General features: G+C 71.5%; 187 protein-coding genes, 7 pseudogenes and 1 riboswitch (1 of these 195 cut by a window edge). Of the genes and pseudogenes, 101 read left to right on the top strand and 93 right to left on the bottom strand.

Annotated elements, in window-relative coordinates:
* Positions 1-39 precede the first annotated feature (39 nt).
* Together GTY58_RS10850 and GTY58_RS10855 are read left to right on the top strand one after the other, a co-directional pair.
* Positions 40-489, top strand: coding sequence for an SRPBCC family protein (locus tag GTY58_RS10850; RefSeq protein WP_010983503.1), 450 nt, complete (start codon positions 40-42; stop codon positions 487-489).
* Positions 490-676: 187 nt separating this feature from the next.
* Positions 677-1,387, top strand: a complete 711-nt coding sequence (locus tag GTY58_RS10855) for a class I SAM-dependent methyltransferase (RefSeq protein ID WP_010983504.1) — start codon at positions 677-679, stop codon at positions 1,385-1,387.
* Positions 1,388-1,395: 8 nt separating this feature from the next.
* On the opposite strand, the gene GTY58_RS10860 is transcribed toward GTY58_RS10855, so the two are convergent.
* The 5 genes from GTY58_RS10860 to GTY58_RS10880 all read right to left on the bottom strand — a co-directional run bounded on the left by GTY58_RS10860 (position 1,396) and on the right by GTY58_RS10880 (position 8,115).
* On the bottom strand, positions 1,396-2,547 hold the full coding sequence (locus GTY58_RS10860) for an XdhC/CoxI family protein (protein ID WP_010983505.1): 1,152 nt from the start codon (positions 2,545-2,547) through the stop codon (positions 1,396-1,398).
* A 72-nt stretch (positions 2,548-2,619) separates the two neighbouring features.
* Positions 2,620-4,077 (bottom strand): NCS2 family permease, encoded by a 1,458-nt coding sequence (locus GTY58_RS10865; protein WP_010983506.1) that lies wholly within the window; start codon positions 4,075-4,077, stop codon positions 2,620-2,622.
* A gap of 164 nt (positions 4,078-4,241) precedes the next feature.
* Entirely contained in the window at positions 4,242-6,623 is a 2,382-nt protein-coding gene (locus tag GTY58_RS10870) for a molybdopterin cofactor-binding domain-containing protein (RefSeq protein ID WP_010983507.1), read from the bottom strand.
* 2 nt (positions 6,624-6,625) lie between these two features.
* Positions 6,626-7,216: a (2Fe-2S)-binding protein gene (locus GTY58_RS10875; RefSeq protein WP_010983508.1), complete on the bottom strand. Its 591-nt coding sequence runs from the start codon at positions 7,214-7,216 to the stop codon at positions 6,626-6,628.
* Positions 7,216-8,115, bottom strand: a complete 900-nt coding sequence (locus GTY58_RS10880; RefSeq protein WP_010983509.1) for a xanthine dehydrogenase family protein subunit M — start codon at positions 8,113-8,115, stop codon at positions 7,216-7,218. The genes GTY58_RS10875 and GTY58_RS10880 overlap by 1 nt, the downstream gene beginning before the upstream one ends.
* 387 nt (positions 8,116-8,502) lie before the next feature.
* Here GTY58_RS10880 and GTY58_RS10885 point away from each other — a divergent pair, with 387 nt between their 5' ends.
* Both GTY58_RS10885 and GTY58_RS10890 read left to right on the top strand, forming a co-directional pair.
* Positions 8,503-10,176 carry a PucR family transcriptional regulator ligand-binding domain-containing protein gene (locus GTY58_RS10885; protein WP_010983510.1) on the top strand — a complete coding sequence of 558 codons (1,674 nt, stop codon included), beginning with the start codon at positions 8,503-8,505 and terminating at the stop codon, positions 10,174-10,176.
* A gap of 152 nt (positions 10,177-10,328) precedes the next feature.
* The gene (locus GTY58_RS10890) at positions 10,329-11,102 is read left to right on the top strand and encodes a hypothetical protein (RefSeq protein ID WP_010983511.1); all 774 of its coding nucleotides are present in this window, start codon (positions 10,329-10,331) and stop codon (positions 11,100-11,102) included.
* A 74-nt stretch (positions 11,103-11,176) separates the two neighbouring features.
* On the opposite strand, the gene GTY58_RS10895 is transcribed toward GTY58_RS10890, so the two are convergent.
* Entirely contained in the window at positions 11,177-11,452 is a 276-nt protein-coding gene (locus GTY58_RS10895) for a hypothetical protein (protein WP_037647271.1), read from the bottom strand.
* 139 nt (positions 11,453-11,591) lie between these two features.
* The gene (locus tag GTY58_RS10900) at positions 11,592-12,452 is read right to left on the bottom strand and encodes a GntR family transcriptional regulator (RefSeq protein WP_037647447.1); all 861 of its coding nucleotides are present in this window, start codon (positions 12,450-12,452) and stop codon (positions 11,592-11,594) included.
* 213 nt (positions 12,453-12,665) lie between these two features.
* Here GTY58_RS10900 and GTY58_RS10905 point away from each other — a divergent pair, with 213 nt between their 5' ends.
* Together GTY58_RS10905 and GTY58_RS10910 are read left to right on the top strand one after the other, a co-directional pair.
* A complete protein-coding gene (locus tag GTY58_RS10905) occupies positions 12,666-13,493 on the top strand; it encodes a (2Fe-2S)-binding protein (RefSeq protein WP_010983514.1) in 828 nt (275 codons plus the stop codon).
* Positions 13,494-13,815: 322 nt separating this feature from the next.
* On the top strand, positions 13,816-14,868 hold the full coding sequence (locus tag GTY58_RS10910) for a DUF2637 domain-containing protein (protein ID WP_010983515.1): 1,053 nt from the start codon (positions 13,816-13,818) through the stop codon (positions 14,866-14,868).
* Positions 14,869-14,934: 66 nt separating this feature from the next.
* Here GTY58_RS10910 and GTY58_RS10915 read toward each other — a convergent pair whose 3' ends face one another.
* From GTY58_RS10915 to GTY58_RS10925, 3 genes are all read right to left on the bottom strand, one after another.
* Positions 14,935-15,417, bottom strand: coding sequence for an ATP-binding protein (locus GTY58_RS10915; protein ID WP_202497354.1), 483 nt, complete (start codon positions 15,415-15,417; stop codon positions 14,935-14,937).
* 553 nt (positions 15,418-15,970) lie between these two features.
* Positions 15,971-16,462, bottom strand: coding sequence for a hypothetical protein (locus GTY58_RS10920; protein WP_010983517.1), 492 nt, complete (start codon positions 16,460-16,462; stop codon positions 15,971-15,973).
* Positions 16,463-16,530: 68 nt separating this feature from the next.
* Positions 16,531-17,151 carry a hypothetical protein gene (locus GTY58_RS10925; RefSeq protein ID WP_037647269.1) on the bottom strand — a complete coding sequence of 207 codons (621 nt, stop codon included), beginning with the start codon at positions 17,149-17,151 and terminating at the stop codon, positions 16,531-16,533.
* A 241-nt stretch (positions 17,152-17,392) separates the two neighbouring features.
* Between GTY58_RS10925 and GTY58_RS40595 the strand changes: the two are divergent.
* A pseudogene (locus tag GTY58_RS40595) lies at positions 17,393-17,592 on the top strand (transcriptional regulator); the annotation flags it as partial.
* 22 nt (positions 17,593-17,614) lie between these two features.
* Here the strand turns inward: GTY58_RS40595 and GTY58_RS10930 are convergent.
* Positions 17,615-19,357: a pyruvate dehydrogenase gene (locus GTY58_RS10930; protein WP_010983519.1), complete on the bottom strand. Its 1,743-nt coding sequence runs from the start codon at positions 19,355-19,357 to the stop codon at positions 17,615-17,617.
* 54 nt (positions 19,358-19,411) lie between these two features.
* Positions 19,412-21,376: a PP2C family serine/threonine-protein phosphatase gene (locus GTY58_RS10935; protein ID WP_078936632.1), complete on the bottom strand. Its 1,965-nt coding sequence runs from the start codon at positions 21,374-21,376 to the stop codon at positions 19,412-19,414.
* A 614-nt stretch (positions 21,377-21,990) separates the two neighbouring features.
* Between GTY58_RS10935 and GTY58_RS10940 the strand changes: the two genes are divergently transcribed.
* Complete coding sequence (locus GTY58_RS10940; RefSeq protein WP_010983521.1) at positions 21,991-22,974, top strand: LuxR family transcriptional regulator; 984 nt, start codon at positions 21,991-21,993, stop codon at positions 22,972-22,974.
* 36 nt (positions 22,975-23,010) lie between these two features.
* The gene (locus GTY58_RS10945) at positions 23,011-23,493 is read left to right on the top strand and encodes a DUF456 domain-containing protein (RefSeq protein ID WP_010983522.1); all 483 of its coding nucleotides are present in this window, start codon (positions 23,011-23,013) and stop codon (positions 23,491-23,493) included.
* A 149-nt stretch (positions 23,494-23,642) separates the two neighbouring features.
* Here the strand turns inward: GTY58_RS10945 and GTY58_RS10950 are convergent, their stop codons facing one another.
* Positions 23,643-24,890 carry an SGNH/GDSL hydrolase family protein gene (locus GTY58_RS10950; RefSeq protein ID WP_037647268.1) on the bottom strand — a complete coding sequence of 416 codons (1,248 nt, stop codon included), beginning with the start codon at positions 24,888-24,890 and terminating at the stop codon, positions 23,643-23,645.
* 139 nt (positions 24,891-25,029) lie between these two features.
* On the opposite strand from GTY58_RS10950, the gene GTY58_RS10955 reads away from it, so the two are divergent.
* Positions 25,030-25,401, top strand: coding sequence for a PPOX class F420-dependent oxidoreductase (locus tag GTY58_RS10955; protein ID WP_042492930.1), 372 nt, complete (start codon positions 25,030-25,032; stop codon positions 25,399-25,401).
* A 63-nt stretch (positions 25,402-25,464) separates the two neighbouring features.
* Here GTY58_RS10955 and GTY58_RS10960 read toward each other — a convergent pair whose 3' ends face one another.
* Positions 25,465-26,880 (bottom strand): DNA-3-methyladenine glycosylase 2 family protein, encoded by a 1,416-nt coding sequence (locus GTY58_RS10960; RefSeq protein WP_042494329.1) that lies wholly within the window; start codon positions 26,878-26,880, stop codon positions 25,465-25,467.
* 174 nt (positions 26,881-27,054) lie between these two features.
* Positions 27,055-28,167, bottom strand: a complete 1,113-nt coding sequence (rsgA, locus tag GTY58_RS10965) for a ribosome small subunit-dependent GTPase A (RefSeq protein WP_037647445.1) — start codon at positions 28,165-28,167, stop codon at positions 27,055-27,057.
* 782 nt (positions 28,168-28,949) lie between these two features.
* Here rsgA and GTY58_RS10970 point away from each other — a divergent pair.
* On the top strand, positions 28,950-29,258 hold the full coding sequence (locus tag GTY58_RS10970; RefSeq protein ID WP_042492933.1) for a hypothetical protein: 309 nt from the start codon (positions 28,950-28,952) through the stop codon (positions 29,256-29,258).
* 22 nt (positions 29,259-29,280) lie between these two features.
* Here GTY58_RS10970 and GTY58_RS10975 read toward each other — a convergent pair whose 3' ends face one another.
* The 4 genes from GTY58_RS10975 to GTY58_RS10990 form a co-directional block, all read right to left on the bottom strand.
* A complete protein-coding gene (locus tag GTY58_RS10975) occupies positions 29,281-29,553 on the bottom strand; it encodes a hypothetical protein (RefSeq protein ID WP_137865264.1) in 273 nt (90 codons plus the stop codon).
* A 464-nt stretch (positions 29,554-30,017) separates the two neighbouring features.
* Entirely contained in the window at positions 30,018-31,523 is a 1,506-nt protein-coding gene (locus GTY58_RS10980; RefSeq protein WP_037647263.1) for a cellulose-binding domain-containing protein, read from the bottom strand.
* Between the two features lie 435 nt (positions 31,524-31,958).
* Positions 31,959-33,278, bottom strand: coding sequence for a radical SAM protein (locus tag GTY58_RS10985; RefSeq protein WP_010983528.1), 1,320 nt, complete (start codon positions 33,276-33,278; stop codon positions 31,959-31,961).
* Positions 33,279-33,503: 225 nt separating this feature from the next.
* Positions 33,504-34,511: a hydroxyacid dehydrogenase gene (locus GTY58_RS10990; RefSeq protein WP_010983529.1), complete on the bottom strand. Its 1,008-nt coding sequence runs from the start codon at positions 34,509-34,511 to the stop codon at positions 33,504-33,506.
* Between the two features lie 134 nt (positions 34,512-34,645).
* On the opposite strand from GTY58_RS10990, the gene GTY58_RS10995 reads away from it, so the two are divergent.
* The 7 genes from GTY58_RS10995 (at position 34,646) to GTY58_RS11025 (ending at position 44,998) form a co-directional block, all read left to right on the top strand.
* Entirely contained in the window at positions 34,646-35,914 is a 1,269-nt protein-coding gene (locus GTY58_RS10995) for an FAD-binding protein (protein WP_010983530.1), read from the top strand.
* 122 nt (positions 35,915-36,036) lie between these two features.
* Entirely contained in the window at positions 36,037-37,311 is a 1,275-nt protein-coding gene (locus tag GTY58_RS11000; RefSeq protein WP_010983531.1) for an ROK family protein, read from the top strand.
* Positions 37,312-37,548: 237 nt separating this feature from the next.
* Positions 37,549-38,814 (top strand): extracellular solute-binding protein, encoded by a 1,266-nt coding sequence (locus GTY58_RS11005; RefSeq protein WP_037647260.1) that lies wholly within the window; start codon positions 37,549-37,551, stop codon positions 38,812-38,814.
* 38 nt (positions 38,815-38,852) lie between these two features.
* Positions 38,853-39,815, top strand: coding sequence for a sugar ABC transporter permease (locus GTY58_RS11010; RefSeq protein ID WP_010983533.1), 963 nt, complete (start codon positions 38,853-38,855; stop codon positions 39,813-39,815).
* A 32-nt stretch (positions 39,816-39,847) separates the two neighbouring features.
* Positions 39,848-40,702 (top strand): carbohydrate ABC transporter permease, encoded by an 855-nt coding sequence (locus GTY58_RS11015; RefSeq protein WP_242432240.1) that lies wholly within the window; start codon positions 39,848-39,850, stop codon positions 40,700-40,702.
* Between the two features lie 27 nt (positions 40,703-40,729).
* A complete protein-coding gene (locus tag GTY58_RS11020; RefSeq protein ID WP_010983535.1) occupies positions 40,730-43,777 on the top strand; it encodes a glycoside hydrolase family 2 TIM barrel-domain containing protein in 3,048 nt (1,015 codons plus the stop codon).
* A 144-nt stretch (positions 43,778-43,921) separates the two neighbouring features.
* Positions 43,922-44,998 (top strand): endo-1,4-beta-xylanase, encoded by a 1,077-nt coding sequence (locus tag GTY58_RS11025; protein ID WP_010983536.1) that lies wholly within the window; start codon positions 43,922-43,924, stop codon positions 44,996-44,998.
* A gap of 91 nt (positions 44,999-45,089) precedes the next feature.
* Here the strand turns inward: GTY58_RS11025 and GTY58_RS11030 are convergent, their stop codons facing one another.
* Entirely contained in the window at positions 45,090-47,471 is a 2,382-nt protein-coding gene (locus tag GTY58_RS11030) for an excinuclease ABC subunit UvrA (RefSeq protein ID WP_197586410.1), read from the bottom strand.
* Positions 47,472-47,793: 322 nt separating this feature from the next.
* Here GTY58_RS11030 and GTY58_RS11035 point away from each other — a divergent pair, with 322 nt between their 5' ends.
* The 4 genes from GTY58_RS11035 to GTY58_RS11050 all read left to right on the top strand — a co-directional run bounded on the left by GTY58_RS11035 (position 47,794) and on the right by GTY58_RS11050 (position 51,421).
* On the top strand, positions 47,794-48,378 hold the full coding sequence (locus GTY58_RS11035) for a TetR/AcrR family transcriptional regulator (protein ID WP_010983538.1): 585 nt from the start codon (positions 47,794-47,796) through the stop codon (positions 48,376-48,378).
* Positions 48,371-49,192 (top strand): alpha/beta hydrolase, encoded by an 822-nt coding sequence (locus tag GTY58_RS11040; protein ID WP_010983539.1) that lies wholly within the window; start codon positions 48,371-48,373, stop codon positions 49,190-49,192. The genes GTY58_RS11035 and GTY58_RS11040 overlap by 8 nt, the downstream gene beginning before the upstream one ends.
* A 134-nt stretch (positions 49,193-49,326) precedes the next feature.
* Positions 49,327-50,613, top strand: a complete 1,287-nt coding sequence (locus tag GTY58_RS11045; protein WP_242432233.1) for a hypothetical protein — start codon at positions 49,327-49,329, stop codon at positions 50,611-50,613.
* Between the two features lie 37 nt (positions 50,614-50,650).
* A complete protein-coding gene (locus GTY58_RS11050) occupies positions 50,651-51,421 on the top strand; it encodes a hypothetical protein (protein WP_010983541.1) in 771 nt (256 codons plus the stop codon).
* Here GTY58_RS11050 and GTY58_RS11055 read toward each other — a convergent pair.
* The 3 genes from GTY58_RS11055 to GTY58_RS11065 all read right to left on the bottom strand — a co-directional run bounded on the left by GTY58_RS11055 (position 51,408) and on the right by GTY58_RS11065 (position 53,207).
* Positions 51,408-51,827 carry an NUDIX hydrolase gene (locus GTY58_RS11055; protein WP_010983542.1) on the bottom strand — a complete coding sequence of 140 codons (420 nt, stop codon included), beginning with the start codon at positions 51,825-51,827 and terminating at the stop codon, positions 51,408-51,410. The genes GTY58_RS11050 and GTY58_RS11055 overlap by 14 nt on opposite strands.
* Positions 51,828-51,903: 76 nt before the next feature.
* Positions 51,904-52,671, bottom strand: a complete 768-nt coding sequence (locus tag GTY58_RS11060; RefSeq protein ID WP_042494331.1) for an isocitrate lyase/phosphoenolpyruvate mutase family protein — start codon at positions 52,669-52,671, stop codon at positions 51,904-51,906.
* Positions 52,672-52,685: 14 nt separating this feature from the next.
* Complete coding sequence (locus GTY58_RS11065) at positions 52,686-53,207, bottom strand: hypothetical protein (protein ID WP_010983544.1); 522 nt, start codon at positions 53,205-53,207, stop codon at positions 52,686-52,688.
* Between the two features lie 258 nt (positions 53,208-53,465).
* Here GTY58_RS11065 and GTY58_RS11070 point away from each other — a divergent pair, with 258 nt between their 5' ends.
* Positions 53,466-54,452, top strand: a complete 987-nt coding sequence (locus tag GTY58_RS11070; RefSeq protein WP_010983545.1) for an alpha/beta hydrolase — start codon at positions 53,466-53,468, stop codon at positions 54,450-54,452.
* Here the strand turns inward: GTY58_RS11070 and GTY58_RS11075 are convergent.
* Both GTY58_RS11075 and GTY58_RS11080 read right to left on the bottom strand, forming a co-directional pair.
* A complete protein-coding gene (locus GTY58_RS11075) occupies positions 54,438-56,147 on the bottom strand; it encodes a DUF2264 domain-containing protein (protein ID WP_010983546.1) in 1,710 nt (569 codons plus the stop codon). The two genes, GTY58_RS11070 and GTY58_RS11075, sit on opposite strands and share 15 nt — an antisense overlap.
* 102 nt (positions 56,148-56,249) lie before the next feature.
* A complete protein-coding gene (locus GTY58_RS11080; RefSeq protein ID WP_037647251.1) occupies positions 56,250-57,293 on the bottom strand; it encodes a rhamnogalacturonan acetylesterase in 1,044 nt (347 codons plus the stop codon).
* Positions 57,294-57,484: 191 nt separating this feature from the next.
* Between GTY58_RS11080 and GTY58_RS11085 the strand changes: the two genes are divergently transcribed.
* Complete coding sequence (locus GTY58_RS11085) at positions 57,485-59,161, top strand: rhamnogalacturonan lyase B N-terminal domain-containing protein (RefSeq protein ID WP_010983548.1); 1,677 nt, start codon at positions 57,485-57,487, stop codon at positions 59,159-59,161.
* A 12-nt stretch (positions 59,162-59,173) separates the two neighbouring features.
* Here the strand turns inward: GTY58_RS11085 and GTY58_RS11090 are convergent, their stop codons facing one another.
* Entirely contained in the window at positions 59,174-60,583 is a 1,410-nt protein-coding gene (locus GTY58_RS11090; RefSeq protein ID WP_037647248.1) for an RICIN domain-containing protein, read from the bottom strand.
* Between the two features lie 376 nt (positions 60,584-60,959).
* Here GTY58_RS11090 and GTY58_RS11095 point away from each other — a divergent pair, with 376 nt between their 5' ends.
* Both GTY58_RS11095 and mmuM read left to right on the top strand, forming a co-directional pair.
* On the top strand, positions 60,960-61,289 hold the full coding sequence (locus tag GTY58_RS11095; protein WP_010983550.1) for a hypothetical protein: 330 nt from the start codon (positions 60,960-60,962) through the stop codon (positions 61,287-61,289).
* A 190-nt stretch (positions 61,290-61,479) separates the two neighbouring features.
* Positions 61,480-62,421: a homocysteine S-methyltransferase gene (gene mmuM / locus GTY58_RS11100; protein ID WP_010983551.1), complete on the top strand. Its 942-nt coding sequence runs from the start codon at positions 61,480-61,482 to the stop codon at positions 62,419-62,421.
* A gap of 56 nt (positions 62,422-62,477) precedes the next feature.
* Here the strand turns inward: mmuM and GTY58_RS41580 are convergent, their stop codons facing one another.
* Together GTY58_RS41580 and GTY58_RS11110 are read right to left on the bottom strand one after the other, a co-directional pair.
* Positions 62,478-63,632, bottom strand: coding sequence for an ADP-ribosylglycohydrolase family protein (locus GTY58_RS41580; protein WP_063823068.1), 1,155 nt, complete (start codon positions 63,630-63,632; stop codon positions 62,478-62,480).
* Between the two features lie 416 nt (positions 63,633-64,048).
* Positions 64,049-65,600, bottom strand: a pseudogene (locus tag GTY58_RS11110) (carboxylesterase family protein).
* 429 nt (positions 65,601-66,029) lie between these two features.
* Between GTY58_RS11110 and GTY58_RS11115 the strand changes: the two are divergent.
* Together GTY58_RS11115 and GTY58_RS11120 are read left to right on the top strand one after the other, a co-directional pair.
* On the top strand, positions 66,030-67,079 hold the full coding sequence (locus GTY58_RS11115; protein WP_010983554.1) for a LacI family DNA-binding transcriptional regulator: 1,050 nt from the start codon (positions 66,030-66,032) through the stop codon (positions 67,077-67,079).
* Between the two features lie 98 nt (positions 67,080-67,177).
* Positions 67,178-69,526 (top strand): hypothetical protein, encoded by a 2,349-nt coding sequence (locus tag GTY58_RS11120; RefSeq protein ID WP_237528762.1) that lies wholly within the window; start codon positions 67,178-67,180, stop codon positions 69,524-69,526.
* Here the strand turns inward: GTY58_RS11120 and GTY58_RS11125 are convergent.
* The gene (locus tag GTY58_RS11125; protein WP_010983556.1) at positions 69,523-70,227 is read right to left on the bottom strand and encodes a ThuA domain-containing protein; all 705 of its coding nucleotides are present in this window, start codon (positions 70,225-70,227) and stop codon (positions 69,523-69,525) included. The two genes, GTY58_RS11120 and GTY58_RS11125, sit on opposite strands and share 4 nt — an antisense overlap.
* A gap of 107 nt (positions 70,228-70,334) precedes the next feature.
* Positions 70,335-70,994, bottom strand: coding sequence for a hypothetical protein (locus GTY58_RS11130; RefSeq protein WP_010983557.1), 660 nt, complete (start codon positions 70,992-70,994; stop codon positions 70,335-70,337).
* A gap of 155 nt (positions 70,995-71,149) precedes the next feature.
* Here GTY58_RS11130 and GTY58_RS11135 point away from each other — a divergent pair, with 155 nt between their 5' ends.
* Complete coding sequence (locus GTY58_RS11135; RefSeq protein ID WP_010983558.1) at positions 71,150-71,548, top strand: VOC family protein; 399 nt, start codon at positions 71,150-71,152, stop codon at positions 71,546-71,548.
* Here the strand turns inward: GTY58_RS11135 and GTY58_RS11140 are convergent.
* Positions 71,534-72,247 carry a helix-turn-helix domain-containing protein gene (locus GTY58_RS11140; RefSeq protein ID WP_010983559.1) on the bottom strand — a complete coding sequence of 238 codons (714 nt, stop codon included), beginning with the start codon at positions 72,245-72,247 and terminating at the stop codon, positions 71,534-71,536. The two genes, GTY58_RS11135 and GTY58_RS11140, sit on opposite strands and share 15 nt — an antisense overlap.
* Positions 72,248-72,355: 108 nt before the next feature.
* The gene (locus GTY58_RS11145) at positions 72,356-73,318 is read right to left on the bottom strand and encodes an AraC family transcriptional regulator (RefSeq protein ID WP_010983560.1); all 963 of its coding nucleotides are present in this window, start codon (positions 73,316-73,318) and stop codon (positions 72,356-72,358) included.
* Positions 73,319-73,398: 80 nt separating this feature from the next.
* On the opposite strand from GTY58_RS11145, the gene GTY58_RS11150 reads away from it, so the two are divergent.
* Positions 73,399-74,232: an NmrA family NAD(P)-binding protein gene (locus GTY58_RS11150; RefSeq protein ID WP_010983561.1), complete on the top strand. Its 834-nt coding sequence runs from the start codon at positions 73,399-73,401 to the stop codon at positions 74,230-74,232.
* A gap of 67 nt (positions 74,233-74,299) precedes the next feature.
* On the opposite strand, the gene GTY58_RS11155 is transcribed toward GTY58_RS11150, so the two are convergent.
* Positions 74,300-75,463, bottom strand: coding sequence for a YihY/virulence factor BrkB family protein (locus GTY58_RS11155; protein WP_037647245.1), 1,164 nt, complete (start codon positions 75,461-75,463; stop codon positions 74,300-74,302).
* A gap of 124 nt (positions 75,464-75,587) precedes the next feature.
* Here GTY58_RS11155 and GTY58_RS11160 point away from each other — a divergent pair, with 124 nt between their 5' ends.
* The 15 genes and pseudogenes from GTY58_RS11160 (at position 75,588) to GTY58_RS11230 (ending at position 90,820) form a co-directional block, all read left to right on the top strand.
* The gene (locus GTY58_RS11160) at positions 75,588-77,237 is read left to right on the top strand and encodes an acyl-CoA dehydrogenase family protein (protein ID WP_010983563.1); all 1,650 of its coding nucleotides are present in this window, start codon (positions 75,588-75,590) and stop codon (positions 77,235-77,237) included.
* Between the two features lie 306 nt (positions 77,238-77,543).
* Positions 77,544-78,869, top strand: coding sequence for a GAF domain-containing protein (locus tag GTY58_RS11165; protein ID WP_010983564.1), 1,326 nt, complete (start codon positions 77,544-77,546; stop codon positions 78,867-78,869).
* Positions 78,870-79,033: 164 nt separating this feature from the next.
* On the top strand, positions 79,034-80,437 hold the full coding sequence (locus tag GTY58_RS11170; RefSeq protein WP_010983565.1) for a hypothetical protein: 1,404 nt from the start codon (positions 79,034-79,036) through the stop codon (positions 80,435-80,437).
* A 79-nt stretch (positions 80,438-80,516) separates the two neighbouring features.
* Entirely contained in the window at positions 80,517-81,089 is a 573-nt protein-coding gene (locus tag GTY58_RS11175; RefSeq protein WP_010983566.1) for a GNAT family N-acetyltransferase, read from the top strand.
* Positions 81,090-81,240: 151 nt separating this feature from the next.
* Positions 81,241-81,324, top strand: a complete 84-nt coding sequence (locus GTY58_RS41585) for a putative leader peptide (protein WP_309486338.1) — start codon at positions 81,241-81,243, stop codon at positions 81,322-81,324.
* Positions 81,325-81,459: 135 nt separating this feature from the next.
* Positions 81,460-83,154: a nitrite/sulfite reductase gene (locus tag GTY58_RS11180; RefSeq protein WP_010983567.1), complete on the top strand. Its 1,695-nt coding sequence runs from the start codon at positions 81,460-81,462 to the stop codon at positions 83,152-83,154.
* Between the two features lie 67 nt (positions 83,155-83,221).
* Positions 83,222-83,401, top strand: a complete 180-nt coding sequence (locus GTY58_RS11185; protein WP_010983568.1) for a hypothetical protein — start codon at positions 83,222-83,224, stop codon at positions 83,399-83,401.
* Complete coding sequence (locus GTY58_RS11190) at positions 83,398-84,135, top strand: phosphoadenylyl-sulfate reductase (protein WP_010983569.1); 738 nt, start codon at positions 83,398-83,400, stop codon at positions 84,133-84,135. Before GTY58_RS11185 ends, GTY58_RS11190 begins: the two co-directional genes overlap by 4 nt.
* Positions 84,132-84,713 carry an adenylyl-sulfate kinase gene (cysC, locus tag GTY58_RS11195; RefSeq protein WP_202497356.1) on the top strand — a complete coding sequence of 194 codons (582 nt, stop codon included), beginning with the start codon at positions 84,132-84,134 and terminating at the stop codon, positions 84,711-84,713. The genes GTY58_RS11190 and cysC overlap by 4 nt, the downstream gene beginning before the upstream one ends.
* On the top strand, positions 84,710-85,645 hold the full coding sequence (cysD, locus tag GTY58_RS11200; RefSeq protein ID WP_010983571.1) for a sulfate adenylyltransferase subunit CysD: 936 nt from the start codon (positions 84,710-84,712) through the stop codon (positions 85,643-85,645). The genes cysC and cysD overlap by 4 nt, the downstream gene beginning before the upstream one ends.
* A gap of 2 nt (positions 85,646-85,647) precedes the next feature.
* Positions 85,648-87,004 (top strand): annotated as a pseudogene (locus GTY58_RS11205) (GTP-binding protein).
* Positions 87,005-87,236: 232 nt separating this feature from the next.
* The gene (locus tag GTY58_RS11215; RefSeq protein ID WP_037650041.1) at positions 87,237-88,352 is read left to right on the top strand and encodes an aliphatic sulfonate ABC transporter substrate-binding protein; all 1,116 of its coding nucleotides are present in this window, start codon (positions 87,237-87,239) and stop codon (positions 88,350-88,352) included.
* Positions 88,353-88,388: 36 nt separating this feature from the next.
* Positions 88,389-89,177: an ABC transporter ATP-binding protein gene (locus tag GTY58_RS11220; RefSeq protein WP_037650039.1), complete on the top strand. Its 789-nt coding sequence runs from the start codon at positions 88,389-88,391 to the stop codon at positions 89,175-89,177.
* Positions 89,164-90,075 carry an ABC transporter permease gene (locus GTY58_RS11225; protein ID WP_010983576.1) on the top strand — a complete coding sequence of 304 codons (912 nt, stop codon included), beginning with the start codon at positions 89,164-89,166 and terminating at the stop codon, positions 90,073-90,075. Before GTY58_RS11220 ends, GTY58_RS11225 begins: the two co-directional genes overlap by 14 nt.
* 7 nt (positions 90,076-90,082) lie before the next feature.
* A complete protein-coding gene (locus GTY58_RS11230) occupies positions 90,083-90,820 on the top strand; it encodes a sirohydrochlorin chelatase (protein ID WP_010983577.1) in 738 nt (245 codons plus the stop codon).
* Between the two features lie 57 nt (positions 90,821-90,877).
* Here the strand turns inward: GTY58_RS11230 and GTY58_RS11235 are convergent, their stop codons facing one another.
* A complete protein-coding gene (locus GTY58_RS11235; RefSeq protein WP_010983578.1) occupies positions 90,878-91,474 on the bottom strand; it encodes a TIGR03086 family metal-binding protein in 597 nt (198 codons plus the stop codon).
* Between the two features lie 25 nt (positions 91,475-91,499).
* Positions 91,500-91,676: pseudogene (locus GTY58_RS40600) on the bottom strand (ketopantoate reductase family protein); the annotation flags it as partial.
* Between GTY58_RS40600 and GTY58_RS11245 the strand changes: the two are divergent.
* Positions 91,597-92,046: an aldo/keto reductase gene (locus tag GTY58_RS11245; protein WP_107083168.1), complete on the top strand. Its 450-nt coding sequence runs from the start codon at positions 91,597-91,599 to the stop codon at positions 92,044-92,046. The pseudogene GTY58_RS40600 and the gene GTY58_RS11245 sit on opposite strands and share 80 nt — an antisense overlap.
* Positions 92,047-92,114: 68 nt before the next feature.
* On the opposite strand, the gene GTY58_RS11250 is transcribed toward GTY58_RS11245, so the two are convergent.
* On the bottom strand, positions 92,115-92,660 hold the full coding sequence (locus GTY58_RS11250) for a DUF1697 domain-containing protein (protein ID WP_010983580.1): 546 nt from the start codon (positions 92,658-92,660) through the stop codon (positions 92,115-92,117).
* A 296-nt stretch (positions 92,661-92,956) separates the two neighbouring features.
* On the opposite strand from GTY58_RS11250, the gene GTY58_RS11255 reads away from it, so the two are divergent.
* Entirely contained in the window at positions 92,957-95,230 is a 2,274-nt protein-coding gene (locus GTY58_RS11255) for an MMPL family transporter (RefSeq protein WP_010983581.1), read from the top strand.
* Positions 95,231-95,300: 70 nt separating this feature from the next.
* Here GTY58_RS11255 and GTY58_RS11260 read toward each other — a convergent pair whose 3' ends face one another.
* The 4 genes from GTY58_RS11260 to GTY58_RS11275 all read right to left on the bottom strand — a co-directional run bounded on the left by GTY58_RS11260 (position 95,301) and on the right by GTY58_RS11275 (position 99,607).
* A complete protein-coding gene (locus GTY58_RS11260; RefSeq protein WP_010983582.1) occupies positions 95,301-96,272 on the bottom strand; it encodes a CDP-alcohol phosphatidyltransferase family protein in 972 nt (323 codons plus the stop codon).
* Positions 96,273-96,558: 286 nt separating this feature from the next.
* Positions 96,559-97,839 carry a sugar ABC transporter substrate-binding protein gene (locus tag GTY58_RS11265; protein ID WP_010983583.1) on the bottom strand — a complete coding sequence of 427 codons (1,281 nt, stop codon included), beginning with the start codon at positions 97,837-97,839 and terminating at the stop codon, positions 96,559-96,561.
* On the bottom strand, positions 97,839-98,672 hold the full coding sequence (locus GTY58_RS11270; RefSeq protein WP_010983584.1) for a carbohydrate ABC transporter permease: 834 nt from the start codon (positions 98,670-98,672) through the stop codon (positions 97,839-97,841). The genes GTY58_RS11265 and GTY58_RS11270 overlap by 1 nt, the downstream gene beginning before the upstream one ends.
* Complete coding sequence (locus GTY58_RS11275; RefSeq protein WP_010983585.1) at positions 98,669-99,607, bottom strand: sugar ABC transporter permease; 939 nt, start codon at positions 99,605-99,607, stop codon at positions 98,669-98,671. The genes GTY58_RS11270 and GTY58_RS11275 overlap by 4 nt, the downstream gene beginning before the upstream one ends.
* 246 nt (positions 99,608-99,853) lie before the next feature.
* Between GTY58_RS11275 and GTY58_RS11280 the strand changes: the two genes are divergently transcribed.
* Positions 99,854-100,717: an aminoglycoside phosphotransferase family protein gene (locus GTY58_RS11280; protein ID WP_010983586.1), complete on the top strand. Its 864-nt coding sequence runs from the start codon at positions 99,854-99,856 to the stop codon at positions 100,715-100,717.
* A 38-nt stretch (positions 100,718-100,755) separates the two neighbouring features.
* Here the strand turns inward: GTY58_RS11280 and GTY58_RS11285 are convergent, their stop codons facing one another.
* The 4 genes from GTY58_RS11285 to GTY58_RS11300 form a co-directional block, all read right to left on the bottom strand.
* Entirely contained in the window at positions 100,756-101,478 is a 723-nt protein-coding gene (locus tag GTY58_RS11285; protein ID WP_010983587.1) for a 3'-5' exonuclease, read from the bottom strand.
* Between the two features lie 140 nt (positions 101,479-101,618).
* Positions 101,619-102,857: an SAV2148 family HEPN domain-containing protein gene (locus tag GTY58_RS11290; RefSeq protein ID WP_037650037.1), complete on the bottom strand. Its 1,239-nt coding sequence runs from the start codon at positions 102,855-102,857 to the stop codon at positions 101,619-101,621.
* A 115-nt stretch (positions 102,858-102,972) separates the two neighbouring features.
* Positions 102,973-104,292 (bottom strand): copper amine oxidase, encoded by a 1,320-nt coding sequence (locus GTY58_RS11295; protein WP_010983589.1) that lies wholly within the window; start codon positions 104,290-104,292, stop codon positions 102,973-102,975.
* Positions 104,293-104,442: 150 nt separating this feature from the next.
* The gene (locus GTY58_RS11300) at positions 104,443-105,258 is read right to left on the bottom strand and encodes a hypothetical protein (protein WP_037650034.1); all 816 of its coding nucleotides are present in this window, start codon (positions 105,256-105,258) and stop codon (positions 104,443-104,445) included.
* Between the two features lie 215 nt (positions 105,259-105,473).
* Between GTY58_RS11300 and glgX the strand changes: the two genes are divergently transcribed.
* Positions 105,474-107,582, top strand: a complete 2,109-nt coding sequence (gene glgX, locus GTY58_RS11305; protein ID WP_010983591.1) for a glycogen debranching protein GlgX — start codon at positions 105,474-105,476, stop codon at positions 107,580-107,582.
* Between the two features lie 437 nt (positions 107,583-108,019).
* Entirely contained in the window at positions 108,020-110,407 is a 2,388-nt protein-coding gene (treY, locus tag GTY58_RS11310) for a malto-oligosyltrehalose synthase (protein WP_010983592.1), read from the top strand.
* A gap of 13 nt (positions 110,408-110,420) precedes the next feature.
* On the opposite strand, the gene GTY58_RS11315 is transcribed toward treY, so the two are convergent.
* Positions 110,421-111,410: a LysR family transcriptional regulator gene (locus tag GTY58_RS11315; protein ID WP_010983593.1), complete on the bottom strand. Its 990-nt coding sequence runs from the start codon at positions 111,408-111,410 to the stop codon at positions 110,421-110,423.
* Between the two features lie 88 nt (positions 111,411-111,498).
* Here GTY58_RS11315 and lpdA point away from each other — a divergent pair, with 88 nt between their 5' ends.
* The gene (gene lpdA / locus GTY58_RS11320) at positions 111,499-112,926 is read left to right on the top strand and encodes a dihydrolipoyl dehydrogenase (protein WP_171033200.1); all 1,428 of its coding nucleotides are present in this window, start codon (positions 111,499-111,501) and stop codon (positions 112,924-112,926) included.
* Between the two features lie 153 nt (positions 112,927-113,079).
* Positions 113,080-114,330, top strand: coding sequence for a M14 family zinc carboxypeptidase (locus tag GTY58_RS11325; protein WP_010983595.1), 1,251 nt, complete (start codon positions 113,080-113,082; stop codon positions 114,328-114,330).
* Between the two features lie 39 nt (positions 114,331-114,369).
* On the opposite strand, the gene GTY58_RS11330 is transcribed toward GTY58_RS11325, so the two are convergent.
* From GTY58_RS11330 to GTY58_RS11340, 3 genes are all read right to left on the bottom strand, one after another.
* On the bottom strand, positions 114,370-114,810 hold the full coding sequence (locus GTY58_RS11330) for an SSI family serine proteinase inhibitor (protein WP_010983596.1): 441 nt from the start codon (positions 114,808-114,810) through the stop codon (positions 114,370-114,372).
* Complete coding sequence (locus GTY58_RS11335) at positions 114,807-116,159, bottom strand: M14 family zinc carboxypeptidase (RefSeq protein WP_037650076.1); 1,353 nt, start codon at positions 116,157-116,159, stop codon at positions 114,807-114,809. Before GTY58_RS11335 ends, GTY58_RS11330 begins: the two co-directional genes overlap by 4 nt.
* Before the next feature lie 219 nt (positions 116,160-116,378).
* Positions 116,379-116,930 carry a DUF1707 and FHA domain-containing protein gene (locus tag GTY58_RS11340; RefSeq protein WP_042492943.1) on the bottom strand — a complete coding sequence of 184 codons (552 nt, stop codon included), beginning with the start codon at positions 116,928-116,930 and terminating at the stop codon, positions 116,379-116,381.
* Positions 116,931-117,102: 172 nt separating this feature from the next.
* Between GTY58_RS11340 and treZ the strand changes: the two genes are divergently transcribed.
* Positions 117,103-118,848, top strand: coding sequence for a malto-oligosyltrehalose trehalohydrolase (gene treZ, locus GTY58_RS11345; protein ID WP_010983599.1), 1,746 nt, complete (start codon positions 117,103-117,105; stop codon positions 118,846-118,848).
* Positions 118,849-118,957: 109 nt separating this feature from the next.
* On the opposite strand, the gene GTY58_RS11350 is transcribed toward treZ, so the two are convergent.
* The 4 genes and pseudogenes from GTY58_RS11350 to cyc2 all read right to left on the bottom strand — a co-directional run bounded on the left by GTY58_RS11350 (position 118,958) and on the right by cyc2 (position 124,654).
* Positions 118,958-119,893: an aminoglycoside phosphotransferase family protein gene (locus GTY58_RS11350; RefSeq protein ID WP_010983600.1), complete on the bottom strand. Its 936-nt coding sequence runs from the start codon at positions 119,891-119,893 to the stop codon at positions 118,958-118,960.
* A gap of 43 nt (positions 119,894-119,936) precedes the next feature.
* Complete coding sequence (locus GTY58_RS11355; RefSeq protein ID WP_010983601.1) at positions 119,937-121,082, bottom strand: aminopeptidase P family protein; 1,146 nt, start codon at positions 121,080-121,082, stop codon at positions 119,937-119,939.
* A gap of 518 nt (positions 121,083-121,600) precedes the next feature.
* Positions 121,601-122,248 (bottom strand): annotated as a pseudogene (locus GTY58_RS11360) (PDZ domain-containing protein).
* 228 nt (positions 122,249-122,476) lie between these two features.
* Positions 122,477-124,654, bottom strand: a complete 2,178-nt coding sequence (gene cyc2, locus GTY58_RS11365) for a germacradienol/geosmin synthase Cyc2 (protein WP_010983603.1) — start codon at positions 124,652-124,654, stop codon at positions 122,477-122,479.
* A 201-nt stretch (positions 124,655-124,855) separates the two neighbouring features.
* Between cyc2 and GTY58_RS11370 the strand changes: the two genes are divergently transcribed.
* Together GTY58_RS11370 and GTY58_RS11375 are read left to right on the top strand one after the other, a co-directional pair.
* Entirely contained in the window at positions 124,856-125,635 is a 780-nt protein-coding gene (locus tag GTY58_RS11370; protein ID WP_010983604.1) for an alpha/beta hydrolase, read from the top strand.
* A complete protein-coding gene (locus tag GTY58_RS11375; protein WP_010983605.1) occupies positions 125,632-126,897 on the top strand; it encodes a cytochrome P450 in 1,266 nt (421 codons plus the stop codon). Before GTY58_RS11370 ends, GTY58_RS11375 begins: the two co-directional genes overlap by 4 nt.
* A gap of 8 nt (positions 126,898-126,905) precedes the next feature.
* Here the strand turns inward: GTY58_RS11375 and GTY58_RS11380 are convergent, their stop codons facing one another.
* Together GTY58_RS11380 and GTY58_RS11385 are read right to left on the bottom strand one after the other, a co-directional pair.
* Entirely contained in the window at positions 126,906-128,120 is a 1,215-nt protein-coding gene (locus GTY58_RS11380; protein ID WP_010983606.1) for a damage-control phosphatase ARMT1 family protein, read from the bottom strand.
* Positions 128,113-128,688 carry a hypothetical protein gene (locus tag GTY58_RS11385; RefSeq protein WP_167544192.1) on the bottom strand — a complete coding sequence of 192 codons (576 nt, stop codon included), beginning with the start codon at positions 128,686-128,688 and terminating at the stop codon, positions 128,113-128,115. Before GTY58_RS11385 ends, GTY58_RS11380 begins: the two co-directional genes overlap by 8 nt.
* A gap of 173 nt (positions 128,689-128,861) precedes the next feature.
* Here GTY58_RS11385 and GTY58_RS11390 point away from each other — a divergent pair, with 173 nt between their 5' ends.
* Positions 128,862-129,797: a lytic polysaccharide monooxygenase gene (locus tag GTY58_RS11390; protein WP_010983608.1), complete on the top strand. Its 936-nt coding sequence runs from the start codon at positions 128,862-128,864 to the stop codon at positions 129,795-129,797.
* A gap of 130 nt (positions 129,798-129,927) precedes the next feature.
* Here GTY58_RS11390 and GTY58_RS11395 read toward each other — a convergent pair whose 3' ends face one another.
* Positions 129,928-130,584: a hypothetical protein gene (locus GTY58_RS11395; protein ID WP_037650027.1), complete on the bottom strand. Its 657-nt coding sequence runs from the start codon at positions 130,582-130,584 to the stop codon at positions 129,928-129,930.
* Positions 130,585-131,363: 779 nt separating this feature from the next.
* On the opposite strand from GTY58_RS11395, the gene GTY58_RS11400 reads away from it, so the two are divergent.
* Positions 131,364-132,038, top strand: coding sequence for a DUF6230 family protein (locus GTY58_RS11400; RefSeq protein WP_010983610.1), 675 nt, complete (start codon positions 131,364-131,366; stop codon positions 132,036-132,038).
* Complete coding sequence (locus GTY58_RS11405; protein WP_010983611.1) at positions 132,038-132,457, top strand: DUF6114 domain-containing protein; 420 nt, start codon at positions 132,038-132,040, stop codon at positions 132,455-132,457. Before GTY58_RS11400 ends, GTY58_RS11405 begins: the two co-directional genes overlap by 1 nt.
* Positions 132,458-132,764: 307 nt before the next feature.
* On the opposite strand, the gene GTY58_RS11410 is transcribed toward GTY58_RS11405, so the two are convergent.
* From GTY58_RS11410 to GTY58_RS11420, 3 genes are all read right to left on the bottom strand, one after another.
* Complete coding sequence (locus GTY58_RS11410) at positions 132,765-133,565, bottom strand: VOC family protein (protein ID WP_010983612.1); 801 nt, start codon at positions 133,563-133,565, stop codon at positions 132,765-132,767.
* Positions 133,566-133,736: 171 nt separating this feature from the next.
* Positions 133,737-134,225 carry a hypothetical protein gene (locus tag GTY58_RS11415; protein ID WP_010983613.1) on the bottom strand — a complete coding sequence of 163 codons (489 nt, stop codon included), beginning with the start codon at positions 134,223-134,225 and terminating at the stop codon, positions 133,737-133,739.
* On the bottom strand, positions 134,203-134,766 hold the full coding sequence (locus GTY58_RS11420) for an ATP-binding protein (protein ID WP_107083169.1): 564 nt from the start codon (positions 134,764-134,766) through the stop codon (positions 134,203-134,205). The genes GTY58_RS11415 and GTY58_RS11420 overlap by 23 nt, the downstream gene beginning before the upstream one ends.
* A 314-nt stretch (positions 134,767-135,080) precedes the next feature.
* On the opposite strand from GTY58_RS11420, the gene GTY58_RS11425 reads away from it, so the two are divergent.
* From GTY58_RS11425 to GTY58_RS11435, 3 genes are all read left to right on the top strand, one after another.
* Complete coding sequence (locus GTY58_RS11425; protein ID WP_010983615.1) at positions 135,081-135,956, top strand: helix-turn-helix transcriptional regulator; 876 nt, start codon at positions 135,081-135,083, stop codon at positions 135,954-135,956.
* 39 nt (positions 135,957-135,995) lie between these two features.
* Positions 135,996-136,208 carry a DUF397 domain-containing protein gene (locus GTY58_RS11430; protein ID WP_042494335.1) on the top strand — a complete coding sequence of 71 codons (213 nt, stop codon included), beginning with the start codon at positions 135,996-135,998 and terminating at the stop codon, positions 136,206-136,208.
* 103 nt (positions 136,209-136,311) lie between these two features.
* Entirely contained in the window at positions 136,312-137,127 is an 816-nt protein-coding gene (locus GTY58_RS11435; RefSeq protein WP_037650071.1) for an SAM-dependent methyltransferase, read from the top strand.
* Between the two features lie 105 nt (positions 137,128-137,232).
* Here GTY58_RS11435 and GTY58_RS11440 read toward each other — a convergent pair whose 3' ends face one another.
* Positions 137,233-138,201: an ABC transporter substrate-binding protein gene (locus tag GTY58_RS11440; protein ID WP_037650026.1), complete on the bottom strand. Its 969-nt coding sequence runs from the start codon at positions 138,199-138,201 to the stop codon at positions 137,233-137,235.
* Between the two features lie 381 nt (positions 138,202-138,582).
* Here GTY58_RS11440 and GTY58_RS11445 point away from each other — a divergent pair, with 381 nt between their 5' ends.
* From GTY58_RS11445 to GTY58_RS11460, 4 genes are read left to right on the top strand one after another with little or no spacing between them, the layout of a single operon-like run.
* On the top strand, positions 138,583-141,168 hold the full coding sequence (locus tag GTY58_RS11445) for an ATP-binding protein (protein WP_037650025.1): 2,586 nt from the start codon (positions 138,583-138,585) through the stop codon (positions 141,166-141,168).
* A complete protein-coding gene (locus GTY58_RS11450) occupies positions 141,165-141,641 on the top strand; it encodes a roadblock/LC7 domain-containing protein (protein ID WP_010983620.1) in 477 nt (158 codons plus the stop codon). Before GTY58_RS11445 ends, GTY58_RS11450 begins: the two co-directional genes overlap by 4 nt.
* A gap of 33 nt (positions 141,642-141,674) precedes the next feature.
* A complete protein-coding gene (locus GTY58_RS11455) occupies positions 141,675-142,115 on the top strand; it encodes a DUF742 domain-containing protein (protein WP_010983621.1) in 441 nt (146 codons plus the stop codon).
* A complete protein-coding gene (locus GTY58_RS11460) occupies positions 142,063-142,677 on the top strand; it encodes an ATP/GTP-binding protein (RefSeq protein WP_042494337.1) in 615 nt (204 codons plus the stop codon). Before GTY58_RS11455 ends, GTY58_RS11460 begins: the two co-directional genes overlap by 53 nt.
* Before the next feature lie 57 nt (positions 142,678-142,734).
* Here GTY58_RS11460 and GTY58_RS11465 read toward each other — a convergent pair whose 3' ends face one another.
* The 4 genes from GTY58_RS11465 to GTY58_RS11480 all read right to left on the bottom strand — a co-directional run bounded on the left by GTY58_RS11465 (position 142,735) and on the right by GTY58_RS11480 (position 147,331).
* Positions 142,735-143,403 carry an ABC transporter permease gene (locus tag GTY58_RS11465; protein WP_010983623.1) on the bottom strand — a complete coding sequence of 223 codons (669 nt, stop codon included), beginning with the start codon at positions 143,401-143,403 and terminating at the stop codon, positions 142,735-142,737.
* Complete coding sequence (locus tag GTY58_RS11470) at positions 143,400-144,122, bottom strand: ABC transporter permease (RefSeq protein ID WP_010983624.1); 723 nt, start codon at positions 144,120-144,122, stop codon at positions 143,400-143,402. The genes GTY58_RS11465 and GTY58_RS11470 overlap by 4 nt, the downstream gene beginning before the upstream one ends.
* Positions 144,119-145,246, bottom strand: coding sequence for an ABC transporter ATP-binding protein (locus GTY58_RS11475; RefSeq protein ID WP_010983625.1), 1,128 nt, complete (start codon positions 145,244-145,246; stop codon positions 144,119-144,121). The genes GTY58_RS11470 and GTY58_RS11475 overlap by 4 nt, the downstream gene beginning before the upstream one ends.
* Positions 145,247-145,354: 108 nt before the next feature.
* Positions 145,355-147,331 (bottom strand): RICIN domain-containing protein, encoded by a 1,977-nt coding sequence (locus GTY58_RS11480; RefSeq protein ID WP_010983626.1) that lies wholly within the window; start codon positions 147,329-147,331, stop codon positions 145,355-145,357.
* Positions 147,332-147,661: 330 nt separating this feature from the next.
* On the opposite strand from GTY58_RS11480, the gene GTY58_RS11485 reads away from it, so the two are divergent.
* The 5 genes from GTY58_RS11485 (at position 147,662) to GTY58_RS11505 (ending at position 152,777) form a co-directional block, all read left to right on the top strand.
* Entirely contained in the window at positions 147,662-148,687 is a 1,026-nt protein-coding gene (locus GTY58_RS11485; RefSeq protein ID WP_010983627.1) for a substrate-binding domain-containing protein, read from the top strand.
* 228 nt (positions 148,688-148,915) lie between these two features.
* Positions 148,916-151,405 carry a nitrate- and nitrite sensing domain-containing protein gene (locus GTY58_RS11490; RefSeq protein WP_010983628.1) on the top strand — a complete coding sequence of 830 codons (2,490 nt, stop codon included), beginning with the start codon at positions 148,916-148,918 and terminating at the stop codon, positions 151,403-151,405.
* Positions 151,406-151,416: 11 nt separating this feature from the next.
* A complete protein-coding gene (locus GTY58_RS11495; RefSeq protein WP_010983629.1) occupies positions 151,417-151,848 on the top strand; it encodes a roadblock/LC7 domain-containing protein in 432 nt (143 codons plus the stop codon).
* Position 151,849: 1 nt separating this feature from the next.
* Positions 151,850-152,206, top strand: a complete 357-nt coding sequence (locus tag GTY58_RS11500; RefSeq protein ID WP_010983630.1) for a DUF742 domain-containing protein — start codon at positions 151,850-151,852, stop codon at positions 152,204-152,206.
* Positions 152,193-152,777 carry an ATP/GTP-binding protein gene (locus GTY58_RS11505; protein WP_010983631.1) on the top strand — a complete coding sequence of 195 codons (585 nt, stop codon included), beginning with the start codon at positions 152,193-152,195 and terminating at the stop codon, positions 152,775-152,777. The genes GTY58_RS11500 and GTY58_RS11505 overlap by 14 nt, the downstream gene beginning before the upstream one ends.
* Positions 152,778-152,834: 57 nt before the next feature.
* Here the strand turns inward: GTY58_RS11505 and GTY58_RS11510 are convergent, their stop codons facing one another.
* The 3 genes from GTY58_RS11510 to GTY58_RS11520 are packed head-to-tail and all read right to left on the bottom strand — an operon-like array spanning position 152,835 to position 155,350.
* Positions 152,835-153,572 (bottom strand): FAD:protein FMN transferase, encoded by a 738-nt coding sequence (locus tag GTY58_RS11510; RefSeq protein WP_010983632.1) that lies wholly within the window; start codon positions 153,570-153,572, stop codon positions 152,835-152,837.
* A gap of 1 nt (position 153,573) precedes the next feature.
* A complete protein-coding gene (locus tag GTY58_RS11515; RefSeq protein WP_010983633.1) occupies positions 153,574-153,993 on the bottom strand; it encodes an FMN-binding protein in 420 nt (139 codons plus the stop codon).
* A 19-nt stretch (positions 153,994-154,012) separates the two neighbouring features.
* Entirely contained in the window at positions 154,013-155,350 is a 1,338-nt protein-coding gene (locus tag GTY58_RS11520) for a ferredoxin reductase family protein (protein ID WP_037650069.1), read from the bottom strand.
* 151 nt (positions 155,351-155,501) lie between these two features.
* Here GTY58_RS11520 and GTY58_RS11525 point away from each other — a divergent pair, with 151 nt between their 5' ends.
* On the top strand, positions 155,502-156,245 hold the full coding sequence (locus GTY58_RS11525) for a response regulator transcription factor (RefSeq protein ID WP_242432234.1): 744 nt from the start codon (positions 155,502-155,504) through the stop codon (positions 156,243-156,245).
* On the top strand, positions 156,242-157,678 hold the full coding sequence (locus tag GTY58_RS11530) for a HAMP domain-containing sensor histidine kinase (RefSeq protein WP_010983636.1): 1,437 nt from the start codon (positions 156,242-156,244) through the stop codon (positions 157,676-157,678). The genes GTY58_RS11525 and GTY58_RS11530 overlap by 4 nt, the downstream gene beginning before the upstream one ends.
* Positions 157,679-157,707: 29 nt before the next feature.
* On the opposite strand, the gene GTY58_RS11535 is transcribed toward GTY58_RS11530, so the two are convergent.
* From GTY58_RS11535 to GTY58_RS41590, 3 genes are all read right to left on the bottom strand, one after another.
* The gene (locus tag GTY58_RS11535) at positions 157,708-159,525 is read right to left on the bottom strand and encodes an asparagine synthase-related protein (protein ID WP_037650016.1); all 1,818 of its coding nucleotides are present in this window, start codon (positions 159,523-159,525) and stop codon (positions 157,708-157,710) included.
* 1 nt (position 159,526) lies between these two features.
* Positions 159,527-160,153, bottom strand: a complete 627-nt coding sequence (locus tag GTY58_RS11540; RefSeq protein ID WP_010983638.1) for a lasso peptide biosynthesis B2 protein — start codon at positions 160,151-160,153, stop codon at positions 159,527-159,529.
* 399 nt (positions 160,154-160,552) lie between these two features.
* A complete protein-coding gene (locus GTY58_RS41590) occupies positions 160,553-164,377 on the bottom strand; it encodes a right-handed parallel beta-helix repeat-containing protein (protein WP_037650014.1) in 3,825 nt (1,274 codons plus the stop codon).
* 95 nt (positions 164,378-164,472) lie between these two features.
* On the opposite strand from GTY58_RS41590, the gene GTY58_RS11550 reads away from it, so the two are divergent.
* The 4 genes from GTY58_RS11550 to GTY58_RS11565 all read left to right on the top strand — a co-directional run bounded on the left by GTY58_RS11550 (position 164,473) and on the right by GTY58_RS11565 (position 170,903).
* Complete coding sequence (locus GTY58_RS11550; RefSeq protein WP_037650012.1) at positions 164,473-164,871, top strand: hypothetical protein; 399 nt, start codon at positions 164,473-164,475, stop codon at positions 164,869-164,871.
* Positions 164,872-164,881: 10 nt separating this feature from the next.
* Entirely contained in the window at positions 164,882-165,811 is a 930-nt protein-coding gene (locus GTY58_RS11555; protein WP_010983641.1) for a hypothetical protein, read from the top strand.
* Positions 165,812-165,956: 145 nt separating this feature from the next.
* A complete protein-coding gene (locus tag GTY58_RS11560; protein WP_137951398.1) occupies positions 165,957-169,718 on the top strand; it encodes a CHAT domain-containing protein in 3,762 nt (1,253 codons plus the stop codon).
* A gap of 161 nt (positions 169,719-169,879) precedes the next feature.
* Positions 169,880-170,060: riboswitch (TPP riboswitch) on the top strand.
* Between the two features lie 48 nt (positions 170,061-170,108).
* Complete coding sequence (locus GTY58_RS11565; RefSeq protein ID WP_037650010.1) at positions 170,109-170,903, top strand: HAD-IIA family hydrolase; 795 nt, start codon at positions 170,109-170,111, stop codon at positions 170,901-170,903.
* 40 nt (positions 170,904-170,943) lie between these two features.
* Here GTY58_RS11565 and msrB read toward each other — a convergent pair whose 3' ends face one another.
* The 4 genes from msrB to GTY58_RS11585 form a co-directional block, all read right to left on the bottom strand.
* The gene (gene msrB, locus GTY58_RS11570; RefSeq protein WP_010983644.1) at positions 170,944-171,351 is read right to left on the bottom strand and encodes a peptide-methionine (R)-S-oxide reductase MsrB; all 408 of its coding nucleotides are present in this window, start codon (positions 171,349-171,351) and stop codon (positions 170,944-170,946) included.
* A gap of 13 nt (positions 171,352-171,364) precedes the next feature.
* Positions 171,365-172,759 (bottom strand): UDP-N-acetylmuramate--L-alanine ligase, encoded by a 1,395-nt coding sequence (gene murC / locus GTY58_RS11575; RefSeq protein WP_010983645.1) that lies wholly within the window; start codon positions 172,757-172,759, stop codon positions 171,365-171,367.
* A gap of 176 nt (positions 172,760-172,935) precedes the next feature.
* Positions 172,936-173,409, bottom strand: coding sequence for a hypothetical protein (locus GTY58_RS11580; RefSeq protein WP_010983646.1), 474 nt, complete (start codon positions 173,407-173,409; stop codon positions 172,936-172,938).
* A gap of 197 nt (positions 173,410-173,606) precedes the next feature.
* Entirely contained in the window at positions 173,607-174,425 is an 819-nt protein-coding gene (locus GTY58_RS11585) for a pyrimidine reductase family protein (RefSeq protein ID WP_010983647.1), read from the bottom strand.
* Positions 174,426-174,462: 37 nt separating this feature from the next.
* On the opposite strand from GTY58_RS11585, the gene zapE reads away from it, so the two are divergent.
* The 14 genes from zapE (at position 174,463) to GTY58_RS39575 (ending at position 188,029) form a co-directional block, all read left to right on the top strand.
* Complete coding sequence (gene zapE, locus GTY58_RS11590) at positions 174,463-175,560, top strand: cell division protein ZapE (RefSeq protein ID WP_037650007.1); 1,098 nt, start codon at positions 174,463-174,465, stop codon at positions 175,558-175,560.
* Between the two features lie 157 nt (positions 175,561-175,717).
* Positions 175,718-176,110: a hypothetical protein gene (locus GTY58_RS11595; protein ID WP_010983649.1), complete on the top strand. Its 393-nt coding sequence runs from the start codon at positions 175,718-175,720 to the stop codon at positions 176,108-176,110.
* Positions 176,111-176,258: 148 nt separating this feature from the next.
* Entirely contained in the window at positions 176,259-176,840 is a 582-nt protein-coding gene (locus tag GTY58_RS11600; RefSeq protein ID WP_010983650.1) for a carbonic anhydrase, read from the top strand.
* On the top strand, positions 176,837-178,327 hold the full coding sequence (locus GTY58_RS11605; protein WP_010983651.1) for a SulP family inorganic anion transporter: 1,491 nt from the start codon (positions 176,837-176,839) through the stop codon (positions 178,325-178,327). Before GTY58_RS11600 ends, GTY58_RS11605 begins: the two co-directional genes overlap by 4 nt.
* Positions 178,328-178,458: 131 nt before the next feature.
* Positions 178,459-179,415, top strand: a complete 957-nt coding sequence (locus GTY58_RS11610; RefSeq protein WP_010983652.1) for a slipin family protein — start codon at positions 178,459-178,461, stop codon at positions 179,413-179,415.
* An 89-nt stretch (positions 179,416-179,504) separates the two neighbouring features.
* Positions 179,505-180,887: a PhoX family protein gene (locus GTY58_RS11615; RefSeq protein ID WP_010983653.1), complete on the top strand. Its 1,383-nt coding sequence runs from the start codon at positions 179,505-179,507 to the stop codon at positions 180,885-180,887.
* A gap of 237 nt (positions 180,888-181,124) precedes the next feature.
* Positions 181,125-181,994, top strand: a complete 870-nt coding sequence (locus GTY58_RS11620) for a polysaccharide deacetylase family protein (protein ID WP_010983654.1) — start codon at positions 181,125-181,127, stop codon at positions 181,992-181,994.
* Between the two features lie 53 nt (positions 181,995-182,047).
* Positions 182,048-182,227, top strand: coding sequence for a hypothetical protein (locus tag GTY58_RS11625; RefSeq protein WP_010983655.1), 180 nt, complete (start codon positions 182,048-182,050; stop codon positions 182,225-182,227).
* 72 nt (positions 182,228-182,299) lie between these two features.
* Positions 182,300-183,073 carry an aminoacyl-tRNA hydrolase gene (locus GTY58_RS11630; RefSeq protein ID WP_010983656.1) on the top strand — a complete coding sequence of 258 codons (774 nt, stop codon included), beginning with the start codon at positions 182,300-182,302 and terminating at the stop codon, positions 183,071-183,073.
* A gap of 177 nt (positions 183,074-183,250) precedes the next feature.
* Complete coding sequence (locus GTY58_RS11635; RefSeq protein WP_010983657.1) at positions 183,251-184,039, top strand: DUF4142 domain-containing protein; 789 nt, start codon at positions 183,251-183,253, stop codon at positions 184,037-184,039.
* A 206-nt stretch (positions 184,040-184,245) separates the two neighbouring features.
* Positions 184,246-185,691 (top strand): DUF692 domain-containing protein, encoded by a 1,446-nt coding sequence (locus GTY58_RS11640; RefSeq protein ID WP_037650004.1) that lies wholly within the window; start codon positions 184,246-184,248, stop codon positions 185,689-185,691.
* A gap of 377 nt (positions 185,692-186,068) precedes the next feature.
* Positions 186,069-186,836: a DUF4142 domain-containing protein gene (locus GTY58_RS11645; RefSeq protein WP_010983659.1), complete on the top strand. Its 768-nt coding sequence runs from the start codon at positions 186,069-186,071 to the stop codon at positions 186,834-186,836.
* A 160-nt stretch (positions 186,837-186,996) separates the two neighbouring features.
* A complete protein-coding gene (locus GTY58_RS11650; RefSeq protein ID WP_010983660.1) occupies positions 186,997-187,764 on the top strand; it encodes a TIGR04222 domain-containing membrane protein in 768 nt (255 codons plus the stop codon).
* A gap of 46 nt (positions 187,765-187,810) precedes the next feature.
* Complete coding sequence (locus tag GTY58_RS39575; RefSeq protein ID WP_042492952.1) at positions 187,811-188,029, top strand: hypothetical protein; 219 nt, start codon at positions 187,811-187,813, stop codon at positions 188,027-188,029.
* Here the strand turns inward: GTY58_RS39575 and hemQ are convergent.
* The gene (gene hemQ, locus GTY58_RS11655) at positions 187,978-188,709 is read right to left on the bottom strand and encodes a hydrogen peroxide-dependent heme synthase (RefSeq protein WP_010983661.1); all 732 of its coding nucleotides are present in this window, start codon (positions 188,707-188,709) and stop codon (positions 187,978-187,980) included. The two genes, GTY58_RS39575 and hemQ, sit on opposite strands and share 52 nt — an antisense overlap.
* A gap of 4 nt (positions 188,710-188,713) precedes the next feature.
* Positions 188,714-190,182, bottom strand: a pseudogene (gene hemG, locus GTY58_RS41595) (protoporphyrinogen oxidase).
* A 197-nt stretch (positions 190,183-190,379) separates the two neighbouring features.
* Here hemG and GTY58_RS11665 point away from each other — a divergent pair.
* Together GTY58_RS11665 and GTY58_RS11670 are read left to right on the top strand one after the other, a co-directional pair.
* Complete coding sequence (locus GTY58_RS11665; protein ID WP_010983664.1) at positions 190,380-191,354, top strand: DUF4349 domain-containing protein; 975 nt, start codon at positions 190,380-190,382, stop codon at positions 191,352-191,354.
* Positions 191,355-191,387: 33 nt separating this feature from the next.
* A complete protein-coding gene (locus tag GTY58_RS11670) occupies positions 191,388-192,788 on the top strand; it encodes an FAD-dependent oxidoreductase (RefSeq protein WP_010983665.1) in 1,401 nt (466 codons plus the stop codon).
* A gap of 57 nt (positions 192,789-192,845) precedes the next feature.
* Here GTY58_RS11670 and GTY58_RS11675 read toward each other — a convergent pair whose 3' ends face one another.
* Entirely contained in the window at positions 192,846-193,184 is a 339-nt protein-coding gene (locus GTY58_RS11675; RefSeq protein WP_037649999.1) for a hypothetical protein, read from the bottom strand.
* A gap of 110 nt (positions 193,185-193,294) precedes the next feature.
* Between GTY58_RS11675 and GTY58_RS11680 the strand changes: the two genes are divergently transcribed.
* The gene (locus GTY58_RS11680) at positions 193,295-194,113 is read left to right on the top strand and encodes a rhomboid family intramembrane serine protease (protein ID WP_010983667.1); all 819 of its coding nucleotides are present in this window, start codon (positions 193,295-193,297) and stop codon (positions 194,111-194,113) included.
* A gap of 10 nt (positions 194,114-194,123) precedes the next feature.
* Here the strand turns inward: GTY58_RS11680 and hemE are convergent, their stop codons facing one another.
* Positions 194,124-195,191 (bottom strand): uroporphyrinogen decarboxylase, encoded by a 1,068-nt coding sequence (hemE, locus tag GTY58_RS11685; RefSeq protein ID WP_010983668.1) that lies wholly within the window; start codon positions 195,189-195,191, stop codon positions 194,124-194,126.
* Between the two features lie 188 nt (positions 195,192-195,379).
* Between hemE and GTY58_RS11690 the strand changes: the two genes are divergently transcribed.
* The 3 genes from GTY58_RS11690 to GTY58_RS11700 all read left to right on the top strand — a co-directional run bounded on the left by GTY58_RS11690 (position 195,380) and on the right by GTY58_RS11700 (position 198,545).
* Entirely contained in the window at positions 195,380-196,051 is a 672-nt protein-coding gene (locus GTY58_RS11690; protein ID WP_010983669.1) for a DUF3000 domain-containing protein, read from the top strand.
* 327 nt (positions 196,052-196,378) lie between these two features.
* Complete coding sequence (locus GTY58_RS11695) at positions 196,379-197,041, top strand: response regulator transcription factor (protein ID WP_010983670.1); 663 nt, start codon at positions 196,379-196,381, stop codon at positions 197,039-197,041.
* 223 nt (positions 197,042-197,264) lie between these two features.
* Positions 197,265-198,545 (top strand): ribonuclease D, encoded by a 1,281-nt coding sequence (locus tag GTY58_RS11700; RefSeq protein WP_010983671.1) that lies wholly within the window; start codon positions 197,265-197,267, stop codon positions 198,543-198,545.
* 3 nt (positions 198,546-198,548) lie between these two features.
* Here GTY58_RS11700 and GTY58_RS11705 read toward each other — a convergent pair.
* Positions 198,549-198,764, bottom strand: a pseudogene (locus GTY58_RS11705) (carbohydrate ABC transporter permease); the annotation flags it as partial.
* A gap of 274 nt (positions 198,765-199,038) precedes the next feature.
* Here GTY58_RS11705 and GTY58_RS11710 point away from each other — a divergent pair.
* Together GTY58_RS11710 and GTY58_RS11715 are read left to right on the top strand one after the other, a co-directional pair.
* Positions 199,039-200,265: an acetyl-CoA C-acyltransferase gene (locus tag GTY58_RS11710; protein WP_010983673.1), complete on the top strand. Its 1,227-nt coding sequence runs from the start codon at positions 199,039-199,041 to the stop codon at positions 200,263-200,265.
* Positions 200,262-202,388: a 3-hydroxyacyl-CoA dehydrogenase NAD-binding domain-containing protein gene (locus GTY58_RS11715; RefSeq protein WP_010983674.1), complete on the top strand. Its 2,127-nt coding sequence runs from the start codon at positions 200,262-200,264 to the stop codon at positions 202,386-202,388. Before GTY58_RS11710 ends, GTY58_RS11715 begins: the two co-directional genes overlap by 4 nt.
* A 97-nt stretch (positions 202,389-202,485) precedes the next feature.
* On the opposite strand, the gene GTY58_RS11720 is transcribed toward GTY58_RS11715, so the two are convergent.
* From GTY58_RS11720 to galE, 5 genes are all read right to left on the bottom strand, one after another.
* Positions 202,486-206,985, bottom strand: a complete 4,500-nt coding sequence (locus GTY58_RS11720; RefSeq protein WP_078234700.1) for a glycosyltransferase — start codon at positions 206,983-206,985, stop codon at positions 202,486-202,488.
* On the bottom strand, positions 206,982-208,202 hold the full coding sequence (locus GTY58_RS11725) for a CDP-alcohol phosphatidyltransferase family protein (RefSeq protein ID WP_010983676.1): 1,221 nt from the start codon (positions 208,200-208,202) through the stop codon (positions 206,982-206,984). The genes GTY58_RS11720 and GTY58_RS11725 overlap by 4 nt, the downstream gene beginning before the upstream one ends.
* A 304-nt stretch (positions 208,203-208,506) precedes the next feature.
* The gene (locus GTY58_RS11730; protein ID WP_010983677.1) at positions 208,507-210,084 is read right to left on the bottom strand and encodes a hypothetical protein; all 1,578 of its coding nucleotides are present in this window, start codon (positions 210,082-210,084) and stop codon (positions 208,507-208,509) included.
* Between the two features lie 40 nt (positions 210,085-210,124).
* Positions 210,125-211,240: a hypothetical protein gene (locus GTY58_RS11735; protein ID WP_037649994.1), complete on the bottom strand. Its 1,116-nt coding sequence runs from the start codon at positions 211,238-211,240 to the stop codon at positions 210,125-210,127.
* A gap of 83 nt (positions 211,241-211,323) precedes the next feature.
* The gene (gene galE, locus GTY58_RS11740; RefSeq protein WP_010983679.1) at positions 211,324-212,310 is read right to left on the bottom strand and encodes a UDP-glucose 4-epimerase GalE; all 987 of its coding nucleotides are present in this window, start codon (positions 212,308-212,310) and stop codon (positions 211,324-211,326) included.
* Positions 212,311-212,493: 183 nt separating this feature from the next.
* Between galE and GTY58_RS11745 the strand changes: the two genes are divergently transcribed.
* Positions 212,494-213,603 carry an LCP family protein gene (locus GTY58_RS11745; protein WP_010983680.1) on the top strand — a complete coding sequence of 370 codons (1,110 nt, stop codon included), beginning with the start codon at positions 212,494-212,496 and terminating at the stop codon, positions 213,601-213,603.
* Between the two features lie 114 nt (positions 213,604-213,717).
* Entirely contained in the window at positions 213,718-214,083 is a 366-nt protein-coding gene (locus tag GTY58_RS11750) for a hypothetical protein (RefSeq protein ID WP_010983681.1), read from the top strand.
* Between the two features lie 60 nt (positions 214,084-214,143).
* On the opposite strand, the gene GTY58_RS11755 is transcribed toward GTY58_RS11750, so the two are convergent.
* From GTY58_RS11755 to ngcE, 10 genes are all read right to left on the bottom strand, one after another.
* Entirely contained in the window at positions 214,144-215,604 is a 1,461-nt protein-coding gene (locus tag GTY58_RS11755; protein WP_037649993.1) for a glycosyltransferase family 39 protein, read from the bottom strand.
* A gap of 96 nt (positions 215,605-215,700) precedes the next feature.
* A complete protein-coding gene (locus tag GTY58_RS11760) occupies positions 215,701-217,224 on the bottom strand; it encodes an amino acid permease (protein ID WP_010983683.1) in 1,524 nt (507 codons plus the stop codon).
* Positions 217,225-217,362: 138 nt separating this feature from the next.
* Complete coding sequence (dxs, locus tag GTY58_RS11765; protein ID WP_010983684.1) at positions 217,363-219,291, bottom strand: 1-deoxy-D-xylulose-5-phosphate synthase; 1,929 nt, start codon at positions 219,289-219,291, stop codon at positions 217,363-217,365.
* Between the two features lie 216 nt (positions 219,292-219,507).
* Positions 219,508-220,800: an ABC transporter permease gene (locus tag GTY58_RS11770; RefSeq protein WP_010983685.1), complete on the bottom strand. Its 1,293-nt coding sequence runs from the start codon at positions 220,798-220,800 to the stop codon at positions 219,508-219,510.
* The gene (locus GTY58_RS11775; protein WP_010983686.1) at positions 220,797-221,585 is read right to left on the bottom strand and encodes an ATP-binding cassette domain-containing protein; all 789 of its coding nucleotides are present in this window, start codon (positions 221,583-221,585) and stop codon (positions 220,797-220,799) included. Before GTY58_RS11775 ends, GTY58_RS11770 begins: the two co-directional genes overlap by 4 nt.
* A 182-nt stretch (positions 221,586-221,767) precedes the next feature.
* The gene (locus GTY58_RS11780) at positions 221,768-222,877 is read right to left on the bottom strand and encodes a substrate-binding domain-containing protein (RefSeq protein WP_010983687.1); all 1,110 of its coding nucleotides are present in this window, start codon (positions 222,875-222,877) and stop codon (positions 221,768-221,770) included.
* Between the two features lie 121 nt (positions 222,878-222,998).
* Positions 222,999-224,198, bottom strand: coding sequence for an ROK family transcriptional regulator (locus tag GTY58_RS11785; protein ID WP_010983688.1), 1,200 nt, complete (start codon positions 224,196-224,198; stop codon positions 222,999-223,001).
* A 351-nt stretch (positions 224,199-224,549) separates the two neighbouring features.
* The gene (locus GTY58_RS11790) at positions 224,550-225,470 is read right to left on the bottom strand and encodes a carbohydrate ABC transporter permease (RefSeq protein WP_010983689.1); all 921 of its coding nucleotides are present in this window, start codon (positions 225,468-225,470) and stop codon (positions 224,550-224,552) included.
* A complete protein-coding gene (locus GTY58_RS11795) occupies positions 225,470-226,393 on the bottom strand; it encodes a sugar ABC transporter permease (protein ID WP_010983690.1) in 924 nt (307 codons plus the stop codon). The genes GTY58_RS11790 and GTY58_RS11795 overlap by 1 nt, the downstream gene beginning before the upstream one ends.
* 59 nt (positions 226,394-226,452) lie before the next feature.
* Positions 226,453-227,904: an N-acetylglucosamine/diacetylchitobiose ABC transporter substrate-binding protein gene (gene ngcE / locus GTY58_RS11800; protein WP_037649989.1), complete on the bottom strand. Its 1,452-nt coding sequence runs from the start codon at positions 227,902-227,904 to the stop codon at positions 226,453-226,455.
* A 601-nt stretch (positions 227,905-228,505) separates the two neighbouring features.
* Between ngcE and GTY58_RS11805 the strand changes: the two genes are divergently transcribed.
* Positions 228,506-230,686 carry the 5' portion of a GH92 family glycosyl hydrolase gene (locus GTY58_RS11805; protein ID WP_037650052.1) on the top strand. 1,560 nt of this gene lie beyond the right edge of the window, so the window shows 2,181 of its 3,741 coding nt (coding positions 1-2,181); it begins with the start codon at positions 228,506-228,508; its stop codon lies off the right edge, out of view.

Raw genomic sequence — 230,686 nt, forward strand, 5'->3', positions numbered from 1 at the left:
GGTCGGGGGAGTCCTCGGTGATGCGCCTACGATCACTCCGTGGTCCTCTTCCTCCTCGAACGCGTCGCGCCGGTTTCCGTCGATCAGGCCTGGCACCGGCTCACGGACTGGGAACGCCACGCGGCCGTGGTCCCGCTGACCCGGGTCACCGTCGCCACGCCGCCGCCGACCCGCGTCGGGACGCTCTTCGTGGCCCGCTCAGGAATCGGCCCGCTCGCCTTCGACGACCCGATGGAGGTCGTCGCCTGGCAGCCGCCGGGGGCGGGCGCCCCGGCCCTGTGCCGACTGGCGAAGAGGGGCGGCTTCGTCACGGGTTGGGCCGAGATCGAGGTGCATCCCTACGGTGACGGAGCCTCGCGGGTGGTGTGGCGGGAGGATCTGAGCGTGCGAGGGCTGCCGCACGCCTTCGACAGGCCCCTGGGCGCGGTGGCCCGACGGATGTTCGGCCGGGCGGTGGACGGGCTACTGCGGCCCGGCCCGGCCTCGTGAGAACCCCGGACCGAACCTACGCCCTCACCGGCCTCGGCCACCGCACGCTCGCCGTCGACCGGGCGAAAGCGTAGATCACCGGGACCCGCGACCGTTGTGCGGGTCCCGAACGGCGCCTCACGGTCCGGCGAGGACGGTCCTGCGGTCGCAGCCGGGTTGTCAGACCGCCGGTCTACAGTCGCGCTCCATGACCGAGACCTCTCACCTGCACACCACCCGGACGTCGTACGACGCCGTCGCAGTCGATTACGACAGGCTGCTCAGGAACCATCTGGCGCACCTGCCCTTCGACCGGGCCATGCTGGGAGCGTTCGCCGAGCGGGTGGTCGCCGAGGGCGGAGGGCCCGTCGGCGACCTGGGCTGCGGGCCCGGGCGGGTGACCGTCCATCTGAAGTCGCTCGGGCTGGATGCCTTCGGGATCGATCTGTCACCGGAGATGGTCGCGGTGGCCCGGCAGACCTACCCGGAACTGCGGTTCGACGTCGGGTCGATGACCGGACTCGACCTCGACGACGGCTCACTCGCCGGAGCCCTCGCCTGGTATTCGCTCGTCCACACCCCGCAGCCGGAACTGCCGCCTGTCTTCGCGGAGTTCCATCGGGTGCTCGCTCCCGGCGGACATCTCCTCATCGCCTTCAAGGCGGGCGACGAGTGCGTCCACCTGGAGCACGCCTACGGCCACGATCTGTCCCTGGACGTCTACCGCTTCCCGCCCGAGCGGATCTCCGAGTTGTTGCGCGAGGCCGGTTTCGTCGAGGTCGCCCGGCTGGTGCGGGAAGCCGACGCGAGCTGGGAGAAAACCCCACAGGCATACCTGCTGGCACGCAAGCCCGCCCAGCCGCGAGCCCCCCGGCCGGATACGCCAGAGGCCTCCACCCGAGACGCAGCGGCCTCCTGAGCCACCGCTCAGGCCACCGACCCGATCCGCCCCGCCATGCTCGACGCGGCGTCGTGGTGGATCGGGGTGTGGGCGCCGGTCAGGGAGACCCCGCTGCCGCCGCGACGGCCCGCGACGATCTCCGCGGCGATGGACAGGGCGGTCTCCTCCGGCGTACGGGCACCGAGGTCCAGGCCGATGGGCGAGCGCAGCCGTGCCAGTTCCAGTTCCGTGACGCCGACGGCGCGCAGGCGGTCGTTGCGGTCCAGGTGGGTGCGGCGGGATCCCATCGCGCCGACGTACGCGACCGGGAGGCGCAGCGCCAGCTTCAGCAGCGGTACGTCGAACTTGGCGTCGTGGGTCAGGACGCACAGGACCGTCCGGCCGTCCACCTGGGTGCGCTCCAGGTATGTGTGCGGCCACTCGACGACGATATCGTCGGCCTCCGGGAAGCGCGTACGTGTCGCGAAGACGGGGCGGGCGTCGCACACCGTCACGTGGTAGTTCAGAAACCTGCCGATGCGGACCAGCGCCGACGCGAAGTCGATCGCACCGAAGACGATCATGCGCGGTGGCGGGACGGAGGATTCGACGAGGACCGTGAGCGGTGCTCCGCAGCGAGCGCCCTGCTCTCCCGTCTCCAGCGTGCCGGTGCGGCCCGCGTCCAGGAAGGCGCCGGCCTCCCCCGCCACCGTGCGGTCCAGTTCGGGGTGGGCGCCGAAGCCGCCCTCGTACGAGCCTTCGGGGCGGACCAGCAGCGCGCGTCCCAGCAGCTCCGCGGGGCCGGTGACGATCCGTGCCACGGCCGCCGCCTCCCCGTGCGCCGCGGCGGCCAGCGCGGCCGCGTACACCGGCCGGGCGGGATCGGCCGCCCGGACCGGTGTGACGAGGATGTCGATGACGCCGCCGCAGGTCAGTCCGACGGCGAAAGCGTCCGTGTCGCTGTACCCGAAGCGCTCCAGGACGGTTTCGCCGTCCTCGAGCGCCTGCCGGCACAGCTCGTACACGGCGCCCTCCACGCAGCCGCCGGAGACCGAGCCGATCGCCGTGCCGTCGGCGTCCACCGCGAGGGCGGCGCCGGGCTGGCGGGGTGCGCTGCCGCCGACGGCCACCACGGTGGCCACGGCGAAGTCGCGTCCCCGCTCGACCCACCGGTGCAGCTCTTCGGCGATGTCCAGCATCTCTCGGTCTCCTTTGACTGCGGTTGCGGTGGGGGCTTTCCCCGACGTTTCCCGACGTTTCCCGACGGGCGTCTAGTGGACGCCCAGCCAGCTCTCTATCGGGTTGAGGGCGAAGTAGACGAGGAAGATCACCGTCAGGCCCCACATGAACGCCCCGATCTCCCTGGCCTTGCGCTGGGCGGCCTTGATGGCGACGTAACTGAGGACCCCGGCCGCCACGCCGGCGGTGATGGAGTACGTGAACGGCATGATCACGACGGTCAGGAAGACCGGGATCGCGGTGCCGCGGTCGGACCAGTCCACATGCCGGGCGTTCATCATCATCATGGCTCCGATGACGACCAGCGCGGCGGCGGCGACCTCACCCGGGACGATCGCCGTCAGCGGGGTGAAGAACAGGCAGGCCGCGAAGAACAGGCCGGTGACCACGGACGAGAGGCCGGTACGGGCGCCCTCGCCGACCCCGGTCGCGGACTCGACGAAGACCGTCTGGCCGGAGGCGCCCGCGACGCCGCCGATCGCACCGCCCGCGCCGTCGATGAACAGCGCCTTGGACAGGCCCGGCATCCGGCCCTGGTCGTCGGCGAGCCCGGCCTCGGTGCCGACGCCGATGATGGTGGCCATCGCGTCGAAGAAGCCGGCGAGGACCAGGGTGAAGACGATCATGCCGACCGTCATCGCGCCGACCTGGTCCCAGCCCCCGAACTCGACCTTGCCGAAGATCGAGAAGTCGGGCATCGAGACCGCGCCGCCGTGCAGTTCGGGTGCGCCGCTCGCCCACTGCCTGGGGTCGATGACGCCGAGGGCGTTCAGGACGACGGCGAGGACCGTGCCGGAGACGATGCCGATGAGGATGGCGCCGGGCACGCCCCGGGCCTGGAGCATGAAGATGAGAAGCAGGGTCGCGGCGAAGAGCAGGACCGGCCAGCCGGCGAGTTCACCGGTCGGGCCGAGGGTGACCGGGGTCGCCTTGCCCTGGTGCACGAAGCCGGCCTTGTAGAAGCCGATCAGCGCGACGAACAGGCCGATACCCATGGTGATCGCGTGCTTCAGCGCCAGCGGGATCGCGTTCATGATCATCTCGCGCAGGCCGGTGAACACCAGGAGCATGATCACGACGCCGTAGATCACGCACATGCCCATGGCCTGCGGCCAGGTCATCTGGGGCACGACCTGCGAGGAGAGCACACCGGAGACGGAGAGGCCGGCGGCCAGGGCGAGCGGCACCCGGCCGGCGAAACCCATCAGAAGCGTGGTGCAGGCCGCCGCAAACGCGGTCGCGGTGATCAGGGCCTGCTGGCCGAGCGTGTTCCCCGCCGCGTCCTTGCCGGACAGGATCAGGGGGTTGAGGAGCAGGATGTACGCCATCGCCATGAAGGTGGTGACGCCACCGCGCACCTCGCGCGCGACCGTCGAGCCACGCCGGGATATGTGAAAGTACCGATCGAGCCAGGACCGGCCGGCCGGGACGCGGGTTCCCGCACCCGCGTCGTCGGCGACGCTCCTGGGCTCCACTGATTGCTGGGTCATGGTGCCATCTCCCAAGGTTCACAGGGGCACCCGCGTCAGCCACCCTGATGGCTGAGGTCAACCGCCGTTGCGGCTGCGGGATTTGGGAAGGTGCACGACCCGGGGGACGGCCCGAGACGAACAAGGGGGCTGTCGGGGGGACGAAGTCCCCCCGGGAGCGCTCGTTACTTACCGGTCAGGTGCTCCGGCCGTACGGGCGTCCGGTTGAGTTCCAGACCCGTCGCGTTCCGGATCGCCGCGAGGACGGCCGGGGTCGACGACAGGGTCGGGGCCTCGCCGATGCCGCGCAGCCCGTAGGGAGCGTGGTCGTCGGCGAGTTCGAGCACGTCGACCGGGATGGTCGGCGTGTCGAGGATGGTGGGGATCAGGTAGTCCGTGAAGGAGGGGTTCCTGACCTTCGCCGTCTTCGGGTCGACGATGATCTCCTCCATGACCGCCATGCCCAGGCCCTGGGTCGTACCACCCTGGATCTGGCCGATGACGGACAGCGGGTTGAGCGCCTTGCCGACGTCCTGGGCGCAGGCCAGTTCGATGACCTTCACCAGACCCAGCTCGGTGTCGACCTCGACCACCGCACGGTGCGCGGCGAACGAGTACTGGACGTGGCCGAAGCCCTGTCCGGTCCGCAGGTCGAAGGCCTCGGTCGGGCGGTGCCGCCACTCGGCCTCGACCTCGACGGACTCGTCGCCGAGTACGTCCACGAGGCCGGCGAGGACCTCGCCCGCGTCGGTGACGACCTTGCCGCCCTCCAGGAGCAGCTCGGCGGTCGCCCAGGCGGGGTGGTACGTACCGAACTTGCGGCGGCCCAGCTCCAGGACCTTCTCGCGGACCAGCTCGCAGGAGTTCTTGACGGCGCCGCCGGTGACGTACGTCTGACGCGACGCGGATGTCGAACCGGCGCTGCCCACCTGGGTGTCGGCCGGCTGGATCGTCACCTGTGTGACGCCCAGCTCGGTGCGGGCGATCTGCGCGTGGACGGTGACACCGCCCTGGCCGACCTCCGCCATCGCGGTGTGCACGGTGGCGACCGGCTCGCCACCGACCACCTCCATCCGCACCTTGGCGGTCGAGTAGTCGTCGAACCCTTCGGAGAAGCCGACGTTCTTGATGCCGACCGCGTAGCCGACACCGCGTACGACGCCTTCGCCGTGCGTGGTGTTGGACAGACCGCCCGGCAGCTGCCGCACGTCGGCGCCCTCGCTGCTCTCCCACTGACGCTCGGGCGGCAGCGGCATCGCCTTGACGCGGCGCAGGAGTTCGGCGACCGGCGCCGGGGAGTCGACCGGCTGTCCGGTCGGCAGGAGCGTGCCCTGCTCCATCGCGTTCAGCTGACGGAACTCGACCCGGTCCATGCCCACCTTGTCGGCGAGCTTGTCCATCTGGGCCTCGTACGCGAAGCACGCCTGCACCGCGCCGAAGCCGCGCATGGCGCCGCACGGCGGGTTGTTGGTGTAGAGCGCGATGGCCTCGATGTCGACGTCGTCGATGACGTACGGGCCCGCCCCCAGCGAGGACGCGTTGCCGACGACCGCCGGGGAGGCCGACGCGTAGGCGCCGCCGTCAAGGACGATGCGCGCCTTCAGATGTGTGAGCTTGCCGTCGCGCGTGGCCCCGTGCTCGTAGGAGAGCTTCGCCGGGTGGCGGTGCACATGGCCGAAGAAGGACTCGAACCGGTTATAGACGATCTTGACCGGCTTGCCGGTGCGCAGCGCCAGCAGGCAGGCGTGGATCTGCATCGACAGGTCCTCGCGGCCGCCGAAGGCGCCGCCGACACCGGAGAGCGTCATACGGACCTTGTCCTCGGGCAGGCCGAGGACCGGCGCGATCTGGCGCAGGTCGGAGTGCAGCCACTGGGTGGCGACGTAGAGGTCGACGCCACCGTCCTCTGCGGGCACGGCGAGGCCGGACTCCGGTCCGAGGAAGGCCTGGTCCTGCATGCCGAAGGTGTACTCGCCCCGGACGATGAAGTCGGCCTTCTTGGCGGCCTCTTCGGCGTTGCCGCGGACGATCGGCTGGCGGTGCACGATGTTCGGGTGCGAGACATGGCCGATGTGGTGGTCGGTGCGGCCCTCGTGGACCAGGATCGCGTCGGGCGCCGTCGCGGACGCCTCGTCCGTGATGACCGGCAGTTCGCGGTATTCCACCTTGATCTTGGCGGCGGCGCGGCGCGCGGTCTCCGGGTGGTCGGCGGCGACGATCGCGACCGGCTCTCCGTGGTGGCGCACCTTGCCGTGGGCGAGGACCGGGGTGTCCTGGATCTCCAGACCGTAGTTCTTCACGTCGGTCGGCAGGTCGTCGTACGTCATGACGGCGTAGACGCCGGGCTGCGCGAGGGCCTCGGAGGTGTCGATCGACACGATCTCGGCGTGCGCGACCGTGGAACGCAGGATCTGGCCCCAGAGCATGTCCTCGTGCCACATGTCGGACGAGTACGCGAACTCGCCGGTGACCTTGAGGGTGCCGTCCGGACGGAGCGTGGACTCGCCGATGCCGCCCTTGGACTTGGTGCCCTGCGTGATTTTGGTGGGCGTACCCGTGGTTCCCATGGTCAGACCGCCTCGGACTGCCGGGCGGCCGCGAGGCGGACCGCATCCATGATTTTCTCGTAACCGGTGCAGCGGCAGAGGTTGCCGGAGAGCGCCTCGCGGATGTCCGCGTCGGTCGGCGTCGGGTTGCGCTCCAGCATCTCGTCCGCCGCGACCAGCAGACCCGGGGTGCAGAAGCCGCACTGGACGGCGCCGGCGTCGATGAACGCCTGCTGGATCGGCGAGAGCGCCGCACGCGGGGAGACGCCGGTGCCCTCGCCGGTCCGGGAGTCGCCCGGCCGGGACTCCCACCGCTGGGCGTCCTGAAGCGACGTACCGCAGGAACCGGTGCCGCAGGAGCGCTGCTCGGCGTAGTCCGCGAGGCCCTCGACCGTGATGACCTCGCGGCCCTCGACCTGGCCCGCCGCGACCAGACACGAACACACCGGCACGCCGTCCAAGCGGACCGTGCAGGAGCCGCACTCACCCTGCTCACAGGCGTTCTTGGAGCCCGGCAGGCCGAGGCGCTCGCGCAGGACGTAGAGCAGGGACTCGCCCTCCCACACGTCGTCGGCTTCCTGCGGGCGGCCGTTGACCGTGAAATTGACGCGCATTACGCGACACTCCCCTTCTGATGTGTCCGACCGTCAGCGCCGCGGTACGTCTCCCAGGTCCAGGTCAGCGTGCGGCGGGCCATGATGCCGACCGCGTGGCGGCGGTAGCTCGCCGTGCCCCGGACGTCGTCGATCGGGTTGCAGGCGGCGGAGCACAGGTCCGCGAACTGCTTGGCGACCGAGGGGGTGATGATCTTTCCGTTGTCCCAGAACCCGCCCTCCTCGAGCGCCGCGTTCAGGAACTCCTCGGCGGTCTTGGCGCGCACCGGGGTGGGCGCGGCGGATCCGATGCCGGTGCGGACCGTGCGGGTCTCGGGGTGCAGGGCCAGGCCGAAGGCGCACACCGCGATCACCATGGCGTTGCGGGTGCCGACCTTCGAGTACTGCTGCGGGCCGTCGGCCTTCTTGATGTGGACGGCCCTGATGAGCTCGTCGGCGGCCAGCGCGTTGCGCTTCACGCCGGTGTAGAAGTCGTCGATCGGGATCAGACGCGTGCCGCGTACGGACGCGACCTCGACCTCGGCGCCCGCCGCGAGCAGGGCCGGGTGGGCGTCACCGGCCGGGGAGGCGGTGCCGAGATTGCCGCCGACGCCGCCGCGGTTGCGGATCTGCGGGGAGGCCACGGTGTGGGAGGCCAGGGCCAGGCCGGGCAGCTCGCCGCGCAGGCTCTCCATGATCTGGGTGTACGGGACGGAGGCCCCAAGGCGCACACTCTCCTCGCCGACCTCCCACTCGCTCAGCTCGCCGACGCGGTTCAGATCGAGGAGGTACTCGGGCCGGCGGTGGTCGAAGTTGATCTCGACCATCACATCGGTGCCACCCGCAATCGGCACAGCGGTGGGGTGCTCGGCCTTCGCGGCGAGCGCCTCCTCCCAGCTGGCGGGGCGAAGGAAGTCCATGACCGGCTCTCTTCTTCGTTTTGTGGGTCGTTCTGTTTGAGCCAGATCGTGTGCGGCGGCCCGGGCTCGTTCATGTGCTGTTCACGCGGATGGGAGTCAGTACACCGCTCCGTCCTCCGGTGGGGTCAGTCACCGAAACCATGAAGGAGTTGGCTGGCCAGGGCAGTCATCTTGTAGATTCGTATGAACGGAGGCCATCAGTAACCTCTTGGTCTTCCTCCGGAAACAGTGAGCACAGCTTTCGAAAGCCCAGGACACAGCCCCGGAGGGCCGGGGCCACCGTTCTCCGGCATCCGCGGACCCACTCCACGGAGCCCTGGGATCCGCTTGGCGGGTTCTCACCTTCAGTTCATCGTAGATTTCGAGACAAGAACGGCGGCGACGAGAATGCGGCTGCGCGCACTGCTGGACACCGACGCGCTGGGCCTGCGGCTGCTCGGCGGCGAGGGCGAGCTGGACCGCACCGTACGCGGTGTGATGACCACGGACCTCAAGGACCCCAGCCGCTACCTGTCGGGCGGCGAGCTGGTGCTCACGGGCCTGGCCTGGCGGCACGACGCCGCCGACACCGAGCCCTTCGTGCGCATTCTCGCGGGCGCGGGCGTCGCGGCGCTGGCCGCCGGTGAGGCGGAGCTGGGCGACATCCCGGACGACCTGGTCCTGGCCTGCGCCCGGCACCGGCTGCCGCTGTTCGCCGTCAACGAGTCGGTGGCCTTCGCGACGATCACCGAGCACGTCGTACGGCAGGTCTCCGGTGAGCGGGCCGGGGACCTCGCGGCCGTGGTCGACCGGCATCGGCGGATGATGACCTCGGGCCCGGCGGGCGGCGGCCCGGACGTGGTCCTGGACCTGCTCGGCTCCGACCTGGACCTGCGCGCCTGGGTGCTCTCCCCCACCGGGCGGCCCATCGCGGGCTCGAACCTCAGCGGCCCGCTGCCCGCCACGGACGTGTGCGCCCGGCTGGCCGCCGAGCACCTGGCGGCGGCGCGCACCGGGCGGCGGGGGCCGCACCGCGTGCTGGTAGGCACGACGACGTACTCGCTCTTCCCGGTCCACAGCAGCGGCCGGTCCACCGGCGCCTCCAGGGACGTACGCGAGACGGTGCTGTCCGACTGGCTGCTCGCCGTGGAGGCGGACGCCGGGGACTGGCCCGCCGAGCGCCTCGACCTGCTCCAGGGCGTCACACAGCTCATCGCGGTCGAGCGGGACCGGCGGGACGCGGCGCGCACCGTGCGGCGGCGGCTCGCCCAGGAGGTGCTCGAGCTGGTGCAGACCGGTGCCGCGCCCGCCGAGATCGCGGCCCGGCTGCGGGTCGCCGCGCCGGTGCTGCTGCCCGGCCTCGGGTCGGCGCCGCACTGGCAGGTCGTGGTGGCCCGGGTGGAGTGGGACGGCGGGGAGATCGAGGGCGGCCCGGTCGCCCAGTCGCTCCTCGAGGAGATCCTCGTCGACCCGCTGTCGACCGGAGCCGAGCACTCCGATCGCATCGCCGTGGCCCATACGGGTGAGGAGGCGGTCGCGCTCGTCCCCCTTCCGGCGGTTTCCTCGGAGCACGACGGCTCCGAGGCCGGGCTGCTCGCGGACACCCTGCTGGAGGCCGTACGCGACCCGCTGTCCGCGGGCCTGAACGACGACGGGCGGCTCACGCTCGGGGTCAGCGCGGCCGTGCACTCCGCGGAGGGGCTGCGCGGCGCCCTGGAGGAGGCCCGGCACGCCCGCCGGGTGGCCGCCGCCCGCCCCGGCCGGGTCTGCGCGGCGGGCCACCAGGAGCTGGCCTCGCACGTCCTGCTGCTCCCCTTCGTCCCGGACGACGTGCGCCGCGCCTTCACGGCCCGTCTGCTCGACCCCCTGCGGGAGTACGACCGCCGCCACCGCGCCGAGCTGATCCCGACCCTGGAGGCGTTCCTCGACTGCGACGGTTCGTGGACGCGCTGTGCCGCGCGTCTCCACCTGCACGTCAACACGTTGCGCTACCGGGTGGGACGCATCGAGCAGTTGACGAGTCGCGACCTCTCGCGCCTCGAGGACAAGCTGGACTTCTTCCTGGCATTGCGCATGAGCTGAGGTCACGGCACTGTGGGCCCGGTGGCACCAAGTGCCGCCGGTGTCCCACGACTTTGTGAAATCCTTCACCCACCCTCTTGGCCCGGCCCCGCGATTCGTGCTGAGATGCCGCCACCACTCAACAGCTCAATGGCGTGCTCGGGGAGGGCAACGTGGCGCATACCGCCATGTCTGGTCACGGAACGACTGCAGGGGACGATCCACTCCAGACCGCGGTATGGCGGCTGCGCTCGCGCGCCTGCTGGGCCGACGCGGCCGCGCTGCTCGAACCGCGCACCGCGGGCGCCTCGCTCCAGCGGGCCGCGCTGCTCGTCGAGCGGTGCCTCTACACCGAGCAGGGCTGGCAGGAGGCCGAGGACGCGCTGCGCACGGCCGAGGCGCAGGCCCGGAGCGACGACGAGCGGGGCGCGGCGGCCTGTGAGCGCGGGCAGCTCGCGTACGCGGCCACGCTGCTCGGGGTGCGCGACCGGGCCGACGAGGCGCGGGCCGCGCTCGGCCGGGCGGCCGCGCTGATCGCGCCCGGCGCTCCCGGCCGGGCGCTGCTGGACTTCCGGCGGGGGCTGCTCGCCGAGAACCTGGCACGCTCCCCGCAGGCCGCCCGCGCCGCCTACCGCCGGGCCCACGCGGGCGCCACGGCCCACAACGACCCGCTGCTGCTGTCCTTCACCTGGCGTCATCTGGCCGGACTCGCCCTGCGCGACGGTGAGCTGGCCGAGGCGCGGCACGGCTTCGGCGAATCGCTGCGCATCCGCGAGGAGTTGGGCTACCTCGTCGGTACGGCCCCGGCACTGGCGTCGCTGGCCGACGCGGAGACGGAGCCGGAGGCGTCACGCCTGCGCGCCGAGGCGGGACGGCTGTTCCGGCTCCTGGGGGGCGTACCGACCTGGCTGGCCCGGCAGTTGACGCCACCGGCGGCCACGGCGTAGGTGTGCCGTCCCGGCCGCGGGTGACGGGATCCAGGGTCTGTCCGGTCTGATCCGCCGGACAGGTCCTGGCGGTCCTAGCCGTTCCGGGTGTCAGCCCACAGGCCCTGGACGTAGGCGCCCAGGTTCTGGGCGAACGTCCAGAGTTCGGCGCGGAGTCCGGGGTTCTCGGCCAGGAGGACGACTACGGCCACGAGGAGCAGGAGCTTCAGCACACCGGCGAGACCGGAAGCGGGGCGGCCCCGGTTCCGGCGGCGCCGGCGGTCGTACTGGGCCGCGTTGTTACTGAAGACCTGCTGGTTCGTTCGCAACTGGTTCTGCCAGGCAATCTGCTGGCCAGGGTTGGGAACCATCGTCACTCACCCCCGAGGGATTCGGCCGCCTTGTGAACGGGGACACATGAGCGGCCGAGGAGCGGGTTCCCCCGGGGCGCGGGCCGTTACCGCGCGTCGACGCAACCGTGACACCGGCTCGGTGAACGGCACATACCGGCTACCCGCCCGCGAAGTGCTCCCGCACCAGGGACTGCACCACGACGAGGTCCTGCGCGATCAGCGCGTCCAGCAGTGCCGTGTGCTCGGCGGCGTCGGCGAGCAGGTCGGCGCGGCCCCGCGAGACCGGGCCGCCGACGAGGGGCCACTGGGCGCGGCGGTGCAGGTCGTCCGCGATCCGCACCAGCTGCTCGTTGCCGGCGAGCGCGAGTACCGCCCGGTGGAAGGCGCGGTCGGTCTCGGCGTACGTCGCGCGACAGCCGGTGGACGCGGCCCGCACACTCGCCTCGGCGAGCGGCCGCAGCTCGGCCCACTGCCCCGCGGACACCGTACGGGCCAGCCGCAGCATCACCGGGACCTCGATCAGTCCCCGGATCTCGGCGAGTTCGGCCAGCTCGCGGGCCCCACGCACGACGACGCGGAACCCGCGGTTGGGTACGACCTCGACGGCACCCTCGAGCGCGAGCTGCTGCATCGCCTCCCGCACCGGCGTCGCGGACACCCCGAACCGCTCACCGAGGACGGGCGCCGAGTACACCTCGCCCGGCGCCAGTTCCCCCGCGACCAGCGCGGTGCGCAGGGCGTCGAGGACCTGGCCGCGGACGGAGGCCCGCTGGACGACGGGCCGCGCGGCCTGGGCGACGGGCAGGGGCGGCTCGCCGTGGGTGTGCTCACCGCGCGCCGAGCCACCGGCCGCGGCGGCGCCCCGGTCACGTTCCCGGTCGCGGGCGCGGTCACGTTCCCGGTCTCGCTCGCGTTCCCGGTCGCGCTCGCGACCCACCTCGGCGGCCCGTGGCTGCGGCGGCACCCGAACGGCCGCCTTGCCCATGTCCGGAATTCCGGTCCCGGGGGAACCGTGCATGTCACGCGGGCGCGGACCGGCCTGCTCCACGGGCTCCTCCTCCGGACTTGACTGATCTCGACAGTACTTGGCGCACTTGGCCCACTTGGGATCATTGCGGCGGTTGTTACCGCCCGTAAAGCACCATAAGCGCAGCGGGCGGGAGTTCAAACCCGATCAGCTTGGATAAGGTAAGCCTTACCTGTCAACGATCGTGAAGTCGGTGGTCCCCGCATGCCCTCGCCCGTCGCGGATGCCTACGCAAGGCTGACCGAGGCCTTTCCCGGGCTGGCGGTCACGGAGCTCGACCCCGGGGAAGCGGCCCCCGAGGGCGACGGCTGGGCCTCCGCCGCCCTGCTCGCGGCGGGCGGGACCGGCCTCGACGCCTTCCTGGCCTGGGACGAGGCGCAGGTCCTGAGGGACTACGGACAGCGGGGGCGCCCGGACGTCGTGGCCGGCTTCGGACTGCACCGGTACGCCTGGCCGGCCTGTCTGCTGATCACCGTCCCGTGGTTCCTGGGGCGCCGGGTACCGCGCCTGCCTGTGGAGCACGTCACGTTCCAGCGCACCCTCGGCCGCATGGCGATACGGGTCACGGAGTTCGCCTGCCTGCCGGACGATCCGGCGGCCGGACTGCCCGGCGCCCGCGTCGTACCGGACGAGCAGGCCCTGCGGGCCGAGGTACGGGCGGCGGTCACGGAACATCTGGAGCCGGTCCTCGGGGGCTTCGGTCCGCGTATGCGGCGGCGCGGGCGTGCCCTGTGGGGCATGGCGACCGACGAGGTCGCCGAGGGGCTCTGGTACGTCGCCCACCTGCTCGGCGAGGAGGAGCGCGCCGTCCGGGAGCTGGAACTGCTGCTGCCGGGCGCGACCCGGCCGTACGTCGGCTCGGCCGCGTTCCGTGAGCTGACCGGACCGAACGGCGAGGCGCTGCCCACCCGCGACCGCGCGAGCTGCTGCCTCTTCTACACGCTGCGCCCCGAGGACACCTGCCTGACCTGCCCGCGCACCTGCGACACGGACCGGATCGCGCGACTCACGGCGGTCGCATCGCCAAGTTGACTGCTGAGGCGCTCAGTTGACGGACACTCAGACAAGGGACACCCCGTCATCCCGTAAGATCGGCGCCGACCGAGACCCCGCGCGGACTACAGGCAATTCACAACTTCCTCACTTGCCACGGGAACTTTCCGCGGAACCATCCGTACGGGTAGTCTTATTCGCACTCAACTCCCGTCCCTCGCGCGGCAGTTCGAGCAGAATGTCGCCCTGCGCATCCCCTTGCACTCCCTTGGCGGCCTCTTGCCCCGAAACCCCCTGAGGGCCAACGGGAGTGGGCCACTATGGCGGGCGTTACGCCCTATCCCAATGCAAGGGACCCCAGATGAGATTGACCGACATATCGCTGAACTGGTTGCTTCCGGGCGCCGTACTGCTCCTGGGCATGCTGGCGGCGGTGGCCGTGCTCGCGCGTGGCAAGCGGTCCGGGGAGAGCTCGACGAATGCCGACGACTCGTGGGAGCGCAGCGAGGAGCGCCGCAGGCGCAAGGAGGCCATCTACGGCACGGCCTCGTACGTACTGCTGTTCTGCTGCGCCGCGGTCGCCGCGGCGCTCTCCTTCCACGGTCTGGTCGGCTTCGGCGAGCAGAACCTCGGCCTCACCGACGGCTGGCAGTATCTGGTCCCGTTCGGCCTGGACGGCGCGGCCATGTTCTGCTCCGTGCTCGCGGTGCGCGAGGCCAGCCACGGTGACGCGGCCCTCGGCTCCCGGATACTCGTGTGGACGTTCGCGGCCGCGGCGGCCTGGTTCAACTGGGTGCACGCCCCCCGAGGTATCGACCACGCGGGAGCCCCGCAGTTCTTCTCCGGAATGTCGCTGTCGGCCGCGGTGCTCTTCGACCGCGCGCTGAAGCAGACCCGCCGCGCCGCCCTGCGTGAGCAGGGCCTGGTGCCGCGTCCGCTGCCGCAGATCCGCATCGTCCGCTGGCTGCGGGCGCCCCGTGAGACGTACAGCGCCTGGTCGCTGATGCTCCTGGAGAACGTGCGCACGCTGGACGAGGCCGTCGAGGAGGTCCGTGAGGACCGCCGCCAGAAGGAGCAGAACCGACTGCGCCGCCGGGAGCAGGAGCGGGTCGAGCGGGCGCACCTCAAGGCGCTCAGCCGCGGCCACCGCGGCCTGCCGGGCCGCGGTGGTGGTGGCGGCGGACGGCAGCTCGAAGCGCCGTCCGTGGAACGCGCGCCCGCCCAGGTCACTTCGGAACCTGCTATATCCACGGAACAGCTGCCCCCCGTACCGTCCCGCCCCTCGCTTCAGCCCGTCCGCAACTCCGCTGACCCGATCACGGTCGACCTCACCGCGGAGGACGACACCATGGCTCTGCCCCGCCTCGACTCCCTGGAGCGCAAGCTCAAGGACCTCGAGCGGCAGTTCGGCTAGTACCGGACTGCGAACACGCGGCAGTTCGGCGTGAACTGCCCACACTGGCACGGGGGCGCAGCCTGTTCAGGCGGCGCCCCCGTCCAGTTCGAACCACACCGCCTTACCCACCCCGTGCGCCCGCACGCCCCACGCGTCCGCGAGGGACTGCACCAGGAGCAGCCCTCTGCCGTGCGTACCGTCGTCGGCGTTCGGTACCCGCGGTATCGGCCTGCGCCCCACGAAGTCCCGCACCTCCACGCGTAGTCCGCGCGGGGAGACGGTGGCCGTCAGGACGGCGTCATGGTCGGTGTGGATGAGCGCGTTGGTGACGAGCTCGCTCGTGAGCAGCTCCGCTATCTCGGACTTCTCCGGCCTTCCCCAGTGCCTGAGCAGCTCCCGCAGGGCCCGTCGGGCCTCGGGCACCGCCCGTAGATCCGCCCGTGCCAGCCTGCGCCTGAGCTGCGTCCCCCCTGGCTGGTCCGTCGTGCTGTCGGCCGATTCCTCCACTGTCTTTGCCGAGGAGGCCCCGATTGCCACGGGACCGCCCCCTCGCGCCTGCCTCTTCATGACCCCCGCCCGGACGTGGATGTCGAATCCCCTCCTGCTCGAACACGTTCACGGGGATCCATGCCCCGTCCGGAACGTGCCAGTCATGTCGAATAGTCAACGACCGAACGTACGGGCGCGGACACGCTCCGCTCGTGCGGGGGTCGGGGCCGCCCGGTGGAGGCGGGCCGATGGGGGGAGGCACCGGGCGGCGCTGGGCAGCACGGTTCGGCCGCTGGTTCGTCCGCGAGGACGGGCACGGCGTCGTGCCTACGTCGCCGGGTGTCGCACTGACCGTACGGGATCGGCCCAACTGCCGAGTTCGGGCTGACGACGAGGCCGTAGCCGAGGGGCTCCGCCCGACGATGTGCGGAGCCGTCCGCGGCCGTGGAGGGCAGGCGTCCGCACGGCACACGGGAGGGGCCCCGCCCGGTGCCGACGTTGCGTCGGTCTGAACCGGGCGGGGCCTGGGTCGCTCTGTGCCGCGGGGCGGCCGAACGCCGGCTGCTCGCGGACTACTTGCCGGACACTGGCCGACCAGGCCGGGGCCGACCTCCTGCCGACTACTTGCCGGCTACTTGCCGCCGATCCCCTTCGTTCCGATGTGGAAGATCTTGTGGCTCCTGGTCATGTCGACGATGAGCTTGGTCGTCCTCTTGTCGCCCCAGGTCAGCGTGACGGCGGCTTCCGTGTGGTCCGCGGTGCCGTTGTCGGTCACCTTCCACCGGACCGGGACGTTCTGGGCGCGCAGGACGCCGTCCGCGTGGTTCTTGTCCTCCCACGCCTTCAACTCCTTGAGGTAGGAGGCGCTCACGTAGTACTTCCGGAGCGCGTCCACCAGCTTGCCGCCGTTGTCAGGGTCGCTCTGCGCGTCGATGTAGGCGCCGTAGAAGTCGGCGATCCGGGTCACCGAGTCCGACGGCTTGCCGCTGATCGACCGCGGCTGATCCGTGCCGGCGGACGCCTGTGCCGAGGCGGTGAGCCCCAGCGGCAGGGCGAGAGCGGCGGCGAGTCCGACGGCCAGGGCGGCGCGGCGGGCGGGTCGGCGGGCGGTGGTGCTGTTCATTTCGTGTGTCCCCGTTTCTCGTTGGTGCTTCGGTGCTGCGCCGGGTCAGCAGGGATTGCTGTGCCGGGTCAGTAGAGCTTGTTGACGGCGGTGGTCGTCGTCTTCTTGAAGGCGGTCACCGGCGCGTCGGTGAAGTCGCCCAGCTGCGCCCACTCGACGACCGTGACGGCCCTCCCGTCCCGGCCGACCGAGAACAGGTGGATGTCGCCGGCGCCCCAGGAGGTGGCGGTGTGGAGGCCGTACACATGGGCGCCCTCCTCGACCGGCAGCCTGCCGTAGTCCTTCAGCACGGCGTCGGTCTCCGGGTCGGACCGCTCGATCCGCGTCGCGCACGACCGGATGTCCTGGTTCAGCCTGGCGGTGCGGCCCTTGGCCGTGGCCTCGTCGCCGAGCACCATGGTGAGCTGCCGTGCGCTGGTGTCGAGGTCGGTCCGGTACGCGCGATACCGGGAGTCGTCGCCCGGCAGCGCCGCGTCCAGGCAGAGCCGCAGCTCGTCCGGTACGCCGTCCGTGACCTTGCCCGCCGTCCAGGAGGAGGTCGGATGCGGCGGCAGTTCGGCGGCCGAGAGGAACGCGGGCGAGCCGCCTCCCCGTATCGCCGCGCCGGCCGGGCCGGCGACCGCCGTGCCGAGCACGAGGCCCGCGGCGGTGAGTGCGGTGAGCGCCGCGACTCGGACGCGCTTGGTCATGGGTGTCCCCCGTATCTGTGTGCATGGGTGTCGGATGCCGTCGCGACGGCCCGTTCGCGGGCTGCCGTCGGGAGGTCGGTCCGGCGGCGGTCGGTACGACACCAAGAGCATCGGCCGTCCCGTCCGGCATCCGCAACAGCTGACGGAGGATCCGCCGGGGTGGAACCGTCCCAGCCCTTCTGACGTGCACATATATGGAGTGCCTGGGATGCCGTCCCGGGACGGGGCAGGTCCGTCGGCGCAGACCTCCACGGCCGTGGTCCTGGAGGCACTCAGGGTGCGGGTGATCGGGCGCGACGCCCCCGCCCGACCGTCCGCTCGCTCGCGGGCGCTGACAGCGAGAAGACGATCCCGGCGATGCGCATGCCCTACCGGGTGTCCGCGCAGGACCCCGAGGTGCTGCTGGTCAAGGCCCGGACCGAGAGCTGCGACTGCCGCTGGAGGACGCGGCACGTTCCGCTGCCTAAGGACGCGGCACGTTCCGCAGGTTGGAGCGGGCCATCTGCACCATCCGGCCGACCCCGCCGTCCAGGACCATCTTCGACGCGGACAGCGCGAAGCCCGTCACCATCTCCGCGCTGATCTTCGGCGGGATGGACAGGGCGTTGGGGTCGGTCACGATGTCGACGAGGGCCGGTCCCTTGTGCCTGAAGGCGTCCTTCAGGGCGCCCGCGAGTTGCTTGGGCTTCTCGACCCGCACGCCGTACGCCCCACACGCTCTGGCGACGGCCGCGAAGTCGGGGTTCTTGTTCGTGGTGCCGTACGAGGGCAGCCCGGCCACCAGCATCTCCAACTCGACCATGCTCAAGGAGGAGTTGTTGAACAGTACGACCTTCACCGGCAGGTCGTACTGGACGAGGGTGAGGAAGTCGCCCATCAGCATGGCGAATCCACCGTCGCCGGACATCGAGACGACCTGCCGGTTCCGGTCGGTGAACTGGGCGCCGATCGCCATCGGCAGCGCGTTCGCCATGGAGCCGTGCGAGAACGAGCCGATGACGCGGCGGCGTCCGTTGGGCGAGATGTAGCGGGCCGCCCAGACATTGCACATCCCGGTGTCGACGGTGAACACCGCGTCCTCGGCGGCCAGTTCGTCGAGCACGGAGGCCACGTACTCGGGGTGGATCGGAACGTGCTTCTCGACCTTCCGCGTGTACGCCTTGATGACACCTTCGAGCGCGTCCGCGTGCTTCTTCAGCATCTTGTCGAGGAAGCGCCGGTTCTCCTTGGGCTTCACCCGCGGGATCAGACAGCGCAGGGTCTCCCGCACATCGCCCCAGACGGCGAGGTCCAACTTCGAGCGCCGGCCGAGGCGTTCGGGGCGGACGTCGACCTGTGCGATCTTCACATCGGTGGGGAGGAAGGCGTTGTACGGGAAGTCGGTGCCGAGCAGGATCAGCAGATCGCACTCGTTGGTGGCCTCGTAGGCGGCACCGTAGCCGAGGAGCCCGCTCATGCCGACGTCGTACGGGTTGTCGTACTGGATCCACTCCTTGCCCCGCAGCGCGTGCCCGACCGGGGACTTGATCTTCTCGGCGAACTCCATGACCTCGGCGTGCGCACCCGCCGTGCCGCTGCCGCAGAAGAGGGTGACCTTGTCGGCCGCGTCGATCAACGCGACGAGCTTGTCGATCTCGGTGTCGCCGGGCCGGACCGTGGGCCGGGAGGTCACGAGGGCGGTCTCGACGGCCTTGTCCGGGGCGGGCTCGGAGGCGACGTCGCCGGGGAGGGTGACGACGCTGACGCCGGACTGACCCACCGCGTGCTGGATGGCGGACTGCAGCAGCCTCGGCATCTGCTTCGGGTTGGAGATCATCTCGCTGTAGTGACTGCACTCGCGGAAGAGCTGGTCGGGATGGGTCTCCTGGAAGAATCCGAGGCCGATCTCGCTGGAGGGGATGTGCGAGGCGAGGGCGAGGACCGGCGCCATGGAGCGGTGGGCGTCGTACAGGCCGTTGATGAGGTGGAGGTTCCCGGGGCCGCAGGAGCCGGCGCAGGCGGCGAGCTTGCCGGTGATCTGCGCCTCCGCGCCCGCGGCGAAGGCGGCGGTCCCCTCGTGCCGGACGTGGATCCAGTCGATGGCGGAGTTGCGCCGAATGGCGTCGACGACCGGGTTGAGACTGTCACCCACCACCCCGTACAGGCGATTGACGCCCGCGCGGACGAGGATGTCGACAAACTGCTCGGCGACGTTCTGTTTGGCCATGGACCCATGCACCCCTTCTGTCTCCTTGGGTCCATCAATCCACAGCGACCGCGATCACGCCTCCCAAACGGCGGCCGCTGTCCGGTCGTCGGCGTACCCCTTGACCCGGACCTGGGTGTCCGCGAGGAAGGCGGCGAGGCCGGGCGGCCCGCCGTTCGACCAGCGTGCGGTCAGGTGCTCGGCGAGTCGCGGCTCCCCGCGCAGGGGCTCGGCGAGGCCGCCGCTGCACAGCAGGAGCGTGTCCCCCGGATGGGCTACGGAGGCGCGGAAGCGGAAGGGGTCGCGGGGCGGTTCGACGGGGGTGCCTCCCTGCTCGAGCGAAGCCGAGAGCCGGGGGGACGGTTCGTACGGGCTCGGCGGCGTCGTGATGCCGAGGTCCATGGTGAGCCGGTCGCCCTCGGGGGTCTCCGACGGGAGCGAGCCGAATCCGACCACGGCTTCCCCGGTCGCGTCGGCGACATGCGGCTCGATGTCCTGCCATGCGCCGTCCCGCAGCCGGAACAGTCCGCCGGCGCCGACGCCGAAGAAGACGCGCGTACGGCATTCGGGGTCGGCCGGCAGCAGGAGACAGCGCAGCGTGGCGGAGTACTCCTCGGGCTCGACGCCCTGCTCCGCGGCGCTGGCGCGCAGCTTGCCGAGGCTGCGGTCGGTGAGCCGGTGCAGGCCCGACTTCAGGTCGCCGCGCCGGGCGGCCCGGATGTCCTCGGCGAGCCGGGCATGACTGCGTCCCACGGCTCGCCCGATCCAGTGGCAGGCCTCTGCGGCCGCCCGGTGCGCGCCGGGCGTGGCCCGCGCTCCGGTGGCCATGGCGACGAGGAGGAGCGCCTGGTCGCCCACGCCGAAGCGGGCGGTGAGCAGGGAGTCGCGGCGCGGCTCGCCCCGGTAGCGCGCCGAGTCGCCGCGCGCGGAGACGGCGCGCAGCGTGCAGGACCCGTAACGGGCGCCGTCCAGCACGGTGTCCGCGACCAGGTCGTCGAGGTCGTCCGGGTCGGCGGCCGGGAGGGCGGTGGGTTCGGCGTCGTAGGTGGGTGGCCCGGAGCCGATGTGGTCGACCGGCGGCGGCTCGTGGACGACGGTGAGGGTGGGGTCGCGCGGGGGGAGGTCGGGGAGCGGCGGGAGGCCGGGGGCTTCCACTGGCGGGGGCGGCGCGGCGGCGCGAGCCAATGACGGCGGGGGGAGGTCGGGGAGTTCCGGTGGCGGGGGTGGCGCGTCGGTGGGGGCCGGCGCCTCGGTGGGGGCCAGGGACGGCGGGCCGACGGGCGGCGCCGGCGGGCGGAGCCTGCCCAGTTCGGCCTCCACTGGTGGGGGCGGGGCGTCGCTGGGGGACAAGGCCTCGGCCGGGGCCGGTTGCGGCGGGCCGATGGGCGAGGGCGGTACTGGAGGACGCGGCTTGACCGGCTCGCCCGGCCTGGCCGGGGCCGAACGGCCGGGATTCACCGGCTCGACGCCGCCTTCCCCGGCCGGGGAAGGCGGGGGCGCGTCCGGGCGGAGCCCCGGGGGCCGCCGTCCGGGCGGGAAGGTCGCGGGGCCCGGCGGACGGGCGGACGGGGGTTCCCAAGGGGCGGGGTCGCGGGCCGGGACGTCGCGTCGCGGCGGATCGGCGTGGCGTCCGCCGGAACCGACGGCTCCCCCAGCGCCCCCTGCTTCCCCTGAGGCGTCAGCTCCCCCTGCTCCCCCTGAGGCGTCGGCCGCTCCGGTCCCCCGCGTCGCGGCGCCGGCGTGCCGCCCGGGGGATCCGCTCCCCCGCGCCGGGGCAGCGGGGGATTCGCTTCCCCGCGCCGGGGCAGCGGGTCCGCCACCGGCCCGCTGCTCCGGTACGGACGGCGGCGCCGTCGGTGGTAGCGGGGCACCGGCCGTGTCCCGGGGTGCCGGCTGGCCCACCGTCCCGGCCGCCGAGGCGAAGCGGTCGTCAAGGGAATCGGCGGCGGCCGCCGGTCCCGTGTCCGCCGTGGAGTCGTCGTACAACTGCCCCCACCAGTCGTCCTCGTGACCGGTGGACCTCTCCCCCTGCTGGCTCATGCCGCCAATTGTCCACCGCTCGGGCCGTATGAAAACGGGGCATCCGGAAAAACCGGCCACGCAACTGGTTCCCGAACGGCGTGTCGGGCGACATCTCGAACGACGGTACGAGGCCCGTCACCCGGAAGTGACCGCCGGGCGGTTCCACCCCCCACGGGAGAACCACCCGGCGGCGCCGGAGGGGCCGGGCCCGGCGTATTGCCGGGCCCGAGTCACGTACTGCACGACCGCGACACGTACTGCACGACCGCGTCACGCACCGGACGGCCGACACCGGCGTCCACACCGGCGCCGACGTCGGCCTGGCAGGGCCCGAGTGTGCCCCGCTTTGCTGGGGATCGGCTGTGGTCCGGTCCGTCGCACGCTCCGTCCCACGCTCCGGGAGGTCGCTCCCCGTCCGCGCGGCGGCCGGTGGGCCGGTGTCCGTGCAGGCCAAGCAGGTTCGGGCCGGCACGGGGGTGCGATCGATCCCGCGGTGGCGCCACCTTGGCAGAGTGAAGGGTGGTACAGCGATGATGTGCCGAGGCGGGTTTGCGCCGTGGCCGTTTTCCGCCACGGCGCGGCCGGAAACGAGGCCTCGCACGGGGAGGGATCTTGGGGAGGGACGTCGCCGCATGCTGGGAGCGATAGGTCTGGACGGGGCGCACGAGTCGGCGTACCGCGCACTGGTGTCCATGGGCGCCGCCGACGTGCCCGATCTCGCGCGTCGGCTCACCCTCGGCGAGTACGACACCGAGCGCGCCCTGCGCCGGCTGGAACGGCACGGTCTGGCGGCCCAGTCGTCGGCCCGCCCCGGCCGCTGGGTGGCCGCGCCGCCGGGGGTCGCCCTCGGCGCGCTGCTCACCCAGCAGCGGCACGAGCTGGAGAAGGCGGAGCTGGCGGCCGCGCTGCTCGCCGAGGAGTACCGGGCGCAGGCCACCGAGCCGGCCGTGCACGACCTGGTCGAGGTGGTGATCGGGGCGGCGGCGGTGTCGCAGCGCTTTCTGCAGCTCCAGCTCGGCGCCGGCGACGAGGTGTGCGCGCTGGTCACCGGCACCCCGGTCGCCGTCTCCGGAATGGAGAACGACGCGGAGAAGCAGGCCGCCGACCGTGGCGTGGCCTACCGCGTGGTGCTCGAGCGGGAGGTCCTCGACCAGCCGACCGGGATCGTCGAACTGTCGGCCGCACTGGGCCGGGACGAACAGGTGCGGGTCGTGGACAAGGTGCCGACCAAGCTGGTGATCGCCGACCGGACGCTGGCGATGGTGCCGCTCACCTCGCACGCCGCGGAACCGGCCGCGCTGGTGGTGCACGCGAGCGGCCTGCTGGAGCTGCTGTCCGGCTTGTTCGAGTCGGTGTGGCGGGGGGCGCTGCCGCTGCGGTTGAGCGCCGGTGGCGCGGTCGACGAACAGGAGGCCGACGGCCCCGACAGCACCGATCTGGAGGTCCTGTCGCTGCTGCTCGCCGGGCTGACCGACGCGAGCGTCGCCAAACAGCTGGATCTGGGCCTGCGGACGGTGCAGCGCCGGGTGAAGCGGCTGATGGAGCTGACCGGCGTGACGACACGGCTCCAGCTGGGGTGGCACGCGTACGAGAAGGGCTGGGTGGCGCGCGACTGACCTGCGGTTTCCCGTGGGGTCCGGCAGGCTGGGCAGATGGGAGCGTGGAAACTCCTGCCGGTCGGCGTGGTGCTGCTGCTCGGCCTGGCCGGAGTGCTGGTGCCCGGGGTGCCGGGGTCGTGGCTCGTCTGGGCCGCGGTCCTTTGGTGGACGCTGAAGGACCCCCAGCCCCTCGCCTGGGGCGTTCTCGTGGGTGCCACGCTGGTTCTGCTGCTGTCCCGGGCGATCCGCTGGTCCCTGCCGCCACGTCGGCTGCGGGAGAGCGGCGCCACTCCCCGCATGGGGGCGTTCGCGGGGATCGGCGCGCTGCTCGGTTTCGTTCTGCTGCCGGTGATCGGCGCGATACCCGGCTTCATGGGCGGCATCTACCTCTCCGAACGGCTACGGCTCGGCCGGCACCAGGAGGCCGTGGCGGCGACGCGGACCGCGATGCGTTCGGGCGGCTCCAGCGTGCTGACGGAGCTGTTCGCCTGCCTGCTGGTCGCGGGCGCGTGGCTGGGCGCGGTGCTCTGGGGCTGAGTGCGGTCTCTGGAGCAGAGTGCGGTCTTGGAGCTGAGTGCGGTCTCTGGAGCAGAGTCCGGAGCGTCGGCGGAGCCGATACATCGGACCCGTCCCGGGTGCGGGTGCGCCGGGGCGGAACGACCCACTGGGAGCGGCCGGTCGGCTTCTCATCGCCACTCGGTCAGCGTCGCGAGGTCGATCGTGTCGGCCAGCGCCTGCATTCCCCGGTCGTTGAAGTGGAGGTGGTCGCCGGGGTCGTAGGCGGGGCGGATGCGGTTCGGGTTCGCGGGGTCACGGACGGCGGCGTCGAAGTCGGCGACCCCGTCGAAGACCCTGCCGGTGCGCAGGAGCGCGTTGACCGCCTGGCGTGCCTTCTCACCGGCTCCGGTGAAGGAACTGTGGCCGCCGTACGGGGTGATGGTCGCGCCGATGACGCGGATGCCCCGGGCGTGCGCGCGGGACACGATCGTCCGGTACGCCCGCTCGAAGGCACCCGGATCCGTCTGCGCGGGCGTGCCCTTGATGTCGTTGATGCCCTCCAGGACGATGACCGCGCGCACCCCGGAGCGGAGAAGGGCGTCGGCGTCGAGGCGGGCCAGGGCGCTGGGGCCCACGCCGTCGAGGAGGACGCGGTTGCCGGAGATGCCGGCGTTCAGCACACCGAGCCGGCGGTTCGGCGGCAGCGCGCGCAGGCGGGCGGCGAGACGGTCGGGCCAGCGGCGGTTGGCGCTGGCGGAGGAGCCGGTGCCGTCGGTGAGGGAGTCCCCGAGCGCGACCACGCTGCCGATGGCCGTGGTGCCGAGGACGTCGACGCCGGTGACGTAGTACCAGTGGGAGACGGTCGTGGTGTACGCGGAGCCGTCGGTGTCGGCGGTCCGGTCGCCGTTCCTGGCGAGGAAGTTGGTCTGGAAGGCCGAGCGGTGGTAGGTCGCGGGACCCGAGTCGGCCGAGGTGTGCACGCTGACGACGAGGTTGGCGTTCGCCGGGACGTTCAGGCGCACGGCGTCGGTGGCCCGCTCCCGGCCCGCCGGAATCGACACGGAGGTGGCGCCCGCGAAGGTGGCGGTGCGCATGGAACCCGGCACGGCGTCGGGACTGCGGGGAGCGCCCGGCCGCTGCAACGCGACGGTGACGGAGTCGAGTTGGAGGGGTGCGGTGCCGAGCCGGTTGGAGATCCGCACGCGCAGCGCCGTGCCGCCGACGCTGGTGTGCACCACGTTGCGGATCGAGGTGCCGGGGAGGGCGGGGGTGGTTCCGGAGGGGGCGGTTTCCCAGGTGCCGGTCCAGCGAGGGGCCGAGGCGGGCGGGGCGACGCCGGAGGCGGTCCCCTCGTCGGCTCCCACCGCCGTAGGGGCGAGCACCAGTGCTGTCACCAGGGCGGCGAGGAGGTGCCGGACCTTGATCGCGCGGGTCATGCGGGCATGATGTCCCACCCCGCCGACCCCTCCGGCGCGGCGTCACGCCATTGGCCGCACCGCACATACGTCCCAGGGTGACCTGGACCTAGGTCGGGAAGCCGATGCGGTGGGGGCGCGTGAGTGTTTGGCTGCTGTCATGACCGAATTCAGCGAGGCCGAGCGCGCGTACCTGAAGTCGCAGCGGCTGGGACGGCTGGCCACCGTCGACGCCCACGGACAGCCGCAGGCGAATCCTGTCGGCTTCTTCCCGCAGGACGACGGGACGATCCTGATCGGGGGCTATGCGATGGGCGGCACGAAGAAGTGGCGCAACCTGCAGAAGAACCCGAAGGTGGCCCTCGTCGTCGACGATGTGATCAGCGTCGAACCGTGGCGGGTTCGCGGCGTGGACATCCGTGGCGAGGCCGAACTCCTCACCGGGCCGCACGACTTGGGTCCGCACTTCAGCGAGGAAGTGATCCGGATTCATCCGCGGCGGATCCACGGCTGGGGGCTCGAGGAGGCCTGAGCGCCGGCCGGCGGACCCGCCCCGGGTGTCATGCCCCTGGGCGACGCTGCCTGCGCCCGTCCGCTACGTGGCCGGCTCGTACGCTGCCGACTCGGCGGCCACCCTCAGGTGTTGGAGTGCGTACGAGCGCCAGGGGCGCCAGGTGTCGGGGACTTCGGCGCCCGGCGGTGCCACGTCCGGGTCGCCGAGGGCACGGGTACGGATGACGGCGGCCGTGTCGTCGTCCATGCCCGGCAGGGCGAGCAGGGTTTGCCGGGCGTCGTCGCGGTCGGCGCCGGCGTCGAGGCGGAGGGTGCCGTCGGCGAGGGCGGCGGTCAGGGCACCGAGTGTGCCGGCCGGTTCGGCCTGTGCGAGCACGGCCGGTTCGGGGAAGACGTGGGTGAGGCTGCCGCTGGGGGCGTCGAGTGTCTTCCCGTACCGCCGTACCAGCCGCTCGGCCTCCGCCGTGCCCACCAGCGCGCGTACGGCCAGCTCGTCCGGGTCGGCCGTGCCCGGCGAGCGCAGGCCGGGACGGGCGGCGACGAGCGGACCGAGCCGGGGGTCCTGGCCCAGGCGTTCGTCGACGGCGTACGGATCGGCGTCGAGGTCGAACAGTCGCCGCAGCCGCTGAACGGCGGTGGTGAGGTCGCGCGGGTCGGTGAGGCGCAGGCGGGCGTCGAGCCAGCCGCCGTGGTGGGCCGGGGTACGGGGCGCGGGAGCGCCGGGGCGCTCGTCGACGGCCACGATTCCGGTGCCGTACGGAAGGCGGAGGGTCCGGCGGTAGGTGCGCCGGCCGCGCGGACCGTTCATCTCCTCGATGCCCGGCACGGTCTCGCGGGCGAGGAGGTCGAAGACGGCGATGGCCTGGTACGGGCCCCGGTGGGCGAGCCGGAGCGGGATCCCGGCGGAGGGGGCGGCGCCGCGGCGGGCGGGCGGTCCGCCCCGGGGCGCGGCGGCGCGCAGCTCACTGGGCGTGGCCGCGTACACCGCCCTGATGGTGTCGTTGAACTGCCGCACGCTGGCGAACCCGGCCGCGAACGCGATCTCGGTGATGGACAGGCCGGTGGTCTGCAACAGGACGCGCGCGGTGTGGGCGCGCTGGGCGCGGGCGAGGGCGACGGGTCCGGCGCCGACCTCGGCGGTGAGTTGCCGCTGCACCTGGCGGGCGCTGTACCCGAGCCGGACGGCGAGGCCGCCGACGCCCTCTCGGTCGACGACACCGTCCCCGATCATGCGCATGGCGCGGCCGACGACATCGGCCCGTACGTTCCACGCGGCCGAGCCGGGCACGGCGTCCGGGCGGCAGCGGCGGCAGGCCCGGAAACCCGAGCTCTGCGCCGCGGCCGCCGTGGCGTAGTACCGCACGTTCTGCCGCTTCGGCGTCACCGCCGGGCAGCTGGGGCGGCAGTAGATGCCGGTCGTCTCGACGGCGAAGAAGAACTCCCCGTCGAAGCGCGCATCGCGACTGCGCACCGCCTCGTACCTGGTCTCTTCATCGATCACGTCTTCCAGTGTGCGCGGTGCCGCGGCGCGGGGCTGGCGGGAATCGGACGTGGTGTCGGGGCGGGGGGTGCGGACGGACGAGGCCGGTCAGGCCGGTGCGGGGGCCGGATCACAGCCCCCGCACCGGTCACGCCGGGCACCGGGCACACCGGGCACTGGCACCGGGCACCCCTACCCCCACTGTCCCCGCTTCGCTTCCATGGCCGCCTTCCCCTCCGCCCCCTTCCGCTTCCAGTCCCGGCGGATCTCGGCCCGCAGCCGGGCGTCGGTCTTGGCGACGATGCGCTGGTTCTCGCGCAGCAGCTTGCGATAGCTGTCGAGGCGCCGCTCCGGCAGCTCGCCGGTGTCGAGGGCCGCGAGGACCGCGCAACCCGGCTCCGCGGTGTGCGCGCAGTCGTGGAAGCGGCATTCCGCGGCCAGTGCCTCGATCTCGGAGAAGACCTGGTTGACCCCGGTCTCCGCGTCCCAGAGGCCGACCCCGCGCAGCCCCGGGGTGTCGATGAGGACACCCCCGCCCGGCAGGGCGAGCAGGTTGCGCGTGGTCGTGGTGTGGCGGCCCTTGCCGTCCACGTCCCGCGTGGCGTGCACCTTCATGACGTCCTCGCCGAGCAGCGCGTTGGCGAGGGTCGACTTGCCCGCGCCGGACTGCCCGAGCAGCACGGACGTACCGCCGGACAGGACCGCCGCGAGGACGTCGAGTCCTTCGCCGAGGTTGGAGCTGACCGACAGCACGGGCACACCGGGCGCCGCCGTCTCCACGTCCTGCACGAGATACGAGAGCGTCGTCGCGTCCGGCACCAGGTCCGCCTTGGTGAGGACCACCACCGGCTGCGCGCCGGACTCCCACGCCAGGGCGAGGAAGCGTTCGACGCGGCCAAGGTCGAGTTCCACGGCGAGGGACACGGCGACCACGGCGTAGTCGACGTTGGCCGCGAGGATCTGCCCCTCGGAGCGCTTGGAGGAGGTGGAGCGGACGAAGGCGGAGCGGCGCGGCAGATACGTCCGTACGTAGCGGGGGTCGCCGGCCGGTTCGACGGCGACCCAGTCACCGGTGCACACGACGCGCATCGGATCGTGCGGGGTGACGAACGCGGTGTCGGCGCGCAGCATCCCGCCGGGGGTGACCACGTCGCACTGACCGCGGTCGACCCGGATGACACGCCCGGCCAGCAGGCCTTCGGAGTCGTACGGGGCGAACTCGGCCTCCCAGTCCGCATCCCAGCCGTACGGCACGAGCGGATGCGAGGAAGAGGAGAACGAACCCGGGAGAGAAGAGAGTGACAAGGGGTGACCCTTCACAAGGGTGGCCCCGGCACCGCGCTCACTGGCGCGGGAGATACAGAGAGGTCAGCCGGAGACCACGGAGGTGGACTTGATGAACTTCCGGATGCGGGCAGCGCCCATCACAGAGACAGCCATCGGTCACACCTCCCAAACCAAGCCAAGTCACCAGCGGCACCACCTGGCCGCCGCTCGAACATCACCGACTCTAGAGGTACGAGGGCCACGACGCCATCGATTTACGGCGCACCTGGCAGTGGCTCGCGGGGAGTCGGGAGTGTCCTCGGGACGGCTTGCACGGCGTCCGGTGCCGCAACACGCGGGCACGGGCCGAGCGTTCTCATCCTTCCGCGTCCGGCGCTCCGGCTGATGGAGAAGAGACGCGGGACGGTACTGACGTCGGCCGCGGGCAGGCTGACCGCTCCTCGGTCAGCTCCAGGGCGACTGCGCCGGGATCGCGGTGCCGGCGTCGGCGCCACCCACTCGACAAGCGGGGGCAAGACGCGGCTGAAAAGCGTCGACCGTGGCGAAAGGAGGCTCTGCGTCCAGGAGTGACGGGTGTTTTCAGGACAGAACTCGACTGAACATATGCACCATTGGCGGCTTTCGCCTTACGTTTTTGCCCGATCTGGTCAATAGTTGTCGTGCGGCACGTGTTGACCGTAGAAGGATCACGTCCCTGCGCGGGTGCTATGACCGTGTGCCCGCTGACTGCACAATCCCTTCGCGAGTGGACGTATCCCCGCATCCCGCGGACGTCGCTCCATCCCGTGGGGGGACCCGTCATGAACAGTGACACCGGCAGAGCCGACACGCCCAGATCCGGACAGGCCCGCCTCGGCGGCCTCGACGGCGCCCAACGACGGGCCGGTCGCGTGCTGTGCTGGACACACGCCGTTGCCATGCTGACCGCCGCCGCGCAAGCCGTCCTGAGCCCCGACTTCCCCTGGTGGGACCGTCTCTGGCCGCTGCCCTGGTATCTGATTCCCGCCACCGGGATCATCTGGGCCGTCCTGCGCGCCCGCTACAAACACGCCCTCCACCAGCAGAGCCTCGAAGAAGGCATCCCCGCCGACTTCGATCGGATCGCCTGAACCCCGACCGCGGGGTACGGCCTCAGATCAACACGACGTGGTCGTCCCAGCCGTTGCCTGTCACCTTCTCGAACCACAGGCGCGCCGTGCCCTCGGCGACGGCCGCCGGACACAGCCTCCATCCCGCCCCCTCAGCGATGCTGACCCGGGTCGCGCCACAGGACTCCTTGATGGGACTCCATCCGCTGTCCTCGGCGTCCCCGGTCATGACCCGCACGCCCTCGGGCCCGGCCAGCGCCACCGTGGGGCCACCCCGGTGTCCGACGGCCGCGACATGGGACACCGCCGTAGGCACGACACGGCGCTCCCGTCGTCGACGAGTACGACGGTGCTGCCCTCCGTGTCCCGGGCCGCCGCCAGGACGCGTACGGCCACCGTCTGCTCGATCCGCTGCCGCGCGGGCTCGCCACCGTCTGCTCGATCCGCTGCCGCGCGGGCTCGCCACCGTCCGCCGGTCACCGCACCGCGTACAACGCACCGTCGTGCGCGGTCCAGCCGGTCAGGTCCCCTTCGGCGGACGGCAGACTGCCCAGCAGGCATTCGACACGTCAACGACCGCGTCCATATCAGGCATGGCGGCAGATTAGGCGGCGGCGGTCCGGCCGCGGGGCGGAAGTCCCGACCGGGCGCGGGCCCGAACACGCCGACCGGGCGCGAACGGCGTGGCCGCGCCCGGGCGGCGGCTTCGGTCAGCCGGTCGCGGCGCGCCTGCCGCGCCGCCGGAGGCCGGTCGTCGTGCACTTGCCGCCGGTCAGCCGGTCAGCCGTTCGTCGTGCACTTGCCGCCGTTCAGCGTGAAGCCGTACGGGGTCGTGTTCTCGTCGTGCCAGGTGGACAGGAAGCCGAAGGCGAAGGTGCCGTCGGCCGCGACCTGCTTGTTGTAGTCGGCTGCCGCGGCCGTGACCCGGGCGCCGCTCTGGGTGACGCTCGCGTCCCACATCTGGCTGATCTGCTGGCCGTCACGGAACGTCCAGCCGATGCGCCAGTTGTCGAGCGCCTTTTCGGAGGTGACCGTGACCGTGGCCTGGAAGCCGTCCGGCCATTCGTTGAGTATCTCGTACTTCACCTGGCAGTAGGACGGGGCCTTCGTCGAGCCGCCCGCCTTGTGCGTCTCCTCCACGGTGGAGGACGACTTGCCCTGGGGCTCCGTGTCGGGGTCGCTGCTCTTCACCTCGGACTTCGCGCCCGTCGGCCGCGAAGTCGAGGAGGAGGACGAGGACGAGGGGGCGGCGGCCGACCCCGAGGGCAGGTCCGCGGCGGGCAGTGACGCAGCCTCGCCCGCCACCGGCCGGCCGTCCGTCGCGTCGTCGCTCGCCGACGCGCCGCCGCCCGAGTCGCCGAACTGCATCAGCGAGGCCCCCAGCGCAAGCGCCGACACGATCACGGCCGCGGCCAGGATCCCGGTCCTGCCGATCCGCGGCCGGGCCGTCCCGCCCTGGGCGAGCCCGGTGTCCGCGCCCGTGTACACGCGCCCGCCACTCAGTCCCGCGTCCGCCGCCCGGCGCCGGCGCTCCAGATAGGCGAGCCCGCCCCAGCCGATGACTCCGCCCGCCAGCGCGGAGGGCAGTCCCCCGCCGTGCAGACGCAGGCACGCCGCGGCCTCGGCGCACTCCACACAGGTGGCGAGGTGCCGCGAGAGGTCATCGGGCGCACCGGCGTTCGGTGACCGGGTCACCGCGTCGAGGAGCCGCGCGTAGCTGCGGCACTCGGCCTTCATGGGGGTGTCGAGGTGGTTGCGGTGGCAGCGGTCTCTGAACAGCGCCCGTACCTGGACGAGTTCCTCGGCCGCCGCCGTGGGGTCGAGGCCGAGCCGACGGGCCACGTCCGGCAGGGGCAGCGACTCCACCTCGGCCAGCCACAGCAGCGCCGCGTCCGGCTCCTGCATGTCCCTCAGACCGCGCAGCGCGAGCGGGCGGTGCAGGGGCGGCCCGGTGTAGCGTGCGGCCTTGTCGGAGTTGAGCCACAGCCGCAGGTCGGGGTCGAGACGGTGCCCCTGCCCGTGGGCCTCCCAGGCGGCGGCGGCAGTGCGAACGGCCGTCAGCAGCAGCGGAATGCGCGGCAGCCTGAGCGTCCGGCGCCCGGTGTCCTTCGCCGTGGCGTCGGCGGCGCGCGCCTGGTGGATCCCGTGCGTGAACGCCTCGGTGGCAAGCTGTGCCGCGGCAGCCGAACCGGACGTGCACAGATCGGCGTACGACAGGACCGCGTCCCAGCACTCGGAGAACAGTGCTGCCTCGGCGGCGTCCTGGGGGGTCGGCAGGTCGGGCATGGGGAGCTCCTGCATCGAGTGCATCCACAAGAAGCGTCAACTCCCCCTCGGTACAGGGGAGTTGGGGTTGTCTCACGACAGGCCCCGAGCCTTTCACGATTTCAGCACAACTGACAAGCTGCGTATTCAATTTCCGTTACCGGCGGTTACGCAACTCTCGGTCCACGGCGGCCGGTTGCGACCGGCGGCGAGCGTTCCGGCTGCGCGGACCGCCCGGCTCCGGGTGTCCCGAGTGTGGTACGGAAAGGAGGCCGGGACGTATCGATTCCCGTCGACTTTCACCGGATCTTCCACTCCGTGACGGCCGCGAGTGATCACATACACGCCCACCCCCGGCTCGGGCGCGCGCCGGAGCCGGGGGTGGGCCGGGCGGGGAGGGGATCGGGTAGGGAAGCTACCGAGCCGGGAGGGGGCCTGCCGCCCCGCGGGTGAGGGCTAGGCCGGGGTCGGTTCCTGTGCCGGGAGGCTGTCCATGAAGGAGCTGACGGAGAAGACCGCGCGTCCCGGGCCGGGCTCCCCGTAGCCGGGCGGGGAGGAGAGACCGAAGTCCTCCATCGTGGCGCGGTACGCCTCGAGCAGGCGGATGTGGTACTCCAGCGGCGCACCCTGCGGGTTGGCCTTGCCGAGCGGCGTCGTCGGCTCCGGGCACCAGGTGGTGAAGCGGGGCGTGATGCCGTGCGACATGAAGAAGCGCAGGCCCTCGGTGGTGGAGGCGATGGCCTCGTCGACCGTCGTGAAGCCGAAGGGCTCCGCCATCTCCACGCCCGCCACGAAGTTGGGGATCACATTGCGCGCGCCGAAGATCTCCGCCGAGTCGAGAATGCGCTTGTGCCACTCGTCGCGGCCGACGTAGCGCTCCTTTCCGGGGCAGTACAGCTCGAACAGCCGGCGGTCCCACACCTCGTAGTTGGGGTGGTAGATCTGCACGCCGTGGTCCTTGAAGCGCTGGACGTCGTCCCTCGGGAGCGCCTGCGCGACGACCTTGCCGATCCAGCGCCCCGGGAAGCGCTCCTCGATGGCCTTGGCGTAGTGCCCGTAGAAGTCGGCCTCGTCGCGCCCGGCGACCTTGGACGTGATCGCACCGCCCGTGAGCGTGTACGCGGTGGACGCCTTCGCGGTGTCGTACCGGTCGATGATCTCCAGCGCTTCGAGGACCTCCTCGACGTCCTTCACGCCGGTGTACGGGCGGCCCGCCGCCTTGTGCTGGCGCCAGTTGTGGTTGATGTCGCAGTACTGGCACTCCTCCTTGGCGCCGAAGTACTGGCAGACCCGGAAGACGGTGAGGTAGATCAGATAGCCCCACTGGATCGTCGGGGCGACCTCCATGACGGACTTCCCGTTGGAGAGCTGGTGCCGGTAGTACTCCGGCATCGGGGGGACGCCGACGTCCGAGATCCGCTTCCCGTCGAGGTAGAGCCCGAGCATGCCGTCCTCGTCGGCGGCCACCCGGTACGGCGAGGCCGGGTTCACGCGCACCGACACGACGGTGCGCCGCAGGTCGTACGGGCCACCGGTGAGGATGATCTCCTCCGGCGGCCGGCGCAGCGCGGCCTCGCCCAGCTCGGGCAGGGTGCCGTGGTCGAAGGAGAAGATGAAGTACGACTTCGGCTTGACGTCGCCGTCCTCGTTGTCCGAGAGCGCCGAGTCGTCGAAGGCCACACCTCCCCGGAGCAGGTCCTCCTTGAAAACGGCTTCCCGCGGTACGTGCGGGAACCGCTCCATCAGATCCTCGACCAGCGCGGTACGGCTGCCCATCCCGTCCTCCTTGCTCCCGAGTCGTTCCCGGCTCCTGTGCTCGACTCCTCACGGTATGCCCCGTGCGGGCGACCGGCCGTGCCGGGGCCCCGAACAGGCGCTGACCGGGCTGCACCGCGGGCGGCCCGGTCCACGCCCGGATGTGCCGCGCGGGCCCATGGGGCAGGGTGCGCCAAGGGGCGGCTCAGCCCCGCTGGGGCCGGTGCCCGCGGTCGGTCTCCGGGGTCACGCGGTGCGCTCCAGCGCGCCGGGGTCGATCGCGTACGCCGGCGCCTCGCCCCCTCGCAGCCGCTCCGCCTCCTCCGTCACGGTGAGGCCGAGGCGGGCCACCTCGTTGCCCTGCGAGCCCGCCAGGTGGGGGGTGACGAAGGCGTTCGGCAGGTCGAAGAGCGGGGAGCCGGCGGGCAACGGCTCGGGTTCCGTGACGTCGAGGACGGCGCTGAGCCGTCCGGCGCGCAGTTCGTCGACGAGCGCCTCGTGGTCGACCAGGGCGCCGCGCGCGGTGTTGACGAGGAAGGACCCGTCCGGCATCAGGGCGAGTTCGCGACGGCCGATGAGCCGACGGGTCTCGGGGGTCAGCGGGGCGTGCAGGGTGACGATGTCGGAGGAGCGCAGCAGGTCGTCCAACGGCAGCAGGGGAACGCCGAGCCGGGCGGCCTCCGCCGCGTCTACGTACGGGTCGGCCAGGCTCGGCCGCAGGTCGAAGGGGCGCAACAGTTCGATGAGCCGGCGGCCGATGCGGGAGGCGCCCACGATCCCGACCCGGCGGCCGAAGTTGCCGACGCCCGGCAGGATGTCCCCCATGGGAAAGGCCCGGTCGGTGCGGAAGCGGTCGCGGTGCGCGAAGAGGTCCTTGCCGGCGAGCAGGATCATGGCGAGCGCGTATTCGGCGACGGGCAGCGCGTTGGCGCCGGCCGCGGAGGAGACCGCGATGCCGCGTTCCCAGAGCGCGGGGGTGGCGAAGCCCTTCACCGAGCCCGCCGCGTGCAGCACGGCGCGCAGCTCGGGCGCCGCGTCGAGGACGGCCGCGTCGAGGCGGGGGCAGCCCCAGCCGGTGATCAGGATCTCCACCCCGGCGAGCGCCTCCCGTACCCGGGGAGCGGTGAAGTCCTCGGCCACCAGACCGGGGTCGATGTCCACACAGGCGCGCAGTCGGGCGAGCACCTCCGGCGGGAAGATCCATGGCACGTTCTCGGCGGTCATGGCGAACATCGCCAGGGGACGCTCGGGCAAGGAAGTGACCTTCCGGCTGGCTGGATCAGGCGTAGCAAGCGGTGTCTACGGTAGGTGTCGACGAATGAAGGGGTCAATGGACCGGAACGCCCCCGGCGGACCGGAAAGTCCCCGTACAGAGAGGCCGGGCAGGGATGACTGACGCAGGGACCGCGCTCACCAACTGGGCCGGGAACATCACGTACTCGGCCAAGGAGCTGCACCGGCCGCAATCGCTGGACGCGCTGCGGGCGCTGGTCGCGGACAGTGCGAAGGTGCGGGTACTGGGCAGCGGGCACTCGTTCAACGAGATCGCCGAGCCGGGTGCCGACGGCGTACTGCTGTCGCTGACCGCCCTGCCGCCGTCGGTCGAGGTGGACACGGCCGCCCGTACCGTACGGGTCGCGGGCGGGGTCCGGTACGCCGAACTCGCCCGGGTGGTGCACGGACACGGGCTCGCGCTGCCCAACATGGCCTCGCTCCCGCACATCTCCGTGGCGGGCTCGGTGGCCACCGGCACGCATGGCTCCGGCGTCACCAACGGCTCGCTCGCCTCGGCCGTGCGGGAGGTGGAGCTGGTCACGGCCGACGGTTCGGCGGTGCGGATCGGGCGGGGCGACGACCGGTTCGACGGCGCCGTGACCGCGCTCGGGGCGCTCGGGGTGGTCACCGCGCTCACGCTCGATCTGGAGCCGGACTACCGGGTCGCCCAGCAGGTTTTCACCGAACTCCCGCTGGCGGGGCTGGACTTCGATGCGGTGGCGGCTTCGGCGTACAGCGTCAGCCTCTTCACCGGCTGGCGGACGTCGGGCTTTGCGCAGGTGTGGCTCAAGCGCCGCACCGACCGGCCGTCGGCCGACTTCCCGTGGGCGGCGCCGGCCACCGAGGCGATGCACCCCGTGCCGGGCATGCCCGCGGTCAACTGCACCCAGCAGTTCGGGGTCCCGGGCCCCTGGCACGAGCGACTCCCGCACTTCCGGGCGGAGTTCACCCCCAGCAGCGGCGCCGAGCTCCAGTCGGAGTACCTGCTGCCGCGCCCGTACGCCCTCGACGCGCTGCACGCCCTGGACGCCGTGCGGGAGACGGTGGCGCCGGTGCTCCAGATCTGCGAGGTGCGGACGGTCGCCGCCGACGCGCAGTGGCTGAGCCCCGCCTACGGGCGGGACACCGTGGCGCTGCACTTCACCTGGGTCGAGGACCTGGCCGCCGTACTGCCCGTGGTGCGGCGGGTCGAGGAGGCGCTGGACCCCTTCGACCCGCGGCCGCACTGGGGCAAGGTCTTCGCGGTCCCGGCGCGGGTGCTGCGCGGGCGGTATCCGCGACTGGGCGATTTCCGGGCCCTGGTGGACTCGCTCGATCCCGGCGGAAAGTTCACCAACGCCTTCGTACGGGAGGTGCTGGGCTCCGGCGACCGGCCGTCGTGAGAAGATCGGCGACCGGGAACGGCTGACACCTCCCGGACTTCCTACACCCCCTTTCCTAACCCCTTGTCGAAAGACCCGGCAGGCCATAGCCTGGCGCCGCGCCGGGGCCGACGGGCCTCGTCATGGCCTGGAGGGATCGAGGGATCGTGTCGGTGAAGCGCACCTCACGCGACATCCGCACCGCGAACCGTTACGAGGTGCTCCGCCAGATCATCGCCAAGTCACCCACCTCGCGGCAGGAACTGGCGGCCGCGACCGGGCTCAGTCTCGCCACGGTCGCCACGCTCGTCGGGGAGCTGCTCGACCTCGGCATGCTGACCGAGGTCGGATTCGAGGACTCGGCGGGCGGGCGGCCACGCGGTCTGGTCGCCGTCAACTCCGGCGGCGGCGCGCTGATCGGCGTCGACATCGCGGAGACGTACGTACGGGTCGAGCTGTTCGACCTCGGACTGGGCCAACTCGCCCGCGCCGACGAGGACATGCGCCCGGGCGAGAGCCGCCCGGAGCAGGTCGTCGGGCATGTCGCGGCCGCGGTCGGCTCGGTCGTCGCGCAGGCCGGGGTGGACGGCGCGCGCGTCCTCGGCGTCGGGGTGAGCGTGCCGGGCCAGGTGGACCGCGACCGCGGGATCGCCGAGTACGCGCCGAACTGGGACTGGCACGACGTGCCGCTGCTCTCCCTGCTCGCCGAACACATCACCCATCCCCTGTACCTCGACAATCCGCTGCGCGCCTGCGCGGTGGCCGAGCTGTGGTTCGGCGCGGCCCGCGGGCGCGGGGACGCCGTGGTGGTGAACCTCGGCACCGGGGTCGGCGCCGGGCTGGCGCTGGGCGGCGCGCTGCACCGCGGGGTCAGCAACAGCGCCGGCGAGTGGGGTCATACGACGCTCGTGCTGGACGGGCGGCTGTGCCACTGCGGCAACCACGGGTGCGTGGAGACGTATGTCGGGGCGCCCGGGATCATGCAGAACCTGCGGGAGCTGAGCCCCGCCGACCCCCTGCTGCACCCCGGGGACCAGACCGCCACGATCGACGCGCTGGCCCGTGGGGTCGCCGCGCGGGATCCCGTGGCGCTCAAGGTCGTTCGCGACACGGCCCGTTACCTGGGCGCCGGGATCGCCGACCTGGTGAACCTGCTCAACCCCGAGGTGGTCGTGCTCAGCAGCTGGGTGGCGGCCACGCTCGGCGAGCCGTTGCTCGACGAGGTGCGCGAGGCCGTCGCCCGGCACGCGCTGAGGCGACCGTTCGCCTCCACCGAGATCGTCCTCTCCCCCATCCCGACCGACCCGGTGTGCCTGGGAGCCGCGACCTTCGCCCTCGAAGGCGCCCTCCAGTCGGTCGGGCAGCGGCCCGCGCAGCGCGCCACCTCCGCGAGGAGCCGCACCGCACCACCGTCATGACGACGCCCCTCGCCTGACCCGCGAGCGTCCCGCCCGACAGAGGGGGCGGTCCGGTCGTGCGGCGGCCCACCCTCGTCACGTCCGGTATTCCGAACGCTGCACAACACTTCGAACAGCCTTCGTCCAACCCCTTGCCGAAGCCTTGACCGAAGGTTAGCGTCCGGCTCCGCGACGCCAGATCGAGCCACTGACGCACAGCAGTTGAGCCGCAGCCGTACTCAAGACAAGGACGTCACCATGTCGGCAACGAGCAACAGCAACTGGGACCGCCGATCCGTACTCCGAGCCGCCGCGGGCCTCGCGGCGCTGGGCCCGCTGGCCGCCTGCGGCAGCAACACCGGCCGTTCGGGCGGCGGGAGTTCGGGCGAGAGCCTGGTGCAGTACTTCCACGCGTACGGCGAGGCGGGCACCGAGCAGGCCATCAGACGGTACGCGAAGGCGTACGACAAGGCCGCCGTGACCACGCAGTGGATCACCGGCACCAACTTCGAGAGCAAGCTGTTCTCGGCGCTGCTCACCGACAACGCGCCGGACGTCTTCGAGTTCCACCCACAGCTCCAGATGATCAAGAGCGGCCAGGTGGCGGCGCTGGACGACATCATCGATCCGGTCAAGGACGACTTCAACCCGGCCGACATCACGTCGCACACGGTCGACGGCAAGGTCTACGGCGTCCGGATGATCGACGACCCGCAGTTCTTCTTCTACCGCAAGTCGCTGCTGGAAAAGGCCGGCACGGGCGTCCCCCAGACCCTGGACGAACTCGCCGAGGCCGCCGCCAAACTCACCACCGACAAGGTCAAGGGCCTGTTCCTCGGCAACAACATGGTGGCGCCGAACTACGCCCTGGTCTGGGCGGCCGGCGCCGATCAGCTCAACGCCAAGAACGAGATCGCGTACCACACCGACGAGGTGGCCGCGGCGCTGAAGGTGTACCGCAAGATGTTCACCAGCGGGCATCTGCTCCTGGACGCCCCCGCCGACTACTGGGACCCCTCGGCTCTGGTCCAGGGACTCACCGCGATCCAGTGGTGCGGCATGTGGGCCATGCCCGTGATGCAGCAGGCCCTCGGCGACGACCTCGGCATCTTCCCCTTCCCCTCGGCGGCCTCCGGCGCCAAGCCCGCGGTCTACAACGGCGGCTGGTCCATGTTCGTCAACGCCAAGGGCAAGAACGTCGACCTGGCCAAGGAGTACGTGAAGTGGCTCTGGATCGACCAGAAGAAGTACCAGGAGGACTGGGCGCTCAGCTACGGCTTCCACATACCGCCGCGCACCTCGACCGCCGAGTCGGCCACCAAGCTCAAGTCGGGCCTGCCCGCTGAGGGCGTCAAGCTCTTCACCGACTACGGGCGCTTCGACAACGTCTCCTGGACCCAGGCCATGATCAGCGCGCTCGAGGGCGTGATCGCCGACGCCGTCCGCAAGGGCAAGGACCCCGAGGCCGCGCTCGACACGGCGGACAAGAAGGTCAACCGCGAGCTCAAGAATCTCTTCGGATAGGCCGGCGGACAGGTAACGACAGGCGGACAGGCAACGACATGTCGACCACCACGACGCGTGACGTCGCGCGCCCCGCCCCGGCCAAGGCGTCCAAGGCCGGGCCGCGGCGGGGTCTGCGGGGCACCACGCTCAACTTCTGGCTCTTCACCGGACCGTTCCTCCTCGGCCTGGTGATCTTCGTCTACGTCCCCATCGGCTGGAGCGTCTGGCTCAGCTTCTTCGAGGCGCGCTACACCGTCACGCCCAGCAAGTTCATCGGCCTCGACAACTACCGGCAGATGCTGACGAACGGCGCCTTCGTCGACGCACTGGTCACGTTCACCGTCTTCGCCGCGATCATCGTGCCCGTCACCTGGGCGCTGTCGCTCGGCCTCGCGCTGATGGTGCACCGGCTGCGCTTCATGAAGGCGTTCTTCCGGTCGGTGTTCTTCCTGCCCACCGCGTGCAGCTTCGTCGCCGCCTCGCTGATCTGGAAGATGTCCATCTTCAGCGGGGTGCGCTTCGGCCTGGCGAACACCGTCCTCGGCTGGTTCGGCGTCGAGAACATCGCCTGGCTGGCCGACCCCGACCCGCCCTGGTACTGGCTGGTCATCGTCACGGTACGCCTGTGGCTCCAGGCCGGTTTCTACATGATCCTGTTCCTGGCGGCCCTGCAGAACATCCCGCCGGAGCTGTACGAGGCCGCCGCCATCGACGGCGCCGAGCCGGGCTGGCAGACCTTCCGGCACATCACGCTGCCCCAGCTGAGGGCCACGTCAACTGCCGTGATCCTGCTGCTCCTTGTGGCCGCCTACCAGGCCTTCGACGAGTTCTTCAACCTGCTGTCGAAGACCACATGGGGCCGGCCACCGCTGGTCGAGCTCTACTACACGGCCCTGGGCGAAAACCAGGACTACGGCGCGGGCAGCGCGGGCGCGGTCGTCCTGACCCTGCTCATCTGCGTCGTGACGCTGCTCCAGGGCAGGCTCATGGGTTTCGGACGGGGGGACGAGTCCAAGTGACGACCGTCATCGAGAGCGACAAGGCCGGCGCCGTGCCCCCGAAGAAGCGCGGGCGCGAGGGACGGGGCGTCCTCGGCTCCACCGGCCTCTACCTCGCCACCGGCCTCTGCGCCCTGCTCTTCCTGGTCCCCTTCTACCTGATCATCCGCAACGCCCTGTCCACGGACGCCGAAATCACCGGCGAGGAATGGCAGTTCTTCCCCACGCACATCCGGTGGGGCAACATCACCGAGCTGTTCGACGACCCGACCGTGCCCTTCGCCCGTTCCCTGTGGAACTCCGCGGTGGTCGGTGTCCTCCACACGGCCGGCACCCTGCTGGTCTGCTCCCTCGCGGGCTACGGCCTCGCCAGGATCCCGTACAAGCACGCCGACAAGATCTTCTACGCGGTCCTGGTGACCCTGATGGTCCCGGCCGCCGTCACCTTCGTACCGAGCTTCGTGCTGGTCTCGTCGCTCGGCTGGGTGGACAGCTACCGCGGTCTCATCATCCCGGGTCTGTTCAGTGGTTTCACCTGCTTCCTGTTCCGGCAGTACTTCCTGGGGTTCCCCAAGGAGCTGGAGGAAGCGGCGCGCATGGACGGGCTCGGCTACTGGGGCGCGTACTGGCGCATCGTCGTGCCCAACTCGCTGAACTTCTTCGCGGCCATGGCCACCATCACCTTCATCAGCGGCTGGAACGCCTTTCTGTGGCCGCTGGTCATCGGCCAGGGCGAGGACTCGTGGACCGTGCAGGTCGCCCTCTCCTCGTACATGACCAACCAGACCGTCAACTTCCATCTGATCTTCATGGCCACCGCCATCTCGATCCTGCCCCTGGTACTCGTGTTCCTCTTCCTCCAGCGCTGGCTGGTGCAGGGGGTCGCGCAGACCGGCATCAAGGGCTGACACCGCCTTCTCAAGACCTGGAGACCGATGTCCTTCCGCACCACCGCTTCGCCCACGTCCACCGAGTACGTCGAGGACGTCTCGCCGGGAAGCGGGGCGCTGCCCCCGAGGGCCTGGTACGCATCCTCGGACGCCGTGTCCCTGTCACTGAACGGCAGCTGGGCCTTCCGGCTGTCGCCGACCGCCGACGCCCAGGACGACTCCTTCGCCGCGGAGGGGTACGCCATCGAGGAGGAGGGGGAGGGGTACGACGCCGGGGACTGGACCGAGATCGAGGTCCCCGGCCACTGGGGGCTGCAAGGCCACGGCGCGCCGATCTACACCAACCACCTCTACCCGTTCCCGGTCGACCCGCCGCGCGTGCCGACCGAGAACCCGACCGGTGACCATCTGCGGGTCTTCGATCTGCCGGCCGACTGGCCCGCACTGTCGGACGGCGGCTGCGTGCTGCGCTTCGACGGCGTCGAGTCCTGCGCCCGGGTGTGGCTGAACGGGACGGACATCGGGGAGTTCAAGGGCTCGCGGCTGCCGCACGAGTTCGCGGTCGGACACCTGCTGAAGCCGCGCGGCAACGTGCTGGCCGTGCGGGTCCACCAGTGGTCGGCGGGCTCGTACCTGGAGGACCAGGACCAGTGGTGGCTGCCCGGCATCTTCCGGGACGTCACGCTCCTGCACCGGCCGGCGGGCAGCGCCCTCGACTTCTTCGTGCACGCCTCGTACGAGCATGTCGAGGGGCTCGGCACCCTGCGCGTCGACTCCGACGTCGACGGCCGGGTCACCGTGCCCGAGCTGGACGTCGATGTCGAGACCGGCGAGTCGGTGACGGTCGCCGTCGAGCCGTGGACCGCGGAGACGCCCCGGCTGTACGACGGCGTGCTGGCCACCGAGGGCGAACAGGTCCCCCTGCGCATTGGCTTCCGAACGGTCGTACGCCAAGACGGTCTGATCAAGGTCAACGGCACGCCCGTCCTCTTCAAGGGCGTCAACCGGCACGAATGGCACCCCGAGCGCGGCCGCGCCCTCGACCTGGAGACCATGCGCCAAGACGTGCTGCTGATGAAACGGCACAACATCAACGCCGTCCGCACCTCGCACTACCCGCCGCACCCCGCCTTCCTCGACCTGTGCGACGAGTACGGCCTGTGGGTCATCGACGAGTGCGATCTGGAGACCCACGGCTTCACCGAGCAGGCCTGGCGCGACAACCCGGTCGACGACGATCGCTGGACCCCCGCCCTGCTCGACCGCGCGGCCCGCATGGTCGAGCGGGACAAGAACCACCCCTCGGTCGTCATCTGGTCCCTCGGCAACGAAGCCGGCACCGGACGCGGGCTCACCGCCATGGCGGAGTGGATCCGCGGCCGGGACACCTCGCGTCTGATCCACTACGAGGGTGACATCGACTGCCGTGACACGGACGTGTATTCACGGATGTACGCCGCCCACGCCGAGGTCGAGCGGATCGGCCGGGGCCTGGACGGGGGCACGCACCGGCGGCGCGACCTCCCCTTCGTCCTCTGCGAGTACGGGCATGCCATGGGCAACGGTCCCGGCGGCCTCGCCGACTACCAACGGCTCTTCGAGACGTACGGCCGGCTCCAGGGCGGCTTCATCTGGGAGTGGATCGACCACGGCATCAAGGACGAGCGGTACGGCTTCGCGTACGGCGGCGACTTCGGGGAGGAGCTGCACGACGGGAACTTCGTCTGCGACGGGCTGCTGTTCCCGGACCGGACGCCGTCGCCCGGCCTGGTCGAGTACAAGAAGGTGATCGAACCGGTTCGCATCGAGGGATGGGGGTCCCCCCTGGCCGGGCGAAGCCGAGCGCCCGGGGGAGGTGCGGACGGCACGGACGGCACGGACGGCACGGACGGCACGGACGGCACGGACGGCACGATCCGTGTGACGAACGCGTACGACTTCGCGGACCTTTCGGCGCTGGCCTTCGAGTGGTCGTACCAGGTCGACGGAGAGACCGTCGAGGCGGGCGCGCTGTCGGTGCCCGCGCTCGCTCCTGGCGAGTCGGCGGACGTGAAGCTGCCGACGCCGCCCGTGGACGGGCGGGGGGCCGAGACACAGTGGACGGTACGCGCGGTGCTGACCGCCGAGACCGCGTGGGGCCCGAAGGGGCATCAGGTGGCCTGGGCCCAATTCCCTCTCGGCAAGGGGAGTTCGGAGCGTGTCGCCCGGCCCGGCGGTCGGGTCGCCCCGTCCTGCGGTCCGGTGCCCGGCGAGCGCCGGATCACCCTCGGCCCGGCCGCCTTCGACGCCCGCACGGGTGCGCCGCGAACGATCGGCGGGGTCGACGTCACCGGGCTCCGCCTGGACGTGTGGCGCGCCCCGACCGACAACGACAACGGCGCGCACTGGCAGCCGGACGAGCGCTACGGCCCGCTCTGGCGCAGGCTGGGCCTGCACCGGATGCAACACCGCCTGGAGGCGGTGGAGTTGGACGACGACGCCCTGACCGTACGGTCCCGGGTGGCGCCCGCGGGCTGGGAGGTGGGCCTGCGGACGGCGTACCGGTGGACGTCCGACGGGACGCGGCTGAGGCTGACGGTGTCCGTGGCGCCGGAGGGCGACTGGACGCTCCCGCTGCCCAGGCTCGGCGTGCGGTTCGGGCTGTCCTCGGCGGCGGACCGGGTGCGGTGGTTCGGGGGCGGCCCCGGCGAGGCGTACCCCGACACCAGGTCGGCGTCCATGCTGGGCCGTTGGGAGTCGGCCGTGGACGACCTCCAGACCCCGTACGTCCGGCCGCAGGAGAACGGGGCGCGCGCCGACGTCCGCTGGGCGGAGATCGGCGGGCTGCGGATCGAGGGCGAGCCGGAGTTCTGGTTCACGGCACGCCGCTGGACGACCGAGCAGCTGGACGCGGCCGAGCACCTCACGGACCTGACGCCCGGTGACACCGTGTGGGTCAACCTCGACCACGGCCAGCAGGGCATCGGCTCGCAGTCGTGCGGGCCGGGCGCGCTGCCGCAGTACCACCTTCGTCCGGGCCCGGCGGAGTTCTCCTTCGTCTTCTCGGAGGCGTCTTCTCGGAGGTCCATGTCTGAACCGCGCTCGCGACGCTGATCGCGGCAGGCCTGTGCGCGGCGCTCCTGGCGGGGCGGGTGCGGGCGCCCCGCCCATCACCGGGAGCGGCAACCTGCCCGCGCCCGGCGGCAACTCAAGGGGGACGCACCACGCCCGCATCCGCCCCCACTCCCAGGAGCAGCCGTGCCCCACACAACAGCCGCCCACCGTCGTCGCGCCTCCCGTCCCCTCCCCCTCGTAGCCGTCGGCGCGCTGGTCGCCGCCGCCGTCGCCCTCCCCCAGCTCACCCCGGACGCCTTTGCCGCCACCACCCTCCGGGGCTACGCCGACGGCCGCGGCGTGCGGATCGGTGCGGCCGTCGGCGACAGCCCGTTGCGGAGCGACTCGGCGTACACCACCGCGCTGGACCGGGAGTTCAACTCCGTCACCGCCGAGAACGCGATGAAGTGGGACGCGGTGGAGCCCAGCCGGGGCGGCTTCGACTGGGCCGCCGCCGACCGGCTCGTCGCGCACGCGAGCGCACACGGCCAGGGAGTACGCGGGCACACCCTGGCCTGGTACGCACAGCTGCCGTCGTGGCTGAAGAACGGCAACTTCTCGGCCTCCGAGCTGAACACGATCCTCAAGAGCCACATCGACACCGAGGTCGGCCGCTACAAGGGCAAGGTGTACGCCTGGGACGTGGTCAACGAGACGTTCAACGAGGACGGCTCGATGCGCGGTTCGCTGTGGCAGGACAAGCTCGGGACCGGGTACATCGCGAACGCGCTGCGGTGGGCGCACGCCGCCGACCCCGCCGCCAAGCTGTACATCAACGACTACAACATCGAGGCGGACAACGCGAAGAGCGACGCCCTGTACGCGCTGGCGAAGCAACTCCTGGCGGACGGGGTGCCGTTGCACGGCATAGGGTTCCAGTCCCACTTCGTGGTCGGGCAGGTGCCGTCCACCATGAAGGCCAATCTCAAGCGCTTCTCGGACCTGGGGCTCGAGGTCTCCGTCACCGAACTCGACATCCGCATCCCCCTGCCCGCCTCCTCCGACGAACTGGCTCAGCAGTCCGCCGACTACAAGACGGCCAGCGAGAACTGCCTGGGTGTCGCGCGCTGCGCGGGCATCACCGTGTGGGGCGTCAGCGACAAGTACTCATGGATCCCGGGGACGTTCAGCGGGTACGGCGCGGCCCTCCCGTACAACGAGAGCTACGCGGCGAAGCCCGCCTACACCGGGCTGTCGAACGGACTCGATCCGACCGCGTGAGCCGCGTCCCGCCCTGGCCCGGCAGGGACGGTCCCCGGTCGGATCGCCCCTGCCCCGGGTCGCGCTGGACGCGTCGAGACCAGGGCCTCGGTCAGGTGCCGACGTAGGCCGCGAGGTGCTCGCCGGTGAGGGTGGAGCGGGCGGCGACGAGGTCGGCGGGTGTGCCCTCGAAGACGATCCGGCCGCCGTCGTGGCCCGCGCCGGGGCCGAGGTCGATGATCCAGTCGGCGTGCGCCATGACCGCCTGGTGGTGCTCGATGACGATGACCGACTTGCCGGAGTCGACGAGCCGGTCGAGCAGGCCGAGCAGCTGCTCGACGTCGGCGAGGTGCAGGCCGGTGGTCGGCTCGTCGAGTACGTAGACACCGCCCTTCTCGGCCATGTGAGTGGCCAGCTTGAGGCGCTGCCGCTCGCCGCCTGACAGCGTGGTGAGCGGCTGACCGATGGTGAGGTAGCCGAGCCCGACGTCGGCGAGCCGGCCGAGGATGCGGTGCGCGGCCGGCGTGTGCGCCTCGCCGGCGCCGAAGAACTCCTCGGCCTCGGTCACCGACATCGCGAGCACCTCGCTGATGTCGCGGCCGCCGAGGTGGTGGTCGAGGACCGCCGCCTGGAACCGCTTCCCCTCGCACTCCTCGCAGGTGCTGGCGACGCCGGCCATCATCGCCAGGTCGGTGTAGATGACGCCCGCGCCGTTGCAGGTGGGGCAGGCGCCCTCGGAGTTGGCGCTGAACAGCGCCGGCTTCACGCCGTTGGCCTTCGCGAACGCCTTGCGGATCGGGTCGAGCAGTCCGGTGTACGTCGCCGGGTTGCTCCGCCTGGAGCCGCGGATCGCGCTCTGGTCGACCGACACCACGCCCTCGCCGGCCGGGATCGACCCATGCACGAGCGAGCTCTTGCCGGAGCCGGCGACGCCGGTGACGACGGCGAGCACGCCGAGCGGGATGTCGACGTCGACACCCTTCAGGTTGTTCGCCGTCGCGCCGCGGATCTCCAGCGCGCCGGTGGGCTTGCGTACCGTCTCCTTGACGGCGGCCCGGTCGTCGAAGTGGCGGCCGGTGACGGTCCCGCCGGCCCGCAGCCCCTCGACGGTGCCCTCGAAGCAGACGGTGCCGCCCGCCGTGCCGGCGCCTGGGCCGAGGTCGACGACGTGGTCGGCGATCGCGATCGTCTCCGGCTTGTGCTCCACGACGAGCACCGTGTTGCCCTTGTCCCGCAGCCGCAGCAGCAGGTCGTTCATCCGCTGGATGTCGTGGGGGTGCAGGCCCGCGGTGGGCTCGTCGAAGACGTAGGTCGTGTCGGTGAGCGAGGAGCCGAGGTGGCGGATCATCTTGACGCGCTGCGCCTCGCCGCCCGACAGCGTGCCCGCCGGCCGGTCGAGCGAGAGGTAGCCGAGGCCGATCTCCACGAACGAGTCGAGGGTCCCCAGCAGCGCGCCGAGCAGCGGCGCAACCGACGGCTCGTCGAGGCCGCGGGCCCAGTCGGCCAGGTCGCTGATCTGCGTCGCGCAGGCGTCGGCGATGCTGAGCCCCTCGATCTTCGACGACCGGGCCCCCTCGCTGAGCCGGGTGCCGTCGCACTCGGGGCAGACGGTGAACGTCATCGCGCGCTCCACGAACGCGCGGACGTGCGGTTGCAGCGCGTCGATGTCCTTGGACAGCATCGACTTCTGGATCTTCGGGATCAGACCCTCGTACGTCAGGTTGATGCCATCGACCTTGATCTTGGTCGGCTCCTTGTGGAGGAGGTCGTGCAGTTCCTTCTTGGTGAACTTGCGGATCGGCTTGTCCGGGTCGAAGAAGCCGCAGCCGCCGAAGATGCGGCCGTACCAGCCGTCCATGCTGTAGCCGGGGATCGTGAGCGCGCCCTCGTTGAGCGACTTGGAGTCGTCGTAGAGCTGGGTGAGGTCGATGTCGGAGACCGTGCCCCGGCCTTCGCAGCGCGGACACATGCCGCCGGTGCGGTTGAAGGTGGCCTTCACCGCCTTCTTGGCACCGCGCTCGACGGTGATCGCGCCGCTCGCGCGGACCGAGGGGACGTTGAAGGCGTACGCGCTGGGCGGGCCGACGTGCGGCTGCCCGAGCCGGCTGAAGAGGATGCGCAGCATCGCGTTGGTGTCGGTGGCGGTGCCGACCGTGGAGCGGGGGTCGGCTCCCATCCGCTGCTGGTCGACGAGGATCGCGGTCGTCAGCCCCTCGAGCACGTCGACCTCGGGCCGCGCCAGCGTCGGCATGAAGCCCTGCACGAAGGCACTGTAGGTCTCGTTGATCAGCCGCTGCGACTCCGCGGCGATCGTGCCGAACACCAGCGAGCTCTTGCCCGAGCCGGAGACACCGGTGAACACCGTCAGCCGGCGCTTCGGGATCTCGATGCTGACGTCCTTGAGGTTGTTCACGCGCGCTCCGTGCACGCGGATCAGATCGTGGCTGTCGGCGACGTGCAGCACGGGCGCCTGCGTGTCCGTCCTCGTGGCCATGCTCATCGTGTCTCCATCTGTTGGGCGGGCCCGCCTTCGCGGTCTCCGTCGGCGCCGCCTCGCTCGATCCGACCGGCCTCGAGCGTACGTCCGGTTCTGCTGCGCACGGCGCTCACGCTAGCCGCGGCCAGGGGGCCCGCGCTTCTCGAATCCTGATCGGTCCGGCCGCCGCCGTCGCATCAGGTCCGACGGCTCGATGTCGCGGCGCACGATGTTCCGCCGCGCGTCTGGGTATATTAGGCAGCTACCTAGAGGCCCTAGGCTGTTGGGTGACTAGGGGGCTGAGGGCCTTGATGGCTGAATCAGGTGGAGGTGGTGGCTCATGGCTCGTGTCGGGCTGACGGTCGATCGAGTCGTGGAGGCCGCGGCCGACCTCGCGGACGAGGTCGGCTTCGAGAACGTCACCGTGTCCGCGCTGGCACGGCAGTTCGGGGTGAAGGACGCGAGCCTGTACTCGCACGTCAAGAACGTGCAGGATCTGCGCACACGGGTCGCCCTGCTGGCCGGCGAGGAGATGATCGACCGGATCGCCGCCGCGGTGGCCGGCCGCTCGGGCAAGGACGCCCTGGCCGCCTTCGCCGACGCCTACCGGGAGTACGCCCTGGAACGGCCGGGACGGTACGCGGCGACCCAGATCCGGATCGACCAGACCCTCGTCGCCTCCTCCCGCGCCTTCCACCGGACCGCCGAGATCACCTACGGCATGCTGCGCGCCTACGGCCTCGAAGAGCCCGACCTGACCGACGCCGTACGACTGCTGCGCAGCACCTTCCACGGCTACTGCGCCCTGGAGGCGGCCGGCGGATTCGGTGCGCCCCGTGACGTACTGGCGTCCTGGCAGCGGACCATCGACGCCCTCCACGCACTCCTCGAACACTGGCCCGAACAGGAGAGGGACCGTGACTGACCTGTACTACGAGGTGTGCGGCGGCGGGCCCGTGCTGCTCGTCGTCCCCGGCGGGGCCGGGCATCCGATGGGGCTCGACGGGATGACGGAGCGCCTCGCCACGCGGTTCACCGTCGTCACGTACGACCCGCTCGGCCTCGCGCACGGACGGCTCGGCGAACCCGTCGAGGACCAGCGGGCCCAGGCGTGGAGCGAGGGCGCGCGCCGGGTGCTCGACGCGGTCCTGCCGGACGGCGAGTCGGCGTACGTCTTCGGCAGCAGCTCGGGCGCCATCGCCGCACTGGACCTGCTCGCCCGCCACCCGCGGCGGCTGCGGCACGTGGTCGCGCACGAGCCGCCGGTGGTGGCGGTGCTCGACGACGCGGCCGCGCAACGGGCGATGTTCGCGGAGGTGTACGAGGTCTACCGGGCGGCGGGCCTGGAGGCGGCCGCGGCCCGACTGGGCGCCGGGCTGACGGGAACGACTCCCGGCGAACCGCCCGGCGGCGCCGCCCAACCCCCCTCCCCCGCCGACGAGTTGTCCCACCCCATGCCGCTCTTCCTCACGCGCGTCCTGCGTCAGTTCACCGCCTACGAGCCCGACGTGACCGCACTCACCGCCCTGTCCCCGCGCCTCACCCTCGGCGCCGGCGCCGACTCGCGCGGCCAATTGCTGCACCGCACGGCCTCCTTGGCCGCCGAGCTGAGCGGCAGCGGTTTCGTCGAGTTCCCCGGCGGTCACGTCGGGGCGGTCGAACACCCCGTGGAGTTCGCGGACCAGCTCGCGGAGACACTGCTTCCGGCCGGTGCCCCAGGCGTACCGCTGACCACTTAGACTGAAAGCTTCGCCGGTAGCACGTGCCGCCCTGGGGGAGGGAGCGCGCCTTGTCTCAACAACAGCTGAGACGCGGACCGTCGAGGTCCGACCCGGCGCCGGTCACGCCCGGCGGTTCGCGACCCTCGAGGTTCGTGGGCTGGCTCGGTGGCCTCGGCTGCGCGGCCGCCGGGTACGGAGTGTTCCAGTTCCTGTTCGGAGTGCTGCCCGACAGCGTCACCGGCACCCCCGCCAAGTATGTGATCGCCGGCGTCAGCGGGCTCGGCACGGCCGCCGCGGCCTGGCTGGCGGCGGCGCTGGTCCGGGCCCGGGCCACCGCGTCGGCCCCCGGCCCCGCGCCGATCCCGTCCACCACCGCGCCCGGCCCGCTCCCCCAGATCTTCACGGGCGCCTACGACACCCTCGCCGATCAGGTCACCGTGGTCGACGACCCGGTGCGCGGGCAGCTCACCGGCTGGTCCCACTCCCTCGGCGAGGCCACGCCCGTGCGCCCGACCCCGGTCGGCACCGCCTACGGGCTGCACATCATGCTCGACCTGGGCGTGCCCGACGGGCGGCTCAGCACCGGCGACCTGGTCGACACCCTGTGGCGGCTGCGGTTGCCGGACGGCGGCTGGTCGGCGCGGTCCCAGGGGACCGCGGCCCGGCCGGAGGTCACCGCCCTGGTGCTGGGCGCGCTGGCCCGGGCCGGCGCCCCGCGGGACCGGCTGGCGGCCGAGGTGGCGTTGTGCGAGGCCGGGTTCACGCCCGAACTCGACCGTACGGGACGCGAGTTGACCCATGTGGTGACGACCGTGCTGCGCGGACTGCTGCGCGCGGCGCCCCGCTCCGCCGCCCTCCCCCTGCTGCGCGAGGCCCTCGTCGGCGGTGCGATCACCGACCCGCAGCGCGACCACCGCCGCTGCTGGAGCCACCGCCTGGTGCCGGTGCACGGTCGGCCGTCGTCGCTGCACACCGCGCAGGCCGTGGTCGCCCTCGACCGCGCCGCCCGTGTGCTGGGCGAGAGCGCGAACGCGCGCGCGGCCCGCGAGGACGGCGTGCGCTGGCTGCTGGCCTGCGCGGACGAGCCGCACGACACCTGCCTGGACCTGGAGAACCTCCGGGAGGAGGTACGGCGCCCGCGCGCAGACGACCCCTCGCGCCACGAGGTGCTGAACGTACGGCACTTCACCGCCTCCTGGATCGTGCGCGCCCTGCTCACCCCGGGCGCGCGCGAGCTCGCCCGCGAGGACGGGATCGAGGAGGCGTGGCGGGAGCGGCTGGACGGCGCGGTCACAGCCGTGTGGGCGGGACAGACCGACGGCATCTGGGCCTGGGTGCGCGACGACAGCAGCGAGCTGCGCCGGCCCATGTGGATGACCTATCAAGGCCTTTCGGCGCTGCGGGCGCATGCCGTATGGATGTATCAGCCTGGAAGCTGAAGTCGGTGGCGTCAACGGGTTGTTGGAGGGTGAGTGCATGGGTGGTCGGCAGGTCCTGGCGGCGCGGCGGCGGCTCGCGCAGGCGCTGGACGGCGAACGGCCCGAGCACGAGCTGGTGGCGGCCGCCCGTACCGTCGTCGCCGAACTGGGCTCGACGGAGCGACTGTTGGAGCTGATCTCCGAACTGGCCTGCGGCGAGGGGGACCCCGAGGGCTGCGCCCGGCTGTCGTACCGGCACGTTCTCGGCTTCGACAAGCTCCTGCTGATCGACGGCGGTCCACGGCACATGCTGCGCGCCCATCTGTGGCACCCCGGCGCGGGTGCGATCGGCAAGGAGGACATCCACAACCACCGCTCCCCGCTGGCGTCCTACGTGGTCCGGGGCCGGCTGACCATGGAGTTGTACGAGCAGGACGAGCGGAACGGGCAGGACGAGCGGAACGGGAAGGGCGAGCCTCGCGGCGGCGGCGGGATGGCGGCGGCCCGCTACAGGGAGTCCCTGGCGGACCGGTCGGCCGACTGGCTGCTGGAGCCCGCGGGCCCGGCCCGGCTGCGGATGACACACGTGGGTCAGTACACGGCGGGCAGCGCCTACGCCCTGCCCGCGCACACCCTGCACCGCGCCTGGTGCGACACGGACGTACCGACGGTGACGCTCTTCCTGGAGACGGGGAGTGAACGGCGGCGCCACACCGATGTGTTCACGGCGGCCGGCCCCCATCCGGGAACGGTCCCGAAGGTGCCGCTCGACGTGGCGGGCTACCTGGCGGAACTGGGCGGCCTGGCGGAGCTGCTCAGGAGTTCGTGAGGGCCTGGCGCACGATGTCCAGGTTGTACTCGTCGATGTCGACGCTCGACAGCTCCGACGGTGTCAGCCACGCGTACGCCTGGTCGGGCGCGGGGAGCGTGATGTCCGTGGACAGCGGCCGGACCAGGAAGTTGTCCTGCCAGTTCTTGGTCTCGTGCCCCCGATAGTCGCTGACGAAGGACGACTCGCCGACCTTGCGGACCACCTCGCCGCGGAGTCCGGTCTCTTCCTTCAGCTCACGCAGGGCGCCGTCCCGGGGACTTTCGTCCGGTTCGAGCTTCCCGCACGGGACGCCCCACACGCGGGGCAGGAACCGTTCCCTCTCACTGCGGCGCACCAGGAGCACGCGCCCCTCGTCATCCATCACGACGGCGGCCGCCAGTCGTTTGTCGCCGGGGATGTCCATGTCCATGGTTCCTCGGTCCCTCGCCGGTGATGAGTCCAAAGGGTCTGATACCCACGAAAGCTTCAACCGTATCAGGCTAGGCGTCCGGGCCTTCCGCGCTGAGCGCCTGAATCTCGGTGTACGTCGGCGCGACGCCCCGCGGCGGTCGTCCCGCCCGAATGTCCGCGGCGGCGTCAAGGGCCGCGCCCAGCGCCCGCCGGTACAGCAGGGAGCCGAGGCTCACCCTTCGTACGCCGAGGTCCCCGAGTTGGGCGACGGTGGGGCCCAGGGGTGAGTAGAGGATGTTGAGCGGCACGTCGAGGGTCTTCACCAGGGCGGTGATGCGGGTCGGGTCGCTCAGCCCGGGGACGAACACGCCGTCCGCGCCGGCCTGTCGGTAGGCGTCGAGGCGGCGGCAGGTCTCGGCGTGGCCGCCGTCGCCGAGCCAGTACGTGTCGGTGCGGGCGTTCACGAAGAGGTCCGGTACGGCGGCCTTGACCGCGGCGATCTTCGCCGCGTGCAGCTTCGCGGACGCGAGGCCGTCCTCCAGATTGATGCCGACGGCCCCGGCCGCCGCCAGCTCGCGCGCCAACTCGGCCACGCCGTCCGGGTCGTGGCCGAACCCGTCCTCGGCGTCGACCGAGAGCAGGAAGGTGCCCCCGCCGAGCTGCCGGGCGAGCCGTACCGTCTCTTCCCGGGTCGCCGCCGTGCCGTCCGGCAGACCGGCCGCCGCGGCGACGCCGAGGCTGGTGGTACCGACCGCCTCGAAACCCTGGGCCGCGAGGGCCGCCGCCGAGGCGTGGTCCCAGGCGTTGGGGAGCAGCAGGGGCGCGTCGGCGTGATGGAGTGCGGAGAACGAGGTCACGTCCGCCTGCCGGGTCACGCCGACCTGCCCACGGCGTCGGCGTAGTACGTCGATTCCTCGAGGTGCTCGGCCAGTCGGCGGAAGCTCCAGCCCTGCGCCGGAGAGTCGTCGAGCTGCCCTTCGGTCAGTGTGCCGAGCCGGTTCGCCCAGATCCGGGCGAGCCGCGTGAGTCGGCTGCGTGCCTCGTCGAGATCCTCGGGCGTGAACGGCGCGAGATCCGCCTCCGTCGTGCTCGCCGACGCGTGCCAGTGGTCGGGCTGCGGCTCCTCGCCCACGAGCCGGGCCTCCAGCTCGGCCAGGTGGTCGAGGATCGGGGTATCCCCTGCTCGAACGGAGTTGAGAGCTTGGGGAAGGTCGGTGACGCGGCGGATCGCCTTGTGCGGGGTGTAGACGCGGTCGTCGACGTGGGCGGGCTTCCCGTCCCAGGCGGTCCAGGTCGCGGCGAGGTCGAGGACGTGGTCCACCATGGCGACGACGGCCGCGGCCGGGTTTTCGGTGCCGGTTTCCCTCAGGCGTTCCTGCGCGGAATCGTTCATACCGGAACGCTAGACGCGGAACGCTTCGGCGCCCGCCGAACCATCCCCGCGGCGTGCGCGCCCGTCACCCCGTCCTACGCCGGCGCGCGCTTACCGGCGCCTCGCCGGCCACGACGACGCTGGGGATCGGGCGCCTCACGCCGACGGCGTAGCCCCGCGGCGCCGCTTTTTGCCGAAGTGGCAACACCTCTCGTGTCCGCCGCGTCGCCCGACGCATGATCTCGGTCGTAGCTGATTGCCGAACGACCGGGAGGATCCATGCCGCAGACCCCGCGGACCACAGCGCTCACCCACCGTCTGGTGTCCTCACCCGCGGGACGGATCCACCTCGTGGAGCAGGGCACCGGGCCGCTGGTCCTGCTGGTGCACGGCTTCCCGGAGTCCTGGTACTCCTGGCGGCACCAACTGCCCGCGTTGGCGGCGGCCGGCTACCGCGCGGTCGCCGTCGACGTGCGCGGCTACGGCCGCTCCTCCCGGCCAAACGCGGTGCACGCGTACCGGATGCTCGACCTGGTCGAGGACAACGTGGCCGTGGTGCACGCCCTCGGTGAGCGGACCGCCGTGATCGTCGGCCACGACTGGGGGTCGAACATCGCCGCCACCTCGGCCCTGGTACGGCCCGACGTGTTCCGCGCGGTGGGGCTGCTGAGCGTGCCCTACACCCCGCGCGGCGGCCCCCGGCCCAGCGAGATCTTCGCGGGGATGGGCGGGGACGAGGAGTTCTACGTCTCCTACTTCCAGGAGCCCGGCCGGGCGGAGGCCGAGATCGAACCGGACGTCCGCGGCTGGCTCGCGGGCTTCTACGCCGCCCTGTCGGCGGACACCATGCCCGCGCCCGACGCGCCGGATCCGCACTTCGTACGCCGTGGCGGAACGCTGCGCGAGCGGTTCCCCGCCGGCCGGCTGCCCGCCTGGCTGAGCGAGGCCGACCTCGACGTCTACGCCGGCGAGTTCGAACGGACCGGCCTGAGCGGGGCGTTGAACCGCTACCGCGCCATGGACCGGGACTGGGAGGACCTCGCTCCCTTCGACGGGGCTCCCGTCCGTCAGCCGTCCCTCTTCATCGGCGGTGGTCTGGACGCCTCCACCCAGTGGCTTGCCGATGCGATCGAGGCCTACCCGGTCACGCTGCCCGGCCTGGTCTCCTCGCACATCCTCGACGGCTGCGGCCACTGGCTCCAGCAGGAACGCCCGCAGGACACCAACCGGCTGCTGACGGACTGGCTCGCCTCACTGCCCGGCTGACACGGCCACCTCGCCGTCGCCCAGCCGGATCCGTACCTCCGGGCCGTCCGTCCAGCTCACCCGGATCTCTCCCGGGTCCGCCACCCGCACGGACACCGCCTCGGCGAGGGGCACGGGGTCCTGTTCCGCCGTGAGACGGGCCAGGGCCGTGAACAGTGTCGGTCCGTCCGCCGTCACGCCCGTGAGGTCCCCGGAGAGGTTGTGGCCGGGCAGGAGTTCGGCGCCGAGGCCCTGCGCCGGCGTCCAGCCCGTGACCCGCACCGGCGTCCCGGGCGCGGCGCCCGCCACCAGGTGGGCGCGCACCTCCACCGCACCACGGGCCACGACCAGACTCGTGACCCGGACACCCTCGCCGGCCGTGTGGCGGGAGGCCGCCCAGCCCTCGCCCACGCCGAGCGGCTCGATCGACGTACGGCTCGGATCGCCGCCCACGGTCACGGTGTTGTCGTACGCCGGCGAAGGAACCGTCACCGTCGAGTACGCGAGCCGGGAGTAGTGGGGGTCGTAGCGGACGTCCTCGCTGCCGTGGTTGTGGAGGCGCACCACCCCGTCCGAACGCGTGCACTGGAGCAGCCAGTTGGGGGCGGCGATCGGCGTGACGGCGTCGGCGCGTTCCGCCGGACCCGGTTCCTCCGGTGCCGTCCACACCTCGTGGTCGGCGGGGAGCAGCAGGCCCAGGAACGCCTTGCTCGCCCAGTACGGGGACGCCGGGCCCGAATAGCCCTGCAAGACAGCCGAGTCGGGGCCGTGCCAGCCCAGGGTCAGCAGGCCCCGGTCGTCCACCGCGCCCCGGTCGAGGAAGTACCGCAGCGCGCCGGATGCCAGCCTGCGCGTCTCGCCGGGCGGCAGGGGCGTACGGCCGGTCAGCGCGCCCAGCCACAGCGGGGCCGTCGTGGCGAAGCGGTACGTCAGGGACCGGCCCTGGTGCAGGGGGGCTCCGTCCGCGCCGAACAGGCGTGCGTAGTCGGTGAGATGGGCCGAGAGCCGGCCGCCGTACAGGTCCAGCAGCCGCGCGTCGTCGGCCAGCCACGCGTGCAGGACGGGGTACAGGTGCATGGCCCAGCCGTTGTAGTAGTCGAAGGCCCGGCCGTCGCCGTCGGTGTACCAGCCGTCCCCGACGTACCACTGCTCGATGCGCTCCAGACCCCGGTCGACGGCCTCCCGTGCGTCGTCCGGCTCGTACCCGATCTCCTGGAGGAAGCCGCCGACCGTCACCGGGAACAACTCCCAGTTGCAGGGCCAGGGTTCGGCGGTCAGCGCGTCGCCGAGCCAGGCCGCCGCGCGCTGTCGCACCCCGTCGGAGAGGCGGTCCCAGAGCAGGGGCCGGGTCAGGCGCAGGGCGAGGGCGACGGACGCCGCCTCGACGAGGGGCTGGCCGCGGTGCTCGATGCGCGGCCAGACGCCCGAGACGCCGGCCGCGAGTCCGTCCGCGTACCGCTCCAGGGCCTTCTCGTCCCGGCGGAAGGCGGCCAGCAGCAGCGTACGAGCGTAGCCCTCCAGGCCGTCGGAGAGCCTGCCGGACCAGCTCGGGCGGTCGCCGGGCAGGTGGTAGAGCGCCTGGTCCTCGGTCGCGTACGGGGCCACGGCGGCGAGCAGCGCGTCGGCGGTCGCCTCCCAGTGGGCGCGGGTGTGGCCGGTGTACGGGCTGAGGGTGCGGTCCTCGGGCGGCGTGGCGGGCGACCTGAACGGCTGCATGGCTTCCTGTCTCGCGTCGCTCGGCTGCGAAAGGAGCCTGGGGCGCCCCGGTTCCGGTCGGGACGCCCCAGGGGTTCGGGCGGAGGGCTGCCTCCGAGGGGGCTACCTCGCCTGCTTCTCCGGGATCAGATGCTGCGCCACCAACTCGTCGCGCACCAGACCCGCGTACAGGGTCGCCCCCTGCACTGAAGTATGCGTGTTGTCCCGCTTCTCGTTGTAGAGATAGATCGATTTTGATCTTTCCACACCCAGGGATTCCACGAGTGCCTTGGTCTTCGCCGTCAGGTCGATCAGGGGCACGTCCTCGGCCGCCGCGACCGAGCGGATGACCGCCGGGTGGTCCACACCGAGGCCGTTGACCAGCAGCGCGGTGTTGTTGTTCAGGGTGCCGTCGGCGTTGAACCAGCGGCGCACGATGGGCGTGACCAGGACCGGATCGCCGCCCTTCGCGCGGACGCCCGCGACGAGCGTCTCGAGGTTCGCGCGGTACGTCGCCTCGTCCGTCGTCTTGTCGTTGTGGGCGAGCTGGATGAGGACCAGGTCGTGCCTGCGGATGAGCGGCTGGACGGTCGGGAAGAGCGCGGGGTCGGCGAGGTAGGTGACCGTACTCTCGCCGGAGTCCGCGTAGTTGGCGACGGACAGCCCCTTGCGGAGGTACTGCGGCAGCTGTTGCCCCCAGCCGGAGTAGGGGTCGCCGGGCTGGTCGCAGACCGTGGAGTCGCCGACCAGGAAGATCTGCCGCGGGTGCCGCGCGGGCGTGACGCTGATACCGGCCAGGGCGGGGGCCGCGCCGCCGAGCACCAGGTCGAGGCCGGGCGTGCCGTCGGCGCCGGTGGGCTCGCCCTCCGGCGTGCGGACGTTCACCGTGAAGCCGCGGGCCACGCGCTCGCCCGCCTCCGTGGCCGTCTCGGGCAGCAGGGAGCGCCGCGCCTCACCGCTGATGCTCGTACCGGCCGCCGCGTCGCCGCCGAGCAGCACGCGGACGTCGTACGTCCCGGGCGCGACGTCGAAGTGACAGGCGCTGGCGGTGCAGTTCTCCAGGCCCGGGGCGCGCCGCCCCTCGTGCGCCTGCGCCTGGGCCGGCACCGCCGACAGGGCGGTGACGGCGGCCAGCACCGCCGGCACGGCGGTGGTGAAACGTCTCATTGCGGCTCCTCCGACAGGACGACAGACCTGACGGCTGGACCGTACCGCTAGCGGCAAGCGCTTTCTAGTAGAGGGCTCAATTTCACATCACCGTCAACTCCCCGCGCGTGAAAGGCCTTTCGCGAAATCGATTCAACTGCCACCCTGCCAGACACCCGCACCCCCACACCTCCCGAAGGAGGCACCCCCGCATGTCCGGTTCCCCCAACAGGCCGGTCCGCCGCCGCACCTTCGTACTCGGCGGCGCGGCCGCCGCCGGCACGGCGGCCCTCGCCGGACCGCTCGCGCCCCCCGCGTCCGCCGCGGGCTTCGGCTACACGGACGACGGCTCGAACTACGTCGTCGACACCGGCGCGAACCTCGTCTTCAAGGTCAGCAAGACCAACGGCGACCTGACCTCGCTCGTCTACCGCGGCACCGAGTACCAGGGCTACGGCGGCAAGAACTCGCACGTCGAGTCCGGCCTCGGCACCTCCGCCGTGACGATCGCGCAGTCCGGTTCGACGATCCTGGTCAGCGTCACGTACGGGACGCTCAAGCACTACTACGCGGCCCGCAGCGGCGAGAACAACGTCTACGTGTGGACCAACAAGGCGGACACGTCGGTCAGCGCGACCCGCTACATCGTGCGCGTCAAGGCGGGTCTGTTCCTCAACGACGAGCCCGATTCCTACACGTACGCGCCGACCACCGTCGAAGCCGCGGACGTGTTCGCGAAGGCGGACGGCCAGACCCGTTCGAAGCACTACTCGAAGCTCCGCGTCGTCGACTACGACTACATCGGCTGGAGCACCGGCGCCGTCGGCTTATGGATGGTGCGCAGCAACCACGAGAAGGCCTCCGGCGGCCCCTTCTACCGCTCCCTGCTGCGGCACCAGAGCGCGGACGGCGGCGGCCTGTACGAGATCCTCTACTACGGCGAGAACCAGACGGAGGCGCAGCGGTTCGGGCTCCAGGGCCCGTACGTCATCGCGTTCACGGACGGCGGCGCCCCCTCGTCGTCGCTGTACCCCGGAAACCTCACGACCTCGTGGGCGGACTCGCTCGGCATCTTCGGGTACGTCGCCGCCGGGGGCCGCGGCAAGGTCGCGGGCGTCGGCATCTCGGGCCGGAACACGGCGTACGCGTACACGGTCGGGCTCGCCAACTCCGCCGCCCAGTATTGGGGTTCGGCGAGATCCTCCGACGGCTACTTCTCGATCGCGGGGGTCCTGCCGGGGACGTACACGCTGACCGTCTTCAAGGGTGAACTCTCCGTCCACAGCGCCTCGGTGACGGTGACCGCGGGCGCCACGACCACCCTCAACACGATCACGATCCCCTCGTCGAACGACCCGGGCAACGCGAGCGCGATCTGGCGGATCGGCACCTGGGACGGCACGCCGAGCGGGTTCAAGAACGCGGCGCTGATGACGTACGCGCACCCCTCCGATCCCCGGGCCGCCGCCTGGACCGGCAACGTGGTGATCGGCAGCGGCGGCGAGACCTCGTCCTTCCCGGCGTACATCTGGAAGGACGTCAACAGCGGTCTGCTGGTGTACTTCAAGCTGACCGCCGCGCAGGCCGCCGCCGCGCACACCCTGCGGATCGGTGTGACGACGGCGTACGCGAACGGCCGGCCACGGGTCACGGTGAACGACTGGGTGTCGGCCATCCCCTCGCCGCCCACCCAGCCGAGCACCCGTTCCCTGACCGTCGGGTCGTACCGGGGCAACAACTACACGTTCACCTACAGCGTCCCGGCCGCCGCCTGGCTCACGGACACCAGTCAGTACAACGTGCTGAAGATCGACGTGGTGAGCGGTTCGGGAACGACGGCCTACCTCAGCGCGGGGACGTCGATCGACGCGCTCGACCTCCTCGCCTGACCTGATCTACCGTCATGTGCCACGCGTCCACTGCTGGTTGGTGCCTCCGTTGCAGGTGTACGTGATCAGCGCGGCGGAGTTGGCGGTGGACGCGCCGGACACGTCCAGGCATTCGCCGCTCGCGCGGGACTTGAGGCTGACGTAGCCGCCCGAGGTGGTGAGCGACCACTGCTGGGAGGTCGCGGCGGTGCAGTTCTCCTGGGTGACGGCGGTGACGTTCTCGGTGAGGCACAGGGAGCTGCCCCGGCCCATCAGCTCGTAGTAGCCGCCGGCGACGGACTTGAACCAGAACTTCTGGTTGTTGCCGCCGTTGCAGGTGTACTGGGTGAGCGCGACGCCCGTGAGCAGTGACTGACTGGGGACGTCGGCGCACTTGGCGGAGTGCCGGGCGGTCAGCGTCTCGTACGTGGCGCTCGTCCCGCTGATCGTGCCGGCGACCGTGTCGACGGTTACCTCCGGGTACCAGCTCATGCTGAGGCTGGTCGAGGTGGGGAAGGTCAACGGCAGCCAGACGTAACGGGAGTCGTTGACGCTGCCCCCGAAGGAGTTGCCCCAGCGGTCGCCCAGGTAGAGGTACGAGGTGCCCGAAGTGCCCTGCACGGGAAGGACGTACGCGGTCTGCGAGCCGTACGCCGTCGAGTCGCCGACGTTCGTCATCGCGGTCCAGGGGCCGGCCAGGGAGGTGGCGGTCGCGTACTGCTGCTGGTTGGGGTTCCAGCCCGTGGCGCCCGACGTCAGCATGAAGTAGACGCCGCCCCGCTTGAAGAGGGCGGGTGCCTCGCGGTGTCCGCCGTGCCAGGGGTCGGCGACGAGGCTGTCGATGCCGGTGTAGTCGGCGGTGAGCCGGTAGATCTGGAGGTCGTAGTTCTCACGGGCGGCGGACACCATGTAACCGGTGCCGTCGGTGTCGACGAAGACCGTGATGTCGCGGGACATGTACTGGCCGAGCGGCTGGAAGCTGCCCTGCCAGGTGTAGGTGCCGTCGACCGTGTCCGACACCGCGACCGCGGCGCGTGCCTCGCTGTAGTCGGTGCCGTTCTCCTTGTGCATCCACATCACGAACTTGCCGGTGGACGCGTTGTACATGACCTTCGGACGCTCGATGTTGGCGCTCGCCAGCTCACTCGCGCCGGCCTGGGTCAGGACGTGGCTGCGGAACTCCCAGTTCTTCAGGTCGGTGGAGCGGTAGGCGTCGACGTACTTGAAGGTGTTGTCGGCGTTGCGGTCCTCGCCGAACCAGTAGTAGTAGCCGCCGACCTTGATGACCCCGCCGCCGTGCGCGTGCACGCCGTTGCCCGAAGTGTCGGTGAACTGGGTGCCGTTGGTGAGGGTCTGGGCCGCCGCCCGGGCCGGGCCCGCGGTCGTGAGGGCGCCGGCGAACGCGAGACACAGGGCGAAGAGGATCACGTACACACGTCTCAACCCAGGGGCTCTCCTTACGGCGGTGCGGGTGAGGGGTTCGCGGGGGTCGTGGGGGTCGGGGAGTTGCCCACTGCGGCTCGTGTGACTCAGGCGGCTTGTGCGGCTCATGCGGCTCGTGCGGCTCATGCAGTGACCGTCCGTCCGGTATGTCGAACCTTATCTGCGATTGCGAACGTCGTGACCGCCGAAAAGGTAAGCGCGGACTGCGGTGAGGTCAACGGGGTGGACGGGACGGTACGGGCGCCCCGGGCGGTCGGCCGGGGCGCCCCGCTTCTCCGAGTCGCGGCGCGGACGACGAGGCCACCGCGAATTTCCTGTCGGACGAGACCACCGCGATTTTCTGCTATCGGCGGCCGCCCGGCCCGTCTCCGGTGATGTGCGCAGCCATTTCCAGAAGACGGGCCGGGACGTGACGCTCACCGGCGACGCGGTGGTGACCGTGCCGGCCGGGACCCGGATCGGCTATCGCGGGGGCGACGGCAATGACGTGGTCCTGAAGACCATGACGAAGAAGCGGCGGGGCGCGGCACCGTCGGCGTCCGCCGCCCCCTCCGTGAAGAGCACCGCCGCCGTCGGCGAGAACGAGGGCGCCCGCGCGTGGTGGCCCCTGTTGCTCGCGCCGCCGGCGGCCACGCTCGCCGTGCCGGTGGTCCGGCGGAATCGGTCGCGGCGGCGCGGTGGACGGCGGCACGCGGCCTCCCGTTGAGCCGGGGGTGGGCGACGGTCACACCCCGCTCCGCGAGCTCGCTCGCGGGTGCCCTTGGCGAGCCAGTACGGCTGGGCCGCGGCCGAGAGGAGGGATCGCCTCCCCCGCATCCCACATCGTGGTCAATCTGTTCATTCACTGAACACAACGCGGTGTGGATTGTCGCGGCGGCTCGACTACCGTCGTCCGTATGACCAGGAGCACCACCCTCGCCGAAGCCCTCGCCGCCGCCCCTGTCGTGCTCGACGGCGGCCTGTCCAACCAGCTGGAGTCGGCCGGGCACGACCTGAGCGACGAGCTGTGGTCGGCACGGCTGCTCGCCGAGCGGCCCGAGGCGATCACCGAGGCGCACCTCGCCTACTTCGAGGCGGGCGCGGACGTGGCGATCACCTCCAGCTACCAGGCCACCTTCGAGGGCTTCGCCAAGCGCGGCATTCCGGAAGAGCGCGCGGCCGAACTCCTCGGCCTCAGCGTCGGGTTGGCGCGCGAGGCGGCGGTGCGGGCCCGCGCCGACGGCGTCACGCGACCGCTGTGGGTGGCGGCGTCGGTCGGCCCGTACGGGGCGATGCTCGCGGACGGCTCCGAGTACCGGGGCCGGTACGGGCTCACGGTCGCCGAGCTGGAGGCCTTCCACCGGCCGCGCCTGGAGGTGCTCGCCGCGGCGGGACCCGACGTCCTGGCGCTGGAGACGGTGCCGGACGCGGACGAGGCCGAGGCCCTGCTGCGGGCGGTACGCGGTCTCGGCGTGCCGGCGTGGCTGTCGTACTCCGTCTCCGGTGACCGCACCCGGGCCGGCCAGTCCCTGGAGGAGGCGTTCGCCCCGGCCGCCGAAGCGGACGAGGTGATCGCGGTGGGCGTGAACTGCTGCGCCCCCGAGGACGTGGACGGCGCGGTCGAGACGGCCGCGCGCGTGACCGGCAAGCCCGTGGTGGTCTACCCGAACAGCGGCGAGACCTGGGACGCCGGCGCCCGCGCCTGGAGCGGCCGCTCCACGTTCACCGCCGAGCAGGTCACCGGCTGGCGGCGGGCGGGAGCACGCCTGATCGGCGGATGCTGCCGGGTGGGCCCGGCAGCGATCACGTCGATCGCGGGGACGCTGGGCGAGCAAGGGCGCGCCCGGCCGACGGAGTGACGTCGGTACGGCCGCGGGGGGGGGCCGGCACGTCAGCGGCCGCAGGGGTCGTGACGTCAGCGGCCGCAGGGATTCCAGAAGGTGGGCCGCCACCAGTAGAGGGTGGTGTGGTCGGTGGGCCACGGCAGCCGCGCGTCCGTCTCCCCGTCCGGGTCCTCGAACCGGTCGCGCAGGGGGTCGATCGGCCGCCAGTCGGGGTCGACGGGTTCGTCGGGCTGCGGCGGCCGGACGAAGCTAAGGTCGCGCTGTGTGCATGCGCCGATGTCGCGTGCGTTCACCTGGGCGTCGACCAGGGAGATCCGGTTGGGCCCGTAGGCGGCGGCCGGCAGGCGCAGTTGGACGGCGTCGTCCTCCCAGAAACAGAGCGGGCAGATGTCGTGGGACCCGGGCGGCCGGTCGTGGACGAGGCGTCCGCAGCACACACAGGGGTGACGTTCGCCGGGCAGCGTGCGGGCCAGGGCGGACCAGGAGGCCGCCGCATGGCCGAAGAACCAGGGCGGCAGGGGCTCGACCCGCTGCCGCCAGGCGGCGGGAATGCCCGCGGTGCCGACGTGGGCGGCGACGATCCCGCCGACGATCGCGCACGTGGTGTCCACGTCCCCACCGGCAGCGGCGCAGGCCCAGAGGGCGGCCGGGTAGTCGTCGAGATGCCGGGCCGCGCACCACAGGGTGAACGGGACGGTGTCCACGGCGCTGACCAGTCGGCCGTTGCCGAGCGTGTGCGCGGCGAGTTCGACATGGGGCTGGTCGAGGAGCAGGCGCGCCTGCTCCACCCCGGCGCGCACCTTGCTCGCGGGCGTGAGGTCCAGGACGACATCCAGCAGCCCGGCCCCGGTGACCGCCTCGGCGCGCCCGCGGGCGGCGAAGCCGGCTGCCACCGCCACGGCGATCGCGCCCGCCGCGGCCTCCGGGTGCGTGTGCGTCACCTCGGCCGAACGGGCCGCCTGCTCCGCCGCCACGGGCAGGTCCGCGGCGAACCGGACCCCCAGCGGGGCCACCCGCATCGCGGCCCCGTTGCCCCAGGAACCCTGTCCCTCGAAGAGCCCGGCAGCCAGGTCGCGCCAGGGCTCGCCCTGCCGGACCAGGCGCAGCAGCCGATTCATCGACGGGCCGTAGCCCCGGTCGAAGTCGTGGTGCTCGGCGAAGGACCGGGCCAGCGCGTCCTGGTCGAAGCCCGCCGTGCGCGGGACACGCGCGATGGAGCAGGCCATTTCCGTGTCGTCGGCCAGGGCCCGGCGCCGGGGGCAGCCGCCGCTCGCGCAGCGCCGGAAGGTTGTCGGGCACGAAGAACTGGGCGCCGAAGGCATCACCCACGGCGAGACCGTTCAAGCAGTCGCGCGTGGCGGCGAGCACATCGAAGGGGTCGAAGGGGGTGGCGGAGGCAGAGGGGGACGAGGAGGAGGGGGACGAGGAGGAGGCGGCGGAGGCGGAGGCGGACGGGAGCCGGTCGGGCTGGTGGTCGGATGTCATCGCGGGCCATGCTGCCCGTACGGCGATCAGGCCGCGAACGATTAACCTGTGTCGCCGTCGAGCGCGGCCCGCCCGCCCCGCCTGGAGGTCATGGCCCAGGGGCCGGACGCCGCCTCGACGAAGTGTCGCCGTGCAGGGACGACGGCCTGACGGTATGTCATACGTCCGAGCGACGGAAGTAACGTACGGCCGACAGCGGTGCCCTGCCACGCGCGGGCGGACCGGGCGGAGGGGGCGACACGGGTGCGGGCGTGGCTGCCGGACGAGTGAACTCGGCTTTCCACAGGCCGACTTCGGCATCGCGCGGGCCGTGCACGAGCTCCTCGTCCGCGCCGAAGACCCGGACCGGGTGTGAGTCGTCCCAGGCCGGCCAGCCCGGGTCGCCGTCCACCGCGAAGCGCACCCAGGCCGCGTGCATCGCGTCGGCCAGCTCCTGCGGCGCGTCGGGTCCCGCGAGCTTCGCCGAGTCCGGCACATCGACCGTGTCGAAGACGAAGCCCAGCTCCAGGGCATGACAGGCGCCGAGGCGGGGGTGGTTCGAGCGCCAGGCGAACTCGTAGACGTACGAGGGCGCGTGGCCCGTACGGGAGTCGGCCAGCCGGTGCAGCGGAACGCGCAGCAGATGGTCGGTGACCAGATGGCCGACCAGATCGGAGGTGGGGGCCCCGGGGTGGGCGAGGCGATAGCCGCGTGGGACCTCCGGGCCGCAGCGGCAGCGGGCCATCGCGCCGGCCAGGGCGACCGGGCCGAGCCTGTCGATACGTTCGAGGAGCCCGGTGGGTGCGAGCCACAGCCGGTGCTCCTCGCTGGTCCAGCCCAGCAGCAGGGGGATGTCCCGGGCGAGGCCGCCGAGGAGCGCCTCCCGCGGATCGCTCGGCACCAGGTCACCGTCCACGACAATGCCGAAGGCCGGTCCGCCGAGGACGGGGCCCGCCAGTCGGCCGACCTCCGCCTGCGCCTCGGCCAGCAGGGTGCGGTCCACCTCGGCGAACGCCGCGGCGGTCGCCGGGATCCTCAGCTTCACCGCCATCCGCCGCACCAGACGCCGCACCTTGTCCCGCTCCGTCGACTCGGGCGGCCCGCTCTGGAGCACCGCCCGCCGGAAGAGGCCCCGGGCGCGTGGGCTCGCCAGCAGGGCGCCGATACTGATCGCGCCCGCGGACTCGCCGAAGACGGTCACCCGGTCGGGGTCGCCGCCGAACTCGGCGACGGCGTCGCGCACCCACTCCAGCGCCGCGAGCTGGTCACGCAGGCCGGGATTGGGCGGCGCGTCCGGGAAGAGGCCGTAACCCTCCACACCCAGGCGGTAGTTGAAGGAGACCAGCACCACGCCGTCGCGGGCGAAGGAACTGCCGTCGTAGACGGGGACCGCCGACGAGCCGCGGGTCAGCGCGCCGCCATGGATCCACACCATGACCGGGAGCCGGGCGCCACGACCCGGCTCCGGTGTCCACACATTGAGGTTGAGGCAGTCGTCCCCGGCCACCACCGGGTCGGACAAGAAACGGGCGAACGCCTCCGAGTACTTGCGGTTTGGGCGGAGTGGGGCCAAACGCTCCGGCGTTGCGCACCCCGTCCCACGGCTCCTGCGGATCGGTCGGTCGTAACCGGCGGTGGCCGAAGGGCGGTGCGGCGAAGGGGATGCCGCGGAAGACGGCGACCCCCTTCTCGTACCGGCCGCGCACCGCTCCGTACGGGGTACGGACCACCGGGTCCGCCGCCGGGTCCACCGCCGGGTCCACCGCCGGGTCCACCGCACGGCCCGTCCGGTCGACCGGGTCGACCGGGTCGGCCCGGCCCGCCCGTTCCCCTCGATCCGTCGGTCCCTCCGACCCGGTCACACCGTCCGAACGGTTCATACGGCCCTCTCCTCACCACGGCGGGACTGACCTCCTCACCGCATCACATCATTTCCGTGTCGCGCCGCCCGAACGGATATGTGTCGGCCGCGGTCCGCTCTTCGCGGCGGGCGCAACTGTCCGCACCCCCGGTCTTCCACGCCACCTTCACGCGCCCCTACTCTAGAAAGCGCTTGCTAGACGGTCTGTTGCCGCCGACCCGACCGTCGCCGTTCGAAACTTTCACTCGCCCCGGCGGGCTGGAGCTGGCCCTCGGGACGGGGCCGGAGAGGTGGGCTCATGGTCCGTACCGGAAGCATGGCCGGACCGACCCTCGCGGTCGTCGCACGGGAGGCCGGCGTCTCGGTGCCGACGGCCTCGAAGGTGGTCAACGGCCGGGAGGACGTGGCACCCGAGACACGCCGCCGGGTCACCGAGGCACTCGACCGGCTCGGCTACGTCAAGAGACCCCGCTTCGACACGACGAAGTCGCAGGGCCTGGTGGACCTGGTGGTGCACTCGCTGGAGAGCTCCCGGTCGGGTGCGGTGCTGCACGGTGTGGAGGAGGCCGCTCATGAGGCGGGCCTTGAGGTGGTGGTCTCGGCCGGGCTGACCCGGACCAGGGGTGGGCGCCCGGAACGCGGCTGGCTGGACAAACTGTCCGCGCGCGGCTCGTCCGGCGTGCTGTTCAACCTCGCCGAACTGACACCGCCCCAGTACGCCTGGCTGGATCAGCACCGCATCCCGTACGTACTGATCGACCCGGAGCTCGAACCGCCGGCGGGGGTGGTGTCCGTGGGGGCGGCCAACTGGCAGGGCGGGATGAGCGCCACCGAGCACCTGCTGGCGCTCGGGCACGAGCGGATCGCGGCCATCGGCGGCCACCGGCGCAAGATGTGCGGCGGCGCGCGGATCGCGGGGTACCGCTCGGCGCTGGCCGCGGCGGGGGTCCGGCACCGTCCGGAGTATGTGCGCCACGGCAACTTCGACCCCGCCGTCGCCCGGCGGCGCATGCGGGAGTTCCTGGACCTGCCGGAGCCGCCGACCGCCGTCTTCGTCTGCTCGGACCGGATGGCGCTCGGGGTGTACGAGGCGCTGGCGGAACGGGGGTTGCGGGTGCCGGACGACATCAGCGTCGTCGGGTTCGACGATCTGCCCGAGGCGCGATGGGCCTCGCCGGGGCTGACGACGGTTCGGCAGCCGCTGGCGGAGATGGCGGCGACCGCGGTGCGCCTGCTCGTCCGCATGATGGCGGGCGAACGGCCGGAGGGAACCCGGACGGAGTTGTCGACACGGCTGGTGGAACGGGCGAGCACGGCGCCGCCGCGTGACCGCGCCACCGAGGGGTGAACGAAAGGCGTCGTCCGGCCGTACGTACAGTGGCGGTCCTGTCTCCCCGGCCTGGTCCGCCGCACCCTCACCAGGCAACGCACGGAAGGACCTTCGGGTTGTCCCACACAAGCTCCCGGCAACTCCCGGACAAGGACGACACCCCCACGGCGGAGGACCCGACTCCGACCGTACTTCCGGAGCAGCAACCTGCCGAGGACGGACACCGGGACGACGCACACCGGGACGATGAGGAAGCCGCGCCGGCCGACACCGAGCCCGACGCCGGTGAGGCCACCGCGGCGCAGGACACGGCCCCCGGCGCCTCCGCGGCGCAGGACACGGCCCCCGGCGCCTCCGCGGCGCAGGACACGACCAAGCCGGGCGACGCCTCTGCGACGGACGGCACCCCCAAGCCGGGCGACGCCTCCACGACGGACGGCACCCCCAAGCCGGGCGACGCCTCCACGGCGGACGGCACCCCCGAGCCGGGCGACGCCTCTGCGACGGACGGCACCCCCAAGTCGGCCGACGCCTCTGCGACGGACGGCACCCCCAAGGCCGACGACGCTCCGGAGACCGCTCCTGGTCCGGAAGCGGCAGCGGAGGCGGAAGCCGGAGCCGGAGCCGAAGCCGGATCCGAAGCCGCGCCGGACACCAGCGCCGTGCCGGAATCCGACCCGGACCCGGCGGTTCCCGACCCGTCGACTCCCGACGCGGCGGTTCCCGACCCGGACACTCCCGACGCGGCGGTTCCCGACCCGGACACTCCCGACGCGGCAGTTCCCGACCCGGACACTCCCGACAGCGCCCCCGCCCGCCCCGGCTGGCGTGGCAAGCACCCCGACGCCGCTCGTGTCCTCGCCTGGACAGCCACCGGGATTGCCGTCGCCCTCGTGCTCTTCGCGCTTCTCGTGCCGAACGACCTCGCTCGCTTCACGCCCTCCCGGTTCGTACGGATCCCCGCGGAGGGGATCCTCGGCGCCGCCCTTCTGCTCGTCCTGCCGCCGAAGCCCCGCCGGATCCTGGCGGTGGTCGGCGGGGTCGGGCTCGGTCTGCTGACCATCCTGAAGTTCCTCGACATGGGCTTCTACTGGTCGCTGGAGCGCCCCTTCGACCTGGTGCTCGACTGGGTGCTGCTGGACGACGCCGAGTCGTTCCTCAAGGACTCCATCGGCGGGGGCGGCGCGCTCGCCGTCATGATCGGGGCCATCGCCCTCGCCGTCGCGGTGATCGCGCTCATGACCTGGTCGGTCGTCCGGCTGACCCGGCTGATGGCGAGCAGGCGCCACTTCGCGGGCCGTACGCTCCTGGTGCTCGGCACGGCATGGATGACCTGCTCGGTGCTGACCCTCGAGGTCGCCGGTGTGCCGGTCGCCTCGCGCAGCGCCGCCACACTCCTCGAGAACCGCGCGCACGCGGTGCGGGCCGGCATCAAGGACGGGCAGGCCTTCGCCCGGCAGGCCTCCGTCGACGCCTTCGCCGACACCCCGTCCGACCAGCTGCTGACCGGACTGCGCGGCAAGGACGTCATCTTCGCGTTCATCGAGAGCTACGGCCGCAGCGCGATCGACGACCCGGCGATGACCGAGCCGATCAACGAGACGCTCACGGCGAAGACCAAGGAACTGAGCGACGCCGGCTACTCGTCCCAGAGCGGCTGGCTGCGCTCCCCGGTCGCGGGCGCCGGCAGCTGGCTGGCCCACTCGACGTTCCTGTCGGGCCTGTGGATCAAGAACCAGCAGCGCTACCGCAACCTCACCTCCGGCAACCGTATGACCCTCACCGAGGCCTTCCGCCGCACGGACGCCTGGCGCACCGTCGGCATCATGCCGGGCGTGACGCGCGCCTGGCCGGAGGGCAAGTTCTTCGGCCTCGACCACATCTACGACTCGCGCGAACTCGGCTACCAGGGACCGAAGTTCAGCTGGTCACCGGTGCCGGACCAGTACAGCCTGGCGGCCTTCGAGCGCCTGGAGCACGGCAAGAAGCACAGCAAGCCGCTGATGTCGGAGATCATCCTGACCTCCAGCCACAACCCGTGGGCCCCCATCCCGAAGACGATCCCCGAGGACCAGGTCGGCGACGGCTCGGTCTACGACGCCATCCACGACGCGGGCAAGGATCCCAAGGAGGTGTGGAAGGACCCGGCGAAGGTGCGCGACGAGTACCGCAAGGCCATCCAGTACTCGGTCACCAGCCTCGTCGACTACGTCGCGAAGCACGGCAACAAGAACACCGTGCTGGTCTTCCTCGGCGACCACCAGCCCAACCGCACCGTCACGGGCGACAAGGCCGGCCGTGACGTGCCGATCGCGATCGTCGCGCACGACCAGGGCGTACTGGACCGGATCTCGGACTGGGGCTGGACGGACGGTCTCAAGCCCGCCTCCGACGCCCCGGAGTGGCGGATGGACACCTTCCGCGACCGCTTCCTGACCGCGTACGGCCCCGAGCCGACGTCCTAGGGTCGGTCCGGCGGGTCACGCCGGACAGGGCCATACGCCTGGACCTCGCGGGCGGCCCAGCGGATGCCGCCGAGCAGATGGGCGCGGAAGTCCGGGTCCCCGTACGCCTCGGAGGCATGGCCGAGCGCGGTGTAGAAGACCCGGCCCGCGCCCGCGCCCTGGTCGCGGCACCACGCCAGCGGGTGGTCGTCGCCCATCCCGCCTCCGTCGTACGAGGATTCGTCGGCGGAGGCGAGGACGCGCACCGAACCGCGAGGAGTGGTCCGGAAGTCGTACCACTCGTCCGTGAACTCCCACACCGTGGGCAGGTGGTGGGTCGAAGGGTGATCGCGGTCCTCGACGACCGCCTTGCCCGGCTGGTACGCGGGATGGCGCGCGAACCGCGCCCCCAGCAGTTCGCCGTAGTACGGCCACGCGTCCTCCGTACAGGCCGCGGCGTGCACGCCGACGAAGCCACCGCCCTTGCGTGTGTACGCCGCAAGGCGCGTACGTCCCTCGGGTGTCAGGACCTCGCCGCTGGTGGAGAGGAAGACGACGGCGCCGTACGCGTCGAGGGGTGCCTCGAAGGCGGCGGGGTCCTCGGTGGCGTCGACGTCGAAGCCGTGCGCGGCCCCGAGGGAGCGTACGGCGGCGACGGCGTCCGGGAGGGAATCGTGCCGGTATCCGGTGGTGCGGGTGTACACGAGAACGCGGAAGGGCATGGGCGGAGCCTATTTCCGCAGCGGGGTGCGGCCCACCGACGCGAGGGGACCGAAAATTTCGGACCGCCTGGCGAGGAGGACTTGTCCGGCTCGGGCCGTCCGGCGGCTCAGCCCGACGTGCCGACGTCGTTGTTGGGCGCCCCGTCGCCCACCGGGGGCAGGTCGCCTCGTTCGACGGGCGCGGTGGCGGTGCCGTCCGGGGTGGGCAGGACGGCCGCCAGTTCGGTGTCGTCCGGGCGGTGCGCCGCGCCGGCGGCCCGGCGCAGAACGGCGCGGCCGACTGCGTTCGCGTCGGCGCTCACCCGCACCACGTGCCCTTTCTCCGGCACCGCGTACTCCTGCCGGCCCCCGGCCGTGCGGTACCACGTGTCGCCGTCCCGCGCGCAGGTGATCCGCTCCCCCGACGCCTCGCCGAGCGGCTGCTTCGGACAGTTCGCCGCCGTCATGGTGCCCCGGTCCACGGAGAGCTGGATCTGGGCGCCCGTCTTCCGGGACACGTAGACGCTGGAGAAGCCGTCGCCGCCGTACACACCCACCGACTGCTGGGCGAGGGTGAATCCGGGGGCTTCGGTGACGTAGACGAGTTCCGGTGCGACCCCCAACGCCGCGGCGCGGGCGTCGAGTCGGGCACGGCTCACCTCGGCACGGTCCGCGCCGCTGCCTCCGGCTCCCGCCTTCTCGGTGCCGCACGCGGAGAGCAGGACCGGCAGAAGCAGCAGGGCGGGCAGGACGGCCAAAGCTTTCGGAACGCGCGCGGCACGGGTCATGACCCCATCCTGCCGCACAGGTGTTCCACAGACCGGGCTGCGTGTCCGGGCTGCACGCCCGGCCGCATGTCCCGGCCACACACCCGGCCGCATGTCCCGGCTGCGTGTCCGATTCCTTCAAGACCGGCGATCACCGGTCCGCCTAGGTTGAACCCATGACTCCACGATTCGATGTGATCAGCCTGGCGGTCTCCGACATGGCCGCCGCTCTCGCCTTCTACCGCCGCCTCGGTCTCGTCTTCCCCGACGGCGCCGAGAGCGAGCCGCACGTCGAGGCCGGGCTGCCCGGCGGGCTGCGGCTGGCGCTCGACACCGAGGAGACCATCCGCTCCTTCCACCCCGAGTGGCAGCCGCCGGCCGCCGGCGGCCGCCTCTCGCTCGCCTTCCGCTGTGACAGCCCGGCCGAGGTGGACACGGTGTACGGGGACCTGGTGGGCGCCGGGTACCACGGCGAGCTCAAGCCGTGGGACGCCGTCTGGGGCATGCGGTACGCGGTGGTGCACGACCCGGACGGCAACGGCGTCGACCTGTTCGCGAACCTACCGGCGCAGTAGCTCGCCGAGCGGTACGCCCGCCAACTCCCGCACGTCCCGGGCGAGATGGGCCTGGTCCGCGAACCCGGCGCGGGCCGCCGTCTCCGCGAAGGGCACTTGGGCCCACGCGAGCGCGAGGGCCCGTTGCAGCCGCAGTACACGGGCGAGCGTCTTGGGTCCGTAGCCGAAGGCGGCCAGCGAGCGGCGGTGCAACTGACGGGCGCCGACGCCGAGTTCGTCCGCGGCCCTGGCCACCGGCCGGCCCGCGGCCAGGGACGCCACCACCTTCCGCAGCAGCGGGTCGGGGCGGTCCGCCTGCGCGGCCCGGTGCAGCGCGATCTCTTCCAGCGCGGTCGCGGGATCGGCGGCGGCGTCGACGCGTCCCGTCAGGCGCCGCACCTCGGCGGCGGGCCACACCTCCGCCAAGTCGACGCGCCGGTCCCGGAGTTCGTACGCCGGAACGCCTAGGAAGACCGGCGCCGTCCCCGGGAAGAAGCGGACGCCCGCCCATTCCCCGGCAGGGCCCTGCGGCCGGTACGCGTGCGTGTCCGGGCCGGCGACCAGGAGCCGCCCCTCGGTCCACAGCAGGTCCATGCAGCCGTCGGGCAGCACGGGCCGCCCCGCGGCAGCGGACGGCCTGTTGGTCCACACCACCGCGCCCGCCAGCCGGGACGGCCGCTCCGCGTACCCGGGTGGCGCCGAAGCGCGCTCTGCAACCACGAAGAAAAGGCTACGCCGCAGGGGTGTCGGACGGCGCCCTGTGCCTGACCGGTCCTCGTAGCGGAGTCACCGGGCCCGTCGGCAGGAGGCGAGCGCGCGTGCCGGGTGTCACGTCACGGTGCCGCGAGGAACCGTCGGGGCACCCCCGGTCCGGTGCTCCTGCGGACTGACTCCGTACACCCGTTTGAAGGCGGTGGACAGGGCGAACGCGCTGCCGTAGCCGACCTGGTGGGCGATCGCGCCGATGGTGTCCGCGGAGTCGCGCAGCCGGTCGGCGGCGAGGGCGAGCCGCCAGCCGGTCAGATAGGCCATCGGGGGCTCACCGACGAGCTCGGTGAAGCGGCGGGCGAGCGCGGCGCGCGAGACCCCGGCCTTGGCGGCGAGCGAGGCCACCGTCCAGGGGTGGGCGGGGTCGTCCTGCACCAGCCGCAGCACCCGGCCCACGACCGGGTCGGCCAGCGCCCGGTACCAGGCGGGTGCCTCGGCCTCCGGGCGGGAGAACCAGGCCCGCAGTGCCGCGATCACCAGCAGGTCGAGCAGCCGGTCGAGAACGACCTCCTGGCCCGGCTCGTCGCGCACGATCTCCTCGGCGAGGATCGGCGTCAGCGGGCACTTCCACTCCCGCGAGGTGAGCGACAGCAGCGGCGGCAGGGCGTCCAGCAGCCGGCCGGTGATCTCGCCCTGCATCAGATAGGTGCCGATCAGCAGCACCGTGGAGCCGTCGGGCCGGTCGCCCCAGCTGCGCACCCCGAGGTCCCGGTGGCCCTTCAGGGAGCGCCCGTCGGGGTAGGCGCACTCGCCGCCGGGCAGGATCACCGCCTGGGGCTCGGTCGCCGGGGAGTCGGCGCAGGTGTACGGGTCGGGGCCGCGCGCGATGGCCAGGTCGCCCGCCCTGAGCAGCGTCCGCTCCTGCCCGTCCGGCATGACCCAGGCCTCGCCCCGGACCACGAGCATGATCGTCAGCGGGGCCCGGTCCTCGACGCGTATGCACCAGGGCGGGTCGAAGCACGCCCGGATCATGAAGGCGCCCCGTGCGCGGGGGCCCTCCAGCAGGCCTGCGAGTGCGTCCATGGCGTCAGCGTAGACGCGTACGTATGGGAATGAGCCGTTCAGCGATGGTTCCGTCTGCCGTACGGCAGTTGACTGGCCGTATGACGCAGAACACGCGGAACACGACGGTGTTGGTGACGGGGGCCTCGGGCCGGACGGGCAGCCGGGTGGCCGAGGCCGCGCGGGCGGCGGGGCTGACGGTTCGGGCGGCGTCCCGGGCGACGGGGTTCGACTGGGCCGACCGGGCGAGCTGGGCGGCCGCGCTGGCGGGCGCCGACGCGGCGTACCTCATGTACCCCACGGATGTCGGCTCCCCGGCGGCGGCCGGGGCGGTCGGCACGCTGGCCCGGGAGGCGGTGGAGGCCGGCGTACGGCGTCTGGTGCTGCTCTCCTCGCGCGGGGAGGAGCGGGCGCGGCCGACCGAGGAGGCCCTGAAGGAGTCGGGTGCGGACTGGACGGTCGTACGGGCCGCGTGGTTCGCGCAGAACTTCAGCGAGGGCCCGCTGGTGGAGGGGCTGCGCCACGGGGAACTGGTGTTCCCGGCCGGTGAGGTGCGCGAGCCCTTCATCGACGTGCGGGACATCGCGGACGTGGTGGTGACCGCGCTGACGGCCGGGGAACGGTACGTGGGACGGACGCTCGACCTCACCGGGCCCCGGCTGCTGACGTTCCGGGAGGCGGTCGCGGAGATCTCGGCGGCCACGGGCGGCACGTTCGCGTACACGCCGGTGCCGGCGCGTCAGTACGGGGAGAACCTGAAGGCGTTCGGGGTGCCGCCCGAGGAGGTGGACTTCCTGGTGGACCTCTTCGAGAGCCTGCTGGACGGCCGCAACGCGCATCTGTCGCAGGAGGTGCGGCAGATCCTGGGCCGGGCACCGCACGACTTCTCCGAGTTCGCGCGGGAGAACGCGGCGGCGGGGGTGTGGAAGGCCTAGGCCCCGCCGCGAGCGTGGCACGTACGGCCCGCGACGGCCGGGCCTGCCGCTCCCTCGACGGCCGGGCCTACTGCTCCCCCGCCGGCGGGTCGCCGTTCTTGTGCTGCGGGTGGTGGTGCGGGCTCTTCACATGGGTGCGGAACCGGGATGTCACGTCCTCCGGAGGCAGGAAGCGCGACCAGCGCTCCGGGAACTCGGAGGGCATGTCCGGGTCGTCGGGATCGATGTCGGCGGCCCGGTACGCGGCCACGCGGGCCACGAACACCGCGGCCTGCTCCTCGAGCAGCCGCTCGTTCGCGGCGCGCGCCGCGGCCGTGGCGGCGGCCGGCCAGACCCGGTCGATGGCTGCGTTGACCGCCGCGCCGACCAGCACCGCGAACGCGGACACACCGATCCACAGCAGCACGGCGACGGGCGCGGCGAGCGAGCCGTAGATCGTGGGCCCCTCGACCGTGCTGGTCAGGTAGATGCGCAGCAGGAAGCTGCCGAGCACCCACATCGCGAGGGCGACCAGGGCGCCCGGGACGTCCTCCACCCAGGGCGAGCGCACCGGCACGGAGACGTGGTAGAGCGTCGTCAGGAAGACGATGGACAGGACGATGACGACCGGCCAGTACAGGACCTGTACGACGGTCGTCGACCACGGCACGACGTTCACCACCGCGTCCGGGCCCGCCACCATCAGCGGCAGCGCGACCGAGCCGATCAGCAGCGCCACGATGAAGAGCAGGAACGACATCATCCGGGTCTTCACGATGCCGCGCGTGCCGTCGAGGCCGTACATCACGGTGATGGTGTCGATGAAGACGTTCACCGCGCGCGAGCCCGACCACAGGGCGAACAGGAAGCCCAGGGAGATGACGTCGGGGCGGCCGCCCTTCATCACGTCGTGGAGGAGCGGCTGGGCGATCTCGGTGACGCCCTTGTCGGACAGGACCGTGCGGGACGCCTCCAGGATGTTGTTCTCCAGGCTGGCGATGGTGTCGGCGCCGGTCCAGTCGTCGACGTAGCCGAGCAGCCCGATCATGCTCAGCAGCAGCGGCGGCACGGACAGCAGCGTGAAGAAGGCGGCCTCGGCCGCCAGACCGAGGATCCGGTACTCCATGCACGAGTTGACGGTGTCCTTGAGCAGCAGCCAGGCGGTCCTGCGCTTGGAGACGTTCCGGTAGAGGGCACGCGCCCGGTGGAAACGGCCGGAGGGCCTCTGCGGGGGTTCACTTGCTGGCTGCACGCCCTAAAGGTATCCGCCGCGCGAGGCTGCGCTCATCCCGTGGTGCGGGGGCCGGGCCGCGAGCCCTGGCCTACCGGCGGAAGCCCTGGTGACCGACGTAGTACCGAGGGGTAGGTTGCGAGACATGGCTGCCAGCACCCACACCGTGACCAACCAGGCTCCGCCCCTGGTGGGCTATGACGTCTTCGCCGCCGACCGGGCCCTCGTGGAGGCCGTCGAGCGGCATCTCGATCCCGCGCTCCTCGACGAGGCGCGCACCGAGCTGTCGGGGCTCGGGCTCAGCGCCGGCTCCGCGCAGGTACAGGAGTGGGGGGCCCTGGCGAACGAGAACCCGCCCAAGCTGCGGACGCACGACCGCTGGGGCAACCGGATCGACGAGGTCGAGTTCCATCCGTCCTGGCACCGGCTGCTCGGCAAGGGCGTGTCCGCCGGACTGACGGCGGCCTGGTCCCGGCCCGGCGGGCACGTCCGGCGCGCGGCCGGTTTCGTGATCTGGACGCAGGCCGAGGCGGGCAACGGCTGTCCGCTGTCGATGACCCACGCGGCGGTGCCCGCCCTGCGCACCGACCCGGCGCTCGCGGCCGAGTGGGAGCCCCGGCTGACCTCCATGGTCTACGACCAGGGGATGCGGCCCGCCGCCCAGAAGGCCGGTGCCCTGTTCGGGATGGGCATGACGGAGAAGCAGGGCGGCAGCGACGTACGCGCCAACACGACGGCGGCGCGGCCGCTCGCCGAGGACGGGACGTACGAGCTGACGGGCCACAAGTGGTTCTGCTCGGCGCCGATGTCGGACGGGTTCCTGGTGCTCGCGCAGGCCGCCTCCGCCACGGACGGAGGGGGTCTGACCTGCTTCCTCGTGCCGCGCGTGCTGGAGGACGGCACGCGCAACGTGTTCCGCGTCCAGCGGCTCAAGGACAAGCTCGGCAACCGGTCCAACGCGTCGAGCGAGGTCGAGTTCGACGGGACCTGGGCACGCCGGGTCGGCGACGAGGGCCGGGGCGTGCGCACGATCATCGAGATGGTGGCGGCGACCCGGCTGGACTGTGTCCTCGGGTCGGCGTCGCTGATGCGGCAGGCGGTGGCGCAGGCGATCCACCACTGCACCTACCGGGAGGCGTTCGGCGGCAAGCTGGTCGACAAGCCGCTGATGCGCAACGTACTGGCGGATCTGGCCCTGGAGTCGGAGGCCGCGACGACGCTCGCGCTGCGCCTGGCCGCCGCCTACGACGACGGCGGCGAGCAGGAGCGGGCGTTCCTGCGGCTCGCGGTGCCGGTCGCCAAGTACTGGGTGACCAAGCGGTGCACGCCGGTGGCGGCGGAGGCGCTGGAGTGCCTGGGCGGCAACGGGTACGTGGAGGAGTTCGGTCTGGCCCGGCTGCTGCGTGAGTCGCCGCTGAACTCCATCTGGGAGGGCGCGGGCAACGTCCAGGCACTGGACGTGCTGCGGGCGCTCCAGCGCGAACCGCAGGCGCTCAACGCGTACCTCCAGGAGGTCGGCCGGGCGCGCGGTGCCGATCACCGGCTGGACGGCGCCATCAAGGGCCTGCTCACGGAGCTCGCCGACCTGGAGGGTATCGAGGGCCGGGCCCGCCGGGTGGTGGAGCGGCTCGCCCTCGTGCTCCAGGGGGCGCTGCTGGTGCGGTACGCCCCGCCGGAGGTCGCCGACGCGTTCTGCGCCTCCCGGCTGGGCGGCGACTGGGGTACGGCCTTCGGCACCCTGCCGCACAGTCTGGATCTGGCCACGGTGGTGGAGCGGGCCCGGCCGGTGGCGTGACGCCGCGGGGGCGTTCCCCCGGGCATACGTCGCGGGGGTGGTGCTGCGCCGACACGGCACCACCCCCGCTGCTTCGGCCCCGGTCAGGGACCGCGGACGCCGCCTGGGCGACGTCGCACAAGTTTCAAACACCGCAGGGCCGCTCGCCAGGGTTGCAGGAGGTTGCAACTATCTGTTGGCTGTCCGCTCACTGTGGCCGGAGTGTATCCCTCCGTCACCTTCGGGCGGCAGTATGGGAGGAGCAGTCGACACCCGGCCGGGCCCGCCGCCAAGGCGTGCGACGGACGGGCCCTCCTGGAGGTTCGTGTGGCGCACTCGCCGAAGGATGTGACGCGGCTGGTCGCCCGGGACGCCGCGCAGGCGGCGCGCATGCTCAGGGAGGTGCGCAGCGCGACGCTCGCCGGGCAGCGCACCCGGGTCGCGCCGCGCCCGGTGATCGAGGCGTCGTGGGGGCGCATGCGGCGCAGCGGGGTGGATCCCGACCACGATGTCAGGGCGGGGCTGCTGAGCCTCGACGAGGTCGAGCGGCGGCGCCGGGAGTCGCCGCTGCGGGTGGTGCTTCCGGTGCTGCGCGAGGGGCTGTTGTCGGTCGCGGACGTCGCGCAGCACATCATGGTGGTCGCGGACGCGGACGGGCGGGTGCTGTGGCGCGAGGGCAGTCCGGCGGTGCTGCGCCAGGCGGACGGGCTCGGCTGCGAACCGGGCGCGGACTGGGGCGAGTCGGTCGTCGGCACGAACGGGGTGGGCACGCCCGCGGTGACCGGCCGTCCCGTGCAGGTGTTCGCCTCCGAGCACTTCGTACGCTCCTTCGCCTCGTGGACGTGCACGGGCGCCCCGATCACGGACCCGCGCGACGGCCGCCTGATCGGTGTGGTGGACATCAGCGGTCCACTGGAGACGATGCATCCGGCCACGCTCGCCTGGGTGGACTCGGTGGCCAAGCTCGCCGAGGCGCGGCTGCGGGAGGTGCATCTGACGTCACTGGAGCGGTTGCGCGCGGTGGCGGCGCCGCTGCTGGCCCGGCTGGACGGGCGGGCGGTGGCGGTGGACCGGGACGGCTGGACGGCGGCGGTGGCCGGAATGCCGTACGCCAGACGGCTGGCGCTGCCCACCTCACTGACGGCCGGGCGGAGTTGTCTGCCGGTGCTGGGCCCGTGCTCGGTGGAGCCGCTGCCGGGCGGCTGGCTGATCCGGGCCTGTGACCGGGCAACTCCCGCGCACACCACGCGGATCGTCCTGGACCTCTCCCACCCGCGCCGCTGGTCGGTGACGGTCTCGGGAGACACGGGTTCCTGGACGCACGAACTGACGCCCCGGCACGCCGAGTTGCTCTACCTCCTGACCCTGCACCGCAGTGGCCGCACGGCCGCGGCGCTGGCCGCCGACATGTTCGGCGACCCGGCCCGCACGGTCACCGTCCGCGCCGAGATGTCCCGTGTACGACGCTATCTGGGCGCTTTCCTGGACCACCGGCCGTATCGTTTCTCCGAAACCGCGGAGGTCGAACTCCTGGCCCCGGACGACCCGCTGGACCTGCTGCCCCACTCGATCGCGCCGGCGGTGCTGCGCGTGCGTACGGCGGGGCCCGGCGGCGGCGTTTCCCTCCTGGCGCCGGGCGGCGGGCCGGTCTGAATGCTCCCGATGTGCCCCCAGGTCGAGGGATTACCCTCGTAATTACCGGGTCTTCGACCGGGCACACCCTCCGCTCGCGTAGCATCCCTCCCACAGGCCACCCCACCAGCTCCTCGATCAACGCGCCGACCACGGGGAGTAGTTGGCCTACCTCGGGAGGTCCCATGAAACAGCGTGGCAGACATCGTCGCAGGAGGAGGGGCCGTGCGCTGCGCGCCACCCTCGCCGGAACCGCGCTGGCGCTGACCGCCGCCGCCACGCTGATCAGCACCTCCCAGGCCGCCGGCGGCGACAACCCGGGAGCCCTGACCCCGCTCACCTCCGCCGCCGAGACCGGCAAGCTGCAACTCCACGAGAACCTGGTCGGCCGGACCACCCTGGACACGCTCACCAGCGACATGGGCGGCAACGTCGGCGTGCACGGCGTGCTCCAGAGCGCCAACCACTCGATGCGCAACAAGGCCGACTGTGCCGCCACCGAGGCGGCCGCGCTGCCCGTCGAGCCGAGCGCCTCGCGCGCGTACTGCTGGGACAGCGGCGACGCGACGACCCAGAAGTGGCTGCCCCAGTCCGTCACCACGTCCGGCGACGCCGACAACGACGGCACGTGGGGCGACGACCGCGTCATCCTCGCGGGCTGGACGCACAACGACCACAAGGCGGGCGAGCCGGCCGACGACCAGGGCCTCGCCCGGGTCGCCTTCATCGACGCGAACGACCCGGACAACCTCAAGTACCGCTGGGTCCTGCTGGTCGCCCCGCTGAGCGGCGACGCGGACTTCGGTGCCGTCCGCTCGCATCTCGGCGGCATGGTCTGGTACCAGGACAAGCTGATCGTCACCGCGAAAAACGGCGCGGACCACAACAACGCCCTCTTCGTCTTCGACATGCACCGCATCCTGCGGGCGAACGTCGACAGCAGCGCGGTCGGCAAGGTAAGCGGCGGCTACGCGGCCCACGGCTACCAGTACGTACTGCCGGCCATCGGCTCGTACGACCTGACCGGCGGCGCCTGCACCTCGGGCAACGACAACGCGGTCCCCTGCTTCGCCTCCGTCTCCCTCGACCGCACCTCCACCCCGGACAGCCTGGTGGCGAACGAGTGGTTCAGCTCGGGCGGCACCCAGCCCGCCCGGGTCTGGCGCTACTACTACAGCACCGCCGCCTCCCGCACCGGTCTGCTCGGCAGCAACTCCAGCGACGTCGTCAACGCGGACGAGGCGTACGAGACCAAGGCCGTCGGTCTCCAGGGCGTGCTGTCGCACAAGCCGAGCGGCGCGAGCACGCCGAACTGGTACGTCGACCACGCGCCCGGCAGCCGCGGCAAGCACGGCACCCTCTGGCGGCAGAACAAGGACGGCGCCCGGGCGGCGCGGTGCACGACCGACCAGACGACCGCCTGCTGGGGCCGGCACACCGAGTCCATGTCGCTCTGGCAGGAGACCGGCGAGCTGTGGACGCTGACCGAGTGGGCGGCGAACAAGGACGCCCAGTGGGAGCCGGACGCCATCCCGGAGCGGGTGCTGTACGCCGTTCCGCTGTCCTCCGTGGACGACTCGCTAGGGTAGGCCTGGAGCGGGCAACGTCACCCGCGTCCCCGATCACCCCCGATCGACAGCCCGGGGGGCCGGGTGATTTTCTGACCGCATGAGCGACATCACCGTGACCACCTGGTCCCTGGAGCAGACGTCCCCCGCCGACCTGCGGCCCGCGACCGCCCCCGACGGCGAGGTCCGGATCGTCCGCTCCGAGGTGCCCTCGCCGGAGTTCAGCCGGTTCCTGTACGCGTCGGTCGGCGGCGACATCCGCTGGACCGACCGGCTGTCCTGGACGTACGAGCAGTGGCAGGCGTACCTGGCGCGGCCGGGCGTGGAGACCTGGGTCGCCCACGACCGGGGCACTCCCGCGGGATACGTCGAGCTGGAGCCGCAGGACGACGGGGTCGTGGAGATCGCCTACTTCGGGCTGATACCGGCGTTCCGGGGCCGGCGGATCGGCGGCCATCTGCTCTCGTACGGCGCCGCGCGGGCCTGGGACCTGGCCGCGCGATGGCCGGAACGCGCCGAGACCAAGCGGGTCTGGCTGCATACATGCAGCAAGGACGGAGAGCACGCGATGGACAACTACCTGCGGCGCGGTTTCACGCTCTTCGACACCAAGGTCGAGGCGGAGGCGGACGTGGCCGCACCAGGGCCCTGGCCGGGAGCGCGCGCCGCCTGACCTGCACGTACCTGTCCGGCGGGCCCGGCCGGACACCACCGGCCGGGCCACCGTGTGATCAACGACACCCCAGTCTCACCCTTCGGGACCAGGGTGTCCACATGATGGATGACGGTGGACTGGCCCGAGATCCCCGTGACACGCTTCCGTCATGTCTGGAACTGGAATTGCCTTGGTGAGTCGGCGGCACGTCGACCTCGGCCGCATGTCCAGCGCCATCTGTCCGGCGAGCTGAGCAGTCCAGCACCGCCGAGTCACTCCTCTTTCGAGAACCTTGCGCAAGGACGCGCCCGTACTTCCGTATGCGCCCGTACCCGCAGGTCAGAGCCGCTCCCCTGTCTGTCCCGTAGTCCCGAAGGACGTATCAGCCATGGCCGCCACCCCGCAGAATCCCGCCGCCGCGCCCCGCCGCAAGGTGAGCCGTCACCGCGGTGAGGGTCAGTGGGCCGTGGGTCACTTCACCCCGCTCAACGGCAACGAACAGTTCAAAAAGGACGATGACGGTCTCAATGTGCGGACACGCATTGAGACGATCTACTCGAAGCGCGGCTTCGACTCGATCGACCCCAATGACCTCCGTGGGCGTATGCGCTGGTGGGGGCTGTACACCCAGCGCAAGCCCGGGATCGACGGCGGCAAGACCGCGATCCTGGAGCCGGAGGAGCTGGACGACAAGTACTTCATGCTGCGCGTCCGCATCGACGGCGGCCGGCTGACCACCGAGCAGCTCCGGGTCATCGGCGAGATCTCGCAGGAGTTCGCGCGCGGTACCGCCGACATCACCGACCGGCAGAACATCCAGCTCCACTGGATCCGCATCGAGGACGTTCCGGAGATCTGGCAGCGTCTGGAGGCCGTGGGCCTGTCCACGACCGAGGCCTGCGGTGACACCCCGCGCGTCATCCTCGGCTCGCCCGTCGCCGGGATCGCCGAGGACGAGATCATCGACGGCACGCCCGCGATCGACGAGATCCACCGCCGGATCCTCGGCAACAAGGACTTCTCCAACCTGCCCCGCAAGTTCAAGACAGCGGTCTCCGGCTCGCCGCTGCTCGACGTGGCGCACGAGATCAACGACGTCGCCTTCGTCGGCGTGAACCACCCGGAGCACGGCCCCGGCTTCGACCTCTGGGTCGGCGGCGGCCTGTCCACCAACCCGAAGCTCGGCCAGCGCCTCGGCGCCTGGGTCCCGCTCGACGAGGTCGCGGACGTCCACGTGGGCGTCCTGTCGATCTTCCGCGACTACGGCTACCGGCGCCTTCGTACGCGTGCCCGTCTGAAGTTCCTGGTCGCCGACTGGGGCGTCGAGAAGTTCCGCCAGATCCTTGAGGACGAGTACCTGAAGCGGAAGCTCGTCGACGGCCCCGCGCCCGACCAGCCCGTCGCCAGCTGGCGCGACCACGTCGGCGTGCACCGGCAGAAGGACGGCCGCTTCTACGTCGGCTTCGCCCCGCGCGTCGGCCGCGTGGACGGTACGACCCTCACCAAGATCGCCGAGGTGGCCGCGGCGCACGGCTCCGGGCGACTGCGCACCACCGTCGAGCAGAAGATGATCGTGCTCGATGTGGAAGAGGGCCAGGTCGAGTCACTCGTCGAGGGGCTGGAGGCGCTCGACCTCACCGTCAAGCCCTCGTCCTTCCGGCGCGGCACGATGGCCTGCACCGGCATCGAGTACTGCAAGCTCGCGATCGTCGAGACCAAGGCGCGCGGCGCTTCCCTCATCGACGAACTCGAGCGCCGCATCCCCGAGTTCGACGAGCCGATCACCATCAACCTCAACGGCTGCCCGAACGCCTGCGCCCGTATCCAGGTCGCGGACATCGGTCTCAAGGGCCAGCTGGTCCTCAACGACCAGGGTGAGCAGGTCGAGGGCTTCCAGGTGCACCTGGGCGGCGCGCTCGGCCTGGAGGCCGGTTTCGGCCGCAAGGTCCGTGGCCTGAAGGTCACTTCGGACGAGCTGCCCGACTACATCGAGCGCGTCCTCAAGCGCTTCCAGGCGGAGCGCGAGGACGGCGAGCGGTTCGCCACCTGGGCGGCCAGGGCTTCAGAGGAGGCGCTGTCGTGACGGCGAGTGAGCCGAAGGGGCGCACCCCGGAGGCGAACCGAGCCACAAAAAGAGGGGAGGCGCTGTCGTGAGCGAGCGTGCCGCGCCCTTCTACTGCCCCTACTGCGGCGACGAGGACCTGCGCCCGAGCGAGCAGGGCCACGGCGCGTGGGAATGCGGAGCGTGCAATCGAGCCTTCCAGTTGAAGTTCCTCGGGCTGCTCGCCCGGGGGTTTCAGCCCAACGACGGTGGAGGGGACGAGATATGAGGACGGTTCAGGCCGACACGGACACCGGCACAGAGCGTGCGACCGGCCGCGACGCGGAGCTGAAGACGCTCGCCGAGCAGGCCGGGCGCGACCTGGAGGACGCCTCCGCCCTGGAGATCCTCCAGTGGGCGGCGGACACCTTCGGCAAGAAGTTCTGCGTGACCTCCTCCATGGAGGACGCCGTGGTCGCCCACCTCGCCTCCCGGACCTTCCCCGGTGTGGACGTGGTCTTCCTCGACACCGGCTACCACTTCCCGGAGACCATCGGCACCCGCGACGCGGTCGAGGCCGTGATGGACGTCAACGTCATCACGCTCACCCCGCGCCGGACGGTCGCCGAGCAGGACGCGGAGTACGGCCCGAAGCTGCACGACCGCGACCCCGACCTGTGCTGCAAGCTCCGCAAGGTCCAGCCGCTGGAGCAGGGCCTGACCGCGTACGACGCCTGGGCGACGGGCCTGCGCCGCGACGAGTCCCCGACCCGGGCGAACACCCCGGTCGTCAGCTGGGACGAGAAGCGCCGCAAGGTGAAGATCTCGCCGATCGCCCGCTGGACCCAGGACGACGTGGACGCGTACGTCGCGGAGCACGGCGTGCTGACCAACCCGCTGCTGATGGACGGCTACCCCTCCGTGGGCTGCGCGCCCTGCACCCGCCGTGTGCTGGAGGGCGAGGACGCGCGCGCCGGCCGCTGGGCGGGCAGCACCAAGACCGAGTGCGGGCTGCACGGATGACGACGACGACCGAGAACCCCCAGACCTCCCGGGAGAAGCAAGTGACGACCGGAGCCACCATCTGGCTCACAGGTCTGCCGAGTGCCGGCAAGACCACCATCGCGTACGAGCTGGCCGGCCGGCTGCGCGAGGAGGGCCACCTCGTCGAGGTGCTCGACGGTGACGAGATCCGCGAGTTCCTCACCGCAGACCTCGGCTTCACCCGCGCGGACCGGCACACGAACGTGCAGCGGATCGGCTACCTCGCCGACCTGCTGGCCCGCAACGGCGTCAAGGCGCTCGTCCCGGTGATCGCGCCGTACGCGGACAGCCGCGAGGCGGTCCGCAAGCGGCACGGGGCGAGCGGCGCCGCCTACCTCGAGGTGCATGTCGCCACTCCGGTCGAGGTGTGCAGCCAGCGGGACGTGAAGGGGCTGTACGCCAAGCAGGCGGCGGGCGAGATTTCCGGGCTGACCGGTGTCGACGACCCGTACGAGGCACCCGCTTCGCCCGATCTGCGCATCGAGTCGCACACCCAGACCGTGCAGGAGTCCGCCGCCGCGTTGCACGCGCTGCTGACCGAGAGGGGTCTCGCATGACGACCGCAGCCACCGCTTCCCAGGAGACCGACAGCCCGTACGCGCTCTCGCATCTGGACGCGCTGGAGTCGGAGGCCGTCCACATCTTCCGCGAGGTGGCGGGCGAGTTCGAACGGCCGGTGATCCTGTTCTCCGGCGGCAAGGACTCCATCGTCATGCTGCACCTGGCACTGAAGGCCTTCGCCCCCGCGGCGATCCCCTTCACCCTGCTGCACGTGGACACCGGACACAACTTCCCCGAAGTCCTCGCATACCGCGACCGTGTGGTCGCCGCACACGGACTGCGCCTCCATGTGGCCTCCGTACAGGACTACATCGACCGCGGTGTACTGCGCGAACGCCCCGACGGCACCCGCAACCCCCTGCAGACCGTGCCCCTGACCGAAGCCATCCAGCAGCACCGCTTCGACGCCGTCTTCGGCGGCGGCCGACGCGACGAGGAAAAGGCCCGCGCCAAAGAACGCGTCTTCTCCCTGCGCGACGAGTTCTCCCAGTGGGACCCCCGCCGCCAGCGCCCCGAACTGTGGAACCTCTACAACGGCCGCCACGCCCCCGGCGAACACGTCCGCGTCTTCCCGCTCTCCAACTGGACCGAGCTGGACGTATGGCAGTACATCGCCCGCGAACACATCGAACTCCCCGAGATCTACTTCGCCCACGAACGCGAGGTCTTCCAGCGGTCCCACATGTGGCTGACCGCCGGTGACTGGGGCGGCCCCAAGGACGGCGAGACTGTCGAGAAGCGCCGGGTCCGCTACCGCACCGTCGGCGACATGTCCTGCACCGGCGCCGTCGACTCCGACGCCACCACGCTGGACGCCGTGATCACCGAGATCGCCGCCTCCCGGCTCACCGAACGCGGCGCCACCCGCGCCGACGACAAGATGTCCGAGGCCGCGATGGAAGACCGCAAGCGCGAGGGGTACTTCTAGCCATGACCAGCACCACCGAGCCCACCGAGCCGCTGTCGGTCGAGCAGTTGTCGGCCACGACCCTGCTGCGCTTCGCGACCGCGGGCTCCGTCGACGACGGCAAGTCCACGCTGGTCGGCCGTCTGCTGCACGACTCCAAGTCGGTCCTGACGGACCAGCTGGAGGCCGTGGAGCAGGTGTCGCGCAGCCGCGGCCAGGACGCTCCCGACCTGGCCCTCCTCACCGACGGCCTGCGCGCCGAACGCGAGCAGGGCATCACCATCGACGTGGCGTACCGCTACTTCGCGACCGCGCGCCGCCGGTTCATCCTCGCCGACACCCCCGGCCATGTTCAGTACACCCGCAACATGGTCACCGGCGCCTCCACCGCCGACCTGGCGGTGGTCCTCGTCGACGCCCGCAACGGCGTCATCGAGCAGACCCGCCGACACGCCGCCGTCGCCGCGCTGCTGCGCGTCCCGCACGTCGTGCTCGCGGTGAACAAGATGGACCTCGTCGAGTACAAGGAGTCCGTCTTCGCCGCGATCGCCGAGAAGTTCACGGCGTACGCCTCCGAGCTGGGCGTTCCCGAGATCACCGCGATCCCGATCTCCGCGCTCGCCGGTGACAACGTGGTGGACGCCTCCGCGAACATGGACTGGTACGGCGGCCCCACGGTCCTGGAGCACCTGGAGACCGTGCCGGTCAGCCACGACCTGGCGCACTGCCACGCCCGCCTGCCCGTGCAGTACGTGATCCGCCCGCAGACCGCCGAGCACCCCGACTACCGCGGTTACGCGGGTCAGATCGCGGCCGGTACGTTCTGCGTCGGCTCCGAGGTCACGGTCCTGCCCTCCGGCCGTACGTCGAAGATCGCCGGGATCGATCTGCTGGGCACCCCGGTCGACGTCGCGTGGACCCCGCAGTCGGTGACCCTCCTGCTGGAGGACGACATCGACATCTCGCGCGGCGATCTGCTCGTGCCGAGCAAGGACGCGCCCGCCACCACCCAGGACGTCGAGGCGACGGTCTGCCATGTCGCCGACGCTCCGCTGACCGTCGGCCACCGCGTACTGCTGAAGCACGGCACCCGCACGGTCAAGGCGATCGTCAAGGACATTCCGTCCCGGCTGACCCTGGACGACCTCTCCCTGGCACCCGCACCCGGGGCAGCTGGTCGCCAACGACATCGGCCGCGTCAAGATCCGTACCGCCGAGCCGCTGCCGCTCGACTCGTACGCCGACTCCCGCCGCACCGGCGCGTTCATCCTGATCGACCCGGCGGACGGCACGACGCTGACCGCGGGCATGGTCGGCGAGTCCTTCGCCGCGCCCGAGCCGGTCAAGGACGCGAGCGACGACGACGGGTGGGACTTCTGATCATGACCACCACCGACTTCTACTCCACGTTCGCGAAGGAGGGCGGCCGCGTCGGCAGCGGCGCCCTCGGCAGCGGGCAGGGCGGAGTCGCGCGATGTGCGCGATGACGTACGCGCACTGCCTGCGCGCCCTGTCCCCCCACCCGACGTCCCGGACGCGACGAAGACCTGCCGACCTCCCGGCCACGACCTGAAAGACCGTGACCGCCGGGCCAACGAGGGGAACACCTCCCGTGCCTGCCAACCGTTCCACGCTGATCCGCCGCGCTGTGGCCGCGGCCGCCGCCCTCCCGCTGCTGGCGCTCGCCGCCTGCGGTTACGGTTCCGAGTCGAAGGACGACACCTCCGCGAAGGAGAAGGTCGCCGCCGGGGCCAAGAAGATCGACGGTCTCGACACCGTGAAGATCGGCTACTTCGGCAACCTCACCCACGCCACCGCGCTCGTGGGCCGCCAGGAGGGCCTCTTCCAGAAGGAACTCGGCGCCACGAAGGCCGAGTACGCCACCTTCAACGCCGGCCCCTCCGAGATCGAGGCCCTCAACTCGGGCTCCATCGACATCGGCTGGATCGGCCCCTCGCCGTCGATCAACGGCTACACCAAGTCCAACGGCAAGAGCCTGCGCATCATCGGCGGTTCGGCGTCCGGCGGCGTCAAGCTCGTGGTCAACCCCAAGAAGATCAAGTCCCTGAAGGACGTCAAGGGCAAGAAGATCGCGACCCCGCAGCTGGGCAACACGCAGGACGTCGCGTTCCTCAACTGGATCGCCGAGCAGGGCTGGAAGGTCGACGCGCAGAGCGGCAAGGGCGATGTCACGGTCGTCCGCAGCGACAACAAGGTCACCCCGGACGCCTACAAGGCCGGTTCGCTCGACGGCGCCTGGGTGCCGGAGCCGACCGCGTCGAAGCTGGTCGCCGAGGGCGGCAAGGTGCTGCTCGACGAGTCGACGCTGTGGCCCGACAAGAAGTTCGTGATCACGAACATCATCGTGTCGCAGAAGTTCCTCAAGGCGCACCCGAAGGTCGTCGAGGCCGTGCTGAAGGGCTCGGTCGGGACCAACAAGTGGATCAACGCCAACCCCGACGAGGCGAAGGCCGCGGCGAACAAGCAGCTGGAGACCGACTCGGGCAAGGCCCTGCCGGCCGATGTCCTGGACCCGGCCTGGAAGTCCATCCAGATCACCAATGACCCGCTGGCCTCCACCCTCAACACCGAGGCGGACCACGCGGTGAAGGCCGGTCTGCTGTCGAAGCCCGACCTGAGCGGCATCTACGACCTCACGCTGCTGAACAAGGTCCTCAAGGCCGACGGCGCGAGCACGGTCGACGACGCCGGTCTCGGCGTCAAGTAGGTCCGGATCCCGATGAGTTCCCAGGAGGTGACGACCATGGCCACGACCATTGCCAAGGCCACCGACAGCGTCGGCGTGGTGGAGCACGCCGCTCGGATCGAGCACGTCTCCAAGTCCTTCGCCGGGCCAGCCGGGCGGCAGCTCGTCCTCGACGACATCACCCTCGATGTCGCGCCGGGCGAGTTCGTCACCCTCCTGGGGGCCTCGGGGTGCGGGAAGTCGACACTGCTCAACCTGGTGGCGGGCCTCGACGCCCCGACCACGGGCAGCATCACGACCAAGGGGCGACCGGCCCTGATGTTCCAGGAGCACGCCCTCTTCCCGTGGCTGACCGCGGGCAAGAACATCGAACTCGCCCTGCGGCTGCGGGGAGTTCCGAAGGCCGAGCGGCGCGACAAGGCGGAGGAACTGCTCGAACTCGTACGGCTGAAGGGCGCGTACGGCAAGCGGGTGCACGAACTGTCCGGCGGTATGCGACAGCGCGTCGCGCTGGCCCGTGCGCTCGCCCAGGACAGCGGGCTGCTGCTGATGGACGAGCCGTTCGCGGCGCTCGACGCGATCACGCGGGACGTCCTGCACGACGAGCTGACCCGCATCTGGCGGGAGACGCAGTTGTCCGTCCTCTTCGTCACGCACAACGTGCGTGAGGCGGTGCGGCTCGCCGAGCGGGTCGTGCTGCTCTCCTCCCGCCCCGGGCGGGTGGCGCACGAGTGGACGGTGGACATTCCGCAGCCGCGCCGCATCGAGGACACCGCCGTGGCGGAGCTGTCCGTGGAGATCACCGAACAACTGCGTGGGGAGATCCGCCGTCATGGCCAGCACTGAGACAACGTCGGCGGACGCTCCCGCCAAGGACAACACCCACCACGACCTGGCCGGTCTGGAGGCGGGCCTCGACGCACTGGAGACGGTGCAGGTCGGGCGTACGCCGTTCCGGCAGGTCTTCGTGCAGAAGATCCTGCCGCCGGTCATCGCGATCGCGCTCGTGCTGGTGGTGTGGCAGGCGCTGATCTCGTTCAAGATCGTCACTGACCCCTCCAAGCTGCCGCCGCTGTCCGCGGTGTGGAACGAGATCGAGAACGCCTGGCTGGAGGGCAAGCTCCTCGGCTACATCTGGACCAGCGTCTCCCGCGGCCTGCTCGGCTTCCTTTTCGCGCTGGTCATCGGCACCCCGCTGGGCCTGCTGGTGGCGCGCGTGAGGTTTGTGCGCGCGGCCATCGGCCCGATCCTTCAGGGTCTCCAGTCGCTGCCGTCGGTGGCCTGGGTGCCGCCGGCCGTGGTCTGGTTCGGCCTGAACAACTCGATGATGTACACGGTGATCCTGCTCGGCGCCGTCCCGTCGATCGCCAACGGCCTGGTGTCGGGCGTCGACCAGGTGCCGCCGCTGTTCCTGCGGGCGGGCCGCACGATGGGTGCGACGGGCCTGCGGGGCACCTGGCACGTCGTGCTGCCGGCCGCGCTGCCGGGCTATGTGGCGGGCCTGAAGCAGGGCTGGGCGTTCTCGTGGCGTTCGCTGATGGCCGCGGAGATCATCGCGTCCTTCCCCGACCTGGGCGTGGGCCTCGGCCAGCTGCTGGAGAACGGTCGCAACGCCATCGACATGGCCATGGTGTTCGAGGCCATCCTGCTCATCCTGGTCGTCGGTATCGCCATCGACCTGCTGATCTTCAGCCCGCTGGAGCGGTGGGTACTGCGCAGCCGCGGTCTCCTGGTGAAGAGCTGAGCCCGTCATGCACCGACCGGTACTCCTCGTCATCGCCCACGGCAGCCGCGACCCGCGGCACGCCGCGACCGTGCACGCCCTGGTGCGCCGGGTACGCGCCATGCGTCCCGGGCTGCGCGTGGAGACCGGCTTCCTGGACTTCAACGTCCCGTCCGTGAACGGGGTGTTGGAGTCTCTGGCGGCGGAGGGCGTCCGCGAGGTGGTGGCCCTGCCGCTGTTGCTCACCCGCGCCTTCCACGCGAAGGCGGACATCCCGGCGGTCCTGCGGGAGGCCCCGTCACGGCTGCGCATCCGGCAGGCGGAGGTACTTGGCCCGTCCCCCTTCCTGACGGCCGCGCTGGAACGGCGGCTGTACGAGGCGGGGCTGACCCCCGCCGACAGACCCTCGACCGGGGTCGTACTGGCCTCGGCGGGATCCACCGACCCGGAGGCGATCGCAGTGATCGGGGACATCGCGCGGGAGTGGCGGCGCACCGGCTGGTGCGCCGTGCGACCTGCGTTCGCCTCCGCGTCCCTGCCCCGCACCGAGGACGCGGTGCGGGAGCTGCGGGCACTGGGCTGCGAGCGGATCGCGGTCGCCCCGTACGTCCTGGCCCCCGGCTTCCTGCCGGACCGCATCGCACGGGGCGCGGCGGAGGCGGACGTCCTGTCGGATGTACTGGGTCCGGCGCCGGAGGTGGCCCACGTGCTGCTGAACCGGTACGACGAGGCGCGGGTACCGGCGCTGGCCGCCCTGGGCGCCTGAGACACCCGGGCGGGCGTCCCCGTTCAGTGGATCGAAGTTCAGCGGCCTGGCCGGAACTCAGCCGAGGGACAGCCTTCCCGTACGAGGGTCCCGGCCGCTCGACGCCAGGGCGCGGTCGAAGACGGGCGCGTCGTCCGGCACCGGCACCGGGTCGGCGAATCCGTCGTACTGGCGGTAGAGGTCGCCGTGTGTCTCGACCACGGCGAGGACGAACCGGGCCGCGCCGTCCGAGACGCGGTACTCCTGGCCGGTGGCCGTCGCGACGTCCCAGCCGTGGACCGCCAGCTCCTTGATGACCATCGAGGCGATGTCGGTGGCGGACACCTTCGCCATGCCGAGGTCGACCTCGCCCTCCCACACCGCCGGGTCCGCCCAGGCGGCGACCGCCCGGTCCAGCTGGGCGGCGTACGCCTCGGCCCAGTCCGGTTCGGCGGTGAAGTCGCGCGCGGTCAGCTCCTCGGGGAGCTGCTTGCGCAGGGCGCGGTGCTCCAGGCCGTGCGAGGTGTAGAGGACCCAGTGGTTGACCAGGGCACGGACGTCCCAGTCGGGGCAGTGGGTGGGATCGCTCAGCTGTGCCGCCGTGACACCGCGCGCGACACGGGCCGCCTCGGCGGCACATTCGATCATGTACGGGTGCATGTCGTCGTTCTTCATGCGCCTCACGCTAGAAACAGCCGGCTCAAGTCTCTTGAACAAACGCGACAGCATGGCCGGCAAGGCGTACGAGCTCGCGCACCGGCATCGACCCGGCCGGCCGCCGCTCCCGTGCGAACTGGTTGGCGAGCCGCTGGAGCAGCTCGTTCAGCGGAGTCGGTACGCCGTGCAGCCGCCCCAGCAGCGCGATCTCGATCGACACCGCGGACAACTACGGCCCGTCCACCAAGGGCGGCGTCGTACGCACCGGTGACAGCGCCTGGCACATCACCGGGCGCCCGGAGCAGCTGCGGGCGATGTGCGAGGCGAGCCTGCGGCTGCTGCGGCTCGACACGATCGACCTGTACCAGTTGCACCGGCTCGACCCCGGGGTACCGATGGCCGACCAGCTGGGCACGCTCGACGCGTTGCGCACCGAGGGCGAGATCCGGCACCTCGGGCTCGACACGGTCACCGCCGAACAGCTCGAAGCGGCACTGGAGTTGACGGACATCGCCTCCGTGCAGAACCGCTACAACCTGCTCGACCGTGCGTCGGAACCGCTGCTGTCCCGGCTGGACAGCCTGGGGTGACCGTGGGCCAGGGGTCGGACGCGAGCAGGCGCGGTTCGGCCTCGGCGGCGGCCTCGGCGGGGTGGTGCTCAGGCGCCGGTCAGCTCCTCCAGTTTGACGACCGTGTTCCAGTTGCGGCTGGTGGCGACGATCCCCTTGAGGAGGCGGGGCCTGGCCAGGGTCTCCCCCAGCTTGGAGCGGCCGAGGCCGTCAGGGGCGTACAGATAGAGCGCGCGGTCGCCCAGGCGGAACTCCTCCGGCAGGAAGGCCGGCTGGTCGAGCGAGGCGAAGCGCTCCGCGTCGACCGGCCCGGAGAAATAGGTGACGTGGAGCTGCTTGGCCTCCAGTTCGGCGGCCGGGAAGGGGCAGGCCTCGCGTACGGCCTTGAGATAGGCGTGGTCGCGGACGAGGACGTCGACGGTGAAGCCGAAGCGCTTCTCGATGGCCTGCCCGACCTCCGCCGCCAGGGACTGCTCGTCGCCGTGGTCGCTGGTGAAGACGGCGTTGCCGCTTTGCAGATAGGTGGCCACGCCCCCGTACCCGAGCCCCTGGAGGAGCGTCCGGAGCTCGGCCATCGGCACCTTCTTGTTGCCGCCCACATTGATCCCGCGGAGCAAGGCCGCATACGTCGTCATCCGCCCACCCTAGAGCGGCCGTCGTGCCGCGTGGGACGGGTACGGCGTCCGCGGCCGGTGGTCCGCTCGCCGCCCGGGGGACACAGTCCGCGCCCCTGATCCGTGTCCCCGAGATCCCCGGATACATGTAGGGGACCACTGTCCTCCCAGATGCTGAGGCCGTCCGGTCCGAGGGGAGGACTCGTCCACCCGGCGGATCACCAACCAGCACGACGAGTCGTTCTTATCCGGCCCATACCTTCGTAGTGAAGGTGACGGCAGGGGGCTGTCACCGCATTTGGAGGGGGCAGTCCGTCATGGCGAACGGAGAAACAACGCGGGTCCGGGGCATAGCAGCCCGGGCCGGCGGCTGGAGCGCCCGGCACCGCTGGGCAGCCGTCGGCATCTGGGTGCTGTTCGTCGTCCTGGCGATGGGACTCGGTTCGGCGGCGGGCCAGGTCAAGGTCAAGGAGAGCGACCAGCTGGGGGGCGAGACCCACACGGCCGCCAAGATCATCGAGGATGCCGGGATCGAGGAGCCGGCCAGTGAGACCGTCCTGATCCAGGTCAGGAACGGGTCGTCCAAGGCCACCGACGCCGGGTTCCGCGACGCGGTCGACGCGGTGATGCGGGCGGTCGAAGACACCGGCAAGGCGACGGACGTGACGTCGCCGTACGACACCCGGACCATCTCGAAGGACGGCCGGAGCGCGCTCGTGCAGTTCGACATGCGCGGCGAGTCGGACACCGCGGGCGAGCGGGTCGAGCCGGTGCTGAAGGCCGTCGAGGGTGTCCAGAAGGACCACACGGAGCTGCGGATCGAGGAGATCGGCGGCGCCAGCATGATGAAGCAGTACAACGACGCGTTCGGCGACGACTTCCAGAAGGCCGAGTACTCCGCGGTGCCGGTGGCCCTCGGTATTCTGCTGATCGCCTTCGGCGCGCTGGTCGCGGCGCTACTGCCGGTGGCCCTCGCGATCACCGCGATCATGGCGACGATGGGTCTGATGGGCATCGTCAGCCATCTGCAGCCGATGGACGACACCGCCAGCTCCGTGATGCTCCTGGTCGGTCTGGCGGTCGGCGTCGACTACTGCCTGTTCTACCTGCGCCGTGAGCGCGAGGAGCGGGCGGCGGGCCGGAGCGCGGACGCCGCCCTGCGCATCGCCGCCGCGACCAGTGGGCGCGCCATCATCGTCTCCGGAATCACGGTGTGTGTGGCGATGGCGGGCATGCTGTTCACCGGCCTCGCCACGTTCGAGGCGATGGGCCTCGCCTCGCTGATGGTCGTGGCGGTCGCGATGGTCGGATCGGTGACCGTGCTGCCGGCGCTGCTCTCGCTGCTCGGTGAGCGGGTGGAGAAGGGGCGGATTCCGTTCCTGCACCCGGACAAACGGCGTAAGAACGGCAACGCCGCCAAGGGCAACGGGGAAAGCCGGTTCTGGGGAGCCGTGCTCCGGGTCGTGCTCGCCAAGCCCGGTGTCGCGCTCGTCGTCGCGGCCGGCGCGCTGCTGGCGATCGCGGCGCCCGCACTCGGCATGAAGACCCAGAACCTCACGCTGGACCAGGAGTTCGGCGATTCACTGCCGATCGTGGGGACGTACAACCGCGTCAACGACGCCTTCCCCGGCGGCTCCGAGCCGGCCGAGGTGGTCGTCAGGGCCAAGGACATCAACGCCGCCGACGTGAAGTCCGCGCTGGCCGACTTCCGTACCCAGGCCGTGAGTTCGGGTGCCTCGCGCGGGCCGGTCGAGATCAAGGTGCACGACGCGCAGAACATCGCCTTCGTCTATGTACCGCTGGTCGGCGGCTCCGACCAGGACAAGGCCGGCCAGAGCCTGGACCTGCTGCGCGACAAGGTGCGGCCCGACACGCTCGGCAAGGTCGACGGCGTCCAGGCGCCGATCACCGGACAGGTCGCGGGGAACAAGGACTTCAACGATCAGCTGATCGGCTCGGTGGCCCCGGTCTTCGCCTTCGTCGTGGTCTTCGCCTTCCTGCTGATGCTGGTGTCGTTCCGCTCGCTGACGATCGCGATCACCTCGATCGTGCTCAACCTCCTTTCGGTGGGCGCGGCCTACGGCATCCTGGTCGGCGTCTTCCAGCACGGCTGGGGCGCCTCGCTGGTCGGCGCGGAGGGCGTGGGCGCCATCGTCACCTGGCTGCCGCTGTTCCTCTTCGTGATCCTCTTCGGGCTCTCGATGGACTACCACGTCTTCGTGGTCTCGCGGATCCGTGAGGCGCGGCTGCGCGGCCGGAGCACCAAGGACGCCATCCAGCACGGTGTGGTGACCACGGCCGGAGTCGTCACCAGCGCCGCCGTCATCATGGTCGCCGTCTTCGCGATCTTCGGGACGCTGTCCATGCAGTCCATGAAGCAGATGGGCGTGGGCCTGGCCGCCGCGGTCCTGATCGACGCGACGATCATCCGCGGCGTTCTCCTCCCCGCCGTGATGGCCCTGCTCGGCGAGCGCAACTGGTACCTCCCGAGGTGGCTGAACCGGCTGCCGGACCTCACCCACGACGAGTCACCCGAGCCGGTGTCGCCGCCTCAGCCGCCCGCCGTGGAGGGCGAGCGGGTGGGAGTCTGACGACAGGTTCGACGCGCGTACGTGGCCGGGGTGTACGCACCCCGGCCACGGTGCTGTCCGCGTGGGCTGCTCAGGCCGCCCGGGCCACGTCGTCGCGCTCGAAGGAGTCGATCGTGCGGGTGAAGTCGCGGGTGGACAGCAGCAGCTTGTAGATGATGGCGAGCTCGAAGACGAGGAGCAGGGCACCGGACACGATCGTCGCCCCGATCACCGAGTCGAGGAACGGGCCGATGATGAAGACGCCCATCTGGAATTCGATGCCGCTCACCAGGTGGGTGCGAATGCGGTGGCGCAGCAGGAAGGAACGTGCCCTCAGATAGGCCGGGAAGCGGTGCCGGAACTCCTCGTGCAGGTCGATGACCTGGGCCTGGGGGCGGGCCGCCGTGCCGCCTTCGGGAGCCTCCTGCCCGGCCGCGGCGCTGCGCTGGTCCTGCTCGATGTCCGCCTCGGGATTGTTGCGCAGCAGGTCTTCCATGAAGGCCAGCTCGGCCTGGTTCTCGGACCGGCGCGCCTCCCTCAGGCGGGACTTGATCTGCTTGCGCATCGAATGGCGGATCTTGAAGATTTCCAGCGAGTTGATGTAGCGCAGGGTGTCCAGGCCGATCACGGCGGCGGCCAGCCAGATGTACGTCGTGTCTCCGGAGCGCTCGTACTGCCCGGCCATCAACGCCACCGCGCACACCGCCACCCGGATGCGGTCGAAGACGAAGTCCAGCCAGGCCCCGAACACCGAGCCCTGGCCGGTCAGCCGGGCGACCTTGCCGTCCATGCAGTCGAGGATGAAGCTCAGGTGGTAGACGACGGCACCGGCGACCAGCCAGCGCCAGTCGCCGAGCGCGAAGCACACCGCCGAGGCGAGACCGAGCAGGAACGCACCCCAGGTGAGCTGGTTCGGCGTGATCCTCGTCCGCAGCGCGACCTGCCGCACGAGCGGGGTGGCGACCGGGTCGACGAGCAGCACGGTCCACCAGGCGTCGCGCTTCTTCTGCGTGATGCGGCGCACCTCGGGAAGGGGCGGGAGGTCTCGGCGTAGGGAGGGCATAGGTCAACTTCCTGGCGTTCGACTGGAATTAATCTCACGTTAGGAATCCTCTTACCGAGAGAACAAGATCCCGCTCGTGCAACCTTCCCGAGGGGGTATCGGTCCAACTCCACTACCAAGTCCATGTCTTTTTCCGGCAGTTACCGCGTTATCCGAGCGTTACCGAATGACCCGACCGTTATCCAAAGTGCGCCAGGACTTCACCGGTCGCGTGCAACCTTTACGCCAGGGAAACCGTGGACTCGCGGACAGTCACGGTTCTCCGCCTCGAACGGTCCTGGGCCCCTCAGCGCTGATAGCGAGCCAGCACCAGATTTCCGTCCTCGACCAGCCGCTTTCTCAGCTCGGCCAGGCCGATCGCCCCGCTGTAGTACTCCTGGAACGCGGGGGTCGCGACCTTGTCCTTCCACTCCGGGTAGCCGCGTACGGACTGGGCGGGAGCCGAACGGAGGTGGGCGGCGAGTGCGGTGCCGGTCGCCCAGTCGTCCATGGCGGTGTGCAGGGCGGGGTCCTTGAGGGCCTCGGTGCCCGTGGGCAGCATCCAGTCGCCGAGCGCGAGCCGGACCATGTTCTTCGGCCGGAGCAGGAAGTCGATGAACTCGGCGGCCTCCTTCTTGTGCGGGCTGTCCGCGGCGACGGACAGCGTCTGCGGGCTGACGCCCTGGGCGAGCCCGTCGGCACCGGCCGGCGCGGGCAGCACCTGCCACTCGAAACCCTTCGGCGCCTGTTGCGCGATCTGCTGCCGGTACGAGAAGCCGAGCGGGACCATCGCGTACTTCCCACCGAAGAACCCGGGCAGCGTGTCGGAACCGCCCATACCGAGCGTGCTGCCCGACGCGCTCCCGTCGGTGTTCACCTCGTCGTGCACGGTGCGCGGCACGAGGGCGTCGGCCGCGTCGAACCGCACCGTCACCTTGCCGTCGGCACCCCGGTGGAACATCTGTCCGCCGGTCGAGAGGGACAGGTTGAGCGTGGCCGAGACGGGTTCCTTGAGCGGCCAGGCGACGCCGTACTTGCCCTTGCCGCTCAGCTGACCGGCGATCCGGCGGAACTCGTCCCACGTCCACGGCCGCTCGGGGGTCGGAATGCGCACCCCCGACTCCTTCAGCCAGGTGGCGTTGGCGATCAGCACCCTTGGCTCCTGGAGGAACGGCACCCCGTAGATCCCGTCCCCGAAGGTCGCCGTCCGCCAACTCCGCTGCGGGATGTCCGACATGAGCCGGGCGGGCAGCAGTTCGCGCAGATCGGCGAGCGAGCCGCCGTAGGCGAAGTCGGCGAGGTCGTCGGACGCGTCGTGGATGACGTCGGGCGCCTCACCGCCCTCGAAGGAGGTCAGCAGCTGGTCGTGGACGCTGTCCCAGCTTCCCTGCACGTATGCGACCTGGACGGCCGGATGCGTCGCGTTCCACTCCTCGACCAGCTCCTTGTTGGCAGCGACGGACTCCTCCTGCCAGGCGAGGGACTGGAAGCGGAGGGTGATACGGCCGCCGGAGCCGTCGTGGTCCGAAGAACATCCCGCGAGCAGCAGCCCCAGCGCGACGAGCGCGGTGATCCACCTCCTGCGCATCAGCTCTTCACCGCCCCGGTGAGCATGCCGCCCGTGATCCGCCGCTGGATGACCGCGAAGACGACCAGCGAGGGCAGGGTGGCGAGGAACGCCGCCGCGGCCAGCGGGCCGAGGTCCGCGACGCCCTCCGCGCCGATGAAGTGTGTGAGGACGACCGGCAGCGTCTGTTTCTGCGGGGTCTTGAGCAGCACCAGCGCGAAGAAGAACTCGTTCCACGCGGTGATGAACGCGAACAGTGCCGTCGCCACGATGCCCGGCGCCAGCAGCGGTGCGGTCACCGACACCAGCGTGCGCGCCCGCCCGGCGCCGTCCACTGCCGCCGCCTCCTCCAGCTCCACCGGCACGGCCCGTACGTACCCGACCAGCATCCACAGCGCGAACGGCAGCGCCCACACCACGTACACCATGATCAGACCGGGCACGGAGTTGATCAGCCGCAGGTGCTTGAGGACCAGGAACAGCGGGATGATCACCAGAACGAACGGGAACGCCTGGCTGACCACCACCCAGCCCGTGGCGGCCCGGGCGAGGAGGGTGCGGCGCCGGGCCATGACGTAGGCCATCGGAGTCGCGATCAGCACGGCGATCAGCGCCGCTCCGAGGGCCGCGAGCAGGGAGTTGAGCGCGGCGTGCAGCAGGGGCTGCTCGTCGAAGGCCTGCCGGAAGTTGGCGAGCGTCGGGTTCCTCGGGATCCAGGTGGGGTGCAGACTGGCCAGCTCGCGCGGCGGTTTGAAGGCCGTGGAGATCAGCCAGAGGAAGGGGAAGGCGAGGAAGACGAGATAGGCGAGCAGTGCGACGTACTGGCCGGCGCGGGCCCTCTTGGGGGTCTTCACGCGTCTTCGCCTCCCTTCAGACGGCCCACCAGGAACACGGCGAGGAGCACCGAGATCACCGCGACCAGCACACAGCCCATCGCCGCCGCGTAACCGAACTGGCCGTAGCGGAAGGCCTCTTCGTAGGCGAAGAGCATGGGCAGGCGGGTGCGGCCGCCGGGGCCTCCGTTGGTCAGCACATAGACCAGGGCGAACGAGTTGAAGTTCCAGATGAGGTTGAGCGCGGTGATCGCCAGCGCGACCGGTCTGAGGGCCGGCCAGGTGACGCTCAGGAAGCGGCGCCAGGCGCCCGCGCCGTCCATCGAGGCCGCCTCGTGGAGTTCACGCGGGGTGTTCTGCAGCCCGGCGAGCAGGGCGACGGTCGTCTGCGGCATGCCCGCCCACACGCCGACGACGATCACGGCGGGCAGGGCGGTGGACAGACCGGACAGCCAGTCGCGGCCGTCACCGAGGCCCAGATCGCGGATCGTCTCGTTGAGGATGCCCGCGTCCGGGTTGTAGACGAGCCGCCACATGATGCCGACGACCACCTCGGGCATCGCCCAGGGAATGATCGCGAGCGCCCGTGCCGCCCAGCGCAGCTTCAGGTCCTGGTTGAGCAGCAGGGCGAGCCCGAGCGCGAGCAGGAACTGCGGCACGGTCACCCCGACCGCCCACAGCAGCCCGATCCGGAACGAGTCCCAGAACAGCGTGTCCTGCACCAGGTCCTGGAAGTTGAGGGTCCCGATCCACTGCGTGGGCGCGGTCCGCCCCGACTGGGAGTCGGTGAACGCCAGCGCGATCCCGTACAGCAGGGGTCCGACGCTGAGCACGAGGATCGGGAGCAACGCGGGCAGCACCAGGAACCAGGCGCCCTGGCCGGTGGGCGTCCGGCCCCGCCCGGCGGGCCGCGGCGGGCTCTTCACTGACCGCTTCGTCACGGTCGCCAATGTCACGAAATCGGCTCCTTCGGGCGACTCGCACCGGTCTGGGGCCTGGTCGCCACGATGGCGTCGTCCGGCAGGCGCCCCTGCGCCGACCGGCCCCAGCGTCCGGGCGGCCCCGTCATGGTCCTGAGGGACTGACGCGACGTCAAGACAGCGTGCAAGCCCTTGTAGGCGGCCCGACCAGCGCCAATGCGACACTTTCCGTCGGATGGCGTGTTCGTGACGCCGTACGCGCGAGGAACACGGAGGCGAACGATGGACGAGGCACAGGCGCGGGACGTACTGGCCACGGCGAGCGTGCTGCCCGGGCCGGCCCGGGACGCGCGGCTTCTCGCCCTGGGCGAGAACGCGGTGTTCGCCGCCGGTGACCTGGTGGTCAAGGTGGGGCGCGACGCCGAGCTCCTCGACCGCGCACGGCGGGAGCTGGAGATCGCGCACTGGCTCGCCGACACCGGCGTCCCCGCGGTGCGGGCCGCCGAGCCCGAGGCGCGGTTGGTGGACGGCCATCCGGTGACGGTGTGGCATCGGCTGCCGGATCCGGTACGCCCCGCGGAGCCCCGGGACCTGGCCGAACTGCTGCGGGTGGTGCATGCCCTGCCCTCCCCCTCCTTCGACCTGCCGCCCCGCGAACTGCTGGGCGGCGTGGAGCGCTGGCTGCGTCTGGCGGGCGACGCGATCGATCCGGCGGACGCGGCCTATCTGCGCGAGCGCCGCGACGGGTTCGCCGCGGCCGCGGCCGCGCTCACTCCGCAGCTGCCGCCCGGCCCGATCCACGGCGACGCACTGCCCCGCAATGTGCACGTCGGCCCGGGCGGTCCGGTCCTGGTCGACCTGGAGACCTTCTCCGCCGATCTGCGCGAGCACGACCTGGTGGTCATGGCCCTGTCCCGTGACCGCTACGGGCTGCCCGCCGAGGCGTACGACGCGTTCACCACGACATACGGGTGGGATGTGCGGGAGTGGACGGGCGCTGCCGTGCTCCGGGGCGCCCGGGAGACCGCCAGCTGCGCCTGGGTCGCCCAGCACGCGCCGAGCAATCCCAAGGCACTGACCGAGTTCGAGCGGCGTGTGGCGTCACTGCGGGACGGGGACGAGACGGTGCGCTGGTACCCCTTCTGAGTACCCTGCCTTCCCGGCCGCCCGTCCCGGACGTCCGCTCAGACCGTTTCGTCCGCCGGCTCCCGCAGCGGCCATGTGCCGTCCACGACCGCCGCCGTGTCGCCCTTGCGGCGCAGGAAGCTCTGGAAGTCCGCCGCCCAGGCCGCGTACCACTCGATCTGGCGGCGGTGCAGCTCCGCCGGGCCGAGCGCGGCGATCTTCGGGTGGCGGTGGGCTATCGCGGCGGCGAGCCGGGCCGCGGCCAGGGCGTCCGCGGTCGCGTCGTGCGCGGCGTCCAGGGGGACGCCGTACTCCGTGCAGACCGCCTCGAGGTTCCGCTTGCCGCGGCGGTAGCGGTCCACCCAGCGGTCGATCGTGTACGGGTCGATCACCGGTGCCGGGTCGCGGCCGTCGAGCCGCTCGCGCAGCGACGGCAGTCCGTACCGGCGCAGTTCGGCGGACAGGAGGGTGAGGTCGAAGGTCGCGTTGTACGCCACGACCGGCACTCCGGTTCGCCAGTACCCCACGAGGGTCTGCGCCAGGGACTCGGCGACCCGGTCGGGGGGACCGCCCTCGGCCGCGGCCCGCTCATTGGTGATCCCGTGCACGGCCACCGCGTCCGCCGGGATCTCCACGCCCGGGTCGGCCAGCCACTCGCGGCGTCCGACCGGCTCTTGACCCTTGACCTCTATGACCGCGCCGGTGACGATGCGCGCCTCGCGCGGATCCGTTCCGGTCGTCTCCAGGTCGAAGCCGATCAGCAGCTGCTCGTGCCAGGCCATGGCGGCCCCCCTTCGTGGTGGTGCTTTCCCCCAGTGGTCTCCACCCTCCCACGCGCCACTGACAATCCGGCGACCGCGTTCCGCTTCGCCGGTCCGGGCGACCCCGCGGACGCACCGCGCCCGCCCGGAATGCGGACTCGTCAGGACACAGGCCGCGAATCCGCCCAAGCCAGTTCGAACTCCTCGCGGTAGGTCGGGAAGAGCCCGCTGTCGTCGACGTCGTCCGCCTTCACCACCCGGCCCCCGCCGCGCAGCACCAGGACCGGCGCTTCCATGCCGCGGGTGCGCCGCAGATACGACTGCACCACCGCGATGCCGTCGGAGCCGTCTCCGTCGACGAGATACGCGGTGAAGCGAGGCGTCTCGTCGTAGACCTGGATCTCGAAGGCGCCCGGGTCGCGCAGCTTGGACCGCACCCGGCGCATGTGCAGGATGTTCATCTCGACGGCGCGGCTCATCTCGCCCCGCTTGATGCCGAGTTCGCGCTCGCGCCGCTTCACCGCGCTGGACGCGGGATTCAGGAACAGCAGACGCACCCGGCAGCCCGACTCGGCGAGCCGTACCAGCCGGCGCCCGGAGAAGTTCTGCACGAGCAGGTTCAGGCCGATGCCGATGGCGTCGAGGCGGCGGGCGCCGCCGAAGATGTCCTCGCCCGGGAACTGCCGCAGCAGCCGTACCCGGTCCGGGTGGACGCCGACCACGTCCCCGTACCGGTCGCCGACCATGTCCTCGACCGCGTCGACGGGCAGCCGGCGTGCGGACGGCACGTCGCTGCCCGCGCCGAGGATCTCCAGGAGCTTCGCCGAGGCGCGCTCGGCCTGGCCGAGCACCGCTTCGGACAGGGCCCTGTTGCGGGAGACGACGTTACGCGTCACCTCCAGCTCGTCCAGGGCGAGTTCAACGTCGCGGCGCTCGTCGATGTACGGCTCGAAGCACGGCCAGTGCTGCACCATCAGCTCGCGCAGCTGCGGCAGGGTGAGGAAACTCAGCACGTTGTCGTCGGCGGGGTCCAGCAAGTAGCCCTTGCGGCGGCTCACTTCGCGTACCGCGACCGCCCGCTGGACCCACTCCTGGCCGGCCGGTCCGGCCGCGGCGACCACCCACTCGTCGCCGTGGACGGGTTCGTAGATGGGGCGCAGAACAGCGGCCACGACCGCGCGCAGCCGCTGTTCGACGAGGTTCAGCCAGATATAGGCACGGCCGGCCCGCTGGGCGCGCGTACGCACCTCGCGCCAGGCGTCCGTGCCCCAGTCCAGTTCCGGTCCGATGGATCCCATTTCCATCGGCCGTGCCAGGGACACCGCGCCGGGTGGGACATCTGTGGAGTTCCCCTCGTGACCCTCGTCACCAGGGGGCAACTCCAGCCCTCCCGAGCCCACCCACGCACCGCCTTCCGCTCCCCCGAGCTCTCCCCTGTGGCTGATCCCAGCCAACGATCAAGGAAGGGTACTCCGGGAGCAGCGGGCGATGCAGCCGGATGGACAGTGTCGTTTCTCAACTACCGTTTTCCACATGCCCGTTCTGGTCGGCCAGCTCGGCCGGAGTGAGCGGATTCATAGCGGTGACATCGCGCGGAGCTATCGAGAAGCCCTGCCAGTGTACCGGCATCGGCTGCTGGTCCTCGTCCCGGGCGATGTGGTGGAAACCGACGTTGACCCAGGCGATCGGGTGGGTGAGGGTCTGTCCGCCGACCCACTTGTCGACGGACTTACCGGCTCCGGTACCGCAGTTGCGCAGGTTGTCGCTGGCGAACTGTTCACACTTCTTGTACTCGGTGAAGTAGATGTCGTGCTTGGTGAAGCTGCGGCCGGGGTACTTGGTGGTGGCGCCCGGGACGATCTCGTAGGAACGCGCGTGGTCGTCCTTGTTCTTGCCGGTCGCGCTGACGACCCGCCACCAGCGCATGTTCTTGGCGTCGCCCGCGAGTTCCTTGGTGATCTTCGTGCGGGTGGTCTTGTTGGTCGGGCCCTCGTTGCCCCGGGCGGGCGCGGTGACCACGGAGTCGTACTGCTCGACCGTGTTCTTCGAGGAGCCGTCCAGACCGAAGTTGAGCCGCCAGAAGATGTTGTGGCTGTGGCTGGTCGCGTACGCCTTGGCGCCCTTGCCGAGGGGCCAGCCGCGGCCGTCGCCGGCGTCGTAGTCGACGGGCGAGAGGCTGCCGGTGGCGCCGACGTTCATGTTGATCGTGCCGTCGTCCTGGAAGCGCCACTCGGTGATGTACTCGTACCAGCCGACCTGGTTCACGGTGTAGACCAGCAGGTCCTTGCCCTGGGCCTGGAAGACCTTGTTCGCCGTGTCGCCCTGCATGCGGTAGGCGTGGCCGCGCGAACGGGTGGTGGTGCACAGACCCTTGACGTTCGGGTGCTGCGGATCCCAGGCGCCCGGGACCTTGACGGTCTTGATGGTGCCGCCGGGGCACTCGCCGGGCGCCATGTTCATCAGGCCCTGGCCGAAGCCCGCACCCGTGAGGTCGCTGTACTCGGCTTTGCCGTCGTCGTAGGGGACGTGGATCTGGCCGAGCTTGGCGCTGGTGAGGACCTTGATCGGCCGTGTCTCACCGGGCGGCTGGTACGAGATGTTCTCCAGGACGAGCCCGGCCTCGCTCTCGTAGTGCCAGCACATCTGCCAGGTGGTGCCGGAGGCGAGCTTCTGCTCGATCCGGTACGCCGCGCTGCAGTCGGCGGCCGCCGCGGGTGCCGACTTGGTCTGGGCGACGGCCGGTCCCGCGACCGTCGTCGCACCGACGGCGAGCGCCGCCACGGACAGGGACACCGCCGCCCGGCGGCGGGCCCGGCTGATTCTGTTCACGCGCATGAAGAAGTGACTCCTCGCGAAAAGCAGGAAGAAGGAAGGGAAAGAAGGAGGGGAGAGAAGAGAGGGGACGAGGGGGGACGAGAGAGCGGGAGAGAGCGGCAGAGGAACAGAAAGGAAGGCGGAGCGTTGGAAAAGCGAACGGACCGCGGCTCAGCCGAGCTTGCCCACCTTGCGCGCGCTCAGGTCGACCACCAGGTCACGGCTGTCGATCCAGGGCCCGTTCCTGACCTTCGGGAACAGCCGCACGCAGCGGTGGTCACCGCACTGCGCGAGGACCGCGGGCTGGGCACCCGAGGTCGCCCGGTAGGCCATGCTGTTGAGCAGCAGCTGATCGGGCGAGGTGAGTTCCTTGCCGGTCGCGTCCTTGAAGTCGGCCTTCAGGCCCGCGCCGAGCGGGTCGGCGATCAGCAGCCTGGCCGCCTCGACGGCCTCGTCGGAGCTGATCGGCGGCTGGACGCCGTGCTGGGTGTCGGTCTGCTCGACCTTCCCGCTGTCGAGGTTGACGGTCTTGGTGACGAGCGTGTCGTCCTTGTAGTCGTAGAACCGCACGTCGGCGCGGCGCGGCGCGTTCGCGCCGGCCGGCGCGTTCTCGTCCTGCTCCGCGAGGTCGACGCCGACGCGCTGTGGGCCGCGCCTGCCCTCGACGTTCTCGCTGGAGCCGAAGAACTGCTGGTTCACCGCGATCTGCGCGACCCGCTTCGTCTCGTCGTCGGTGAGGGGGTCGCGGCCCGTGCCCTTCTCCCCCTCGGCCGGGGCCTGCTCGACGACGCCGGGCTGCGCCGCCGCCTGCCCCTGCTGCCCGGCCTGTCCGGCCTGCTGGGCGGACTGGCCGGCGCCCTGGCCGCCCTGTTCGTCGGCCCCCGCCGAGCCCGGGAGCGTGATGCCGACCATCACCGCGGTACCGGCCACAGCGATGGCCGCGCCTGCCACCACCTTGCCCAGATGGCGGTGCACTATCTTGCGCACATTTCCCCCTACTCCTCCGGTCTCCAGGAGTGTCTTGAGCCCCACTGGTTCGGCATGGCGCGTATGCGTCGGCGTAGTGCTTATGTGACGGCATAGCGCCTATGCGCTGGTCGCCCGCTAAGAGGGACGTAAGCCATAGGAGGTTCCATCACTTTCGGGGAGACTCGGCAGGGAGTCGCCCCCAGGGGCCCGGGACAACTGGAAGAGTCGTATCCATGCAGGTCTGGCCTGGAGAGGCATATCCACTCGGCGCCACGTACGACGGCGCCGGTACCAATTTCGCGGTCTTCTCGGAGGCCGCCCATCGGATCGAGCTGTGTCTGCTGCACGACGACGGCTCGGAGACGGCGGTGGAACTGAGGGAGACCGACGCGTTCGTGCGGCACGCGTATCTGCCCGGCGTCATGCCGGGGCAGCGGTACGGCTTCCGCGTGCACGGCCCGTTCGCGCCGGGGCGCGGGGTGCGCTGCAATTCCGCCAAGCTGCTGCTCGATCCGTACGCGAAGGCGATCAGCGGCGAGATCAAGTGGGGCGAGGAGGTGTACGGCTACCACTTCGGCGCCCCCGACAAGCGCAACGACCTGGACTCGGCGCCGCACACGATGACCTCGGTCGTGATCAACCCGTACTTCGACTGGGGCAACGACCGGCGGCCGCGCACCGAGTACCACCACACAGTGCTCTACGAGGCCCATGTGAAGGGCCTGACGATGCGGCATCCCGCGCTGCCCGAGGAACTGCGCGGCACGTATGCGGCGCTCGCCCACCCCGCCATCATCGAACACCTGACTGAACTGGGCGTCACCGCGCTCGAACTGATGCCGGTGCACCAGTTCGTGAACGACCACCGTCTGGTGGACATGGGCCTGAACAACTACTGGGGCTACAACACGATCGGTTTCTTCGCCCCGCACAACGCGTACGCCTCCTGGGGCGACCGCGGCCAGCAGGTGCTGGAGTTCAAGTCGGCAGTGAAGGCGCTGCACGAGGCCGGGATCGAGGTCATCCTGGACGTGGTCTACAACCACACGGCCGAGGGCAACCACATGGGCCCGACGCTCTCCTTCAAGGGCATCGACAACGCGTCGTACTACCGGCTCACCGACGATCCCCGCTACTACATGGACACCACGGGGACCGGGAACTCCCTCCTCATGCGCTCCCCGCACGTCCTCCAACTGATCATGGACTCGCTGCGCTACTGGGTCAGCGACATGCATGTCGACGGCTTCCGCTTCGACCTCGCGGCCACCCTGGCCCGGCAGTTCCACGAGGTGGACCGGCTGTCGTCGTTCTTCGACCTGGTCCAGCAGGACCCGGTGGTCTCCCAGGTGAAGCTGATCGCCGAGCCGTGGGACGTCGGCGAGGGCGGCTACCAGGTGGGCAACTTCCCGCCGCTGTGGACCGAGTGGAACGGCAAGTACCGCGACACGGTGCGGGACATGTGGCGGGGCGAGCCGCGTACGCTCGCGGAGTTCGCCTCCCGCCTGACGGGCTCGTCGGACCTCTACCAGGACGACGGCCGCCGTCCCCTCGCCTCCATCAACTTCGTCACCTGCCACGACGGTTTCACCCTGCACGACCTCGTCGCGTACAACGACAAGCACAACCAGGCCAACGGCGAGGACAACCGGGACGGGGAGAGCCACAACCGGTCCTGGAACTGCGGGGCCGAGGGCGACACCGACGATCCGGCGGTGCTGGCGTTGCGGGCGCGCCAGATGCGCAACTTCATCGCCACGCTGATGCTCTCGCAGGGCGTGCCGATGCTCAGCCACGGGGATGAGTTCGCGCGCACCCAGGGCGGCAACAACAACGCGTACTGCCAGGACGGCGAGCTGTCGTGGGTGGCGTGGCCCGAGGACGGCAGCGAGCTGCTGGAGTTCACGCGCGCGATGGTGTGGCTGCGGCGCGACCATCCGGTCTTCCGGCGCCGCCGCTTCTTCCACGGGCGGCCGGTGGAGGGCACGCACGACGAGCTGTCGGACATCGTCTGGTTCACGCCGACGGGTGAGGAGATGATCCAGCGCGACTGGGATTCGGCGCAGGCACGGGCGCTGACGGTGTTCCTCAACGGCACCGCGATCTCCGAGCCCGGCCCACGCGGAGAGCGGATCTCGGACGACTCCTTCCTGTTGATGTTCAACGCCTCCCCGAAGTCGCTGGAGTTCGTGGTGCCGGTCGACCACGGCCGCCAGTGGCAGGTCGTCGTCGACACGGCACGCACGGACGGGATCCCGCCGGGCACGGTCGCGAAGGTCAAGGCCGGGGACCGGCTGACGCTGGTGGACCGGAGCCTCACGGTGTTGCAGCGGCCGGCCTGATCAGCCGGACAGGCCCGGGGTGAACCGTTCACCCCGGGCGTGGCGGAGCGCTGCGGACGCGCCGTCCGCCCGTGGCCGGGCGGCTTCGGCGCGGACGCGGTCCGGGTGGTCGGCCGGTTCCACGCCCTGGTCGGGCGAGCGGGCCCTGGCGGCCGATCCGTCCTGACCGGCGCCGGACGCACCACGGACCCCGGCTCCTCCCCCGGCCGGGGCGCCGGGCAGCACCCGTGGGGGACGGCCGTCCGGGCGAGCGCTCCACCGTCCGGACCTGCGGGGGCCGGGAGCCGCCGGGGGCGTCCGGCCGAGCGCCGACGGTACGTCTCGCCTGTGCCCCCGCCCGCCCTCGCTGTCCGTGTCGCACGAATCCAGCCACCCGCGCGGTGACCCGTGCACGCGTCGATGACACGAAAGACCGCGAGGCGGGTACGTAGGGTTCCATGACACCTGAGCGTCCCGAACCCACGGTGCCCACGGCCACGTACCGCCTTCAGCTCCAGCCGGAGTTCCCGTTCGGTGCGGCGGAGGCGGCCGTGCCGTACCTGGCCTCGCTCGGCGTCTCGCATCTGCATCTGTCGCCGGTCCTCGAGACCGTACCGGGGTCGTTGCACGGCTACGACGTCGTCGACCACGCGCGCGTGCGGGACGAACTGGGCGGCGAGAGGGGACTGCGCTCCCTGGCGCGCACCGCGCGGGAGCACGGCCTCGGCCTGGTCGTGGACATCGTGCCGAACCACATGGCCGCGGCCCCGCGCCACAACCGCCCCCTCTGGGAGGTGCTGCGCGAGGGACCGGATTCCGCGTACGCGCACTGGTTCGACGTCGACTGGGACGCACAGGGCGGGCAGCTGCTGCTGCCGGTGCTGGGGCAACCGCTCGGCGCGGAGATCGACCGGCTGAAGGTCGACGGCGACGTGCTGCGCTACTACGACCATGTCTTCCCGCTGCGCGAGGGCACCGGGAAGCTGCCGCTGCCGCAGCTCCTCGATGCCCAGTGGTATCGCCCGGTGTGGTGGCGGCTGGCGCGCACCGAACTCAACTACCGGCGCTTCTTCAGCATCTCCGAGCTCATCGGGGTGCGCGTCGAGGACCCGGAGGTCTTCACCGCGACGCACGCCACCGTGCTGCGGCTGCTCGACGAGGGTGTCGTCGACGGCCTGCGCATCGACCACCCCGACGGTCTCGCCGACCCGGACGCGTATCTGCGCCGCCTCCACGCGGCCACCGGGGGCCGCTGGACCGTCGTCGAGAAGATCCTCACGGACGGCGAGCACCTCCCCGCCGCCTGGCCCGTCGCGGGAACCACCGGCTACGACGCCCTGCGTCACGTCGACGGGCTTTTCACGGACCCGGCGGGAGCGGGCGAACTCCTCGGCCAGTACCGGCGTTTCGCGGCCCCCCAGGCCGATCGCGGCGGCCACTGGGAAGCGACCGTGCGGCGCGCCGCGTACAAGGTGGTCACCCATGAGCTGGCCACCGAGGTGGACCGCCTCACGCGCGCGGCGAGCCGCCTGTGCGCCACCTCCCCGGACCCCGCCCTGCGCGACCACGCCCCCTGGGCGCTGCGCACCGCGCTGCAAGAGCTCCTCGTACGTCTCGAGGTGTACCGCCCGTACGCCTCCGGGGACGCCGCCGCGGTCGTCACCGAGGAGGCCGCCGCCGAGGCCCGTGCCGTCTTCACGGTGCCCGAGGAGGCCGGTGCGGTGAGCGTCGTACGGGATCTGGCGCTGGGGCGGGCCGGTGACGGGCCCGGGCACCTGGAGTTCCGGGCCCGGTTCGCGCAGACGTCGTCGGCGCTGCGGGCCAAGTCCGTGGAGGACACGGGGTTCTATCGCTACGTCCCGCTTCTGTCGGCGAACGAGGTGGGCGGGAACCCGGGCAGTCCGGCCGTCTCCCCCCAGGACTTCCACGCGTACTGCGCGCGCGTGCAGCGCGACTGGCCCGCGACCGGCACCGCTTTGTCGACGCACGACACGAAGCGCAGCGCCGACGTGCGCGCGGCCGTCTCCGTGCTCACCCAGTGCCCGGAGCGCTGGGCCGACACGCTCGCGGAGGTGACCCGCGCCGGCGACGGCGTGCCCGACCCGCACGTCGCCTGGGCCGCCTGGCAGACGGTCCTCGGGCTCGGACCGGCGGCCGAGGAGCGCGTACAGGCGGCCCTGCTGAAGCACGTCAGGGAGGCCGGGCTGCACACCGCCTGGACCGAGCAGGACCCCGCGTACGAGGAGACGGTGGCGGCGTTCGTCGCGCAGGGCCCGTGCGGGGCGCCGGGGCGGCTCGTGACGGACTTCCGGGCCGAGTTGGGCCCGCATGTCCGGGCGAACGTTCTCGGGGCCGCTCTGGTCCATCTGACGATGCCGGGTGTGCCGGACGTCTACCAGGGGACGGAGGGCGAGTACCGGGCGCTGGTCGACCCGGACAACCGTGGGGTGTTCGCACCCCAGGAGCAGCCCTCGGCGAAGTCCGCGCTCACGACGGCGGCCCTGCGGCTGCGCGGGCGGCGCCCGGAGGTCTTCGGTGACGCGGCGACGTACGAGCCCCTCGAGGCCGAGGGGCCGGGCGCCGCCCACTGTGTGGCCTTCGTGCGCTCCGGGGAGGTGCTCACGGCAGTGACCCGGCTGTCGCTGCGGCTGGCGGAGGCGGGCGGCTGGCGCGACACGGCCCTCGCGCTGCCGCCGGGCCGGTGGGCCGACGCACTCGCCCCGGAGCGGGAGTTCGAGGGCCACACGCGCGTGGTGGAGCTTTTCGGGTCCTCGCCCGTGGTGCTGCTGGAGCGGCTCGGGGGCCGAGTGGGCGGCGTACAGGCGACGGTGGCCGGACCGCGGTGACCTGAAGGGGTGGTCAACGGGCGTCGAGAAGGGCCGTCGGCGGGAGCGGCCGGGCCGTCTCCGGGGCCCCGCAGTCGGCGGGCCGCGCGATGCCGTCCTCGCAGGCCTCCGCGGGCGCCGCCGGGAGCCCTCCATACCGGCGCAGGAGCTCCACGAAGGCCGCGGCGGCACCCGAGGGCGGCACGCGGGAGAAGACCGTCAGGGGACGCCTCCAGGGCGGGTCCACGGAGAGTACGACGCAGTCCTCGCCGACCGCGCCGCGCACGATGTGCGAGGGCGCGGTGCTGACGCCCACACCGGCCGCCGCCATACGCACCGCCGTCGAGGTGTGCTCGGTGAACACGGCGGTACGCGGCCGGAATCCGGCCTGCCCGCAGGCCCAGTCGAGAAACCGCTGTCCGTGCACGACGGGCTCCATGGCGCACCGGATCCACGAGCGGTCCGACAACTCGGGCAGCGTCACCGTCGTACGGCCCGCGAAACGGTCGTCGAAGGGCACCACGAGGACGATCTCCTCCTCGCCGACCGGCACGACGCTGCCGGGCCAGTCCCGCGGCGCGGGCCCGACCGCGAGGTCGGCGGTGCCGCGCTCGACCTGTTCCTCCAGCGCCTCGGAGGTGGCGTACTCGTGGAGGTGCAGCACGACCTGGGGGTGGGCGGTACGCCAGCGGGCGAAGACGTCGGGGAGCACCCCCACGGCGACGGAGTGGACGGCCGCGATGTGCAGTTCGCCGCCTTCGGCTCCGGCGGAGGCGCGGGCCGCGCGGCGGGCCTGGGCGGCGCTGCGCACGGCGAGTTCGGCGTGCGGGCGGAAGGCGCGGCCCATCGGGGTGAGGCGCACCCCGCGCGGCATGCGCTCCAGGAGCGCACCGCCGACCGACCTCTCCAGGGCCTTGATCTGGTGCGAGAGCGCGGGCTGGGTGACATGGAGGGTCTCGGCCGCGCGGGTGAAGGACGCCTCTTCGACGACGGCGAGGAAGTACTCCATCTGCCGCAGACTCATCTCCCCCGCCTTCCATGAGCATTCTGCATGGCTTCCACAAGAACATTGCCTTGGATCTATGACAAGGGGAGGGCGGAAGGTGGAGAACATGAACACACCGGACGTCATCGTCATCGGAGGCGGCACCGGCGGCTACAGCGCCGCCCTGCGCGCCGCCGCCCTCGGTCTGACCGTGGTGCTCGCCGAGCGGGACAAGGTCGGCGGAACCTGTCTGCACCGTGGCTGCATTCCGAGCAAGGCGATGCTGCACGCCGCAGAACTGGTCGACGGCATCGCCGAGGCGCGCGAGCGCTGGGGGGTGAAGGCCACGCTGGACGACATCGACTGGCCTGCGCTCGTCGCCACGCGCGACGACATAGTGACGCGCAACCACCGCGGCGTGGAGGCGCACCTCGCCCACGCGCGCGTGCGCGTCGTCCGGGGCAGTGCCCGGCTGACCGGTCCGCGCAGCGTCCGCGTCGAGGGTGCTCCGGACGACCTGCCGGGCGGCGCGGGCGACTTCACCGCGCGCCGGGGCATCGTCCTGGCGACCGGCTCACGGCCGCGTACGCTCCCGGGGCTCGTGCCGGACGGGCGGCGCGTGGTGACGAGCGACGACGCGCTGTTCGCGCCCGGCCTCCCCCGCTCCGTGCTGGTCCTGGGCGGCGGTGCGATCGGGGTCGAGTACGCCTCGTTCCACCGCTCCATGGGTGCGGAGGTCACTCTCGTCGAGGCCGCCGACCGGATCGTGCCGCTCGAAGACGTCGACGTCAGCCGTCATCTGACGCGCGGTCTGAAGAAGCGCGGCATCGATGTGCGGGCGGGGGCGCGGCTGCTCGACGCCGAACTCCTGGAGGCGGGGGTACGCGCGCGCGTACGCACCGTGCGGGGCGAGATCCGCACACTGGAGGCCGAGCGGCTCCTGGTGGCGGTCGGGCGGGCGCCGGTCACCGACGGGCTGGACCTGGCCGCCGCGGGCCTGGCGACGGACGAGCGGGGTTTTGTGACGCCGTCCGACTGGGACCGTCTGGAGACCGCGGTGCCCGGCATCCACGTGGTGGGCGACCTGCTGCCACCGCCGTCCCTGGGACTGGCCCACGCGTCGTTCGCCGAGGGCCTGTCGGTGGCCGAGACGCTGGCCGGGCTGCCGTCCGCGCCCGTGGACTACGCGGCCGTGCCCCGGGTCACGTACTCGTCGCCGCAGACCGCCTCCGTGGGGCTGGGCGAGGCGGAGGCACGCGCGCGTGGACACGAGGTGGACGTCAACACGATGCCGCTGACCGCCGTCGCCAAGGGCATGGTCCACGGCCGGGGCGGGATGGTGAAGGTCGTCGCCGAGGAGGGCGGCGGGCAGGTGCTCGGCGTGCATCTGGTGGGCCCCCACGTGTCCGAGATGATCGCCGAGAGCCAGCTGATCGTCGGCTGGGACGCACAGCCCTCCGACGTGGCCCGGCACATCCACGCGCACCCCACGCTGTCCGAGGCGGTCGGCGAAACGTTTCTCACGCTCGCGGGACGGGGGCTGCATCAGCAGTGAGGCCCGCCGCGGAGGGAGCCGGACCGCCCCTGCGAGGACGGGGCACGCCGTCAACGCCTCTTGGCGCCCCCTGGCGCCGCCCCGTCTTCTCCTTGACAGTTCCCCCCGGCCGTGGACTACTGCGGATTGCGACGTCGGGCGGACCAAACGGGGGTGAGTCTCCTGCCGGAGCAGCGCTACCCCAGTGTGACCGAAATCGTTTCGTCCGCCCGCGCGCTGGCGGCTCACCGGCCCGGCCTGTGCGCGCTCAGACAAGTCGGTGTCTCCCGCGCGGGCCGACCTCTGCACCTGCTGTCCGTCGGCCACGCGACCCGTGCCGTCCTGGTCGTCGCGGGCGCCCACGCCAACGAGCCGACCGGCGGTTCGACCCTGCTGTCACTCGCCGAACGGGTGCTGTACGAGCGGGAGTTGCGGGACGGCACCTCCTGGCACTTCCTGCTCTGCGCGGACCCGGACGGCGCGGCCCTGCATGTGACTCCGGCGCCGCGCACACTGTTCGACTACCACCTCGGGTTCTTCCGTCCGGCGGGCCCCGAGCAGCCGGAGTGGTCGCCGTCCGTGCTGCCGCCGGACCGGCTGCCGCCCGAGACACGCGCGCTGACCCGGGTCATCGACGAACTGCGCCCCTACCTTCAGGTGACGCTCCACGGCACCGATCTGGGCGGCAGCTGGGTGCAGTTGACGAAGGACATCCCCGGCCTCGCCGAGCCGTTCGCGAAGTCCGCGGCGGAGCTGCACATTCCGGTGGAGACGGGCGCCTCCGACGCGGCGGGCTGGCCCGCGTCCGGTCCCGGCGTCCATGTGATGCCCGCGCCGGGTTCGAACGCGGCGTACCCGAGCATGCCCGACGACGCCCGGCACAGCACCTGGTACCACACCCATCGGTACGGCGGTCTCACCGCGGTCGTCGAGGTCCCGATGTGGGCGAGCGACCTGGTGGACGATCCGGCGCCGCACCCGGCGCCCGCGGCGGCCCTGCGGCAGCTGGGGCGGCGGCTGCTGCGGGACGCGCTGGAGGTGGAACTGGTCCTCACGGAGGCGCTGCCGCGGCTGCCCGGCCCCGACGGGCCGCTGCTGCGCGCCGCCAAGTGGGCGCTGGAGCTGGTCCCGGGGCTCGCGGGCGACTGGGCGCAGGCGCCGCCCGCGGACACCACGATGGCGTACGTCGGCAGTGTCGACGCGTTCGGCCGCCGGCTGCCGCTGCGGGCCGCCGCGATGCTGCTGCGGGTCCTCCAGGAGGCCGACGACCGCGCCGCGCCGCGCCTCGAACAGCTCGTCGCGGCCTGGAGCGACGCCTTCGCCGTACGCTTCCGCGCGCGCTGGGTCCCCCTGGAGGACCAGGTCGAACATCAGTCCCGTACGGTCGTGGCGGCGGCCCGGCACGCGCGGGACCGTGCGGCGTGACGTCCGGGCTCCGGAAAGAGCCCGCCGGGCGCGCCCCGGTCAGCTCCGCAGACCGGGCGTCGGCCCGTCCGACGCCTGCTCCGAGAGCGCGAACACCGCTCCGGTCTCCCCCTCCAACCCGCAGGCGTTCCCGAAGGCGTGGCGGTACTCGACGTGCCGCCCGTTCCACTCGCCGTGCGCGTCCGCGGTCACCGGGGCGTAGATCATCGGGCAGAACGTGCGCTTGGGCGGGATCCGGGTGATGTCCCCGTCGGCGGCCGCCAGTTCCTCGCACGCCCGGGCCGCGTGCGCGTGCCCGTGGGGCGGGTCGCACGTCAGGAGCCTGCTGATGTGACTGGAGCGGGCGTCGCCCGTGGTGACCGTCACATAGAGCCAGTTGCCGGGGGTCACCCGGTGGGCCGCCGCCTGGGCCGGGGCCGCGCTGAGCAGGGCGATCGCGGCCAGCAGGGCGCCGGGGACCGCCATGGTCGTCTTCGTCATTCCGTATGCATCGGCACGACGGCGTCCGAACCCCAGCGGGGCTCACCCGAATGCGAGCGCACGGGCGCGTACCGCCCCGCGAGTTCGAACGCGGCGAGCACCACGCGCGTCTGGTACTCGACCTGGTGGCCGACCGGGACCCAGCGCGCCCCGTAGCCGTCGCGGTAGTCGGCGCACCACTCGTCGATGAGCCGGTCCAGCTCGGGGAGGACGTCGGACGCCGCGGCTCCGGCGGCCGTGGCGAGTTGGCGCAGCAGCCCGGCGGTCCGCAGGGCGACCCGGCGGCCCGAGATGCCCAGCGCGGTCAGCCGGGCGGTGTTGAGCGGCGGCAGCGGCCGGCCCGTGCCGTCGAACGTGTCGGGATCCCAGGAGTCGGCGAGCCCGGGGCCGACCAGTAAATAGTCGTCGACCGGGGCGAGCAGACTGGCGGTGTCGGGGGTGGCGGCGAGCCGCGGCCGGATCCGGGCGAGGATGTCCTCCAGAAGGCCCGTGTCGCGGCGCAGGGTGCGGCTGACGGCGCGCAGGACCGCGTCGGCGTCGCCGGGCGGTGAGCCGTCCTCCACAGCCGCCACGCCCCACATGGGCGCCTCGACGACCGCCGTCACGGTGCCGTAGCGCTGCGGGTGGAACCAGGTGGATTCGACCGCGGCCTCCGTGATGGCGGCGGCCAGGTCGCCGCGGCGCGGCGGTGGGATGCGGTAGACGGCGGGGCCCAGGGGCGGCCAGTACAGGGTGTCGTAGGGGCCGAGTTCGCGCGGGATGCCGAACCGGGCGGCGGTGCCTGCGACGCGCTGGGCGAGGCCGGGCAGGTCCTGGGTCAGTTCGACGAAGCCGCCGCCGACGTCCACGCCGTGCAGGGAGCACTGGAAGAAGGGCCGCAGCTCGTCCTGGAGGTCGAGGAGGGCGCGGGTTTCGGGCAGGGCGGCCCGCTCGGCGCCGTCGGGCAGCCACTCGGGCTGCTCCAGGAAGCCCGGGCGGAAGAAGTGCCGGAAGTAGTGGCCGAGGGTGTACGGGCCCGACAGCCAGCCCTCGTTGCGGCGCGCGCCGTCGGGGTCGAGGCAGAGCAGCAGGTTCCAGGTGGCGTCGGCGCCCTCGGCCGGCCCGGGGCCGGCCAGGACCCGCTCGGCGAGGCGCAGGGCGGTGGCGCCGCCCACGGGTTCGTTGGCGTGCGGTCCGGCGACGACGAGGGCGTGGCGGGTGCCGTGGCCGACGGACAGCAGCCACAAGGGCGTGCCGCCCCGGGACGTGCCCACGCGGCGCAGCCGGGCGTCGCCCGGACGGCGGGCGACGAGCGCGGCAGCCCGCGCGGCCAGTTCGTCGACAGTCGGGTAGCGAAGGAGTGGCGGCAGGGCGCACCTCCACTCATGTGGTGCCGTCGGTTCACCTGGTGTGCATGGTGTACGCACAGTCAGTCACGGCTCGGCAGGTACGTCAACACCGCCCGGGGCGAGGGAAGGCCGGGCGGACACGGCACGTGACACCGGGGCGGGGTCTCGCTCCGGCGCGGCCCGCCGTGCACACCGGGCGGCGCAACGCGCACCCTGGTGCGGGGCGCCGACCGCCGTCGGCTACTCCGTCGCGAGCCGAAAGGCCATGTTCCCGAAGCTCACCTGGTCGCCGTCACGGACGACCGCGGCGCCGATCACGTGACGCCCGTTCACCGTCGTGCCGTTGGTGGATCCCAGGTCGCGCAGCACCCACAGGCCGCCCTGGCGGCTGAGTTCGGCATGCACACGCGAGACGGTGTCGTGACTGAGCCTCAGACCGCTGGCGGGGTCGCGGCCTATCCGCAGCGGGTGCGTGCTGCCGGGGTGCGGCAGGAGCAGCTTGGGGAGCCGCTCGGCCTGCCAGGCCCTGCGCAGCCGTACGGTGAAGCCGGAGACCGCCTCGACCGTGCCGAACACCAGCCGCGACACGCGCTTCTCGGCGGGCAGGTCGGCGGTGAGCGCGGCCAGTTCGGCGGGCTGGCGGGCGACCAGCGCCAGTTCCATGCGCCGGATGAACGTGTCGTGCGAGAGGCGTCCCAGGGCTACGCCGTCGCGGAGCACCTTCAGCGCCCTGTCGCGCTCGGCGTCCGACAGCCGCGCGGGGTACGTGTGGAACTCGAAAGACGACGTCACGCAGGTGATTGTCGGGCAGTCGGGCCAGGGTGTCCAGAAAACCCCGGAAACGGACGTCGTCTCCGTCAGGGTCGTTCCGCGTGGCAAAAGGGTCGATTCAACGGCGAATTGATCTCGATTGACGCACCATGGACTGGCTACATCACGATGAGCAGACGAGGGGGAACCGTCCGTGCAGTTCGAGGTGTGGGCACCACAGGCCGCCCGGGTGACGCTCCACTGCGGCGGCGCCACGCGCGCGTTGGCGCGCGACGAGGAGCGCGACGGCTGGTGGAAGGGCGACGCGGAGGCCGGGGACGGCACGCGGTACGGGTTCGCCCTGGACGACGGTGCCGTGCTGCCCGACCCGCGCTCGCGCCGCCAGCCGGACGGCCCGGACGGGCTGAGCGCGGTGGTCGACCACGGGCGGTACGCGTGGCGTGCCGACCGGCCCGGGCGCGGGCTGCCGGGCGCGGTGCTGTACGAGCTGCACGTGGGCACGTACACGCGGGAGGGCACGCTGGACGCGGCCGCCGAGCGGCTCGGGCATCTCGTGGAACTGGGCGTGACCCATGTGGAGCTGATGCCGCTGTGCCCGTTCCCCGGCCGGCACGGCTGGGGGTACGAGGGCGTCTCCCTGTGGGCGGTGCACGAGCCGTACGGCGGGCCCGAGGCACTGAAGCGGTTCGTCGACCGGGCGCACGAGCTCGGCCTGGGCGTCGTCCTCGACGTCGTGCACAACCATCTGGGCCCGTCCGGCAACTGTCTGCCCGCGTTCGGGCCGTACTTCACGGACACCCATCACACGCCGTGGGGCGCCGCCGTGAACCTGGACGCGCCCGGCTCGGACGAGGTGCGCGCCTATCTGGTCGGCAGCGCGCTGGCCTGGCTGCGGGACTACCGGGTCGACGGGCTGCGCCTGGACGCGGTGCACGCGCTGTGCGACACGCGCGCGTGCCACTTCCTGGAGGAGCTGTCGACGGCGGTGGACGCCCTCGCTGCCGACCAGGACCGGCCGCTCTTCCTGGTCGCCGAGTCCGACCTGAACGACCCGCGGCTCGTCACTCCCCGGCACGAGGGCGGCCTCGGTCTGCACGCGCAGTGGAACGACGACTTCCACCACGCCCTGCACACCGCGCTGACGGGCGAGTCGCAGGGCTACTACGAGGACTTCGCCCGGGCCCCCTTCGCGGCACTGGCGAAGACGCTGACGGGCGGCTTCTTCCACGACGGCACGTACTCGACGTTCCGGGGCCGGTGCCACGGCCGCCCGCTGGACCGTACGCGCGTGTCCGCGCACCGGCTGCTCGGCTATGCGCAGACCCACGACCAGGTCGGCAACCGCGCCCAGGGAGACCGTCTTTCGGCGTCCCTGTCCCCCGGGCTGCTGGCATGCGCGGCGACGCTGACGCTCACCTCCGCCTTCACGCCGATGCTGTTCATGGGCGAGGAGTGGGCCGCGGGCACCCCCTGGCAGTTCTTCACCGACCACACCGATCCCGAACTCGCGGAGGCCGTACGCCGGGGCAGGCGGCGGGAGTTCGCGGCGCACGGGTGGGCCGAGGAGGACGTCCCCGACCCGCAGGACCCGGCGACCCGCGACCGCTCCTGCCTCGACTGGGCGGAACCGGAAAGCGGCATCCACGCGCGCGTGCTGGCCTGGTACCGCGGCCTGATCACCCTGCGCCACCACGAGGCGGACCTCTCGGACCCCGACCTCACCGACGTCAAGGTCGCGTACGACGAGGAGGCGCGGTGGATCGCCTTCCGCCGCGGCGACGTACGCGTGGCCGTCAATCTGTCCAAGGAGCCCGCGCGGATCCCGCTCGGTCTCGCCCACGCGCGCGTGCTGGCCGCGTGGGAGCCGGTGGAGACCCCGGGCGCGGACGGGGTACTGGAGCTGCCGGGCGAGTCGTCGGTGGTGCTCACGCAGGCGTGACGGGCGGTGGCGGGTGGGTTGGGGCGGCGCGTATGCGCTTGCGTAAACGCTTGCGCAAGCGTTTACGCATCGTCCGTCACGTCACCTCTCGCCGCCCCGCCGGACAGGTCTAGAGCGTCTCGTCCCCCGGCAGTTCCGTGACCCGTTCCAGGAGGATCGCCTCCCAGGCGCGCCGCAGTCGGGTGCGCAGAAGCGGGAGGGGGCTGTCGTCGCGTCCCTGGAGACGGTCGGCGAGGCGGACGAGGGTGTCGCAGCGGGTGAGCCACAGGCCGCGCAGACAGGGGCGGGCGCCGTAGCCGGCGAGGGTGGCGGCACGTACGGCGGCGGGGGCGCCCACGGCGATGGCCAGCCCGGCGATGTCCTCGGCGGGGTCGCCGATCACCGCGTCGGTCCAGTCGAGGACGCCGCGCACCCGGCCGTCGCCGCTCACCACGAGGTGTTCGCCCTTGAGGGCGTGGTGCACGAGGACCGCCGCACCGGGCTGCGCGGCGAGCTGCACCGCCGCCGGCGCCGTGAGCTGACCGAGGCGGTCCGCGTCGAACTCGTCGGCCCCGGAGAGGTACTGGGCGGCGTCCTCCGCGACCGTCCGCAGCGCTTCGAGGGAACGCGGCACCGCGCGCGGGACGCCGAGCGGCTCCGCCTGTCGTACGGGCACCTCGCGCAACCCGGTGAGCAGCGCCGCGAGGTCCGCCTCACCGACCGCCGAGACGGCATGCTCCTCTCCGCCGGCGCCGGGCAGCCTGGTGTCGAGGGTGTAGGCCAGCCCCGTGGCCCACTCGCCGTGCGCGACGCTCGCCGGGACCGCGACCCCGATGTGCGGCCGGACCAGGTCGCGCAGCCGCAGCTCGCGACGCAGGCGTACGGACGCGTCACGGTCGGGGGCGAGCCGCAGCACATGGCGCGTACCGACCCACCAGGTGGAGTGCTCACCGCCCGCGGCGACGGGCCGCACCTCCGGTCCCGCTCCGTCCGCGGGGCCGTCGGCGAGCACGGAACGGACCAGTCTGCGGATGCTGTCCGCCGTCGGTGTCGGTGCCTGGGTCATGGTCGCGCCGTTGTCGTCTCGGGGGCGTGAGGGGGGTGGTCGGTCAGTCGACGATCACCAGCTCGCGGGAGGTGTTGTTGAGGCGGCGTCCGCCGTCGTCGGTCACCGTCACGATGTCCTCGATGCGTACGCCGAAGCGGCCGGGCAGATAGACGCCCGGCTCCACGGAGAAGCACATCCCGGGTACGAGGGCCCGCTGTTCGCCCTCGATCATGTACGGCGGCTCGTGCGTGGTGACGCCGATGCCGTGGCCCGTGCGGTGGATGAAGCGGTCGCCGTAGCCGGCGTCGGCGATGACCGCGCGGGCGGCCCGGTCCACGTCCTGGCAGGCGACGCCCGGTCGCACCGCGCGGAAGCCCGCCTCCTGGGCCGCGCGCACCAGGTCGTGCACCTTGCGCTCCTCCTCGTCGGGCTCGCCGACGTGGACCGTGCGCGAGGTGTCGGAGCCGTAGCCGTGCTTGAGCCCGCCGAAGTCGAGGACGACCATGTCGCCGCGCTCGATGACGCGGTCGCCCGCCTCGTGGTGCGGATTGGCTCCGTTCGGGCCGGAGCCGACCACCGTGAAGTCGACCTGGGAGTGCCCGAACTGCCGTAGCAGTTCGGCGAGATCGGCGGCGACGTCCGTCTCACGGCGCCCGGCGAAGGGAACCTTCCGGATCTCCTCGAACGTGGCGTCCGCGGCCGCGCCGGCGGCCGCCAGCCGCTCCAGTTCCGCGGCGTCCTTGACGGCCCGCAGCATCGGCAGCGCCTCGGTGAGCGCGACGTAGCGCGTGCCGGGCAGCCGGCCGCTCAGGCCGAGCAGGTGCATGGCCCAGGCGTTGTCGCTGATGCCGAAGCGGCCGGACCGGTCGAGGAGGGTCGCGGCCGCCTCGTACGGGTCCTTGCCGTCGGTCCAGTCGCGCAGCGTCAGCGCGGGCGCGCCGGCCGCCTCCGCCGCGTCGGGCGCCTCCAGGGTGGGCACGACCAGGACGGGGTCGTGTCCGGCCCGCAGCACCAGCAGGGTGAGCCGCTCGGTCTCGACCGGCCGGTACCCCGTCAGCCACACCAGGTCCGGGCCGGGTGCGACCAGTACGCCGTCGAGACCGGCGTCCGCGGCGGACTGTGCCGCGCGCCGCATCCGGGCCGCGTAGTCGGCGGCGGTGAAGGGTGCGGGGTCGCCGGTGCCGGGGGGCGCGGGCGTGCCGGTCATCCATGGCCTCCGTAGGTCGCGGTGTCCCAGGGTCTACGGGCAGCATCCTCCCCCTCCGACGGGGCGTGCGCGAGCCGATTGCGGTGCCGGGGTCGACTTCCCGAGACAATATGAGAGTGCCTCTCACATTTTACGAAAGGGTGCCTTCACGGCCCGCGACGGCGACCGGCTGCCGACACACGTCGGGGCGGCTCCGCCGGTGACCGGACGGCACCCGCGGCATCCGGCGGGTTCGGGCTGGTCCGTGGCGCCGAGGCTCGACGGGCGAAAAGGGCCGGTCGGCCGCACGAGTGCCGTCCGAGCAGTCGGTCGCCCGCTCCGCCGCCCTGCCGCGCCGCAGGGCAGCCGAGACCGAACCGGGGCTCCGCCCCGATGGTGCGGGCTCGCGTCGTCGTGCCGGCCGGCGGCGGCCGTCCGGCATCTCCGGGCTCGCGGGGCATGATGCGGCAGCCGACGCCGTGGCTACGTACGAGCCCCCCGCGACGAGTAGCGGTTGACGAGTCACCTCCCCGTCGCGGCTACGTGACGATCCCCGGTGTCGCCATCAACTGCTGCTGGTTGCCGTTGGCGTGACGCACCGTCAGTGGGACTGCCGTGCCGGGGCGTGCGCCTGCCACCGCCCGGGCGAGATCGGCGGCCGAGTCGAGACGGGTTCTGCCGAAGGCGAGCAGGATGTCGCCGCGGACCAGGCCCGCCGTGTAGCCCGGACCGGGGGCATGGACCCCCACCACGAGAGCGCCATTGGACGCGGCGTCCACGGCTTCGACGCCCAGGGTCGCCTTGCCCGGCGCGAGCACGGCGTTCGCACTGCTGTCGCCCTGCGCGGACTTGGCGCCCATGGACTGCGGTCCGCCGGACACCGACGCCCCCGGACGGCCGGAGGCCGGCGGAACCAGAGGACCCGACGGCCCCGCCGCTCCCGCACCGCCTCCCGCCTCCGCTGCAAATCCGCCAGCTTGCTATCCGATCACGGTCGCGCCCACGGTGCCGAGGCCGATGCCCGACAGAACGAGGACCGTCCCGACGAACACGGCGAAGAGCAGGGTCGTCAGCCGCTTGCCCCGTCGGGGCGGAGCGGCATGGGGGCGCCGGGGGGTGCCGGACGCTCGATCGCCACCGGACTCCTGGCCCGGCATCGGTTTGGGACGCAACGCAGTCTGTTCCATGGATCGCCTCCACAGATGCTCTACCCCGCGCGTCGGCGCACCACGATCCACGAACGAGTGAGACTGGGCCCGCGTCACCTCGACACCCTGGCGGGCGCCGGCGGCGCGGGCCGCGGTCCGGCATCCCGCGCAGCCGCACCCCAAGGCCACCCGTCCCCCTCCGGATCGGGCACACCCGACACCTGACTGCGCCCCTCGCCGACGAGCCGCAGCCGCCTGTCCCCCCCCTCAGCGCGCCACCGGCGCCGCCCACGCGGTGAACGGTGCGGAAGGTGCCCGGTCCGGTACGAAGCCATGGGCACGCCGGGCCAGGTCCGCCGCGCCGTAGCGGTGGCAGTCCTGGTGCCACTTCAGGATGCCGGACATCCAGTTCTGCAACTCCACGACATAGCCGTCCATGATGTCCCGCACCTCCTGCGGGAGCTTGAAGTCCTTGTAGAGGAGCGGCAGTTCATGGGCGGCCACGTGCTCGAACTGGTGCATCCGCTGGGTCATCAGGTCGTTGATGACGCCGAGCGCGGTCGGGTAGTCGCAGCCGAAGAAGTTCTGCACGACGAGGATCGCGTTGTGCACCTCGCCCTCGTACTCGATCTCCTTCTGGTACGAGAAGACGTCGTTGATGAGCATGCCGTAGTCGACGGCCGCGTTCTCCAGAGAGCGGACGGGGCCGCTGCGGTAGATCTCGGGCGGGACCTTCGGGCCGTGGCCCACGCGGCACAGGCTCAGGGTGAGGTCGGCCCCGAAGGTGGCGCGGCGCATCTCCAGGTAGTCGATCGGGTCGGGGATGCGGTGCTGGAGCTGGTTGGACAGCTCCCACACCCAGCTCTCGGTCATCACGTCCACCGAGGCGCGGAACGTGCGCCGCTCGTCCGGGGTCATCTCCGCCGTCGTAATGGCCCACAGGTCGATGAGGCCGCGCTCCATGCCGTTGACCGGCGCCGGGACCTCCTCGCCGTCGACCGGCATGCACGCCGACAGCCGTCGTGTGCACAGCTTGGCGGCCGCGAGGTCGCGGCGCGGCCCGAACACCATCGGGTAGTAGTCGTCGCCGTACGTGCCCCAGGCCAGCCACCGTGAGCTGAGGTCGAGTTCGTCGGGCGTGGCGTCCGGATCGAGGCCGGCCGAGCACAGCGGCAGGTCGTACGCCGTCAGCTTGTCCTCGTCCCAGACGCCCTCCTGGAGCATGCCCGTGCTGTGCATCCACGGGGTCAGCCGGGCGCGGGCGCCCTCCAGGTGCGGGCTGAGTTCCACCTGGAACGGCATATGGAAGTCGGGGATCCGGGACGGTCCGACCTTCTGGAACGGCACGTGGGTGTATCGGCGCAGCCGCTCGGCCCCGGCGTCGGCGAGCAGTCCGCGCAGGTCGGCGGCGGAGGTGCCGATCGCGGAGAGCCCGAAGGGCCGCTTCTGGGAGAGGGCGCCCTCGTTCATGTAGCGGCTGGACCTCAGATGCCATTCGTGGCCGCCCGACTGCCAGTCCTGAAGTCCCCGCGCGTACGCCGCGACCGCCGCGACCTCGGGTGGGGTGAGGCCTTTCTCCAGGGCCAGCGCGGGCACTTCGGTGAGCGCCGTGTGCTCGAACTGGTGGAGCCGCGAGGTGAGGATGTCGTTGACGGTCTCGGCGGCCTCCTGCGTCGTACAGCCGAAGAAGGTCTCCAGGACGAGGACGCCGTTGCTCAGCTCACCCTCCTCCTCGACCTCCCGCTGGTACGAGAACAGGTCGTTGCGCAGGTGCACCCCGTCGGAGAAGGTCTCCATCAGCACCCGCAGCGGCCTCGACCCGGCGACGGCGGCCGGCACTTCGGCGGTCGCGTACTCGACGAGCCCCGCCGACCAGGGGGCTCCGCCGACCTTGCGGCGCATCTCGATGTACTCGACGGGGTTGGCGATCCGCCCCTCGTTGATGTTGGACAGCTCCCACAGCGACTCGTTGAGCAGGTGCTCGGTCGAGACGGCGAACCGCTTGCGCCAGTCCGCCGACATCGCGGGCACCGTGCGCGCCCACAGGTCGGCGAGGCCCGCCTCGACCGGATTCTCCGGCTCCGGAACGGGTGCCGACAGGTCGAGCGGCATGAAGAGCGGCAGCCGGTCCAGATAGGCCTTGCCGCCCTCGCGGTCCTGGGTGCGCTTGAACGTCTCCAGGAAGTGGTCGTCGAAGAAGAACACCCACACGTACCAGTCGGTGATGAGCGAGAGCGCCGGGCCGTCGCAGTCGGGGTGTGTGTACGCGCACAGCAGCCCGTAGTCGTGTGCGTCGAGGTCGGACTGCTCCCAGATGCCGGAGCCCTCCAGCATGCCCATGCCGCGCGCCCACCGCGTGGAGTGGGCGCGCGCCTCGTCGAGATGCGGGTTCAGCCGCGCGGGGTAGGGCATGTAGAAGTGCGGGAGTTGGAACGGCTGCGTCATGGCCGGGCCCTACCCAGGGCCCTTCGGGGACATCCGCGGGCCGGGACATGATCACACCATCGCGTGAATCGCGGGCGTTCCCGCCCGGCCGTCCCACGCGTGCGTGCCCCGGTTCCACGCCTGCCCGCCGCAGTTCCGCGCCTGCCTGCCCCGGTGCCACGCCCTCTTGCCACCCCTGCCCGGCCGGGTCACCGTGACAGCATGACCTCCTTCGTGCTGCCCCATGAACTGCACGGCGACGGCGCCCACAAGGTGTTCGCGGTGCACGGCTGGTTCGCCGACCGGGCCGCGTACGCGGCGGTGCTGCCGGATCTCGACCGGGCCGCGTTCACGTACGCGCTGGTGGATCTGCGCGGGTACGGAAGGGCCAAGGACGCGGTCGGCGCGTTCACCACCGCCGAGGCCGCCGCGGACCTCGTCGAGCTGGCCGACCGGCTCGGCTGGGATCGGTTCTCCGTGATCGGGCACTCCATGGGCGGCACGGTCGCGCAGCGGCTGCTGGCCCTCGCCCCGAAGCGCCTGCGCCGGATCGCGGGGGTGTCCCCGGTGCCCGCGTCGGGGCTGTCGTTGCCGGCCGACCAGTGGCAGCTGTTCGCGGACGCGGCGCACAAGCCGGAGAACCGGCGCGCGATCATCGACGTCACCACCGGCGGGCGCCGCCCCGGGGCCTGGCTCGACCGGATGGTCGCCCGCTCCCTCGCGGACAGCGACGCGAAGGCGTTCCGGGCGTGGCTGGACTCGTGGGCCGGGGAGGACTTCCAGGCGGAGGTCACGGGCGCGGGGGTGCCCGCGCTGGCGGTGACGGGGGCTCTTGACCCGGCGCTGTCGAGCGCGCTGCTCCGGGACACCTGGATGCGCTGGTACCCGCGCGGCGAGCTGAGGGAGCTGCCCTCGGCCGGGCACTACGCCATGGACGAGGCGCCGCTCGACCTGATCCACGTGGTGGAGGAGTTCCTCCGGGCCGAGGACGCCGGCGAGTGAGCGTCCGCGAGCAGGCCCCGCCCGTCCCCGATGTCTTCGACCCGCGCCGGTACGCCGCCGGAGTCCCGCACGCCGCGTACCGCACGCTCCGCGACCATCACCCCGTCGCCCGGCAGGCCGAGCCCGAGGTGCTCGGCTGGCCCGCCGGGCCGGGGTTCTGGGCGGTCACCCGGCACGCGGACGTCGTACGCGTGCTCAAGGACTCCACCACGTACTCCTCGCGGTTCGGCGCCACCCAGATCCGCGACCCCGATCCCGACGACCTGCCGTTCATCCGGGACATGATGCTCAATCAGGATCCGCCGGACCACGGCAGGTTGAGGCGGCTGGTCAGCCGTGCGTTCACGCCGCGCCGCGTCGACCGGTTCGAGTCGCTCGCCCGTGACCGCGCCCGCACCCTGCTCGCCGCCGCCCTCGCGGGTGCGCGCGCCGGCGACGGCAGCTGCGACCTGGTCGCCACCGTCACCGACGACTACGCCCTGCTCAACCTCGCCGATCTGCTCGGTGTACCGGAGAGCGACCGCGGCCTGCTGCTGCACTGGACGCGGCGCGTCATCGGCTACCAGGACCCGGACGAGGCGGGCGAGCCGCTCCTCGACGCGGCGGGCAAACCGGTCGATCCGCGCTCACCGGGGGCCCTGCGGGACATGTTCGAGTACGCGCGGCAGCTGGCCTCGTACAAGAGGGAACACCCCGCCGACGACATCATGACGACCCTCGCCACCGACCCCGAACTCACCGGCCCCGAGCTGGCGATGTTCTTCTTCCTGCTGACGGTCGCGGGCAACGACACCGTGCGCGGCGCCGCTCCGGGCGGCCTGCTGGCCCTGGCGGAGCACCCGGAGGCGTACGCCCGACTCCGTGCCCGGCCACAGCAACTACCCTCCGCCGTAGAGGAGTTGCTGCGCTGGCATCCGCCCGTGCTCACCTTCCGCCGGACGGCCGTACGCGACACCGACCTCGCCGGACAGCGCATCCGGGCCGGCGACAAGGTCGTCGTCTTCCACGCCTCGGCCAACCGTGACGGGCGCGTCTTCACCGCCCCGGACCGGCTGGATCTGTCGCGGTCACCGAACCCGCACGTCTCCTTCGGCGACGGCCCGCATGTCTGCCTGGGCGCGCACTTCGCCCGCCTGCAACTGCGGGTGCTGTACGCGCAGACGCTACGGGCGCTGCCCGCACCGCGGGTCGCCGGGCCTCCCGGACGCCTCGTGTCGAACTTCATCAACGGGATCAAGTCGCTGCCGTTGCAGGTGGCATGAGGGGTGCGTCAGGGCCTGGCCTGGATCACCGCGTGCGTCCCGCTCGTGCGCCATCCCTGCCCCTGGGCCGCCGCCAACGCCGCCTCCGTGTCCGCGTCCAGGCCGACGATCACGTCCGATTTGAGGGTGCGCAGGGCCACGACCGGGCCGGGGAAGTACGCCGTCGGGGTGGTGAACGGTGTCGTCGGGGGCCAGAGCCGGTCGCCCACCAGACGGCGGTAGTTGAGGTCGCCCTTCATGATGGTCAGGTCCGCCTCGGCGAACTCGCGGCGCAGGTCGTCCGGCATGTCCGCGTACGGCAGCGGCGCACAGGAGAAGACATGGGCCCGCACCACGAGGCGGCCGTCGGTCAGGGCCGACCACAGGCGGTCCCCGGCCGCCCCGGCCGCCCCCTTGGTGCCGGTCAGCCGCCGTACCGCGTCCAGGACGTCGGCGGTCGTGGCGTCCGAGACGAAGTACGGGTACGGCTTCACGTGCAGCACCGCCCGTTCGGCCCGCCCGTGGTGCAGGAGATGGTCGATCAGGAGCAGGTCCGGGATGAGCTCGCGGCCGGCGTTGTCCGCGACCAGACAGACCGTGCGGGCCGGGCCGGCCGTGCCGTCGGCGTCGGAGTCGGAGTCGGAGTCGGAGTCGGCCGTGTGCGCCGGCAGCAGCGCCCACAGTGACTCGCTGTCGTCCACGAGGAGTTGGGAGTCGACGGAGCCGTCGCCCCCGGCGGAGATGCGGAAGCCGAGGTCCGCGCGGTTGCCCCAGAGCGAGCCGTGGAGCAGCGCCCGCGCCTGTTCGTCCAGCGGCCGTCCGGTGAGCGCGTCGAGCGCGGCCAGTTCCTCGGCCGCCTCCGGGGTGTCGAGTTCGGCGAGCTTGAAGGGGCGGAAGGGGTCGATGCCCTGCCAGGGCCCTGAGCCGAAGTAGCCGACAGCCGCGAGGAGTTGTCGGTAGAAGTAGCTCTCGGCCCACAGGAAGGGCACCGAGAACCAGGAGCGGCCGAGGTGCTTCGGAAGCCCCCAGGCCACCCACCGCTCGTGGTCCTCGGCCGGTGTGCCGAGCGGCTCGATCACACCGTCGAGGGCGCTCTTTTGCAGCGCGTCGAGCGCGCGCCGCTGCTCGGGCCCGTACGGGAAGGCGTCCCGCACCTTGCGGATGAGCGCGGGGTGCCGCTCGGCCAGCACGCTGTGCGGGAAGGATCCCGGGTCGTCGCTGACGATCACGGGGGCTTCAGACATGGTCCTGTGCTCCTTCGGGACCGGTCCGGATGCCGACAGGCAGCTCCAGGTCCCTGACCGCGGGGTCCAGCTGCTTCCCGTATCCGGCCTCGGTCCACACGTACTTCTGGAACTGCTCCGGCGTCAGCAGACCCTCCCACGGGCCGCCGCCGGGGCAGAACACCGACGCGCACCCGGAGCAGTAGTGCGCCGGACGCCACAGCCGGTCGGCGCGGTGCTCTCCGGCGTTCACCACGTCGCGCTCGCGCGCCTCGCCGCGGACCACGAGGATCGTGCCGACGAACAGCAGCACGGCCAGCAGCGCTCCGCCGATCGTGTAGAGCGGCTTGTCGTTGTCCACCCCGCTGTACGCGAGCGCGGCGCCCACGCCGACCATCAGCATGCCCTCGACGAAGTGCAGACAGCCGTCGAATCCCGACGTCACGCCCGGCGCCTTCGCCAGGCGGTTGGACAGGCCGTCGCGCACGGACGCCTCGTCGGCGCAGATCTCCTCGACCGCGCGCACCGTCGATTCGCCGCAGCTCGGACATATCACTCCGACTGGCCCGTGGGCCGACTCAGTTGGCATGCGCATACGCTAACGGCCGGCCGGCGCACACGCTGTCGCGCGGGCCGGTGTCCCGCGCCGCCACACCCTGGACGCGCAGCTTCCGGGTGCCGCTCGCGGTGGACTGAACGCACGGCATCGCATCCCCGTACTCCTCTGGTACGCGCTCCCCCACCGGCCGAGGAGACTCCCGGATGACCGCACACCGCACCGCCGCCGCGGCCGCCGTAGCCGTGGCGGCCCCGCTGCTGCTGACCGCCTGGGCGGCGGGTCCGGCCCAGGCCCATGGCGCACCGACGGATCCGGTCAGCCGGGTGGTGGCGTGCTCCCCCGAGGGCGGCGGCCGGGCGCGGACCGCCGCCTGCACGGCGGCGATCGCGGCCAACGGCTCGCCCTTCACCGCGTGGGACAACCTCCGGGTCGCCGGCGTGAACGGCAGGGACCGGCAGCTGATCCCGGACGGGAAGCTGTGCAGCGGCGGCCTGCCCGCCTACAAGGGGCTCGACCTCACGCGCTCCGACTGGCCGTCGACACGGCTGACCCCCGGCGCGTCGCTGACCATGAAGTACAGCTCGACGATTCCGCACACCGGCACGTTCAAGCTGTATCTGACGAAACAGGGGTACGACCCCACGAAGCCGCTGACCTGGTCGGACCTGCCGGCGCAGCCGTTCGCGCAGCTCAAGGACCCGGCACTGGCGGGCGGCGCCTACCGCCTCGGGGCGAAGCTGCCCGCGGACCGGACCGGGCGCCATGTGCTCTTCACCATCTGGCAGAACACCAGCACGACGGACACGTACTACTCGTGCTCGGACGTGGTCTTCGCGAAGGCCAAGGCCGCCGCCGGTGCGGGCGGCGGATCGACGGGCGCCGCCAGGAAGCCGGCCGGCAAGGCGACTCCGAGCAGTCCCGCCGCCACGTCCTCACCGTCGAGCTCCCCGTCCCCGAGCAGGTCCGAGACCGCCGCCTCCACGCCGCCGCCGTCCAGGACCGCCGTGCCGGGTACTCCGGCGGCGGCCACCGCGCACCGTTCCGACAGCGGCCCGTCCCTGCCCCTGCTCGCGGGCGGCGCCGCGGCGGTGGTGCTCGCCGCGGGCGCCGTCGTGAGCTTGCGCCGCCGTCGCCGCTAGGAGGTCGCCGCCAGGGGACGGACACCCCGTGTGGGGCGTCTCCTGGCGGCGGCCCGCGGGCCGCCGCCAGGCCGTCGCCGGACCCTTGCCGTCAGACCGTCGTCATCAGGCCGTCGCCGTCAGGCCGTCGTCAGTTGACGAAGACCGACGGGCTGCCGGACACGCTGGTGTCCTTGACCGGGGCGTACTTCGCGGTGAAGTAGCCACTGCTGAAGCACAGGGACGAGCCCGAGGTCTTGGTGAACTGCTGGTTGGTGAAGGTGATGCTGTTGTCGGTGTTGCTCGCCGTGCCCGACAGGCTGGGGGCCTGGTAGACACAGTTGATGGTGCCCAGCAGGGTGCTGAGCTTGACGGTGGTCTGGATGGTGGAGCCGCTGGCCGGAGTCACGGTGACGGTTCCGTCGGAGCCCACGGTGGTGGTGTACGGAAGGTTGTTGACGGTGACGCCGCTGACGCCGAGGACACCGATGACATTGCTGGTGCAACCGTCGAAGGTGTGCGCGGTGACCGACTCGGTGGCCGTGCCGGACGCGGCCGGGTTGTCCACGACACCGGCGGTGAAGGTGGACGCGCTGCAGGAGACGCCGCTCGTGCCGGTCGCGCTGGAGTAGAGCGTGGCCGCGGTGCCGGTGGCCAGCGAGGCGCTGAGCACGTCACCGGTGGCGACGGCGTCACCGCCGGCGCTGCCGGTGGTCAGGACCGTGCCTGCCGCGGAGGCGGGCGACATCGCCGAGACCGAGAGGGCCACGACGACGCCGGCGAGGGCAAGCAAGGGTCGAGTGCGCATGGGGGTGCCTCTTCTCAGAAGTGTGGAGCTGCTGCGGGTGACCGCGCCCCTCGGGGATGCGAGGGGACGCGGAGGTGCGGCTGCCGCCGCCGGCCCATGGCGCCTTCTCCGTACGCGACGGACCGGCGGCGGCAGCCGGGCGACCGGACACGGCCCAGGCGATGGGAAGGCGACCGTGCCGGCGCCGCGGTGGGGGTGATGGATCACTCGGAGGTGGTGGAGACCGCGCATCGTGGTGGAGACCGCGCATCGTGGTGGAGACCGCGCATCGTGGTGGAGACCGCGCATCGTGGTGGAGACCGCGCATCGTGGTGGAGACCGCGCATCGTGGTGGAGACCGCGCATCGTGGTGGAGACCGTGCGTCGCGCCGCGCGTCCAGAAGTGCCGCCACCGCCCCGGGACAGCCAGGGGCCGGGAGAGCGACTCGCGCCGTGCGACGGATCCGGCGCCACGGATCCTTGGGAAAGCAGGGGAATTTGTAAACCTGATGAGCAGTCAACGTCAAGACGTAGCAAGGAAGTTGGCGGCTCGCGGCGGAGAAGTTGACCTGCGGTACACCTGGTGACGCACAGGTGTCACACAACCATCACCCTTTTCGCACAAGTTGCTTGACCCTGAACTGTAACCACCGGTAACTTCCACCGCGGCTACTGCTGCGTAACGAGAAAGCCCTTGCGCTCGCCGGGAGGTGCGAGGAGGCGTCCGCGGCAGCCGCTGTCCGCGCCAGGACAACGTGCCAGTGAAACCGCACCTGCATTGACTATGCCCAGGAGCAGACATGGCCTCATCCTCGGACGCCACGGCGTCCCACGGTTCCACCCCCCAGACCCCGGAAAGCGGTTCCGCCGCCGAAGGGTCCGAAAGACGCGGGCGGGTCCGCCTGCGCCGCGCCGCGGTGATGGCGGTGCCTGCCACCGCGATCGCCGCCGGACTGGTGATCCTCACCGCCCAGGGTGCCCTCGGGGTGCAGTTCGCCATATCCGGCATGCCGTTCACGGTCACCGCCACCGACCTGAACGGCACCGGCTTCGAGCAGTTCGGCAACCTCGACAACATGGCCGAGGGCAGCCCGAACGCCGGTGACACCGGCGGCCAGGTCCTGGTCGTCACCTCCGCGATCAAGGACGCGACCCTCACCAAGCTGTGCCAGAGCGTCGACCTCGGCGGTACGAACCTGCGGATCGAGGCGGGCGCCGGCAAGGACAAGGTGGTGGCGAGCGATCTGACCACCGACTCCACCGAGCTGTCCGGCGACGCCGAGTTCAACAAGATCGAGATCGGCAACGACGCGAGCACGCTCGACAAGGCGGGGGTGCAGGGCAACAAGGGCGTCTTCAGCCAGCAGGCCGACACCGTGCATATCGCCAATCTCCGGCAGACCAACTACGCGACCACGGCGGGGGTGTTCAAGCTTCCGGGCCTGCACCTCAGCTTCAGCGACAAGGCCTGCTGATGGCATCGCGGCCGAGGTCCGCCTTCAGGCGGTGGCGCGCGAGCCGTCCCTTCTGGGGCGGACTGCTGCTCACCCTGGGCGGTGCGGAGGTCCTCCTCACCGAGAAGGTGTCACTGAAGGTGGTCATGCACATCGGCATGCAGGGCCTCGCGGGCTATCTGCTGCCGGTCGTCATGATGCTGTGCGGCCTGCTGATCCTCTTCAACCCCGCCCAGCGGCTCTTCTACTCCGTCATCGGCATCCTGGTGACCCTGGGCACCTGGCTCACGTCCAACCTGGGCGGCTTCTTCATCGGCCTCCTGCTGGGCGCCACGGGCAGCTGCCTCGCCTTCGGCTGGCTGCCGGACCAGGAACCCCGCCGGCGCCTGCTGCGCCGCCATCGGACGCCGTCCCCCACGGCCGATTCGCCCGCGTCCTGACGCCACCGCTCCTCGGCGAGCGGGCTCCGCCGACCGCCCCCCGCGGCACCCCGAGGTCGTCCCCACCGGAACCCGCTCGCCGAGCCCGTGGCCATGGGCCGGGGCCCCGGCGGTCGTGTGGTCGTCCGGCCCGCGGCCTCGCCGCCAAGAGCGCGGCGCGCAGACGCGCCGGTACAGCGACGGTGCAGCGACGGTACGGCCACATGACACGTACGGCGTCCGCCGGCGTCCGGCGGGCAGGGCCCGCACCTAGTCGCCGCCAGGGGCCGCATCCACCGCGGGGCACTGACCCCAGGGACGGTGGTACTCAGCGCTTCGTGCGGGCGGTCACCGTGAAGCGGGCCCCGTCGGGGTCGCTCAGCACCGCCTCCGTGGCGCCGGGCTCCCACCGCAGCACCGTGCCGCCGTGGTCCTGGGCGGCATGGACGCAGGCCTCGACGTCGTCGACCGCGAAGTGGACCTGCCAGTGCGGTCTGAGCTGGGGGTCGGGCGCGGCTCCCACCGCCCCGGAGTGGATCCGCGCCACCACGTCGCCCTGGCTGAGCAGTACGACCTCCTTCCCGTCGTACTGGACCTGACAGGCGCCGGGGCGTGCGGAGGCCCATTCGAGGACCTCCCCGTAGAAGATGGCGGCGTCGAAGGCGTCGCGGGTGTGGAGGCGTACGAAGGCGGGGGCCGCGCGGCGCCAGTGGTCCCAGCCGGCGACGAGCTGTCCCTCCCAGATGCCGAAGACGGCACCGTCGCGGTCCGCCAGCAGGGCCGCCCGGCCGGGCGGGAAGGCGATCGGCCCGACCGCGGTCGTACCGCCGCGCTCCTGACTGCGGGACACGGCCTCGTCCGCGCTGGGCACCGCGAAATACGGCGTCCAGGCGGCCGCCATCTGCCACTGCGAGGCCACCGCGGCGATCCCGGCGACGGGCATGCCCTCCGACAGCGCGAAGCGGAACCGGTCGCCGAGCTTGCCCGTGCGCCAGCGCCAGCCCAGTACCGCCTTGTAGAAGTTCTCCGCGGCTTCCAGGTCGCGGGTGGTGAGGCTGACCCAGCACGGAGCGCCGAACACCGAATGGCTGGAGACGATCTCTCGCGCGAGCGTTCCGTTTCTTTTCATCGCTCTACCGTCCTGTCATCTCCGCCGCCGCTCCGCAACCCGGAGGCCCCCGAGAGGCCCCGTAGTCCCGGCCCCGGGTACCCCGCGGACATCGGGGCAAACTCCACAGACCGGCACGGCTCACGGCCGCCGCAGGGCCGTACTCAGCTCACGGCCGCCGCAGGACCGGGCTCAGCTCACGGCGCCCAGCGACCAGCTCGGGCTGATTCCGGCGAGCCGGCAGATGAGGAAGTACAGCGGGATCGGTGGCGTGTACGGAGAGTCACCATCGGGACGGTGGATGAGGCGGGGACCGCCGGGGCGGGGGCGGCCCGATGCCCGGGTCCAGGACGGGTCGGCCAGATAGGCCCCGATCGCGTAGGTCGTGCAGGACGGCCAGGTGACGCCCACGTGGGAGCCGGAGGGGACGATCCACCACCAGCGCAGGTCGTCGGCGAAGACACAGCCGACGCGCGGGAGGCACTCCATGATCCGCTCGCCGTGCTCCGGCGAGGTGCCCACGGCGTCGTAGCCGAGGCCGGCCGGCAGTTCCACGGGGAGGGAGAGCCGCTGGGGGCGCTCGCACAGCAGCGGGGCGGACAGGCCGGGGCGGGGATCGGACAGGCGCCGGTGAGCGTCGGACAAGCGCGGGCGAGGGTCAGGCGTGTGCTGTCGGTCCATGGGATGACGGTCCTTCGGCCAGGTGGGGGACGGGCCGGGTGGTGTTCGTGGTCGCCGGAAGCCCGGTCGAGGCGGGGTCTCCTCCGTCCGGCGACAGCTCGGCCCAGACGATGTGTCCGGGCCCGTACGCGCTGTTCTTGACGCCCCAGTCGCCGCTCAGCGCGCCGACCAGCAGGAGTCCGCGACCCCCCTGGTCGTCGGGCTCCGGCCGGCACTGGGCGGGGAGGGTCTGGCCCCGGTGCTCGTCCTCCACCTCGATGCGCACCCGCGCGCCGTCGGTGCGCAGTCTGCACACGATCCGGCCGCTGGCGGTATGCATGATCGCGTTGGTGACGAGCTCGGAGGCCACCAGGACAGCGTTGTCACATGTCTCGGCGTCGGTGTTCCAGGCGGCGAGCAGCTCGCGCACATGGCCGCGGGCCACGGCCACCGAGGCGGGGATCGCGGGAAGGCCGAAGATGCCCGCCTGGGGGACGGGCTGCTCCTCCCGCGCCGGTCGTCCCGGTCGTCGTAAAGGCTGGGGGAGGGAGGGCGGAGCCATCGCCGTTCGCCTTTCATCTGCCGTCGCACCACGGAAGGTGCCGGTGCCACACCGCTCAGTGCCGTCGCGAGTCGCGCACCAGCGGCCAACTCGCTTCGAATCGTGCCCAAGAGCAGCCCTGACTCCCCCAACTGGACTGCTCAGCATCCTCGTTCACCGGCTCCTGACGGTGGAACCACTCTGGCACCTGCGAACGACGCCTCGCAACCGGCAAGTTGAAAATTGCAATGTGTGAGGTGCATGCTGCCTCCGCCGGAAGATGATCGTGACAGACTGTGACCCATGACCCGTGACTCGGTGTGAGGGGGTAGGGCGTGACCGCGGAGACCGACTGGGGCGGCGCCCCCACCGTGCTGCGCATGATCCTCGGCAGACAGCTCGAGGAGCTGCGCACCCGGGCCGGCCGCACCTACGAGGAAGCGGCCGCGGCGATCGGGGTCAGCCACTCCACGATCCGCCGGATGGAATCCGCCAAGGTGGCCCGGCTCAGGCTCGCGGACGTCGAGAAACTGCTCCAGATCTACGGTGTGACGGACCAGCAGGAGATCGACACGTTCCTGAAGTCGGTCCGTGAGGCCAACAAGCGCGGCTGGTGGCACACCTACCGCGATGTGCTGCCGGACTGGTTCGCCGCGTATCTGAGCCTGGAGCAGGCGGCGCTCCAGATCCGGGCGTACGAGGCGCAGTTCGTCCACGGTCTGCTCCAGACGGAGGAGTACGCGCGGGCCCTGCTGAGCGCCGGAAACCCGCACGCCCCGGCCGAGGCGACCGAGCGCCGGGTCGCCCTGCGCATGCGCCGCCAGGAACTGCTGTCCCGCTCTGCGCCGCCCCGCCTGTGGGTGGTGATGGACGAGACCGTGCTGCGCTGGCCGGTCGGGGGCCCCACCGTGATGCGCGCCCAGATCGACCACCTGATCGCGCTCAACGCGCTGCCGCATGTGACCTTGCAGATCATGCCGTTCCGAAGCGGTCCGCATCCCGCGATGCGGGCCGGAGCGTTCCACGTCTTCCGGTTCAGGGCACGTGAGTTGCCGGACATCGTCTATCTGAGCGGCCTGGTGGGCGCTGTCTATCTGGACAAGAGCGACGATGTCGTGGTGTATCGCGAGGCCCTGGACCGGCTGGGCGCCCAGTCGGCGCCCGCCAGGAAGACCGAGGCTCTCCTCGGCGCGATACGCAAGGAGCTGTGAGTGCACCACCACATACGCGACGGCCACATACGCAACGGCATGCCGGCCCGGGATCTCGGCGCGCGCGGCTGGTCCAAACCGTGGAGCGACGACGCGGGAGGCGCCTGCCTGGAGGCGAAGAAGCTCGCCGACGGCCGGGTGGCGCTGCGTCAGTCCACCGACCCGGACAGCCCGGCCCTGGTCCTCACCCCCGCCGAGGTGGCTGGCTTCCTCGCGGGTGTGAAGAAGGGCGAAGCCGACTTCCTCCTTTGATTTCTCTTAACTTCTCTGGTGACTTCTCTGGTTCTCCTGCCTGGTCCCCTGTTTTTCCATGAACGTTCTTACGGAACCTACGACTTGAATGGGAGGGGCGGCGTTGCCCGACAACGGATGGCCGGCCGACCGTATCGACACCGAGAGTGCGCACTCCGCGCGCATCTACGACTACATCATCGGCGGAAAAGACTACTACCCGGCCGACAAGGAGGCGGGTGACGCCATGTCCCGGGAGTGGCCCGCACTCCCGGTCCACATGCGGGCCAACCGCGACTGGATGAACCGCGCGGTGGCCCATCTGGCGAAGGAGGCCGGGATACGCCAGTTCCTGGACATCGGAACCGGCATCCCCACCTCGCCCAACCTCCACGAGATCGCCCAGTCGGTGGCCCCCGAGTCCCGGGTCGTGTACGTGGACAACGACCCGATCGTCCTCACCCTCTCCCAGGGCCTGCTGGCCAGCACCCCCGAGGGCAGGACCGCGTACGTCGAGGCGGACATGCTCGACCCGGCGAGCATCCTGGATGCCCCGGAGCTGCGCGACACCTTGGATCTGACCCGGCCGGTCGCCCTGACGGTGATCGCGATCGTCCACTTCGTGCTGGACGAGGACGACGCGGTGGGCATCGTCCGCCGCCTCCTGGAGCCTCTCCCCTCGGGCAGCTATCTGGCCATGTCCATCGGCACCGCCGAGTTCGCGCCGCAGGAGGTGGGCCGGGTCGCCCGCGAGTACGCCGCCCGCAACATGCCCATGCGGCTGCGCACGCACGCGGAGGCCGAGGAGTTCTTCGAAGGCCTGGAGCTGGTGGAGCCGGGCATCGTCCAGGTGCACAAGTGGCACCCGGACGCCGCCACCGCCGACGGCATCCGGGACGAGGACATCGCGATGTACGGAGCGGTGGCCCGCAAGCCGTGACCCGCCGCTGCAAGCCGTGACCCGCAGACCGTGAGCCGCGGCAAGCCGTGAGCCGCGTCTGCCGCCGGGGCCCGTTCGAACGGGTCCCGGCGGCAGCGACGGACGTCAGTCCAGGCCGGCCGACGTCAGCCAGGCCTTGGCGACGTCCAGCGGGTCCTTGTTCTGGAGCTGCACCTCGGCGTCCATCTTCAGCAGTGCCACCGTGTCGAGCTTGGCGGAGACCGCGTTCAGCGTGTCGGCGCCCTTCTGGGAGAGCCCCGACTTGTAGACCAGCGGCTGCACGTTCTCGAACCCGAAGAGGTTCTTCGGGTCCTGGAGGACCACGAACTTCTCCTTGGTGATGGTCGGGTCCGTGGTGAAGAGGTCCGCGGCCTGCACCGTGTTCTTCTTCAGCGCCGCCTGGGTCAGCGAGCCACCGGCGTCCAGGGCCTTGAACGACTTGAAGTTCAGCCCGTACACGGACTTCAGGCCCACCAGGCCCTGCTGTCGGGTCTGGAACTCCGGAGAGGCACCGATGGCCAGGTCGGGGGCGATGTCCTTGAGGTCCGCGATGCTGGACTCGGAGGTGAGGTGGTACTTCTTGGCGGTGGCGGCGTTGACGGTGACGGAGTCCTTGTCCTGCGCGGGCGCCGGGTCGAGCAGCTTCAGCTTCGAGTCGAGCTTGGCGTTGATCGCGGCGGTCGTGGTGGCGACCGTCTTCGGCGTGGCCTTGGAGTCCAGGTAGGCGAGGAGCGCGCCGTTGTACTCCGGCAGCACGGTGAGAGAGCCGTTCTTGAGCAGACCGTAAGTGGTCTCGCGGCTGCCGATGTTCGGCTTGTAGGTGACCTTGATGCCCTTGGCCTTCAGGGCCTCGCCGTAGATGTCGGCGATCAGGATGCTCTCGGCGAAGTTGTTCGAGCCGACGACGACGCTGTCGCCGCCCGCCTTGTCGCCCGAGAGCGGGTCGGACTCTTCGCCGGAGGACGACGAACACCCCGCACATGCCGCCAGGAGCGCCGCCGTGGCGGCGAGCGCGACGGCTGCCGCGCCGGGGTTTCTCGTCCTTGACCTGCTGCTCTTCGCGGTAGAAGTCACAATTCCCGTTCCGGGCTCGGATGGTGTGGGGAGCATGGAGATGGCGGGGTGCGCGGAAGTCCGGCACCTTTGTCTACTGATCCAATCCAGCCGGTTCTCGGTCGGTCAAGAGGATTCTGGTCACCGATTGGCCTCAATGCGTGGCCGGTTGTGAACGACTGGTGGACGCTCTGCCGATGAGTCGCAGACGCTTTGTAATGGATTCTTGACGTGGGGTGGCCGAATCGGGGGTCTGAAGAGGCGGTAGTCTCGCCCGAGTTGGCGACAAGGCACAGCGGCGTGCGGGGGCCGCCGTCTTCCGAACGTTCTGTCGCGGCCCCAGTCGATGAATACGGTCTCGTGAACCTTCGCGCGCCGTGGTCCGCCCACGAAGGAGGCTCGGTGTCCACGAACAAGGTGGACGCGCCGACCCGGCCGGCCCCGTCGCCGAACCCGGGCGGCACCGGCGGTTTCGCCGCCCGCTGGCCGTTCAGGCGCAAGCTCAACGCCCTCGTCGGCGTACCGCTGGCCGTGGTCGCCGCGTTGCTCTGCTACCTCATCACCGACCAGGTGGACCAGGCGCGCAGCGCGGCCGCCGCCGCCCAACTGGTCCGCGACAGCGCGCAGGTCGCCGACCTCGTCGACCGGGTGGAGAACGAGCACCAGCAGGCCGTCCTGCTCTCCGTGCGCTACGAGGCCGCCGCCGGCGCCGACGCCCGGCCCGCGCTCACCTCCTACCGCAGGGCCCAGGCCGCCGTGGACGCGCAGGTCGACAAGGTGCGCGGCACGTTCGGCGACCGGCTGCCCGACACGGAGGCGCAGGCCCTCAAGGAGATCAACGGCCTGGGCAGCCTGCGCGGCACCATCGAGGAGGGCTACCTGCCCGCCGACAACATCGACCCGGCCTACACCAACGCCGCCAAGGGGCTGCTCGACGGCCTCGGACTCGACCGCAACGCCGCCCTCGCCGCCACCTTCACCGGCAATCTGCTGGACTCCCTGCTGCGCGCCGACGCCGCCCACAGCTCCTTCGAGACCAGCGTGTTCTCGGCGACGACCGGTGACTCCAACGCGCTCATCGAGTTCACCAACGCCGTGGGCTCCTACGAGCTGTACACGTACCAGGCGGACCGCTTCGCCCGGTTCGCCACCGAGCGGCAGGCGGACGAACTCTCCGGGATCGAGCACAGCACGGCGCAGCGGGAGATCGCCGAGGCGTACGCCGAGCTCCAGATCGACCCCAGCGGACTCCAGGCGAACACGCCGTCCCGGATCCGCGCGGCGTTCGCGGACGCCCTGCGCGACTACCCGGCTTATCCGAAGCAGGCCGAGAGCCGGCTGAAGATCGCCGCCTCGCTCATCGGCCAGATCGCCGACCGCGCCGACGACGCGTCCAGCGAGGCCTGGTGGCGGGCCGGTCTGCTGCTGGCCGCGGCTCTGCTCGGCTTCGTCCTGTGGCTCGCCTTCTCGGTGGCGGTCCGGCGGTCGGTCGTACGGCCGGTGGAGGCTCTCACCGATGCCGCGCAGGAGGTCTTCGACATCACCAGCCGGGAACTCGCCCGGGTGGCCGACGACGACGCCGAGGACCTGGGCCCGCTCCGGCTGCGCGAGGTGCCCGTCCCCGTACGGGACGAGATCGGCGAACTCGCCGAGGCCTTCAACCACGTGCAGTCCACCGCGGCCGCCCTGCTGGAGCGCCAGGTGCTCAGCCGTCGCAACGTCGCCGAGATGTTCGGCAACGTCGGCCGCCGGGTCAGCAACCTCACCACACGGCAGCTCGCCCTCATCGACGCCGTCGAACGCGGCGAGACCGACCCCGCGCTGCTCGACCGGCTGTACCGCATCGACCACATCGCGGTCCGGCTGCGGCGCAACGCCGACAGCCTCATGCTGCTGGCCGGCATCCGCGAGACCGTGCTGGACTCCGGCCCCACCGCGCTCACCAACGTGGTGCGCGCCGCGCTCGGCCAGATCGAGGGCTATCAGCGCGTCCGGCTGCGCGCCGAGACCGAGGTCATGGTGGAGCCCGACATCATCGGCGACCTGACGCTGATGGTGGCCGAACTCCTGGAGAACGCCGTCGCGTTCTCGCCCGTGGGCAGCCCCGTCGAGGTGGCGGTGCGCGGGACCGGTGGCGACGGCGCGCTGATCGAGATCGCCGACCACGGTCTGGGCATGAGCGCCGAGCGCCTCGACGAGGAGAACGCCCGGTTGATCCGCCGCGAGCGCCTGGACCTGGTGCCGACCAAGGTGCTCGGCCTCTTCGTGGTCGGCAGCCTCGCCCGGCGCTGGGACGTCGGGGTGACGCTGTCCCGCACCCCCGGCGGCGGTGTCACGGCCGAGGCCGTCATCCCGTCCACACTGCTGCTGGCGATGAGCCCGCTCAACGTCCCGGCCGCGGTGGCAACAGCCCCGGCCGCTGCCACCGTCGAACCGGGGCCCGCCACTCCTTCCTCGCCCGCCACCTCGTCCTCGTCCGCCGCCGCCACCCTGCCCCGGCACGGCGAGACCGAGTCCCGGCCGGGCGCGCTGCCCCGGCGGGTGCCCCGGCGCGAGACGGCGCCCGCGGAGAAGGCGGAGGAGACGGAGGACAGGGAGGAGGCGGAGGAGACAGCCTCGGGCACGGCGCCGGCGCTCCAGGACCGCACCGAGCGGACGCTCCTCCCCCACGACGACACCGGCGCGGCCCGCCCGCTGCGCCGCCGGGTCCGCGGGGCCACCCTCCGCACCACGGCCGCCGAGGCCGCCCAGCAGGCGGCGCACGGCCCCGCCCGGCCCGCCGACGCGCACGAGGTCCGCTCCGCGCTCGAGGAGTTCGAGGCCGCCGTGGAGCGCGCACACCGGGACAGCGGGACCGGCACCCCGGCCCCGGCCCCGCAGCCGACACCCGACCAGAACTACCAGAACCACCAGAGCGACCAGAGCGACCAGCGTCATCAGAACCACCAGAGTCATCAGAACCACCTCCCGGAAGGAGCGGAGCAGTGAGCACGTCGACAGGTGACACTCCGGCGGGAGGCACCACGCCCGCCGAACTGCGCGCCGCAGCAGCCGACTTCACGTGGCTCCTCAACCGATTCGCGACCGAGACCGCGGGCGTCGTCGACGCCATCGCCGTCTCCTCCGACGGGCTGCTCATCGCCGTTTCCGAGCTGCGTGAGCACGCCGACTCCGAACGGCTGGCCGCCATCGTCTCCGGTATCACCAGCCTGGCCGCCGGAGCCTCCGGCAACTACGGCCTGGGCGGCCTCAACAAGGTCATCATCGACCTGGAGGGCGGCCACGTCCTGGTCTCCGCGATCGGCAGCGGCGCGGTGCTCGGCGTGGTCACCGACAAGGAGGCCAAGCTCGGCAACATCGCGTACGAGATGACGCTGTTCGCCAACCGGGCCGGCGCCGCGCTCAGCCCCCAACTCGTGCTCGAACTGAAGAACTCCGTCGGCGTCACGTCGACGGGGTGACCGGCACCGTCCGGTCGAGGAAGGACACAGCTCATGGCGGACGGCCGTACTCCGGCCGGCGAGGACCGCTTCACGGCCCCGGGTCCCGACCCGGTCGGCCCCGCCCCCGCCGTGCGGCCGTTCCTGGTCACCGCGGGCCGGGTGGCGGGCACCAGGTCCGGCCCGCCGATCCCGGTCGAGACCCAGGTGGTGGCCACCGCCGAGGGTCTCGACCAGCTCGACCGGCTCTCGTTCGAGCAGCACGACATCGTTGCCGCGTGCCGGCAGCCGCAGTCCATCGCGGAGCTCGCGGCCCGGCTGCGGCTGCACCTCAACGTGGTCCGCGTCCTGGCCGAGGACCTGCGCTCCGAAGGACGGCTGTCGGTGTACCTTCCGAACCCCGGCATCACCCAGGACGCGTCCGTACTGCGAAGGGTTATCGATGGTCTCCGCGCCATCCCCGACTCCCGGGGGGTACTCCGTGACACCGACTGAACAGGCCGCCGTACGGCCGCCGCTGCCGGTCAAGATGGTGATCGCGGGCGGCTTCGGCGTGGGCAAGACCACCGCCGTCGGCTCGATTTCCGAGATCGTCCCGCTGACCACCGAGGCGGCCATCACCGAGGTCGCGGCGGGCGTCGACGACCTCACCCACACCCCGCGCAAGACCACGACCACGGTCGCCATGGACTTCGGCTGCATCACCATCGACCCGACGCTGAAGCTCTATCTGTTCGGTACGCCGGGGCAGGACCGGTTCGGGTTCATGTGGGACGACCTGGTCGAGGGTGCGGTCGGCGGGCTCGTCATCGTCGACACGCGGCGGCTCGACGACTGCTACGCGGCCGTCGACTACTTCGAGCACAAGCAGATCCCGTTCGCCGTCGCCCTCAACGCCTTCGACGGCAGGATCGAGCATGATCTCGACGAGGTCCGCTGGGCGCTCGACGTCGCCGAGCGCGTCCCCGTCGTCGTCTTCGACGCCCGGGAACGCGGCTCGGTCCGCGACGCGCTGCTCGTCGTACTGGAACTGGCGCTGGCCCGCACCGGGGCATGACGCGCCGCGGGCCCGGGACGCAGGATCCGTCCCGGGCCCGCCCCCACGTCGTCGTGCTCAGCCGCTCCTGCGCACCCCGGGCGACACGGCGACCCGGTTGACCGTCCAGAACAGCCCGAGGGTGACCAGGGCCATCACGGCCACCAGCGTGGCTCCGCCGACCACCTTCTCGTAGTTGCGCTGGTAGAGGCCGTCCACGATGTAGCGCCCGAGGCCGCCGAGGCTGACGTAGGCGGCGATGGTGGCCGTCGAGACGATCTGGATGGCCGCCGACCTGAGGCCGCTCAGGATCAGCGGCAGCGCCACCGGCACCTCGACCTGGAACAGGATCTTCGCCTCGTGCATGCCCAGGCCCCGGGCGGCGTCGACCGGCGACGGGTCGACGGAGCGCATCGCCTCGTAGGTGGTCACCAGGATCGGCGGCACGGCGAGCACGACCAGCGGGATCATCACGGGCAGCAGCCCGAGGCCGAGCAGGACGAACATCAGCACCAGCAGGCCGAAGCTGGGCAGCGCCCGGGCGGCGGTGGCGAGGAACGCGAGCGCGTTGCCGCCACGCCCGGTGTGCCCGGTCAGCAGCCCCACCGGCAGCCCGATCGCGGCGGCGATGCCGAGGGCCATCAGCGAGTACTGGATGTGCTCCAGGAGCCGGCGCGGGATGCCGTCGTAGCCGTGCCAGTGGGCGCTGTCGCTGAAGAAGGCGTTGATGAAGTGCAGTACGTTCACCGGACCGCGTCCTTAAGGGCGAGCGCGGCCGGTTCGGGCCGGGCGGAGTCGTCCCGCGGGGCGCGCCGTGCCGAGCGCGTGCCGCGCGGCATCCAGGGCGTCAGCAGGACGCGTACGAGTACCAGCGCGGCGTCCATGAGGATCGCCAGGACCGCCGTGGTGACCACGGAGTTCACCGCCAGTGCGGGCCGGTGGTAGAACATCGCGTCGGCGAGCAGGTTGCCCAGGGCGCCCTGGTTGCCGATCAGGGTGCCGACGCTGACGAGGCTGATGCTGGAGACGGTCGCCACCCGCAGCCCGGCGATGATGGCGGGCACCGCGATCGGCAACTGCACCTGGACGTAGCGCCGTACGGGGCCGAAGCCCATGGCGGTGGCGGCCGCGAGTGTCTCCTGGGGCACCGACCTGACGCCGTCCACGATGGCCGGGACGAGCAGCACCAGGCTGTACAGGGCCAGCGGGATCATCACGGTGATCTCGCTCTGGCCGGTGTAGTCGATGAGGACGACGAAGAACGCCAGCGACGGGATGGCGTACACCACGGTCGTCACCCCGAGGACCGGCGGGTACAGCCAGCGGAACCGCACGCACAGCTGGCCGAGCGGCAGGGCGATGAGGAGGCCGGCCAGGACCGGCAGCAGGGCCTCCTTCAGGTGCAGTCCGATGAGCCCGAGATAGCTGTGCTGGAGGTCGCTGGGGATGTCGAAGAAGCCGTTCATCCGGCGAGGTCCGCCTTCCGCCGCTCGGCGTGGGCGCCGCGGATGGCCTCGCCGATCGTCTCCTGCGAGACGACCCCGACCACCCGTCCGGTGCCGTCCACGGCGACGGCCCAGCCGGTGGGCGAGAGCACGGCGCAGTCCAGGGCCGCGCGCAGCGAGTCTTTGCCGGACTCGAAGGGCCGACCGTACGGCAGCAGCCGTTCGGGCACCACCTTCCCGGCGGTGAGGTCCTTCGGCTCGCTCCAGCCGAGCGCCTTGCCGTCGACGTCGGTCACGAGGAGGTAGGGCACGTCCGGCGTGCCGCGGGCGGCGATCTGCTCGGCGGTGGAGTCGATCGCGACGACCGGAGTGGTCAGCAGCTCCAGCCCGGCGGAGGGGAAGAACGAAAGGCGCCGGATGCCGCGGTCGGTGCCGAGGAAGTCCTCCACGAAGGCGTCCGCCGGGGCGGACAGCAGTTCGGCGGGCGGCGCGAACTGGGCCAGATGGCCGCCGGTGCGCATGACGGCGACCATCGTCCCCAGCCGGATCGCCTCGTCGATGTCGTGGGTGACGAAGACGATGGTCTTGCCCAACTCGTCCTGGATCCGCAGGAGTTCCTCCTGAAGTCCCTTGCGCACCACGGGGTCGACCGCGGAGAAGGGCTCGTCCATCAGCAGCACGGGCGGGTCCGAGGCCAGGGCCCGGGCCACGCCGACGCGCTGCTGCTGTCCGCCCGACAGCTGGTACGGGTAGCGCCTGGCGAGTGAGGCGTCGAGCCCCACCCGCTCCATCAGCTCCCTCGCCCGCGACCGGGCCCGCTCCTTGCCCCAGCCCAGCATGCGGGGCACGGTCGCGATGTTGTCGACGATGGTGCGGTGCTGGAAGAGACCGGCGTTCTGGATGACGTAACCCATGGACCGTCGCAGCGTGTTCACGGGTTGCTTCGTGATGTCGGCACCGTCGAGGAGGATCGTGCCCTCGCTGGGCTCGACCATCCTGTTGATCATCCGCAGGGTCGTCGTCTTCCCGCAGCCCGACGGCCCCACAAGGACGGTGATCGAGCGGTCCGGTATCTCCAACGACAGCCGGTCGACCGCCACCGTTCCGTCCGGGTACCGCTTGGTGACTGAATCTATCCGTATCAAAACGCCGAATACCCTTCGGGTTTGGCAGAAGACGCCGTTTTTCGGCCACGGTCGATCGCGCAGGCCGTTGCGGGAAGAGTCTAGACGGCCCGCGTTTCGCCTCGTCGGCTACGTCACCGTCCACTTCTGGTTGTCACCGGTGCCGCAGCTCCACAGGACGAGCGAGGTGCCGTTGGCCGTGGCGGCGTTGTAGGCGTCCAGGCAGAGGCCGGCGTTGACGTTGGTGATCGTGCCGTCGCTGTTGATGTTCCACTTCTGGTTGGCCTGGCCGTTGCAGTCCCAGATGACGACCTTGGTGCCGTTGGTCGTACCGAGGTTGTAGGCGTCCAGGCACTTGTTGCCGTACAGCACCAGTTCCTTGCGGGAGGTGTACGTCCAGGACTGGTTGGGGCCGCCGTTGCAGTCCCACAACTCGGCCTGGGTGCCGTTGGTGATCGTGTTGTTGTAGATGTCGGCACAGCGGCCGGACTGCTTGCCGGTGACCAGGGCGCCGTTCGTGCCGGGCAGCGGCCGGACGGTGATTCCCTCGGTGGCCGGGCCGCCCGAGAGGGCGAGCGTGTTGGCGGAGCCCTTGGAGAGGGAGACCTCGACGGAGACCGTGCCCGCACTCGCGCCGGTCGGCGGGAAGGAGACCGTGGTGGCGGTCTGGCCGTTGACCTGGAGCGTGGCGGTGCGGGCCGAGCTCGTGTTGTTGGTGTAGGCGACGTCGACGACGTTCAGGCCGGTACTGGCGGCGGTCACGCCCGTGTAGCGCCCCGTGGAGGTGGCCGCGTAGGCGCCGCCCGCCGCCTCCGTGCCGCCCGTGACCGTCAGCATCACCGAGCCGCCCGCCGGGACACTGGCCGTGTACCCGGTGGCGGACGTCCCCACGTTCTGCCGGGCCCACAGGTCACGGACGGTCGCGGACGCGTTCGTCAGGCCGAGGTCGGACCAGCGGACGGTGATGTCGTGCGCGGCGGAGGTGCGGTTGAGGAGGACGACGGCGCGGTTTCCGGTGCCGGACAGCACCTTGCCGTACGCCTGGAGGCCGGTGGTGTCCTCGGCGACCTTGACGCCCTGGAGGCCTCGGGAATCCTGGTCGACGGCGATGACCTCGGGGTTCTTGAGGATCCCGGCGGTCTCGGACGTCATGGTCGTCAGGTCGTTTCCGGCCAGCAGCGGCGCGCCGGAGATCGCCCACAGGTTCATGTGGGTGCGGTTCTGGGCGGCGGTGAAGCCGTCCATGCCGACCATGAGCATGTCCGGGTCGTTGTAGTAGCCCGTGTGCTGCGCCGTGGGGTGCAGGGTCTGGTCGAAGTTGGACAGCAGACTGGTCATGGACGGCTGGTTGCCGTAGTAGATGATGTCGGTGCTCGTCCGCCACAGCGGGGCCTGGCCCGCGGCCCAGTTCCAGGGGTTCTGGTAGCCCCAGTTGCAGATGGACAGGGTGAGCGGCCGGCCCGTGGTGGCGGCGGCCCTGCCGACCGCGTCGCTGATGGACTTGTACGTCGTCGCCGCGTCGAGCCCTTCCGCGTCGCCGCCGCACCAGTCGACCTTGACGAAGTCGAAGCCCCAGGTGGAGAACTGGAGCATGTCCTGGTCGTAGTGGCCCTCGCTGCCCGAGCCGGGCGCGGCGGGGCGCCCCGTCGGGTAGTAGTAGCCGCAGCCGTCCTTGCCGGCGTCGGTGTAGATGCCGGCCTTGAGTCCCTTGCTGTGGATGTAGGCGGTGATGGCGCTCATGCCGCCGGGCCACTCGGCGGTGTCGACGGTGATGTTGCCCGCGCTGTCGCGGGTGCCCTGCCACCAGCCCTCGTCGATGTTGATGTACGTGTACCCGGCAGCCGGCAGGCCCGCCGCGACGAACGCGTCGACCTGCTTCTTGATGACGCTGTAGTCGATCTTCGCGGCGAAGCTGTTCCAGGAGGCCCAGCCCATCGGCGCACTGGGAACGGTTATCTGACGTGTCGTCACCGCCGCCTGCGCGGGCGCTGGTTGGACGAAGAGGAGGGTGGCGGCCGCGGTGAGCGCGAGGACGAGTGCGCGGACGGCGGCGATCCGCAGGCGGCGGCCGAAGCTCCGGCCGGTCGAGCGCGGTGGGGGAAACATGCGGCTCCAAACCCTTCCGGAAGAGCCGAGGCGACTCCCGGAATCTGTCGATATTTCGAACACAGATCGGCTCATCGAACGATTGGCGCGCCGAACGTAGAGTCCCGCGAGAGGGAAGTCAACGGGTGCGACACAGGAGGTTCTGCGCGCCTGCGGGCCGGGGCAAGCCTGCTGTGCCGCCGCTCACTTGACTGCCGGACGTCCCACACGATTGGCTCCGGCCCAACGAACAGCCAGACCCTCGGCACGTATCGTCGCGACGACCGCGCCGACATCACGCCGCCCCTTCCTTCTTCCTTGCTCAGCCGCACAGCGAGGTGCCGCACACCCATGAACGCTTCCCTCCGACCTCACGCTCCCCGCAGCTCCGCCCCACCCGCCCGGGGCGCGGCCCTGGCCGCCGGCGCGGTCGCCGTCTGCCTGCTCGCGGCCGGCTGCTCCGCTTCCGACGGGTCGGACGCCGGCACCGAAGCGGCGGGCCGGGCGGGCACCGCCCGGATCAAGGTGGCCCTGGTGACCCACGGCGAGCGCGGCGACGCCTTCTGGGACCTGGTGCGCAAGGGCGCTCAGACGGCGGCCGCCAAGGACGGCATCGAGCTGACCTACGTCAGCGACGCCACGGGGGCGGGACAGGCGGAGCTGCTGCGGGACGCGGTCCGCGACCGGGTCGACGGCATCGCGGTGACCCTGGCCAAGCCGGAGGCGATGAAGGGCGCGGTCGCCGACGCCATGGCCGCCGGCATACCGATGGTCGGCCTCAACTCCGGTATCGACGACTGGCGTTCCTACGGCCTGCTCGAGTACTTCGGCCAGGACGAGAGCCTCACGGGCCGTGCGCTCGGCGACAAGCTGGACGCCCTGCACGCCCAGCACGCCCTGTGTGTCATCCACGAGCAGGGCAATGTGGCGCTGGAGGCGCGCTGCGCCGGGGTGAAGAAGACGTTCGGCGGCCGGACGGAGATGCTGTACGTGGACGGCGCCGACCCGAAGGCGGTGACCGCCTCCGTCACGGCCCGGCTGCGGCAGGACCCGAGCATCGACGAAGTCGTCACGAACGGGGCGGAGATCGGCCTCGAGGCGGTGAAGTCGGTGAAGAGCGCGGGCAGCAAGGCCAGGATCGCCACCTTCGACCTCAGCAAGAACGTGGTCAAGGCCGTGCAGCGCGGGGATGTGCAGTTCGCGGTCGACCAACAGCCCTATCTCCAGGGCTATCTCGCCGTGGACTCGCTGTGGCTCTACCGGTCCAACGGCAATCTCAGCGGCGGCGGAGAGGCTCCCGTGCTGACCGGCCCCGCCTTCGTCACCAAGGAGAACGTCGCCGAGGTCGCGAAGTACGCGGCCGACGGAACCCGCTGAGCGGCGCCGTCGTACCCCGGCGTCGCCAAGGTTTTCGCTCCCTCACGGTGCGTACGGTCACTTGTACGGATAGCATCCTGCGCACCCCCTGTGCCGTACCGGCCACGCGGTCACCCACCGCACTGCGCCCACGGTCCCCTTTCCCGCCGCCCCGTCACCCGCTGTCCCCCTCCCCGCTGCCCCTCCCCGCTGCCCCCTTCCGCTCACCGCTCATCGGCTAGGACGACGATGTCTCGACGAACAGGTGCCCGGCGCCGCCTCGGCTCCATACGTCTCTCGCTGATCCTGCTGGCGCTGCTCCCCAGCGTCACCCTCGCCGCCATGTGGGGTGTGACGACGAAGCAGATGTTCTCGGAGGGTCTGGAGTTGCGGACGCAGACCGAGCTGAGCATGTCGACCGGGGCCATGGGGACCGACGCGACGCTCGCGCTGCAACGGGAGCGGAGTCTGTCGGCCGCCTGGCTGGCCTCGCCCGGCGGTTCCAGAGCCGCCCTGGACGAGCAGCGGCGACGGACGGACGCGGCGGTCACCCGGCTGGTCGGCCGGTCCGACGAGATCGAGATGGCCCCGGCCCGGGTCGGGGAACGGATGTACCCGGTCATGGCCGCGGCGAAGAGCCTGGAGTACTACCGGGGCCAGGTGGACGACCCGACCGACATCACCGCCAAGCAGGCCCTGGACCAGTACACCTCGATCATCGACAACCAGGTCCACGCCTTCCAGGAGCTCTCCCAGGTCGACGACGGGGATCTCACCTCGCAGGCCGGCCCGCTCGTCGCGCTGGAACACGCCGCGGAGATCGTCTCCCAGGAGGACGCCCAGCTGACGCTGGCCTGGCCGTCGGGAAAGCTCGACGAGAAGTCGTGGGTCCGCTTCGCGCAACTGGTCGACGCCCGGCGCTGGCTCGTCCAGGACCAGCTCGTCCCCTCGCTGCGCGGCAGCGCGAAGACGCAGACGGACCGGATCCTGCAGAGTCCGCAATGGCAGACCCTGGAGGACGTCGAGGACCAGGTCATCGCGGCCCGGACGGCGAACGGCAGCGTCGCGCGGACCATCGAGCTGCCGGACGCGCGAAAGCGCTGGAGCGCCGCGCTGGACCAAGTCTCCGCGCAGTACGCGAACCTGATCCAACAGCAGACCTCGGCCCTGCTCGACCGCAGCAGTGACAAGGCCCGCGGACTGCTGATCAAGGCGGCCTCGCTGAGCGCCGGCGGACTCGCCGCCCTGCTGCTGTGCGTCGTACTGTCCTGGCGCATCACCCGCTCCCTGTCCCGGCGGCTGCGGGGGCTGCGGATGGCCACGCTCAGCCTGGCCGAGGAGCGGCTGCCCGATGTGGTCGCCCGGCTCGACCGGGGCGAGAAGGTCGACGTGGACTCCGCCACACCGCCGCTGGACTACGGCAGGGACGAACTCGGCCAGGTGGCCCAGGCGTTCAACACCGCGCAGCGCACGGCGGTCCACACCGCGGTGGAACTCGCCGACACCCGACGCGGCTTCCAGAAGGTCATCCTGGGCATCGCCCGGCAGAGCCAGAACCTGGTCAACCTCCAGCTCAGCAAGCTCGACGAACTGGAACGCCGGCACCAGGACCCGCACATCCTGGAGGGCCTGTACGAACTCGACTCCACCGCGAGTCAGCTCCGCCGCTACGAGGAGAACCTCGTCATCATCAGCGGCGAACAGCCCCGGCGCAGCTGGACCGAGCCGGTCGCCCTGATCGACATCCTGCGCAGCGCCGTCGGCGAGGTCGCCGAGTACCAGCGGGTGGAGGTGCACACCGACGAAGAGGTGTTCCTGACCCCGCCCGCGGTGGCCGACGTCATCCATCTGCTGGCCGAACTCATCGACAACGCCACCGCGTACTCCCCCGCGCCCAGCCCGGTGGGCGTGCGGGCCGCGATGGTGGCCAAGGGGCTGGCCGTCGAGGTCGAGGACCGCGGTCTCGGCATGTCCGAGGAGGACTACGCGGCCCTCAACGCCCAGCTCGCGGTGGTCCCGCAGTTCGACGTGGTGGCCCTGGCCGACGACCTCCGGCTCGGCATGTTCGTGATCGCCCGGCTCGCCACCCGGCACGGCATCGCCGTCACCCTGCGTTCCTCGCCGTACGGAGGGACCACCGCGATCGTGCTGATCCCGCACGCCATCGTGGTGCGCGAGGCCTCCGGCTCCCCGTCCACGAAGTCCACGGACACCGAACCGGCCGGCTCCGCCGACGCACGGACCGTCGAACCGGCCGCAGCGGCGAAGGGCACCGCCGGCACCCCGGATCCGGCCCGCCAACCCCACGAACGCACGCGGGAGGCGCGGCCGGCCGCGCGGGCCCGGACGGCCGAAGTCCCCGCGAACGGAGCGGAGTCGGACACCGAAGGGGTACGCAGGACGGCGGGCCGCACGCCCCGCCCCGAACCCGGTGGCGTACGCCGCGAGGGACTCGCTCCGCTGCCGCGGCGGGTGCCGCAGACCAGCCTGGCCGCCGAGCTGAAGGAGGAGGCCGCGCCCGGCCGGGAGGACGACGACCCCTGCGAGGACTTCACCGCGGAGCGTGCCGCCGCCTCGCTCGCCGGTTTCCAGCGCGGAACGCTCCAGGCCCGGGACACCACCGCCGAGGGGGCGTACGACCACCGGGAGGAAGCCGCCGCCGAAGACCCGGACGCCCGGGTTCCCGCCCCGGGCGCATCGTCCCCCACGCTCTCGACTCCGCCCGCAGACCGCTCATGAAGGACAGGGAAATGACACGCCCCACCCCCGCCACGCACAGCCAGCTCGACCAGTTGCTCACCGGACTGGTCGACCGGGTCGCCGAGGTGGACCACGCCGTCGTGCTCTCCGAGGACGGACTGGTCGTCAGCAAGTCCACCGGGTTCCTGCGCGACGACGCCGAGCGGCTCGCGGCGACCGCCTCCGGGCTGATGAGCCTCAGCAAGGGCGTCAGCATGGACTTCCGCCGTGGCCCGGTGCGTCAGGCGCTCATCGAGATGGGCAAGGGCTATCTGATCCTCACCGCCGCCGGCCCCGGCGCCCATCTCGTCGTCCTCACCAGACAGGGCGCGGACGTGGGTGTGGTGGCGTACCAGATGAACATGCTGGTGAAGAAGATCGGCGAGCACCTCAGCGCGCCACCGCGTGGGGGCGCGGGCACCGCGGCCGACAGCGGCGAGTGAGGTGACGGATGGCGACGCGGCTGGTCGTCTGGTGCGGCCGTTCACGCTGACCGGTGGCCGGACCCGGCCCAGCCGGGCCGACTTCACCCTCATCACGTCGGTGACCGCGGTGGAACGGCCGCCCGCCGGGAGCTTCCGTCCGCAGCCCGAGCACACCCGGATCCTGCGGCTGTGCGCGGAGCCGGTCGTGGTGGCGGAACTCGCCGCCGGGCTCGACCTTCCGGCGAGCGTGGTCGTCATCCTGCTCTGCGACCTGCTGGAGGCGGGCCGGATCACCGCCCACCCGCCGCGCCTCCTCTCCCGCACCACGGACCTGGACCTGCTGCAGAAAGTGAGGGACGGCCTTGGCCGGCTCTGACCCCGCCGCACCTGCCGCCCCCGCGGCCGCGGCACCCGACACGGTCAAGATCCTGATCGCCGGCGGATTCGGCGTCGGCAAGACGACCATGGTCGGTTCCGTCAGCGAGATCGCGCCGCTGCGGACCGAGGAACCGCTGACCGCCGCCGGCCTGGACGTCGACGACCTCGACGGCATCGCGGAGAAGGACGCCACCACCGTGGCCCTCGACTTCGGCCGGATCACGATCGGCTCGGAACTCGTGCTGTATCTCTTCGGCACCCCCGGACAGCAGCGGTTCTGGTTCATGTGGAACGACCTGGCCATCGGGGCCCTGGGCGCGGTGGTCCTCATCGATGTGCGCAGGCCGGAGTCCAGCTTCGCCGCCGTCGACTTCTTCGAGCGGCGGGGCATCCCGTTCGTCATCGGCGTCAACGGTTTCCACGGACTGCATCCGTACACGCCCGAGGAGATCCGGGAGGCCCTGGCCCTGCCGGAGCGGGCCCAGGTGCTGCTGTGCGACGCACGGGAGCGCGAGTCGTGCCGGGACGTACTGATCGCCCTGATCGACCAGTTGATCGCCGCCCGCTGACGTGGCCGAGCCGGCCCGTCGCGGGGCCCTGGCGGCCGGGCGGGGGTCCGCCCCGGGCTATGCGGCCGCCCGCGCCCCGGCCACCGGAAGTCCCGCCGTACGCAGGACCCGACGCTCGGCGTCCACGGCGAACACCTCGCAGCCGTCCAGCCCGGCGGCCCACTCGACGCCCTCCGTGCCCATCGCGAAGGCCGCCGTCGCGACCGAGTCCGCCTCGGTCAGTGTCGGCGCCACGACCGTCAGGCTGAGCAGGCCGGTCGCCGGTCGCCCGGTGCGCCCGTCGCGGATGTGGTCGCCGCGTTCGTAGCGCGCGGAGGTCGCGACCGCCCCGTCGGTGAGCTCCAGGACCGTGCACAGCTTGTCGGCGTGTTCGGGATGCCGTACGCCCACCCGCCAGGGACCGCCGGCGGCGGCCACGTCACCGCCGGCGTTCAGGCAGAACCTCCGCGCCCCCGCCGCCGACAGCAGCTCCGCCGCCCGCTGCACCGACCAGCCCTTGACCACCGCGCAGGGGTCCAGGCCACGGCCGGGCAGCCGCACGTCGAAGGCTCCGCCGGTGGCGGCCCGGTAGTGCTCGCACAGGTCGAGGACCTCCAGCAGATCCGCGCTGAGCGCGTCCTCGCGCAGCTCGCCCCGGTCCAGCCGGGACACCTCGCTGTCGGCCTTGAAGGGGCTGAACCGCGCGTCGGCCTCCCGCAGCCAGGCGAACACCGCGTCCGCGGCCGCGTCGAAGTCGCCCTCGTCGTCGATCCGCAGCGAGACCGGGAACCCCATGACGTGTTCGACGCGCCGCACCTCAGGCGCCCTTCGCGTCGAGGGCGGCCTGGAGCGACTCCTTGTACCCGTCGCTGGTGACGGTCGCGCCGGACACCGTGTCGATGTCCGCGCTCTGCGCCTTCAGCGTCTCCGCGACCAGCTTCGGCACCGCCGCCGTCGTCTGCGGATGGTTCGGCTGCCGCAACATCCGCACGGCGCTGATCGTGTCGCCCTCGAAGGTCACCTCGACCTGCACGGGGCCCTTCTCGGTCTTGACGGTCGACCCCGCGACGACCTGGGCCGAAGAACCCGGCGAAGAACCCGGCGAGGAGGACGCGGAAGGCGACGCGGCGGGCGGGGCGGTCTGGGTGGTGGACGTCGTGTCGGTCGACGGTTCGTAGCGCCACAGCGGGATCAGGCCCGCGACGCTCAGGACCAGGACAGGAAGTGCTCGTTTCACCGGGATTTCCTCGTCTCCCTCATCCGGCCAGGCTGAAGCGCTCGTGGTGGATCTGCTGCTTGGGCACGCCCAGCTCGCGCAGGGTGCGCAGCAGGGTGGTGGTCATCCCGGGCGGTCCGCACAGGAAGACGTCCCGCTCGGCGATGTCCGGTACCAGGCGGGCGAGTTCGCTCGGGGCCAGCCTGTCGGGGGCGGCCGGCCCGGTCACCAGGTGGAGTTCGGCGCCCTTGGCGTGGGCGAGTTCCCGCAGCTCGTCGTAGAGGACGGCGTCGCGGTCCTCGGCCACCCGGTAGATGACCACCGCGTGGCCTTCCAGGTCCTCCAGCAGCGCCCGGATGGGTGTGACGCCCACCCCGCCGGCGACGAGCAGGGACTCCGGACGCGTGCGGTGCATCGCGGTGAAGGCGCCGTACGGCCCCTCGGCGAAGACCCGCGTGCCCACCTTCACATGCCGCAGGGCCGCGGTGCCGTCGCCGGCCGTCTTCGCGGTGAGCCGCAGCCGCGTGCCGTCGGGGGCGGCCGACAGCGAGAAGGGGTTGGCCTGCCACCAGCGGTCCCGGGTCAGGAACCGCCACAGGAAGAACTGGCCCGCCCGCGCGGGCATCCGGTCCAGGTCGCGGCCGGAGATGTGGATCGAGACGACGTTGTCGGACTCCGGGACCACGGCCGTGACCCGCAGTTGGTGACGCCAGTTCCGCCACAACGGGAGCACCAGCCGGCCCACGAGCACCGAGCCGAGCGCGACGCCCCACACGGCGTACCAGTACGCCGTGGCGGCGGACGACGAGGTGAAGGTCGTACCGGCCGCGACCTGGTGCGTGAACGCGAGCACCACGGCGACGTAGGTGTACAGGTGGATGAAGTGCCATGTCTCGTAGGCCAGTCGGCGCCGGGCGTACCGGCCGGAGACGGCACCCACGACGACGATGATCGTCAGGGCGACGACCGCGCGGAGCACGCCCTCGACGGTCTCGGCGAGGTCCACCAGCTGGTTCACCGGATCCATCGACGACGACTGTGCGTAACCGAAGGTGATGAAGACGGCGTGCGCGAGCAGCGTCCACAGGATGCCGAAGCCGGTCCAGCGGTGCCAGCTGGTCAGCCGGTCCATGCCGATCCGGCGGTCGAGCCACGGCAGCCGGGCCACCAGCAGCAGCTGAAAGGCCATCAGGAGGGCGCCGTACAGGCCGGCCAGCCGGCCCAGCACGATCAGCGCGTTCGAGGCGAACCCGGCCTGGGCGAAGAGGAAGGCCACCACGGCCGCGTTCGCGGCCAGCACGGCGTACAGGCCCGCGCGGGCCACCACCCTGGGGCGTATCGCCGTGGGGGGCGCAGGGGGCGATTGGACGGTCGTCACGGACGGCAGCTCCTTGATCGGGTCCTGGGACACCGAGCTTCGCTGGCGAGAGCTGTCGTTTTCCTGTCGCCGGACTTTCAACTGCTTATCGATATGGGTCCGGGGGGTGGCCCGCTCTGGCGCCCTGGGACACGTGAAGCACTATGAGCAGGTGGAAAAAGTACGACTCCTCGTCGTGGACGACGACCCGCCCATCGCCGACCTCGTGGCGACGGTCGCCCGTTACGAGGGCTGGGACGCGGTCACCGCGTACTCGGGCGAGGAGGCGCTGCGCCTGGCCGCGGAGTTCCCTCCGGACATCGTGGTGCTCGATCTGATGCTGCCCGACATCGACGGGTTCGGCGTCCTCGACCGGCTGCGTCGGTCCGGGACGATGGTGCCCGTCGTGTTCCTCACCGCCCGGGACACGGTGGCCGACCGGGTCGCGGGCCTGACCAGGGGCGGCGACGACTATCTGGTCAAGCCGTTCGCGGTGGAGGAGTTGATGGCCCGGCTGCGGACCGTGCTGCGCCGCAGCGCCGGACCCGGTTTCCAGCGGTCCGTGCTCCGGGTGGCCGACCTGACGATGGACGAGGACACCCGTCAGGTGCGGCGGGGCGACCGGCTGCTGACGCTCACGCCGACCGAGTACGAGGTGCTGCGCTATCTGATGCGCAAGTCGCCGGCCGTGCTGACCAAGGCGCAGATCCTGGACCACGTCTGGGAGTACGGCTTCGGGGGCCGCTCGAACGTCGTGGAGCTGGTCGTCAGCCGCCTGCGCCGCAAACTCGACGAAGCCGACGCTGCCGATGCCGGCGACGTCGCCGCCGAAGACAGCGCGGCCGACGCGGGCAGGGAGCCGCTGATCCACACGGTCCGGGGCTTCGGATACGTGATCCGGCCGGCGGCCCGGTGACCGGGCGGCTGCGGCGGACGTACCGCAGGCTGCGCCTGGGCACCCGGCTGGCGCTGGGCCTTGGCGTGCTGTCCCTCGTCGTGTTCGCCGTCGTCGGCACGGCGCTGACCACGTACATGCGCGACTATCTGGAAGCCCAGCTGGGCGACCAGATGAAGCTCGTCCAGGTCCTGCAGTCGAAGGACGCCCAAGTGCACGGCGTCGTGCAGCGCCAGCCGTACTACGGCTGGTACACCGCGGTGTACGACGTCTCGGGCGACTCGGCCGTGCTGCGCAGGCCGGCCGACGTACCGGCCGACACCCGGGCGCTCACCGCTCTCGCCGAGACGATGGCGCACTCGGACACGGACCTTCGGCGCACCGTGCGGATCGACGGCAAGGGCACCTACCGGCTACAGGCGTGCGAGGTGGAACCCGGTGTGGTCCTCGTCAGTGCCGCGCCCATGGCGGACGTCCAGGCGACCGTGCGGCAGCTGATCACGGTCCAGGTGGTCGCGTTCGTCCTCGCGCTGCTGGCCCTGGTGGTGTTCGGCCGGGCGATGCTGCGGCGCGGTCTGAAACCGCTGAGCGACATGGCGCACACCGCCCACGGCATCGCCTCGCACAATCTGACCGGGTCGGCGGCGCGGCTGCCGCTGCGCGACGACGGCCGCAGCGGCGGTCCGGAGGTCGAGGAGCTGCGCACCGCGTTCAACACCATGCTGGAGCACATCGACGGTTCGCTCGCCGTCCGCGCGGAGGCCGAACAGCGGCTGCGCCGCTTCGTCGCGGACGCCTCGCACGAGCTGCGTACGCCCCTGATGTCGGTACGGGGTTACGCGGACCTGTTCCAGTACGCGGCCGCCAACGCGCCCGGGGAACGGGACAGGCATCTGGCGCGGCTGCGTGCCGAGGCCGCCAGGATGGGGCTGCTCCTGGACGACCTGCTGCTGCTCGCCCGCCTGGACGCCGCGGAGGTGGAGACACCGCTGCGGATGGAGGACGCCGACCTGGTGGAGCTGGTGCGCCAGGCGGCGGACGCCTTCCGCGCGGGCCACCCGGACCGTCCGCTGACGGTGACGACCGGTCCCGACGCCGTACCGCTGCGGCTCGACCCCCTGCGCATCCGGCAGGTGCTGGACAACCTGCTCACCAACGCCGCCGTGCACACCCCCGCCGGAACGGAGGTGTCCGTGGAGGTCTCGGTCTCGTCCGGCACGGCGTGGGTGGGGGTCGCCGACTCGGGCCCGGGCGTTCCGGCGGCCGACCGGGAGCGGGTCTTCGACCGCTTCTACCGGGTGGACAAGGCCCGCAGCCGCGACCGCGGGGGCAGCGGCCTGGGCCTGGCGGTCGCCCGCTCCCTGGTGCGGGCGCACGGCGGCACCGTCGCACTGACCGGCGAACCGGGGGCGACGGTCTTCACCCTCGGGATCCCGCTGGGCCGCAGGGACTAGCGGGGTTCGGCACGCAGGGGTGGGGGACCTCAAGAGCCGGCGATGACCGGCATGCCCGCACCACCCGCACAGCCGCGCCGGTCCAGCCGCTCGAGCCACACCACCAGGGCGAGAGAGCTGTTCATCCGGTCCCAGGAGTACGCGTCGCCCACCCCGAGCTGAGCCTCCCTCACAGCCCGGCACAGCGTCTCCACGTCGAACATCTCCGCGACCAGCGGATGCCTCGCGGAGCGGCAGAGGTCGATGAGTTCGTCGCCGTGTCTGCGCAGGCCGCGGGCGTAGAGCTCGTCGAAGGGGACCTTGACCGCTCGGCCGCGGATCCGGGACGGAAGCAGATCCGCCATGGCCTCGCGCAGAACCGCCTTCGGACGGCCCGGACGGAACGTGGCTTCCGGAGGGAGGCTGCGCATCGTGGCGATGACCTCGTGGTCGAGAAAGGGGTGCGAGAGGAAGAATCCGTCCTGCCGTGCGCGGCGCCAGGAGAGCGGGTCGGGAGCGGCGAGGTAATTGGCCGCCTCGAAGAGCGACTGTTCCGGCCTGCGCCCGAACACGAAGCGGCTCTCCGCGATGCCGGCCTCACGGTAGCCGTGAGCCCGCGCGAATCCGGGTCGCAGCCATCGGGGGCGGGTGAAGCTGCCGAGGCCGCCCAGCACCGTTCCGCGGCGGACGAGCGCGGTGATCCGTTCGGCGGTCAGCGGAAGAGCCGGCCGCATGACGTAGTCGCAGACGACGTCCCGCACGCCACGCTCGCTGCCCGCGGCCCAGGCACGTGCCTGCTTCGTCAGCTGCCGGAGCTGCCCTGTGCGGGCCAGCCTGTGCAGGTGAAAGGGGTTGGCGTCCACCATCGCATCGGCCCCGCAGCCGGTCAGGAGGATGTCACAGCCCAGCTCCGCCGCAGCGGCATGGAGCCTGCTCCAGAACGGGGCGCGAAAGGCGTGCGCATGAGGCTCGTCCGCGTCTCCCGCGTGGTCCTGGAAGTCGTCGAAGTCAGCCACGTCGCCGACATCGACCATCACCGGGCGGGCCCCGGGTGCGTGCCGGTGGATCTCCTTCATCGCCTCGTCGAGGTACGGCTGCTCCCCCGCCAGCTCTCCTGTGCCGAAGCGCCCGGCGAGCAGGACAAGGTCCCTGGGGCTGTCCTGTCCCGCGGCCGTCGGACGGGCTGCGAGCAACGCGACGCTGGTGGAGTCGGTGCCGCCGGAGACGTGACACGCCGTCATGGTGCCCATGCGGCGCCCGACGGCGTGCTCCAGTGCGAGGCGCAGCTCCTTCGCGGCCCCGCTGAGCCGGAGCCCGTCCGCTGTCGAGTCCCACGGGTGGTCGGCGTGACCGACGCGTCCCAGCGCCCGACCGCGCATCCGCCCGGTGATCGAGAGCTCCACGACCTCGCCGCCGAGGACCCGGTGCACGCCGGCGAAAGGGGTGAGTTCCGAGTGCGGTTGCGCCATGTTCCCGGTCAGGTACCGGCAGAAGTAGCGACGTTCCAGCTCTTCGAAGTCGCCCAGCCGGCGCGCCGAGGTGCTCACCGCGCTCACCTGTCCGCCGGACTCCCTGAAGAACAGGGGGATGCGTGCTTGCTCGTCCCGCATCAGCAGGACGCGGTCGCGGCACACCAGGACAGCCGCATAGTCGCCGGCCGGCAGACGCGGTGCGGCTCCCGGTCGGCCGAAGTCGTCCAGGAGGCCGTGCGCGCCCGCCACGCGGTCACGGACCGAGCCGGCCCAGCCGACGACCACCGCGGTGCCGGCCCGGGAGGAGACCGTCGTCACGAGTCCCTGCCGCGCCATGGCCTCGGTCGCCCGGAGCCTCGGTGCGCCCGCGGCCCACTCGAGGCGGAGCGCTTCCACGTCACTGCCCCGCGCAACTGATCGAGAGCACCGGCGCGAACGCGTGCCCTCGCGGATCGGCGTCAGGGATGCACAGGCCCGCCGAAGACGTCCAGGCGTGCAGGGCGAACGGGTGCTCGCGCACACCGACGTGGAGCACGGCCTTCAGGCCGCACCGCCGCAGCAGGACGAAAGCCGTCACGGCCTCGGTCTTGCAGTCGTCGTTGACGAACCAACTGCTGCGGCTGTGTGACCGCACCGCTCGTTTCAACCGCTCGACGTCCTCCGCGGACGGGGGGTCGGCACGGGCGTAGACCGGGGCCGCCAAGGACAGGAGCCGAAGGACGCGCCCGAATCCCAGGGTCCGGATCAGCAGGTGCACTCCGCGCAACCAGAGCCCGACCTCGACGTCCGAGTGCCCCTTCCGGCGGGCCGTCGCACACCCGGCACGGATGAGCCCGGTGACGAGTTCGGCGCGTTCCTCAGAGCTTCCGTCGGCGAACTTCCGCATGTCCGTCGCAGTCATGCCGAGAAAACGCGTCCGCCGCCTCCAGTCCGCGATCAGAGCTCCGCCGGACATCCTGGTGACCCGGCAGTGCGGTGACAGGATCCGCGTCATGGCCGCCAGGGCATCGGTCTCCTCTGCCACCCCACATCCTCCAAGGTGGGCCCGCCGCGGTGACTCCGCGGCAGGCCCGGTTCGACTCGGTGGGCGGTGTTCAGGACTGATATCCGTGCCCGTCGTAGAGGCCGCCACTGAAGCCCCGGATCGAACGGCCACTGCCGAGAAGGACGAGCCCACGCGGCATACGACGCCGCAGTCGTCGAAGAAACATCGCCTACCTCCAGAATCAGGCGGTGTCGATCAAATCCAGGCTACTCTGCCGCGAATGCCCCGCAACCGGACCGCAACCCGACCGCGACCGCACCGCGGTCCGGTCGCGGGGTGACCGAGGTGCTGCCGCTTCCCGCTTGTGGTACGGGTGTTGAAACCCAGGCGGTACGGGTGTGGAAACCCAACGACACGCCCTCGCCCCCTCGGCACCCCTCAGGGCTCCGGTATGTCGTCCGGGCGGAGGGTGAGCAGTTCCTGATGGGTGGGGCGGTCGATGTCGGACAGGCGGCCCGCCATGTGTTCGATCATGGTCTCGAAGAGCGTGCGGGCGTCCCGCCCGTTGGACGGGCTGCCGGTGCTCGCCCGGCCCCGGAAGCGGGCCAGGAGCCGGGGCTCCACGTCCGGGTCGAGCTCGAAGCCGTGCCGGTCCGCCAAGTGGCGCACGATGCGGACCAGTTCGCCCGGGCTGTACGGCGAGAACGTCACGATCCGGGAGAACCGGGACGCAAGGCCCGGGTTGGCCTCCAGGAAGCCCTCCATCTCCACGGGGTAGCCGGCGGCGATCACCACGACGTCCTCGCGATGGTCCTCCATCAGCTTGGTGAGCTCGTCGATCGCCTCCTGGCCGAGGTCGTGGTTGACGCCGAAGCGCCGGGCCAGGCTGTACGCCTCGTCGATGAAGAGCACCCCGCCGCGGGCGCTGTCGAAGACCGCGCGGGTCTTCAGGGCGGTGGAGCCCAGGTACTGGCCGACGAGATCGCTGCGGTGCACCTCCACGAGCCGGCCGTCCGACAGCACGCCCAGCTCGGCGAGGATCCGGCCGTAGAGCCGGGCCACCGTGGTCTTGCCGGTGCCCGGCGGCCCGGAGAAGACCAGATGACGGCCGCCGGGCGGTTCGGACAGGCCGGCGTCGCGGCGCAGCCGGGCCAGCCGCAGCAGGTCGACCTGGGTACGGACCTGGCGTTTCGCCTCGGTCAGACCGATCAGCGCGTCCAGTTCGGCCTGCGGTCCGAGCCCGGCGGCGGGCTGCCCGGCCGGGGGCGGCGCGTCGCGGGTGGTGACGGCGTCGAGGCGTACGCTGCCGTCGCCCGCGACGGCCTCGCCGCGGCTGCCGGTGATCCGGCTGTCCGTGATCCGGCCGCTGACGTCGCTCCGGGTGCGCAGCCCGTCGCCGTCGCTGCCGGTGCAGGAGCTGTCCCGGATGTCGAACTGGCTGCTGTTCTCCGCGAGGATCCCGTGCGCACCGGAGTCCGTCACGGTCAGTTGGTCCGCGACCAGGACGGCGCTGTCCAGAATGTGCGCCCCGTACCGCGCGGCCCGCTCGACCGTGCACTGACGCACCGTCAGATATGAGGTGTCGCGCGCGAAGAGGCCGTCGGACACGGGCTCGGAGATCCGCAGGTTCCGCGCGACGACCCGGGCGGATCCGGTCAGTACGAGAGCGCAGTCCCGCATTCCGCACAGCTCGGCGCCGGTGAGTTCGCCGGATGATCCGGAGCCGGACGCGTGCAGGCCGTACTTGCAGTCGTCGGCGCGCAGTTCCGCGGCCTCGAAGGTGCCGTCCTGGCACAGCCGCACCACGGAACCGGTGAGCGCGCGGGCCTCGACCCGCTCCAGGCTCGCGTGGCCCTTCTCCACGACGACACCGTGTCTGGCGTCGACGATGCGGCAACCGTTCACCCGGAGCCGGGCCTTCTGGTCGACGCTCAGGGCGGCGTTGGACAGGTGCTCGAACGAGCAGTCCTCGATCCCGCACACGGCTTCCTCGGTCACCCGCACCCCGACGGCCCGGCAGCCGTGGAAGGAGCAGTCGCGCAGGGTCGGATCCGCGCCGCCGGAGACGACGGCCCCGGCGTCCGCGCCGCGCACGCGGGTCCCGACGACGGTGCCGTGCCCCTGGTCGCGGAAGCCGAGCGCCGTACCGGACAGGTCGCGCAGCAGACAGTCGCGCACCTCGGCCTCGGCCTGCTGCTCGACCAGCACGCCGTGTCCGCCGAAGCCGGAGAACTCGCACGTCCGGAGCCGGGCCCGGGTGCCCGCCCCGCTGACGTGGACGGCGCTGCCGCGGCCGTCGGCGAAGACACAGTCGGTGACCTCGGCGTGCGCGCCCTGAGACACGACCAGCGCGTCCTCGCCCGCCGCCTGGAACCGGGTGCCGCGCAGCACGGCGCGGGCCCCCTGCAACGTCGCCTTGCCGACGGCCAGTTCACCGCCCATCACGGTGATCTCGCTGCCGGCCGAGGCGGTCAGGGCGGCCGCTCCGTCGCGGCCTTCGAGCCGGCAGTCGCGCAGCAGCAGCCGGCCGAAGACCGCGACCGTCGCGGTGCCGCGGCCCACGACCGCCAGGCCCGTGACCACCGCACTGCCGGTCACGTCGAGCACGTTCGCCCCGGCGACGGCCGGTTCGACGACCACGGTCCCCGGGCCCCGCGCGGCACAGAGTTCGACCTCACCCTTGAGGGACAGCGGCTCGGGGTAGCGGCCCGGCTCGACCATCACCCGCAGCGGCCCCGGGCCGGTGTGTGCGCGCAGCGCGGCGGCGATGGTGCGGTGGCCGCTGTCGCCGGTGGGCGAGACACGCAGCACACGCAGCTCGCCGGGGGCCGCGGAGCGGGTCCCGGACGGCGGGGCGGACGGCGGGTCGGCGGGCGGTACGGCGGCGTCGAGAGCGGGCGCGGACCAGCGCTGGGCGCCGTCGCCGTCCCGGGCCGGCCCGGCGACCCGCACCCCGAACGTGTGCAGCGCGTGGGCGAGTTGCCCGGGGTGGACGGCCAGTCCGAGGGCCTCGCCCGGCACACCGGCGAGTACCGGGACGATCCGCAGCGTGCCGTCGGGGGCGGCCCGGAAGCAGTCCCGCGGCGGTGCGGCGCCCGGCTCGGGGACGAGCGGGCGCGCGAGCAGGGCCCAGCGGTGCTGCCGCCCGCGTGCGCCCTCCGGGGCGGAGCCGATCTCCAGCGACTCCACCGCGCTCCAGGGCAGGGCACGGTCCGTGCCGCCGGCGTGCAGCCGCAGCCCTCCCGCGTCCAGGTGCAGCGCGCAGCGCCGGGCGAGGAGGTGGTCGAGCGCGAGGAGCGCGGGCAGCACCACGGCAGGGGCGGCGAGTCCGGCGCCGAGGTAGGCCCAGTGCAGGCCCGGGCCCGGCCGGGTAGCGGCGAACCGGAGGTAGCCGTAGCAACAGGCGAGCCAGACGGCGACCGACAGCCGTCCGCCGTAGCCCGCCGCCCTGCGGGTCAGCGGTGAACGCAGGCGGCCCGGGATGCGGTACTCACTGCCGGTGGCCACCGCGGAGGTGGTTGCCGGGGGCAGTCCGGTACGGCGCCAGCGGGGGCCCGCGTGGGTGTCGAGCGCGAGGTCCAGCTCGCGGGGCTCGACGGCCAGCGGGCGCAGGTCGACGCTCACACAGCGCCAGCCCGCGTCCCAGCGGGGCGTCAACTCCACTGTCCGCAGCAGGAGTCCGGCCGGCCCGGTGATCCGGCGACGCGGGCCCGGAGCGGTCGCGGGCGCGGTCAGGGGTGAGGGCGTGGGCGGGGTCGTAGGTGCGGTGGCAGGTGCGGTGGCAGGTGGGGTCGTACGTAGGAGCAGCTGCTCCGGGAAACGGTGGCCGGTGCGCAGGATGCGCCGGTCCACGGCCGGGACCACGCACAGCCAGTCGAGTTCCGGCCAGGACCACCGCAGCCGGCGCAGCGGCCCGTGCCACTCGATGCCGTCGATGTCCACCGTGAGCGCGACCGGCCACAGAGAGGTCAGCAGGAGCCGCACACAGACGACGGCGAGGACGGCTCCGCCCAGGACGCACTCGGCCACCACCGGCACGGGGGCCCGCACGGCGTGTACGGCATCCGCGGACACCCAGCACACCACGGCGCCGACGCCCGCACCCGAGGCCGCCCACAACCGTTTGCGGACCGTCCGCCGGTCCCGGTGAAAGGTGGTGCGGGCCGCGGCGGGACGCCGCACCGGCCGGCGGGGCGCGGGCAGGGGTGTGCCGTCGGTGGGCGCGGCGTCGTCGCCGCTCCCGGTGTCATGCCGGACGTCCACCCGTACCCCCCGTGTCGATGTCCCGGCTGTCGAGTGCCTCGTCCCCACGGGTGCACTTCGACCAACCCAGGACCAGCGTAAAGGATGGGACTACCATGAGTGATGTGTCGTCACACGAGGATCACGACCGTCAACTGGCGCTTCTCTGCCAGCAGTTGGCGCGGCTGCGCAGGATGCACCGGGGGCCGGTCGGCGCGTCGGGGCGGCTGGTGATCGACCGTGCGGTCCGGGCCGCCCGCGAGGGCGGGCCGATCGGCGAACACCTCGAAGCCCTGGGCCTGCTGCCCGGGCGCACGGCGGACGAGGCGGACGAGGGTGCGCCGCGGGGCACCACCCTCCCGCCCCGGGTGACGGACGGCGCCCCGCACGCCCTGCTCGGCCAGCACGTCTGCCCGCGCGGGGTCTGTACGCGGCGGGAGCAGCGGGCGGTCGGCGAGGAGCGTCCGGTGTGCGAGATCTTCGACCTGGCGCTGCGCTTCGACCCCGAGAGGTGAACGGGCCTACATGCTCTCCGGATTCGTCACCGATGTCGGCCGGAAACTGGCGGAACGCTGGGCCGCCACGCTCGTCCTGCCCGGCCTGTTGTTCACGACCGTCGCGGCCGTCGCCCTGACCCTGCGCCAGAGCGCCTGGTCGGACGTGGACCTGCTGCGCCTGCGGGTGACGGCGCTCACCGGAGCCGGTTCGGGGGCGGGCCCCGGCGCGGGCTCGGGTTCGACGCGTACGGCGGTGCTGCTGCTCGGTGTGCTGGCCGCGTCCTTCGCCGCCGCGCTGGTGGCCGACGCGCTCGGCGGGCCGTACGAACAGGCGTTGCTCGGCAGCTGGCCCCGCCTCCTGAGCCGGCCCGCCGCCGCGCTCACCGGGCGGCGGCGCAGAATCTGGCAGGAACGGGACGACGCCTGCCGCCGGGCCGTGGCGCAGGACACGGAGGGGGCCGCCGAACGTGCCGCCCGGCTGGGCGCGTTGGAGGTGCTGAGAAACCAAGTGGCCCTGACCCGGCCGGAATGCCCGACCTGGATCGGGGACCGGCTGCGCGCCCCCGCCGTGCGCATCCGGCTGGAGTACCGCCTGGAGCTGTCCGACGCGTGGCCCCGGCTGTGGCTGGTGCTCCCCGACTCCACGCGTCAGCCGCTGGCCGAGGCCAGGCAGCGGCTGGACGAGGCGATGCGCCTCGGCGGCTGGGCGGTCCTGTATCTCCTGCTGGGCGCGGTGTGGTGGCCGAGCGCCGTGGCCGGGGCGGGGGCGGCGCTGGTGGCCTGGCGGCGGGGCCGGGACCGGGCCGAGGAGTACGCCGAGCTCGTCGAGTCGGCGGTCGATGTCCATCTCCAGGAGCTGTTCGAACGGTTCGACGAGGAGGCCCGCCCGGTCCGGGCGAGCCTGGGCCCCGCCGTCACCGAACGGTTCCGCAAGGGCGCGGGGCCACGACGCCCGTGACACGCGGGACCACGACGCCCGTGACAGCCGAACGCGGGAGCGGAGGACCCCTGCCGCCCGGACACGGGAGCGACGCACAGGACACCCGGGCACCGGACCACGGCGCCCACACCACGGGACCGGACGCGAGAACGGGGTGCACGAGATGACCGAGCCACAGCAGTTGCCCGGGGAGGACCGGCCGGCGGAGCGGGAACGGCTGCTACGGGCGGTACGGGGGCGCCTGGACGCGCTGGGCGGACCGACGGGCAACGGCCATCTGCACACCGCGGAGGCACGCCAGGAGACCGACCGTCTGCTGCGCCACCTCGTGGCTCCCCACCCGGCCACGGGCGGCGGCCACGCACTCGACGCCGAAGTGGCGTACGTACTCGGAGTGATGTATCTGTTCGTCGCGGACGACCGGCCCGACGCCCCCACCGCCGCACAGGACGGCCAGTGCGCCCTCCTGCTGCTCGCCCCCTTCTACTGCCACCTGCCGGACCAGCCGGATGTCCTGCCCCCTCCCCTGCGCGCCGGACTCGACCAGCTCCTCGGCGCCGAGGGCCGACGGCCCGACGCCCCCGAGGAGATCGTCCAGGAGCACGCCGCGTCCCTCGCCAACCTGGCGATGCTGCTGCTGGAACTGGGCATCACCCTGGCGTACCCGGAAGCCATCCGCGTTGCGGCCGACCTGGCCCGCGAGGCCCTTCCCCATCTGTCGCCCGACGGCCACGACCGCGCCCTGGCCGGATGCAACCTCGGCTATGCCCTGCTCCTGAGCGGCCCGACCCCCGTCTCCTCCCCCGGCCAGGCCGACCCCGAGCAGCTGGCGGAGGCCGTCTCCGTGCTGCGCACCGCGTTCGCCGCCACCCCGCGCGAGCACCCGAACCACGCCCGGTGCGCCAACGGCCTCGGCCTCGCGCTGCTCGCCTCGGCCGGTCAGGCCGAGGACCGCACCCAACTGGCCGAGGCCGCCGCGATGTTGCGCATCGCCACCCAGACCGCCACGGAGGTCGACCAGAACCTCCCGCAGATGTACTCCGACCTCGGTTACACCCTCACCCTCTGCGCCCGCACCGCCGGGGAGGGCGAGGAGCCGGGCCCGGAGGTCCGCGAGGAGGCCGTCGACGCGCTCCGGCGTGCCGTGGACCTCACCACGCCCGCCGAGGACGGGGAGATGCTGCGCACCCGCCTCGACCGGCTCGCCGACGCCGTGGTGATCGGCTCCCCCTCGGACGACCGGCCGCGCGCCGCCGCACAGGCCGAGCAGGCCGTCGACACCCTGCGGCGCCTGCTCGACCTCACCCCCGAAGGGCACCCGGAGCGGGGGGACGTACTGCTGCGGCTGGCGGGGAACCGGTTGGTGGCACAGCATCCGCAGGAGACCATCGACCTGCTGGTACAGGGCGAGTCCGCGTACGCCACAGACCCCCGCCGGGAGCAGATCGCCCGGGCGTTGCTCGTGGAGGCGGCCATGCTCAAGGGAGAGCTGGACTCCCGCGCGGACCTCACCCCCGAGCAGCAGGCGGACTGGCAGGCCATCGACGACGTCATGCTCCCGCTGCTGTCCGGGGACACGACCGGCCACCCGATGCGGTCCGTGATGAATCTGATCGGCCTCGGCGGGGAGGGGGGCGGGAGCCGCAGCCAGGAACTGATGGACTTCGGCAGCATGGTCCTCGGCTACCCGGACCGGGTCGGCCTGAACGAGATCTTCGCCAAGGCGATGGAGCTCCAGGCCCGGCGCATCGCCAGGCTGCCCGAGGAGGAACGCGCGGGCGCCGTCGCCGCGTTCCTGGCGGGAGACGACGACGAGGGCGCGCCCGGGCCGCCGGGCGGGCGGGTCGAGGAGTCCGAGGAGCCGCCGGACACCAGCAGCCTCGACGAGCTGCTGGAGATCCACGAACGACTGCTGCCGCGGCTGCCACCCGACTCCCGCGAGCACCGCCTGCTGCACGGCGGGCGGAACATGCTGCGCCTCGTGCAGATCATGTACGAGTCCATGTACGCGCCGGGCGACACCCGGACGCGTCTGCAGCTGATGCGCCGGGCCCTGCCGCTGATGCGGGAGCTGTTCGAGGAACTGCCCGCCCAGTTGGAGGAGCTGGGGATCAAGCCGGAGCTCTTCGGCGCCCATACGGCACTGGCGTTCGCGTACGAGTCGCCGTTCGAGCAGCTGGAGGCGGTCGAGGAGGGGGTGCGGGCCGCCCGCCGGAGGCTCACGGAACTCGCCCCGGACACGCCGGAGTACGCCGAGACCCGGACCACCCTGGCCCTGTCCCTCTTCGTCCGCCATGCCCTGTGGTCCGAGGAGGCCGACTACGAGGAGGCCGTGGGCATCGCCCGGGAGCTGACCTCGGCGCCGGCTCCCGGCTGGCGCACGGCCATGCTGCTGACGCAGTGGACCTCCGCGGCCCAGTCGCGGATCCAGCGCACCGGGCTGCTGGGCCAGGCACCGCCCGGGGTCGGGCAGTCGCCCAGCCTGATCACCCGGCTGGCCTCCGACGGCGCCGCCACCGCGCTCGACGACCGGGACCCCGTGGAAGCGCTGGAGACCCTGGAGGACGGCCGGGCGCATCTGCTGTCGGGGGCGCTCAACGCCCGCCGCGAACTGGAGGTCCTGCACGGTGCGGACGCCAAGCTGCACGGCCGGCTGCGGGCCGCGCTGGAACGGATCCGGGCGCTCCGCACGGCGAGGGAACCGGGCCGATGGCCCACACCGGACGAGGAGGACGAGCTGCGGTCCGCTTCCGACGACGCGGCCTGGCTCGTCGCCGAACTCCAGCAGCACCCGGGCTTCCAGCGCTTTCTGACCCCGCTTCCCCTGGGTCTCGACGACCTGCTGCCCGCCGCCGCGGAGGGGCCGGTGGTGAGCGTCAACATCAACCCGCGCCGCTGTGACGCCCTGGCGCTGTGCCCCGACGGGCTGCGCGCGGTACCGCTGCCGCGGCTGTACGCCTCCGATCTGGTGGCACAGGCCGAGTCCTTCCGGGTCGCCGTCGAGGCACTGACGGCCGGACCGCGCGACCCTCTGTTCGAGGACGCCCGGGAGATCTTCACGGGAACGCTGGCCTGGCTGTGGGACGTACTGGCCGAACCGGTCCTGGACGCCCTCGGGTTCACCGGTCCGCCGGAGTCAGGAGCGCCCTGGCCCCGGCTGTGGTGGTCGCCGTCCGGGGTGCTCAACTCCTTTCCGCTGCATGCCGCCGGGCGCCACGGCAGCGGGGAGGCGGCGGACGCCGCCGTCCTGGACCGGGTGGCCTCCTCGTACACACCGACCCTGCGCGCCCTGCTCTTCAGCCGGGCCCGCAGGCGCGCGGCACCCGGCCGGCGGCGCACCCTGGCCGTGGCCATGCCGCAGACCGCCGGACAGGCCCCGCTGGCCCGTACGGTCACGGAGGCCACCGAGGCGGTGGCGGCGGGCGGAGGCGTTCCGCTGATCGGACCGGCCGCCACCCGGGACTCGGTGCGTGCGGCCATGGTGGACGCGGCCGTGGTGCACTTCGCGTGCCACGCGGACAGTGACCCCGAGGACCTGTCGGCCGGCCGGCTGCTGCTGGCCGACGGCGACCTGCTGATCCGCGACATCGCCGAGCTCCACCTGGAGACGGCCGAGTTGGCCTACCTCTCGGCCTGCGGCACGGCCCGCGGCGGCGCCACCGCGGCGCTCGCCGACGAGGTGATCCACCTGGGCTCCGCGTTCCAGCTCGCCGGCTACGCCCAGTCGGTGGCCACGCTCTGGGAGGTGGGCGACTCCTTCGCGGCCAGGGCCGCGGCCGAGTTCCACCGCACCCTGGCCCCCTCCCTCCCGGGCCCCGGCCCCCTGCCCGCGGCCCTGGCCCTGCACCACACGGTGCGCTCGCTGAGACAAGACGACCGGGAGCGGCCTTGGACGTGGTCGGCGTTGGTGCACGCGGGGGCCTGAGCGGCGCGTGTGCGGCGGGCGGAAGACGGGCCGGAGACGGGCACCGGGCGGGCGCCAGACGAGCGGACGAGCGGACGAGCGGACGAGCGCCAGACGGGTAAAAAATCCCGATTTAGGAGGGTTCATTTCCTGTTGACCGCACTAGAATGAGAAACAGCCTGCGGGACGAGCGAGGGAGTTCGACCGGAGTAGCCGACTTTGGCGTGAAGCTGGGAGTACGTGGTTTCCGCCCGGGCCGACGTCGACGGTCGGGCTGAGAGGCTGGAAGGTCGCAGGACCTGACAGCGACCTCTGGAACCTGATCCGGACCATACCGGCGCAGGGAGCCCGTCTCGCAGGTTATTCGTGTGCGAAGCGACGCACCCACGGACCCCGCGGTATTGTCCTGACATGGATGCCGTACGTGCGGTCCTGATCGACATCGACGGTGTGCTCACCGTCTCGTGGAAGCCACTGCCCGGCGCGATCGAGGCGCTGCACCGGATCCGCGACGCCAGCCTCGGCGTGGTCCTGCTCACCAATACGACGTCCCGTACGCGCGCGTCGATCGCTGCGACACTGGGCGCCTCGGGCTTCCCGGTGAGCGCCGAGGACATCCTCACCGCACCCACCGCCACCGCGGCCCATCTCACCGACCACTGTCCCGGCGCCCGCTGCTCCCTGCTGAACAGCGGTGACATCCGGGAGGACCTCGTCGGCGTGACCCTGCTCGACGACACCGACACCGTCCCGGACGTCGTCATCGTGGGCGGTGCCGGCCCAGAGTTCGACTACGCGGCGCTCAACCGGGTCTTCGGCCACCTCCAGCGGGGCGCCCGGCTGGTGGCGATGCACCGCAACCTGTACTGGCGCACCGACCGCGGACTGGATCTCGACAGCGGTGCGTTCCTGCTCGGGCTGGAGCACGCCGCCGGCACTCGGGCCGAGATCACCGGCAAGCCGGCGCCCGCGTTCTTCGAGGCGGCGCTGACACGCCTCGGGGCCGGCCCCGGCCAGGCGGTCATGGTCGGCGACGACATCGAGTCCGACGTGCTCGCGGCACAGCGCACGGGTATCACCGGTGTCCTCGTCAAGACCGGAAAATACCTGCCCGAAACGCACCACGCGGCGAGCGCACGGCCCGACCACGTCCTGGACTCCGTCGCGGATCTCCCCGCCCTGCTGGACTCCGTCGTGCGCCGCTAGGGCCTGCCCGAGGGGTCACCCCCGGGCGTGCCCGCCTGCCTCAGCCCTCGTCCGGCGCCAGCCGCAACGAGATGGAGTTGATGCAGTACCGCTGATCGGTCGGGGTCGCATACCCCTCCCCCTCGAACACATGTCCGAGATGCGACCCGCAGCGAGCGCACCGCACCTCCGTCCGCACCATCCCGTGCGAACGGTCGTCGATCAGCTCCACGGCGTCCGTGTTCTTCGGGTCGTAGAAGGACGGCCAGCCGCAGTGCGACTCGAACTTCTCGTTCGACGTGAAGAGCTCCGCGCCGCAGGCACGGCAGGAGTAGACGCCCTTCGTCCTGGTGTCCGTGTACTCACCCGTGAACGCCGGCTCCGTGCCGGCCTTGCGCAGGACCGCGTATTCGGCCGGGGTCAGCTCCGCGCGCCATGCCTCGTCCGGCTTTTCGATGTCGTACGACACGAGCCTCAGCCCCTCACTGCTTCGACAGACGGTCCAGGATCCGCGGGCCGAGCTCCGTCACGTCGCCCGCGCCCATGGTGAGAACCAGATCGCCCGGCCTCGCCATTCCCGCGATCACCGACGGGACCTCCGCCTTGTCGTGCACCGGCGTCACGTCCGCGCCCGCCGCCCGCGCCGCCTCGATGATCAGCTCGCTCGTGATGCCCGGGATCGGGTCCTCGCGGGCCGGGTAGATGTCCAGGACCACGGACGCGTCCGCGAGCGCCAGGGCCTGCCCCATCTCCTTGCCCAGCTCCTGCGTGCGCGAGAACAGGTGCGGCTGGAAGACGACCAGGATCCGTGCGTCACCCGCCGCCGCCCGCATCGCCTCCAGGTCCGCGGTCATCTCCGTCGGGTGGTGCGCGTACGAGTCGATGACCTGGACGCCCGCCTCCTCACCCTTGAGCTGGAGGCGCCGCTTCACCCCCGTGTAGGCGGCCAGGGCCGAAGCGAGGTCCGCGGCCGGGATGCCCAGCGCCACCCCCGCCGCGAGCGCCGCCACCGCGTTGTGCGCGTAGTGCCGGCCGGGGACCGACACCGTGAAGGTCAGCTCCGTGCCGTCGAGCAGGACCTCCACCTCGCTCTTCAGGCCCTGCGCGGTCACGGACAGGACGCACACGTCGGCGTCCGCCGACTCGCCGTACGTCACCACCCGTACGCCGCTCGCCGTGACGCGCCGCGTCAGCTCCCGCGCGCCCTCGTGGTCCGCCGCGATCACCAGCGTGCCGCCCTCGGTGATGCGGTCCACGAAGGTCTCGAAGGACGCGTAGATCTCGTCCATGGACGCGTAGTTGGCGTGGTGGTCCAGCTCCACGTTCAGCACGATCGCCACGTCGGGCGCGTACTTGTGGAAGCTGCGGTCCGATTCGTCCGCCTCGGCGACGAAGATGTCGCCCTCGCCGTGCAGCGCGTTCGAGCCGGGGGCGTCCAGGTCGCCGCCGATCGCGTACGACGGGGCGAGGCCCAGCGTGGACAGCGACACCGCCAGCATCGACGTCGTGGTCGTCTTGCCGTGCGTGCCCGCCACCGCGATCGGGCGCAGGCCGTCCATCAGCCGGGCCAGGGCGTCCGAACGGTGGACGACCGGGATGCCCAGCTCCGCCGCGCGGGCCAGCTCCGGGTTGTCCGCGCGGATCGCGGAGGAGACGACGACGCACGTGGCGTCGTCGGCGAGGTGCTCGGCCGCGTGCCCGATGTGCACCGTCGCGCCCAGTGCCCGCAGGGCCTCGGCGGTCTCGGACTCCTTCGCGTCGCTGCCGGCCACCTTGGCCCCGCGCTGCGCGAGGATCTTCGCGATGCCCGACATCCCGGCGCCGCCGATCCCGATGAAGTGCGGTCGGTCCATGGCGGTAGGAAGACCGGGTGCCATGCGTGTTTCTCCCCAAGAGGTGCGACGAGCGGTACGTGGTGCGACTAGCGGTACGACGATGCGCGCACTCCGGAGAGCGAGCGCGCCCCAAGCCTATGCCTTGCCGTACGGGCCCCGTGCAGGCGACGCCCCACGGGGCCGGCGGGCCTACGCCCTGCCGTGGGGGACCCGCGGGCCTACGCCTTGCTGTGCGAGAAGAGCTTCAGCACCGGCACCCCCACCTTGTGGCGCGCTCTCGACGCCCAGTCGCGGTGGAAGAACTCCTCCACGTAGTGGGGGTCCGTCAGCACGATCACCTCGTCCGCGTCCACCTCGTCCACCAGCGCCTTCAGCGCGTCCAGCGGATGGTCCTCGATGAGGCGGCCCACCGCCTCGCTGCCGGATGCGTGCAGGGCGGCGAGGGACACCTCCAGAGCCTGCCCCCCGAGGGCCGCCGCGTCCTTGCCCTCCGGGGTCTCCCGCTCGTGCGCCGCCTCGTCCAGCTCACCCAGCGCGACGTCGTCGATGGCCCGCAGCAGCCGGTCCGCCTGATCACCGCGGGGTTGCAGCAGTACGTGGAAGGAGACCGCCTCGTCGCCGTGCAGGGTGGTGACGAACTCCACGTCGGCGGACGTCAGAGCCTTCTCGATCATCAATACGCTCGTGAACACGACTGGCGCCCCTTCTGCTGTGAAGGCCCGCGCGGGGCCTTCTCTCCTCCGCTGGGCCGCGAGGCCCTGCGGAAACCATCCTGCCCCGTAACCGCACGGAGTCTGCGAGATTTAGTGTGCCCAGCGGCAGCGGAACGGAACGGGTGATTCCGCTACGTGTCGGCCAGGGCCGGCGGTACCGGCCCCGGACCCGATGGTCAGCGGCGCCGGTACCGGCCGAACAGAAACCCGGCATCTTCCAGCAGGGAGACGAGTTCGAAGCGGGCCGGCACCGCCACCGACGGCCCTGAGGCGATGCGCTGCGCGTCGCCCGCGACGAGCATCGGGGAGAGGGCCAGACACATCTCGTCCAGCACACCGGCCGCGACCAGCTGGCCGAGCAGCCGCGGGCCGCCCTCCGTGAGCAGCCGGGTCATCCCGAGGTCGCCCAGGGCACGTACGGCGCGGGCCGGGTCCACGCCCCTGCCGTCCCCGGCCACCACCACCCGCGCGCCCGCCTTCTCGGCGGCGGCGACCCGGTCGGGGGGTGCGGCGGCCCCGGTCAGGACGAGCGTGGGCACCAAGGCCGAGGTGAAGAGCGGAAGCGAGAAGTCCAGGTCCAGGCTCGCCGTCACCACGGCGATCGCGGGCGCGGGGCCCTGCCCGGCCGCCGCCCGCAGCTCCGCGAACTCCGCACGCGCGCGGGCCGGCCGGTACCCCTCCTGCCGTACCGTTTCCGCACCGACGACCACCACGTCCGCGAGCCCCCGAAGGGTGCCGAAGATCCGCATGTCGGCGGCGCTGGAGATGGGCTGCGAGCGGCCCTCGTGCTGGGCTGCCCCGTCGAGCGTGGTCACCATGTTGGCGCGCAGCCAGGGCGTACGGCCGCCGGGCCCGCCCGCGGCGCCGGCCCGGGGATACGCGTAGGCCGCGGCCAGCTCGTCGAGCCCCCACTCCCGGTCCGCCGCATCCGCGCCGGGAGCCCCTCCCGAGGCCTGGGCTGCTGTTTCTTCCGTCACAGGGAACAGGCGTCGCATGACGTGCAGTGTGGCACGGCAACTAGAGTGGGGAACCGTGTCGTCCTCCACCGCCGCCTCCGGTATCGATCCGATAGCCGAAGCGGCCCCGCTGTCCCTGTGCGCCCGTGCGCCGCACGTCCCCGCCGACCGGCTCGTCGCGGAGATGGTGCCGCCACCGCGCTTCGACTCGGTCCGCTTCGCCACCTACATCCCGGACCCGAACCAGCCGAGTCAGACCGAGGCCGTCCGCGTCCTCGAAGACTTCGCCACCGGTCTGGGCGGGGCGCACGCCTCCGGTTCCGGCAGGCGCAGGCTGTTCGGCTTCGGGAAGGCCCCGAAGACCCCGGCCGGCCCCCGCGGCGTCTACCTCGACGGCGGCTACGGCGTCGGCAAGACCCACCTGCTCGCCTCCCTCTGGCACGCCACCCCGGCCGAGCCCGAGCTGAAGGCCTTCGGCACCTTCGTGGAGCTGACGAACCTGGTCGGCGCGCTCGGCTTCCAGAAGACCGTGCAGACGCTGAGCGGCCACCGGCTGCTGTGCATCGACGAGTTCGAACTCGACGACCCGGGCGACACCGTTCTCGTGTCGACGCTGCTGGGCAAGCTGGTCGACGCGGGCGTCGCGCTGGCCGCCACCTCGAACACCCTGCCGGGCAAGCTCGGTGAGGGCCGGTTCGCGGCCGCCGACTTCCTGCGCGAGATCCAGGGCCTGTCCGCACACTTCCGCCCCTTGCGCATCGACGGTGAGGACTACCGTCACCGCGGGCTGCCCGCGGCTCCGGCGCCGTACTCCGACGAGCAGGTGACGAAGGCGGCGTACGCCACCCCGGGGGCGTCCCTCGACGACTTCCCGCACCTGCTCGAGCACCTCGCCCGGGTCCACCCCAGCCGGTACGGCGCGCTGACCGACGGGCTCGGGGCCGTGTGCCTCACCGACGTCCAGCCGGTGCCGGACCAGTCGACGGCGCTGCGGCTCGTCGTGCTCGCGGACCGGCTCTACGACCGCGAGGTCCCGGTGCTCGCCTCGGGGCTGCCCTTCGACCAGTTGTTCAGCGAGGAGATGCTGAACGGCGGCTACCGCAAGAAGTACTTCCGTGCGATCTCCCGCCTCACCGCCCTCGCCCGCGACGCCAAGGGGCTCGTAGCGGCGTAGCAACCCCAAACACGTTTGCTGCATGGGCGACTTCAAGCCATTCCCACCTCGGCTTTTGGGCTCTTCTTTACCTGAAATGTAAAGTTAACCCTGCAAACAACTTAGGCGCGTTAACGTAGTCAACGACGCCGAGTCGACGCAGCGGGAGAGGAGGCGCATGGTGCGAGGTACGACGGTCCGGTTCGTGCTGACGATCCTCTCCACCGCCCTGCTGGCCCTGCAACTCTTCGCTCCCACCGCGTCCTTCGCGGCCACGCACAGCGACACCCACGCGTCCGCCCCCACAGCCTCGGGCGGATTCGTCGCCAAGCGCGCGGACGAGGTCGCCTCCTGCGGCGAGTCCGAACACCCTGCGGGCCCGACCGGCCCACTGCGCACCCGTGATCGCCACGGCGCCGCCGCGACCTCGGCCTCCGCGCCCCCCGTGCTGGTGTTCATGGGATACGGCTCCCCCGCCACGCACCCCACGGAGGCCGGTGCCGAGTCGCACCGCACCTCCAGATCCTCGACCGCCCACTCCCCCGCGGCACTTCAGGTGTTCCGCTGCTGAGCTGCCCCTTCGGGCACGAACCGGCACGACCCACCCTCACCACGCCACGTCCGCCGAGCGCGTAGACGTGGGGTCATGTCGTCGTACCCGCATCTGCCATGTTCTCGTACGCCGACGCGCCATCGAGGCGCGCCAGGAGGAACTGACAATGCAGCCCCTCATCGATCATGCCCGTGCGCACGGACAGCGCCCCGAGGAGTTCGCCCAGCTGGCCGAGGGCCAGTCACCGCAGGCCCTGTTCATCACCTGCTCCGACTCCCGGGTCGTCCCCGCCCTGATCACCGGCGCCCGGCCCGGTGAGCTCTTCGAACTGCGCACCGCCGGCAACATCGTCCCCCCGTACGCCGCCTCCCAGCACCCCACCAGCGAGGCGGCCACCATCGAGTACGCCGTCGAAGTGCTCAAGGTCACCGACGTGGTCGTCTGCGGCCACTCCCACTGCGGCGCGGTCGGCGCCCTGGTGCGCGGCGACGACCTGACCGCCGTACCCGCCGTGCGCGACTGGCTCGCACACGCGGCTCCCCGCCCGGCAGGCGCGGTCGAGGACCCCGCCGTCACCGAGGCGGTGCAGAGCCACGTCCTGACCCAGCTGCTGCGCCTGCGCTCGTACCCGTGCGTCTCGGCGAAACTGACGAGTGGTCAACTACGGCTGCACGCCTGGTTCTACGAGGTGCACACCGGCTCCGTGCTGGCCCACCGTCCGCAGACCGACACCTTCACGGCCCTGTGAGCGCCGCCGTGCGGTCCCCGAACAGGTTCCTCGTGAAGTTCCCCCATCTGCGGCAGGACTTCGCCGCTTCCCTCGTCGTCTTCCTGGTGGCCCTGCCGCTGTGTGTCGGTGTGGCCGTCGCCTCCGGCGTGCCGGCCGAACTCGGGCTGGTCACCGGCATCGTGGGCGGCATCGTCACCGGGCTGATGCGGGGCAGCAGTCTGCAGGTCTCGGGCCCGGCGGCCGGGCTGACCGTGCTGGTCTTCGAGGCCGTCCAGGAGTACGGGCTGCCCGCGCTCGGCGTCATCGTCCTGGCCACGGGTGCGCTCCAACTCCTCATGGGCGCCCTGAAGCTGGGGCGCTACTTCCGGGCCATCTCGGTCTCCGTCGTCGAGGGCATGCTGGCCGGCATCGGGCTCGTCCTGATCGCGGGCCAGCTCTACTCGGTGGCCGGCGCCAAGGCCCCGGCCTCCGGCCTGGGCAAGATCGCCGGTCTGCCCGAGGCGCTCATAGCGGCGGCCCGGAGCACCGAGGCACTCGCCTCGCTCGCACTCGGCGCCGGGACCGTCGCCGTGCTCGTGCTGTGGCGGCGGCTGCCGCGCAAGGTGCGTACGGTACCGGCGCCGCTGGCCGCGGTCGGCCTGGCCACGCTCGCCGCCGCGGCGTTCGGCCTGCCGGTGGCGACCGTCGAGGTGAAGGGGCTGCTCGGTGCCGTCCAGCCGCCGTCCCTCACCGCCTTCGGCGACCTCGCGAGCGTCGGCCTCCTCGCCACGATCGTCGCCTTCACCCTGATCGCGTCCGCCGAGTCGCTGTTCAGCGCGGCGGCCGTGGACCGGGCTGCACGACGGTCCGCGCACCCAGTACGACAACTGTTCAGCGCGGCGGCCGTGGACCGGCTGCACGACGGTCCGCGCACCCAGTACGACAAGACGGCGGTGATCGTGCGCAGCGCGGCCAACGTCCAGGCGGGCGCGCGGACGAAGGCGTCCCGTGTGCTGCACGGTGTCTGGCTGCTGCTGTTCGCCGCGCTGCTGCCGTCCGTGCTCGCGTACATCCCGATCCCGGCACTCGCGGGCATCCTGGTGCACGCCGGCGCCAAGCTCGTTCCCGTACGGGCGATCGTGACCCTGTGGCGCGAGCACCGCGGCGAGGCACTGATCCTCGTCGTCACCGCGGTGTCGATCGTCGCGGTGAGCATGTTCGAGGGCGTGCTGATCGGGCTCGCGCTGGCCGTCGTCAAGACGGCGTGGGAGGCCTCGCACGTACGCCTCGACGTCATCGACAAGGGTGCCGGGCCCGTCCAGGCGTACCTGTCCGGCAACGCGACCTTCCTGCGGCTGCCGAAGATCCTCGACAGCCTGGAGGCGCTGCCCCAGGACCGCCCGGTCGAGCTGGACCTGGCCGGGCTGCACCACCTGGACCACGCCTGCCGTACGGCCCTGGAGAACTGGGCCCAGCGGCACAGCGGGGCCGGGACCGAGCCGGTGAAGGTCACCTCCGGTTCCTGACGCCCTCGGGCCCGCCGGTACCCGTACCGGCGGGCCCCTCGCTTCTGGGGCCCCGGCGGAATTATCGTTGCAGGAGCAGACATGAAGGGGCCTCTCGAGGCATCCGGGGGCCTCTCGAAGAGGAGGTCGTCATGCTCCAGGAGCTGCTGGTGGCGGCCGTGGCGGCCGGTTCCGCGGGCCTCATATACGTCACGGCGGCGGCGCGGGTCGTCAAGCAGTACGAGCGCGGGGTGGTCTTCCGGCTCGGCAGGCTCGCGGGCGACGTCCGTCCGCCCGGCTTCACGCTGGTGGTCCCGGGCGTGGACCGGCTGCGCAAGGTCAACATGCAGATCGTGACGCTGCCCATCCCCGCCCAGGAGGGCATCACGCGGGACAACGTGACGGTGCGCGTCGACGCGGTCGTCTACTTCAAGGTGGTCGACGCGGCGAACGCGATCATCCAGGTCGAGGACTACCGCTTCGCGGTCTCGCAGATGGCGCAGACATCGCTGCGGTCGATCATCGGCAAGAGCGACCTCGACGATCTGCTGTCCAACCGGGAGAAGCTCAACCAGGGCCTGGAGCTGATGATCGACAGTCCGGCGATCGGCTGGGGCGTGCAGATCGACCGCGTGGAGATCAAGGACGTGTCCCTGCCGGAGACGATGAAGCGGTCTATGGCCCGGCAGGCCGAGGCCGACCGTGAGCGCCGCGCCCGGATCATCAACGCCGACGCGGAGTTGCAGGCGTCCAAGAAGCTCGCGGAGGCGGCCGGAGTGATGTCCGAGCAGCCCGCCGCGCTCCAACTCCGGCTGCTCCAGACGGTGGTGGCGGTGGCGGCGGAGAAGAACTCCACGCTCGTCCTGCCGTTCCCGGTGGAACTGCTGCGGTTCCTGGAGCGGGCGCAGGCCCAGCAGCCGCCCACGCCCGCGGAGTCCGGAGCCGACGGCGCGACCGGTACCCCGGCAGGCACCGGACACGGCACCCCGGCCTACACCGGACCCGGCAGCGCGACCGCCACCGGAGCCGACGGCGCGACCGGCATCGAATCCGGCCCCCGTACCGACACGGGCACCGTCCCTCGCACCGACACCGGCACCGGCACGTGACACGTGCGACGCGCGTGGTTCCGGTGATCCTGATGCCGTGATACACACGGCTGGGTCACAGTCCTGTCCGCCAACAGGAAGGTTGCCCCATGCCCGAAAACGGTCGCCCCGCATCGCGACGTCAGGTACTGGCCCGCAGCGGCGCGTTGGGCGTCTCGATCGCCTTCGCCGGAAACCTCTCCGAGCTCTTCGCGGGCACCGCCGCCGCACAGGACCTCGGCCACCGGGGCTATGGCCCGCTGGTCCCCGACCCGAACGGCCTGCTCGACCTGCCGAAAGGTTTCCGCTACCGGGTCCTGTCCCGCGAGGGCGACCCGCTCCGCTCCGGCGAGGGCCCGGTCCCCAGCAACCACGACGGAATGTCGGCGTTCGCGGGCCGCCACGGCCGCGTCCACCTGGTGCGCAACCACGAGAACCGCGTCACCGCGAAGTTCCCGGTCCCGACGGTCGAGGGCCTCACCTACGATCCGACGGGCAAGGGCGGCTGTACGGCGCTGACGTTGGACGGGCAGGGCCAGGTGCTCTCCGAACGCGTCGCGATCGCCGGTACGGCGGTCAACTGCGCGGGCGGGCCCACCCCTTGGGGCACCTGGCTGACCTGCGAGGAGACCGAGGACAGGGCCGGCACGAACGGCTACACCAAGGATCACGGCTTCATCTTCGAGGTCGACCCGGCGAACCCCCACCGCACCGGCGCCGTACCGCTCACCGCGATGGGCCGCTTCCAGCACGAGGCGATCGCCGTCGACCCGAGACACGGCATCGTCTACGAGACCGAGGACGCGTTCCTCAAGCCCTTCGGCCTCTTCTACCGCTTCCTGCCCCACCGGCCCGAGGGCGGCGTCGGTTCATTGCGCGCCGGCGGCCGGCTTCAGGCGATGCGGGTGCCCGGCGTACCCGACCTCTCCTCGGTCCAGGAGACGGGCGCGGCCTTCGACGGCGTCGAGTGGGTGGACGTACCGGATCCACTGGCCGCCCAAACCCCGGTCAGACTCCAGGACTTCGGCCCGAAGGGCATCACCCACGCACAGAAGCTCGAGGGCTGCTACTGGGGCGGCTCGTGCGTGTACTTCGTCTCCTCCTTCGCCCGCGGCGCGGACGGCTCGGCCGCTGACCACTACGGGCAGATCTGGCGCTACGACCCGTCCGCGCGCCGGCTCACCCTCGTGATCGTCTTCGGCCCGGACACCGACGTACAGCTCCCGGGCGAGTCACCGGACAACATCTGCCTCGCACCCGGCGGCGGTCTGATGGTCTGCGAGGACGGCAACGGCGCGCAGCACGTCTTCGGGGTGACGCGGCGCGGCGAGGTGTACGCCCTGGCCCGCGGCGCCCAGAACATCGGCACCCCCGAGGCTCCGGAGTGGGGCGAGTTCGCGGGCGTCACTTTCTCCCCGGACGGCCGGACGATGTACGTGAACTGCTACACGCCCGGTACGACCTTCGCGGTGACGGGGCCCTGGCGCAGGTGAGGTGCCCTCGGCGGGCCGGGCCGCGGTACGGCACATGCCGCCCGGCGCGCTGACCGCCGACTCGAGTCCGAAGCCCCGGGGCAAGCGCCCCGGGGCTTCGTCGTGAGGTCGTGGGGCCCGCTTCCTCGCACCGGTACGCCCCTGACGCACAGCCGGCCGGGTGGCTTCGTCGTCGTCTTCGCACGGCACGTGCCCTCGGTGGGCGAATAATCACATTTACCCCGATATCTTTATCCGGTGATCATTCTTGTACGCCGTGTCGCCGTCGCCGGTGCCCTGGGCGCCCTGGGAGCCGCGCTCGCCGCCTGCGGCACTCCCGGCGCATCCGGCACCCCGCACGCCGCCGCACGCCCTGCGCACTCGGCGCCCACCACCGCCGCGTCCTCGAAGCCCCCCACCCTCACGCCCGGCCCCTCCGGGCTGACCCCCGTCTTCAAGAACGGCCCGCGCACGCAGGGCAAGACCGTCGCGCTCACCTTCGACGCGGACATGACCGCGGATCAGGGCGCGCGGGCCGCCGCCGGGGAGCATTTCGACAATCCGCAGTTGATCGGCGCACTGCGCGAGCTCAAGGTGCCGGCCACCGTGTTCATGACGGGACGGTGGGCCGACGAATACCCCCAGGAGGCCCGGGCCATCGGCCGCGACCCCCTGTTCGAGGTCGCCAACCACTCGTACAGCCACTACGCCTTCACAAGCGACTGCTACGGCCTGCCGACCGTGTCCGAGGACCGGATGCGGTCCGATGTGGAGCGGGCGTTCGCCGCCTTCGAGAAGGCGGGGGTGCCCCACGTGATGCCGTACTTCCGCTTCCCCGGCGGGTGCTACGACCAGCGTGCGCTGCGCACGCTGATCCCCGTCGGCGTCACCGCGGTGCAGTGGGACGTGGTGAGCGGGGACGCGTTCGCGACGGACGCGGACGCCGTGGCCCAGCAGGTGCTGGAGGGCGTCCGGCCGGGGTCCGTCGTCGTCATGCACTGCACACGGAGCGCGGCCCCGACGACGGAGCGGGCCGTACGGACGATCGTTCCCGAGCTGCGCAAGAAGGGGTTCCGGTTCGTGAAGGTGTCCGAGCTGATCCAAGCGGCCTCGGGCGGGCGTCGATAGGCGGCCGAACGGCCTGTGGCAGCGGTTCACACCGAGCGGCTTACGCTGGGAGCATGAGCGGCGACTACTGCGGTACGGAGACGGCGGGCCCGGCACCCAAGGCGGGCGGTCCGCCGTTCGCCGCGTGTGTGCTGTGCCAGGAGCCGACGGAGTACCCGGAGTCGTACAAGGGGATCACGCTGTGCCCCGTCTGCGCGTGGCAGGAGGCACAGCGCGGCGCCTGCTCAGGATGAGCGACGGGCCGTGCGGGGAGCCGCTTCCTTCCCCCACGAAGACCCGATCTTCGGCCTGGCAGACTGGAGGGCGTGACCAGTGATCCCACCCCCGCCACCCCCGCCACCCCCGCCACCCCGGCCGCCCCGGCCGTCGACGGCAGCGCTCCGCAGGACAGCCCCTTCCGCTCCGAGCGCACCTCCCGTGACGAGGCGCGGCAGTTCGTGCTGCCGCTCGTCGTGCGCATCGAGAAGTCCGCTCCCCCGGCGCGCACGGACGCGCTGGAGACGGCGGCGCGCGCGGTGCTCGTCATCCTGAGCGACGAGCGGTCGCTGGGCGACGGGGAGTGGGCGCAGGCGATGACGGACTGGCAGGACGCCCGGATCCGCAAGGTGGTCCGGCGGGCGCGCGGCGCGGAGTGGCGGCGGGCCGAGGCCCTGCCCGGGATCACGGTGACGGGCAAGTCGGCGGAGGTACGGGTCTTCCCGCCGGTACCGCTGGACGGCTGGCCCAAGGACCTGGCCCGTCTCCAGGTCTCCGGCACCGACCTCGAGGATTTTGAACCGCCCCTGGAGGCGGACCCTTCCGCCCCGGTCCTCCGGCTGAGCCCCGACCTCGACATGTCGGCGGGCAAGGCGATGGCGCAGGCGGGCCACGGCGCCCAACTCGCCTGGTGGGAACTGTCGGACGAGGACCGCGCGGCCTGGCGCGACGCGGGCTTCCCGCTCGCCGTCCGCACGGCGGACCCGTCCCACTGGCGCGAACTCACCGCCTCAGGCCTCCCGTTGGTCCGCGACGCGGGTTTCACGGAGATCGCCCCCGGCTCGTGCACGGTGGTGGCGGACCATCCGGCACTGCGCGGCTGACGCCTCCGGAGGTCACCTGACCCGGCCGCTCGGGCGGACGCCGGAGCGGTGGACTTTGCCGAGCGAACAGAAATCTTTGCCCAAGGCTTGAACATCTCGACAGCACCGTACGTACATCCCGGCACTGGCCAAGCACAGACGCCCAACGACCAGTTGGTTTCATCCGGGAGGCACACTTTGCGGCGTATCAACGGCACCGCCCTCGTCATCGCGGCACTCTTCGCCACCGTCGGCGCGCTGGCGTACCCCGTGTGGTCGTACGCCGACCGTTCCGGAACCGGACAGGCGAACCTCGCCGCCGGGACGGTGAGCACGCGCTGGGGGCCGCTCACCGCCTCCGACCGCGACCTGATCGTCCGGGTGCGACTGGCCGGCCTGTGGGAGCTGCCGGCCGGACAGCAGGCGCTCGAGCGCCCGGTCAGCAAGGCGTTCAAGGAGACGGCCGACCACCTCATCGTCGGCCACACCGATCTCGACAAGCGGGTCCGGATCGTCGCGGCCCAGCTGGGAGTGGAGCTGCCGAACCAGCCCAACCCCCAGCAGCAGGGCTGGCTCCAGGAGCTGAGCGCGGCCAGCGGCAAGGAGTACGAGTACAAGTTCGCGAACCTGCTGCGGTCCGCCCACGGCAAGATCTTCCCGGCCATCGGCGCCGTCCGTAACAGCACCCGCAACACCCTGGTGCGCCAGCTCGCCTCGGACACCAACCAGACCGTGCTCGACCACATCACGATGCTGGAGAAGACCGGGTCCGTCGACTTCGACGCCATCGCCAACGACACGGCAGCCGCCGCGACCGCCAGCCCGACCGGTCCCCCGGCCCCGGTCCCCGGTTCGACGGCGGCCTCGGCGCCGCCCGCCGAGGCGACCGGTGACGTGCAGGTCTCGTCGTCTCCGTCGCCGGGGGAGCCTGGGACGGTCAACACGGGCCGGCCGGATCCCGAGGACTCGGACAACGTGTTGCAGTAGCGGCATCGCGCCCGGCCCCGCGGCCGCTGCGGCCGGGCGCCGGCCGGGCATCGGCCCGGCGGAACCTCAAATGTTCCTCTGAACGTCCCCGGGGCGGGGTTCGGCCCCGAGGGCACGGGCCATGACACCGTCACGCCGGAACAGCGGGCCCGTCGAGGGAGACGGGGCAGCGGAGTCCTGGTGAAGCCGTGGTGGAGGAGGGGACGATGGAGCGACTGAGGACACTGGGGACACTGGGGACGGGGATCGGCTGGCGGCCGGAGATCGCGGACGCCGTGGAGCGGATGCCGGGCATCGACTGGGTCGAGGCCGTGGCGGAGAACGTGTGCCCCGGACATCTCCCCGAGTCGCTGCTGCGGCTGCGGGCGCGCGGCGTCACCGTCGTCCCGCACGGTGTCTCCCTCGGCCTCGGCGGGGCGGACCGTCCCGACGAGGGCCGGCTGGCCGCCCTCGCGGAGCGCGCCGAGGCGCTGGGCTCGCCGCTGGTCACGGAGCACATCGCCTTCGTACGCGCGGGCGGGGCACTGACCGCCTCGCCCCTGCTGGAGGCGGGGCACCTGCTGCCCGTTCCGCGCACCCGCGACGCGCTGGACGTGCTGTGCGAGAACGTCCGCATCGCGCAGGCCGCGCTGCCCGTGCCGCTCGCCGTGGAGAACATCGCCGCGCTCATCTCCTGGCCCGGCGAGGAGATGACGGAGGGGCAGTTCCTGTACGACCTCGTCGAGCGCACCGGCGTACGCCTGCTGATCGACGTGGCGAACCTCCACACCAACCACGTCAACCGGGGCGAGGACCCGGCCAAGGCCCTGGACGAGCTGCCCGTCGAGGCCATCGCGTACGTCCATGTCGCGGGCGGCTTCGAGCGCGACGGTGTCTGGCACGACAGCCACGCCCACCCCGTCCCGCAACCGGTCCTCGACATCCTGGCCGACCTCGCCTCCCGTACGACCCCGCCGGGCGTACTCCTGGAACGCGACGAGAACTTCCCCGAACCGGGCGAGCTGGAGCGGGAGTTGGGGGCGATAAGGAAGACGTTGGAGAAGGCGGGGACGAGGGCGGGGGCTTCGGCCGGAGCCGCGGGGGCCGCGACGAGGACGGCGGCGGAGCTTACGGTGGCGGAGTCGACGGCGGTCGGCGCGATCGCCGGCCCGAGGCGTGGCGGTGCCGACGCGCAGGCCGCGCCTCGGGCGGCCGGGACCGAGGCCCTGAGCGCGGCGTCGACGTCGACGCCCGCCGACCCCGCCCGCCAGCGCCTCGCGCTCGCCCAGGCCGCTCTCCTCTCCGCCCTCGTCGCCGGCACCCCCGTACCCGAGGGGTTCGACCGGGTACGGCTGGGCGTGCAGGCCCGTGCCCTCGCCGCCAAGCGGGCGGACGTGGTCGCGAAGGTCGCGCCGGAGTTGCCGGAGATCCTCGCGGAGGAGTACCGGCCGGCCTTCCTCACGTACGCCCCCGGGCACCCGATGACCGGCGGCTACCGGCGTGACGCCCTCGACTTCGCCGAGCACCTGCTGCTCGCCGGGCGCCCCGAGGACGCGGAGGCCCGGCGCCGGCTGCGCGACTGGTGGCTGGAGCGCTCCGGCCCCACCCCGCCCTCCCGACACCCCGCCGCCCGCCTGGCCCGCGCCACCCGCAGGGTCCTGCTGCGCCGCTGAGGCCGTTGCGTCGCTGAGGCCGTTGCACCGCTGAGGCGCCGTTGCGTCGCTGAGCCCTGTGCGCCGCGCGGTCCCCGGCCCGGCATCCCGAAGGCCACCGGCACGCAGGACCCCAGTACGCCCACCGCAACGGGACGGCAACCGCCTCCACAGAATGTGCCGCGGTTAACATCGCGGCTCCTTCGCATGCCCACGGGATTCATTTGCACCGTTTCACCGTGGATTGCCCTCCACCGCCCCTACCGCGTCCGGGTCCCTCCGCCCCGTAATCCACCCCTTCCTCCCTGTACGGCAGTTGGCGTAGTCCGCGCAGTAATATGCCAAGCCGCACCCGAAGCGCACTAGCGTGCGGTGCCGCAAGCAGGAGGCACACCGACATGCGATCCATCAACCACACCGGACTGTTCAGTGGCACCGGACTCATCATCGCCGGGCTGACCGCGACCCTCGTCGCGCTGATCTTTCCGATCTGGTCGTACGCGGACCGCTCCGGCACAGGCCTGGACACCCTGAGCGCCCAGACCGTGTCGACGAAGTTCGGCCCGCTGTCCGCCCTGGACCGGGAGTTCGTCACGAAGGTCCGGCTGGCCGGCCTGTGGGAACTGCCCGCGGGGCAGCAGGCACAGGACAAGGGCACCACCCAGGCCGTGCACACGGCGGGCGAGCACCTCGTCGAGGGCCACACGTTCCTCGACGCCCGGGTCCGCAACGTCGCCGCGCGTCTGGGGCTCGAGCTGCCCAACCAGCCGAACCCACAGCAGCGTCAGTGGCTCGCCACCCTGAACTCGGCGCAGGGCGAGACCTACGACCGGGACTTCGCCAACATCCTGCGCCAGGCCCACGGCAAGGTCTTCTCCGTCGTCGCCCAGGTCCGCGCGGGCACCCGCAACTCCCTGGTGCGCGACCTCGCCGACGACGCGAACACCACCGTCCTCGACCACATCAAGGTCCTCGAGGCCACCGGCCTGGTCGACTTCGACGCGCTGGCCCGGGACGCGGCCACCTCCGGCCCGCCCCCGCTCACCAGTTCCCCCGCCCCGCCGGGACCGAAGGCCTCACCGAACTCCCCGATTCCGGTCACCCCCTCGCCGACCTACACCCTGCCGCCCGCCGCCTCCAGCCCCAGGCCCTCCGAAAAGAACTGACCAGCGCCGGAACGGCACCAACCCGCTCCCGGTACAACGCCCGCACGACGCCCGTACGACGCCCGCACGACGTCAAACGGAACGTCACATACCGACAACGCTCCGTCCATATCGTGGAAACCCCGTGGCGCTCGGGCACCTGTTCGCATAGAAAAACGCCATGTTCTGGGTCCTTCTCCTGCTCCTGGCGTGGGTCGCCGCCGGCACGTCCTGCACACGCCTGTGCCTGGCCGCCGTACGCGCCGCGGCCGTCGACGCGAACGCCGCGCGCGGCCACGCCCTGACGCTGTACGAGGCGGCGTTCCTGGCCGGCGGCCCGAAGCGGGTGGCCGATCTGACGCTCGTCGCGATGGCCCGTCAGCGGCGGCTGCTGCTCGCGCACACCGGCTGGGCGACCGTCGTGGACCCCAACGGGCGGGACGAGATGGAGCGTTCGGTGCTGGGCGCGATAGGCCCGGAGGGGCAGTCGCGGATAGCGCCGGTGCGCCGGACGACCGCCGCCGCCGACCCCGTGCGCTCGCTCGCCGACCGGCTCGTCACGGCGGGCCTCGCCGTGCCCGACGGCGCGCGTACGACCGTCGCGGGCGCCGTCCGCCAGGTGCAGGCCGCGTCCGCGGCCGTCGCCGCGCTGGGCGCGGTCGCCGTACTGATGCCCGCGGAGGCCGCCGAGGAGCAGATCCCGGTCGTCGTCTGGTTCGCGCTGCCCCTGCTCCTCACGCTGAGCTGTCTCGCCATCGCCCGCGTCGAGGTCCACCCGTACACGCGCTGGGCGTCGCCGGCCGGCCAGCGGCTGCTCGGCGCCCTGCCCCGGCACGCCGACGAAGCCGGCGACGACCGTACGTATCTCACCTCCGTCGCCGTACGCGGCATCCGCGCGATCGGCGAACCGGAGCTGCGCGCCGCCTTCACCCACCGGGAGCGCGGCTGACGGCCCCTCACCGATCAACGGCCCTCACCGATCAAAGGGACGCCCGATGAGAGCCGCCGCCCCCTGCACCGCCGCCGGGTCCTTGCTCCTGACGGGCCTCGCCGCCGCACCGGCGGGCGGCGTACCCGCCGCGCCGGGCGACCCCGAACTGCGCGGCACCGTCACGGTCCCGCTCGACCACGCGCGCCCCGGCGGCATGCCCGCTGGTGGCTGTCAGGCGAGCCCCGCCACCAGCTCCGCCACCGACTTGCGACGCCCCGTGTAGAACGGGACCTCCTCGCGGACGTGCATACGGGCCTCGGAGGCGCGCAGGTGGCGCATGAGGTCGACGATGCGGTACAGCTCGTCGGCCTCGAAGGCCAGCATCCACTCGTAGTCGCCGAGGGAGAACGAGGCGACCGTGTTGGCGCGCACGTCCGGGTAGCCGCGGGCCATCTTGCCGTGGTCGGCGAGCATGCGGCGGCGGTCCTCGTCGGGCAGCAGGTACCAGTCGTAGGAGCGCACGAAGGGGTAGACGCTCACGTAGTTGCGGGGCGTCTCGTCGGCGAGGAACGCCGGGATGTGCGAGCGGTTGAACTCGGCGGGGCGGTGCAGCGCCATGTTCGACCACACCGGCTCCAGGGCGCGGCCCAGCTTGGTGCGGCGGAAGAGGTTGTACGCCTCCTGGAGCTCGTCGCTGGTCTCGGCGTGCCACCAGATCATGAGGTCGGCGTCGGCGCGCAGCCCCGACACGTCGTACGTACCCCGGATGGTCACGTCCTTGGCGGCGAGCTGGTCGAACAGCTCCTGGACCTCGTCCGCGTAACCCGCGCGGTCCTCGGGCAGTACGTCCTTCAGCTTGAAGACCGACCACAGGGTGTAGCGGATGACCTCGTTGAGGTCCTTGGCCAGCTTGCCCTTGTTCGGGATCCTGCCGGACTCGGTGGTGGGGGCGTCGTCACTCATGGGGCTATTCTCCCGCTCCGCCGTGCAGGCTCTGCACCGGGTGGGCACTCAGCTCGTCCAGCCCCGCGCGGTCGCCGCCCAGCTGCTCCACGGCGGCGTACGCGCCGGCGATGCAGGCCGGGATGCCGACGCCGTCGTACGCCGCGCCGCAGACGGCGAGGCCGGGCAGCTTGGCGACGTGGTCGCGGATGCGGGCCACGCGCGCGTGGTGGCCGACGGGGTACTGCGGCAGGCCGTCGGTCCAGCGGGTGACGCGGCTGGCGACCGGCGTGGCGGCCAGGCCGGTCGCCTCGCGCAGGTCGTGGCGCGAGACGTCCACGAGGCCGGCGTCGTCCCGGCCGAGGATCTCCGTCTCGCCGTACCGCCCGACCGACGTGCGCAGCACCAGCAGGTCGGGGTCCTCGTCCGCGATCCAGCCCCACTTCTGGGAGGCGAACGTCGATGCCTTGATGGTGCGCCCGTCGACGGGAGGCACGAGGAAGCCGCTGCCTTCGGGGAGGCTGGTCCCACTGCGGCGGTAGGCGAGGGTGACCAGCGCCATGGACGCGTACTCGACGCCGGCCAGCTCGGCCGCGGCGGCGGGTGCCTCGGCGCGCAGCAGCTCGGCGGCGGCCGCGGCGGGCAGGGCGACGACCACGGAGTCGGCGTGCAGCACACGACCGCCGGCGACCAGCCACCCACGCGGCCGGCCCGCCCTCGGCTCTGCGCAGCTCGGTCACCCGGCGCCCCGGTGACGATCTCGCCGCCCCGCGCGCGCACCGACTCCGCGACCGCGAGCGGCAGTTGCCCGACGCCGCCCTCGATGCCCATGAAGACCGGGCCCGTCTGCTGGGCCGCGGCCGCCTTCTCCTGGAGCTCGCGGACCACCTCCGTCAGCGACGCGTGCGCGTGGATCGCGGTGAAGAGCTGGGGGACCGCCGAGCGCATCGAGAGGCGGTACGCGTCGCCCGCGTACACCCCGCCCAGGAGGGGCTCGACCAGGCGGTCGACGACCTCGCGGCCGAGGCGCGCCGCCACGTACTCCCCCACCGCCACGTCGTCGCCGACCTCCGTGCGGGGCAGGTCGGCGTCGCGCTCGATGCGGCGCAGGCCCTCGTCGCTCAGCACGCCGGCCAGCGCGGACGCCGTGCCCGGGACGCCCATGACGTGGCCCTTGGGCATGGGGCGCAGGGCGCCGCGGGTCCAGATCGACGCCGAGGCGGTGGCCGGGGGGCGGAGGCGGTCGGCGAGGCCCACCTCACGCGCGAGGCCCACCGCCTCGGGGCGGCGCGCGAGCATCGACTCGGCGCCGAGGTCGACCCGGACGCCCTCGATCTCGCCGGGCAGCAGCTTGCCGCCGAGGCGGTCCGACGCCTCGAGCACGGTCACGCGCGCGCCACGGTCCAGCAGCCGGTGCGCGGCGGCCAGCCCCGCGATCCCGCCCCCGATGACGACGACCTGCCCCATACCCGTGCGCGTCTGAGTTGTGCTCATGTCCCCACTTTGTCAGACCTCACTGACAGTCCGGCCGGGGGCCGGTGACCTGGGTGAGTCCGGACCGTGACCGCGCCGGGACCAGTGTCCTCGGCGAGTCCCGACCGTGATGGCATCGGGACCGGATCCGGCCAACGTTCCTGGCGGGCCGGGCGTCGAAGAAGCGTCAGGCACGACGACTTCCGGGGGTAGCCCACATGCAGACAGCACGCACCGTACGACCTGTTCGGGTCCTGGCGGCCCTGCTTTTGACCTCCGCTCTCGCGCTCGCGGGGTGCAGCGCCGCCGACGACGGCGGCGGCAGCAGCTCGGACGCGAAGGCCGCCGCTCCGGGCGCCCAAAAAGGCGCGGCCGACAGCGGCTCGGCGAGCGGCGCCAAGGCCTCCGGCGCGCCCAAGCTCACCGCGAGCGCCATCATCCGCACCGCCTCTCTGACGGTGCAGGTCAAGGATGTGCCCAAGGCCCTCGACGACGCGCGTACGACCGTCGAGACGGCGGGCGGCTTCATCGGCAACGAGAGCACCAGCCGGGACGCGCGGGGCCACGAGCGCACCCGTGTCGTCCTGCGTGTGCCCAGCGAGAAGTACGACCAGGTGCTCGGTGACCTGGAGGGCACGGGCAAGCTCATCGACCGCTCCCGTAAGGCGGAGGACGTCACCGACCAGGTCGTCGACGTGGAGAGCCGCATCAAGTCGCAGCGCGCCAGTGTCGCCCGGGTCCGCGAGCTGATGGACAAGGCGACCAAGCTCAGCGATGTGGTCAGCCTGGAGGGGGAGTTGAGCAGCCGTGAGGCCGACCTGGAGGCCCTGCTGGCCCAGCAGGCGTCCCTGAAGGACCGCACCAGCCTGGCCACCATCACGCTCTCCCTGTCCGAGACCCCGGTGAAGAAGGCGGCGGCCAAGGACGAGGACCCGGGCTTCCTGGACGCGCTCGCGGGCGGCTGGCACGTCTTCGTCACGCTGCTGCGCTGGATCGCCCTGGCGTTCGGCGCGGTGCTCCCGTTCGCGGCGGTCGCGGCGCTGGTGGTGTTCGTGTGGGTGCGGCTCGTACGGCCCCGGCTGCCGCGCCGTCCGGCCCCGGCGACGACCGCCGCACCGGGTGCGGTTCCCGGCTTCCCCGCGCCCTCGCCGGCGCCCGCGCAGCGGCCCGCGGAGGGACGGGAAGAGCACTGACCGGCCCCGGCCCCGGCCCCGTAGCGTGTTCGTATGAGCATGAGCCGTACGAGCCGTACGAAAGAGCGCCTGGTCGTGATCGGCGGCGACGCGGCGGGCATGTCCGCCGCGTCGCAGGCACGTCGCCTCAAGGGCCCCGCCGAGCTGGAGATCGTGGCGTTCGAGCGCGGCCACTTCACCTCCTACTCGGCGTGCGGGATCCCGTACTGGGTGGGCGGCGACGTCGCCGAACGGGATCAGCTGATCGCGCGCACCCCCGAGGAGCACCGGGCCCGCGGCATCGGCCTGCGGATCCGTACGGAGGTCACGGAGATCGACGCCGAGGGCGCCCGCGTGCGCTCCCGGGACCTGGCGTCCGGGGCCGAGTCGTGGACGTCGTACGACAAACTCGTGATCGCGACCGGCGCCCGGCCGGTCCGCCCGGAGCTGCCCGGCGTCGACGCGCCCGGGGTGCACGGGGTGCAGACCCTGGACGACGGCCAGGCCCTGCTCGACACGCTGGCCGCCACCCGGGGCCGTCGGGCCGTGGTCGTCGGCGCCGGGTACATCGGCGTGGAGATGGCCGAGGCGCTCATCAACCGCGGCTACGAGGTGACCGTCGTCAACCGCAGCAAGGAGCCGATGGCCACCCTCGACCCCGACATGGGCCGCCTGGTGCACAAGGCCATGGAGGGCCTGGGCATCACCATGGTGAACGACGCCGAGGTCACCGGGCTGCCGACGGGAGACGACGGACGGGTCCGCGCGGTCGCCACGGAGGACGCCGAGTACCCGGCGGACGTGGTGGTCCTGGGCATCGGCGTACGCCCCGAAACGACGCTCGCGCAGGCCGCCGGGCTGCCGCTGGGCGAGCACCACGGGCTGCTGACCGACCTCGCGATGCGGGTGCGCGGCCACGAGAACATCTGGGCGGGCGGCGACTGCGTCGAGGTCCTCGACCTGGTCTCCGGGAGCGAACGGCACATCCCCCTGGGCACGCACGCCAACAAGCACGGGCAGGTCATCGGCGCCAACGTGGGCGGCGGGTACGCCACGTTCCCCGGTGTCGTCGGTACGGCGGTCAGCAAGGTCTGCGACCTGGAGATCGCCCGCACCGGGCTGCGCGAGAAGGACGCGCGGCGGGCGGGGCTCCAGTTCGAGGCGGTCACCGTCGAGTCGACGAGCCGCGCGGGCTACTACCCGGGCGCCGATCCGATGACGGTGAAGATGCTCGCCGAACGCCGCACGGGGCGGCTGCTCGGTGTGCAGATCGTCGGCGGCGAAGGCGCGGGCAAGCGCGTGGACATCGCCGCGGTGGCGCTCACCGCGGGCATGACGGTGGAACAGATGACGGCCCTCGACCTCGGCTACGCGCCGCCGTTCTCACCGGTGTGGGACCCGATCCTGGTGGCGGCGCGAAAGGCGGTGGCGGCGGTACGCGCCAACGGTGTGTGAGGCACGCGCCCCGAGAGGGGCGCGGACCCGCGACATCACGCGGCTCGGCGGCCCCCGCTATGCCGACTCGTGCTGACCGGCCGTCCCGTTGATCCGCTCGATGGCCTGCCGAGCCTGTTCGGCCGGCGGCCGCGGCGACAGTGCGGACACGGACGCGGTGGACGGCACGGCGGGCGGCTGCGCCCCCGCCGGCTTCGCATGGGAGGCAGGGCGGTTGGAGCGCAGCCGATGGCTGACGGCCTCGTCGATGGTCACCGGGCGCTGCATCTTGGCGGCGAGCCGGCCGGCCTCCTGGCCGAGCAGGGCGACATCCTCCCAGGGCAGATGCAGCACCAGGGCGACCTCCGCCTCCCCGTCGGGCAGGGCGTGTATCGGAGGAGTAACTCGCTCGTTCATCGCCTGTTCCTCACGTAGTTGCCGGCATCGCGGGCGGTTGAGGAGACATACGTACGACCGTCCGGTCGCGTTCACCGGTTCGCCGGGCTCATCCAGGGCACTACTTTCTTGTGGTCATTCCCGTCCATGACGTGAACCCGGTACAGCGCACGCCCTATGTGACGTATGCGCTGATCGCGATCAACTTCGCCGTCTTCCTCTTCACCCCCGGCATAGCGGGATCGGTGACGGGAGACAGCGGGGTGTCGCAGCTGTGTCATCTCCAGGCGTTCCTGGAACGCTACGCGGCCGTGCCACAGGAGTTGATCCACCACCAGATGCCGCGGCTCGTGCCGACGGGCGAGGTGGGCATCGGCCCGCAGGGCCCCGGCTGTGTGGCCGCGCCGCCGGACTACGACAAGTCGCCCCCGCTGTCGGTCCTGACGGCGATGTTCCTGCACGGCAGCTGGCTGCACCTGCTGGGCAACATGCTCTTCCTGCTGATCTTCGGCAACAACATCGAGGACCGCATGGGGCATGTGCGCTTCACGCTGTTCTACGTGGCCTGCGGCTACGTGGCGGGGTACGGCTTCGCACTCCTCAACGACGACTCCGGGGACCCGCTGATCGGCGCCTCCGGGGCCATCGCCGGTGTCCTGGGCGCGTATCTGGTGCTCTACCCGAAGGCCAGAGTGTGGGTCCTCGTCCCGTTCCTGGTGTTCCTGCCGCTGCGGCTGCCCGCGTGGATCGTGCTGGGCTTCTGGTTCGCGCTCCAGGCGGTCTACTCGTCGGGCGGCGCGGTCTCCACGGCGGGGACGGTGGCGTACGCGGCGCATGTGGTCGGCTTCCTCGCCGGCATGCTGCTCGCCTGGCCACTGCGCCCGGGCACACCGCCGCCACCGGCGCCGCGCAGCCTGCTGTGGGGCAGGCAGGCGCGGCACACCTGGTGACCTCGGCCGGTCAGCGGGCGGTCTGCGTGTGGACGTACTCCACGAGGCGGGTCAGCGCGTCCGGGTCGGTGGTCGGCGGGACGCCGTGGCCGAGGTTGAAGACATGGCCCTCGAGACCGGCGGCCGCATCAAGCACCTCGCGGGTCTTGGTCTCCACCGCCTCCGTCGTGGAGAACAGGACCGCCGGGTCGAGGTTGCCCTGGAGCGCCTTCCCGGTGCCGACGCGGCGGGCGGCCTCGTCGAGCGGGACGCGCCAGTCGACGCCGACGACGTCCGCGCCCGCCTCGCCCATGAGGCCGAGCAGCTCACCGGTGCCGACACCGAAGTGGATACGGGGCACGCCGTACGACTCGACGGCCTGGAAGACCTTGGTGGAGGCGGGCATCACCGAGCGGCGGTAGTCGGCGGGGGCGAGCGCGCCGACCCAGGAGTCGAAGAGCTGGACGGCGGAGGCGCCCGCCTCGATCTGGACCTTGAGGAAGGCCGAGGTGATCTCGGCGAGACGGTCGAGGAGGTCGGCCCACAGCTGCGGGTCGCCGTACATGAGCGCCTTGGTGTGCTCGTGGTTCTTGGACGGGCCGCCCTCCACGAGATAGCTCGCGAGGGTGAAGGGCGCGCCCGCGAAACCGATGAGCGGGGTCTCGCCGAGCTCGGCCGTCAGCAGCTTGATCGCCTCGGTGACGTACGAGACGTCCTCGGGGGTCAGGTCGCGCAGCTGGGCCAGGTCGGCGCGGGTGCGGATCGGCTTCTCGACGACCGGGCCGACGCCCGGCTTGATGTCGAGGTCGATGCCGATGGCCTTGAGCGGTACGACGATGTCGCTGAAGTAGATCGCCGCGTCCACGTTGTGCCGGCGGACCGGCTGGAGTGTGATCTCGGCGACCAGCTCGGGGCGCATGCACGACTCGAGCATGGGGATGCCCTCGCGCACCTTGAGGTACTCCGGCAGCGAGCGCCCGGCCTGCCGCATGAACCACACCGGCGTGTGCGGCACGGGCTCGCGCCTGCACGCCTTGAGGAAGGCGGACTCGTACGTGGCTGTCGGCTGGCCCGTCGCGGGGCGGTCGTTGGCACTCACGACGGAAAGTCTCGCACGCCCCACCGACAGCCCCGCCCGGGCCCGGGCCCCGAAAGGGGGCGGGGGGTGAAGGGGGCGGGGGCGAAGGGGGCGGGGGGCGCACATTCGCACAGCGCGATCCGGACAGTGGCCCTTCGCACGGGTGTCCCTCCCTGCACGAGCGCTTCCTTCCCCTTAATCTTCCCCGCATGGCTGCGGCTCAGGGACGACTGTCGGACGGCGCTGGCGGAATGGACGACGCGAAGGAGGGGGACCGGGATGGGACGGAGACGGCTCCGCTGCCCTTCCGCGCCTCTGTCGAGGCACTGAGGGCCGCACGACTGCGGCCGGAGATCGAGATCGACCCGACGCGGCCGCCCCAGCGGCTCGCCCCGTACGCGTACGCGCTGGAGGCCGCCGTCGTCGAGGACGACGAGGACCTGGCCGACGGCCGGCTCGTCCTGCTGCACGACCCGGCCGGACACGACGCCTGGCAGGGCACGTTCCGGCTGGTCACGCTGGTCCGCGCGGAGCTGGAGCCGGAGATGGTCGCGGACCCGCTGCTGCCGGAGGTGTGCTGGTCCTGGCTCACCGGCGCGCTGGAGGCCCGCGGGCTGTCGTACGGCGAACCGAGCGGGACGGTCACCCGCGCCAGTTCGCACTACTTCGGCGGCCTCGGCGAGCGGCCGGCCGCGTCCCAGATCGAGATCCGCGCCTCCTGGACCCCGCGCGAGGGCCTGGGCGGCGTCCCGGACACGGCCGCCCACCTCGCCTCCTGGTGCGATCTCCTGTGCCAGATCGCGGGCCTGCCGCCGACGGGCCCGGGCGCCGACGCCTCCGTGGTGACGCTGCCGCAGCGGCGGGGGCCGCAGTCCCGCTGACCCGACGACCCCGAGGGGCGGCCCCGCGAAAGCGGGAGCCGCCCCTTCGTGCGCACCGGTCCCCGCCGCTTGTCCCACGGTCGCGGCCCTCTCGCTGACCTTTTGTCGATACGACCACTTTCTGACCCGTTATGACGCGGAGCGAACCGATTCGATCTTCGGGTGATCGCTCGCGCGTCCGAATTGCCCATATTGTTACTCACCAAATCGTGATCATTCTCTAAAGGACCACGGGTTTGATGCCGAAGACCTCTGTGACCTTGAAAGCACGGTTCGTCCCGGCTTCATCCCCAGAGCCGGCCCCGTCCCCGCACCCCAGGAGGCCTGGTGTCCGTTCTCCTCGAGCAGCCCGCAAGCCTGGTCGCCTACCGCCCGAACAAGCCGACCGCCATGGTGGTCGTGGCCGACCCACGGGTCCGCTCCACCGTCACCCGCCACCTCTGGGCGCTCGGAGTGCGCGACGTCATCGAGGCGTCGTCCGTCGCGGAGGCCCGTCCCCGTATCGGCAACCCGCGTGACATCTGCGTCGCCGACGTCCACCTGCCGGATGGTTCCGGCCTCACCCTGCTGTCAGAGACCAGAGCCGCCGGCTGGCCCAACGGCCTCGCTCTTTCCGCCGCCGACGACATCGGCGCCGTCCGCAACGCCCTCGCGGGCGGAGTGAAGGGCTACGTCGTCACCGGCACGCGGACGAATCTGGGACTGCCCACCCGGCCCGGCGCCGCCCCCATCGGCTCCGCCGCCGCCCGTATGCACCGCCGCCCCCCGGGTGCCCCGAGCCACCCGGGCGGCTACCGCGAACTGTCCGGACGCGAGGTGGAGGTGCTGCGCCTCGTCGCCGAGGGCCAGTCGAACAAGGCCATCGGCGTCTCGATGGGCCTGTCCGCACTGACCGTCAAGAGCCACCTCGCCCGCATCGCCCGCAAGCTCGGCACGGGCGACCGCGCCGGAATGGTGGCGGTGGCCCTGCGGACCGGGATCATCCACTGACCGCACCCCTTGACGGCACCCACTGACCACACCCCCTGACCACTCCCATTGACCGCATCCGCCGATCACACCGCCGATCGCATCCGCCGACGCGCTGCACCGACCACATGCACCGACCACATTCACTGACACGTGTGACACGTGACTGGTTTACGACCCCCAGACGCCCGTCGACGGAACGTTCCGTCGGCGGGCGTTGTCCATACACAGATACCCTTGACAGGTGACCGACGCCCAAGAGACCGCAGCAGACAGCTCACTGCGAACCACCGGAGGCGCCCCTCCGGACGACGTCGAAACGGCGCCGACCCCGTTGCTCGAGCCCCGCGAGGGCATTCCGCCCGTGATTGCCGACGACGCCTCGCTCGCCGAGGTGATCGCCGCCTTCGCCGCCGGCAGCGGCCCCGTGGCCGTGGACGCCGAACGTGCGTCCGGGTACCGATACGGCCAGCGCGCCTATCTGGTGCAGCTGCGCCGCGAGGGCGCCGGCACGGCGCTGATCGACCCCGTGGCCTGTCCCGATCTCTCGGGCCTCGGCGAGGCGATCTCCGGCGTCGAGTGGGTGCTGCACGCCGCCACCCAGGACCTGCCGTGTCTGCGCGAGATAGGCATGGTGCCGACGCGGCTCTTCGACACCGAGCTGGCCGGGCGGCTCGCCGGGTTCCCGCGGGTCGGCCTGGGCGCGATGGTCGAGAGCGTCCTCGGCTTCGTACTGGAGAAGGGGCATTCCGCCGTCGACTGGTCGACCCGGCCGCTGCCCGAGCCGTGGCTGCGCTACGCCGCCCTCGACGTCGAGCTGCTCGTCGACCTGCGCGACGCCCTGGAGAAGGAGCTGGACCGGCAGGGCAAGCTGGAGTGGGCCCAGCAGGAGTTCGACGCGATCGCCTCGGCGCCGCCGCCGGAGCCGCGCAAGGACCCCTGGCGCCGTACGTCCGGCATGCACAAGGTGCGCCGGCGCCGGCAGATGGCGGTCGTACGGGAGCTGTGGGAGACCCGGGACCGGATCGCGCAGCGCCGGGACGTCTCGCCGGGCAAGGTGCTCGGGGACACGGCGATCGTCGAGGCGGCGCTCGCCCTGCCCGCGAACACACACGCCCTGGCCGCGCTGAACGGCTTCGGGCACCGCATGGGCCGCCGGCAGCTGGAGCAGTGGCAGACCGCCGTCGACCGGGCCAGGGCACTGCCGGACGCCGAGCTGCCGCAGCCCGGACAGCCGGTGACCGGCCCTCCGCCGCCGCGCGCCTGGGCGGACAAGGATCCGGCCGCCGCCGCCCGGCTCTCCGCGGCCCGCGCCGCGGTGTCGGCGCTCGCCGAGCGGCTGAACATGCCGCAGGAGAACCTGATCACGCCGGACACCGTGCGCCGTGTGTGCTGGGAGCCGCCGAAGCTCGCGGACGCCGACTCGGTGGCGGCCGCACTCGCCGCCCACGGGGCCCGGCCCTGGCAGATCGAGCAGGTCACGCCGGTACTGGTGACGGCCCTCGCCGCACCCCCCAAGGCCTGAGGCTCACTTCGTCACGGCCCGCGTGAACCCGTTGCGGATGAACCGCTGGAGGAACAGGAAGACGATCAAGGTCGGCAGGACGACGAGCACCGCACCGGCCGAGATCGTCCCCCAGTGCGCGCCGAACGGCCCCCTGAAGCGGAACAGCGACGTCGAGATCACGCCAAGATCCTCGGTCGGCGCGTAGCGGAAAGGCGGGCAGAAGTCGTCGCAGACGGTGAAAGCGTCACGACCACGGGTGGCGCGTTCTGTGCGGACGCGGCGGGTACGTCGTTCGAGGTGATCACGGGGTGAGGGGTCGGGCTCGCCTCCGGTGCCCACTCCCGTCCTGGCCCCGGGAGGGTCCACGGCACCCCCGCGGATGTGACCTTCACCGCTCCCGCCTCCGGGGCTGGGCAGCATGGTTACTCACAAGTAGCATGGAGAGGTGAGCGCGCGCTCAGTCGCGTGCGCCGCGCAGCAGTGCCACCCCGCACCCTGGAGGAGAGCCATCGTGCCTCGTACCGTCAGGGATGTCGTCTTCGTCGACGGCGTCCGCACCCCGTTCGGCAAGGCGGGCCCGAAGGGCATTTACCACGAGACCCGCGCCGACGACCTCGTCGTGAAGGCGATCCGGGAGCTGCTGCGCCGCAACCCGGGTCTCGACCCGAAGAAGATCGACGAGGTCGCCATCGCCGCGACCACCCAGATCGGCGACCAGGGTCTGACCCTCGGCCGCACGGCCGGCATCCTGGCCGGGCTCCCCCAGTCGGTCCCCGGCTACTCCATCGACCGCATGTGCGCGGGCGCGCTGACCGCCGTCACCGCCACGGCGGGCTCCATCGCCTTCGGTGCGTACGACGCCGTCATCGCCGGTGGTGTCGAGCACATGGGCCGTCACCCGATGGGCGAGGGCGTGGACCCGAACCCGCGGTTCGTCAGCGAGAAGCTGGTCGACGAGTCCGCCCTCTTCATGGGCATGACCGCCGAGAACCTGCACGACCGCTACCCGCACATCACCAAGCAGCGCGCCGACGAGTACGCCGTGCGCTCGCAGGAGAAGGCCGCCAAGGCGTACGCCAACGGCAAGATCCAGCAGGATCTGGTGCCGGTCTCGGTGCGCAACACCAACGCGGAGGTCGGTGAGACCGGCTGGGGCCTGGTCACCGCCGACGAGCCGATGCGCCCGGGTACGACGCTGGAGAACCTGGCCGGCCTCAAGACCCCCTTCCGCGTCCACGGCCGGGTCACCGCCGGTAACGCGGCCGGTCTGAACGACGGTGCGACCGCCTCGATCATCGCGTCCGAGGACTTCGCCCGCGAGCACAACCTCCCGGTCAAGATGCGCCTGGTCTCCTACGCCTTCGCGGGCGTCGAGCCGGAGGTCATGGGCTACGGCCCGATCCCGGCGACCGAGAAGGCCCTCGCCAAGGCCGGCCTGTCGATCGAGGACATCAACCTCTTCGAGGTCAACGAGGCCTTCGCCGTCCAGGTGCTCGCCTTCCTCGACCACTACGGCATCGCCGACGACGACGCGCGCGTCAACCAGTACGGCGGCGCCATCGCGTTCGGTCACCCGCTGGCCTCCTCCGGCGTGCGTCTGATGACGCAGCTGGCCCGCCAGTTCGAGGAGCAGCCGGAGGTCCGTTACGGCCTCACCACCATGTGCGTCGGCTTCGGCATGGGCGCCACGGTGATCTGGGAGAACCCGCACCACAAGGACGCCGGAGGCGACAAGTGAGCACCACTGAACTCCTGAAGGGTGCGGCCGCGCTGTTCCCCGACGAGGTCGTGACGTCCGCGCACGTACGTCACCTCGACCTGCCCTCCGGCGCCGGGCGCTTCGCGCTCATCACGCTGGACAACGGCTTCGACCACACCAAGCCGACCACCTTCGGCCCGGCGTCGCTGGCGAACCTCAACACCGCCATCGACCAGGTCGAGAAGGAGGCCGCGGCCGGCGAGATCGTCGGTGTCGGCATCACCGGCAAGCCGTTCATCTTCGCGGTCGGCGCGGACCTCAAGGGCGTCGAGCTCCTGAAGAACCACGACGACGCGCTCGCCATCGGCAAGGGCGGCCACGAGGTCTTCAAGCGCCTCGCGGGCATAGCGGTTCCGACCTTCGCGTACTACAACGGTGCCGCGATGGGCGGCGGTGTCGAGGTCGGTCTGCACTGCCAGTACCGCACGGTCTCGGCGGCGCTGCCGGCGTTCTCGCTCCCCGAGGTCTTCCTCGGTCTGGTCCCCGGCTGGGGCGGCTGCACGATCCTGCCGAACCTGATCGGCGCGGACAAGGCCGTCTCGGTGATCATCGAGAACTCGCTCAACCAGAACAAGCAGCTCAAGGGCGAGCAGGTCTACGACCTCGGCATCGCCGACGCGATCTTCGAGGGCGCGGACTTCCTGGAGCAGTCGCTGCTCTGGACGACGGCCGTCCTCAAGGGCGAGATCGCCGTGGAGCGTCCGGAGATCGACCGCGGCGAGGCCTGGGACCAGGCCGTCGCCAAGGGCCGCTTCATCGCCGACAGCAAGGTGCACGGTGCGGCCCCGGCCGCCTACCGCGCGCTGGACATCATCGCCGCCGCCAAGAACGGCGACCTCCAGCAGGGCTTCGACGCCGAGAACCAGGCCCTCGCCGACCTCATCATGGGTGGCGAACTGCGCTCCGGCATCTACGCCTTCAACCTGGTCCAGAAGCGCGGCAAGCGCCCGGCGGGTGCGCCGGACAAGTCGCTCGCCCGTCCGGTCACCAAGGTCGGCGTCGTGGGCGCGGGCCTGATGGCCTCGCAGCTGGCGCTGCTGTTCCTGCGCCGCCTCGAAGTGCCCGTCGTCCTGACGGACATCGACCAGGAGCGCGTCGACAAGGGTGTGGGCTACGTCCACGCCGAGATCGACAAGCTGCTGCTCAAGGGCCGCGTCAACCAGGACAAGGCCAACCGCCTCAAGGCGCTGGTCTCCGGTGTGCTGGACAAGGCCGAGGGCTTCTCCGACGCGGACTTCGTCATCGAGGCCGTCTTCGAGGAGATCGGCGTCAAGCAGCAGGTGTTCGCGGAGGTCGAGGCGGTCGCCCCGGCGCACGCGATCTTCGCCACCAACACCTCGTCCCTCTCGGTCACCGAGATGGCGTCGAAGCTGAAGCACCCCGAGCGGGTCGTGGGCTTCCACTTCTTCAACCCGGTCGCGATCCTCCCGCTCCTGGAGATCGTCCGCGGCGAGCAGACGGACGACGCCTCCCTGGCCACGGCCTTCGGTGTCGCCAAGAAGCTGAAGAAGACCGCGGTGCTGGTGAAGGACGCCCCGGCGTTCGTCGTCAACCGCATCCTCACCCGCTTCATGGGCGAGATCCAGAACGTCATCGACGAGGGCACGCCGGTCGAGGTCGCGGAGAAGGCGGTGGAGCCCCTGGGCCTGCCGATGTCCCCGCTCGTCCTGCTGGAGCTGGTCGGCCCGGCGATCGGTCTGCACGTCTCGGAGACCCTCAACCGGGCCTTCCCGGACCGCTTCACGGTCTCCCCGAACCTCGCGGCCGTCGTCAAGGCGGGCAAGCGCGGCTTCTACGTGTACGACTCCGGGAAGCCGGAGCTGGACCCCGAGGTCGCCGCGCTCCTCAAGCAGGGCGATGTCGTCCTCACCGAGGAGCAGGTCCGCGACCGCGTCCTGGACGCGGTGGCCCAGGAGATCGGTCTGATGCTCGACGAGGGCGTCGTCGCCGAGGCCCAGGACATCGACCTGTGCCTGATCACCGGCGCGGGCTGGCCCTTCCACCTGGGCGGCATCACGCCGTACCTGGACCGTGAGGGCGTCAGCGAGCGGGCGAACGGCAAGCGGTTCCTCGAGGCCGGGGTGGCTTCGGTTCCCGCGTAACACCGCCTCGTACACGAAGAGGGCCCCCGCCACGGCGGGGGTCCTCTCTGCTTGTTCCGGGCGACGGGGCATAAGGGCCCGGTCGCCGGGGCCGGTGTCAGGCCGCGTCGACCCAGCCGTGCCGCCCCGCCCCCTCGGGCGACCGGGACCGGCCGGGCATGAGCGCGCCCACGGGTGCCGGGGGTGCCAGCTGCGCCGCGCTCGCGTCGCCCATGGCGTCGATGGCCTCGTAGACCCGCTGGCAGTTGCCTCCCCCGCGGTGCACGAAGAAGTCCTCGACGCGCGCGCGGTAGGCCGGTTCGACGGTGAAACCGCGGCGGACGACCTCGATGATCTCGTCGACGGCCTGGTCGACGGTCCGGCAGACCGGGCCGAAGCCGTCCTCGGAGAGGTTGAAGTAGCCGCGCTTGTAGTGCCGCCCGTAGAAGTCCTCCTCGTCGAAGGGGACGTAGACGAGCGGGATTCCCATGTAGGCCACGTCGAAGAACACCGAGGAGTAGTCGGTGACCATCAGCGAGCATTCCTTCATGGCCTGCTGGACGTTGCGCGTGTGCGGGTCGGCGACCTCGATGGACGGCGAGGAGAACTTGAAGTTGTGCAGGTAAGGCCGGATCTCGTAGTGCGGGAAGAACTCCAGGTCCACACCGAAGTGGTCGAGCGCCCGGCCCAGCCGGGGGTCGGAGAGCAGTGACCGGTAGAAGCGGTAGTACTCGGACTGGGTGAAGTTGGTCTTCGCCGGGCCGGCCGACTTCTTGTAGGAGGCGGTGACGATCCACTGCCGCCAGGTCGGCATGAGCAGGATGCGCGGCTTGTCCCTCGGTTCACGCTGGAGGGCGTCGAAGCGGGGGAAGCCCACGGGCTTGGCCCGGTCGCCGTACCCGGCTTCCAGCGCCATGAAGTCGCGCTCCTGCCGGCCCGCCGTCACCAGCAGGTCGTAGCTGGCGATGCGCTGGTCGGCACCGGTCGTCACATCGTTGTAGGTGACGCCGTGCTGAAGGAACACCCGCTGGTACTTGACCAGTTCGCCGAAGCGATGCAGGAAGAGCGCCTTCTTGTAGCCCTCGGGGACGAGATACGACTCGGAATCGTACGACCCGATGAGCTTGGTCGCGTGCAGCAGGTACACGCGGTGCTTGAAGCTGCCGAGCGTGAGCACCCGCCCGTACGGCGCGACCTTGGCGCGGTCGGCGGACGCGCCGTCGATCACGTAGTACGCCTTGCGGCGCTTGCGGTTCTGCCGGATCCACTTGAAGAAATGGTACGAGTTGTCCTGGGCCGTGTCGGAGCGCTCCCCGATGAGCCAGATCTCCTTGGAGTTCAGGAACGGGTAGGTCAGCCAGTAGGCGAACCGCATGCGCCAGCCGGGGTTGCGCGTCTTGAGGATGCGCAGCTCTCGCCCGGCCCGCCACAGCGCGTGCCGGACCCGGGCCGCCGGGCCGGAGGCGACGAGCCGCAGGTGCAGGGCGTCCTGCGCGGCGATCGTCAGCATGTAGCGGTAGGGGCCGACCCGGCCCGGCCCCTTGAGCCGGTGCAGCGCGAGGCGTGCCTTCATCACGACGTTGCGGTGGCGGCTGCCGTCGGCGAGGTGCACGCGCAGGCGCAGGTCGCCGACGCCGAAGCCGCTGTCCGCGAGCACCTCGGCGGGCAGCTCCGCGTGCCAGCCCGCGTACAGGTCGCGGCCGTTGCGGGCGTTCCACAGGTCGCGCCGGTACACCTGGGTGAGCGGCACGGTGACCTTGCTGTGGCGGGTCTGGTAGACCAGCTCGAGACGGTTGTCCATCGGGCCGCTCAGGTCGACTCCGGGAAAGGCCATGCAGCCTTCGACGACCAGCACGTCGTCGCGGGCGCGGACGCTCTCCACCACGACATTGGGGTCCTTGACGCGGGCGGTGGTGCTCGGGCGGACTCCTCCGGCGAAGGTCCGGTAGAACCCGTCGTCGTCCAGCTCCAAACGGAGGGGCGCCGCGGCCAGGGCCGGCTCGGGGTCGCAGAACAGTTCGAAGTTCCCGCTCTTGGCGGCGTAGTGGTCGAGCTGCTGGGCCGGGCTGGTGACGAACTCGACGATCACGTCGTCGGGAATCTGCGCGTAGTGCCGGTGGAGGTCGGCGAACATCTCGGCCAGCTGCGTACGGCCCATGACGTTGCGCGCGTTGCACAGGAAGCCCTTGTACGTGCGGGTGGCGTACCGGTGGAACATGCGGCGGATCTCGGGGCGTTCCTCGGCGCTGTAGTTCAGGAGGAAGTGGTTGAGCCGCAGGTGGTCCACGTAGTTGGCCGGCTTGCTCCACAGGGAGTCCATGATGGAGGAGCCGTCGGGGCGTCCGCGGTAGTAGTAGACGGGACGGTCGACGAGGCTGAGCGAGTTCGCGCGGAGCATCGCGGGCAGCGTGAGCCAGGCGTCCTCGAAGTGCACGCCCTCGCCGAACCGCAGGCCCAGGCGGCGCAGCAGCCTGGTACTGAACAGCTTGTTGCAGGCCGACCCGCTGAAGATCATGTCGGGGGCGTCGGCGAAGTCGTGGAAGACCCGGTCGCCGTCGCCGAAGTACTCCTTCCACGGGCCGTAGGGCCGGTCCGGGAAGTTGACGAGGTCGCCCATGACGACCTCGGAGCCGTCGCGGCGGGCGGCTTCGAGCATCGCGGCGAGGGCGTCCTCGCCGAGGATGTCGTCCGAGTCGAGGAAGGTGACGTAGGGGGCGCTGACCTGGTCGAGGCCCGTGTTACGCGCGTTGCCCAGGCCGCCGTTGCGCTGGTGCACGACGGTGACGTTGGCGTAGAAGCGGGCGAAGTGGTCCAGCATGCGCGGCGTCTCGTCGGTGGCGCCGTCGTCGACCAGGATGACCTGGGTGGCGGCGAAGCCGCGCTGGGCCGCGATGGAGGCGAGGCAGTCGTCCAGGTACTTGGCCACGTTGTAGCACGGGACGACCACCGCGAGCTCGAAGCGGTGGGTGAGCTGACGGATCGGCGGATGGATGCGGTCGCGCCACCACATCCACGGTGCGTTCGGGTCGCTCTGCTCGGCCTCGAAGGTGCGCCGGCTCGCGGTCGCGGAACGGAAGGCGAGGTTGCCGCTGACGGTGCGGTATCCCTCGAACTCCTCGTCCTCCCGGGTGAAGTGCAGACCGTCGAGGTCGATGTCGCGCACGTTCAGCGCGGAGCGCGACCGGCTGCGATTCCACTCGACGACGACCGAGACGTTCCACACGGTGGCCTCGGAGAGGTCGTCGCCGAGCACGCGGACCAGGTCCGCGCTGCCCTCGAAGGTCACGAAGCGCTCGTCGACGGAGACCTTGGGGATCGGGACGACGACGTCCCGCTTGGTGTGCCGGTTCCGTACGGCCAGGGACAGACTGATGGTGTCGTCGGCGGTGATCCGGCCGAAGCGGTTGACGAGTTCGCCGTCGAAGGTGAGTTTCGTGCCCTCCACCTGCCAGCTGTTGAGCTGGGCGAAGAGCGGTACCTGGGACACGGGTGCCGCGGCCAGGCCCAGTTCGGTGACGTCGAGCAGACGGCGGGCGTCCGGCAGGTGGAGATGGTCCCCGGACCAGTAGACGCGGCCGTCCTCCTCCACGAGGTAGGAGGAGAAGACGCTCTTGCGCTGCGCGTAGTCCAGGGTGGTCAGGGCGGCTTCCGTCTCCTGGTACATCAGGAAGTAGGCCCGCACCCGGTCGACGGGGCCGCACAGCTCGAACGCCTCGTCGCTGACGGAGAACAGATAGGCGCTGACCGTCGCCGCGAAGCCCTGCTCGAAGGCGGCATCGCCCTCCGCGAGGGCCCGCATGTACAGCCGCAGGTCGTGCGAGAGGAACTTGGAGTCCTTGCGGACCTTGAGCGACCACAGACCCCGCTCGAGGAGGAACGCGTCCGTGGCGCGGTGCACCGCGATGCGGTCCCTGATGCTGCGCAGCTCGCCGGTGCGGCCGGTGATCGACGCGCCGTCCGACTCCCACATCCACCGGTAGACGGGCTCGGTGATGACCGTGATGCCCCTGGCGAGGCAGCCCGCGACGGTGGAGAAGTACGTGTCCTCGTAGAAGACGCCCTCGGGGAACCAGACTCCGGCCGTGCGCAGGAACTCGACGTTGTAGAGCTTCGCGGCGGCGATGGGGTCGGAGAGCAGGAGCGGGAACTCCTCCAGGTCGGACACGGTGCGGCTCATCGCGTAGACCTCGGGGGCCCAGGGCTCGGACTCGCCGGTGGTCCGGTTGATCCGCACCGCCTTGCCCGCGGTGATGTCGCTGCCGGTCTCCAGCGCGCTCGCGACGAGCCGCTCGCAGGCGCGGGGCGGCAGTTCGTCATCGGCGTCCAGGAACATCACCCAGCGCCCTGCGGCCTGTGCGATGCCCCAGTTGCGGGGAGCCCCGACGCCTCCGCTGTTCTCCTTCCTACGGAGCACCCGCACACGCGGGTTGTTTCCGGCGAAGTTGGTGACCACTTCGATGGTGCCGTCGGTCGACGCGTCGTCGACGACGATCACCTCGACCAGCTCGTAGGTCTGGTTCACGGCCGACTGGAGCGCCTTGCCGATGGTGGTCGCCGCGTTGTACGCGGGGATGACCACCGTCACCCAGGAGTTGTCGCCGTCCTGCACCTGTCTCATCTCGAGTTCTCCCACGCCCCCGGTGCCCCGCGCCGCTCGCCGGACTGGGCTGTCCCGTACTGCGGGAGCGGCCCGGCGCCGGCGTGCTGGCGGGGAACATGGGGGAGTCCGTCGTGCTGCTGCGGAAGGTCGTGCCCGTGGGGGGTGACGTTCGGCTGCGGGTAGGGCCAGAAGCCGGGATCGTCCTCGGCCTCCGGTGCGCGGTACCGCTCGTCGGCCAGCAGGGCCTCCTGCGCGGCACGGCGGTGGCGGCCCCGGTGCAGATGCGGGGCGATGGTCCCGACGGTGGCCGGGGCGGGACTCAGCTCCTCCATGACGCGGGTGAAGTCGCGGGTGGAGAGCCAGAACTTGTACATGATGACGAGCTCGAAGAGCATCACGAGGGCCGCGGAGACCACGGTGGTCCACAGGATCTGACCGATCAGCGGCCCCACGATGAAGATGAACATCTGGAACTCGATGCCGCTGATGAGGTGGGGCCGGATCCGGGTGCGCAGCATCGCCCGGCGGACGCGCGTGTACCAGGGGAACTGGTCGCGGAACTGCTCGTGCAGGTCCACCACGTTCGCCGCGCCGGCCTCCTCGCGGAGGGTCTCGGCCGCCGCGCCCGGGTTGTCCCGCAGCAGGTCCTCCATGAAGACGACCTGCTCGCCCTCGGCGTCGGCCGGGACTCCGCGCGCGGCGCGCTCCTCCTCCTCACGCGCTTTGGTGATCTTCTCGATCTTCGTGCGCATCGACATGCGCATCTTGTAGATCTGGAGCGCGTCGACGTAGCGCAGCATGTCGAGGAAGACCACGACCAGCGCGGCGACCAGATAGCGCTCGTCGTCGGTGGGCAGGAACTGACCGCCCATCAGCGCGAGGGCGCAGAACAGGACGCGGATGCGGTCGAAGACGTAGTCGAGCCAGCCTCCGAAGACGGTGCCGTTGCCCTTGAGCCGCGCCAGCTTTCCGTCGATGCAGTCGAGGATGAAGCTCAGGTGGTAGAGCAGCGCGCCGATGAGCAGGGACTGGGGGTCGCCCTTGAGGAAGAAGCCCGCCGCGGCCAGGCCGACGAACAGCGCGGCCCAGGTGACGCGGTTCGGCGTGATGAACCGGAAACGCGCGAGGACGATCAGCATCCGCGTGGCGACGGGATCGACAAGGAGGACCGTCCACCAGGCATCCCGCTTCTTGACGGTCAGCTTCTGGACAGCCCGCAGGGACAGCTTGGTCATAACTCCTCAACCAGGCGCAAGACAGGACAAAATGCCCTGCGGCTGCGCCGTCGCGACCCAGGGAGCTTTCACAGGTGAACCCCGGGTTTCACAGGGGCTTCACACGAGAGATCCAAACTTTAACAACGCCTCATCAAAAATGAACGTGTATAGGCCACGGCTTGATCGCGACGTTAATCACAGGCGATCCCGTACAACCATTTCCTATCCGGCTATACCGGACTCTTTCCGTCCTCTTACCGGTCTCTCACGGACCGCCCGGGGTCGGCCTCGGACCGCCGGATCAGCCTCGGGCCGCCCGGGGTCAGCCTCGGGCCGGCTGCCAGTCGCCGAAGGCGAGGGAACCCGCCTGCTCACGCCGGTGCGCGACGAGCAGCCCCTGTCCGGGTGCCCTGGTCGCGACGGCCAGCCGCCCGGTACGGCTCACGGCGGCGGCCGGAATGCCGTACGACCGCTCCGCGAGGTCCTGCCACCACACCCCGGTGCCGGGCCTGCCCTCGGGATAGGCGCCGACCGCGCAGGCGCCGCCGGAACCCGACCGAATCAGCAGGGAGTACGCCCAGCCGTCCATCTCGACGCCCGACGCCGCGGCCACGGGCCCGGAGCCCTCCGCGTCACCGAGGGGACAGGGCGCCTGGGCGCCCGGGCGCCAGGCGGAAGGTGCGTTGGTCCGCAGGTCGCGGAAGTGGATGCTGCCCGGCTCCGGCGCCGGGGACATGGTGCCGGGCCGGGCCGCGAACGGCGGTGTGCGGTCCTCCGTCCAGGCACCCCCCTGCGCCGGATACCAGCGGACCACGGCCTCCGTGTCGCGGGCCCGGGCGTAGACCTCGACCCCGCCGTGCGGGGTGGTCACCGCGACGAGGTCGTCGGCGACCCGGGTGCCCCCGAGGTGCTGCCACGCGGTCCAGACGCCGTCCACCGACTGACAGCGGTAGCTGATGCTGTGTCCGAAGTTCCGTACGAAGACGAAGAGATTGCCGGCGGAGTCGAACGCGGCGGTCGGGAAACCGACTTCGCGCCCCTTGCGCCAGTCGCCGGAGTTGGGGCCGCCGAGCGAGTTCCACGGCGTCAGCGGCTGCCCGGTGCGGTACTGCACGGCGTGCACGACCTCGACGTCCACGCCGCCGTCGCCGCGCCGCGTCCTGCGCAGCGCGAACAGGTGCGGGAAGCCGTGCGGATCGCGCACCACGGTGAGCCCCGGCAGCAGACCGGGGCCCTCCACCGGTTCGGGGCCGCGCCAGGCCGTGCCGTCCGGCAGGTCCTGGAACCAGCGCACCACCCCGGCGGCGGTGGGCAGGAAGGCGGTCAGCCGGCCGTCGAAGCCCGCCACCAGCCAGTTCACCGGGGCGGGATGCCGCAGGCAGGACGCGGCGCCCAGGCGTACGTCCGCCTTCGCCCGGTGGCAGTCGACGTAGAGGGGCTCTCCGGTCTCCGACTGGAGAGCGCGTGCCGCGGCGAGCGCGTCCGCCGCGATGTCGGCGTGCCCGGCCGGCTCGTCGTACACCGGCGTTCCGCCCGTCTCGTCGAACGAGACATGAACGGGGTCCGGGTCCAGGGTGTGCAGCCGCTCGGGGTTGATCTCCCGCAGCTCGTCGAGCAGCGCCGCGACAGAGTCGCCGCCCTCGCCCCCCAGGATCCGGGGAGCGCCCAGGACGCGGCAGCCGCGCTCGGCGGCCTGCGCGAGAGCCCGGTCGAGCGCCGCCCGGCCCTCCTTCGCCCCCGCCCGCAGGCAGACGACGGCGATCTCGGCGCCGGGCGCTTCGAGCGTGACGAGTGGCACCGCGGCCGCGGGTTCCGTGACGACCACGGCCACCACGTGCGGACGAATTCCCGGCGCCTGGGCGACGGCGCCGCCCGCTCTGCGCTCGGACCTGCGTGTCATACCCTCACGTCCCTCTCCCCGGGTGCCGCGGCGACCCGGGTCATATCCGGCTCCAGGTGCTGAGTGTCAGCCCCGGTCCGTCCTCCTGGCGGGCCAGGGTCAGCGAGCCGTCGGCGGCGACGGCCAGCACCACCACCCGCCCCCGCCCGTCGAGCGCGAGGACAGGATCCCCCAGGCAGGCCGTGCCGGTGTCCGTCCACCACACTCCGTTGCCCTCGTCCTCCGCGACGCAGACGCCGAGCATGATGCGCCCCTCGGCGCCCCGGTGGGCGAGCACGGTGCAGGGGTAGCCGTCGAGGGTGGTGCTCACCACCGCGTGCCGTCCGTCGCCCGGGTCCCCGCCGAGCGGAACGGGCCACTCCCCCGCGCGGACGGCGACCATGCCGCCGCGCACATCGGTCAGGAAGTACGTGACCCGGCCGGGAGAGGTCTCCGCTCCGGTCACGGATCCGGGCAGCGGGATCACGCCGAAGTCGTGCCCGCGCCGCAGTACCGCCCCCGGCTCCGGCTGATGCCAGGTCAGAGCGCCGGTGCGGGCCGGGGCGAGAAGTTCCACGTGTCCGGTCGACGTCGAGACGGCCGCCGGAGTGTCCACCGCGGCGGTCACCTGGAGATCGAGCCAGGGCTCCCAGCGCCCCTGGGTGTCCTCCCGCCGGACGGCGACCCGGCCCTCCGCCGTGGGCACGAAGACGTACAGGGTGCCCGCGGTGTTGACGGCGGCGGTCGGGCCTCCCATGAGCGCGGTGCGTTCACGCTTGGCGTGCGGGTTGCCGATCGACCGCCACTCGCTCAAGGGGCGGCCCGCCTGGTACTGGATCGCGTAGACCAGGTCCACGGTGAGCGAACCGTCCTTCGCGGGACGCACCCGGCGGCCCAGGAGATGCGCGTACCGGTTACGGCCCTGGGCGACCGTGAGATGCGACAGGCCCTTCGCCGGCAGGACGTCCGGTCCGAGCCAGTCGGGGCCGCCGGGCCGGCGCTCGGTCCAGCGGAGTACCGCCTGGTCCACCAGCGCGTACGCGAGGAGCCGGCCGTCGTGTCCGGGGAGGAGCCACGGCCCCGACCGCACGGCCGCCGGCCGGTCGGCGAGGTCTAGTGCTTCCTCGCCCACCGGCTGCTGCCGTTGCCCGTTCGCACGCGCGGAGGTGGCCCGCATGGTCTTCGTCGTCCTTCCCAAGGCGTCGGCCCCCGGTCCTTTCGGGGGCCCGCACGCCGGATCGTAGAGAGACGGCCCGGCCGTCAGCGCCGCGCCTGCGGATGCCGCGCGCACCAGCCCGCCCACGCCGACGCGACCATCGCGCGCGCGTCGTACCGGGCCGACCAGCCGAGTTCCGCCTGGATGCGATCGGCCGCGGCGACCACCCGGGCCGGGTCACCGGGCCGGCGGGCGGCCGACACCGGTGCCGCGTCGGCACCGTAACCGGTCACCTCGCCGATCAGCTCGATCATCTCGCGCACGGAGACACCCTCACCGCGGCCGATGTTGACCGTCAGATCACTGCCGGGCTCCCGGCCGGTCAGCGCACGCGCCGCGGCCAGATGGGCGGAGGCGATGTCCTCGACGTGGATGAAGTCCCGTACGCAGGTGCCGTCCTCGGTGTCGTAGTCGTCACCGAAGATCACCGGCGCCGTGCCCTGGGTGAGCTTCTCGAACACCATCGGGATCAGGTTGAACACCCCGGTGTCCGCGAGGCGTTCGTCGGCGGCCCCCGCGACATTGAAGTAGCGCAGGGAGGCGGTGGTCATGCCGTGCGCGCGGCCCGCGGCACGCACCAGCCACTCGCCCGCCAGCTTCGTCTCGCCGTAGGGGTTGATGGGGGCACAGGGTGTGTCCTCCGTCACCACCTTCACATCGGGCATGCCGTACACGGCCGCCGAGGAGGAGAAGAGGAAGTTCCGCACACCGGTTTCGGCGGCCGCGTCCAGCAGGGTCTCCAGCCCGTGGACGTTCTCGCGGTAGTAGTACAGCGGGCGTTCGACCGACTCCGCGACCTGCTTCTTCGCCGCGAGGTGAACGACACCCGTGATGTGCAGGTCGGCGAGGGTGCGCCGGAGCAGCCCGCCGTCCAGCGTGGAGCCCTTCACGAAGGGCACTCCCTCAGGGGTCCGGCCCGGGTCTCCGGTCGACAGATCGTCGTACACGGCGACCCGCTCGCCCGCCTCCAGCATCGTGCGGACGACATGCGCCCCGATGAACCCTGCCCCGCCTGTGATCAACCAAGTCATGGCCGCATACTATTTCTTTCGGTCTTGTTCACGAATACATCACGATCCAACCATGAACAGTTGAATACCTGTCTATAGTGCAGGCTCAGTCAGGCAGATCACGGACCGGCCACTCCCCCCACCCGGGTCCCCACGCCGTTCAGCACCGCCCTCAGGGGCACGACAAGCGAGGACTCAGGCAGGATGAGCCATGTCTCGACGCCCCAGCGCCGAAGCACCGGTGAGACACCCCGCGGACGCGGCGGTCGCGGACGCAAGCGGCCCGGAGGCCGCCGAACAGGCCGGAAGATCCTGCTCGCCCTGCTGATCCTCGTCCTCGCGGCGGCCGGCACCGGCTACTGGCTCTACAGCGACCTCAACAACAACATCGAGGGCGTCGACATCGACAAGGCGCTCGGGGACGACCGGCCCGAGAAGCTGGCCACCTCCGGCCAGAACATCCTGGTCCTCGGCTCCGACTCGCGTGCCGGCAAGAACGCCTCGCTGAACACGGGCAAGGTCTCCGGGGCGCGTTCCGACACCGCTCTGGTGATGCACATACCCGAGGGCCGCAAGAAGGCCGTCGCCGTCAGCATCCCCCGCGACACCCTCGTGACCCGTCCCGAGTGCGCCAAGTCGGACGGCTCCACGCTCGCCTCGGCGAAGCGCGTGATGTTCAACTCGGTCTACTCGCAGGCCGGTCCGGCGTGTGTGGTCAAGACCGTGGAGCAGATGTCCGGGGTGCGGATGGACCACTTCGTGGAGATCGACTTCGCCGGGTTCAAGGGGCTCGTGGACGCCATAGGCGGTGTGACCGTCACCGTCGACCAGGACATCCACGACACGTCGAGCGGCCTGGACCTTACCGCCGGCACCCACAAGCTCAACGGCACCCAGTCCCTTCAGTTCGTCCGCACCCGGCACGGCATCGGGGACGGCAGCGACCTCGGACGCATAGGCCTCCAGCAGGAGTTCATGCTCGCCCTGCTCTCCGAGATCAAGCAGCAGGATCTGCTGGGCAGCCCCACGAAGGCGTACAAGATCGCCAACAACCTCACGGAGTCGCTCACCACGGACTCCGGTCTCGCCTCCCTCACCAAGCTGGCCGAGTTCGGCCGCAGCATGAACGGCGTCGACCCGTCCACCATGGAGACGATCATGCTTCCGGTGGCGTACGACAAGGCCGACCCGAACCGGGTGGTGGCCGCCGAGCCGCAGGCAACGACGCTCTGGAAGGCGCTCCGAACGGACGCGACCATCCCGGAGTCGGCGAAGAAGTCACCCGCGACCGGCGGGACGTCGTCCGCTTCGTGACGGCCCGACGGCCGGGCCCCGCGCCGGCCGCGGGGCACCAGGGCAATTCGCCCGTTTCCGTCCCAGCGCCCACACTGGACTCGGCAACCCCGCCCAGGGCCCAGGAGGAAACGCGTGACGACTCTTGTGATCATCGACGCCGCCAACGTCATCGGCTCCGTCCCCGACGGCTGGTGGCGCGACCGCCGGGGCGCGGCGGAACGGCTGCGGGACCGGCTCGCGCGGGACGGGGTGCCGGGAGCCGAGGGGCCGGTGGAGATCGTGCTCGTGGTCGAGGGGGCGGCACGCGGTGTGGAGTCCGTGCCCGGTGTACGGGTCGAGTCGGCTCCCGGCAGCGGGGACGACCGGATCACCGAGCTGGCCGCCGAGGCGGCCGGGCGCGACCGCCTCGTGGTCACCGCCGACCGTGAACTGCGGCGCAGGGTACGCGAGTCGGGGGCCGAGGTGGCCGGGCCCCGGGCGGTGCTCGGTCCGTCCTGATCACCGGTACGACGAGATCGCCGAGGCCGTCGACGACGTCGCCCCGCGTACCGCGCCACGTCAGTCCCGTCCGGACGCGGGCGCGTACAGCACCGCCCCCTCCACCCGCCCCACCTCCTCGTACCCGGCCGCCAGGATCCGCCGCAGCGACGGCACCCGCTCCGGCCGGTACGGCTTGTCCCGGGAGTCGTCGACGATCAGGGCCGGCGGGTGCGCGGCCAGCTCCGCGCGGAAGGCCGGCCAGGCGCCCTCGACCGCGTACCTCTCCCCGACCTGGGGCCCGTCGCGGCCTCCGCTGTAGTTGGTGAGGAGGCCCGCCGTGAGGTAGCGGCTGGCGGGGGCACGGTCGGCGAGCCAGTACGTCTCCGGGTGTATGCCCCAGACCAGGACCGGGTCGCCGGGTGCCGTGCGGCGGACCACCGCGTCCGCGAGGCGCTCGGCGTGGGCGAGGTCGGAGCGGGGCGCCAGCAGACCCCACGTCAGGAACAGCGTGCAGCAGCACGCGGAGGTGAACACCGCGGTCACCATGCGGTCGCGCGGCAGGGCCTGCAACGCGGCCGTCGCCAACAGCGCGACGGGCGGGATGAGTTGCAGGAAGTAGTGGCCGAAGAAGTGGAAGCCCAGCAGCACCGCCACCGCCGACGAGGCCGGCCACAGCCACAGCTCCGCCGGGCCCGTACGGGCCCGGCGCAGGACGCGGACCACCGGGGGAATCAGCCCGGCACAGGCCACCGCGAGGATCGCGGTGTTGGTCAGTCCCCGGGTCAGTACGTGGAGTTCGGAGCCGGTGAAGGCGGCGTAGGCGCCCGATCCCGTGACCGTCCAGAACACGAAGCCCGCCGGATCGGTGAGCACAGCCGCGCCCAGCACCGGCACGATCGCCCCGGCTCCCAGCCGTACCAGGCCCGTCCGTGACACACCGCCGCGGCACAGCAGCCACACCACCGGCACCAGCACCGCGCCGCCCGTCTGCTTCACCAGGAAGGCGCAGGCGACGGCCGCCCCCGCCGCGCCCCATCGGCGCCGGTCCGCGCACCACATCGCGGCGGCCGTGCACGGCAGCATGAACACCTCGAAGGTCGCGGCCTGCGCGTCCTGGGGGTTGAGCCCCACGGAGGCCAGCAGATACAGGACGCCCGCCGTACGGCCCGCCCCGTCGCCCCAGCGGCGCCTCGCCAGCGACGCGAGCAGCACCGCGGTCAGCAGCTGTGCCAGCACCGCGAGCACCCGCACGGAGGTGAGCGACCCGGAGCCGCACACCGCGAACGCGCCCTGGTACAGCCACGGCAGCAGCGGCGGCTTGCGGTCCACGACCGTCTCGTACAGCTCTCCGCCGCCCGCCAGCATCCGGGCCTGTACGGCGAGATAGCCCTCGTCGGGGCTCCAGAGCGGCCGTACGAACGAGGGGACGCGCGTCAGACAGGCCAGCACCGTCAGCGGGGGCAGCAGCCGGCTCCAGTACCCGCGCTCCCTCCTCGGTGCGACTACGGAACGTGGTGCGTCAAGGGGCTCGACGAGCATACGGAGCACGCTATCCGGCCCCGCGGTCTCCACCGAAGCGGGACATACGGGGCCGGGGCGTCGAAGACAGGGATTACTCGGTGTCGCCGACCGGGACTACTCGATGTCGCCGCCCGACGGCGTCGGCGTCCGACCGGCCGCGGCCGCCTGCTCCCGTCCGAGGCGGCTGTGCGAGCGCCCGTACAGGAAGTACACGACGAAGCCGATCACCATCCAGACCGCGAAGCGGATCCAGGTCTCGGCGGGCAGGTTCAGCATCAGCCACAGCGAGGCGAGGACCGACAGGATCGGCACCAACGGCACGAGCGGGGTGCGGAAGGCGCGGTGCAGGTCGGGGCGGGTGTGACGGAGGATGATGACGCCGATGGCGACCACCACGAAGGCGAAGAGCGTGCCGATGTTGACCAGTTCGGCCAGTTCGCTGAGGCTGGTGAAGCCCGCGACGATCGCGATGATCACGCCGAGCAGGATGGTCGGCCGGTGCGGGGTGCGGAACCTCGGGTGGACGCGGGAGAAGAACCGCGGCAGCAGTCCGTCGCGGCTCATCGCGAAGAAGACACGGGTCTGGCCGAGCAGCAGGATCATGCAGACCGTCGTCAGACCGACGGCCGCGCCGAAGCTGATGACGCCCGCGTACCAGGGGTGTCCGGTGGCCTTGAAGGCGTCGGCGAGCGGGGCGTCGATGGAGAGCCGGGTGTACTTCTGCATGCCCGTGACGACGATCGACACGGCCACGTACAGCGTGGTGCAGATGAGGAGCGAGCCCAGGATGCCGCGCGGCATGTCCCGCTGCGGGTTCTTGGTCTCCTCGGCCGCCGTCGCCACCACGTCGAAACCGATGAAGGCGAAGAAGACGACGGAGGCGGCGGTGAAGATGCCCAGCACTCCGAAGTTGGTGGGTGCCCAGCCGAACATCAGCTGGACCAGCGGGGACTTGACTCCGCTGCCCGCCGCCACGTGCTCGGCCTTGGGGACGAACGGCTTGTAGTTGTCGCCGCTGATGAAGAAGGCACCCGCGATGATCACGATCATGACGACGGTGACCTTGATCGCGACGACCACCGTGGTGACCCGGGCGGACAGCTTCACGCCGATGACCAGGATGACGGTGAGGACGAGCACCAGCGCGGCGGCGAGGATGTCGAAGCCGAACCCGGTGGCCCCCTCGCGCCCGCTGAGGTAGTCGGGCAGATGCCAGCCCGCGTTGTCCAGGAGCGAGCGCACGTACCCCGACCAGCCGACGGCCACCACCGCCGTGCCGAGCGCGAACTCCAGCACCAGGTCCCAGCCGATGATCCAGGCGGGCAGTTCGCCGAGCGAGGCGTACGAGAAGGTGTACGCGGACCCCGCCACCGGGACCGTGGACGCGAACTCCGCGTAGCAGAGCGCCGCGAGTCCGCAGGCGATGCCCGCGGCGACGAACGCCAGCGAGACGGCAGGCCCGGCGTTCTCCTTGGCGACCTTGCCGGTGAGGACGAAGATGCCGGTACCGATGATGACACCGACGCCGAAGACGGTCAGGTCCAACGCGGACAGGGATTTCTTGAGCGCGTGCTCAGGTTCCTCGGTGTCCTGGATCGACTGTTCGACCTTCTTCGTCCTGAAGAGGGTGCTGCTCACGGGCGTACCTCCCACGCTGCGTCGTCCCCGACATGATCGAGAGGGGGCGTGGTCCGTATGCCCCGGCACGGGGGGTGTCACGCGAATGGGCCGGTTCCACCACCGTAAAGGGTGCTGAAACCGGCCCACCTGGATGCGTCAGTCGCGCGCGGGCTCCACCGAGTCGATCTCCGCCGTCGGGCGCTCGAAGCGGCCGTCGAGCTTGGAGACGAGCCCGGTGACCTGGCGGGCGATGTCCGGCGCGGTCAGGCCGATCTCCGCCATGACCTCGCCCCGGGAGGCGTGGTCGAGGAAGCGCGGCGGGATGCCGAAGTCGCGCAGCGGTACGTCCACGCCCGCGTCGCGCAGGGCCTGCGCGATCGCCGAGCCGACGCCGCCGACGCGGGAGTTGTCCTCGACGGTGACGACCACGCGGTGCCGCTCGGCGAGCGGGGCCATGGCCTCGTCGACGGGCTTGACCCAGCGCGGGTCGACGACGGTCGCGGAGATGCCCTGCTTGTCGAGGAGGCCGGCGATCTCCAGGCACATGGGCGCGAGGGCGCCGACGGAGACGAGGAGCACGTCCGGGGCGTCGGTGCCGGGCTCGCGCAGGACGTCCATGCCGCCGATCCGGCCCACGGCGGGGACGGCCGGGCCGACCGCGCCCTTGGAGAAGCGGACCACGGTCGGCGCGTCGTCGACGTCGACGGCCTCGCGCAGCTGGGCGCGGACCTGGTCGGCGTCACGCGGCGCGGCCAGGCGCAGGCCCGGCACGACCTGGAGGATGGACATGTCCCACATGCCGTTGTGCGAGGCGCCGTCGGTGCCGGTGACGCCCGCGCGGTCCAGGACGAAGGTGACACCGCACTTGTGCAGGGCCACGTCCATCAGGACCTGGTCGAAGGCGCGGTTGAGGAAGGTGGCGTAGACGGCGAAGACGGGGTGCAGTCCGCCGGTGGCCAGGCCGGCCGCGGAGACGGCGGCGTGCTGCTCGGCGATGCCGACGTCGTACACCCGCTTCGGGAAGACCTTGGCGAACTTGTCGAGGCCGACCGGCTGGAGCATCGCGGCCGTGATGGCGACGATGTCCTTGCGCTCCTGGCCGAGCTTGACCATCTCCTCGCCGAACACGGAGGTCCAGTCGGCGCCGGAGGAGGCGATCGGCAGGCCCGTGTCGGGGTGGATCTTGCCGACGGCGTGGAAGCGGTCGGCCTCGTCCTGGAGGGCGGGCTGGTAGCCGCGGCCCTTCTCGGTGAGGCAGTGCACGATGACCGGGCCGCCGAAGCGCTTGGCGCGGGCGAGCGCGGACTCCAGGGCCTCGATGTCGTGGCCGTCGATCGGCCCGACGTACTTGAGGCCGAGGTCCTCGAACATGCCCTGCGGGGCGATGAAGTCCTTGAGGCCCTTCTTGGCGCCGTGCAGGGTCTCGTAGAGCGGCCTGCCGACGACCGGCGTGCGCTCCAGGAGGTCCTTGCCGCGGGCCAGGAAGCGCTCGTAGCCGTCCGTGGTGCGCAGGGTGGCCAGGTGGTTGGCGAGGCCGCCGATCGTGGGGGCGTACGAGCGCTCGTTGTCGTTCACGACGATGACGAGGGGGCGGTCCTTGGCGGCCGCGATGTTGTTCAGCGCCTCCCAGGCCATGCCGCCGGTGAGGGCGCCGTCGCCGATGACCGCGACCACGTGGTCGTCGCGTTCGAGCACCTGGTTGGCCTTGGCGAGGCCGTCGGCCCAGCCGAGGACCGTGGAGGCGTGCGAGTTCTCGATGACGTCGTGCTCGGACTCGGCCTGCGAGGGGTAGCCGGACAGGCCGCCCTTCATCTTCAACTTGGAGAAGTCCTGACGGCCGGTGAGCAGCTTGTGGACGTAGGACTGGTGCCCGGTGTCGAAGAGCACCCGGTCCTTGGGCGAGTCGAAGACGCGGTGCAGGGCGATGGTGAGCTCGACCACGCCGAGGTTGGGGCCGAGGTGGCCGCCGGTCTTGGAGACGGCGTCGACGAGGAAGGTCCGGATCTCCTCTGCCAGCTGGTCCAGCTGCTCCAGGCTGAGCCGGTCCAGATCGCGCGGTCCCCTGATGCGGGTCAGCAGCGGCACCCGTGCCTCCTTGCAGTAGAGCTGTTCGAGCTGTTGCCGGGTCCGTCGAGTCTAATGTTCCGTTGTGCCGGGTGGCGTCCGGCCCCGGCCACGTACACCATACGATCGGCCGGAATCGTTCGGACACGGCTGCGCCCGGCACCGCCATTGGTGCCGGGCACAGGTCCGGGAGGGGGCCCCGCAGGACGCGCGGGGCCCCGGTGTTCGGCGGAGCGCTTACGCGCGGCCCGCCGACTTCTGGGTCTTGCGGGTGACCGCGTCGATGACGACGGTCGCGAGGAGTACACCACCGGTGATCATGTACTGGACCGGCGAGGCGATGCCCTGAAGGGCCAGGCCGTACTGGATCGAGACGATGACCAGCACACCGAGCAGCGCGTTCCAGGTGCGGCCGCGGCCGCCGAACAGGCTGGTACCGCCGATGACGGCCGCCGCGATGGCGTTCATCAGGAGGTCACCGGCACCGGCACCCTGGTTCGCCGAGGCGATCTTGGAGGCGATGAACAGACCGCCGATGGCGGCGAAGGTGCCGGAGATCGCGTAGACCGAGATACGGACCGCGGCGACGTTGATACCGGCACGGCGGGACGCCTCGATGCTGCCGCCGAGCGCGAAGATCTTGCGGCCGTACGCGGTGCGGCGCAGCACGAAGTCCGTGATCACCAGGACCGCCAGGAACAGGACGACGGCCAGCGGCAGGCCCTTGTACTGGTTGAAGACGGCGGCGGCGGCGAAGGCCACCACGGCGAGGAGCACCGTACGGACGATGATCTCGCTCAGCGGACGGGACGGCACCCCCGCGGCCTCACGGCGGCGGTTGTCGAAGAACGTGGTGAGGAAGAAGACCGCCACGGCGAACACGGCGAGACCGTAGGCCGCCGCCACGTCGCTGAAGTAGTAACCGCTCAGCTTGGCCACCAGGCCGGAGCTGTCCAGGTTGATCGTGCCGTTGCTGCCGAGGATCTGGAGCATGAAGCCGTTCCAGAACAGCAGACCCGCCAGGGTGACGGCGAAGGCCGGCACACCGATGCGCGCGAAGACGAAGCCGTGGATGGCGCCCGCGACCGTACCCGTGAGGATGGCGAGAATCAGCGCCAGCCACTCGGGCATGCCGTGGGTGACGTTGAGGACCGCGAAGGCGGCGCCCGCGACACCGCTGACGGAACCGACGGAGAGGTCGATCTCGCCGAGCAGCAGCACGAAGACGATGCCGACGGCGATCATGCCGGTACCGACCATCGCCACGGAGATGTCGGAGAGGTTGCCCGCGGTGAGGAAGTTCGAGTTCAGGCTCGCGAAGATCGCCCAGATGATGATCAAGCCGACGACGACCGGGAGGGAGCCCAGGTCACCGGCGCGGATCTTCCGCTTGAACTCGGAGATGTAGCCGGCGAAGCCTCGTTCGCGCACGAGCAGCCGGGGGTCGACGGCGACGTCCGATCCCGCGGCCGCCTCCGGGTTCTCGACGGCGGCCTGGTCCGCGGTCGCGGAGGTCTTTTCGATGCTCACTTCTGAGCCTCCCCGTTGCGGGCCGCACGACGGGTCACGGCGTTGTCCGTGGCACCCGTGATGGCGGAGATGATCTCTTCCTGCGAGGTCGACTTGACCTCGAAGACGCCGTTGTTGCGCCCCAGGCGCAGAACGGCGACCTTGTCGGCCACGGCCTTCACGTCAGCCATGTTGTGGCTGATGAGGATGACCGCGTGACCGCGCTCGCGCAGCCGCTCCACCAGGTCGAGGACCTGTGCGGTCTGCTCGACACCGAGGGCCGCGGTGGGCTCGTCGAGGATGACCAGCTTGGGCTCGCCGAGCATGGAGCGGGCGATGGCCACGGTCTGGCGCTGACCGCCGGAGAGCGAGGCGATCGGGATGCGCACGCTGGGGATGCGGATCGACAGCGTGGTGAGCAGCTCACGGGAGCGGCGCTCCATCTCGACCTCGTCCAGGATGCCGCGCTTGCGCAGCTCCCGGCCCAGGTAGAGGTTGCCGACCACGTCGATGTTGTCGCACAGCGCGAGGTCCTGGTAGACCGTCGCGATGCCCAGGTTCTGGGCGTCGTGCGGCTTGTTGATCTGTACGGCCTTGCCGTCCCACTCGATGACGCCCTCATCGATGGGATGCACGCCGGCGATCGTCTTGACCAGCGTGGACTTTCCGGCGCCGTTGTCGCCCACCAGGGCGACCACTTCACCGGCGTGGATCTCAAGCTCTACGTCGGTGAGCGCCTGGACGGCACCGAACCGCTTGGAGACCCCGCGCAACGCCAGCACGGGCGTAGCGGACACGTGAACCATCTCCTTCGCCGCCTGACCCGGCGGGAGGTTGTGCAGAAGTTTGGAGGGGGAGTTCCGTCCGGCGCCCCGCCCTAGCTTTGCGGGGCTGATGGATGCGGGGCGCCGGAGGGGCTTGGAGCAGGCACGTCCCGAACGGGAATCCGGGGGCGAATTCCCGTACGCGGTAAGGGACGTGCAGCTGCTTACTCGAGACCGATGCTGTCGCAGGCCTTCTTGTACTTCGCCGTGCAGATGTCGGCGACCGTGTAGAAGCCTTCCTTGATGACCGTGTCCTTGATGTTGTCCTTGGTCAGCGAGATGACCGGGACGATGACCGACGGGACCTGCTTGGTGGTCGGGCTGTCGACCTTGCTCGTGGCGATGGAGTCGAGCTTCTCGCCCTTGCCGAGCGCGACGGCCATCTTGGCGACCACGGCGGCCTCCTGCGGGTAGGACTTGTACACGCTCATGTACTGGTCACCCGTGACGATGCGCTGCACACCGGCGAGCTCGGCGTCCTGGCCGGTGACCGGGACGGAGATGCCCGCGGACTTGAGCGCCTGGATGATGCCGCCTGCCATGCCGTCGTTGGCGGAGTAGACGCCGACGATGTTCTTCTTGCCGAGGGCGGAGATGGCGCCCTCCATGTTGGCGTTGGCGTTCTCCGGCTTCCACTCCTTGGTGTCGTACGACTTCGCGATGTCGACCTTGCCCTTGAGCTCGGCAAGCGCGCCCTTCTTGAAGAAGGCGGCGTTCGGGTCGGTGATCGCGCCGTTCATCATGACGATCTTGGCGGAGGGCTTGGCCTTGGAGCCCAGCGCCTTCAGGAGGGCCTTGCCCTGGGCGTGGCCGACCTCTTCGTTGTCGAAGGAGGTGTAGGCGTCGATCGGGCCCTCGGCCAGGCGGTCGTACGCGACGACCGGGATGCCGGCGTCCTTGGCCTTCTTGACCGAGTTGGCGATCGCCTTGGCGTCCACCGCGTCCACGATCAGCACGTCCACCTTGTTGGTGACCATCGTGTCGACCTGCTGGCTCTGCGTGGTGGCGTCCTGCTTGGCGTTGGCGTAGACGACCTTGCCCTTGCCATTGGTCAGGTCCGCGACCTGCTTCTTGATGATCGGGTAGTCGAACTTCTCGTAACGCGCGGTCTGGTTCTCCGGAAGGAGCAGGCCGACCGTGATCGCGTCGCCCTTCTTCGAGCTCGAGGTGTCGCTGTCACCCTTGGATTCCTTGGCACTGCCACAGGCGGCCAGCGAAACGGCCATCGCACCAGCGGCAACAGCAACGGCGGCACGACGCATACGCGTGTTCACTTCAGAAACCTCCCTGACGAGGCCGCGACGTTGCGGCCGAGGTGGCTGGAAGTCAACTCGGCCACACGTGCGACGTCAAGAAGTAAATACTTAACGAGATGGCAACGGTGCCATGCGTTCTCTAAGTGAAGGCAGGGGTGGCCGCGGAAAGCGTGCCATCCAAAAGGGTCGAATCGCCCATCTCGCTCAACGCGAGAGCGAGCGCTCCGAGCACCTCGGCGCGGCCCCCAAGTGCCCCTGGAAGCACCGAGAGTTGACGTGCGGCGCTGGGGATCGCATACCGGCTGACAGACTCCCTGATGGGCCCCAGGACCAGCTCCCCGGCCTCGGCGAGATCGCCGCCGAGGACCACCCTGCTGGGGTTGAGCAGATTGCAGAGATTGGCGACTCCGCTGCCGATGTGACGGCCGACGTCGGCGATCACCCGCCGGCATCCCGGATCGCCGTCCCGCGCCAGCCTGACCACGCCTTCCATGGTCAGATCGGTGCCGTGACTGGACTGGAGGAGCGGCAGCACATAGCGCGCCGCCGTGAAGGTCTCGAGGCAGCCGCGGTTGCCGCAGCGGCAGACGGGGCCTGATTCATCGAGAGTGATATGGCCGATTTCGCCCGCTGTGCCGCCGGGGCCGCGGTAGATCTTGCCGCTGATCACCAGCCCGGCCCCGACACCGCTCGCCACCTTGATGTACGCCAGGTCCTTGACCCCCCGGCCACTGCCCCAGACCAGCTCGCCCAGGGCGCCCAGGTTGGCGTCGTTGTCCACGTACACGGGCACGCCGAGCCGCCCCCGCAGCTCCTCGGCGGGCTTCGCGCCGGTCCAGCCCGGCAGGATGGAGGTGGAGCCGAGGGTGCCCGACTCGACATCGATCGGGCCCGGCACACCGAGGCCCACGCCCGCGATCTTGGACCGGTCGACCCCGGTTGCCGCGATCAGGCGGCTGACCAGCTCTTCCGCCCGGTCGAAGCCCTGTGCGGCGGAGGCGTCCACATCGAGCGGCTCGGACTCCTCGGCGAGCACCTGGTGGGCCAGGTTTCCGACCGCGACGCGTAGATGCGTATGCCCGAAGTCGACGCCGATGACAATGCCGGCGTCGCCGCTGAGGGAGACGCTGCGGGCCCTGCGGCCACCCGCCGACGTGGGCGTGACCTCGACGGTCCCGCCGTCCTTGAGCTCCCGCACGATATTGGAGACCGTCGCCGCGGACAGGCCCGTCGTCCTCGCGATCTCCGCCTGCGTGAGCGACCCGGCAAGGCGCACCGCACGTACGACGCGCTCCAGATTGGCTCGATGCAGGGACGACTGCGACCCCGGAGTCTCCACGACGACCTCCCGCGTACGAGGCCGCCACGATGAGGCCCCGCCTATGTCCAACTAGTGAACTCTAAGCTGAGCCGTTTGGGTTACCTCCCGTCAAGAGGTTGAGCTGCATCCGACGCGGATGAGCGCGCGTGAGGGCCGCGCCCCGATGGAAAACCGGCTGCGACAGGGTCGATACCGCCCGTGTCTCACGTCACAGCAGCAAAATCCGGACCACGTGCGAGGTGTCACCCTTTCGGCCGTGAACGATCGAGCAGGTGCTCCGGTCGTTCACACCTTGTCGCGCTCCCGGCCGCCCCTACGGCGCAGACGAGCGCCCGCCCGGTCGCCTTCCGGCCCCCGCCGCACGCTCCCCTACTTCAATGCGCCCGCCGTCAGTCCCTGCACGACCTGCCTCTGGAAGATGATGTACGCCGCCAGCACGGGGAGCATGGCCATCACCAGACCCGCGAACAGGCCCGACCAGTCGCCCTTGTACCCCTGGCTGGTCGCCAGCTCTACGAGGCCCTGGGAAAGCACCTTCTTGTCCGGGTCGGTGTTCAGCACCGTCGGGAGCATGTACTGGTTCCACTGCCCCAGGAAATTGAAGATGCCCACGCTGATCAGGCCCGGCTTGGCCATCGGCAGCATGATCTGGAAGAACGTCCGGGTGTGCGACGCGCCGTCCACGAACGCCGCCTCGGCGATCGACGTCGGCAACGTCCTGAAGAAAGAGGTCAGGAAGAAGACCGTGAACGGCAGCGAGTACGCGATGTAGACGAGGATCAGGCCCGGCAGCGTGTTCAGCAGCCGCATGTTGTTCAGTACGTAGAACAACGGCACCAGGGCGAGCATGACCGGGAAGCTCATTCCTCCGACGAAGAGGAAGTAGATGAAGCGGTTGCCCGGAAAGTCGAACCGGGCGAGAACGTAGGCCGCCATCGAGCCGAGCACGAGCGTGCCGACCAGCGAGAAGCCCACCACTATGAGCGTGTTGCCGAAGTAGTCGCTCATGTGAGCCTGTGACCAGGCGCGCGACCAGTTCTCGAAATGCAGCTTGTCCGGCAGCGACCAGGGCGAGCTGAAAATGGAGTCGTCATCCTTGAAGGACGTCATCACCGCCCACAGGAGCGGCAGAACGACCATGATCGCCCAGAGGATGAGGACACCGTGCGAGAAGACGTTCAGGACGCCGCCCTCGCTGCTCTTCTCCTTCTTCCGCGCGGCCGCTGTCTTCGTCACTCGCGGACGGTCCTCGATCCGGTCCACCGGAGGCGGGGTGTCAGTGGTCTTCATCAGTACTCCAGCCGCTCGCGCCGGCCCAGCCTCATCACGATCGCCGCGAACAGCAGCGTGACGACGAGGAGGGCGACACCGATCGTTGTCGCGTAGGCGGCGTTCGCGTCGCGGAACGCCGATTGGTACACGTACAGCGGAAGGACCGTGGTCGAGTAGTCGGGACCACCGGGACCTACCGTCATGATCTGCACGGCGGCGAATGCCTCGGCGCCGAGAGACAGAATGCCCATGTAGACCCATCCGGACTGCACGGTGTCCCAGAGCAGTGGAAGAGTGATTTTGAAGAACGTGGTGAACCGGCTCGCGCCGTCGAGGAGAGCGGCCTCGTAGAAGTCCTTCGGAATCGACGCCATTCCCGCGGAGAACAGCACCACGAAGAACCCGACCGTGCTCCACAGGAGCACCGCCATCACACACCAGAGGGCGAGATTCGGGTCGCCCAGCCAGTCCGGCTGGACACTTCCGAGACCGATGGCCTGCAAAGTCCCGTTGATCACACCGTCGTTGGGGTTGTACGCGAACTGGAAGAGCAGGGCGACGATCGCGATCGACAGCACCTGCGGGAAGAAGTAGGCGATCTTGTAGAAACCCGAGCCGCGCACTCCGGTGATGGCGGCGCCCTTACGGCGCCGCCCACCGACATTGAGCATGAAGGCGAAGAACAGCGCGAGGCTCAGCGTCACCAGCGGCAGCAGCAAGGCGAAAACCAGACTGTGCCGCAACGACTTCCAGAAGATGTCGTCGTCGAACATTCTGGTGTAGTTCGCGAAGCCGACCATCTTGAAGTCGGGGCTCAGACCGGTCCAGTCCGTGAACGAGTAGTAGATCGCCTGGATGAACGGCCAGATCACGAAGATCGCGTACAGCGCCAAGGGGGCCACCAAGAACCCCACAATGAAACGGTACTTGCCGTGTTGCATGGTTACCGACCCCGATCGTTTCGCGGGTGCCGCCGCTGGTGACGCGTCCGCACGTGCTGCTACTGGTGCTTGTAGTGCTTGATGGACTGGTCCTTGGCAGCCGCGTCCGCGTAGCCCTGGATCTTCTTGATGGCCTCGGCCGGGGTGAGCCGCCCTGCCATCATCTCGCCGAGACCGGAGACACCGATCTGCTCCTTCTGGAGCTTCACGTACCAGTCCTGGAGGCGCGGGTTGACCACGTTGTCGCCGGCCTTGTCCAGGGCCGCGACACCGGACTTGAGGCCCGGGGTCAGCTCGATGCCGTCCGTACCGCCGTTGAACGCGGTGAGCGACTTCACCTGACTGGTGAAGTTCTTCGACGACGCCTCGCTGAGCATGATGCGGAGCTGCTCCATGCCGCCGGCGGGGTTGTTCGCCTTGGCCGGAACGATGAACGGTTCGCCACCGGAGGCCCAGATGGTCCCGAACGGCATCTTGTCGGAGCTGTCGAGGCCGGACGGACCGCTGACCGCCAGGTTGAAGTCCGCCGGGATGACCTTCGCGGACTCGTTCTCCACCCAGGAGCCGTTCGGGATGAACAGCGCCTTGCCCTTGGCCCAGGCGGTCTGCGACTGGATGTGGTCGATGCCCGGGGTGCCCTTGAGGATGTAGCCCTTCTTGTAGAGCTCGTAGTACGCCTCGAAGGCGGACTTGACGGCCGGGTCCTTCCAGGCGTTCGGCTCCAGGTTGTCGATCTTGTCGAGAACCTCGCGGCCGCCGATCTTGGCGATGAAGGGGTAGAGCGAGAACGGCAGGTAGTACGGGTACTTGCCCGCGTACGTCCAGCCGGCGATGCCCTTCTTCTTCGCCTTCGCGCAGAGCGCGAGCATGGCGTCCCAGTCCTCGGGGTACGTCGAGTCGAGCTTCTCGAGGGCGGTCTGCGAGTACCAGACGCCGTAGACCGTGTAGGCGTAGTACATGATCCAGACGGGGTCGCCGTCGAACTGGCCCATCTCCACGATCCCGGGGCGCAGCGTGTCGCGGACCTTCTTCGCCGGGTCGTCGATCGACGGCGCGTCGAGGAGCGGCGTGAGGTCGGTCAGCTGCTTCTTGCCGACGAGCACACCCATGTCCATCTGCTGGGCGCCCGAGTTGTCGATCAGGTCCGGCGGAGTGCCGCCGTTGAACTTGGGCTGAAGCTCGGACTGGATCTTCTGGGTCTTGTGGAAATCGATCGTGACCTTGGGATACGCCTTCTTGTACTCGGCGTTCGCGTCGGTCGCGTACTTCGTACCGAAACCGCCGTCGAAGATGACGACCGACAGCGCGGCGGTCTCGTTGACGCCCAGCGGGTTCTTCTTCGTCTTCTTGCCGGTCTTGGCCTTGTCCTCGGAACCGCTGTCGCTGCTCGCACAAGCGGACAAGAAGCTCATCGTAGGTACGGAGATCAGACCGAGCGCGGCGGACCGCTTGATCAGGTCGCGGCGGCCGATGCCTCCGGTGTTGCGGTTCTCGGCGGAAGTGGATCCCATGCTCAAGTCCTCGCCTTCTCCAGGACTCAGGCGGTGAACCGGATCCTCCCCGGCACCGCGGTGATGGTGAAGCTGGGGTCGTGCATGAGGGATTCAGTGGGACGGCACGGCAGTCACGCGTGCTCCGAACGGTCCGCCGCCTCCCGATTCCCCCCGGGTCCTGCCTGTCCACAGCCGTCGAACGACTAGGCGGACGCCGACAGGTATAGTCCACTTCTTGCCAGCGGAGCAACATCGAACGCACGGTGGGCCTTGGGTCTTTTCCGAGTTGAGACCTCGCGGAAATATGAGCCGACTGTGTGTTGCCCGAGCAAAGATCGACACTGCTCGGGCCCCTCGGAATGCGCGCGATACGTGGCGCTTCGCGCGCTATGGGACCCGGATGCCACATCCAACACCCTTGACAGCACCGGCCACTTGAACCCCTACTGGTGCTTGCCCGCGAAGTTGACAACGTTGTCCATTTCATTCCGAGGCGCAGGGAGGGTGCTCGCGCATGCAGCACGGAGCTCGGCACAGGTGGGGTTTGACATCCGGGTACAGACCCGGTTCCGGGCGCAGGCCCGGTCCTTCGGCGGTCGTTGCGGTGGCCGCCTTCGCTCTGGTGGTGGCCTCGCAGGGCGCGGCCGTGGCCCGGCCCGCCCAAGCGGCGGCGGCCGACCGGGAATTCGCTTCCTCGTTCGAGTCCGGTGAGCCGGCCCCGGACTGGCTCAGCACCGTCGACACGGCGGCGGACGGTTCGAAGCGGGCGTCGGGGGTGGACGGCGGCTACAGCACCGGCATTCCGGGCAATGTGACCGACCACGTCACGGATGTCCGGGCCGGCGCCGAGAACACCGGAGCGGGCGAGGTGAAGGAGAACCTCGTCGACGGCGAATCGAGCACCAAGTGGCTGACGTTCACGCCCACGGGCTGGGCGGAGTTCGACCTCGACGCCCCGGTCAAGCTGGTGACGTACGCGCTGACGTCGGCCAATGACGCCGACGAGCGCGACCCCGCCGACTGGACCCTCCAGGGCTCGACGGACGGCAAGGACTGGAAGACCCTGGACACCCGCACCGGCGAGTCGTTCGCCGAGCGGTTCCAGACGAAGTCGTACGACCTTGCGAGCCCGGCCGAGTACCAGCACTTCCGGCTCGACATCACCAAGAACCACGGCGCGGACCTCCTGCAGCTCGCCGACGTCCAGTTCTCGACGGGCGGCACCTCCGACCCGGCGCCCAAGGACATGCTCTCGCTGGTCGACCGCGGCCCGAGCGGCTCCCCCACCGCCAAGGCGGGCGCCGGCTTCACCGGCAAGCGGGCGCTGCGGTACGCGGGAACCCACAAGGCCGACGCGCGGGCCTACTCGTACAACAAGGTCTTCGACGTCAATGTGGGCGTCGGGCGGGACACCGAGCTCTCGTACCGCATCTTCCCTTCGATGGCGGACAAGGACCGGGACTACGACGCCACGAACGTCTCCGTCGACCTGGTCTTCACGGACGGCACCTATCTGAGCGACCTGAAGGCGACGGACCAGCACGGCTTCGCGCTGACCCCGCAGGGGCAGGGCGCTGCCAAGATCCTGTACGTCAACCAGTGGAACAACGTCGTCTCGCGGATCGGGTCGGTCGCGGCGGGCAGGACGGTGGACCGGATCCTGGTGGCGTACGACTCGCCGAAGGGACCCGCGAAGTTCCGCGGCTGGCTGGACGACATAGCGCTGAAGGCCGCGCCGCCCGAGAAGCCGAAGGCGCATCTGTCCGACTACGCGCTGACGACCCGCGGCACGAACTCCAGCAGCGGCTTCTCGCGTGGCAACAACTTCCCGGCGACGGCCGTGCCGCACGGCTTCAACTTCTGGACGCCGGTGACCAACGCGGGCTCGCTCAGCTGGCTGTACGACTACGCGCGGTCCAACAACGCGGACAACCTGCCGACCATCCAGGCGTTCAGCGCGAGCCATGAGCCCAGTCCCTGGATGGGCGACCGGCAGACGTTCCAGGTGATGCCGTCGGCCGCGTCCGGCACCCCGGACACCGGGCGCACCGCGCGGGCGCTCGCCTTCCGGCACGAGAACGAGACGGCCCGTCCGTACTACTACGGGGTGACGTTCGAGAACGGCCTCAAGGCGGAGATGGCGCCGACGGATCACGCGGCGGCGCTGCGCTTCACCTATCCCGGTGACGACGCGAGCGTGCTCTTCGACAACGTGACGGACCAGGCGGGGCTGACGCTCGACAAGGAGCACGGGATCGTCACCGGCTACTCCGACGTGAAGTCGGGGCTGTCGACCGGGGCGACGCGGCTGTTCGTGTACGGGGTGTTCGACGCTCCGGTCAAGGAGGGGGCGTCCTCCGGGGTCAAGGGCTATCTGCGCTTCGCGCCGGGCGCCGACCACACCGTCACGCTGCGGCTCGCCACCTCGCTGATCAGCGTCGACCAGGCCAAGGACAACCTCGGCCAGGAGATCCCGGACGGCACCTCGTTCACCACGGTCAAGAACCGGGCCCAGCAGCAGTGGGACAAGCTGCTCGGCAAGGTGGAGGTCGAGGGTGCCACGCCCGATCAGCTGACGACCCTCTACTCCAGCATGTACCGGCTGTACCTGTACCCCAACTCCGGCTTCGAGAAGATCGGTTCGAAGTACCGGTACGCGTCTCCGTTCCAGCCGATGCCGAGCCCGGACACCCCGACGCACACCGGGGCGAAGATCGTCGACGGCAAGGTGTACGTCAACAACGGCTTCTGGGACACCTATCGGACGACCTGGCCGGCCTACTCGTTCCTGACGCCCGGT

This window comes from Streptomyces sp. SID5469, from assembly GCF_009862865.1.
In the GTDB taxonomy this organism is placed as follows: domain Bacteria; phylum Actinomycetota; class Actinomycetes; order Streptomycetales; family Streptomycetaceae; genus Streptomyces; species Streptomyces avermitilis.

What these genes read in the sequence shown, in the direction of transcription:
- GTY58_RS10855 (WP_010983504.1), top strand. Translation starts at nt 677, where the DNA reads ATGACCGAGACCTCTCACCTGCACACCACCCGGACGTCGTACGACGCC.
- GTY58_RS10860 (WP_010983505.1), bottom strand. Translation starts at nt 2,547, where the DNA reads ATGCTGGACATCGCCGAAGAGCTGCACCGGTGGGTCGAGCGGGGACGC.
- GTY58_RS10865 (WP_010983506.1), bottom strand. Translation starts at nt 4,077, where the DNA reads ATGACCCAGCAATCAGTGGAGCCCAGGAGCGTCGCCGACGACGCGGGT.
- GTY58_RS10870 (WP_010983507.1), bottom strand. Translation starts at nt 6,623, where the DNA reads ATGGGAACCACGGGTACGCCCACCAAAATCACGCAGGGCACCAAGTCC.
- GTY58_RS10875 (WP_010983508.1), bottom strand. Translation starts at nt 7,216, where the DNA reads ATGCGCGTCAATTTCACGGTCAACGGCCGCCCGCAGGAAGCCGACGAC.
- GTY58_RS10880 (WP_010983509.1), bottom strand. Translation starts at nt 8,115, where the DNA reads ATGGACTTCCTTCGCCCCGCCAGCTGGGAGGAGGCGCTCGCCGCGAAG.
- GTY58_RS10885 (WP_010983510.1), top strand. Translation starts at nt 8,503, where the DNA reads ATGCGGCTGCGCGCACTGCTGGACACCGACGCGCTGGGCCTGCGGCTG.
- GTY58_RS10895 (WP_037647271.1), bottom strand. Translation starts at nt 11,452, where the DNA reads ATGGTTCCCAACCCTGGCCAGCAGATTGCCTGGCAGAACCAGTTGCGA.
- GTY58_RS10900 (WP_037647447.1), bottom strand. Translation starts at nt 12,452, where the DNA reads ATGCACGGTTCCCCCGGGACCGGAATTCCGGACATGGGCAAGGCGGCC.
- GTY58_RS10905 (WP_010983514.1), top strand. Translation starts at nt 12,666, where the DNA reads ATGCCCTCGCCCGTCGCGGATGCCTACGCAAGGCTGACCGAGGCCTTT.
- GTY58_RS10910 (WP_010983515.1), top strand. Translation starts at nt 13,816, where the DNA reads ATGAGATTGACCGACATATCGCTGAACTGGTTGCTTCCGGGCGCCGTA.
- GTY58_RS10915 (WP_202497354.1), bottom strand. Translation starts at nt 15,417, where the DNA reads ATGAAGAGGCAGGCGCGAGGGGGCGGTCCCGTGGCAATCGGGGCCTCC.
- GTY58_RS10920 (WP_010983517.1), bottom strand. Translation starts at nt 16,462, where the DNA reads ATGAACAGCACCACCGCCCGCCGACCCGCCCGCCGCGCCGCCCTGGCC.
- GTY58_RS10925 (WP_037647269.1), bottom strand. Translation starts at nt 17,151, where the DNA reads ATGACCAAGCGCGTCCGAGTCGCGGCGCTCACCGCACTCACCGCCGCG.
- GTY58_RS10930 (WP_010983519.1), bottom strand. Translation starts at nt 19,357, where the DNA reads ATGGCCAAACAGAACGTCGCCGAGCAGTTTGTCGACATCCTCGTCCGC.
- GTY58_RS10935 (WP_078936632.1), bottom strand. Translation starts at nt 21,376, where the DNA reads ATGAGCCAGCAGGGGGAGAGGTCCACCGGTCACGAGGACGACTGGTGG.
- GTY58_RS10940 (WP_010983521.1), top strand. Translation starts at nt 21,991, where the DNA reads ATGCTGGGAGCGATAGGTCTGGACGGGGCGCACGAGTCGGCGTACCGC.
- GTY58_RS10945 (WP_010983522.1), top strand. Translation starts at nt 23,011, where the DNA reads ATGGGAGCGTGGAAACTCCTGCCGGTCGGCGTGGTGCTGCTGCTCGGC.
- GTY58_RS10950 (WP_037647268.1), bottom strand. Translation starts at nt 24,890, where the DNA reads ATGACCCGCGCGATCAAGGTCCGGCACCTCCTCGCCGCCCTGGTGACA.
- GTY58_RS10955 (WP_042492930.1), top strand. Translation starts at nt 25,030, where the DNA reads ATGACCGAATTCAGCGAGGCCGAGCGCGCGTACCTGAAGTCGCAGCGG.
- GTY58_RS10970 (WP_042492933.1), top strand. Translation starts at nt 28,950, where the DNA reads ATGAACAGTGACACCGGCAGAGCCGACACGCCCAGATCCGGACAGGCC.
- GTY58_RS10980 (WP_037647263.1), bottom strand. Translation starts at nt 31,523, where the DNA reads ATGCCCGACCTGCCGACCCCCCAGGACGCCGCCGAGGCAGCACTGTTC.
- GTY58_RS10985 (WP_010983528.1), bottom strand. Translation starts at nt 33,278, where the DNA reads ATGGGCAGCCGTACCGCGCTGGTCGAGGATCTGATGGAGCGGTTCCCG.
- GTY58_RS10995 (WP_010983530.1), top strand. Translation starts at nt 34,646, where the DNA reads ATGACTGACGCAGGGACCGCGCTCACCAACTGGGCCGGGAACATCACG.
- GTY58_RS11000 (WP_010983531.1), top strand. Translation starts at nt 36,037, where the DNA reads ATGGCCTGGAGGGATCGAGGGATCGTGTCGGTGAAGCGCACCTCACGC.
- GTY58_RS11005 (WP_037647260.1), top strand. Translation starts at nt 37,549, where the DNA reads ATGTCGGCAACGAGCAACAGCAACTGGGACCGCCGATCCGTACTCCGA.
- GTY58_RS11010 (WP_010983533.1), top strand. Translation starts at nt 38,853, where the DNA reads ATGTCGACCACCACGACGCGTGACGTCGCGCGCCCCGCCCCGGCCAAG.
- GTY58_RS11020 (WP_010983535.1), top strand. Translation starts at nt 40,730, where the DNA reads ATGTCCTTCCGCACCACCGCTTCGCCCACGTCCACCGAGTACGTCGAG.
- GTY58_RS11030 (WP_197586410.1), bottom strand. Translation starts at nt 47,471, where the DNA reads ATGGCCACGAGGACGGACACGCAGGCGCCCGTGCTGCACGTCGCCGAC.
- GTY58_RS11035 (WP_010983538.1), top strand. Translation starts at nt 47,794, where the DNA reads ATGGCTCGTGTCGGGCTGACGGTCGATCGAGTCGTGGAGGCCGCGGCC.
- GTY58_RS11050 (WP_010983541.1), top strand. Translation starts at nt 50,651, where the DNA reads ATGGGTGGTCGGCAGGTCCTGGCGGCGCGGCGGCGGCTCGCGCAGGCG.
- GTY58_RS11055 (WP_010983542.1), bottom strand. Translation starts at nt 51,827, where the DNA reads ATGGACATCCCCGGCGACAAACGACTGGCGGCCGCCGTCGTGATGGAT.
- GTY58_RS11065 (WP_010983544.1), bottom strand. Translation starts at nt 53,207, where the DNA reads ATGAACGATTCCGCGCAGGAACGCCTGAGGGAAACCGGCACCGAAAAC.
- GTY58_RS11070 (WP_010983545.1), top strand. Translation starts at nt 53,466, where the DNA reads ATGCCGCAGACCCCGCGGACCACAGCGCTCACCCACCGTCTGGTGTCC.
- GTY58_RS11075 (WP_010983546.1), bottom strand. Translation starts at nt 56,147, where the DNA reads ATGCAGCCGTTCAGGTCGCCCGCCACGCCGCCCGAGGACCGCACCCTC.
- GTY58_RS11080 (WP_037647251.1), bottom strand. Translation starts at nt 57,293, where the DNA reads ATGAGACGTTTCACCACCGCCGTGCCGGCGGTGCTGGCCGCCGTCACC.
- GTY58_RS11085 (WP_010983548.1), top strand. Translation starts at nt 57,485, where the DNA reads ATGTCCGGTTCCCCCAACAGGCCGGTCCGCCGCCGCACCTTCGTACTC.
- mmuM (WP_010983551.1), top strand. Translation starts at nt 61,480, where the DNA reads ATGACCAGGAGCACCACCCTCGCCGAAGCCCTCGCCGCCGCCCCTGTC.
- GTY58_RS41580 (WP_063823068.1), bottom strand. Translation starts at nt 63,632, where the DNA reads ATGGCCTGCTCCATCGCGCGTGTCCCGCGCACGGCGGGCTTCGACCAG.
- GTY58_RS11115 (WP_010983554.1), top strand. Translation starts at nt 66,030, where the DNA reads ATGGTCCGTACCGGAAGCATGGCCGGACCGACCCTCGCGGTCGTCGCA.
- GTY58_RS11125 (WP_010983556.1), bottom strand. Translation starts at nt 70,227, where the DNA reads ATGCCCTTCCGCGTTCTCGTGTACACCCGCACCACCGGATACCGGCAC.
- GTY58_RS11130 (WP_010983557.1), bottom strand. Translation starts at nt 70,994, where the DNA reads ATGACCCGTGCCGCGCGCGTTCCGAAAGCTTTGGCCGTCCTGCCCGCC.
- GTY58_RS11135 (WP_010983558.1), top strand. Translation starts at nt 71,150, where the DNA reads ATGACTCCACGATTCGATGTGATCAGCCTGGCGGTCTCCGACATGGCC.
- GTY58_RS11145 (WP_010983560.1), bottom strand. Translation starts at nt 73,318, where the DNA reads ATGGACGCACTCGCAGGCCTGCTGGAGGGCCCCCGCGCACGGGGCGCC.
- GTY58_RS11150 (WP_010983561.1), top strand. Translation starts at nt 73,399, where the DNA reads ATGACGCAGAACACGCGGAACACGACGGTGTTGGTGACGGGGGCCTCG.
- GTY58_RS11160 (WP_010983563.1), top strand. Translation starts at nt 75,588, where the DNA reads ATGGCTGCCAGCACCCACACCGTGACCAACCAGGCTCCGCCCCTGGTG.
- GTY58_RS11170 (WP_010983565.1), top strand. Translation starts at nt 79,034, where the DNA reads ATGAAACAGCGTGGCAGACATCGTCGCAGGAGGAGGGGCCGTGCGCTG.
- GTY58_RS11175 (WP_010983566.1), top strand. Translation starts at nt 80,517, where the DNA reads ATGAGCGACATCACCGTGACCACCTGGTCCCTGGAGCAGACGTCCCCC.
- GTY58_RS41585 (WP_309486338.1), top strand. Translation starts at nt 81,241, where the DNA reads ATGTCTGGAACTGGAATTGCCTTGGTGAGTCGGCGGCACGTCGACCTC.
- GTY58_RS11180 (WP_010983567.1), top strand. Translation starts at nt 81,460, where the DNA reads ATGGCCGCCACCCCGCAGAATCCCGCCGCCGCGCCCCGCCGCAAGGTG.
- GTY58_RS11190 (WP_010983569.1), top strand. Translation starts at nt 83,398, where the DNA reads ATGAGGACGGTTCAGGCCGACACGGACACCGGCACAGAGCGTGCGACC.
- cysC (WP_202497356.1), top strand. Translation starts at nt 84,132, where the DNA reads ATGACGACGACGACCGAGAACCCCCAGACCTCCCGGGAGAAGCAAGTG.
- cysD (WP_010983571.1), top strand. Translation starts at nt 84,710, where the DNA reads ATGACGACCGCAGCCACCGCTTCCCAGGAGACCGACAGCCCGTACGCG.
- GTY58_RS11220 (WP_037650039.1), top strand. Translation starts at nt 88,389, where the DNA reads ATGGCCACGACCATTGCCAAGGCCACCGACAGCGTCGGCGTGGTGGAG.
- GTY58_RS11225 (WP_010983576.1), top strand. Translation starts at nt 89,164, where the DNA reads ATGGCCAGCACTGAGACAACGTCGGCGGACGCTCCCGCCAAGGACAAC.
- GTY58_RS11230 (WP_010983577.1), top strand. Translation starts at nt 90,083, where the DNA reads ATGCACCGACCGGTACTCCTCGTCATCGCCCACGGCAGCCGCGACCCG.
- GTY58_RS11235 (WP_010983578.1), bottom strand. Translation starts at nt 91,474, where the DNA reads ATGAAGAACGACGACATGCACCCGTACATGATCGAATGTGCCGCCGAG.
- GTY58_RS11250 (WP_010983580.1), bottom strand. Translation starts at nt 92,660, where the DNA reads ATGACGACGTATGCGGCCTTGCTCCGCGGGATCAATGTGGGCGGCAAC.
- GTY58_RS11255 (WP_010983581.1), top strand. Translation starts at nt 92,957, where the DNA reads ATGGCGAACGGAGAAACAACGCGGGTCCGGGGCATAGCAGCCCGGGCC.
- GTY58_RS11260 (WP_010983582.1), bottom strand. Translation starts at nt 96,272, where the DNA reads ATGCCCTCCCTACGCCGAGACCTCCCGCCCCTTCCCGAGGTGCGCCGC.
- GTY58_RS11265 (WP_010983583.1), bottom strand. Translation starts at nt 97,839, where the DNA reads ATGCGCAGGAGGTGGATCACCGCGCTCGTCGCGCTGGGGCTGCTGCTC.
- GTY58_RS11280 (WP_010983586.1), top strand. Translation starts at nt 99,854, where the DNA reads ATGGACGAGGCACAGGCGCGGGACGTACTGGCCACGGCGAGCGTGCTG.
- GTY58_RS11285 (WP_010983587.1), bottom strand. Translation starts at nt 101,478, where the DNA reads ATGGCCTGGCACGAGCAGCTGCTGATCGGCTTCGACCTGGAGACGACC.
- GTY58_RS11295 (WP_010983589.1), bottom strand. Translation starts at nt 104,292, where the DNA reads ATGCGCGTGAACAGAATCAGCCGGGCCCGCCGCCGGGCGGCGGTGTCC.
- glgX (WP_010983591.1), top strand. Translation starts at nt 105,474, where the DNA reads ATGCAGGTCTGGCCTGGAGAGGCATATCCACTCGGCGCCACGTACGAC.
- treY (WP_010983592.1), top strand. Translation starts at nt 108,020, where the DNA reads ATGACACCTGAGCGTCCCGAACCCACGGTGCCCACGGCCACGTACCGC.
- GTY58_RS11315 (WP_010983593.1), bottom strand. Translation starts at nt 111,410, where the DNA reads ATGAGTCTGCGGCAGATGGAGTACTTCCTCGCCGTCGTCGAAGAGGCG.
- lpdA (WP_171033200.1), top strand. Translation starts at nt 111,499, where the DNA reads ATGAACACACCGGACGTCATCGTCATCGGAGGCGGCACCGGCGGCTAC.
- GTY58_RS11330 (WP_010983596.1), bottom strand. Translation starts at nt 114,810, where the DNA reads ATGACGAAGACGACCATGGCGGTCCCCGGCGCCCTGCTGGCCGCGATC.
- GTY58_RS11350 (WP_010983600.1), bottom strand. Translation starts at nt 119,893, where the DNA reads ATGACCCAGGCACCGACACCGACGGCGGACAGCATCCGCAGACTGGTC.
- GTY58_RS11355 (WP_010983601.1), bottom strand. Translation starts at nt 121,082, where the DNA reads ATGACCGGCACGCCCGCGCCCCCCGGCACCGGCGACCCCGCACCCTTC.
- cyc2 (WP_010983603.1), bottom strand. Translation starts at nt 124,654, where the DNA reads ATGACGCAGCCGTTCCAACTCCCGCACTTCTACATGCCCTACCCCGCG.
- GTY58_RS11370 (WP_010983604.1), top strand. Translation starts at nt 124,856, where the DNA reads ATGACCTCCTTCGTGCTGCCCCATGAACTGCACGGCGACGGCGCCCAC.
- GTY58_RS11380 (WP_010983606.1), bottom strand. Translation starts at nt 128,120, where the DNA reads ATGTCTGAAGCCCCCGTGATCGTCAGCGACGACCCGGGATCCTTCCCG.
- GTY58_RS11385 (WP_167544192.1), bottom strand. Translation starts at nt 128,688, where the DNA reads ATGCCAACTGAGTCGGCCCACGGGCCAGTCGGAGTGATATGTCCGAGC.
- GTY58_RS11390 (WP_010983608.1), top strand. Translation starts at nt 128,862, where the DNA reads ATGACCGCACACCGCACCGCCGCCGCGGCCGCCGTAGCCGTGGCGGCC.
- GTY58_RS11395 (WP_037650027.1), bottom strand. Translation starts at nt 130,584, where the DNA reads ATGCGCACTCGACCCTTGCTTGCCCTCGCCGGCGTCGTCGTGGCCCTC.
- GTY58_RS11400 (WP_010983610.1), top strand. Translation starts at nt 131,364, where the DNA reads ATGGCCTCATCCTCGGACGCCACGGCGTCCCACGGTTCCACCCCCCAG.
- GTY58_RS11405 (WP_010983611.1), top strand. Translation starts at nt 132,038, where the DNA reads ATGGCATCGCGGCCGAGGTCCGCCTTCAGGCGGTGGCGCGCGAGCCGT.
- GTY58_RS11410 (WP_010983612.1), bottom strand. Translation starts at nt 133,565, where the DNA reads ATGAAAAGAAACGGAACGCTCGCGCGAGAGATCGTCTCCAGCCATTCG.
- GTY58_RS11415 (WP_010983613.1), bottom strand. Translation starts at nt 134,225, where the DNA reads ATGGACCGACAGCACACGCCTGACCCTCGCCCGCGCTTGTCCGACGCT.
- GTY58_RS11420 (WP_107083169.1), bottom strand. Translation starts at nt 134,766, where the DNA reads ATGGCTCCGCCCTCCCTCCCCCAGCCTTTACGACGACCGGGACGACCG.
- GTY58_RS11430 (WP_042494335.1), top strand. Translation starts at nt 135,996, where the DNA reads ATGCCGGCCCGGGATCTCGGCGCGCGCGGCTGGTCCAAACCGTGGAGC.
- GTY58_RS11455 (WP_010983621.1), top strand. Translation starts at nt 141,675, where the DNA reads ATGGCGGACGGCCGTACTCCGGCCGGCGAGGACCGCTTCACGGCCCCG.
- GTY58_RS11460 (WP_042494337.1), top strand. Translation starts at nt 142,063, where the DNA reads ATGGTCTCCGCGCCATCCCCGACTCCCGGGGGGTACTCCGTGACACCG.
- GTY58_RS11470 (WP_010983624.1), bottom strand. Translation starts at nt 144,122, where the DNA reads ATGAACGGCTTCTTCGACATCCCCAGCGACCTCCAGCACAGCTATCTC.
- GTY58_RS11480 (WP_010983626.1), bottom strand. Translation starts at nt 147,331, where the DNA reads ATGTTTCCCCCACCGCGCTCGACCGGCCGGAGCTTCGGCCGCCGCCTG.
- GTY58_RS11485 (WP_010983627.1), top strand. Translation starts at nt 147,662, where the DNA reads ATGAACGCTTCCCTCCGACCTCACGCTCCCCGCAGCTCCGCCCCACCC.
- GTY58_RS11490 (WP_010983628.1), top strand. Translation starts at nt 148,916, where the DNA reads ATGTCTCGACGAACAGGTGCCCGGCGCCGCCTCGGCTCCATACGTCTC.
- GTY58_RS11495 (WP_010983629.1), top strand. Translation starts at nt 151,417, where the DNA reads ATGACACGCCCCACCCCCGCCACGCACAGCCAGCTCGACCAGTTGCTC.
- GTY58_RS11550 (WP_037650012.1), top strand. Translation starts at nt 164,473, where the DNA reads ATGAGTGATGTGTCGTCACACGAGGATCACGACCGTCAACTGGCGCTT.
- GTY58_RS11555 (WP_010983641.1), top strand. Translation starts at nt 164,882, where the DNA reads ATGCTCTCCGGATTCGTCACCGATGTCGGCCGGAAACTGGCGGAACGC.
- GTY58_RS11560 (WP_137951398.1), top strand. Translation starts at nt 165,957, where the DNA reads ATGACCGAGCCACAGCAGTTGCCCGGGGAGGACCGGCCGGCGGAGCGG.
- GTY58_RS11565 (WP_037650010.1), top strand. Translation starts at nt 170,109, where the DNA reads ATGGATGCCGTACGTGCGGTCCTGATCGACATCGACGGTGTGCTCACC.
- murC (WP_010983645.1), bottom strand. Translation starts at nt 172,759, where the DNA reads ATGGCACCCGGTCTTCCTACCGCCATGGACCGACCGCACTTCATCGGG.
- GTY58_RS11585 (WP_010983647.1), bottom strand. Translation starts at nt 174,425, where the DNA reads ATGCGACGCCTGTTCCCTGTGACGGAAGAAACAGCAGCCCAGGCCTCG.
- GTY58_RS11595 (WP_010983649.1), top strand. Translation starts at nt 175,718, where the DNA reads ATGGTGCGAGGTACGACGGTCCGGTTCGTGCTGACGATCCTCTCCACC.
- GTY58_RS11600 (WP_010983650.1), top strand. Translation starts at nt 176,259, where the DNA reads ATGCAGCCCCTCATCGATCATGCCCGTGCGCACGGACAGCGCCCCGAG.
- GTY58_RS11610 (WP_010983652.1), top strand. Translation starts at nt 178,459, where the DNA reads ATGCTCCAGGAGCTGCTGGTGGCGGCCGTGGCGGCCGGTTCCGCGGGC.
- GTY58_RS11615 (WP_010983653.1), top strand. Translation starts at nt 179,505, where the DNA reads ATGCCCGAAAACGGTCGCCCCGCATCGCGACGTCAGGTACTGGCCCGC.
- GTY58_RS11625 (WP_010983655.1), top strand. Translation starts at nt 182,048, where the DNA reads ATGAGCGGCGACTACTGCGGTACGGAGACGGCGGGCCCGGCACCCAAG.
- GTY58_RS11640 (WP_037650004.1), top strand. Translation starts at nt 184,246, where the DNA reads ATGGAGCGACTGAGGACACTGGGGACACTGGGGACGGGGATCGGCTGG.
- GTY58_RS11645 (WP_010983659.1), top strand. Translation starts at nt 186,069, where the DNA reads ATGCGATCCATCAACCACACCGGACTGTTCAGTGGCACCGGACTCATC.
- GTY58_RS11650 (WP_010983660.1), top strand. Translation starts at nt 186,997, where the DNA reads ATGTTCTGGGTCCTTCTCCTGCTCCTGGCGTGGGTCGCCGCCGGCACG.
- GTY58_RS39575 (WP_042492952.1), top strand. Translation starts at nt 187,811, where the DNA reads ATGAGAGCCGCCGCCCCCTGCACCGCCGCCGGGTCCTTGCTCCTGACG.
- hemQ (WP_010983661.1), bottom strand. Translation starts at nt 188,709, where the DNA reads ATGAGTGACGACGCCCCCACCACCGAGTCCGGCAGGATCCCGAACAAG.
- GTY58_RS11665 (WP_010983664.1), top strand. Translation starts at nt 190,380, where the DNA reads ATGCAGACAGCACGCACCGTACGACCTGTTCGGGTCCTGGCGGCCCTG.
- GTY58_RS11670 (WP_010983665.1), top strand. Translation starts at nt 191,388, where the DNA reads ATGAGCATGAGCCGTACGAGCCGTACGAAAGAGCGCCTGGTCGTGATC.
- GTY58_RS11675 (WP_037649999.1), bottom strand. Translation starts at nt 193,184, where the DNA reads ATGAACGAGCGAGTTACTCCTCCGATACACGCCCTGCCCGACGGGGAG.
- GTY58_RS11690 (WP_010983669.1), top strand. Translation starts at nt 195,380, where the DNA reads ATGGCTGCGGCTCAGGGACGACTGTCGGACGGCGCTGGCGGAATGGAC.
- GTY58_RS11720 (WP_078234700.1), bottom strand. Translation starts at nt 206,985, where the DNA reads ATGAGACAGGTGCAGGACGGCGACAACTCCTGGGTGACGGTGGTCATC.
- GTY58_RS11725 (WP_010983676.1), bottom strand. Translation starts at nt 208,202, where the DNA reads ATGACCAAGCTGTCCCTGCGGGCTGTCCAGAAGCTGACCGTCAAGAAG.
- GTY58_RS11730 (WP_010983677.1), bottom strand. Translation starts at nt 210,084, where the DNA reads ATGACACGCAGGTCCGAGCGCAGAGCGGGCGGCGCCGTCGCCCAGGCG.
- GTY58_RS11735 (WP_037649994.1), bottom strand. Translation starts at nt 211,240, where the DNA reads ATGCGGGCCACCTCCGCGCGTGCGAACGGGCAACGGCAGCAGCCGGTG.
- galE (WP_010983679.1), bottom strand. Translation starts at nt 212,310, where the DNA reads ATGACTTGGTTGATCACAGGCGGGGCAGGGTTCATCGGGGCGCATGTC.
- GTY58_RS11745 (WP_010983680.1), top strand. Translation starts at nt 212,494, where the DNA reads ATGAGCCATGTCTCGACGCCCCAGCGCCGAAGCACCGGTGAGACACCC.
- GTY58_RS11755 (WP_037649993.1), bottom strand. Translation starts at nt 215,604, where the DNA reads ATGCTCGTCGAGCCCCTTGACGCACCACGTTCCGTAGTCGCACCGAGG.
- GTY58_RS11775 (WP_010983686.1), bottom strand. Translation starts at nt 221,585, where the DNA reads ATGGTTCACGTGTCCGCTACGCCCGTGCTGGCGTTGCGCGGGGTCTCC.
- GTY58_RS11790 (WP_010983689.1), bottom strand. Translation starts at nt 225,470, where the DNA reads ATGAAGACCACTGACACCCCGCCTCCGGTGGACCGGATCGAGGACCGT.
- GTY58_RS11795 (WP_010983690.1), bottom strand. Translation starts at nt 226,393, where the DNA reads ATGCAACACGGCAAGTACCGTTTCATTGTGGGGTTCTTGGTGGCCCCC.
- ngcE (WP_037649989.1), bottom strand. Translation starts at nt 227,904, where the DNA reads ATGGGATCCACTTCCGCCGAGAACCGCAACACCGGAGGCATCGGCCGC.